The organism is Eubacterium sp. AF19-12LB (assembly GCF_003479125.1).
Classification (GTDB): domain Bacteria; phylum Bacillota; class Clostridia; order Lachnospirales; family Lachnospiraceae; genus Eubacterium_U; species Eubacterium_U album.
Genome location: NZ_QUGP01000002.1, coordinates 115343 through 331988 on the forward strand (window position 1 = coordinate 115343; position 216646 = coordinate 331988).

207 protein-coding genes, 1 tRNA gene, 1 other RNA gene and 2 other annotated features (1 of these 211 only partly in view) are annotated in these 216646 nt (G+C 31.2%); of the genes, 39 read left to right on the forward strand and 170 right to left on the reverse strand.

Features of this window, described 5'->3' with window-relative positions; all coding sequences use genetic code 11:
- The 21 genes from hisB to DWX29_RS02280 all read left to right on the forward strand — a co-directional run.
- Nucleotides 1–348: the 3' portion of an imidazoleglycerol-phosphate dehydratase HisB gene (gene hisB, locus DWX29_RS02180; protein WP_117909346.1), read on the forward strand. The gene continues 240 nt to the left of window position 1, outside the view; the window shows 348 of its 588 coding nt (coding positions 241–588); its start codon lies beyond the left edge, outside the window; its stop codon occupies nucleotides 346–348.
- Nucleotides 349–351: 3 nt separating this feature from the next.
- Entirely contained in the window at nucleotides 352–1620 is a 1269-nt protein-coding gene (gene hisIE / locus DWX29_RS02185) for a bifunctional phosphoribosyl-AMP cyclohydrolase/phosphoribosyl-ATP diphosphatase HisIE (RefSeq protein ID WP_022089571.1), read from the forward strand.
- A 303-nt stretch (nucleotides 1621–1923) separates the two neighbouring features.
- Nucleotides 1924–2562, forward strand: a complete 639-nt coding sequence (locus DWX29_RS02190) for an HAD family hydrolase (RefSeq protein ID WP_117909348.1) — start codon at nucleotides 1924–1926, stop codon at nucleotides 2560–2562.
- Between the two features lie 9 nt (nucleotides 2563–2571).
- Nucleotides 2572–4440: a TIGR03960 family B12-binding radical SAM protein gene (locus DWX29_RS02195; RefSeq protein ID WP_117909350.1), complete on the forward strand. Its 1869-nt coding sequence runs from the start codon at nucleotides 2572–2574 to the stop codon at nucleotides 4438–4440.
- Nucleotides 4424–5101 (forward strand): TIGR03936 family radical SAM-associated protein, encoded by a 678-nt coding sequence (locus DWX29_RS02200; protein WP_117909352.1) that lies wholly within the window; start codon nucleotides 4424–4426, stop codon nucleotides 5099–5101. Before DWX29_RS02195 ends, DWX29_RS02200 begins: the two co-directional genes overlap by 17 nt.
- Entirely contained in the window at nucleotides 5094–6275 is a 1182-nt protein-coding gene (locus DWX29_RS02205) for a ribonuclease E/G (RefSeq protein ID WP_117909354.1), read from the forward strand. The genes DWX29_RS02200 and DWX29_RS02205 overlap by 8 nt, the downstream gene beginning before the upstream one ends.
- 17 nt (nucleotides 6276–6292) lie before the next feature.
- A complete protein-coding gene (locus DWX29_RS02210; RefSeq protein ID WP_022089576.1) occupies nucleotides 6293–7384 on the forward strand; it encodes a histidine kinase in 1092 nt (363 codons plus the stop codon).
- A 3-nt stretch (nucleotides 7385–7387) separates the two neighbouring features.
- Entirely contained in the window at nucleotides 7388–8833 is a 1446-nt protein-coding gene (locus DWX29_RS02215; RefSeq protein WP_022089577.1) for a response regulator, read from the forward strand.
- A gap of 10 nt (nucleotides 8834–8843) precedes the next feature.
- Nucleotides 8844–9539 carry an ElyC/SanA/YdcF family protein gene (locus DWX29_RS02220; protein WP_118565081.1) on the forward strand — a complete coding sequence of 232 codons (696 nt, stop codon included), beginning with the start codon at nucleotides 8844–8846 and terminating at the stop codon, nucleotides 9537–9539.
- Nucleotides 9540–9640: 101 nt separating this feature from the next.
- Nucleotides 9641–9895: a binding site (T-box leader), on the forward strand.
- A 179-nt stretch (nucleotides 9896–10074) separates the two neighbouring features.
- Nucleotides 10075–11259 (forward strand): tryptophan synthase subunit beta, encoded by a 1185-nt coding sequence (trpB, locus tag DWX29_RS02225; protein WP_117909356.1) that lies wholly within the window; start codon nucleotides 10075–10077, stop codon nucleotides 11257–11259.
- A complete protein-coding gene (gene trpA / locus DWX29_RS02230) occupies nucleotides 11252–12031 on the forward strand; it encodes a tryptophan synthase subunit alpha (protein ID WP_118565082.1) in 780 nt (259 codons plus the stop codon). The genes trpB and trpA overlap by 8 nt, the downstream gene beginning before the upstream one ends.
- A 130-nt stretch (nucleotides 12032–12161) precedes the next feature.
- Entirely contained in the window at nucleotides 12162–12662 is a 501-nt protein-coding gene (locus tag DWX29_RS02235; RefSeq protein ID WP_117909358.1) for an isochorismatase family cysteine hydrolase, read from the forward strand.
- 307 nt (nucleotides 12663–12969) lie between these two features.
- Entirely contained in the window at nucleotides 12970–13278 is a 309-nt protein-coding gene (gene rplU / locus DWX29_RS02240; protein ID WP_022089582.1) for a 50S ribosomal protein L21, read from the forward strand.
- A gap of 30 nt (nucleotides 13279–13308) precedes the next feature.
- A complete protein-coding gene (locus DWX29_RS02245; RefSeq protein ID WP_022089583.1) occupies nucleotides 13309–13632 on the forward strand; it encodes a ribosomal-processing cysteine protease Prp in 324 nt (107 codons plus the stop codon).
- A gap of 2 nt (nucleotides 13633–13634) precedes the next feature.
- Nucleotides 13635–13919, forward strand: a complete 285-nt coding sequence (gene rpmA / locus DWX29_RS02250) for a 50S ribosomal protein L27 (protein WP_117909360.1) — start codon at nucleotides 13635–13637, stop codon at nucleotides 13917–13919.
- A gap of 101 nt (nucleotides 13920–14020) precedes the next feature.
- On the forward strand, nucleotides 14021–15304 hold the full coding sequence (obgE, locus tag DWX29_RS02255; protein ID WP_022089585.1) for a GTPase ObgE: 1284 nt from the start codon (nucleotides 14021–14023) through the stop codon (nucleotides 15302–15304).
- A 51-nt stretch (nucleotides 15305–15355) separates the two neighbouring features.
- Nucleotides 15356–15649 carry a ribosome assembly RNA-binding protein YhbY gene (gene yhbY, locus DWX29_RS02260; RefSeq protein WP_117909362.1) on the forward strand — a complete coding sequence of 98 codons (294 nt, stop codon included), beginning with the start codon at nucleotides 15356–15358 and terminating at the stop codon, nucleotides 15647–15649.
- Nucleotides 15650–15664: 15 nt separating this feature from the next.
- Complete coding sequence (gene nadD, locus DWX29_RS02265; RefSeq protein ID WP_117909364.1) at nucleotides 15665–16855, forward strand: nicotinate-nucleotide adenylyltransferase; 1191 nt, start codon at nucleotides 15665–15667, stop codon at nucleotides 16853–16855.
- 102 nt (nucleotides 16856–16957) lie between these two features.
- On the forward strand, nucleotides 16958–17296 hold the full coding sequence (rsfS, locus tag DWX29_RS02270; RefSeq protein WP_117909366.1) for a ribosome silencing factor: 339 nt from the start codon (nucleotides 16958–16960) through the stop codon (nucleotides 17294–17296).
- 14 nt (nucleotides 17297–17310) lie between these two features.
- Nucleotides 17311–18615 carry an alpha-amylase family glycosyl hydrolase gene (locus tag DWX29_RS02275; RefSeq protein ID WP_117909368.1) on the forward strand — a complete coding sequence of 435 codons (1305 nt, stop codon included), beginning with the start codon at nucleotides 17311–17313 and terminating at the stop codon, nucleotides 18613–18615.
- A 272-nt stretch (nucleotides 18616–18887) separates the two neighbouring features.
- Nucleotides 18888–20189, forward strand: coding sequence for a GTP-binding protein (locus tag DWX29_RS02280; RefSeq protein ID WP_118565083.1), 1302 nt, complete (start codon nucleotides 18888–18890; stop codon nucleotides 20187–20189).
- Between the two features lie 147 nt (nucleotides 20190–20336).
- On the opposite strand, the gene lexA is transcribed toward DWX29_RS02280, so the two are convergent.
- Nucleotides 20337–20954, reverse strand: a complete 618-nt coding sequence (gene lexA, locus DWX29_RS02285) for a transcriptional repressor LexA (protein ID WP_022089591.1) — start codon at nucleotides 20952–20954, stop codon at nucleotides 20337–20339.
- Between the two features lie 266 nt (nucleotides 20955–21220).
- On the opposite strand from lexA, the gene DWX29_RS02290 reads away from it, so the two are divergent.
- Nucleotides 21221–21544, forward strand: coding sequence for a LysM domain-containing protein (locus tag DWX29_RS02290; protein WP_117909372.1), 324 nt, complete (start codon nucleotides 21221–21223; stop codon nucleotides 21542–21544).
- A gap of 120 nt (nucleotides 21545–21664) precedes the next feature.
- Here DWX29_RS02290 and DWX29_RS02295 read toward each other — a convergent pair whose 3' ends face one another.
- The 9 genes from DWX29_RS02295 to DWX29_RS02335 all read right to left on the reverse strand — a co-directional run bounded on the left by DWX29_RS02295 (nucleotide 21665) and on the right by DWX29_RS02335 (nucleotide 30061).
- Nucleotides 21665–22720, reverse strand: a complete 1056-nt coding sequence (locus DWX29_RS02295; RefSeq protein WP_022089593.1) for a tyrosine-type recombinase/integrase — start codon at nucleotides 22718–22720, stop codon at nucleotides 21665–21667.
- A gap of 77 nt (nucleotides 22721–22797) precedes the next feature.
- Nucleotides 22798–23511 carry an ATP-binding protein gene (locus DWX29_RS02300; RefSeq protein WP_118565084.1) on the reverse strand — a complete coding sequence of 238 codons (714 nt, stop codon included), beginning with the start codon at nucleotides 23509–23511 and terminating at the stop codon, nucleotides 22798–22800.
- 252 nt (nucleotides 23512–23763) lie between these two features.
- Nucleotides 23764–24672, reverse strand: a complete 909-nt coding sequence (locus DWX29_RS02305; RefSeq protein WP_022089595.1) for an RluA family pseudouridine synthase — start codon at nucleotides 24670–24672, stop codon at nucleotides 23764–23766.
- A 56-nt stretch (nucleotides 24673–24728) separates the two neighbouring features.
- Nucleotides 24729–25292 carry a signal peptidase II gene (gene lspA / locus DWX29_RS02310; protein WP_118565085.1) on the reverse strand — a complete coding sequence of 188 codons (564 nt, stop codon included), beginning with the start codon at nucleotides 25290–25292 and terminating at the stop codon, nucleotides 24729–24731.
- Nucleotides 25293–25313: 21 nt separating this feature from the next.
- On the reverse strand, nucleotides 25314–26420 hold the full coding sequence (gene aroB, locus DWX29_RS02315) for a 3-dehydroquinate synthase (protein WP_118565086.1): 1107 nt from the start codon (nucleotides 26418–26420) through the stop codon (nucleotides 25314–25316).
- A gap of 151 nt (nucleotides 26421–26571) precedes the next feature.
- Nucleotides 26572–27327, reverse strand: a complete 756-nt coding sequence (locus tag DWX29_RS02320; RefSeq protein WP_118565087.1) for a YlmH/Sll1252 family protein — start codon at nucleotides 27325–27327, stop codon at nucleotides 26572–26574.
- Between the two features lie 29 nt (nucleotides 27328–27356).
- Complete coding sequence (locus DWX29_RS02325; protein WP_022089599.1) at nucleotides 27357–27935, reverse strand: cell division protein SepF; 579 nt, start codon at nucleotides 27933–27935, stop codon at nucleotides 27357–27359.
- A 27-nt stretch (nucleotides 27936–27962) separates the two neighbouring features.
- Nucleotides 27963–28655: a YggS family pyridoxal phosphate-dependent enzyme gene (locus DWX29_RS02330; protein WP_022089600.1), complete on the reverse strand. Its 693-nt coding sequence runs from the start codon at nucleotides 28653–28655 to the stop codon at nucleotides 27963–27965.
- Nucleotides 28656–28672: 17 nt separating this feature from the next.
- Complete coding sequence (locus DWX29_RS02335; RefSeq protein ID WP_022089601.1) at nucleotides 28673–30061, reverse strand: HlyD family efflux transporter periplasmic adaptor subunit; 1389 nt, start codon at nucleotides 30059–30061, stop codon at nucleotides 28673–28675.
- Nucleotides 30062–30255: 194 nt separating this feature from the next.
- Here DWX29_RS02335 and DWX29_RS02340 point away from each other — a divergent pair, with 194 nt between their 5' ends.
- Complete coding sequence (locus DWX29_RS02340; protein ID WP_022089602.1) at nucleotides 30256–30471, forward strand: DUF378 domain-containing protein; 216 nt, start codon at nucleotides 30256–30258, stop codon at nucleotides 30469–30471.
- A 133-nt stretch (nucleotides 30472–30604) separates the two neighbouring features.
- Here the strand turns inward: DWX29_RS02340 and DWX29_RS02345 are convergent, their stop codons facing one another.
- The 57 genes from DWX29_RS02345 to pta all read right to left on the reverse strand — a co-directional run bounded on the left by DWX29_RS02345 (nucleotide 30605) and on the right by pta (nucleotide 89688).
- Complete coding sequence (locus DWX29_RS02345; protein WP_022089603.1) at nucleotides 30605–31003, reverse strand: methylglyoxal synthase; 399 nt, start codon at nucleotides 31001–31003, stop codon at nucleotides 30605–30607.
- Nucleotides 31004–31016: 13 nt separating this feature from the next.
- The gene (locus tag DWX29_RS02350) at nucleotides 31017–32177 is read right to left on the reverse strand and encodes an FtsW/RodA/SpoVE family cell cycle protein (protein WP_022089604.1); all 1161 of its coding nucleotides are present in this window, start codon (nucleotides 32175–32177) and stop codon (nucleotides 31017–31019) included.
- A gap of 53 nt (nucleotides 32178–32230) precedes the next feature.
- Nucleotides 32231–32485 carry a cell division topological specificity factor MinE gene (minE, locus tag DWX29_RS02355; protein ID WP_022089605.1) on the reverse strand — a complete coding sequence of 85 codons (255 nt, stop codon included), beginning with the start codon at nucleotides 32483–32485 and terminating at the stop codon, nucleotides 32231–32233.
- The gene (minD, locus tag DWX29_RS02360; protein ID WP_022089606.1) at nucleotides 32478–33275 is read right to left on the reverse strand and encodes a septum site-determining protein MinD; all 798 of its coding nucleotides are present in this window, start codon (nucleotides 33273–33275) and stop codon (nucleotides 32478–32480) included. The genes minE and minD overlap by 8 nt, the downstream gene beginning before the upstream one ends.
- A gap of 134 nt (nucleotides 33276–33409) precedes the next feature.
- Nucleotides 33410–36235: a penicillin-binding transpeptidase domain-containing protein gene (locus DWX29_RS02365; protein WP_118565088.1), complete on the reverse strand. Its 2826-nt coding sequence runs from the start codon at nucleotides 36233–36235 to the stop codon at nucleotides 33410–33412.
- Nucleotides 36225–36758: a rod shape-determining protein MreD gene (mreD, locus tag DWX29_RS02370; protein WP_022089608.1), complete on the reverse strand. Its 534-nt coding sequence runs from the start codon at nucleotides 36756–36758 to the stop codon at nucleotides 36225–36227. The genes DWX29_RS02365 and mreD overlap by 11 nt, the downstream gene beginning before the upstream one ends.
- Nucleotides 36759–36770: 12 nt before the next feature.
- Nucleotides 36771–37619 (reverse strand): rod shape-determining protein MreC, encoded by an 849-nt coding sequence (mreC, locus tag DWX29_RS02375; RefSeq protein ID WP_022089609.1) that lies wholly within the window; start codon nucleotides 37617–37619, stop codon nucleotides 36771–36773.
- Nucleotides 37620–37636: 17 nt separating this feature from the next.
- A complete protein-coding gene (locus tag DWX29_RS02380; protein WP_022089610.1) occupies nucleotides 37637–38668 on the reverse strand; it encodes a rod shape-determining protein in 1032 nt (343 codons plus the stop codon).
- A 26-nt stretch (nucleotides 38669–38694) separates the two neighbouring features.
- The gene (gene radC / locus DWX29_RS02385) at nucleotides 38695–39378 is read right to left on the reverse strand and encodes a DNA repair protein RadC (protein ID WP_118565089.1); all 684 of its coding nucleotides are present in this window, start codon (nucleotides 39376–39378) and stop codon (nucleotides 38695–38697) included.
- A 139-nt stretch (nucleotides 39379–39517) separates the two neighbouring features.
- Nucleotides 39518–40795 (reverse strand): methionine gamma-lyase family protein, encoded by a 1278-nt coding sequence (locus tag DWX29_RS02390; protein WP_118565090.1) that lies wholly within the window; start codon nucleotides 40793–40795, stop codon nucleotides 39518–39520.
- On the reverse strand, nucleotides 40788–41735 hold the full coding sequence (gene miaA, locus DWX29_RS02395) for a tRNA (adenosine(37)-N6)-dimethylallyltransferase MiaA (RefSeq protein WP_118565091.1): 948 nt from the start codon (nucleotides 41733–41735) through the stop codon (nucleotides 40788–40790). The genes DWX29_RS02390 and miaA overlap by 8 nt, the downstream gene beginning before the upstream one ends.
- Before the next feature lie 8 nt (nucleotides 41736–41743).
- Nucleotides 41744–43834, reverse strand: coding sequence for a DNA mismatch repair endonuclease MutL (mutL, locus tag DWX29_RS02400; protein ID WP_118565092.1), 2091 nt, complete (start codon nucleotides 43832–43834; stop codon nucleotides 41744–41746).
- Nucleotides 43835–46477 carry a DNA mismatch repair protein MutS gene (mutS, locus tag DWX29_RS02405; protein WP_243053219.1) on the reverse strand — a complete coding sequence of 881 codons (2643 nt, stop codon included), beginning with the start codon at nucleotides 46475–46477 and terminating at the stop codon, nucleotides 43835–43837.
- A gap of 1 nt (nucleotide 46478) precedes the next feature.
- Entirely contained in the window at nucleotides 46479–47885 is a 1407-nt protein-coding gene (miaB, locus tag DWX29_RS02410) for a tRNA (N6-isopentenyl adenosine(37)-C2)-methylthiotransferase MiaB (protein ID WP_118565093.1), read from the reverse strand.
- A gap of 10 nt (nucleotides 47886–47895) precedes the next feature.
- A complete protein-coding gene (locus DWX29_RS02415; protein ID WP_118565094.1) occupies nucleotides 47896–48429 on the reverse strand; it encodes a 5-formyltetrahydrofolate cyclo-ligase in 534 nt (177 codons plus the stop codon).
- Between the two features lies 1 nt (nucleotide 48430).
- Nucleotides 48431–48637 (reverse strand): DUF896 domain-containing protein, encoded by a 207-nt coding sequence (locus DWX29_RS02420; protein WP_022089618.1) that lies wholly within the window; start codon nucleotides 48635–48637, stop codon nucleotides 48431–48433.
- A gap of 19 nt (nucleotides 48638–48656) precedes the next feature.
- Nucleotides 48657–49844 carry a hypothetical protein gene (locus DWX29_RS02425; protein WP_118565095.1) on the reverse strand — a complete coding sequence of 396 codons (1188 nt, stop codon included), beginning with the start codon at nucleotides 49842–49844 and terminating at the stop codon, nucleotides 48657–48659.
- A 147-nt stretch (nucleotides 49845–49991) separates the two neighbouring features.
- Nucleotides 49992–51569 (reverse strand): FAD-dependent protein, encoded by a 1578-nt coding sequence (locus tag DWX29_RS02430; RefSeq protein WP_118565096.1) that lies wholly within the window; start codon nucleotides 51567–51569, stop codon nucleotides 49992–49994.
- Nucleotides 51556–52755 carry an NAD(P)/FAD-dependent oxidoreductase gene (locus DWX29_RS02435; protein ID WP_118565097.1) on the reverse strand — a complete coding sequence of 400 codons (1200 nt, stop codon included), beginning with the start codon at nucleotides 52753–52755 and terminating at the stop codon, nucleotides 51556–51558. Before DWX29_RS02435 ends, DWX29_RS02430 begins: the two co-directional genes overlap by 14 nt.
- A gap of 12 nt (nucleotides 52756–52767) precedes the next feature.
- Nucleotides 52768–53091 (reverse strand): hypothetical protein, encoded by a 324-nt coding sequence (locus tag DWX29_RS02440; protein WP_022088420.1) that lies wholly within the window; start codon nucleotides 53089–53091, stop codon nucleotides 52768–52770.
- Between the two features lie 48 nt (nucleotides 53092–53139).
- Complete coding sequence (locus DWX29_RS02445) at nucleotides 53140–54804, reverse strand: polysaccharide biosynthesis protein (RefSeq protein WP_118565098.1); 1665 nt, start codon at nucleotides 54802–54804, stop codon at nucleotides 53140–53142.
- Nucleotides 54805–54817: 13 nt separating this feature from the next.
- Nucleotides 54818–55195: a cytidine deaminase gene (locus DWX29_RS02450; protein WP_118565099.1), complete on the reverse strand. Its 378-nt coding sequence runs from the start codon at nucleotides 55193–55195 to the stop codon at nucleotides 54818–54820.
- An 11-nt stretch (nucleotides 55196–55206) separates the two neighbouring features.
- Entirely contained in the window at nucleotides 55207–56280 is a 1074-nt protein-coding gene (locus tag DWX29_RS02455; RefSeq protein WP_118565100.1) for a DUF3048 domain-containing protein, read from the reverse strand.
- A gap of 2 nt (nucleotides 56281–56282) precedes the next feature.
- On the reverse strand, nucleotides 56283–56786 hold the full coding sequence (gene ybeY, locus DWX29_RS02460; protein ID WP_117909431.1) for an rRNA maturation RNase YbeY: 504 nt from the start codon (nucleotides 56784–56786) through the stop codon (nucleotides 56283–56285).
- Nucleotides 56786–57775 carry a PhoH family protein gene (locus DWX29_RS02465; RefSeq protein WP_118565101.1) on the reverse strand — a complete coding sequence of 330 codons (990 nt, stop codon included), beginning with the start codon at nucleotides 57773–57775 and terminating at the stop codon, nucleotides 56786–56788. The genes ybeY and DWX29_RS02465 overlap by 1 nt, the downstream gene beginning before the upstream one ends.
- Nucleotides 57762–58943, reverse strand: coding sequence for a sporulation protein YqfD (locus DWX29_RS02470; protein WP_118565102.1), 1182 nt, complete (start codon nucleotides 58941–58943; stop codon nucleotides 57762–57764). The genes DWX29_RS02465 and DWX29_RS02470 overlap by 14 nt, the downstream gene beginning before the upstream one ends.
- Before the next feature lie 337 nt (nucleotides 58944–59280).
- Nucleotides 59281–59457: a 30S ribosomal protein S21 gene (rpsU, locus tag DWX29_RS02480; RefSeq protein WP_005362674.1), complete on the reverse strand. Its 177-nt coding sequence runs from the start codon at nucleotides 59455–59457 to the stop codon at nucleotides 59281–59283.
- A gap of 135 nt (nucleotides 59458–59592) precedes the next feature.
- Complete coding sequence (gene alaS, locus DWX29_RS02485) at nucleotides 59593–62232, reverse strand: alanine--tRNA ligase (protein WP_118565103.1); 2640 nt, start codon at nucleotides 62230–62232, stop codon at nucleotides 59593–59595.
- 254 nt (nucleotides 62233–62486) lie between these two features.
- Entirely contained in the window at nucleotides 62487–63959 is a 1473-nt protein-coding gene (spoIVA, locus tag DWX29_RS02490) for a stage IV sporulation protein A (RefSeq protein ID WP_117909439.1), read from the reverse strand.
- 55 nt (nucleotides 63960–64014) lie between these two features.
- Nucleotides 64015–64530, reverse strand: coding sequence for a cob(I)yrinic acid a,c-diamide adenosyltransferase (locus DWX29_RS02495; protein ID WP_158574482.1), 516 nt, complete (start codon nucleotides 64528–64530; stop codon nucleotides 64015–64017).
- Nucleotides 64531–64554: 24 nt separating this feature from the next.
- Nucleotides 64555–66138, reverse strand: coding sequence for a cardiolipin synthase (cls, locus tag DWX29_RS02500; protein WP_118565105.1), 1584 nt, complete (start codon nucleotides 66136–66138; stop codon nucleotides 64555–64557).
- Between the two features lie 4 nt (nucleotides 66139–66142).
- The gene (locus DWX29_RS02505; protein WP_118565106.1) at nucleotides 66143–66808 is read right to left on the reverse strand and encodes a GTP pyrophosphokinase family protein; all 666 of its coding nucleotides are present in this window, start codon (nucleotides 66806–66808) and stop codon (nucleotides 66143–66145) included.
- A 6-nt stretch (nucleotides 66809–66814) separates the two neighbouring features.
- Nucleotides 66815–67825, reverse strand: a complete 1011-nt coding sequence (locus tag DWX29_RS02510; RefSeq protein WP_118565107.1) for an NAD(P)H-dependent glycerol-3-phosphate dehydrogenase — start codon at nucleotides 67823–67825, stop codon at nucleotides 66815–66817.
- A gap of 1 nt (nucleotide 67826) precedes the next feature.
- Nucleotides 67827–68486 carry a glycerol-3-phosphate 1-O-acyltransferase PlsY gene (plsY, locus tag DWX29_RS02515; RefSeq protein ID WP_118565108.1) on the reverse strand — a complete coding sequence of 220 codons (660 nt, stop codon included), beginning with the start codon at nucleotides 68484–68486 and terminating at the stop codon, nucleotides 67827–67829.
- Nucleotides 68487–69809 carry a ribosome biogenesis GTPase Der gene (gene der / locus DWX29_RS02520; RefSeq protein WP_118565109.1) on the reverse strand — a complete coding sequence of 441 codons (1323 nt, stop codon included), beginning with the start codon at nucleotides 69807–69809 and terminating at the stop codon, nucleotides 68487–68489. It abuts the gene before it with no gap.
- 39 nt (nucleotides 69810–69848) lie between these two features.
- The gene (locus DWX29_RS02525; RefSeq protein WP_118565110.1) at nucleotides 69849–71207 is read right to left on the reverse strand and encodes a DUF512 domain-containing protein; all 1359 of its coding nucleotides are present in this window, start codon (nucleotides 71205–71207) and stop codon (nucleotides 69849–69851) included.
- A gap of 59 nt (nucleotides 71208–71266) precedes the next feature.
- Nucleotides 71267–72106 carry a peptidoglycan editing factor PgeF gene (pgeF, locus tag DWX29_RS02530; RefSeq protein WP_118565111.1) on the reverse strand — a complete coding sequence of 280 codons (840 nt, stop codon included), beginning with the start codon at nucleotides 72104–72106 and terminating at the stop codon, nucleotides 71267–71269.
- Nucleotides 72106–72456 (reverse strand): YraN family protein, encoded by a 351-nt coding sequence (locus DWX29_RS02535; protein ID WP_022088402.1) that lies wholly within the window; start codon nucleotides 72454–72456, stop codon nucleotides 72106–72108. Before DWX29_RS02535 ends, pgeF begins: the two co-directional genes overlap by 1 nt.
- A 25-nt stretch (nucleotides 72457–72481) precedes the next feature.
- Nucleotides 72482–73246, reverse strand: coding sequence for a ribonuclease HII (locus tag DWX29_RS02540; protein ID WP_022088401.1), 765 nt, complete (start codon nucleotides 73244–73246; stop codon nucleotides 72482–72484).
- Between the two features lie 10 nt (nucleotides 73247–73256).
- On the reverse strand, nucleotides 73257–74096 hold the full coding sequence (gene ylqF, locus DWX29_RS02545) for a ribosome biogenesis GTPase YlqF (protein ID WP_118565112.1): 840 nt from the start codon (nucleotides 74094–74096) through the stop codon (nucleotides 73257–73259).
- Between the two features lie 163 nt (nucleotides 74097–74259).
- A complete protein-coding gene (rplS, locus tag DWX29_RS02550; protein WP_022088399.1) occupies nucleotides 74260–74607 on the reverse strand; it encodes a 50S ribosomal protein L19 in 348 nt (115 codons plus the stop codon).
- A 97-nt stretch (nucleotides 74608–74704) separates the two neighbouring features.
- Nucleotides 74705–75451: a tRNA (guanosine(37)-N1)-methyltransferase TrmD gene (gene trmD / locus DWX29_RS02555; protein WP_117909454.1), complete on the reverse strand. Its 747-nt coding sequence runs from the start codon at nucleotides 75449–75451 to the stop codon at nucleotides 74705–74707.
- Nucleotides 75451–75960: a ribosome maturation factor RimM gene (rimM, locus tag DWX29_RS02560; RefSeq protein ID WP_022088397.1), complete on the reverse strand. Its 510-nt coding sequence runs from the start codon at nucleotides 75958–75960 to the stop codon at nucleotides 75451–75453. The genes trmD and rimM overlap by 1 nt, the downstream gene beginning before the upstream one ends.
- A gap of 138 nt (nucleotides 75961–76098) precedes the next feature.
- On the reverse strand, nucleotides 76099–76326 hold the full coding sequence (locus DWX29_RS02565; protein ID WP_022088396.1) for a KH domain-containing protein: 228 nt from the start codon (nucleotides 76324–76326) through the stop codon (nucleotides 76099–76101).
- A gap of 18 nt (nucleotides 76327–76344) precedes the next feature.
- Nucleotides 76345–76590: a 30S ribosomal protein S16 gene (rpsP, locus tag DWX29_RS02570; RefSeq protein ID WP_022088395.1), complete on the reverse strand. Its 246-nt coding sequence runs from the start codon at nucleotides 76588–76590 to the stop codon at nucleotides 76345–76347.
- Between the two features lie 96 nt (nucleotides 76591–76686).
- Nucleotides 76687–78039: a signal recognition particle protein gene (gene ffh / locus DWX29_RS02575; protein ID WP_118565113.1), complete on the reverse strand. Its 1353-nt coding sequence runs from the start codon at nucleotides 78037–78039 to the stop codon at nucleotides 76687–76689.
- Nucleotides 78040–78055: 16 nt separating this feature from the next.
- Entirely contained in the window at nucleotides 78056–78379 is a 324-nt protein-coding gene (gene ylxM, locus DWX29_RS02580) for a YlxM family DNA-binding protein (RefSeq protein ID WP_022088393.1), read from the reverse strand.
- A 228-nt stretch (nucleotides 78380–78607) separates the two neighbouring features.
- On the reverse strand, nucleotides 78608–79828 hold the full coding sequence (ilvA, locus tag DWX29_RS02585) for a threonine ammonia-lyase (RefSeq protein ID WP_118565114.1): 1221 nt from the start codon (nucleotides 79826–79828) through the stop codon (nucleotides 78608–78610).
- Nucleotides 79829–79932: 104 nt separating this feature from the next.
- Nucleotides 79933–80856 carry a signal recognition particle-docking protein FtsY gene (gene ftsY, locus DWX29_RS02590; protein ID WP_117909462.1) on the reverse strand — a complete coding sequence of 308 codons (924 nt, stop codon included), beginning with the start codon at nucleotides 80854–80856 and terminating at the stop codon, nucleotides 79933–79935.
- Nucleotides 80857–80868: 12 nt separating this feature from the next.
- On the reverse strand, nucleotides 80869–84429 hold the full coding sequence (gene smc, locus DWX29_RS02595; RefSeq protein WP_118565115.1) for a chromosome segregation protein SMC: 3561 nt from the start codon (nucleotides 84427–84429) through the stop codon (nucleotides 80869–80871).
- A gap of 1 nt (nucleotide 84430) precedes the next feature.
- The gene (rnc, locus tag DWX29_RS02600) at nucleotides 84431–85117 is read right to left on the reverse strand and encodes a ribonuclease III (protein ID WP_118565116.1); all 687 of its coding nucleotides are present in this window, start codon (nucleotides 85115–85117) and stop codon (nucleotides 84431–84433) included.
- Between the two features lie 97 nt (nucleotides 85118–85214).
- Nucleotides 85215–85448 (reverse strand): acyl carrier protein, encoded by a 234-nt coding sequence (gene acpP, locus DWX29_RS02605; RefSeq protein WP_022088388.1) that lies wholly within the window; start codon nucleotides 85446–85448, stop codon nucleotides 85215–85217.
- A gap of 2 nt (nucleotides 85449–85450) precedes the next feature.
- On the reverse strand, nucleotides 85451–86464 hold the full coding sequence (gene plsX, locus DWX29_RS02610) for a phosphate acyltransferase PlsX (protein ID WP_022088387.1): 1014 nt from the start codon (nucleotides 86462–86464) through the stop codon (nucleotides 85451–85453).
- Nucleotides 86465–86624: 160 nt separating this feature from the next.
- Nucleotides 86625–86804, reverse strand: coding sequence for a 50S ribosomal protein L32 (gene rpmF, locus DWX29_RS02615; RefSeq protein ID WP_022088386.1), 180 nt, complete (start codon nucleotides 86802–86804; stop codon nucleotides 86625–86627).
- A 3-nt stretch (nucleotides 86805–86807) separates the two neighbouring features.
- Nucleotides 86808–87332 carry a DUF177 domain-containing protein gene (locus tag DWX29_RS02620; RefSeq protein ID WP_022088385.1) on the reverse strand — a complete coding sequence of 175 codons (525 nt, stop codon included), beginning with the start codon at nucleotides 87330–87332 and terminating at the stop codon, nucleotides 86808–86810.
- Nucleotides 87333–87490: 158 nt separating this feature from the next.
- Complete coding sequence (locus DWX29_RS02625; RefSeq protein WP_022088384.1) at nucleotides 87491–88684, reverse strand: acetate kinase; 1194 nt, start codon at nucleotides 88682–88684, stop codon at nucleotides 87491–87493.
- An 8-nt stretch (nucleotides 88685–88692) separates the two neighbouring features.
- On the reverse strand, nucleotides 88693–89688 hold the full coding sequence (pta, locus tag DWX29_RS02630) for a phosphate acetyltransferase (protein WP_117909470.1): 996 nt from the start codon (nucleotides 89686–89688) through the stop codon (nucleotides 88693–88695).
- 157 nt (nucleotides 89689–89845) lie between these two features.
- On the opposite strand from pta, the gene DWX29_RS02635 reads away from it, so the two are divergent.
- A complete protein-coding gene (locus DWX29_RS02635; RefSeq protein ID WP_118565118.1) occupies nucleotides 89846–91084 on the forward strand; it encodes a nucleotidyltransferase in 1239 nt (412 codons plus the stop codon).
- 158 nt (nucleotides 91085–91242) lie between these two features.
- Here DWX29_RS02635 and DWX29_RS02640 read toward each other — a convergent pair whose 3' ends face one another.
- The 25 genes from DWX29_RS02640 to DWX29_RS02760 all read right to left on the reverse strand — a co-directional run bounded on the left by DWX29_RS02640 (nucleotide 91243) and on the right by DWX29_RS02760 (nucleotide 118573).
- Nucleotides 91243–92607 carry a PFL family protein gene (locus DWX29_RS02640; protein WP_118565119.1) on the reverse strand — a complete coding sequence of 455 codons (1365 nt, stop codon included), beginning with the start codon at nucleotides 92605–92607 and terminating at the stop codon, nucleotides 91243–91245.
- 10 nt (nucleotides 92608–92617) lie between these two features.
- Nucleotides 92618–92890: an ACT domain-containing protein gene (locus tag DWX29_RS02645; protein ID WP_022088381.1), complete on the reverse strand. Its 273-nt coding sequence runs from the start codon at nucleotides 92888–92890 to the stop codon at nucleotides 92618–92620.
- Nucleotides 92891–92905: 15 nt separating this feature from the next.
- Nucleotides 92906–93703 carry an MBL fold metallo-hydrolase gene (locus tag DWX29_RS02650; protein ID WP_118565120.1) on the reverse strand — a complete coding sequence of 266 codons (798 nt, stop codon included), beginning with the start codon at nucleotides 93701–93703 and terminating at the stop codon, nucleotides 92906–92908.
- Nucleotides 93704–94949: 1246 nt separating this feature from the next.
- Entirely contained in the window at nucleotides 94950–95552 is a 603-nt protein-coding gene (locus DWX29_RS02655) for a hypothetical protein (protein WP_022088378.1), read from the reverse strand.
- A 1-nt stretch (nucleotide 95553) separates the two neighbouring features.
- Nucleotides 95554–96048, reverse strand: a complete 495-nt coding sequence (coaD, locus tag DWX29_RS02660; protein ID WP_117909476.1) for a pantetheine-phosphate adenylyltransferase — start codon at nucleotides 96046–96048, stop codon at nucleotides 95554–95556.
- Nucleotide 96049: 1 nt separating this feature from the next.
- Nucleotides 96050–96610 (reverse strand): 16S rRNA (guanine(966)-N(2))-methyltransferase RsmD, encoded by a 561-nt coding sequence (gene rsmD, locus DWX29_RS02665; RefSeq protein WP_117909478.1) that lies wholly within the window; start codon nucleotides 96608–96610, stop codon nucleotides 96050–96052.
- Between the two features lie 186 nt (nucleotides 96611–96796).
- Entirely contained in the window at nucleotides 96797–97894 is a 1098-nt protein-coding gene (gene rpsA / locus DWX29_RS02670; protein ID WP_117909480.1) for a 30S ribosomal protein S1, read from the reverse strand.
- Nucleotides 97882–98727, reverse strand: a complete 846-nt coding sequence (gene ispH, locus DWX29_RS02675; protein WP_117909482.1) for a 4-hydroxy-3-methylbut-2-enyl diphosphate reductase — start codon at nucleotides 98725–98727, stop codon at nucleotides 97882–97884. Before ispH ends, rpsA begins: the two co-directional genes overlap by 13 nt.
- Nucleotides 98728–98729: 2 nt before the next feature.
- Nucleotides 98730–99389, reverse strand: coding sequence for a (d)CMP kinase (gene cmk / locus DWX29_RS02680; protein WP_117909484.1), 660 nt, complete (start codon nucleotides 99387–99389; stop codon nucleotides 98730–98732).
- Between the two features lie 71 nt (nucleotides 99390–99460).
- Nucleotides 99461–100693 (reverse strand): NAD(P)/FAD-dependent oxidoreductase, encoded by a 1233-nt coding sequence (locus DWX29_RS02685; protein ID WP_117909486.1) that lies wholly within the window; start codon nucleotides 100691–100693, stop codon nucleotides 99461–99463.
- Nucleotides 100694–100753: 60 nt separating this feature from the next.
- Complete coding sequence (locus tag DWX29_RS02690) at nucleotides 100754–102160, reverse strand: oxaloacetate decarboxylase subunit alpha (protein ID WP_022088371.1); 1407 nt, start codon at nucleotides 102158–102160, stop codon at nucleotides 100754–100756.
- Nucleotides 102161–102180: 20 nt separating this feature from the next.
- Nucleotides 102181–103326: a sodium ion-translocating decarboxylase subunit beta gene (locus DWX29_RS02695; protein ID WP_022088370.1), complete on the reverse strand. Its 1146-nt coding sequence runs from the start codon at nucleotides 103324–103326 to the stop codon at nucleotides 102181–102183.
- A 30-nt stretch (nucleotides 103327–103356) separates the two neighbouring features.
- Nucleotides 103357–103728: a biotin/lipoyl-containing protein gene (locus DWX29_RS02700; protein WP_022088369.1), complete on the reverse strand. Its 372-nt coding sequence runs from the start codon at nucleotides 103726–103728 to the stop codon at nucleotides 103357–103359.
- Nucleotides 103729–103758: 30 nt separating this feature from the next.
- Nucleotides 103759–104487, reverse strand: a complete 729-nt coding sequence (locus DWX29_RS02705; RefSeq protein ID WP_022088368.1) for an OadG family protein — start codon at nucleotides 104485–104487, stop codon at nucleotides 103759–103761.
- A 15-nt stretch (nucleotides 104488–104502) separates the two neighbouring features.
- Entirely contained in the window at nucleotides 104503–105954 is a 1452-nt protein-coding gene (locus DWX29_RS02710) for a carboxyl transferase domain-containing protein (RefSeq protein WP_117909488.1), read from the reverse strand.
- Nucleotides 105955–106073: 119 nt separating this feature from the next.
- A complete protein-coding gene (asnB, locus tag DWX29_RS02715) occupies nucleotides 106074–107957 on the reverse strand; it encodes an asparagine synthase (glutamine-hydrolyzing) (protein WP_118565121.1) in 1884 nt (627 codons plus the stop codon).
- 22 nt (nucleotides 107958–107979) lie between these two features.
- The gene (locus tag DWX29_RS02720) at nucleotides 107980–109455 is read right to left on the reverse strand and encodes a UDP-N-acetylmuramoyl-L-alanyl-D-glutamate--2,6-diaminopimelate ligase (RefSeq protein WP_022088365.1); all 1476 of its coding nucleotides are present in this window, start codon (nucleotides 109453–109455) and stop codon (nucleotides 107980–107982) included.
- Between the two features lie 45 nt (nucleotides 109456–109500).
- Complete coding sequence (dapF, locus tag DWX29_RS02725; RefSeq protein WP_117909490.1) at nucleotides 109501–110334, reverse strand: diaminopimelate epimerase; 834 nt, start codon at nucleotides 110332–110334, stop codon at nucleotides 109501–109503.
- Between the two features lie 196 nt (nucleotides 110335–110530).
- Complete coding sequence (locus DWX29_RS02730; RefSeq protein WP_118565122.1) at nucleotides 110531–111685, reverse strand: D-alanyl-D-alanine carboxypeptidase family protein; 1155 nt, start codon at nucleotides 111683–111685, stop codon at nucleotides 110531–110533.
- Nucleotides 111686–111769: 84 nt separating this feature from the next.
- Entirely contained in the window at nucleotides 111770–112339 is a 570-nt protein-coding gene (scpB, locus tag DWX29_RS02735) for an SMC-Scp complex subunit ScpB (RefSeq protein ID WP_022088362.1), read from the reverse strand.
- Nucleotides 112340–112355: 16 nt separating this feature from the next.
- A complete protein-coding gene (locus DWX29_RS02740) occupies nucleotides 112356–113099 on the reverse strand; it encodes a segregation/condensation protein A (RefSeq protein ID WP_117909494.1) in 744 nt (247 codons plus the stop codon).
- A 69-nt stretch (nucleotides 113100–113168) separates the two neighbouring features.
- Entirely contained in the window at nucleotides 113169–114371 is a 1203-nt protein-coding gene (locus tag DWX29_RS02745) for a D-alanyl-D-alanine carboxypeptidase family protein (RefSeq protein ID WP_243003019.1), read from the reverse strand.
- Nucleotides 114372–114421: 50 nt separating this feature from the next.
- A complete protein-coding gene (locus tag DWX29_RS02750) occupies nucleotides 114422–116518 on the reverse strand; it encodes a sulfatase-like hydrolase/transferase (protein WP_118565123.1) in 2097 nt (698 codons plus the stop codon).
- On the reverse strand, nucleotides 116508–117269 hold the full coding sequence (udp, locus tag DWX29_RS02755; protein WP_022088358.1) for a uridine phosphorylase: 762 nt from the start codon (nucleotides 117267–117269) through the stop codon (nucleotides 116508–116510). Before udp ends, DWX29_RS02750 begins: the two co-directional genes overlap by 11 nt.
- A 131-nt stretch (nucleotides 117270–117400) precedes the next feature.
- The gene (locus tag DWX29_RS02760) at nucleotides 117401–118573 is read right to left on the reverse strand and encodes a phosphopentomutase (protein WP_022088357.1); all 1173 of its coding nucleotides are present in this window, start codon (nucleotides 118571–118573) and stop codon (nucleotides 117401–117403) included.
- 374 nt (nucleotides 118574–118947) lie between these two features.
- Between DWX29_RS02760 and DWX29_RS02765 the strand changes: the two genes are divergently transcribed.
- Complete coding sequence (locus tag DWX29_RS02765; protein WP_022088356.1) at nucleotides 118948–119976, forward strand: 3-deoxy-7-phosphoheptulonate synthase; 1029 nt, start codon at nucleotides 118948–118950, stop codon at nucleotides 119974–119976.
- A gap of 153 nt (nucleotides 119977–120129) precedes the next feature.
- On the opposite strand, the gene xerD is transcribed toward DWX29_RS02765, so the two are convergent.
- The 14 genes from xerD to DWX29_RS02835 all read right to left on the reverse strand — a co-directional run bounded on the left by xerD (nucleotide 120130) and on the right by DWX29_RS02835 (nucleotide 133061).
- Nucleotides 120130–121014, reverse strand: coding sequence for a site-specific tyrosine recombinase XerD (xerD, locus tag DWX29_RS02770; RefSeq protein ID WP_117910200.1), 885 nt, complete (start codon nucleotides 121012–121014; stop codon nucleotides 120130–120132).
- 235 nt (nucleotides 121015–121249) lie between these two features.
- On the reverse strand, nucleotides 121250–121798 hold the full coding sequence (locus DWX29_RS02775; RefSeq protein ID WP_117910199.1) for a hypothetical protein: 549 nt from the start codon (nucleotides 121796–121798) through the stop codon (nucleotides 121250–121252).
- 53 nt (nucleotides 121799–121851) lie between these two features.
- On the reverse strand, nucleotides 121852–122394 hold the full coding sequence (locus DWX29_RS02780; protein ID WP_022089049.1) for an NUDIX hydrolase: 543 nt from the start codon (nucleotides 122392–122394) through the stop codon (nucleotides 121852–121854).
- Between the two features lie 56 nt (nucleotides 122395–122450).
- A complete protein-coding gene (proC, locus tag DWX29_RS02785) occupies nucleotides 122451–123248 on the reverse strand; it encodes a pyrroline-5-carboxylate reductase (RefSeq protein WP_022089048.1) in 798 nt (265 codons plus the stop codon).
- A gap of 128 nt (nucleotides 123249–123376) precedes the next feature.
- Nucleotides 123377–124930: a ribonuclease Y gene (rny, locus tag DWX29_RS02790; protein WP_243053220.1), complete on the reverse strand. Its 1554-nt coding sequence runs from the start codon at nucleotides 124928–124930 to the stop codon at nucleotides 123377–123379.
- Between the two features lie 166 nt (nucleotides 124931–125096).
- Nucleotides 125097–125711 carry a regulatory protein RecX gene (locus DWX29_RS02795; protein WP_118565124.1) on the reverse strand — a complete coding sequence of 205 codons (615 nt, stop codon included), beginning with the start codon at nucleotides 125709–125711 and terminating at the stop codon, nucleotides 125097–125099.
- A gap of 1 nt (nucleotide 125712) precedes the next feature.
- The gene (gene recA, locus DWX29_RS02800) at nucleotides 125713–126756 is read right to left on the reverse strand and encodes a recombinase RecA (RefSeq protein ID WP_118565125.1); all 1044 of its coding nucleotides are present in this window, start codon (nucleotides 126754–126756) and stop codon (nucleotides 125713–125715) included.
- A gap of 475 nt (nucleotides 126757–127231) precedes the next feature.
- The gene (locus DWX29_RS02805) at nucleotides 127232–128521 is read right to left on the reverse strand and encodes an aminotransferase (protein ID WP_118565126.1); all 1290 of its coding nucleotides are present in this window, start codon (nucleotides 128519–128521) and stop codon (nucleotides 127232–127234) included.
- Between the two features lie 99 nt (nucleotides 128522–128620).
- Nucleotides 128621–129097, reverse strand: a complete 477-nt coding sequence (locus tag DWX29_RS02810) for a CinA family protein (protein ID WP_022089043.1) — start codon at nucleotides 129095–129097, stop codon at nucleotides 128621–128623.
- Between the two features lie 239 nt (nucleotides 129098–129336).
- Nucleotides 129337–129870 (reverse strand): CDP-diacylglycerol--glycerol-3-phosphate 3-phosphatidyltransferase, encoded by a 534-nt coding sequence (gene pgsA, locus DWX29_RS02815; protein WP_117910195.1) that lies wholly within the window; start codon nucleotides 129868–129870, stop codon nucleotides 129337–129339.
- 19 nt (nucleotides 129871–129889) lie between these two features.
- Nucleotides 129890–131221, reverse strand: coding sequence for a 30S ribosomal protein S12 methylthiotransferase RimO (gene rimO, locus DWX29_RS02820; RefSeq protein ID WP_118565162.1), 1332 nt, complete (start codon nucleotides 131219–131221; stop codon nucleotides 129890–129892).
- 77 nt (nucleotides 131222–131298) lie between these two features.
- Nucleotides 131299–131544, reverse strand: a complete 246-nt coding sequence (gene rpoZ, locus DWX29_RS02825; protein ID WP_022089040.1) for a DNA-directed RNA polymerase subunit omega — start codon at nucleotides 131542–131544, stop codon at nucleotides 131299–131301.
- 3 nt (nucleotides 131545–131547) lie between these two features.
- On the reverse strand, nucleotides 131548–132177 hold the full coding sequence (gene gmk / locus DWX29_RS02830) for a guanylate kinase (protein ID WP_118565127.1): 630 nt from the start codon (nucleotides 132175–132177) through the stop codon (nucleotides 131548–131550).
- Between the two features lie 5 nt (nucleotides 132178–132182).
- Complete coding sequence (locus DWX29_RS02835; RefSeq protein ID WP_118565128.1) at nucleotides 132183–133061, reverse strand: YicC/YloC family endoribonuclease; 879 nt, start codon at nucleotides 133059–133061, stop codon at nucleotides 132183–132185.
- Nucleotides 133062–133235: 174 nt separating this feature from the next.
- Here DWX29_RS02835 and DWX29_RS02840 point away from each other — a divergent pair, with 174 nt between their 5' ends.
- Nucleotides 133236–134972: an NFACT RNA binding domain-containing protein gene (locus tag DWX29_RS02840; protein WP_118565129.1), complete on the forward strand. Its 1737-nt coding sequence runs from the start codon at nucleotides 133236–133238 to the stop codon at nucleotides 134970–134972.
- A 119-nt stretch (nucleotides 134973–135091) separates the two neighbouring features.
- Here the strand turns inward: DWX29_RS02840 and DWX29_RS02845 are convergent, their stop codons facing one another.
- The 24 genes from DWX29_RS02845 to DWX29_RS02960 all read right to left on the reverse strand — a co-directional run bounded on the left by DWX29_RS02845 (nucleotide 135092) and on the right by DWX29_RS02960 (nucleotide 154244).
- A complete protein-coding gene (locus DWX29_RS02845; protein WP_022089036.1) occupies nucleotides 135092–135334 on the reverse strand; it encodes a spore coat protein in 243 nt (80 codons plus the stop codon).
- A gap of 13 nt (nucleotides 135335–135347) precedes the next feature.
- Nucleotides 135348–135533, reverse strand: coding sequence for a hypothetical protein (locus DWX29_RS02850; RefSeq protein WP_022089035.1), 186 nt, complete (start codon nucleotides 135531–135533; stop codon nucleotides 135348–135350).
- Nucleotides 135534–135873: 340 nt separating this feature from the next.
- Nucleotides 135874–137316 carry a glycogen synthase GlgA gene (glgA, locus tag DWX29_RS02855; RefSeq protein ID WP_118565130.1) on the reverse strand — a complete coding sequence of 481 codons (1443 nt, stop codon included), beginning with the start codon at nucleotides 137314–137316 and terminating at the stop codon, nucleotides 135874–135876.
- A 76-nt stretch (nucleotides 137317–137392) separates the two neighbouring features.
- The gene (spo0A, locus tag DWX29_RS02860; RefSeq protein WP_022089033.1) at nucleotides 137393–138193 is read right to left on the reverse strand and encodes a sporulation transcription factor Spo0A; all 801 of its coding nucleotides are present in this window, start codon (nucleotides 138191–138193) and stop codon (nucleotides 137393–137395) included.
- 241 nt (nucleotides 138194–138434) lie between these two features.
- Nucleotides 138435–139190 (reverse strand): SseB family protein, encoded by a 756-nt coding sequence (locus DWX29_RS02865; protein ID WP_118565131.1) that lies wholly within the window; start codon nucleotides 139188–139190, stop codon nucleotides 138435–138437.
- 88 nt (nucleotides 139191–139278) lie between these two features.
- Nucleotides 139279–140424, reverse strand: coding sequence for a SpoIVB peptidase (gene spoIVB, locus DWX29_RS02870; RefSeq protein WP_158574483.1), 1146 nt, complete (start codon nucleotides 140422–140424; stop codon nucleotides 139279–139281).
- A 180-nt stretch (nucleotides 140425–140604) separates the two neighbouring features.
- Nucleotides 140605–142293, reverse strand: coding sequence for a DNA repair protein RecN (gene recN / locus DWX29_RS02875; RefSeq protein ID WP_118565133.1), 1689 nt, complete (start codon nucleotides 142291–142293; stop codon nucleotides 140605–140607).
- 49 nt (nucleotides 142294–142342) lie between these two features.
- Entirely contained in the window at nucleotides 142343–142792 is a 450-nt protein-coding gene (gene argR, locus DWX29_RS02880) for an arginine repressor (RefSeq protein ID WP_117910192.1), read from the reverse strand.
- On the reverse strand, nucleotides 142792–143652 hold the full coding sequence (locus tag DWX29_RS02885) for an NAD(+)/NADH kinase (protein WP_022089028.1): 861 nt from the start codon (nucleotides 143650–143652) through the stop codon (nucleotides 142792–142794). Before DWX29_RS02885 ends, argR begins: the two co-directional genes overlap by 1 nt.
- 15 nt (nucleotides 143653–143667) lie before the next feature.
- Nucleotides 143668–144474: a TlyA family RNA methyltransferase gene (locus DWX29_RS02890; protein WP_118565134.1), complete on the reverse strand. Its 807-nt coding sequence runs from the start codon at nucleotides 144472–144474 to the stop codon at nucleotides 143668–143670.
- Nucleotides 144471–146342, reverse strand: coding sequence for a 1-deoxy-D-xylulose-5-phosphate synthase (gene dxs / locus DWX29_RS02895; RefSeq protein WP_118565135.1), 1872 nt, complete (start codon nucleotides 146340–146342; stop codon nucleotides 144471–144473). The genes DWX29_RS02890 and dxs overlap by 4 nt, the downstream gene beginning before the upstream one ends.
- Before the next feature lie 2 nt (nucleotides 146343–146344).
- Nucleotides 146345–147235, reverse strand: a complete 891-nt coding sequence (locus DWX29_RS02900; protein ID WP_118565136.1) for a polyprenyl synthetase family protein — start codon at nucleotides 147233–147235, stop codon at nucleotides 146345–146347.
- A complete protein-coding gene (gene xseB, locus DWX29_RS02905) occupies nucleotides 147228–147428 on the reverse strand; it encodes an exodeoxyribonuclease VII small subunit (protein WP_022089024.1) in 201 nt (66 codons plus the stop codon). Before xseB ends, DWX29_RS02900 begins: the two co-directional genes overlap by 8 nt.
- Nucleotides 147429–148634 (reverse strand): exodeoxyribonuclease VII large subunit, encoded by a 1206-nt coding sequence (gene xseA / locus DWX29_RS02910; protein ID WP_199663671.1) that lies wholly within the window; start codon nucleotides 148632–148634, stop codon nucleotides 147429–147431. It lies immediately after the preceding gene.
- 3 nt (nucleotides 148635–148637) lie between these two features.
- On the reverse strand, nucleotides 148638–149093 hold the full coding sequence (gene nusB, locus DWX29_RS02915; protein WP_022089022.1) for a transcription antitermination factor NusB: 456 nt from the start codon (nucleotides 149091–149093) through the stop codon (nucleotides 148638–148640).
- A 142-nt stretch (nucleotides 149094–149235) separates the two neighbouring features.
- Nucleotides 149236–149607 (reverse strand): Asp23/Gls24 family envelope stress response protein, encoded by a 372-nt coding sequence (locus DWX29_RS02920; protein WP_022089021.1) that lies wholly within the window; start codon nucleotides 149605–149607, stop codon nucleotides 149236–149238.
- 82 nt (nucleotides 149608–149689) lie between these two features.
- Nucleotides 149690–150304, reverse strand: a complete 615-nt coding sequence (locus tag DWX29_RS02925) for a SpoIIIAH-like family protein (protein WP_158574484.1) — start codon at nucleotides 150302–150304, stop codon at nucleotides 149690–149692.
- Nucleotides 150305–150315: 11 nt separating this feature from the next.
- Entirely contained in the window at nucleotides 150316–150879 is a 564-nt protein-coding gene (locus DWX29_RS02930; RefSeq protein WP_022089019.1) for a stage III sporulation protein AG, read from the reverse strand.
- Nucleotides 150869–151174, reverse strand: a complete 306-nt coding sequence (locus DWX29_RS02935; protein ID WP_022089018.1) for a stage III sporulation protein AF — start codon at nucleotides 151172–151174, stop codon at nucleotides 150869–150871. Before DWX29_RS02935 ends, DWX29_RS02930 begins: the two co-directional genes overlap by 11 nt.
- Nucleotides 151175–151176: 2 nt before the next feature.
- Nucleotides 151177–152301 carry a stage III sporulation protein AE gene (locus DWX29_RS02940; RefSeq protein ID WP_022089017.1) on the reverse strand — a complete coding sequence of 375 codons (1125 nt, stop codon included), beginning with the start codon at nucleotides 152299–152301 and terminating at the stop codon, nucleotides 151177–151179.
- Nucleotides 152298–152678 (reverse strand): SpoIIIAC/SpoIIIAD family protein, encoded by a 381-nt coding sequence (locus tag DWX29_RS02945; protein WP_022089016.1) that lies wholly within the window; start codon nucleotides 152676–152678, stop codon nucleotides 152298–152300. Before DWX29_RS02945 ends, DWX29_RS02940 begins: the two co-directional genes overlap by 4 nt.
- Nucleotides 152679–152873 carry a stage III sporulation protein AC gene (gene spoIIIAC / locus DWX29_RS02950; RefSeq protein WP_117910187.1) on the reverse strand — a complete coding sequence of 65 codons (195 nt, stop codon included), beginning with the start codon at nucleotides 152871–152873 and terminating at the stop codon, nucleotides 152679–152681.
- 10 nt (nucleotides 152874–152883) lie between these two features.
- A complete protein-coding gene (locus DWX29_RS02955; protein ID WP_118565139.1) occupies nucleotides 152884–153408 on the reverse strand; it encodes a stage III sporulation protein AB in 525 nt (174 codons plus the stop codon).
- On the reverse strand, nucleotides 153399–154244 hold the full coding sequence (locus DWX29_RS02960; RefSeq protein WP_022089014.1) for an ATPase, T2SS/T4P/T4SS family: 846 nt from the start codon (nucleotides 154242–154244) through the stop codon (nucleotides 153399–153401). The genes DWX29_RS02955 and DWX29_RS02960 overlap by 10 nt, the downstream gene beginning before the upstream one ends.
- A 163-nt stretch (nucleotides 154245–154407) precedes the next feature.
- Here DWX29_RS02960 and DWX29_RS02965 point away from each other — a divergent pair, with 163 nt between their 5' ends.
- Nucleotides 154408–155457 (forward strand): polysaccharide deacetylase family protein, encoded by a 1050-nt coding sequence (locus DWX29_RS02965; protein WP_022089013.1) that lies wholly within the window; start codon nucleotides 154408–154410, stop codon nucleotides 155455–155457.
- Nucleotides 155458–155639: 182 nt separating this feature from the next.
- Here DWX29_RS02965 and DWX29_RS02970 read toward each other — a convergent pair whose 3' ends face one another.
- Together DWX29_RS02970 and DWX29_RS02975 are read right to left on the reverse strand one after the other, a co-directional pair.
- A complete protein-coding gene (locus tag DWX29_RS02970) occupies nucleotides 155640–156614 on the reverse strand; it encodes an ATP-dependent 6-phosphofructokinase (RefSeq protein ID WP_022089012.1) in 975 nt (324 codons plus the stop codon).
- Nucleotides 156615–156757: 143 nt separating this feature from the next.
- Nucleotides 156758–157471 carry a hypothetical protein gene (locus DWX29_RS02975; RefSeq protein ID WP_118565141.1) on the reverse strand — a complete coding sequence of 238 codons (714 nt, stop codon included), beginning with the start codon at nucleotides 157469–157471 and terminating at the stop codon, nucleotides 156758–156760.
- A 363-nt stretch (nucleotides 157472–157834) separates the two neighbouring features.
- On the opposite strand from DWX29_RS02975, the gene rlmH reads away from it, so the two are divergent.
- Nucleotides 157835–158314, forward strand: a complete 480-nt coding sequence (gene rlmH / locus DWX29_RS02980) for a 23S rRNA (pseudouridine(1915)-N(3))-methyltransferase RlmH (RefSeq protein WP_022089009.1) — start codon at nucleotides 157835–157837, stop codon at nucleotides 158312–158314.
- Nucleotides 158315–158503: 189 nt separating this feature from the next.
- Here rlmH and DWX29_RS02985 read toward each other — a convergent pair whose 3' ends face one another.
- The 10 genes from DWX29_RS02985 to DWX29_RS03030 all read right to left on the reverse strand — a co-directional run bounded on the left by DWX29_RS02985 (nucleotide 158504) and on the right by DWX29_RS03030 (nucleotide 167543).
- Complete coding sequence (locus tag DWX29_RS02985; protein WP_022089008.1) at nucleotides 158504–159256, reverse strand: amino acid ABC transporter ATP-binding protein; 753 nt, start codon at nucleotides 159254–159256, stop codon at nucleotides 158504–158506.
- Nucleotides 159243–159959: an amino acid ABC transporter permease gene (locus DWX29_RS02990; RefSeq protein WP_117910202.1), complete on the reverse strand. Its 717-nt coding sequence runs from the start codon at nucleotides 159957–159959 to the stop codon at nucleotides 159243–159245. Before DWX29_RS02990 ends, DWX29_RS02985 begins: the two co-directional genes overlap by 14 nt.
- A 136-nt stretch (nucleotides 159960–160095) precedes the next feature.
- Complete coding sequence (locus DWX29_RS02995; protein ID WP_022089006.1) at nucleotides 160096–160884, reverse strand: transporter substrate-binding domain-containing protein; 789 nt, start codon at nucleotides 160882–160884, stop codon at nucleotides 160096–160098.
- A 188-nt stretch (nucleotides 160885–161072) separates the two neighbouring features.
- Nucleotides 161073–161951 (reverse strand): DMT family transporter, encoded by an 879-nt coding sequence (locus DWX29_RS03000; protein ID WP_022089107.1) that lies wholly within the window; start codon nucleotides 161949–161951, stop codon nucleotides 161073–161075.
- A 74-nt stretch (nucleotides 161952–162025) separates the two neighbouring features.
- Complete coding sequence (locus tag DWX29_RS03005) at nucleotides 162026–162760, reverse strand: HAD-IA family hydrolase (RefSeq protein WP_022089106.1); 735 nt, start codon at nucleotides 162758–162760, stop codon at nucleotides 162026–162028.
- A gap of 14 nt (nucleotides 162761–162774) precedes the next feature.
- On the reverse strand, nucleotides 162775–163503 hold the full coding sequence (locus tag DWX29_RS03010) for a YebC/PmpR family DNA-binding transcriptional regulator (RefSeq protein ID WP_022089105.1): 729 nt from the start codon (nucleotides 163501–163503) through the stop codon (nucleotides 162775–162777).
- A gap of 126 nt (nucleotides 163504–163629) precedes the next feature.
- Nucleotides 163630–163977: a type II toxin-antitoxin system PemK/MazF family toxin gene (locus DWX29_RS03015; protein WP_022089104.1), complete on the reverse strand. Its 348-nt coding sequence runs from the start codon at nucleotides 163975–163977 to the stop codon at nucleotides 163630–163632.
- Nucleotides 163978–164067: 90 nt separating this feature from the next.
- Nucleotides 164068–165264, reverse strand: a complete 1197-nt coding sequence (alr, locus tag DWX29_RS03020; RefSeq protein ID WP_022089103.1) for an alanine racemase — start codon at nucleotides 165262–165264, stop codon at nucleotides 164068–164070.
- 130 nt (nucleotides 165265–165394) lie between these two features.
- Complete coding sequence (locus DWX29_RS03025) at nucleotides 165395–166891, reverse strand: NAD(P)H-hydrate dehydratase (RefSeq protein ID WP_118565143.1); 1497 nt, start codon at nucleotides 166889–166891, stop codon at nucleotides 165395–165397.
- A 13-nt stretch (nucleotides 166892–166904) separates the two neighbouring features.
- On the reverse strand, nucleotides 166905–167543 hold the full coding sequence (locus tag DWX29_RS03030; RefSeq protein ID WP_118565144.1) for a redox-sensing transcriptional repressor Rex: 639 nt from the start codon (nucleotides 167541–167543) through the stop codon (nucleotides 166905–166907).
- Nucleotides 167544–167739: 196 nt separating this feature from the next.
- Between DWX29_RS03030 and DWX29_RS03035 the strand changes: the two genes are divergently transcribed.
- The 3 genes from DWX29_RS03035 (at nucleotide 167740) to DWX29_RS03045 (ending at nucleotide 173060) form a co-directional block, all read left to right on the forward strand.
- Nucleotides 167740–169662, forward strand: a complete 1923-nt coding sequence (locus DWX29_RS03035) for an ABC-F family ATP-binding cassette domain-containing protein (RefSeq protein WP_118565145.1) — start codon at nucleotides 167740–167742, stop codon at nucleotides 169660–169662.
- A 116-nt stretch (nucleotides 169663–169778) separates the two neighbouring features.
- The gene (gene arcC, locus DWX29_RS03040; protein WP_022089099.1) at nucleotides 169779–170711 is read left to right on the forward strand and encodes a carbamate kinase; all 933 of its coding nucleotides are present in this window, start codon (nucleotides 169779–169781) and stop codon (nucleotides 170709–170711) included.
- Between the two features lie 147 nt (nucleotides 170712–170858).
- Complete coding sequence (locus DWX29_RS03045) at nucleotides 170859–173060, forward strand: DUF2339 domain-containing protein (RefSeq protein WP_118565146.1); 2202 nt, start codon at nucleotides 170859–170861, stop codon at nucleotides 173058–173060.
- Nucleotides 173061–173211: 151 nt separating this feature from the next.
- Here the strand turns inward: DWX29_RS03045 and DWX29_RS03050 are convergent, their stop codons facing one another.
- From DWX29_RS03050 to DWX29_RS03065, 4 genes are all read right to left on the reverse strand, one after another.
- Nucleotides 173212–174942, reverse strand: a complete 1731-nt coding sequence (locus DWX29_RS03050; protein ID WP_022089097.1) for an ABC transporter ATP-binding protein — start codon at nucleotides 174940–174942, stop codon at nucleotides 173212–173214.
- 196 nt (nucleotides 174943–175138) lie between these two features.
- On the reverse strand, nucleotides 175139–176272 hold the full coding sequence (locus tag DWX29_RS03055; protein WP_118565147.1) for a PPC domain-containing protein: 1134 nt from the start codon (nucleotides 176270–176272) through the stop codon (nucleotides 175139–175141).
- An 86-nt stretch (nucleotides 176273–176358) separates the two neighbouring features.
- The gene (locus DWX29_RS03060; protein ID WP_022089095.1) at nucleotides 176359–177567 is read right to left on the reverse strand and encodes an NADP-dependent isocitrate dehydrogenase; all 1209 of its coding nucleotides are present in this window, start codon (nucleotides 177565–177567) and stop codon (nucleotides 176359–176361) included.
- 181 nt (nucleotides 177568–177748) lie between these two features.
- Complete coding sequence (locus tag DWX29_RS03065; protein ID WP_118565148.1) at nucleotides 177749–178654, reverse strand: S8 family peptidase; 906 nt, start codon at nucleotides 178652–178654, stop codon at nucleotides 177749–177751.
- 168 nt (nucleotides 178655–178822) lie between these two features.
- On the opposite strand from DWX29_RS03065, the gene DWX29_RS03070 reads away from it, so the two are divergent.
- From DWX29_RS03070 to DWX29_RS03085, 4 genes are all read left to right on the forward strand, one after another.
- The gene (locus DWX29_RS03070) at nucleotides 178823–179050 is read left to right on the forward strand and encodes a hypothetical protein (RefSeq protein WP_022089093.1); all 228 of its coding nucleotides are present in this window, start codon (nucleotides 178823–178825) and stop codon (nucleotides 179048–179050) included.
- A 137-nt stretch (nucleotides 179051–179187) separates the two neighbouring features.
- A complete protein-coding gene (locus tag DWX29_RS03075; RefSeq protein ID WP_117910169.1) occupies nucleotides 179188–179577 on the forward strand; it encodes a hypothetical protein in 390 nt (129 codons plus the stop codon).
- A gap of 109 nt (nucleotides 179578–179686) precedes the next feature.
- On the forward strand, nucleotides 179687–179977 hold the full coding sequence (locus DWX29_RS03080; protein WP_022089091.1) for a hypothetical protein: 291 nt from the start codon (nucleotides 179687–179689) through the stop codon (nucleotides 179975–179977).
- 321 nt (nucleotides 179978–180298) lie between these two features.
- A complete protein-coding gene (locus DWX29_RS03085) occupies nucleotides 180299–180814 on the forward strand; it encodes a SprT family zinc-dependent metalloprotease (protein ID WP_243003056.1) in 516 nt (171 codons plus the stop codon).
- Nucleotides 180815–180912: 98 nt separating this feature from the next.
- Here the strand turns inward: DWX29_RS03085 and leuS are convergent, their stop codons facing one another.
- The 4 genes from leuS to DWX29_RS03105 all read right to left on the reverse strand — a co-directional run bounded on the left by leuS (nucleotide 180913) and on the right by DWX29_RS03105 (nucleotide 187909).
- Nucleotides 180913–183327: a leucine--tRNA ligase gene (leuS, locus tag DWX29_RS03090; RefSeq protein ID WP_022089089.1), complete on the reverse strand. Its 2415-nt coding sequence runs from the start codon at nucleotides 183325–183327 to the stop codon at nucleotides 180913–180915.
- Between the two features lie 51 nt (nucleotides 183328–183378).
- Entirely contained in the window at nucleotides 183379–184767 is a 1389-nt protein-coding gene (locus DWX29_RS03095) for a L,D-transpeptidase (protein WP_117910167.1), read from the reverse strand.
- Between the two features lie 109 nt (nucleotides 184768–184876).
- Nucleotides 184877–185539, reverse strand: coding sequence for a deoxyribose-phosphate aldolase (gene deoC / locus DWX29_RS03100; protein ID WP_022089087.1), 663 nt, complete (start codon nucleotides 185537–185539; stop codon nucleotides 184877–184879).
- A 279-nt stretch (nucleotides 185540–185818) separates the two neighbouring features.
- A complete protein-coding gene (locus tag DWX29_RS03105; RefSeq protein WP_118565149.1) occupies nucleotides 185819–187909 on the reverse strand; it encodes an elongation factor G in 2091 nt (696 codons plus the stop codon).
- 360 nt (nucleotides 187910–188269) lie between these two features.
- Here DWX29_RS03105 and DWX29_RS03110 point away from each other — a divergent pair, with 360 nt between their 5' ends.
- A complete protein-coding gene (locus DWX29_RS03110) occupies nucleotides 188270–189370 on the forward strand; it encodes a prephenate dehydrogenase (RefSeq protein ID WP_022089085.1) in 1101 nt (366 codons plus the stop codon).
- Between the two features lie 52 nt (nucleotides 189371–189422).
- Here the strand turns inward: DWX29_RS03110 and aroA are convergent, their stop codons facing one another.
- From aroA to pheS, 6 genes are all read right to left on the reverse strand, one after another.
- Entirely contained in the window at nucleotides 189423–190709 is a 1287-nt protein-coding gene (aroA, locus tag DWX29_RS03115) for a 3-phosphoshikimate 1-carboxyvinyltransferase (RefSeq protein WP_117910165.1), read from the reverse strand.
- Nucleotides 190710–190736: 27 nt separating this feature from the next.
- A complete protein-coding gene (gene queA / locus DWX29_RS03120; RefSeq protein ID WP_117910201.1) occupies nucleotides 190737–191780 on the reverse strand; it encodes a tRNA preQ1(34) S-adenosylmethionine ribosyltransferase-isomerase QueA in 1044 nt (347 codons plus the stop codon).
- Nucleotides 191781–191791: 11 nt separating this feature from the next.
- Nucleotides 191792–192244: a D-aminoacyl-tRNA deacylase gene (dtd, locus tag DWX29_RS03125; protein WP_022089082.1), complete on the reverse strand. Its 453-nt coding sequence runs from the start codon at nucleotides 192242–192244 to the stop codon at nucleotides 191792–191794.
- A 249-nt stretch (nucleotides 192245–192493) separates the two neighbouring features.
- Nucleotides 192494–192991: an HD domain-containing protein gene (locus DWX29_RS03130; protein ID WP_118565150.1), complete on the reverse strand. Its 498-nt coding sequence runs from the start codon at nucleotides 192989–192991 to the stop codon at nucleotides 192494–192496.
- A gap of 9 nt (nucleotides 192992–193000) precedes the next feature.
- Complete coding sequence (gene pheT / locus DWX29_RS03135; protein WP_118565151.1) at nucleotides 193001–195418, reverse strand: phenylalanine--tRNA ligase subunit beta; 2418 nt, start codon at nucleotides 195416–195418, stop codon at nucleotides 193001–193003.
- Between the two features lie 30 nt (nucleotides 195419–195448).
- On the reverse strand, nucleotides 195449–196468 hold the full coding sequence (gene pheS, locus DWX29_RS03140; RefSeq protein ID WP_022089079.1) for a phenylalanine--tRNA ligase subunit alpha: 1020 nt from the start codon (nucleotides 196466–196468) through the stop codon (nucleotides 195449–195451).
- Between the two features lie 72 nt (nucleotides 196469–196540).
- Nucleotides 196541–196768, reverse strand: a binding site (T-box leader).
- A gap of 262 nt (nucleotides 196769–197030) precedes the next feature.
- Between pheS and DWX29_RS03145 the strand changes: the two genes are divergently transcribed.
- The gene (locus DWX29_RS03145) at nucleotides 197031–197879 is read left to right on the forward strand and encodes a YihY/virulence factor BrkB family protein (protein WP_118565152.1); all 849 of its coding nucleotides are present in this window, start codon (nucleotides 197031–197033) and stop codon (nucleotides 197877–197879) included.
- On the opposite strand, the gene DWX29_RS03150 is transcribed toward DWX29_RS03145, so the two are convergent.
- From DWX29_RS03150 to DWX29_RS03200, 11 genes are all read right to left on the reverse strand, one after another.
- A complete protein-coding gene (locus DWX29_RS03150) occupies nucleotides 197869–199281 on the reverse strand; it encodes a SpoIID/LytB domain-containing protein (protein WP_118565153.1) in 1413 nt (470 codons plus the stop codon). The genes DWX29_RS03145 and DWX29_RS03150 overlap by 11 nt on opposite strands.
- Nucleotides 199282–199383: 102 nt before the next feature.
- Nucleotides 199384–199591, reverse strand: a non-coding RNA gene (ssrS, locus tag DWX29_RS03155) — 6S RNA.
- 157 nt (nucleotides 199592–199748) lie between these two features.
- On the reverse strand, nucleotides 199749–200408 hold the full coding sequence (locus DWX29_RS03160; RefSeq protein WP_022089076.1) for a transferase: 660 nt from the start codon (nucleotides 200406–200408) through the stop codon (nucleotides 199749–199751).
- Nucleotides 200409–200495: 87 nt separating this feature from the next.
- Nucleotides 200496–202316 carry a glutamine--fructose-6-phosphate transaminase (isomerizing) gene (gene glmS / locus DWX29_RS03165; protein WP_022089075.1) on the reverse strand — a complete coding sequence of 607 codons (1821 nt, stop codon included), beginning with the start codon at nucleotides 202314–202316 and terminating at the stop codon, nucleotides 200496–200498.
- Nucleotides 202316–204388, reverse strand: a complete 2073-nt coding sequence (locus DWX29_RS03170) for a DNA topoisomerase (RefSeq protein ID WP_022089074.1) — start codon at nucleotides 204386–204388, stop codon at nucleotides 202316–202318. The genes glmS and DWX29_RS03170 overlap by 1 nt, the downstream gene beginning before the upstream one ends.
- Before the next feature lie 24 nt (nucleotides 204389–204412).
- The gene (yfbR, locus tag DWX29_RS03175; RefSeq protein ID WP_022089073.1) at nucleotides 204413–204985 is read right to left on the reverse strand and encodes a 5'-deoxynucleotidase; all 573 of its coding nucleotides are present in this window, start codon (nucleotides 204983–204985) and stop codon (nucleotides 204413–204415) included.
- Nucleotides 204986–205220: 235 nt separating this feature from the next.
- Entirely contained in the window at nucleotides 205221–206708 is a 1488-nt protein-coding gene (gene thrC, locus DWX29_RS03180) for a threonine synthase (protein WP_117910160.1), read from the reverse strand.
- 21 nt (nucleotides 206709–206729) lie between these two features.
- Entirely contained in the window at nucleotides 206730–207215 is a 486-nt protein-coding gene (gene leuD, locus DWX29_RS03185) for a 3-isopropylmalate dehydratase small subunit (protein WP_022089071.1), read from the reverse strand.
- Nucleotides 207216–207224: 9 nt separating this feature from the next.
- Nucleotides 207225–208490, reverse strand: coding sequence for a 3-isopropylmalate dehydratase large subunit (gene leuC, locus DWX29_RS03190; RefSeq protein WP_022089070.1), 1266 nt, complete (start codon nucleotides 208488–208490; stop codon nucleotides 207225–207227).
- A gap of 88 nt (nucleotides 208491–208578) precedes the next feature.
- The gene (locus DWX29_RS03195; RefSeq protein ID WP_118565154.1) at nucleotides 208579–210780 is read right to left on the reverse strand and encodes a beta-propeller domain-containing protein; all 2202 of its coding nucleotides are present in this window, start codon (nucleotides 210778–210780) and stop codon (nucleotides 208579–208581) included.
- A gap of 2 nt (nucleotides 210781–210782) precedes the next feature.
- Nucleotides 210783–211313, reverse strand: coding sequence for a sigma-70 family RNA polymerase sigma factor (locus DWX29_RS03200; protein ID WP_118565155.1), 531 nt, complete (start codon nucleotides 211311–211313; stop codon nucleotides 210783–210785).
- A 145-nt stretch (nucleotides 211314–211458) separates the two neighbouring features.
- Here DWX29_RS03200 and DWX29_RS03205 point away from each other — a divergent pair.
- Both DWX29_RS03205 and DWX29_RS03210 read left to right on the forward strand, forming a co-directional pair.
- Nucleotides 211459–211548 (forward strand) — tRNA-Ser (locus tag DWX29_RS03205).
- 653 nt (nucleotides 211549–212201) lie between these two features.
- Complete coding sequence (locus tag DWX29_RS03210) at nucleotides 212202–213110, forward strand: TIGR01212 family radical SAM protein (RefSeq protein ID WP_118565156.1); 909 nt, start codon at nucleotides 212202–212204, stop codon at nucleotides 213108–213110.
- Between the two features lie 4 nt (nucleotides 213111–213114).
- On the opposite strand, the gene DWX29_RS03215 is transcribed toward DWX29_RS03210, so the two are convergent.
- From DWX29_RS03215 to DWX29_RS03225, 3 genes are all read right to left on the reverse strand, one after another.
- Nucleotides 213115–214128 (reverse strand): hypothetical protein, encoded by a 1014-nt coding sequence (locus tag DWX29_RS03215; RefSeq protein WP_118565157.1) that lies wholly within the window; start codon nucleotides 214126–214128, stop codon nucleotides 213115–213117.
- A 10-nt stretch (nucleotides 214129–214138) separates the two neighbouring features.
- Entirely contained in the window at nucleotides 214139–214672 is a 534-nt protein-coding gene (locus DWX29_RS03220; RefSeq protein WP_022089064.1) for an RNA polymerase sigma factor, read from the reverse strand.
- A gap of 198 nt (nucleotides 214673–214870) precedes the next feature.
- Nucleotides 214871–216343 carry a nicotinate phosphoribosyltransferase gene (locus DWX29_RS03225; protein ID WP_118565158.1) on the reverse strand — a complete coding sequence of 491 codons (1473 nt, stop codon included), beginning with the start codon at nucleotides 216341–216343 and terminating at the stop codon, nucleotides 214871–214873.
- Between the last annotated feature and the right edge of the window lie 303 nt (nucleotides 216344–216646).

The window sequence follows — 216646 nt, forward strand, 5'->3', positions numbered from 1 at the left end:
CAGGCACTTGGAGATAAAAAATCAATCAAAAGATATGGCTCTGTAATTTTACCGATGGATGAATCTTTGGTGCTATGTTCGCTTGATTTGTCAGGAAGACCTTATTTAAATTTTGATGCTGAATTTACAGTAGATAAAGTTGGCGAATTTGATACTGAAATGGTAAAAGAATTTTTCCATGCCATAGCATATGCTGTAGGAATGAATTTACATATAAAAATGCTTGAATCCGGTAATAATCACCATATGATTGAAGGGATTTTTAAAGCATTTTCCAAATCACTGGACAATGCAACAATGATTGATGAAAGAATTGAAGATGTACTATCTACGAAAGGAAGTTTATAATAAATGAGTTTTAGAATTATTCCTTCCATTTATTTAAAAGATGGAAAGGTCGTAAATAAAAATACAATGGAAATTGTTGGTGACGGAGATGCAGTAGCACTTGCAACTTTGTATAATAACAGAGGAGCTGATGAATTAATTATTTTTGATATATCAGAAACAGATTCTCAACATGATAACAATATTGGAACAATGGTTTCTATTGCTGATGCGGTGGATATTCCGATATTAGTTGGCGGAAATATTAAAAGACTTGAAGATGTAAAGAAATACATATATACAGGTGCTAAGAAAGCGATTTTAGACGGAAATAAAGAAAGTAATCTTGAATTAGTATCTGAGGCTTCTGAAAGATTTGGAAGTGACAAGATTGCTGTAATGATAGACAGTACTTTTGATATGAACAAAATAAAAACATTAAAATATGATGGAGCATCTCTTATTATTGCAAATAATTGTGCAAGAGAAGCTTTAGGATATGGCATAAGGGTTTTAGCTTATGACTGTATGTATAGTTTTGAGGATATTATTTCATTTGCAAAAGAAGAAAAAGTGTATGGTGTTTCACATGCAGGATTAGATGAGGCATTTGATTATATGAATTTCAAGGCTCAGTTAAAGGATGAAGATGTAAAAGTTGATGTTTTAGAATCAAAGATTACATTTGACAAATTTAAGACTAATAGTGATGGAATGATTCCTGTAATTGTTCAGGACTATAAGACTGATAAGGTATTAATGCTTGCATATATGAATGAAGAGGCATTTAATCTTACAATTAAGACGGGAAAAATGACATATTTTAGCAGAAGCCGTAATGAAATATGGGTAAAAGGATTAACATCCGGTCATTTCCAGTATGTAAAGGAATTGTCTATGGATTGTGATTTAGATACAATGTTAGCTAAAGTACATCAGGTTGGAGTTCCGTGTCATACAGGAGCAGACACATGCTTCTTTAATGAACTTGTTAAGAAAGAGTTTGATGAATCAAATCCAATTCATGTATTTGAAGATGTATATAAGACAATTTTAGACAGAAAGGTAAATCCTAAAGAAGGTTCATATACTAATTACTTATTTGATAAGGGAATTGATAAGATATTAAAGAAAGTCGGAGAAGAAGCAACTGAAATTGTAATTGCAGCAAAAAATCCGGATCCACAGGAAGTTAAATATGAAATATCTGACTTTTTATATCATGTAATGGTATTAATGGCTGAAAAGGGAGTTACATGGAAAGAAATCACTAAGGAATTATCACGAAGATAATGGATATAATATTTATATATTTATTTACAAAAAGAACTGCTTAAGGGTGGTTCTTTTGTTTTTATAATAATTATGATAATAGATAGTTTAAATAATCAACTTATGTTTAACAGAATTCGACCCATTAGGATAACTGTAGTTGTAAAATTTTTGGTGATATAGTATTATATTAATATGAGTAAAAATGATTTTATTGTATTAAATTACTAAAGAAATATAAATGTTTTTCTAATGCTACAATAAAAATTAATCGAATGTTTTGGGGTCAGTTATTCATAATAGTATAAGAAATGGAGCAAAAAAATGAAGACAGGAATTATATTTGATTTAGATGGCACTTTATGGAATGCTACAAAGCAGATAGCAGAGTCATGGAATGTTGTCTTTGAGAGATATGATGACATTGATTTAAGACTAACAACTAAAGAGTTAGAACAGCAGATGGGTAAGCTTATGGAAACAATTGCTGATAATCTTTTACCAAATATACCTGTAGAACGTCGCTACAAGATTTTGCAGGAATGTTGCGAGTACGAAAATGAATATTTACTTACACATTCAGGAGTGTTGTACCCTGACATTAAAGATATATTTAAGAAATTAAATGAAAAATATAGCGTTTATATTGTCAGCAACTGTCAGGCAGGATATATAGAGGCATTTTTAAAGGTTACAGATTTAGGAGAATATGTAACTGATTTTGAAAATCCGGGAAGAACAGGGAAACCAAAAGCTGACAATATTAGATTAGTAATTGAAAGAAATAATCTTGATAAAGCATTTTATGTTGGAGATACACAAGGCGATTATGATGCAACAATGGCAGCTGGAATCCCATTTATATTTGCAGCATACGGATTCGGAAATATAGATGGTGATGAAGAAGAAATTCAGGGATTAAATGAATTGCCTGATTTAATAGACAAATTAGTAGAAAAGTAGGATAGATTTTTGAAAAAATTAGCATTATCAGATGAGATTTTATTGCAGGTAGATAAGCCGGCAAGATATATTGGAAATGAAGTTAATATGATTGTAAAGGATCCAAAAAAAGTGGATATACGATTTGCAATGTGCTTTCCTGATGTATATGAGATTGGAATGTCACATTTAGGAATACAGATTCTTTACGACATGTTTAATAGACGTGAAGATACTTATTGCGAGAGAGTTTATTCTCCATGGCTTGATTTGGATAAAATAATGAGGGAAAAAGATATTCCGTTATTTGCAATTGAAAGTCAGGAACCTATAAAAAATTTCGATTTTTTAGGTATAACATTACAATATGAAATGTGTTATACAAACATTTTACAGATTTTAGATTTATCTAAAATTCCTTTAATTGCTACAGAGCGTGGAGAGGACGACCCTATTGTTATTGGAGGAGGCCCATGCTCATACAATCCGGAACCAATTGCAAACTTCTTTGATATGTTCTACATTGGTGAGGGCGAAACTCAATATGATGAGTTATTAGATATTTATAAAGAAAATAAAAAAAATGGTGGTTCGAGAAAAGAATTTTTAGAAAAAGCAGCCCATTTATCATGTATATATGTTCCACAGTTTTATGATGTTACATACAACGAAGATGGAACAATTAAAGAAATGATAAAAAATAATGAGAATGCAAGGGATAAGGTTAGAAAAGATATAGTTCTTGATATGAATGAAGTATATTATCCGACTAAGCCTTTAGTTCCTTTTATTAAAGCAACACAGGATAGAGTTGTACTTGAAGTTATGAGAGGCTGCTCAAGAGGATGTAGATTTTGTCAGGCGGGTCAGGTTTACAGACCTGTAAGAGAGAAAAGTCTTGAAAAATTAAAAGATACTGCACGAAAGATGATTGAATCAACAGGTCATGAGGAAATTTCATTAAGCTCATTGAGTACAAGTGATTATTCACAGTTAAAGGGAATAGTTAATTTTCTAATTGATGAATTTAAAGAAAAAAATATAAATATTTCATTACCGTCACTTAGAATTGATTCATTTGCGCTCGACATAATGAGTAAAGTTCAGGATGTAAAGAAAAGTTCGCTTACATTTGCACCTGAAGCAGGAACTCAGATAATGAGAAATGTAATAAATAAAGGACTTACAAAAGAAGATATACTTAATGGTTCAAGACTTGCATTTAAAGCAGGATGGAATAAAGTAAAATTATATTTTATGTTAGGACTTCCCGGTGAAACAACAGATGATATAGAAGGAATAATGGAACTTTGCGAAGAGATTGCAGAAGAATATTATGCTACTGTTCCAAAAGAAGAACGTATTGGAAAATGCCAGATTACGGCAAGCACATCATTTTTTGTGCCAAAACCATTTACAGCTTTTCAATGGTCTCCAATGAACACTATTCCTGAATTCTTAGATAAAGCTAAAATTGTTAATGACAAGATGAAATCTATGCTCAACAGAAAAAGCCTTAAATATAATTGGCATGAAGCTGATGTAAGTGTATTAGAAGGTCTTTTTGCAAGAGGAGACAGAAAATTATCAAAGACATTATTATCAGCATATAAAAAAGGCTGTCTATATGATTCATGGTCTGAAAGTTTTGATTTTGAAAAATGGAAAGAGGCTATTGAAGAAACGAATGTGGATTTGGACTTCTATATAAGCAGACAAAGAAGTGAGGATGAAATATTCCCGTGGGATTTTATAGATGCGGGAATTACAAAAGAATTTTTGCTTCGTGAATACCATAATTCACAGGCACAAAAGGTTACACCAAACTGCATGACAAGATGTTCGGGATGTGGTGCAAACTCATTTGGAGGAGGAATATGTTATGAAAATAAGAATTAAATTCTCTAAACAGGGACACATGAAATTTATTGGACATCTTGACACGATGAGATATTTTCAAAAAGTTATGCGTAGAGCAAATGTTGATATTTGTTATTCGGAAGGATTTTCACCGCATCAGAAAATGTCTTTTGCAGCACCGCTTGGAGTTGGTATAGTAAGCAATGGTGAATATTTTGATATTGAAGTTAACTCTACAGATAGCTCTAATGAAATGATAAAACGTATTAACGAGGCTAATGTAGAAGGAATTGAAGTTTTAAAATATAAGTTACTTGATGATAACGCAAAGAATTGTATGGCAATCATTGCTGGAGCAGATTATACGGCATTAGGACTTAACAAATTATTAACTAAAGATGATTTGGTAGTATATTTAAGTCAGCCGGAAATAGTTGTTTTAAAGAAAACGAAAAAAAGTGAGAAAGAAATTGATATTAAACCGTGGATATATGGACTAAAACTAACGGATGAAGGGTTGTTTATGAAAGTTGCTCAAGGTAGTGCTTCTAACCTAAAACCGGATTTAGTTATTTCATCATTGTTTAATTATTTGCAAAAAGATATTCCGTCATTAATTACATACCAAAGAGAGGAAATGTATTGTATGGTGGATGATAAATTAGTTTCTTTAGATGAAATAGGAGAGACAATTGAGTAGTACTGATGGTTTAACAAATGAGTCAGAATCAAAATTGATTTTATCTGATTTTTATAATGACAAATTATTGGGATTTTATTTTTATAAAGAAAAGTTACAAAGAATAACTCATATGGATAGCGAGTCTGTTGTTGGTAATATTTATATTGGATATGTAAAAGACGTAGTAAAAAATATAAATGCAGCATTTATTGAATTTGGAAATGACTTGAAGGGATATTATTCTTTGAATGATAATTCCCCATTTTTCTTAAATGTAAAAAATAACAATAAAGTATGCCAGGGTGACAAAATTTTAGTTCAGGTGTCTGGAGATAAAATTAAAACTAAAGATTATTCACTAACATCAAATATCAATCTGACGGGAAAATACTGTGTACTTACAGTTGGAAATACTAATATAAGTATTTCTAAAAAAATTCAGGACAAGACAACAAGAAATCAGCTAACAAGAATACTTGATAAGTATAAAAACGATGAATATGGTTTTATTGCCAGAACATCAGCAAAAGATGCAAAAGAACAAATGATTGAAGGCGAAATCATAGATCTGATAAATCAGCTTGAAGAAATAAAAAACAAAGCTATGCATTTAAAAGGAAAATCTATAGTTAAAGAAAATGAGTCAATCTTAACAAAAGAATGTCAGGAATTTATCGATAAAGAAAATGGAATTGTTATTACTGATAAGAAACAGATTTTCGATGAACTTTCAAAAAACAAAATTAACTGTAAATTTTATAATAGAGATTTGCCTTTATTCAAATGCTATTCATTGGAAAAGCATCTTATGTCCGGAATAAATAAAAAAGTATGGTTAAATTCAGGAGCATATCTGATCATAGAGCCGACAGAAGCATTGACTGTAATTGATGTAAACACGGGAAAAGCTGAACTGAAATCAAATAAAGAAGAAACATTTTATAAGATAAATATTGAGGCTGCGCATGAAGTTGCCAGACAGTTGAAAATCAGAAATATTTCGGGAATTATTATTGTTGATTTTATTTCAATGCGAAATAAGGAAAATGAACAGATATTACTTAACAAGATGAATGAAATTCTTAAATATGATTATTCAAGATGCATTGCAGTTGATATTACAAAGTTAGGATTGATGGAAATTACAAGAAAAAAAGGAAAAAAATCTTTATACGAAATAATTCAGAAATAATATGTTATGAGGAAAATATGAAAGAAGAAAAGCATGAAAACATAGATTTAGATGATTTAGAAGATATAAATGATATAGAAAGTTATCTAAATAATAAAAAAGAAAAAAAATATAAATCAATGTTCATGAAAACGTTTTGGTGGATTTTGATAATATACATATGTATATGTGTGGTCATGATTATGTTACTTATGGACAATGATTTGAACTCAAAAGAATGTGGATATATAGCCATAATCTTTATAATGTCTTCAGCGCTGTTTATTTCAGTTTCAATGCTTATTTTTAAAATTTTTCAGAGATTTAGAAAACTTTCTGCTAATTTCAATGAAATTTCATCTACAAATAATATGCATGTGCCTGAAGATGGAGATGACGAGATTGCTATGCTAGGGCATCAGATTAACGATATGGTAGATCATATAGAGCAGCTTAATAAAGAAAATGTTAAAAAGCAGCTGTTAATGAAGAATGTTGAGATTAAATCACTACAAAATCAGATTAATGCTCATTTTATGTATAATGTCTTGGAAAGCATAAAGATGATGGCGGAGATAAAAGGTGATTATGAAATATCTGATGCAATAACATCACTTGGTCAGATGTTCAGATATAGTATGAAATGGACTTCGGGTTTAGTTACATTAAGGGAAGAATTAGAATATGTCCAGACATATTTAAATCTTTTAAATTTAAGATTTGATTATGAAATATATCTTTCGCTAAATATTCCGGAACAATATATGGATATTGAAATTCCAAAAATGACTTTGCAGCCAATAGTTGAGAATTCAGTATACCACGGTATAGAGGATATGGCTGAAGATACTTCAATTTATATAAAGGTATATGATATTGTAGAAAAAAATATTCTGGCAATAGAAGTTTCTGATGCCGGTAAAGGTATGGACGAGGAAAAATTGAAAGAGATTAAAGTTAATCTATATTTGCCCCATGAAGATGATTCAAAGGAGCATGGTCGTGCGCTAAGGAACGTAAATGAACGAATTCAGATGTTCTTTGGAAAAGAGTACGGAATAGATATTTTCTCAAAGAAAGGGTTATTTACTAAAGTGGTTATTCAATTACCGTTAGAGAGGAAGCAGTAGCATATGAAGACATTAATGATTGTTGAAGATGAAAAACTGATAAGACAGGGTATTAAGTCCATGGTTTTACGTTCGGGTGTTGATGTAGAAGAAATAATTGAATGTAATAATGGATTAGCTGCTCTGGAAATATTAGAAAAACAAAATGTAGATGTTATGTTTACGGATATTAGGATGCCAAAAATGGACGGAATTTCATTAGTAAAAGAAATCCAGAAAATGACAAAAAAGCCATTGATTGCAGCTATAAGTGGATTTGATGAATTTGACTATGCAGTTGAAATGATGAGAAATGGTGTAAACGAATACATATTGAAGCCTGTTGACAGAGACAAGCTGGCAAAGGTTTTGAAAAAATTTGATGACATAATTACTGAGGAAAAAGAATCTTATGAAAAGCAGAGGCAGGTAGTATATCAGCAGATGCAGTATATGATGATATACGATAATGTTACTCATAAGGAAATGCAAAGTATAACTGAAATGGCAAGAGCGTATTTTCAGGTAAAAAACTTTGTGGTTTGTTGCTTTAGCTGCCCTGAAAGTGAAATTGATGATGAAATGGATGGAAAATATTATTATCTTGAAGGTAAGGATTCTCTTAACATTTTAATCGTAGATTCAGAGTATAAAGATGAAGTTCTAAAATCATTTGATAATTATTACATCGGAATAAGCAATGTATATTATAATCTTTTAGATTTGCGACAGGCATATCATGAAGCAGCAACAATGAGAAAAACCGCATTTGAAACTATGATTAAACGTGTGGATGCAGCTGAGTTTAGTAAACCTGATGAAGAATATGAATATGGTGTTAAATTTATGATGCAGACAGCTAATCTTATCTGTTCAAATAAATTAGATGAAGCTATTGAACAGTTAGAATCATTTGTTGATGGTGTTAAAGCCAGAAAATATTACATAAATGAATTTAAAGAACAAATGGAAATAATTCTTAATACAACTATTAAAGTGTATCAGAACACTCTTAAAGTTGGAGAAGATGATATTATGGAATTATCAGATATTTATAGTTTTCAGACAATAGATGAATATATGGAAGTTGTCAAACGCTGGATTAGAGGCTTTGATGAACTTGTAAGTACAGATATTGATGAGCATAAGGCAAATATCAAAATAAAAAATGCAATTAAATATATTCAGGAAAATTACGCAACTGATTTAAATATGGCAGTAGTGTCAAATTATGTTTCCATGAACTATTCTTTATTTTCTTTTACATTTAAACAGTATACAGGAACAAATTTTGTAAACTATTTAAAGGATATCAGAATTGGAGAAGCTAAAAAGTTATTAACTGATACAGATATGAAAATAAATGAAATATCTCAGGCTGTCGGTTATGAACATGAGAAACATTTCATGAAAACATTTAAGGCTATCACAGGACTTACACCGTCACAGTATCGAAATAATTTAGGCTAAAGGGACAGTTATGGGAAATAAGAAAATACTATTAAGAAAAATAATTTTAAGATTAATTATTGTGATGTTTATAATAATTGCATTTATAGTAATAGTTATTGCAGTAATTAACATATATATGAAATCAGTAACATCATCAAAAATTCTTAGTGTAGACGAATGCAAAGATATGGATGCAGACTGTATTTTAGTACTTGGAGCAGGTGTTGCACCAAGTGGAAAACCTACTTGGATGCTTGAAGATAGAATTTTGACGTCTGAAGAACTGTATAATGTTAACGCTTCGCCCAAAATAATTATGTCAGGAGACCATGGAAGAGTTTCTTATGATGAAGTTAATACAATGAAAGATTATGCTATAAATGATGGAATTCCATCATATGACATCTTCATGGATCATGCCGGATTTTCAACATATGATTCTATGTATAGAGCTAAAGAAATATTTGGCGTAAAAAAAATCGTTATTGTAAGTCAAAAATATCATTTGACCAGAGCGTTATATATAGCGAAAAAATTAGGGATTGAAGCATATGGCGTGTCTGCAGATAAAAGAGATTATCTGGCTAAGCAAAAATATCGTGTATTTAGAGAGTGGATTGCCAGAGCAAAAGATTTCTTTAAATTGATATATAAACCCGAACCAACTTATTTAGGCGATAAGATTTCTCTTGAAGATAGCGGAGATATTACAAATGATAAATAGCATATTTGCACAAATAAATTCGTGAAAATTTACAATATTTTAAAATATAAATAAGTGTAACTTGACAAATGCATAAACAATGCATAAAATTAACACAAATTAATAAACCGATGAGCAAGGGTAAGTAGTTATCGGGACGATTTTTCAGAGAGTTGTCGTTTGGTGTGAGACAATAAATCTAAGGTAATGAATGGACTTGTGAGGGCAGTTCGAAACCGGATATTATGGAAGTAGTGCTGACGGATCTTCACCGTTATAGGAAGTAGCATATGTTGGTATGTGAATGAGTGAATGTGATACACATTAATTTGGGTGGTACCGCAGAAGTTTATGAATTTATAGCTTTTGTCCCTTTTGGGACAGAAGCTTTTTTTATTTTAAATTTCTTTTATGAAATATAACGTATCGCTAAAAAGAATAATGTGACTCGATAAAAGAGGGAATCTTTAATGGATGTACATTTTTACTTGAAATGTACCGATTCTGTATGAAAGATGGCTAATTCTTTCAGGCAGTCAATTGGAAAGGAGACACTATGAAAAAAGGAAGATTTGGAGAATTTGGAGGACAGTATGTTCCTGAAACATTAATGAATGCAGTTAAAGAAGTTGAAGAAGCATATGAGCATTACAAAAATGATCCTGAATTTGTAAAGGAACTTGATGGCTTAATGAAAAATTATGCGGGAAGACCATCTTTGTTATACTATGCAGAAAAAATGACAAAGGATTTAGGTGGGGCAAAAATCTATTTAAAGAGAGAAGATTTGAATCATACAGGTTCTCATAAGATAAACAATGTTTTAGGTCAGGTTCTTTTAGCTAAGAAAATGGGTAAAACAAGAGTTATTGCTGAAACAGGAGCAGGTCAGCATGGCGTTGCAACAGCTACAGCTGCTGCACTTATGGGAATGGAATGTGAAATCTATATGGGAAAAGTAGACACAGAGCGTCAGGCTTTAAACTGTTTTAGAATGGAACTTTTAGGTGCTAAGGTACATCCTGTAGTATCGGGAACAATGACATTAAAAGACGCAGTAAATGAAGCAATGAGAGAATGGACAAGACGTGTTGATGACACATTGTATGTTTTAGGTTCAGTAATGGGACCGCATCCATTTCCAACAATTGTACGTGATTTCCAGAGTGTAATCAGCAAAGAAATAAAAGAACAGTTAATGGAAAAAGAAGGAAAACTTCCTGATGCAGTAATTGCCTGCGTAGGTGGAGGTTCAAATGCAATGGGAGCTTTTTATAATTTTATAGAAGATAAATCTGTTAAATTAATTGGCTGTGAAGCTGCAGGGCTTGGTGTTGATACTCCTAAAAACGCAGCATCTGTTGCAAATGGAGCAATGGGAATTTTCCATGGAATGAAATCATTGTTCTGCCAGGATAAATATGGTCAGATTGCACCTGTTTATTCAATTTCTGCAGGACTTGATTACCCCGGAATCGGACCGGAACATGCAATGCTAAATGAAACAGGTCGTGCACAGTATGTTTCAATAACTGACGATGAAGCAGTTAATGCATTTGAATATTTATCAAGAACAGAAGGCATAATTCCGGCAATTGAAAGTTCACATGCAATTGCATATGCAATGAAGTATGCACCAACTTTAGATAAAGACAAAATAATTGTAGTTAATGTTTCCGGACGTGGAGATAAGGACGTAGCAGCAATAGCAAGATATAGAGGAGTAGAGATTTATGAGTAAGATACATGAAGCATTTGAAAATGGAAAAGCATTTATTGCATTTGTAACAGGCGGAGATCCTGATTTAGATACAACTAAGAAAATCATTAAAGAAATGGAAAAAGCAGGGGCAGATTTAATTGAAATCGGAATACCATTTTCCGATCCAATTGCAGAAGGCCCTATTATTCAGGAGGCAAATGAGAGAGCGTTGGCAAATGGATGTACAACCGATAAATTGTTTGACGCATTAAAAGATATAAAAGATGAAGTCTCGGTACCATTAGTATTTTTAACTTACATTAATCCAATTTACGCATATGACGTCGACAAATTTTTGGACAGATGTAATGAATGTGGAATACAGGGATTAATTATTCCTGATTTGCCATACGAAGAAAAAGATGAAATAGCAGATGAATGTAAAAATCATGATGTAGATATAATTTCATTAATTGCACCGGTATCTCATGACAGAATTAAAATGATAGCAAAGGAAGCAACAGGATTTATATACTGTGTTTCATCGTTAGGAGTAACAGGTGTAAGAAGTGATATTAATACTGATTTAGGAGGAATGATAAAATTAGTTCGTGAAACAACTGATGTTCCATGTGCTTTTGGATTTGGTATAGCAACGCCTGAGCAGGCAGAATACGTAGCTAAATATTCCGATGGTGCAATTGCTGGAAGTGCCATTGTAAAAATTGTAGCTAAATATGGAAAAGATTGTCTTCCATATATAAATGAATATGTAAAAAGCATGAAAGAAGCTGTAATGAAAGCTAATTAATGTTGCGTTTAAAGGAGCCGACGGATGACGTTGGTTCCTTTTTTACATTAACTAATCATTGGCATTGTATTAGAAAAATGTTAATATTAATAAAGATATTTACACTCTATATTACAAGGAGATATTAATTATGAGAAAAGCGCTTATAGTAATAGATATGCAATATGATTTTATAGACGGTTCTTTAGGGACAAATGAAGCACAAAATATATTGCCAAATGTAAATGATTTAATAGATAAAAAAGATTATGATAATTTATTTTTTACAAGAGATACTCATTACGAAAATTATCTTGATACTCAGGAAGGAAAAAATTTATCTGTAAAACATTGTATAAAAAATACACACGGATGGCAGATACACGATATATTAAATACGGATGGTGCAGAAATAATTGATAAAGAATCATTTGGATTTAATGGTTGGAAAGGTAAGTTAGATAATTTTGACGAAGTTGTTTTAGTAGGCCTTTGCACAGATATTTGTGTTATATCCAATGCACTTATTATTAAAGCATTTTATCCTGAAATAAAAATAAATATTGTCGAAGATGCAACAGCAGGAGTAACACCTGAATCGAAAGCAGCAGCTATTGCAACAGCAAAGTCTTGTCAGATTAATATAATATGATGCCGGGGTTGTTGAAATACGTAGCACGTAACAATCCGAAGACATTAAAGTTGTTTTTTGCCTGGCATCATAATATAATGGTAAATAAATTTTTAATGACATAATACTTTTTTATAATTTATCATGGACTAATGCTTTATTATTGGATGAAAAAATACTTACAGAAAATAAGAATAAATTTTTATAATGTGTTTGACATCCATATATCTATATGATAATATATATGAGTATGCCGCTCAGTGTGGTTATAAGTATTGCTTTATGCAATCACCGAAACTGGCGAGTAATGTTAAATAGGAGGTGCCGTATGTACGCAGTTATAGCAACAGGTGGAAAACAGTATAAGGTTTCTGAAGGTGAAACAATCAGAGTTGAAAAGCTCGGTGCTGAAGCTGGAAGCACATATACATTTGACCAGGTTCTTCTCGTAAGCGGAGACGAAGTTAAAGTTGGTGAACCTACAGTAGCTGGAGCTACAGTAGAAGCAACAGTTGTTGGCGACGGTAAGGCTAAAAAGGTTATCGTTTACAAATACAAGAGAAAAACTGGTTATCATAAGAAAAATGGTCACAGACAGCAGTACACAGAAGTTAAAATTGACAAGATCAATGCTTAATTTTAGTTAGAGTTTAGAAGGGATTATCTTATGACTAAGGTAACAATTTTTAAACAACAGGGTTTATATAAAGGCTTTGAGGTTAGTGGTCATTCAGGATATGCTGATGCAGGTGAAGATATTGTCTGTGCGGCTATTTCAGCTTTAACCATTAATTGCATTAATTCAATAGAAACATTTACTAATGATGAATTTTTATTGGATACAGATGAAGAAGCAGGGTTAATTCGATTAATTTTTTCATATAAACCTGGCAGTAAATCAGAATTGCTGATTGATTCTCTTGCCCTTGGGTTAAGGGAGATTGAAAACGAAAACAAAGAGTATATAACATTAGATTTTAAGGAGGTATAGCTATGATGAAGATGAACCTTCAGTTCTTCGCTCATAAAAAAGGTGTTGGTTCTACAAAGAACGGTAGAGATTCAGAATCAAAGAGACTCGGCGCTAAGAGAGCAGACGGACAGTTTGTAAAAGCTGGAAACATCCTTTACAGACAGCGTGGTACAAAGATTCACCCAGGTGTTAACGTTGGCCGTGGTGGTGATGATACATTATTTGCTACATCAGATGGTATCGTAAGATTTGAAAGAAAAGGAAGAGACAAGAAACAGGTTTCTGTTTATCCTGTAGCAGAATAATTAATGATTTCAAAGCTTCAAATCATTCGTGGTTTGAAGCTTTTCTTTTATATATAATTTTTGTAACTCTATTAATTTAGTTTGAGATGGAGGTATAAATAATGTTTGCAGATCGTGCACAGATTTATATTAAATCAGGAAAAGGAGGAGACGGACACGTTTCCTTTAGAAGAGAATTATATGTGCCAAATGGCGGACCGGATGGTGGAGACGGTGGCCGTGGTGGCGATATTATTTTTGAAGTAGATAAAGGATTAAATACTTTATACGAATTTAGACATAACCGCAATTACAAGGCTCAGCCGGGTGAAGATGGCGGTAAGAAGAATAAACATGGAAAAAATGGTGAAGACCTTATTATAAAAGTTCCTGAAGGAACAGTTATTCGTGAAGTCGAAACAGGTAAAGTTGTGGCTGACATGAGCGGAGATAATCAGCGCGTAACAGTTTTAAATGGTGGTCGTGGAGGAAAAGGCAATCAGCATTATGCTACACCTACTATGCAGGCCCCTAAATACGCACAACCGGGACAGCAGGCAATGGAACTTAACGTAATTTTAGAGTTAAAGGTTATTGCAGATGTTGGCTTAGTAGGTTTCCCAAATGTTGGAAAATCAACACTTTTATCACGAGTAACAAATGCGCAACCTAAAATTGCTAATTATCATTTTACAACATTAAATCCTAACTTGGGTGTTGTCGATTTGCCTGGGGGAAAAGGATTTGTAATTGCAGACATACCGGGACTTATTGAAGGAGCATCCGAAGGTGTAGGTTTAGGACATGAATTTTTAAGACACATTGAGCGTACAAAGGTAATTATTCATATGGTTGACGCCGCTTCTGTTGAAGGAAGAGACCCAATTGCAGATATTAAGGCAATTAATGCTGAATTAGAAGCATATAATCCTGATTTGCTTAACAGACCACAGGTAATTGCAGCAAACAAAATAGATGCAATTTATGGAGAAAGCAATACTATTATTGATGACATCAAGAAAGAATTTGAACCGGAAATTAAGGTTTATCCAATTTCAGCCGTAAGTGGTAAAGGACTCAAGGAATTGTTATATCATGTTAGAGAAATGCTTGATGAATTCGATGATGCCCCAACTGTATTTGAACAGGAATATGATCCAAAACAGTTCTTTGACAACGTAGAAGATCCTTATACAGTTGAAAAAATTAAAGATGGTTTATATTCTATAGAAGGTCCTCGTATTGAAAGAATGTTAGGATATACAAATCTTGAATCAGAAAAAGGTTTTGTATTCTTCCAGAATTTTATGAAGGAAAATGGTATCTTAGATGAACTTGAAGCATTAGGTATAACTGATGGAGATACAGTTAAGATATATGGACATGAATTTGATTATTATAAATAATGATTTTCGAAAGAAAGGAAATTCCATAGTAATGGAATAGGTGAGATAGATATGACAAGTAAGCAGAGAGCATATTTAAGAAAATTAGCTGCTACAATGGATCCGATTTTTCAGGTTGGGAAGTCTAGTGTAACACCTGAGCTTACAGAAGCAATTGACGAAGCACTTGCTAAGAGAGAACTTATAAAAATATCTGTTTTAAAGAACTGCTTTGATGATTGTAAAGAAGTCGGACAGGTTATTGCAGAACGTACAAAATCAACTTTAGTAGCTGTTACAGGAAGAAAAATCGTATTATACAGACCGGCTAAAGAAGAAAAGGATAGAAAAATAATTCTTCCGTAAAATTAAGGTGATTATATGAAAATTGGAATTATTGGAGGAACATTTGACCCATTACATGTTTCTCATATAAATATTGCCAGTGAAGCTAAGAAACAATTTGATTTGGAACAGATTTGGTTTATGTTATCACCTAATCCACCTCACAAGAATTCAGAAACAGTTAATTCTTTTGAGGTGAGATTTGAAATGCTGAATATAGGATTGAGAGATAATTGTTCGTTTATACCTTGTGATTACGAATATAAGAATGGCTACAGATATACGGCTGATACATTGACTTTTCTAAAAAAAGATTATCCTGATAATGAATTTTATTTTATTATTGGCAGTGATTCATTGATGAATATTGAATCATGGTATCACCCTGAAATTATTTTTTCCTGTTATACAGTACTTGTTGCAGCAAGAAATGATGGGTCAATGAAAAATATAAATGCAAAAATAACTTCTTTAAAAGAAAAGTATGACTGTAATATTGAAGTAATTTTTGTTGAAGCGACAGATATATCTTCGTCTGAAATAAGAATGCATTTGTCAGAACATAAAGATGAAATCCCAAATCAAATATACAAATATATTAAAGAACATAATTTATATCAAAATACAAATCAGGTGAAAAGAATGAATCCGGCTGAAATATTAGAAGATTTAAAGAAAGAACTTAATCCACACCGCTATGAACATACAATAGGTGTTGCAAATACAGCAAAAAAGATGGCTGAAGCATTGGGTGAGAATCCTAATACGGCATATCTTGCAGGAATACTTCATGACTGTGCTAAATGTATTCCAGATGAAGAAAAAGTTAAATTGTGTAAAGATAACAACATCGAAATAACTGATATGGAAATGAAGAATCAATTTCTTTTGCATAGTAAAGCGGGTGCCGTTCTTGCTAGAAATAAATACGGAATAAATGATGATGACGTTTTATCAGCAATAACATTCCATACAACAGGAAAGCCTAATATGACTTTATTAGAGAAAATTATTTTCTCGGCAGATTATATTGAGCCGTCAAGAAATCAGGCACCAAATCTTGATTATTTACGCAAAATTGCATATTCAGATATTGATTTAACTGTATATACAATTTTGAGAGATACACTTAACTATTTAAAATCAAAAGGTAATTCCACGGATAATATTGATGTAAATACATGTAAGGCATATGAATTTTATAAAAATGTTATAGAGAATAGATAAATTAATCATATTTGGATTACTAATTATAATTAATTTGATAGAAATATTATTTTTAAATAAAACAGTTATCTTGATTTATAATATAATTACGGAGGAAACAATATGGAAATCAGAGAGATGGCTAAAATAGCCTATGACGCGTTAGATGATAAAAAAGGTGTAGATATTACAGTACTTGATATATCTGAAATTTCTACAATGGCTGATTATTTTATTATTGCCAGCGGAAACAATGATAATCAGGTAAGGGCAATGGTAGATAATGTTGATGAAGAAATGCATAAAATCGGCAAAAATCCCACTCATATCGAGGGGTATAGAAGTGGTGACTGGGTATTAATGGATTATGAAGATATTATTGTCCATGTATTTAATAAAGACAATCGTTTATTCTATGATTTAGAGAGAATCTGGCGTGACGGAAAAGTTGTTGAATTATAAAAGAGGTGATATACATGTGGGCATATGAAAGTGTATTTTATCAGATTTATCCACTTGGATTTTGTGGTGCACCATTTGAAAATGATGGTGTATTAGAGCATAGAATCAATAAAGTTTCAGAGTGGATTCCACATATTAAGAAACTTGGAGCAAATGCAATTTATTTTTCTCCTTTATTCGAATCAGATACACATGGTTATAATACAAGGGATTATTGCATGCTCGATAAACGATTAGGCACAAATGAAGATTTTAAAAATATTTGCCAAGAGCTCCATGAAAATGGTATAAAAATTGTTTTAGATGGTGTATTTAATCATGTAGGACGAGGATTTTATCAATTTCAGGATGTCTTAAAGAATAGAGAAAATTCCAGATATAAAGATTGGTTCCACATCAGTTTTGAAGGAAATTCCAATTATAATGATGGACTTTGGTATGAAGGCTGGGAAGGTAACTATGATTTAGTTAAGTTAAATCTTGGAAATGAAGAAGTAGTGCAGCATATACTTAATGCAGTCAAATTTTGGATTGATGAATTTGATATTGATGGAATAAGGCTTGATGTAGCTTATTGTCTTTCACCTGAGTTTCTGCATAGATTAAGAAATTATTGTGATGGATTAAAAAATGATTTCTTTTTGGTTGGTGAAATGCTTCATGGAGATTACAATCAGCGAATGAATGATTCAATGTTACATTCAGCAACAAATTATGAGTGCTATAAAGGTTTATATTCAAGTTTTAATTCTATGAATATGTTTGAAATATGCCATTCTTTAAACAGACAGTTCGGACCCGAAAATTGGACTTTATACAAAGGAAAGCATCTATTTTCATTTGTAGATAATCATGACGTAACAAGAGTTGCAAGCATACTAAGTAATGAAAATCATTTGCCATTGATTTATACATTGATGTTTGGAATGCCTGGAATTCCTTGTGTTTATTATGGAAGTGAATGGGGCGAAAAAGCTGATAAAAGTCAGGGAGACCAAGCTTTGCGTCCTTCATTTGAACAGCCAATTGAAAATGAATTGTTTAAGCACATTTCTAAATTAGCTGATATTAAGAAAAATTCAACTGCATTAAATTACGGAGATTTTTCTACTATTTTACTTACAAATAAGCAATGTGTAATCAAAAGATGTGTTGATACAGAGACTGTATTAGTTTGCATTAATGCAGATGAAAATAATTTTTATGCTAATTTTAATGTTTCAGCAAATTGCATTGATTTGTTGACTAATAAAGAATTAAGAGTAGCAAATGGTTTTGAAATGAAAGCTTATAGTTCATATATTTTGAAATTAGTTTAAGAATAGTCTTAAATTATAAAATATTTTATTTATAATTTAAAATCACTTATAATTTGCTTATAAATTTGATTATTAGGTTAAACCTGGTATTATATAAAATGAATAATAATTCATTATTTTGAAATTGTTCATAATTTTGTTAAAAAATGATTTTATTATATTAAATGTACAAATGGCTAAATTAAATTTTATTGCTTAATTTTGTAATTGAAATTTTAAATTTGTATACAATTGAGCAATAACATAATTTTTATGAAAAGAGGTAGATTTAAATGGCAAAGAAGATTGTACCTGTTACATTACTTACAGGTTATTTAGGTGCAGGAAAGACAACATTACTTAATGAAGTCCTTTCTAATCAGGAAGGATATAAAGTAGCGGTTATTGTTAACGATATTGGTGAGGTTAACATTGATGCAAGCTTAATAGCTAAAGGCGGACAGGTTACACAGAAAGATGACAATCTTGTTCCACTTCAGAATGGATGTATCTGTTGTACATTAAAGGTTGATTTAATTAATCAGATTATTGATTTAGTTTCATCAGGTAAATTTGATTATTTATTAATTGAAGCAAGTGGTATTTGTGAGCCATTGCCAATTGCTCAGTCTATTACTATGTTAGACGGTTCTTATGATAAGAGAGCAAAACTTTGCCGTCTTGATAATATTGTAACTGTTGTCGATGTAGCAAGATTAGCAGACGAATTTGGATGTGGTGAAAATCTTGTTAAAGATGATATTGATGATGAAGATATCGAAAATTTACTTATTCAGCAAATTGAATTTTGTAATACTATTATTTTCAACAAAGTTGATACTATTTCAGAAGAACAGTTAAACAAGGTTAAAACTATTGTTAAAACTCTTCAGCCAAATGCTAAGACAATTGATACTAACTACGGAAAAGTTCCTGTAAGTGAAATTTTAAATACTGAAAGATTTGATTTCGATGAAGCAAGTATGTCAGCAGGTTGGATTCAGGCTCTTGAAAATTATGACGCAGATGAAGACGAACATCATGACCACGACGAACACGAGCATGAGGAACACGAGCATGAGGAACACGGTCATCATCATGACGAACATGAACACGAAGGACACGATCATGAGGGACACGATCATCATCATGATGAACATGAAAATGATGACCACGGACATCATGGACATCATCACCATCACCACCATCATCATGGAGAGGGTGAGGCAGAAGAATACGGTATCGGAAGTTTTGTATATTATAGAAGAAAACCTTTTGCTAAAGAAAAATTTGAAGACTGGATTAATGATATGCCTAAAGGTATTATCAGAAGCAAAGGTATTATCTGGGCAGCTGAGAACAATAATGACGCTTATATGTTTGAACAGGCAGGTAAACAGATTAATATTACAAATGCCGGCAGATGGTATGCTACAGCACCAAGAAGAGTACGTGCTCAGGCAATGAAAGATGATCCTACATTAGTTAAGGATTGGGACGAAGAAGTAGGCGATCGTATGATTAAATTAGTATTTATCGGTCAGAATCTTGATAAAGAAGCTATAATTAAATCATTAGATGATTGCCTTGCATAAAAACACACTAACGAGAAAGTATTGTAATAACATTACAAAAAGATATCAGTAAAAATGAACAAATTTATCTTATTCGATATGAAAATGTTTATTTCAACTGATATCTTTTTTATATTAGTTTAAATAACATGTTTATATTATGTTAGCTTAAACAACATGAGGTCTATATAATGAATGAACTCTACCTAAAATCTCACAATCAGGGACAATTATTGGATCCATATTGTCATTTTCAGGTTGAAGGCGGATATGGCCATCTTCTTTATAAAATCTTTTAACTGTAGCAGAATCATCTATTAAAGCAACTACAATATCTCCATTACTTACAGCAGAAGTTCTTTCTACAATAATATAATCATTCTCGTAAAAACCTACGTTAATCATGCTTTCACCGTGAATCTTCAAAATGAACGTTTCGTTATTAGGTAAAAATTCAGTTGGCAATGCAAAATAATCTTCGATGTTTTCAACTGCAAGTAATGGCTCACCTGCAGCAACTCTTCCAACAACCGGAATATTAGACATTTCTCTTCGTGCAAGTCCAAATTCATCATCAATTATCTCGATAGCACGAGGCTTAGTAGGGTCTCTTCTTATGTAGCCGTTTTCTTCTAAAGTAGCTAAATGTGAATGAACAGAAGAAGTAGAACGCAAACCAACTTTCTCACAGATTTCCCTAACTGTAGGTGGATATCCTTTTCTTAATATTTCTTCTTTTATGTAATCGAGAATCTGTTGCTGTTTAGCTGTAATCTTACCAGGCATATGTAATTCCTCCAAATAATATATAAAATTTTAAAATATATTCAAAATCAAAAAAAAAATTTCAAAATATACTTAACTGTACCATCTAATGTACACCTCATATGCTAATTTTATCATATAAGAAAAAATTACGCAACAAAAAACCGAACAAATATTCGAAAGTAGTATTGACAAACAAACGTTCGGGTGTTAATATAATTATACAAAGCAAACAAGTGTTCGCGTAATAGCAATAATATAAATATATTATATGGAGGATTTTAAACATGAAGTTATTTAGAAACAGTTTTTTATCATCAGTTATTTTTACAATGTTACTTGCAACTGCAGTTGTATGTACTGTTAAGCTTACAGATGTTGGAGCACAGAAGAAGGCTGACTCTAACAGATATAAATATTACACAAGTGTAGAGGTTAAACCCGGAGATACATTAACAAGTATCGCTAAGAAATACATAACACCGGAATATGCATCAGTATCAGAGTATGTAGATGAAATCTGTAAATATAATCACATTGGAAGTGGTGATAAGATTCACGCTGGGAAATATATATCAGTTATGTATTATTCAGATGAAATAAAGAAATAATATAATAATAGTTAATGCAAATTGACTATAGGCAATGTAATAAAATTACAAGACGCTGTATGAACTAAATTTTAGTCATACAGCGTTTTGATTTATTTATTAATGATTTTTATCTAGTGCTTAATCATTGCGTAATTTCACGGCATTTCTAGCCTTTCTGCGGCGTTCATCATCAATTGCAGCATAATGTTTTTTAGTTGTGTTTACATCTTTATGTCCCAAAACGTCTGCAACAAGGTATATGTCTCCGGTTTCCTGATATAAAGTTGTGCCATAAGTACTTCTTAATTTGTGTGGTGTTATTTTCTTCAAATTAGTAACAAGACCTGCATATTTTTTTACAAGTTTTTCTACAGAACGAACACCCATACGTTTTCTTTGAATTGAAAGAAAGAATGCATCTTCATGTCCTTCAACAGGAACAATTCTTTTTCGCTCTTCCATATAATTCCTTAACGCTTCCTCAACTTCATCACCGAAGTAAATGATTGTTTCATATCCACCTTTTCGTTGAATTTTTATACCTGTGTTTTTAAAATCAATATCATTTATATCAATACCAACGCATTCAGATACACGAATACCTGTTCCAAGAAGAAGTGTTAGTATTGCAATATCTCTAACTTTAGTTTTAGTATGAAAGTTTTGCTGGGATTTAGTTAACTTTGTTCCATTTTCTACTTCATCTAATAATTCAGCGACTTCATCAACATCAAGTCTGATTATTTCTTTGTCATGAAGTTTAGGCATCGAAACAATACTAGCAGGATTGTTTTTAATAAGTTCTTTTCTATAAAAGTAATTATATAAAGTTCTAACACTTGCAAGTTTTCTCATTATTCCTCGCTCGCTATTTGTATGTTCTTTGCCATCATCAGAAATATAATATTTTAGATATTCTAAATATTCTTCAATATCAGTAGCTGTCAATTTATCTAAAATATCTAAATCAAGTTCTGAAATATCTATATTTGAATATTTAGGATTTTCTGTTTTAATGTAATTAAAGAATATACCTAAATCATAAGCATATGCTATTCTTGTACGTGAAGAAGTAGTAGGTTCAATTCCTCTAAAAAAAGTAGAACAGAATTTAGGTAATTTCTTTTGCAACTCTCTTAATTTTAATTCGTTATCAATATTAATCTGTTCATGATATGTATGATTCTGTGCCATAATTAAAATAACCTTTCTAATTTTTTTGAAATACAATTTTTAAAATACAATTTTGCTTTTAAAATACAAAACAAATATTATTTATCCATATTGTAGCATCCATTCATAATAGCAGTGAAGAAACGTTCTTTACAACCAGGATTTTCTTTTACCAACTGTCTAACCAGGTTTTTAACATATTCTCGTTTAGTATGTCCATCAACAGGACATCTGTTTTTGGCAACAGGTAGTTCATATCTTTTAGTAAAACCAATAACATCCATTTCTGGTACATACATTAATGGTCTTATAACTGTTAATCTTTTTTTGTCTAAATATGTAACAGGAGAGAAGCAGTGGAATCTTCCTTCATAAATAAGCGAAAGAAACATTGTTTCAATGATATCGTCCTTATGGTGTGCATAAGCTATTTTGTTACAACCTAATTCTTCGGCTTTATTATTTAATGCACCTTTTCGCATTTTCGCACATAAAGAACATGGATTGGATTCTTTTCGCTGTCCAAACACTACATCAGAAATCTGTGTTTCTATTACATGATATTCTACATCAAATTTTTTGCAGTAATCTTTAATCTTATCTAAATCCTGAATACCAAATCCTAAATCAACTGTTATTGCAACTAATTGGAATTTATTTGGATAAAATATTTTTAGTCCGCTCAATGCATATAGTAAAGTTAAACTATCTTTACCACCTGATATACCGATTGCTATTTTATCACCATCTTCAATCATTCCAAAATCATCGACAGCCTTTCTTACGTAACTATATAATTTTTGTGATTTCATAATTTTACCTACCTTGAAAACTATTATTTATTTATAATTAAATACGATTGTAGTGGAAGTAAACAGTATAAAAAAACAGTTGCGTCCACATAATTAGTGTAACACAACTGTTCGCAAAAGACAACTTTAACGAAATGTTTTGTATGTAATTCATTCATATATTGTATAAGCGTTTATAATTTAATGCATACATACTTGATATTATGCCTTTTTAAACTATATTTTTTATAAAATTGCATTAAAATAAGTTCTTTAGTCTAATATTTCAAGCAAATGTTTAAAATATTCAGGTAATGGTGCTTCAAACTCTACATATTCTTTAGTTGTAGGATGAATAAAGCCAATAGTTTTTGCATGAAGAGTTTGTCCCTGTAATTTAAACGGACATTTATTGTTATTGTAGAGTTCATCGCCCAAAATAGGATGATTAATACTTGACATGTGAACTCTTATTTGATGTGTACGCCCTGTCTCGAGCTGACATTCAATGTATGTGTATTTTTTGAAACGCTTTAAAACTTTATAATGAGTCACTGCATTTTTACCATTTTTATAATTAATGGACATTTTTTTACGATTAACTTCATGACGTCCAATTGGTGCATCAATAGTGCCTTCATCATCAGATATAACACCATTTACAATTGCTACATATTTTCGCGTTATCGAATGAACTTTTAATTGCTCGGCTACAAAATTATGGCTGTAATCATTCTTACATACAATTAAAGCACCTGTTGTATCTTTATCAATTCTATGCACAATTCCAGGTCTTAAAACACCATTTATTTCAGAAAGATTATCACGACAATGATACATTAATGCATTAACCAATGTTCCTGTATAATGACCTGGAGCCGGATGCACAACCATATCTTTAGGTTTATTTACTATTAAAATATCATCATCTTCATATATTATATCTAAAGGAATATCTTCAGCTACAATATTTGCTTCTAACGGTTCAGGAATATCTACATTAATTATATCGTCCGTTTTAACTTTGTAATTAGCTTTGCACACGCATTTATTTACTAAAATATGCTGGCTTTTTAGCAGTTTTTGAATATAAGATCTAGATATGTCAGGCAAAATTTCGCCTAAATACTTATCAACTCGAACTCCTTCGAAATCATCGTCAACATAATATATATTACTCATTTTATTCTCGCTTAAATTATATTTGTAAAATAATTTTCTAAATTATAGTTTGAAATTTATTTATCTTTTTTATCTTCAGAATCATCTTTTTTCAAAGAAAAAATCGCATTAAATTCTTTGTCGTTAATTACAAAGACGCAAAAAATTATAAGCAATGCACATGCGATTGTCACATAACAATCAGCAACGTTAAATACTGGAAAATCTATAAGCTTAAAATACAGAAAATCCACAACATAGCCATTTACAATTCTGTCAATCAAATTACCAATTGCTCCTGCTATCAATAAAGTAATTATATACTGCATTGAAATTAAATGCATAGTATTTAACGAACAGTTTAACGTTAGTAGTTTGCTGATTCTGTAAATACATAAAATCAGTATAATTACTACTATTATTGTAAAGATGATAAACATAGCTATCTTTCCTGAAAAAATACCCCAGGCTGCACCTGTGTTCCCTCCATCCAAATAGTTTAATTCAAAGACATTTGGAATTATGGAAATAACTTTTCCGGATTTTAATTGTGTAACAGCCCAAAATTTAGTTAATTGATCAAATATTATCAGAACAATTAAAGAAACAATAAGCTTTAAATTATGTAGTCCTGTTTTCATCTTTATAATCCTTTCTAAAACTTACTTTTTAATTATTTTTTCACAGCTATAAATTAATAAGTCATGGTCTATAGTTCTATCAATTGAAGCATTACCAATTTCTTTTAAAACGATGAACTTAATTACACCTGAATCCATTTTTTTATCATTTAAAGTGGCTTCAACAACATCATTAGCGTTAATATCTGATGTAGTAACAGGTAATTTAAATAATTTTAATGTATCACATATATCATTAAATTCAGTGTTATTTATATAATTTTTAACCAAAGAAATGTATGCAGCTGATACAATACCAATTGAAACACATTCCCCATGAAGTAATGTGAAATTCTTTAATTTTTCAACTGCATGACCAATTGTATGTCCAAAATTAAGTAAGGCTCTATCTCCTTTTTCTTTAGGATCTTCTTCCACTACTTTTCTTTTTACATTACAACTATTGTAAATCATAGTAAACAAAGTGTCATAGTCTCTATCTAAAATCTTTTGATAATTCTCTTTTAACCAGTAGAAATAATCAGAATCTTTTATTAATCCGTGTTTAACTATTTCGCCCATTCCTGAATAATATTCGCGATCAGGTAATGAGTTTAATGTACTAAGATTCATATATACAAGTTTAGGCTGGTAGAAGGCTCCTATCATGTTTTTGTAAGCCTTATAATCTACACCTGTTTTTCCACCAATACTTGAATCTACCTGTGCTAATAAAGAAGTTGGAATTTGAATAAAATCTATTCCTCTTAAATAAGTTGCTGCAGCATATCCTGTCATGTCTCCTACAACACCACCACCTAAAGCAACAAGCATATCATTTCTGTCAAATTTATTTTCAATTAAAACAGTATATAATTCAGAAATTGTATCCAAATTCTTATGAGCTTCACCTGCTGTAAATTCAAAAATAATTACTTCTTTTGAATTGCTCATAAAAATATCTTTAACTTCATTTGCATATAAAGGACCAACATTTGATTCTGTAACTATACAAATTCGTTTGTTACTTATATTTAATTTCTGGATTTCATCATTTAATAAATTGAAATCTTTTGAAAATACAATATCATAACAAGGCTTTTGCTCATAATTTACTTTCATTGCGTTTGTGTTAATTGATACTTCCATATTTTTCTCCTTATAATTAAATAAATATTTATTTAATTTGCGTAAATCTAATCTTTCTTTTTGCCTGCTACATTACTTGTTGAAATAATAACTATATAACAACAAGCATCTTTATTTTCAGTATCTACAATAATGATTGTAGCTTGTTTATTTAACAGTATATCGAAACTGATACTAGATTTTTTCCTTTTTTAGTAACACTTATCTGTCTGTTGTAAATAACTCTGCCAAGACCTCTGACTGAAATAATATCATTTTCTTTAATTGAATATCCATTTGAAGTAATAATTTTTCCGTTTACGAATACTTTTTTCTCTTCAATATATGAAACAATACTGCTTCTTGATTTATTAAATGCTAAAGAAATTATACTGTCTAATCGTATGTTACCGATAGTTCCTTTTATTTCTTTAAGATTTGGCCTGACATTTTCAATTTCATCATAAGCAATCTTACATGAAATAAGAGTATGTTTTACTTTTGTAAAATTATTGATTATATAGTCAGAAATTCCTGTAATAACATATATATATGCTACATTTTCACCTATAAAAATATCGCCAATCTTACTTCTGTCAATTCCCAAATTTAATATTGCCCCTAAATAATCTCTATGATTTAATGTATCTGCGTATTTTTTATTGAGTGGTTCGATTTTTAAAAGAGTGATTGGGACATCTTCTTCATAATAGACTTCAATTGGTTTAAAGACTACAATTTTTCTTTCTGCATAAACATTGCCTCCAGTCAAATAGTAATTAACTGGAGGTAATTGATTTGTTATTGTATTAAAAATATTTATTTCATTTAAATTTAGAAAACCAGAATATGCATAGATATTTTTTAAATAAGTAATATCAGCAAGATCTAATAATCGGTTTTTAACATAATTATCTTCTTTGTTCATCAGTCTGTCCTTAAATGTCGAATATAATTCTACTTATACATTGAAGTTGATCTCATGTTATTATATGAACTTGATATTGCATCATGGAAATCACCTGAAAGATCAACATTTGAAGGTGTCACGATGTAAATGTATCCTGTTATTTTTTGTAATTTACCGCCTATAGAATAGCTTGCACCATAAACTGTATCAACAATACGCTGAGCTAAATCTAATTTAACGCCTTCTAAATTAACGATTACAGCTTTTCCCTGAAGCAATGTGTCTATTATTTCTTTTGTTTCATCATAACCCGATGGCTTAATTACGCAAACTTCTAATCCTGAACTTCTCATCGGAACGACATTTCTTGCGTTTTTATTAGATGATTTGCTCATAAATGAACTTCTGGATGAAGATTTAGCGTGGCTTGAACGTTTGCTATATGAAGGTTCATCGTCTTCATCTTCGTATTTGTCTCTATAAGATGTACGACTTACACGTTCAGGCTGTCTTGTCTCTTCTTCATCTTCGTCGAAATCATCATCGAAATCTTCGTCATAATCATCGTAATCATCCTGATTATAATCCATTCTTAATATGTTCGACACTTTATCTATAAAACTCATTTTAATCTCCTAACTTTGATTTATATTTTAAATATTATAATTTCTTTCACCAAATATTCCGGTACCGACTCTGACTAGAGTTGCACCTTCTTCAACGGCTACCTGATAGTCTCCTGTCATCCCCATCGACAAGACACTCATACTAACATTATCAATGTTTTTATTTTCTATGTCAACCGATAATTTCTTCATATTTCTAAAATATACTCTATTTGATTCAGGATTATCAGTATATGGAGCAATTGTCATTAATCCTTTAATTCTTATGTGTGGAAATTTAGCTATTTCTCTAACTAATTGTTCAGTTTCTTCAGATGTTATTCCGAATTTACTTTCTTCCTGTGCCATATTTACTTCAATTAATATATTCGCAATTTCATCAGCTTTTGCATATTCTTTTTCAATCTGTTCTGCTAATCTTATTGAATCAACAGAATGGATAAGAGAAGCCTTTCCTACAAGATATTTAACTTTATTTCTTTGTAAATGACCAATCATGTGCCATTTGATATCTTTTGGCAATATTTCATATTTGTCACAAAGTTCCTGAACTTTATTTTCTCCGTAATCTTTAACACCTGTTGGCAATGCCTCTTCTATTGCAGTATAAGGTTTAGTTTTGCTGACAGCTATTAAAGTTACTTCATTTACGTCTCTTCCTACTTTTTCACAAGCCTTTTTAATGTTTTCTTCTACAAGTTTAATATTTTCCTGTATCATTAAAATCACTCCTTTATTTATTGAAATATAATTTGATTTTCTTTTACTTTGCTACTATCTAAGACGATATGGTCATACACACTTAAACCATATTTTTCGCCCGATTCAACAATGTAATATTCATCTGTTTCGCCTAATATGGTTACCTGAACAAAAACAGTGTATCCGTTGTTTATGTTGTAAACACCTTGTCTTGTCTGTTCAGCTCCAATAGTATATGTCTCAACAGAATCATCCTTGATGAGTACATCACCTTTTTCAAATTCATCAGTAGATACATAATAATTATCATCATCTGAATATGAAATAGTAGGATATGTTACATCACTATCAATTTTGCCATCTTTAACAACCTGTTTTCTAAATCCAATGTCTGTATCGTCATTAGATTTTGTGGCATAATCCTTTGGAATTATGTATAAATTCTTAGAAGCAATTGATATTTTTGGAATTTTTAATCCTGTTGTTATATTATCAATAATCTGAATATTTACAAATCTGTCTGTTGCATATCTTACAACATACTTTGCTAATGTAATTACTCCGTAATTATTACCATCTGCACCCTTTACAATTTTAATATTGGCTGTAGTGGTTATATTATCTTTATTAAATTTAATTTTTACACCTACTGTATCTTTATATTTTTTTACTTCATTTTTGGTAAATGGAACTACGATACTCCATTCATCATCAGTAATAGATTTATAGATAGGCTCATTTGCTTCAACATAATCGCCTGAATTAACAAGCTGTGAAGAATAGTTTTTAGCTCTAAAGTCATCCATTGTAAGTTCTTTAGCCTTTTTATTTTCATATCCATCAAATCTATAAAGTACAATTCCTGTATTACGTGCCTTATTTATCGAAAATTGAGAATCTGAATTATTTTTAATCAATGAATCTAATGCATTCATGTTAATCAGGTCAGCAACTGTTCCCTGAACATTATTTTTAAAATTATATACTTCATTAAAATCCATATCATCATAGTTATTTGTAAAAGTATATATTTTATCTTTTAATTTTGTAATATCATCGTCTGTAAGGGTAGTATCTTTTTCAGACATTTCAGATAACAGTTTATTAATTGTTCCGTCTGCATCCATACTATATAAAGTTGTATTTAAAGATATTCGTGCACCTTCACGAACATAATAATCAACATATCCGGAAGAATCAGCATTAACAACACTTTCTTTACGTAGTGCAATCCCTTTATAGGATTTATATGTTTCATCGGATGAAGTTCCCTCGACTACTTCATAATAATTAATTCTGTCTGTTGTAATGTATTTAAATAAGCTGATTGCTATATATATAAATATAATGCCAAAAATTATAATACCCGGATTAATACGTGTGTAAGATTTATATCTTATTACTCGTTTTTGCTTTTTTGCCATCTTATTCACCTTAATTATGTATTAGATAATTTAAAATTATCTATTAAACAAATGTTAAATCTGCCTAATTCAAATCATCAGGCACTATCTTATATTATCTATCATTTTTCAATTCTAGTCAATGAAATAATTACCATTTATATTATTTCATTTTTTGTAAAAAATATCATATATAAAGCACAGGAGGTGATTATATGAATTCAAAAGGATTTGATTATACAGTGCTGACATTAGTTATAATTGGAGCAATAAACTGGGGACTTATAGGTTTCTTTAAATTTGATTTAGTTGCATTTTTATTTGGCGATATGAGTTGGCTTTCAAGAATTATTTATGCAATAATCGGATTATGTGGTTTGTACTTAATCAGTCTATATGGAAGAGTTTATTCTCTTGGTGAAAACCATTAAAAACTTTATCTGAATTGTATTCTTTTATGGCATTTACAATTTAGTAATTCTTAATTTAGAAATAAAATAATTAATAAAAAATACCGGAAATAGTCAACTAATCTAATTAGTATAACTATATTCCGGTATTTTTTTATGCATTATAAGCTTCACGCCATTCTAAATCTCCGTGTTCAAGTGATTTTATAAGTAATTCGGCAGTAGCTACATTTGAAGCTAGAGGAATATTGTGCATATCACATAAACGTATTGCTTTATGAATATCCGGTTCATGAGATTTAGGATTTAATGGATCTCTTAAAAATATAACTAAGTCCATCTGATTCTGCTCAATCATGGCACACATCTGTTGTTCACCACCTAAATGTCCAGCTAAAAATTTATGAACATTTAAATTAGCTGCTTCCTCTATTAATCTGCCTGTAGTACCTGTCGCATAAAGTTCATGCTTTGATAGAATACCCCTGTACGCAATGCAGAAATTCTGCATTAAATGTTTTTTTGAATCGTGTGCTATAAAACCAATATTCATATATTTACTCCTCCTAGTATAAATCTTTTTTCCGCTGTAATCCTACATTTATTACAATCCCAATACCAATATACATACTGATTAGGGATGACAATCCATAACTAACGAATGGTAACGTTAAGCCGGTATTAGGCAACATACATGTCGCTACTGACAAATTAACAAGCGATTGGAATCCAATCAACGAGCCAAGTCCAAAGCAAAACAGTTTTCCACTTAAATCTTTCGCCCTGGCTCCCGTTAGAAAACATTCAACAACTATAAGTAGCAACAAGATAACAACTGCCGCACTTCCTGCAAATCCCAGTTCTTCACCTATAATTGCAAATATAAAATCAGTATGACTTTCTGATAATAAGTTACCGTTCTTTACACTGGTTACTGTATTGTTATTTAGGCCTTTTCCTGTAAGACCGCCGGAACCAATTGCAAGTAATGAGTTCTCCTGCTGTCGTCTTGTATCTATAATGTCAGGGTCAGTTGAATCTTTGCTATAAAAACCAACAATTCTTTTTAACTGATATCCTTGTAAAATACCGCTATTAGGATCGTTTATCCCCACGTAAACAAATACACTTGCTAAAGGTATAGCAATAATTAACACAGTTGTTACAATCTTGTAACTAATCCCAGATAAAAACATTATAACACAAAATGTAATAAAAATAACTATTGTTGTTGATAAATCCGGCTGAACTACTATGAGAGCTATTGGTAATCCTGCTAATGCACATGTAGAAGCTATTGTTCTAAAGGTATTTATTGTATTTCTATGCTTATAAAGATAAGCAGCTAAAAATAATATTAAAATTATCTTTGATAATTCCGAAGGCTGAAACTGCATAAACTTTAAATCAATCCAACGTCCTGCACCTTTATTTACATCTCCATTTAATTTAACATAAACAAGCAATACCAAGTTAAATATGTATGCAAGCCAGTAAAATTTAAAAACAAATTTATAACTTACTAAACTTAAAATTATTAAAATAATAATTCCCATTACAAATCCTAAAATCTGTTTTTTCTGTTCTGTTCCACCGCTAGTAGCACTACCTATCGCAAGTATTCCAATAACAGTTAGACATACTACATAAAGTAGTAATCTAAAATTTATATTGCTAAATTTATATTCTTTTAATTTCGACAGCGTTTTTTTCTTTCTTCTTGCCATTGATATTTTGCCTCCTAATGCCCATTTTCTTTGAGCATAACTAAGTAAATATATTAAACCTTAACTTCTTTTATAGGTATGTTTGCAAAAAGATAAGGCTTTTTATCTTTTTCTATTTGTATTTTACAGTTTTCTTTATCAATTTCAACATATTTTGAAATAACATTTAAAATATCATTTTTAATAAGTTCCATTGTTTCAGGTGAACATCCCGCCCTGTCAGAAACTAAAAGAATTTTCAGTCTGTCATGAGCAATTTTTCCTGAACGTTTTCTTTTCCTGAATCTAAAATAATTTAGTCTAAACATTTTGAAAACCTCCTGTTAAATACTTTTTAAAGAAATTAAATTTTCTATTCTTATGATTCAACATTGGTACTTCTTCACCATCTATTCTTTTAGCAATATTCATAAAAATTTTAGATGAATATGAATTTGCCCCTGCAAGAGGTTCTCCTCTGTTAGTCGATATAACAATATCTGTATCATCATGAATCATGCCAATTAAATCAAGACTAAGTATCTCTGTGACATCATCAGTTGACATCATATCGCCTTTTTTCACTAAATCATTTCGTATTTTATTTACAATTAAATTGATAGGATATAGTCCTGCTTTATCTAAGAGACAGGACACTCTGTCAGCATCCCTAATTGCTGATACTTCCGGAGTAGTCACAATAATGGCTCTTGTAGCACCTGCAATAGCATTTTTAAATCCCTGCTCAATTCCTGCTGGACAATCAATTAATACATAGTCAAACTTTTGTTTTAATTCATTTGTAAGATTAATCATCTGATATTGGTTAATGCAAGACTTATCCTTGCTCTGAGCGCTTGGAAGCAAATAAAGATTTCTAAATCTTTTATCCCTTATTATAGCCTGCTTCAAGCGACAGTTCCCTTCAATCACATCAACAATATTGTAAACAATGCTGTTTTCTAAGCCCATTACTACATCCAGATTTCTAAGCCCTATATCTGTGTCTATAGCTATAACTTTTTTCCCTAATAATGAAAGGGAAACGCTCAGGTTTGCAGTAACGGTAGTTTTGCCTACTCCCCCTTTTCCGGAAGTTATTACTATTACTTCTCCCATAAAATCCTCCTCAATATACTTATATTTATTTTATTAATCATATGTTAAGTGTAATATTTTGTATATATTACTCTTTTGTATATTAAGAAGTCTTTTGTTATATATAGTAAAGCCATATTAGCTTTCTAACTAAATTAATCTCTAACGGCACTTGTTGAAGAAGAACTTTCAACATCTTTATTTACATCATCATCCGTTAATTCTCCAAGATAATATCTTACAACGTCCTTTGCTACTTCAGCAGAATCATGTGAAGAGTTACCAAACGGAATAACTGCTGAAATTGCCACTTTAGGTTTGTTATATGGAGCATATGCTACAAACAATGAATGTGCGTTTCTTTTTGAATTTTCTTCAGCAGTACCTGTTTTACCGGCAAACGCTATGTCTGTATCCTTGAAAGATTTTTCTATAGTTCCTTCTGTAATAACCATTCGCATTCCGGTATGAATAATATCCCATGTTTCACTTGATGCGTTTACAGTATTTGATAATTTTGCTTTATTTTTCTTAATTACATTTCCTGATGAATCAGTTATTTTATCAACTAAAGTTAGTTCGTAATTTTTACCACCGTTAGCTAATGTGGATATATATCTTGCAAGTTGTACAGGCGCATATGAATGACTACCCTGGCCAATGGCTGAATGGACAGCTGATTCTGTTGAAAATTTAGGGTCGCTTTCTGTTATTTCTACACCTGATTTCATGTCTAAGCCTAATTCTTTCGCATATACTTCAAGTTTTTTAAGTCCTGTAGCACTATCATATTTACCTGATGAAGTTGTTCCCAATTCATAACCTACTTCATAGAAAAATCCATTACATGATTGAGCAATAGCCTGCATTACATTCAAGCTACCATGTGCTGAAGGATATATCCAACATTTTGGATGTGGCGATATTTTATCAAACTCACCTTTATCAACGATAGTTCTATATCTTGTTATTGTATTATTTTCCAATGCTGTCATTGCAGTTACCATCTTAAATGTTGAACCCGGAGCTGATAACCCCTGAGTAGCTCTGTTATAAAGCGGTGAAGATAAATCATCTACAAGTTTAGCCCAATAATCAGCATCTACTGAACCGGAAAGCATATTATTATCATAACTTGGATAAGTTACCATAGCTAACACTTTACCGTTATTTGGATTAGTAACAACAACAGAGCCTGAACATGGATCCAAAGCAATCTGTGCCGGTGTAATATTTAATTTTTTAATCTGACTAATAATAAAATTATAAGATTCCGTTGATGTGTATGTTGATAATTTGTTATACCAATCACGGTCTTTTTCTAATACGCTCTGATCGTATAATAACATACATATTTCACAACCGTTTATTGTTCCATCATTAATTTTATATTTGAATATTAATTTACTAAATGATGCATTATTATCTATGAAATCTAAAATATAATTTACTATTACTTTATATGTTTCATCTGAAGTAATATATTGATTATCAATTTGTAATGCTGATATATTAATCCAGCTTTTGGATATAGCATATTTGATAAATTCATTAATACTGATATCTCCAGCTATATATTTTTTATAAGTTGCATCAGAACTATCTAAAGATGAAGAAATTAATACATTATCAGATTTTAATTCATCAAAAATATAATCATAATACTCTTTATATTCGTCTGATGAATCATTATATACTTCGCCCTTATCAGATTCTAATTGTTTCTTCAATCGACTCTTTACAACCTTTAGGGCATCAGAATATTTAGTATAAACTTTTGCTTCATTATTTGTTCGTTTCTTTTTTAAATCTTTTATGCTTAAAACATTATTATTTATTAACTGAAAATATACAGTTTTTGCTGCAATAGGATGCACATCGGAATCTTCCTGTTCTTTATCTGAAACATCCCTGTTAACAATCTGAGAAATTAAGACTGAAGCAATTTTTTTCTCAAGCATTTTATATGTGGCAATCTGTAATTTCTTATCAATTGTTAAGGTTACATCTTTTCCAACAGAAGAATCAGTTGATGAAACTGTACTTAACACTTTACCTGTAGAATCTACGAATATTTTCTTTTCTCCACGTACACCCTGCAATGTATCTTCCATAGCGGCTTCAATACCTGATTTACCAACATAGTCGCTAGAAATATAATCACCACCATTGTCATTGTATTCCTGTAATTCGCTTTCGGAAATTTTACCGGTATATCCTATCAGTGGAGCAAAATATTCACTATCAACATATCTTCTGATTGTTGTTTCAGCAACTGATACACCTGTAAGAATTGCTTCATTTTCATAAATCGCTGTCATTGTTTCTTTTGAAATATTTGTTGCAATAGTTGTTGCAACATACTTCTGGTATGAATTTTGGAATATGTTATATCTTATTGCAATAATTTTTAAAGTCATTTCCATATCGTAATCACCCTCTAAATCAAAGAAGGAATTTACACAATAGTCCATGACTTCTGCAGCTGAGGCATTAGAATAGTCAACATTACCTTTTTTCATCTTTTTACCAAATAAATTAGTCATAAATAAGGTTCTTGATGCATCTGATGTAAAATTAAACTCATAATTGCCATCGCTGTTAATTACAATTGGGAAATCATAAGATACTTTATCACCATATTTTTCAATTATTGTTATTGCATTATATACAATTTCATTTAATATTCCGTTTTTTTCATCGGAGCTGTCAATTTTATCTTCAAATGTAACGGCATAGCTTAATTCATTATAAGCTAATAATTCACCATTTGTATCATAAATATTACCTCTTGTACCTGGCGTGTAAACCGTCTTTTCAGCCTGCTGTACATAAGTATTCATATAGTAACTCTCGTTAATTATCTGTAAATCAAATAATCTAAAAAGAACAACTCCAAAAAGAACTGTTAATACCGCACCGACAATAAATATTCTTGATTTTATTATGTTATAAATCGTGTAGAAAAAATCACTTATCAAAACTTAATGCACTCCTTTGTTCTTTAGAAATTACCTTTTCATTTAATAAATAAAACAATTTATATACAATTAAAGCACAAAATGTTGTAATTATCATTTCAGGTAAAATTATCTTTTCAAAATAATATGGATAGTCTAACTTATTTCTTAAAAGCAATCTGAATCCATAGTAAACTGTGTTAAACATAAAATCATTTATAAAAACTAAAAGCAATGGCATAATAATGATTTCACTATAAAACCATCTTCTAAAGATTCCACTAAATAATCCGCAATACATGTAAATTAAAGCGTTAAATCCTATTACGTCACCATAGAAAACATCAACAAGTAAACCACATGCAAATCCAATGGCTATTCCTTTGTTGCTTCCACACATAAGTCCAAAAAAACATACAACTATCAGAAGAAGATTAGGTGTAGAGACTTCCTGAGGCAATGCAAGAGAAAATGCGTTTTGTAGCAAAAAGGCAACGAGAATCACTGCCGCAAATATTATGAAATTTCTTATTTTCTCTTTCATGCTTTTTCTCCTTTACATATCATCCTTTAACTGAGTAATTACCAATACTTCGTCTATATGTTTAAAATCTACAACAGGAATTATTTGTCCTGACTGTGTCAATTCACTCGAATCTAATTTAATATTTGTTACATAACCGACTAATATTCCCGGAACAAATTTGTCTGATATTTTTGATGTGACTACCATATCGCCTTCTGTAACCTTAGCATCTTTTAGTACTTCTGTTACATTCATAACACCATCATCCATAAGCTTTAAATCTCCACTTACAATTCCGGTATCACTTGTGTTGGCAAACGAAACACTTACACTACTTTCATCATCAATTATAGCTCTAACTTTTGCATAATCTTTACCGACGTCAGTAACAATTCCAACAAGTCCACCACCGCTTATTACATTCATATCTTTTTTTATTCCGTCTTTTGAACCTTTATTAATTGTAAAGATATCAAACCAGTTTCCGGAGTCTTTTCCAATTACATTGGCTGCAATTTTTTCGTAACTTGAATAGTCCTGATCTAACTGATATAAATCACGAAGTCTTTCAAGTTCATATTTATTTTGAGCTAACAAACTGTTTTCTTCTGTTAATTCGTTAACCTGACTTTCTAATTCTTTATTTTTCTTTGTAAGTTTTTTTACTGAATTAAAGTAATCTGCTTTATTAGTAAACCATTTACCAATGCCATTCATTCCATCCTGAAGAGGAACAACAATTGCACCGGAAACTATTTTTGCAGGTTTAGAATAATTTGAAAATATAGATGACAAAATTATGCTAAACACACAAAATACAGTTAGAACAAATATTAAAACTTTTGTATTTATATTTATAAACTTAGAAGGTCTTTTCATTTCTTTTTACCTACCTCTTAGTATTTATTTTCGCTTGGTGTATATAACAACTTTCTGTATTTTGAATCAGATATAATTTTTGAAATTCCTCTTACAACTGATTCACCGGGGTTTCTAACAACATTTACCTTTAAATCTGTTTCCATTTCTATTAGTTTACTTAAATTTGTAATCTGCGCTGAACCACCTGTAAGATATATTCCGGTGTCAATTATATCAGAAGATAATTCAGGTGGTGTACGTTCAAGTAACTGTTTTATTGAATCAATAATAGACGATAATACTTCTTTTATTGCTTCATATATTAAATCAGATGTAACCGTTCTTTCACAAGGAAGTCCTGTAATAATGTTTCTCCCAAATACATTACACATTTCATAATTATCATCTGATTCTTCATCATAAATTGCATTTGCAAGATTGATTTTTATTTGCTCTGCTGTTTTCATGCCAATCATAATATTATATTTTCTTTTTACAATATTACAAATTATTTCGTCAAGTTTGTTTCCGCCAATTTTTACAATTCTGCTAATTACAATTCCACCAAGTGATGTAACTGTAATTTCAGTTGTATCGGCACCGATGTTTACAATCATGTTCCCTTTAGCACTGTCAATATCAATACCAAGACCAACTGCATCTGCAATAGGTTTTTCTACTATCTTTATTTCTTTTGCTTTAATACTTGAGTCGTTAATAACATCATAAAAAGCTCTTTTTTCAACTTCAGTTATATCAGAAGGAACTGCAATACAGAATCGTCCACCTCTTACAATTTTAGGATAATTTAATTTAATAAACATCTTTTCTATAAGACTTTTCATGTTTTTAATATCTGCAATTACTCCATCCTTGATAGGAAAACTTACAACAATATTATCAGGAGCTTTCTCATACATTTCAAAAGCTCCATTTCCAATTGCAAAAACGTCCTTTTTATTTCGAATTGCTATTATATTTTTTTCATTTATTATAGTTTTAGTTTGTCCATTGAAAATCTTTAAATTACTTGTTCCAATGTCAATTCCATAAACATTCTGACTCATTTTATTGTCCTTCCAATTAACTTGATTTATATAATTCCTAATGCATTTAAGCTGGTAAACGATTTGTCTCCTATAATAATATGATCGAGAACAGTTATACCAATTAACTGTCCGGCTTCACATATTTTTTTCGTAGAAATAATATCATCTTTACTAGGTTCGCTGTTCCCGCTTGGATGATTATGTACAATTACGATATTAACCGCATTAAATCTTAATGCCTGAACAAATATTTCCCTTATTGAAAATAGAGACTGGTTTATTGTTCCTGATGTTATCATCATATCTTTTATCATTTGACATTTTGTGTCTAAATATGCAACGACTAATTCTTCTTTTTCTTTATGGCGCATGCTTTCCATATAGTATCTTGCAATTGTGTCAGGTCTTGAAAAATCAAGCTTATGAATTGCTTTCGTACATGCTATTCTTTTAGAAAGTTCTCCTATACACATAATCTGAATTGCTTTTACAGTTCCAATTCCCTTAAAGCTTGTCAATTCTTCAAATGTATAATGCATAATTGATAAAATATCTGTCTTATTTTCTTTTGTTATTATTGTTCTTGCCAGTTCCATAGAATTCAATTCTCTGTTTCCTGTTCTTAGAATAACAGCTAATAGTTCTTCATCACTTAAAAAGGCCGGTCCTTTTTCAATGCATTTTTCATAAGGTCTTTCATTAACAGGCATATCTGCAATTTTGTTCATATAAATACCTCCATTCATCTCTCCAAGTACAAATTGAGGTATCAAACAATAACTTGCTAATTTTAGATTTTATCACAATAAATTTTTAGTGTACACAATTAAATAATATTTTAAGTAAATTTAACCAAATTTTAACATTTTATAAAGAGACAATATTTTCATTTACTAACTGCTGCAAAGCCTTTAATATTCCAAATTTAGCATGTTGCCATGTAAGACCACCCTGAAAATAGACAGCATATGGAGGCTTAATTGGAGCATCAGCACTAAGTTCAATAGATGAACCGGATACAAATGCACCTGCTGCCATAATTACCTGTGAATCATAGCCCGGCATATCCCATGGTTCAGGTGTAACATGGCTGTCAATCGGAGCAGCTGCCTGAATTCCTTTACAAAAAGCGATTACTCCTTCAGGAGAGCCAAATGTAACAGCCTGAATGATATCGTATCGTTCTTCTGTCGAATTAGGAATTACATTAAATCCTAATCTTTCAAATACATTTGCTGCAAAAATTGCACCCTTTAATGCAGAAGCAACAACTGTTGGTGCCATAAATAATCCCTGATAAAATGTATGAATTACATCAAGGCTTGCACCAACTTCTTTTCCAAGTCCCGGAGTTGTAAGTCTATATGCACAATTTTCAACACATTCTTTGGTTCCACATATATATCCTCCAATAGGAGCTAATCCACCACCAAGATTTTTAATCAAAGAACCTACAACCATGTCAGCACCTACGTTTGATGGCTCAACTATATCTACGAATTCACCATAGCAATTATCTACCATTACAATGATATCTTTATTTATTTCTTTTACAAAATTAATTACCTGACCTGTTTTTTCAACAGAAATAGTAGGTCTTGTCTCATATCCTTTTGATCTTTGGATTCCAACCATCTTAACATCAGAAGTTATTGCCTTTTTTATGCCATCAAAATCAAAATCACCATTAGGAAGTAAATCTACCTGTCCATATTTAATTCCATATTCTGCAAGAGATCCTTTTGATTCTCTAATTCCGATTACTTCTTCAAGTGTATCATAAGGCTTACCAGAAATATAAAGTATTTTGTCGCCCGGTCGTAAATTTGCTGATAATGCGATCCCTAATGCATGAGTTCCACATGTAATCTGTGGGCGGACAAGTGCATCTTCTGTACCAAATACATCAGCATATACTTTTTCTAAAGTATCTCTGCCTATGTCATTATATCCATAACCTGTAGATACGCCAAGATGCGCTTCGGAAACCTGATTCTTCTGAAATGCTTTCATAACTTTTAATTGATTATATTCAGCTACTTCATCTATTTTTGCAAATCTATCTTTTAATTCATTTTCAATATTTTTTGTAAAATTATATACATTTTCATCTATTCCCAGATTTTTATACATTTCCTTAATCATTTTTAATTATATCCTTTTCCCTTAGTGTATTAATCATATATTTCAAAGTATCATCGATACTATCATAATCAAAATAGTTGACCATGGTCACATCTTTTTCCCTTCTAAACCATGTAAGCTGTCGTTTTGCAAAATGTCTGGTTTCTCTTTTTATTATTTCTTTAGTTTCATCTAAAGAATATTTACCATTAATATAATCAACAACTTCCTTGTATCCTATACCGTTCATGGAAACCAAACCTTTTGTATATCCCATATTCAAAAGGTTTTTGACCTCATTTACAAGGCCTTTATCAAACATAATATCAACTCTTTTATTTATTCTTTCATATAAAAGTTCTCTTTTATCATTTAACACAAAATAAACAAAATTATAAGGAGAAATATTTTGAGATTGTTCTTCATTATGAGTTGAAATTTTTTCACCTGTATTTTTATAAAATTCTAATGCTCTTATTACACGCTTTAAATTGTTCTTATGTATATTTAATGCAGATTCTTCATCTACTTCTTTTAACATATTATGTAAATAATCATTTCCTTTTTCTTTTGCTATATTTTCAAGTTCTTTTCTATAAGCACTGTCTATTTCTTCATCATTAAACTGAATATCATATAATACAGACTGAATATAAAATCCGGTACCGCCTACGATAATTGGAATTTTTCCTGCTTCATATATTTTGTCCATGTATTCTAACGTTTTTTCTTTAAATACATGAACGTTAAATTCTTCATCCGGTTCAAATTCATCAACAAGATAATGCTTTATTCCCTGCATTTCTTCTTTTGTTATTTTGGCAGAACCAATATCCATATGTTTATAAACCTGAATGGAATCAGCACTGATTATCTCTCCGTCAATTGCTTTTGCAATTTTTATGGATAATTCTGTTTTACCTACTGCTGTAGGTCCTGTTATAACAACTAACGGTTTCATATATACTCCTAAATTATTCGTTTAAACTTCTTTTCAAGTTCGTATTTTGATAATGAAATGATTGTTGGTCTTCCATGAGGACAGTTGAATGGATTTTCAAGTTTTAACAGTTGGTCAATTAAAGAATCCATTTCTGCATAACTTAATTTGTTATTTCCCTTAACTGCTGCTTTACATGACATTGACGCAATTTTTTCTGTTAATAGTTCAGAATTTAATTTTGTTGTCTGTTCTGACAAATTATCAATAAGGTTCATCAATACCTCTCTTGCATCTAATGTATATAAATCAGCCGGGATACCTCTTACTGCAAAATCCTGACCACCAAATTCCTCTATTTCATAACCTATTTCTCTGAAATTATCTATAAATTTTTCTAAAAGTTGTGCTTCAAGCATGCTTAGATTTAAAATTATAGGAGGATTAACCATTTGAGTGTTAATTTCTTTATTTTTTAAACCAGCCATAATTTTTTCAAACATAACTTTTTCATGAGCCGCATGTTGGTCAATGATATACATTTTATCTTCGTACTCAACAATCCAGTATGTATCAAATACCTGCCCTATTATTTTATGTTTTTTTCTTGCTGTATCTGTCAAGAAGTTATCTTCAAAAAGATTCATTGTCATATCTTTTGAAGTTTTTGGAACATCAAATCTGGTTTTAACATTTACGGCTTTTTCTTCTGGAATTAATGCGTTTTCCATATTAGATGTATTATCTAAAGATATATCTTCCTTAGTTATTTGATTCGACCCTTTGTTCCTAATAGTTACTGATATTTCTTTGTTATCCTGATTATTTTTTAGGAAATCTTTATTCTCAACTATAACATCAGTATTATTCTCAATATCATCGCTTACACCATTTATATTATCGCTATTATTAGTAATGTCTGACTTAAAATTACTATCCGATTGTTTTATATCAGATTGTTTGTTGTAATTTAATTCCTCTGAAATAAAATTATCTGATTTATTAACATCAGATTCAATGTTATTTTTTCTTTCAATCTCATCTGTTCTTTTTGTTTCAAATGGCTCAGGCACCTTTATAGCAATAGGAATATCCTCTTTTTCTTCTGTAAGTTTAACCTGTGGAATCTTCGGCTTCTCAATAATTGCTTCAGATAAAACTTCCACAATCCATGGATACAAATCTTTTCCATTTCTAAATCTAAGTTCCATTTTAGACGGATGAACGTTTACATCTAAAAGGTCTGAATTAATTTTCAAATGCAAGACTGTAAAAGGATATTTATGTTGCATCATAACAGGTGCAAACGCCTCTTCTATCGCTTTTGTTAAAATAGTACTTTTAATATATCTTCCATTTACAAAATAATTCTCAAATGTTCGGTTTCCTTTAGAAATTAATGGCTTTCCGATGAAACCTTTAAGATGTGCAAATTCACATTCTTCATTTATTTCTATTAAATTATTAGTTATTTCTCTACCATATATATTATAAATTACATCTTTCAAATTACCGTTTCCCGGAGTATGTAACTTAGGTTGTCCATTATTTATGAAATTAATGGCTATTTCAGGATGCGAAAGTGCTATCCTTTCAACAATTTCTGAAATATATCCGGCTTCAGTCTGAGGAGTTTTTAAAAATTTTCTTCTTGCAGGAGTATTGAAAAAAATATTTCTTACAAGAAATGTTGTTCCATCAGGAGCACCTATTTCTTCGAGTCCTTTTTCCTTTCCTCCTTCTATAGTATATTTACATCCAACAAATGAATCTTGTGTTTTTGTAATTAACTCTACCTGACATACAGCTGCGATACTTGAAAGGGCTTCACCTCTAAAACCAAGAGAAGAAACGACCATTAAATCTTCGACAGATTTAATTTTACTTGTAGCATGTCTCAAAAATGCAGTTTTAATATCATCTCTATCAATACCACATCCGTTGTCTGTAATTCTTATAAGTTTAGTGCCACCATCTTTAATTTCAACACTAATTTTATCAGCACCCGCATCAATTGAATTTTCCATAAGCTCTTTTACAATCGATGCCGGCCTGTCAATTACTTCTCCGGCAGCTATTTGATTAATTGTATTTTGATCTAATAATTTAATATTGCTCATTTACCATCTATTCCTTAATTTGTTCTGTATTTTATACAAATGATTTAAAGCATCTATTGGTGTCATAGTTCCTAAATCAAGTTCTTCAATTTCAGTGATAATATCATCTTCTTTTACTGTATCAAACAAAGACATCTGATGTAGTTCAACATTATCATTTACTCCTTTTATGGAATTTCCGGGAGTCATATTTGCGGCAATTTCCTTTGCTTTAGCTGTTATATCTGCATTTGATAATTCAGCAACAAGTTCTTTTGCTCTATTTATAACACTATCAGGAACACCGGCTAATTTGGCAACCTGTATACCATAACTTTTATCTGCTCCGCCCTTAACAATTTTACGTAAAAATACAATATTATCGCCCTGCTCTTTTACGCTGATGCAATAGTTATTTACACCTTTCATAGTTCCTTCAAGTTCAGTTAATTCATGATAATGAGTTGCGAATAATGTTTTTGCACCAAGTAATTTTATATCACATATATGTTCAACTACCGCCCATGCAATACTTAATCCATCAAAAGTACTTGTTCCTCGGCCTATTTCATCAAGAATCAACAAGCTTTTTGGTGTTGCATTTCTAAGGATATTAGCAACTTCTGTCATTTCAACCATAAAAGTACTTTGACCGCTTGCTAAATCGTCAGATGCCCCTACTCTTGTAAATATTTTGTCGCACACGCCTATATTTGCACTCGTTGCCGGAACAAATGAGCCAATCTGAGCCATAAGAGTAATAAGTGCTGTCTGTCTCATATATGTTGATTTGCCGGCCATGTTTGGGCCTGTAATAATTGATACACGATTATTATTCATGTCTAAATATGTATCATTAGTTACAAACATACTGTCAGGCATCATTTTTTCAACGACAGGATGTCGGCCGTTTTTAATATCTATAATACCTTTTTCATTTATGTTAGGTTTAACATAATTATTATGTTCAGCAACATATGCTAATGAAGCAAATACATCAATTTTTGCTAATGCTTTTGCAGTAGTCTGTATTCTAACAACCTGCGATGATATCTCATCTCTTATTTCACTAAATAAATTATATTCTAATGAAAATAATTTATCTTCTGCACCTAATATTACATCTTCTAATTGTTTTAATTCATCAGTTGTGTATCGTTCTGAATTGGTCAATGTTTGTTTTCTCACATAATAATCCGGGACTAAATCCTTATACGAATTTGTAACATCAAGATAATATCCAAATACTTTATTGTATTTTATTTTAAGTCCTTTAATACCTGTCTTTTCTTTTTCTTTAGTCTCAAGTTCTGCAAGCCATGTTTTTCCTTCTGTTTTAGCTTTTCGTAATCTGTCAACCTCTTCATTATATCCTTCTTTAATAATTCCCCCCTCTTTGATATTAATTGGTGGATCTTCGTTTATTGAATTGTCTATCAATGAAGTTATATCATCTAAAACATCTAATTCTTCTGTAATTTCTTTAAAAAGAGGACTCTTAAAATCCTGTATTACCGTTTTTATATGTGGCAACATTTTTAAAGAATTAAGCAAAGCTATTAAATCTCTTGGATTAGCTGATTTATATGCTACTTTACTTATAAGTCTTTCTAAATCGTATATTGGAGAAAGATATTCTCTTAATTCATCTCTTGTAATTAAAGATTTATTTAATTCCTCGATTGCTTTTTGTCTTTTTATAATAGATTCTTTATCAATTAACGGCTGTTCTATATAGCTTCTTAGCATTCTTGCACCCATAGCCGTTTTTGTCTTATCGAGTACCCATAAAAGAGATCCTCGTTTTTGTTTTTCACGTAATGTTTCACATAACTCCAAATTTCTTCTGGTAGAAGTATCTAATATCATAAATTTATTCGTTGAATAAGGAATTATCTGAGTTAAATGAGATAGTGAGTTTTTTTGCGTTTCTGTTAAATACTGCATTAGAGCACCGGCAGCATTTGTTCCAACATCATAATTATCAATTCCTAATGCTGATAAATCATAAACCTTGAAATGATCAGTTAATGCTTTTTTACACATATCATCATCAAAATACCATGATTCTAACTGGAATAATGTGATATTTAATCTGTTTTTTAAATCGTCAATATCAATTCCTGTAAGTAAAAATGCATCATTGCATATTATTTCACTTGGCATGAATTTATAGATTTCATCAAGTAATGCCCTGTTGTTTTCAACTTCAGTGACAAAAAAATCTCCTGTTGTAATATCTACAATAGCTATTCCAAAACAATTTTCCACACATACAATAGACATTAAATAATTATTTTTAGTTTCATCTAATGCAGATGTGTTTAGATTTGTTCCGGGAGTAACAATTCGGACAACTTCTCTTTTTACAATTCCTTTTGCTGTTGCAGGATCCTCGACCTGCTCAACAATCGCAACCTTATATCCTTTTGTTACAAGTTTGTTTAAATAAGAATCTACAGCGTGATAAGGGACACCACACATTGGCGCCCTTTCTTCTAAGCCGCAGTTTTTTCCTGTTAAAGTGATTTCAAGTTCTTTTGATGCTGTAATAGCATCTTCAAAAAACATTTCATAAAAGTCACCTAAACGGTAAAAAATAATGCAATCCTTATATTGTTTTTTAGTTTCTAAGTATTGTTGCATCATTGGTGTAATACTCATATTATGCCTCTATTTCTCCAAAATAATAAAATCCTTTGGCTTTTAGTAATTTAACTTTTAATTCCTGACCAATTAAATCCTTAGTTCCCTTAAAATGAACTACCGTGTTGTTGCTTAATCGTCCTGTAATTAATTCAGGGTCATGGCTGTTTACTTCTTCTGCCATAACTAATTGTGTTGTTCCTTCATATTTGGCAGTTTTCTTTGATGATATTTCATTTACAACTTTTAAAAGTCTGTCAAATCTATCTTTAACTACATCCTGTGGAACCTGATTTTCCATTTCTGCAGCAGGTGTTCCCGAACGCTTTGAATAAATAAATGTAAATGCACTGTCATATTGAACTTTCTTAACAACATCTAGTGTTTCATTAAAATCTTCTTCTGTCTCACCGGGAAAACCAACAATGATATCTGTTGAAATTCCAATATCAGGAATTGCTTTTCTTAATTTATCTACGATTTCAAGATAATGCTGTTTGTCATAATGCCTGTTCATTATTTTTAATAAACGGTCGCTTCCTGACTGTAATGGCAAATGCATCTGCTTGCAAATTTTTTTAGAATGAGCCATTACATCAATTAATTCATCAGACAAATCCTTTGGATGACTCGTCATAAATCTAACTCTCTTTAGACCGTCTATTTTTTCAATTTCCTGTAAAAGCTGTGCAAATGTCATTGGATTTTCTAATGTCTTACCATATGAATTAACATTTTGACCTAACAACATTATTTCAACTACACCTTCACTAACTAATTTCTTGATTTCATTAATTATATCTTCAGGTTTTCTGCTTCTTTCCCTTCCTCTAACATATGGTACAATACAGTAACTACAAAAATTGTTACATCCATACATTATATTAACTCCGGATTTAAAACTGTATTTTCTTTCACTAGGTAAATCTTCTACTATTTCTGTTGTACCCTGCCATATATCAATTACAGATTTTTGACCTGAAAGTCTTTCATATAATAATTCTGCTAACTTAAAAATGTTATGTGTACCAAAGATTAAGTCAACAAATTTATAACTCTTTTTGATTTTTTCAACAACATGTTCTTCCTGCATCATGCATCCGCATAAACCTATAATCATATTGCTGTTTTCTTTTTTTAATTTTGATAAATATCCTAATCTTCCGTATATTTTTAAATTAGCATTTTCACGTACAGTACATGTATTATAAAGTACTAAATCAGCATGTTCATCTTCTGTTTCTTCATATCCGATTTCATTAAGAATACCTATAAGTTTCTCTGAATCTTTGAAATTCATCTGACATCCAAATGTTGCTACACATGCCTTTAATTTTCTTCCTAATTCTTTTTCTCTATTAGAAATTATTTCTTTACATTTAGCTATGTAATAAGCCTGCTTTTCTGTTTCATTTACAAAATTCACTTTATTTCTCCTAAACTATCTCATTTGTTATTATGGTATCTAAATTGATATCATTTTCATGCTGCTTAAGTTCATCCACAATTTGAAAATTAAACCCTACACCGATTTTATATGTATCTATATTTTTTAAATATCTGTCATAAAAGCCTGCGCCATATCCAATTCGCTTTCCTTCTTTAGTAAATGCAAGTCCCGGAACTATAACAATATCCGGTTTAGGTGCAATATTATCTGTGACAGGTTCAGGTATTTTCATATAGCCTTTTTTTAACTGGTTAAAATCAGTAATTGTATAAAATGTCATGTCGTTTCCAATTACTTTTGGAAGTGCAAGAATTTTACCTTTATTTAAGCAGTCACTCATAAGCATTGTCATATCAACTTCATTATTTACACTACAATAGCAGTAAACAACTTTACTGCTATTATAAATTTTGCTATTTATTATTGTATTATTGATTTCCAAATTATAAAGTTCAAATTTTTGGTAATCAAGAGATAATCTTTTTTGCTTTATTTCTTTTCTAAGAATGTTTAAATCCATTTTAATGTCCTTTAGGTTTTAAATCCACAATTGTTCCATCGGGATTTTTAATTTTTACATTTTTTAATTCACCTTTTAAATTACCAATAACAGCCATTCTATATTCTGTACGCAACTGTTCCTGTTCTTTCTTTTCACTGTCAGTTAATCCTTCTGCTTTAGATTTTCTTGCCAATTCATTTATTCTCTTTATTTTCTTCTGATCCATTTTTTCTTTTCCTTTTATTTTATTTTAGAAATATATATGTAGTATCACTATTTGCCGCGATTGCACCAATAAAATACCCTTTTTCTTCAAGCAATACTTCTGTCGAAGGGAATTTCTGAATTGCAACATATTCATATTCTTTGCCAAATAAAGGCTTTTTTTCATTGACACTTGCAATGAGATTATTATTAATGAAAACTATCTTTTCTTTATTACTGTAAACTGCATCAACCTCGTTAGTCTCTAAATTAAGAAATTGACTTTTAGAATCTTTGTCAATTTTAACATATGGTGTTCCGTTAATTAATATAGCATTTGCTCTTGTTGAACTTCCGGTTTTTGTTTTGTTAATACATGTATATTCTTCTTTGCTTTCAAGATTATAAAAGCAAATCGTTTCTTCATCCTTATTAAAATCGAATGTAGAATATAACAAATAATTATTCTGAACCTCCGCAAATACTAATGTAGTATCATAGTATGCCTGGGCTATTGACGGTATAACCATATGTGTCTGTTCAAGTAATAAATCCGATATAAATTGCTGAATGTTTATTACCATTAAAGTTTCAACAGCTACTTCTTCTTTTTCGAGTAAATCATGCTTATTCTCATCAAATAAAGAGTATCCTGTTTTCATAATACATGAATTTTCGTTATATGGAATCATAAATTCAATTCCATTGTTAATTAAATTTTCATCGTTGATTTTATATTGCTTATTATCTACAAAATTAAATAAAATAGATGAAAAATCAAAAAATCCGGCATAATTATCTTTATAATTTCCTCTTGGAATTGCCCTTTGTATTATTAAATTAGATTCATTTAATATATATATTTTTATTTGTTTTTTATCAGGATATAGATTTAAATTATCCTTTAAAGTAATTATTTTTAAATATGTATCATCAATATAATTATATTTAATTATATTTAAATTGTAATTTCCATCATATTGATCATCGAATTCAGTAAAATAAATATAATCTGACTGAAACTGACAGTCTGTAATATTAAAAACCTGTAGTTTTTCGCTTCTTGGAAGAATTTCTTTTCTTATATTATCTTCTAAATGATACACGAAATAGTGTACTTTTTTAATATTGCTAAACTTACTATCTTCATATTCTTTTTCAAGAATTATATCATCTTTTAAATGAATTCCATTAAAATATTCTGATTGGGCTAAAAATCTAATGTTCATTATGACTCCTCACGCGTTTATATAACGAAATTTTTACAAACTAAATCATACTACAAAATTGAAAAAAGGTCTATATTTTCATTCTTAGATATGTATAACTCAAAATTGCAAACCTTTAATCTAAATATAATTGTTCAAATAATAATGCTATGGTCTGAATTCAGAAATAATCGATTCAAACACCTTTATACCATCAATAGCTGCACTTGTAATGCCTCCGGCATAACCTGCCCCTTCACCACAAGGATAAACACCTTTAAATACTGATTGAAAATCGTCTTCTCTTATAATTCTTACAGGTGATGACGTTCTGCTTTCAATCGCCGCAAATACAGTATCTTTATTATCAAATCCCTGTATTTTCTTGCCAAAATATGGCATTGCCTCTTCTATTGAATCGCAAATATATTTAGGTAATACATTTTTTATATTCGCAAAAGAATATTTTCCTTTTATGTCAGGAATAACATTTCCAAATTCATGACTGATTTTGTTATTTACAAAGTCACCATATAGTTGAACAGGAATTGCACCTTTTCCTTCATTAAATGCTTTTTCTTCTAATTCACGTTGTAAATACATTCCTGCTAATGGATGTTTACTTTCAAAATCATTTGGAGTAATAGTTGTAACTATCGCACTGTTTGCATTTTTACCATCTCGAGCGCTATAACTCATACCATTGACAGCTAAACGTTTATCTTCAGAAGAAGCATTAACCACGCATCCTCCAGGACACATACAAAAAGAATATACGCCTCTTTTGCTCTTTGTATTGTATGTTAATTTATATGGTGCAGCAGGCAAACCTTCACAATTATCAACTCCATATTGTGATTTATTTATCATATCCTGTAAATGCTCAACACGAACACCTATTGCAAATGGTTTTTGTTCCATTGGAAATGATTTGTTATATAGCATTTCGAAAGTATCTCTTGCACTATGACCTATAGCCAAAATACATATTTGACTCTGAATTTTTTCTGAATTATTGATTTCTAAATTATAAAAACCACCTTCTTTTTCGATGTTAGTAAGCTTACTTTCAAACAATACTTTTCCACCAAGTGATTCTATTTCTTTTCTTAAGTTTTTTACAACAATTTGAAGAATATCTGTTCCTATGTGAGGTTTTGAATCATACATGATATTTTCGGGTGCACCACATTTTACAAATGTTTCCAGAACAAAATTCTGACGACCGTTTTTATCTTTAATTCCTGTGTTTAATTTTCCATCAGAAAAAGTTCCCGCGCCACCTTCTCCAAATTGAACATTTGACTCTGTATTTAATTTACCGGTTTTCCAAAATTCTTCAACATCTATAATTCTACTGTCAACATCCTTGCCTCTTTCAATTATTATAGGATTATAACCTGCTTTTGCTAAAAGATAGCCACAAAACATTCCGGCCGGGCCAAATCCTACAACAACAGGTGGATTTTCTATTTTTTTATTACCCGTAACATTGTATATGTATTTTTCTTCTTTTTTTACAATTGAAACATCTTTAGGTAATTTTTTTAAATTGTATTTATTTAACTCTAATTGAACAGCATATATATATATTGGTGATTTTCTTGCATCAATTGATTTTTTTATAATTTTATATGACACAAGGTTGTTTTTTTGTGTATGAACTTTTTTAAGTGCTTCCTTAACAACATCATCTATACTATGCTTAACATTCATCTTAATTTGATTAACTTTAATTTTTATCATATAAACAACTCTTTCCTGCAATTGCACCGCTTGACCATGCAAATTGTAAATTATAACCGCCACATAAACCGTTAATATCGACCACTTCACCTGCGAAATACAAGTTTTTTACAAGTTTAGATTCCATTGTTTTAGGATTTATTTCTGATAAATCAACTCCTCCACACGTAACCTGAGCCTGTTCGTAATCTCTCGTATCTATTGCTTTAAATTCAAATTTTTTTATAAAATTTATTATATTTGAAATAAAGTATTCAGAATCTTTTTTACATTTATTAACTACTATTTCATAAATACCATTAGCTATTTTTGACGGTAACATTCCTTTTAAAGCATATAATACACTTTTTCCGTTATCTTTTTGTGTAATAATAAATTTTTCTATATCCTCACTCTTAATATCAGGTAAATAATCAACTGTTATTTCAACATCTTTTTCTAAATTTATAGCTCTGGAAATATAATTACAGCAATTAAATATAGGAATTCCTGATAAGCCATAATCAGTAAATTGCACTTCTCCGGTTTCCTTATATACTGATGCTCCTTCTATAAAAGCTGTTACAGTTGCTTTAGTTCTTACGCCTGCAAAAGATTTACAGATTTTATTTTTGCATACAATTCCTGTTAATCCGGGAACCTGTTCAATTATATTATGGCCAAACATTTTTGCATAACTGTATCCACTTCCATCAGAACCGGTTTTTGCAGCAGACTTTCCACCAGTTGCAATTATAAGCTTGTCGGCTATAATTTCTTTATTATTACCCTTAATTATAAATTTATCATCTTTTCTATGCATTCTTGTAATATGAAAATCAGTAATTAATTTTACATTTCTTTTATACAATTCACTTTGCAATACATCAATAACAGATGCTGCCTGCTCACTCATAGGATAATAATATCCATTTTTATCTTTTAACATTAAACCGCAATTATAGAAAAATTGTTTTGTATCATCGACAGAAAATTCGTTTAACACTACATCTGCAAAGTCCTGATTATTATATTTTTCTTTTGAAACTGATTCATTAGTCAAATTGCATTTTCCATTACCGGAGATTCTTATTTTAGAACCTATTTTTGATGTGTGTTCTAAAATAAGAATCTCATTATTTTCATTTGCTACATTTATTGCAGCCACCATTCCTGCCGCTCCGGCACCGATTATACATATTTTCATTGTAAATATTCCTCAACTGGTATTAGCCTCAAGAAATTTAAATAATTCTTCTGCTGTATCAAAGTAAAAACCTTCAGCTAAAACATCCTGCTCTTTTTTTGACAAACTGGACACTGGTATTTCTGTGGATGCAACAACAGTTGCTCTATCATTTTCAAATACTACAATGTATCCTTCCACTGATTGCAACCAATAGCCTTCTTTTTCTATTACTTTAGCATTAGTCTGAGAATTATTCTTCTTTGATTGTTTATCTGTTCCAATATTATATCCAATTACAAATGTTGCAACAATTACAGCTGCAACTAAACAAAAAATATATGCACGCTTGTTCATAAATAAACTCCTTTGCATATATTTTTTACCGTTTTATATTTTTATATACTACAGCAGATGAATTTTTTTACATATTTTAATAATCATAGTTCCTTTTGGAACAGATTCCAATTCATTTTCTGTAACAATTTTCGTTTTAATAACCATAATTCCATATACTGCAATAGCTACACATATAGCGATTAACGTTGATATTGTATTACTTCCGATTAATTTATGGAATAATAAATAAACTAAATAACAACATATAGACATAATTACCGATGAAATTATAGGTTTAACAAATGTATTTTTTATTTCCTGTGTATAGCCTGTATAATTTTTTATTGAATATGAATTTAATACACATACAGTCATTGCAAATGTGAAATCACCTATTACAACAGCGTATATTCCTAATTTGAATACAACGAGTAATAAAGGCAAAATAACTAAATGAATACCTAATGAAATTGCTGAATTCTTAATAGGAACATTCAATTTATCAATTCCCTGTAATATTGAATTACTGATTGTTGATAAAGAAAATGCCGTAACTGTAAATACACTAAACATCATCATGTAAACAATCATATCATTACTCAAATTAGGAAATAGCATTTTGTTGATTGGTCCACCTAATACTGATAATCCAAAGCCACAAGGCAGGGCAATTATCATTGAAAATTTAATTGCTGAATCTATTTTATTATTTACAATTAGTTTATCACCGGCAGCATATGAACGAATCATTGACGGTACAATTGCTGCCGCTAATGCAGATGCAATAGCTATTGGCATAGTAGTAAGTACTCTATACTGTGAGCTGTATACACCCCACAATGCTAATCTTGCATCTTCTTTTAAGCCAAATTTCAACTCCATAATATTCTGGAAAATCGGATTATCCAACAAGTTGCTAATGTTATAAATTGTTGTACTTATGAGCATTGGTGTAATTGTAAATATAATCATTTTTGTTATTCTACTAAATGAATCCAATGCGCCTTTATCCTGCTTTGAAATATCAGCCAATATATCCGACTTTCTTTTTAAGTAGATAATAATCAGGACTAAAAGAGCTGTAGCCGCACCAAGGCATGTACCTAAAGTTCCACCTGCAGCACCATATGATATTGCATTTGCTTCTGCTTTACTTTCTGATAACATTGTAGAAACAGAGTATCCATAATTTAATAATTCGTATGCTGCAAACACACTTACAAAAGCATTTACAATCTGTTCAAATATCTGAGAAATCGCAGTTGGCACCATATCTCCAAGTCCCTGCATATAACCACGGAAAACTCCTAAAATGCATGCTATTGTTAATGTAGGAGCTAATACCTTTAATGCTCTTCCGGCTGATGGAGCATGATAAAATGTTGAAGCAAGCCATTCTCCGCCAAAAAATGCAATTAATCCACATATAACACCAATTACAAGCCCGTATATTAATGCTCCTTTAAAAATTCTGTGAGCATTATTATTTTCATTTCTTCCTAATTTTTCAGAAACAAGCTTTGAGACTGCAATAGGCATACTTTGTGATGATAATAAAATTAAAATATTATACACATCATAAGCCGTGCCATAACATCCCATGCCTTTTTCACCTAAAATATTAGTTAAAGGAACACGATATATTAAACCTATAACTCTTACTAATAAACCTGCTACAGCTAAAATACTTCCTTGTAGAAGAAAGCTGTTTTTTATTTTTTTCTTTGACATTGAAATCTCCTAATTACATACGAAAACTTTCCGGCATCAAGTCAGAAAGTTTGTATTCTCTTATTTCCTTATCATTAGTTACAACAATTATTCCATTTTCATCCATAAATTCTGTCATAACCTGTCTGCATATTCCGCATGGATACGCAAAATCGTGCGTAGAGCATACAATTACTATTTTGTCAATTTTTGTATATCCATCTGATACAGCTTTGAAAATAGCACATCTTTCAGCACATATAGTTGCACCGAAAGATGCATTTTCAATATTACATCCCATGTAAATTTTTTCACCACATAAAGCAACTGCCCCTACATTAAATTTGCTGTAAGGTGCGTATGAATTTTTCATTGCCTCATATGCTTTTGATATCAACTCATCATTACTCATAATACTCACTCTTATTTTGAAATTTTTACATTATCAGAATATTCATTCTGAACCATGCAAATCCATGTTTTACCATCATTTAAAACAATTTCATTTCCTGATTTATCTAAATATGTAGTTCTTCCAAGCTTGTCTGATTTATTCCAAGTAATTTTTTCAGCCTTACCGTTTGTAATATACCAACCTTTTCCTGAGCCTGTTAAAGTCATATCCAAACTCTTATTATCAGGATAAAGAGTAGCGTTAACATACTGAATAATTATATTAGAACAAGACAGCTGTTCATTATTCTGATCATCAATGTGTGCTTTTCCATATTGGAATCTCTTATATAATCCTGTAGCTGCATCATATTCAAACCAAGGTTTATTTATCTGGTAACCAAGTTCTACTTTATTGGCAATCTTTTCGCTTGCTAAATCTACTTTAGTTCCCTCATCAGCAAATTGGAAATGTGAACTGTAATCTTTTTTGTATTTTTTTCTATAGCCTAATTCTTTAATTCCCTTTTTAATTCCTGCACCATCAATAAAACAGTTATGTGGTGCAACTCTATCTGTTGTTCTAAAGAAAATGCTATTTGCAACAGACTGATATGAACCTACATTATCAATCTTATCGCTTTTTAGAAAATCAAGTGCATATTTAGACTGTCCAAAATGAACATAGATAGCATCCCATTCCAATGCAAAATAACAATAATAAATTCTGCAGCTTCTTATTGAACCAATCTTTTTAAGATCATCGTAATTTTCAAAAATACCCATTATACGTGTTATGCATCCTTCAACAGGTGCTTCATAGCATACACTTGCATTGCTAAGTCCTGAATGAGGAATTGCATTTATAATGTTATTGTACATTACGGCAACAGGTCTTCTATTACCAATTTTTTCATCTACATATTCACCGGTTAATTTACTTCTTACCTGTCCGATATGTGAATTGTCGACAGTTGTTTCTTCAATTGTTGTTTCTTCAACAGTTGTTTTTTCTTCTTTTTCAGTTTTCTTTCCTTTGCATCCTGTTACTAAAATCATGGCTACTATGATTAATGTTAATGCTGTTAGTATCTTTTTTTGCATGTTTACTCCCTCGTAATTCCTAAATTTATTAAAATATCATTTTGCTTTCTTTCCATTTCCACCCTTTCATCTTCCTCCATATGGTCATATCCAAACAGATGAAGCATACTATGGGCAACAAGAAAAGCAAATTCTCTTCTAACTGAATGATTAAATTCATGTGCCTGACTTATTACACGGTCATATGAAATAACAATATCACCTAAAATTAATTCTCCGGTATCTAAATCAAAATAATCATCAATCTCATCAAATCCTGTAAAATCACCCGGCTTATCATAATCAATCATCGGAAATGATAATACGTCAGTTTCTTTATCAATTCCTCTAAACTCGTTATTTATCTCATGAATTCTTTCATTCGTTACAATAGTTACATTAACTTCACACTCATATGGACATTTCACATAATCCACGGCTTCATTAACAACCTCTTCTATAAGTTTTTCATAATCAAGTCGTTCCTTCATTTCTTTGTCATATTCGTTTTCAATATAAATATTCATTATTTCTTTTCCCTTTGTTGTTTCTTTTTTGCCATTTTTTCATCATATTCTTCATATGCTTTAACGATTTTCTGAACAAGAGGATGTCTTACAACGTCTTTGTTTGTCAAGTTAACAAAACTTATATCCTCAACTTTACTTAAAACCTTTAACGCAACATCTAATCCTGAAACAGCGTCTCTAGGTAAATCTTTTTGAGTTAAATCACCAGTCACGATTACCTTTGATCCAAAGCCGATTCTTGTTAAAAACATCTTCATCTGTGCAGGCGTAGTGTTCTGTGCTTCATCTAAGATAATAAATGCATTATCTAATGTACGTCCACGCATATAAGCTAAAGGAGCAACTTCTATAATTCCCTTTTCAGAATTATGCATAAAACTTTCTGCCCCCATTATCTGATATAACGCATCATATAAAGGACGTAAATATGGATCAACCTTGCTTTGTAAATCGCCTGGTAAAAATCCAAGATTTTCTCCTGCTTCAATAGCCGGTCTTGTCAAAATGATTCTGTTTACCTCATCATTTTTTAAAGCAGTTATTGCCATTGCCATTGCAAGATATGTTTTACCTGTTCCTGCCGGGCCAATTCCAAATACAATCATCTTCTTACGTATTTCATCTACATAATGCTTCTGACCTAATGTTTTAGGCTTAACAGGCTTTCCTGCCGCAGTTCTGCATATCATATCATCATCTAATTCGACAATCGCCTGTTCGTTATCCTCAAAAGATAATGATAACGCATAATCAACATTTTGCTCTGTTATTTCATTGCCACGTAAAGATAATTTAAAAAGCTGTTCAAATACTTTTTTTGCCCTTTTGGCAGCAACTTCACCACCAATAATTTTTATTTGTGAATCTCTAGATATAATGGTGACATGAAGTGTTCTTTCTATTTTCTTTATATTTTCATCAAAATTTCCATAAATCTTTTTTTCATGCTCAGCAGGAATATCTATAATACTCTCAATCACGCTCATTAACTGTAGTTCCTTCCTCTGATATACTTAACTCTTCAAGTGACCCAAAAGGTTGAACAACTGTCACCTGTCCTTTTCCTATATATGTGTCACCGACAATCTTCATTTTAACATTTTTTTCTAGAATTTTATACCCTTTTTGTTCTAAAGTCATTAAATAATATGTAAAATCATTATCTATTAGTGTTTTTATTTGAGTTTTATTTCTTTTTACTTCAACATATTTAAAAGGAATATTTGTAATTTTTGTAAATGTAACAGGCAGATAATAATTTTTCAAAAAATGAAGTTTATTTTTTTCAATCACAATGTCTTTATTTTTGCCTTCGCCATTTAATATTGCCATATCACCAAACGAAACGTTAAAATATGAATATTTCTTTCCATATTTTTTTACTTTTTCTTTTATTTTATATTTTTTATTAAATTCATATTTAACTTTGGCATAAATTTCACCGTCAGCCTTAACATATTTCTTAGCTATAATTTCTTCAAATTCGTTATATGTATCTACTTCTCCTGAAATCAGCAAATCACCTTTTTTAACTTTGTCACCTTTCTTTACATTGCCGACACCTGTTCTTGTTATTATGCTATCTATTTGTGCATCACAATTTGCAATAATATTATACGGAGAATTTTCCTGTTCCTTTATCGTTCGATTATAATTTTCATTTACATGAATTATGAGATTTGTCCCTTTAATTTCTGCACAAACCCATGTTATATCAGAATATTTATTACGAATCTTTTTTTCTATTTCATCGCAATCAATTTTTCCTTTATATTCTCCTACATATACGTTTTGTTTTCTTATAAAATTATATAATTCATTGGAAGTATGCATTACATTGCCATCTATTGTAATGTTCCAGATAAACATAGATAATATAACTACAATCAATAAAAATGATGCTAACGAAATACCAAATATTTTTATGTATTTAATTTTTTTTATTTTATTTATATTTCCAATTTCGGAAACATTTTTAATTTCAATATTGTATTTCTCGCATTTTTCTGTTAGCCTTGCTAAATATTTTTTGTTTATAAGAAAAGTAGCTTCGTTATTTGAAATCTTAATCTCTCTATACTCTAATTCGTTAAATTTCAATAATCTTTTAATATCGTAACTATTAATGCAAATTTCTACAAAATGATATTTCATTAAGATCTCCTATTATTTTCATACAGATTTTATTATTATAATATTCGATATTTAATCCGTTACCCTTTATAAAAATATAGTAACGTTTGCACTTAACTATTATGTTTGTATCTGATAATTCAATTATCGAAATATAATTTTCTATATAAGCACACCTTTTTCCTAAGATATCAACAATAGATTCTTTAAAAACTACATCTGTAGGTATTTGGCCGGCATCACAAATTTTATATTTATCTATAGCTTTTCTCCACATATAGCTATTATTATTAAGTATATGAATTGTTTAAAATATAATACATAAAAAAACCGGAGCATAAACTCCGGTTTTTTATAATTAATTATACTTGCGCTTTCTAGCAGCTTCTGATTTCTTCTTACGCTTAACGCTTGGTTTTTCGTAATGTTCTCTTTTACGAATCTCCTGCTGAATACCAGCCTTTGCGCAATTTCTCTTGAATCTACGTAAAGCACTGTCGATTGATTCGTTTTCTTTAACGATAACGCTTGACATTCTTTCCTTACCTCCCTCCAGTTACGATATTCCTAAAACTGTAGGTATTGTGTTTCATAACACACAAAAAATATTATAACATATATTTCCACATCGTCAACCACTTTTTATAGTATATTGAAGATTTTTTGCTTATTATTTTACCTGGCTTTCAAGAACTTCTTTAGCCTTTGCTAACGCGTCATCTGCACCTGCAGGATTCTTTCCTCCGGCCTGTGCCATATTAGGACGACCGCCGCCGCCACCGCCAACACATTTAGCTACTTCCTTAATGATATTTCCGGCATGTGCACCTTTACTGATTGCATCATCACCAGCCATTGCAATAACATTAACTTTATCGCCTAAAGTTGATACGATAACAACAACTCCATCGTTTGTCTTTTCTTTCATCTGATCGCCTAAATTTCTCAAACCATTCATATCAACGTCTGCGACTTTTATCGCTAATAACTTAACTCCATTTACATCAACAATCTGGTCATCAGCATTTCCAACAGATGCATTAGCAATTTTGCTCTTGAGTTTTTCGTTTTCACTCATAAGAGCTTTTATTTCTTCCTGCATAGCTTCAATTTTCTTTACAAGTGCTATAGGTTCAGCTTTAGCAACCTTAGCTGCAAGATTCATTTCTTCTTCAATTGATTCATAATGTTTCATAAGACCTGTTGATGTTAAAGCTTCAATACGTCTTACTCCGGCAGCAATACCTGATTCTGAAACAATCTTAAATGCTGAAATAACTCCTGTATTTGCTACATGGGTACCACCACATAATTCAACTGAAAAATCACCCATTGAAACGACTCGAACCGTTTCACCATATTTTTCGCCAAACAATGCCATAGCCCCTGTCTTCTTAGCATCTTCTAATGACATTTCTTTAGTAATTACAGGAAGATTTTCAGCGATTTCATTGTTTACAATATCTTCAACTTTCTCAATTTCTTCAGGAGTCATAGCCTGGAAATGAGTAAAGTCAAATCTAAGTCTGTCTGCAGTAACTAATGAGCCTGCCTGTTCAATATGATCTCCTAATACAATCTTTAAAGCTTTCTGTAATAAATGTGTTGCACTATGGTTTTTGCCTGTATCTTCTCTATTATGCTTATTAACCTTAAGTGTAACATTATCTCCAACAGAGAACATTCCCTTAGTAACCTGTCCTATATGACCAATCTTTCCACCTAAAAGCTTAATTGTATCTTTTACTTCAAATTCACTGTCGCCGTTTGTAATTACACCAATATCTCCTGCCTGTCCACCCATTGTAGCGTAGAAAACAGTTTCATCAACAACGATTGTTCCCATATCACCATCAGTGATTGCTTCTACAATTTCATCTTCAGTTGCAATTGTTGAAATTACTGATTCATTTTCTAATTTGTCATATCCTACAAATTTAGATGTGATATTTTTATCCATCTGCTCGTAAATTGTAGCATCTGCACCCATGTAATTTGTTTTCTTTCTGGCTTTTCTAGCTTTTTCTTTCTGTTCTTCCATGCATGCTTTAAATCCGTCTTCATCAACATTAAATCCTTTTTCTTCAAGGATTTCCTTTGTCAAATCAAGAGGAAATCCATATGTGTCATATAATTTAAATGCATTTTTTCCTGAAAGAGTCTTTGAACCTGCATTATCCATTTCTTTTTGCATATCAGTAAGGATTCCAAGTCCTTGATCTATTGTCTTATTGAATTTGTTTTCTTCTTCAGTAAGAACTTTAAAAATCATGTTTTTCTTTTCTTCTAATTCAGGATAACCGTCTTTTGAACTTTCAATAACAGTTTCACTTAATTTTGCAAGGAATTTTCCATCAATTCCAAGTAAACGTCCGTGTCTTGCAGCACGTCTGATTAATCTTCTAAGAACATAACCTCTTCCTTCGTTAGATGGCATAATTCCGTCAGAAATCATAAATGTAGCTGAACGGATATGGTCTGTTATAATTCTAATTGAAACATCCCATGCATATTCTTTTTTATATTCTTTTCCTGAAAATTCACAAACTTTATCTCTTAAAGCTCTGATTGTATCAACATCAAAAATTGAATCTACATCCTGAACAACAGTTGCAAGTCTTTCAAGACCCATACCTGTATCAATATTTTTCTGTTTAAGAGTTGTATAATTTCCTTTTCCGTCATTTTCAAACTGTGTAAATACGTTGTTCCAAATTTCAATGTATCTGTCGCACTCACAACCTACTGTGCAATCCGGCTTACCACAACCATATTTTTCACCACGGTCATAATAAATTTCTGAACATGGTCCGCAAGGTCCTGCACCATGCTCCCAGAAATTGTCTTCCTTACCAAACTTAAATATTCTATCAGCAGGAATACCCATTTCTTTGTTCCATATATCAAATGCTTCGTCATCTTCAAGATAAACTGAAGGATAAAGTCTGTCTGCTTCCAATCCAACAACTTCTGTCAAAAATTCCCATGACCAATGAATTGCTTCTGTCTTGAAATAATCTCCAAATGAGAAGTTACCAAGCATTTCAAAGAATGTACCGTGTCTTGCTGTTTTACCTATATTTTCAATATCACCTGTTCTGATACATTTCTGACATGTAGCTACTCTTGTCTTAGGTGGAATTTCCTGACCTGTAAAATATGGCTTAAGAGGTGCCATACCTGCATTAATCAACAATAAGCTGTTATCATTGTGGGGAACTAAAGAAAAGCTACCCAATACCAAATGGTCTTTAGATGCAAAAAAATCTAAATACATTTTTCTTAATTCGTTTAATCCGTATTTTTGCATTTATTTATCCTCCAAATATTAATCCTTATGCTAAAACTCAATAAATAATTTTAGCATAAGGACTATTGTTTTTCAAGATTATAGATTGATTTAATTTGCATTATAGGTTGATTTAGTTTGCATACTTACGCATCTATTTGTTAATGCTCGCTATCATATTCTTAAGTAAATATATTTAATTTTTCTAATAGACAATCGAATGCAGATATCTATCTTCATTTAAACATATAGACGAATGCTACTTGATTTTAGCTTTACAACAGAATACAAATAACCCCTTTGCTTTGGTCGTTAGTGATTTTTTCTATAGTATTTTGCATTCTACCCTGAGTTTCATCACTCATTCCACTGATTTTTGCAACTATCCCATCTTTAACAATTTGTTCAATTGTTTTACCAAAAATATTAGTGTCCCATATATTTGCATTTTCATCTGTCTTTTGTCCGTTTATATAATCAATTAAATCATTTGCCTGTTCTTCACTTCCTATTATAGGAGAAATTTCAGTTACTATATTTGCTTTGACAAAATGCATTGATGGAGCATTAGCTTTAATTTTAACTCCAAACTTTCCACCACTTCTTATCAATTGCGGATTCTCAAGTGTTATTTCATCTTTTGTAGGCACTACTATTCCATATCCTTTAGTTTTAACTTCATCTATTGCATAATTTACTTTTTCAAATTTATCTTTTTTTTCAGCAAGTTCCTTTACAAAACTAACCAGTTCAAGTTCATTATTGATTTGTGTATTAGTCATTTCACTTAATGTCATATAGTAATATTTATCATATATAGCATAGGTTATTGTTACCTCTCCGTCAGACAAATTAACATTATTAATCGTGATTGATTTTATGTACGGGTTTTCTTTAGTATTTGGCAAAGAATTGATATCTTTTATTTTATTAAGAACCATGAGTATGTTTCTTGACAATTCTAAAACCGCATTCTTAATTTCGTTGTCATCTTCTAAAACATTTACCCACTTAGGGCACATAAAATTAATCTTTGCTATTGGAAATTCAAACAAAATTTTGCTTAGAATTTCATTTATATCTTTTTCGCTTAACTGAAGACAATTAAGCGGAATGACAGCTGACCTGTAATTGCTTTCTAATTTTTTTACTACACTTTTACACTTCTCTGATTCAGGTTCCATTGAATTTACAACTATAACAAAAGGTTTATTTATTTTTTCCAATTCCTTAATTGCCATATCTGTTGCTTTCATGTAATTTTCAGCCTGAATATCTGTAAAGCTTCCATCTGTAGTTATGACAATCCCTATAGTTGAATGTTCTGAAATAACCTTTTGAGTTCCAAGTTCCGCTGCTTTAGAAAAAGGAATTTCCTGTGTCAACCATGGAGTTTTTACCATTCTCTCTTTATCTTCTTCTAAATATCCGGTTGCACCATCAACCATATAACCTACACAATCTATAAGTCTTACGCTGGCATTTATATCATTTTTCAAATTAATATTAACAGCCTTATTTGGAATAAATTTAGGCTCTGTGGTCATAATTGTTTTTCCGGCTGCTGATTGTGGCAGTTCATCCTGAGCTCTTTTAATATCATTTTCATCTTTTATGTTTGGAATAATTGCTAAATTCATGAAATTCTTTATAAATGTTGATTTTCCTGTTCTGACAGGCCCGACAACACCAATATAAATTTCACCGTTTGTACGGTTTTTAATGTCTTTATAAATACTAAAATCCATAAAAATAACCCCTTTACATTTTTTATAATTATATGCAAAGAGGTTTTATATATTCTTAATATTCTATACCTTTACGGGCATTTACACCACTTTCAAATGGGTGTTTTATACAATTAATTTCCGATATATAGTCTGAAATTTCTACATATTTTTCTTCGGGGTTTCTTCCTGTCAATATTATTTCAGTTTTATCTTTATATTCACAAATAATCTTATATGCATAATCTTTATCCAACAAATTCAATTCATTTGCAGAGTTAAATTCATCAAATATTACCATTGATATATGCTCTGATTTTAAAATTTTTTCTGTTTCTTTTATTAAATTTGTATGGATATCCTTTAAATCGCTCTTTTCAGAATCTGTCATATTCCATATAAATTTTATTGGACCTGTTGGATGCAAAACATAAATATTGCTGTTATTTTTTAAAAAGTTTATTTCTCCGGAAAGACCATCTTTCATAAATTGAACAAATATTACTTTTTTATTATAGCCTAACATTCTAACAGCCTGACCGACAGCAGATGTTGTCTTTCCTACACCATCGCCACACTTAATATGAAGCATATTCATCCTCCCTTTAATACAACATTACATTAACGGAGCAATCATTTTTAATATTGAACCACATAATTTATATAATGCCGACCGATTTCTACAGTCTTCTAATGTGATTTTTTTAGATTTCTGTAATGTTTTTTCGAAATCATCTTCTATTAATGATATTTCCTTGTTTTTATACATTAAACATCCACATTCAAAATGAAGATATAAACTTCTGTAATCTAAATTAATTGTTCCAACAGTCGCTTTGTCATCATCAACTACAAATTGTTTTGCATGTGTAAATCCCGGAGTGAATTCATATATTTCAACTCCATTTTTAATTAATTCTTCATAATAGGTTCTTGCAAGACAATACGCATATGCTTTATCTGGAATTCCCGGCATGATAATTTTTACATCAACACCTCTTTTTGCAGCAAATGTCAAAGCCTCCATCATCACATTATCAATTACAAGATAAGGTGTTATTATATGAACATATTTTTTTGCAGTATTTATAAGGCTTAAATATACTTGTTCTCCAACTTTTTCATCATCAAACGGCTCATCTCCATATCCAATAATATAGCCTGATGTATCCGGCAACGAAGGACAGTCTACATCTAAATATTTATTATAATCGCCAATAATTTCTTCATCTACATTCCACATTTGCAAAAATAATAACGTAAAACTTTTAGCAGCTTCTCCTTCTATCATAACAGCTGTATCTTTCCAATAACCAAATCGCTCTTTTAAATTCATATATTCATCGGCAAGATTAATTCCTCCGGTAAAAGCAACCGTTCCATCTATTACAAGATTTTTTCTGTGATCTCTGTTATTTTGATGCGTTGAAAGAAATGGTTTCATTGGATTAAAAGATTTAGCTTTTATTCCATATTCTCTAAGTTTCTTAAAATAACCCATTGGAAGTTTGGTTAGAGAACACATTCCGTCATATATTACACGGACTTCAACCCCTTCTTTAACTTTTTGTTTTAATATTTCAAGAACAGAATTCCAGACTTCACCTTCTTCAATTATAAAATACTCTAAAAATATAAATGATTTTGCCTCTTTTAGTTTTTTTATCAAATAATCATATTTTTCTTCTCCTGAAGCAAAATATGTAATTTTTGAATTCTCATATGGTGGACATCCTGAATATTTATAGATGTATTCTCCTAAATTTTCTATAAGCGGATCATCTTTTTGTAATATATCTTTAATGTCTGTTTTATATTCTAAATAATTATCCGACCTGTGGTTAATTACTTCTAATCTTTTTCTTAACAGCACAGATGTAGGTTGAAATTTTACAAACAAATATAAAAGTGCGCCAAAAATTGGAATTATAAGAATTACAATTGACCATATCATTTTCATGGTTGGATCTGATTTTTTTTCATTAACAATATAAAGAACCAGAAAAACAGTGATAATTCTTATAAAATCATAAAATATCTTAAATTGCTCATTTACATGCCAAAAAAAGTAGAACAATACAAGAAGTTGCAGAAAAATAAGCAGGGCAAAAATAAATATACGGCTGAATATAAGCTTAACAATCCCATTTTTACCTTTCTTTGCTGTTTTCTTTGCAGTTTCTTTTGCTCTACTTTCCATAAATTTAATCCTCGTTGTCTAACAAATTTTGTCTGATATTTAACATTCTTATATCTGTTTCGTAAATTGTATCTGCGCAATCCGTTAATTGCTTAATTGATTCCACATTAGAATTTTCAAATTTCTTATAGTGTATCTGATGTTCTAAACTAGCCCAGAAATCCATAGCAATTGTTCTTATTTGTACCTCAACTTTTACACCCTTCTTTTCATTAGATAAGAAAATAGGAATTTCTATAACCAGATGCAAACTTCTATAACCATTTTTCTTTGGATTTTTTATGTAATCTTTTCTGGTTAATTCTTTAACATCATCCTGACTTGTAAGCATGTCTGCAACGCTATATATATCATCTAAAAAAGAACATATAATTCTAATTCCCGCAACATCATCTAAATTGTTCTGTACACTTTCTAATGTTTTATCCAAATTTTTTCTATCTAACTTTTCATATATACTATCAGGAGATTTAATTCTGGTTTTAATTGATGCTATAGGATTTCTCATAGTATTTGCAGAAAATTCTTTATTTAAAACATCTAATTTTGTCTTTACTTCTAAAATAGCACATTCATAATATGTCATGAGCATTTTAAATTCTGTAGGATTAATGTCAAAATTTCCAATCTGACCTATAAATTTATTTTGTATTTTTTTTAAATCATCCATATTTCTTTACTTCCACAATAAATCTACATGCTCACTTGTATTATCTCTGTTCATCAATTCATTAACTGCATCTAAAGGCTTTTTTCCATTAAATAATACGTCATTAACAGCTTCTGTAAGTGGCATATCAACATGATATTTTTTTGAAAGATTAAGTGCAGCTTTTGCAGATACAGCACCTTCAACAACCATATTTACTTCCTTAACAGCTTCTTCTAAAGAATATCCCTGTCCAATTAATACTCCTGCATGTCTGTTTCTTGAATGTTTACTATCACATGTAACAATCAAATCACCAATTCCTGATAATCCGTTAAATGTTCTTGTGTGGCCACCCATTGCAGTTCCTAAAAGACTAATTTCCTTCATTCCTCTTGTAATAAGAAGTGCCTTTGTATTATCACCAAATCCTAAGCCATCTGAAATTCCGGCAGCTAATGCAATAACATTTTTTAAAGCGCCACCAAGCTCAATGCTCTTTCTGTCAGGGCTTACATACACCCTGAAGTAATGATTTGAAAAAGCATCCTGAACCTTAACAGCTGTTTCTTTAGTTGTTGCTCCTACTACAACGGCTGTTGGAATTTTACGACCTACTTCTTCGGCATGACTTGGTCCTGATAATGCAACTGCATCACAATTTGGTAATTCATCTTCAATTATTTCCGTCATTGTATTAAACGTATCATCTTCAATTCCCTTAGCAACATCTACAATAATCTGACCATTTGGAATCAAATCCTTTAAAAGTTTTGAAGTACTTCTTACAAATGAAGATGCAACTGCCATAACAATAATTTCTGCTCCATTAACAGCACTTTTTAAATCATTTGTAATTTCAACTGTTTCTGGAATGATTACTCCCGGAAGACTTATTTTATTTTCTCTATGAGTTTTAAGTGCTTCGACTTCTCTGTTTACTGCTGACCATATTGTGACATTATGACCATTATCATTAAGAACCATAGCTAATGCTATAGCCCATCCGCCACCACCTAATACTGTAATCTTTGACATATTATGCCTCCTTCTTTTCGCCAATTTTTCGTTCTGTACCTTTGGCTAATCTTTTTATATTGTCCTTATGTCTTATAAAAGCAAGTGCTGTCATAAGACCTGTAATAATGTACGCTTCAATTCTGCATTCCGGATTAAGATTATGTACCATTCCAAGCTGCCCCCATACAATCATTTCTATTAACAATGAGCCCATAAGCATTAACGATGAAAACGATACATACTTTGTTATATATAAAGATATAAAAAACACAAAAAATCCAAGAACAACAAATTTCCAATCATATATAGCTAAAGATGTAATCATTCCTGCTGACGCCGCAATTCCTTTTCCACCTTTAAATTTCATGTAAAACGGAAAATTATGTCCTAAAATAACACCAAATCCAGAATAAAGCAATAAAACAAACATAATATTTTCACATGATTTATGAAACAAAGCATAAACAAGCAAACCACAAAATACTGCTTTTAATGCATCAACAAAAAATGTGATTAATCCTGCTTTTTTACCAAGAACACGCATTGTATTTGTTGTTCCTGAATTTCCACTTCCAAAATCTCTAATATCAATATTTTTTATCTTGCCTAAAATGTATCCCATTTCTATAAGGCCGAAAAAATATCCTAAAACTATGCAAATAATTCTCTGAGCAATCATTTAACTTTCCTTTCGTTCCCTTATAATAAATCTTAAAGGAGTTCCTTTGAATCCAAAACTTTCTCTTATTTTATTTTCAATATATCTTGTATATGAAAAATGCATCAGTTCTTTATCATTTACAAATATAACAAAAGTTGGCGGTTTAACTGCTACCTGTGTTATATAGTATAATTTCAATCGTTTACCCTTGTCTGATGGTGGCTGCTGTAAAGCAACTGCTTCTGTCATTATTTCGTTCAATACACCTGTTCCAACACGCATTGACTGATTTTCTAAAACTGTATCAATCATATCAAATAATTTGGAAAGTCTCTGACCCGTTTGGGCAGAAATGAACATTATTTCAGCATATGGCATATACGCAAGTACATCTCGTATTTTTGCAGTAAACTGATATATTGTTTTATCATTTTTTTCAATTGCATCCCATTTATTAACGGCAATAATTACACCTTTGCCATTTTCATGAGCGATTCCCGCAATTTTAGCATCCTGTTCTGTAATACCTTCTGTTGCATCAATCATTACAACAACTACATTCGCTCTTTCAACGGCTGTTACAGTTCTTATAATACTATATCTTTCAATTTCTTCTTTTATTTTCTTTTTACGTCTCAAACCTGCAGTATCAATAAATACGTACTCCTTACCATTCCATGTAATTTCAGTATCAATTGCGTCTCTTGTTGTGCCGGCTATATTTGATACAATCACACGATTATTTCCTGTAAGTTTGTTTACCAAAGATGATTTTCCTACATTTGGCTTACCTACAACTGCAATTCTTGGTCTTTCATCTTCTTCCTCTTCTAATTCGAGTCCGTCAAAGTGTTCAACTACACGGTCAAGCAAATCACCAATTCCAAGTCTTGATGATGCTGATATAGGCTGTGGATCACCAATTCCTAAATTATAAAATTCATATACATCAGGCATAAATTTATCAAAATTATCCACCTTGTTAACAGCTAAGATTACCGGCTTATGACTTCTTCTAAGCATGTCAGCTACTTTTGTATCTGAATCGACAAGTCCCTGACGTACATCTGTTATAAATATAATTACATCAGCAGTATCGATTGCTATCTGAGCCTGTTCTCTCATCTGTGATAAAATAATATCTCTACTGTCCGGCTCAATTCCGCCTGTATCAATCAATGTAAAATTATGGTTAAGCCATTCTACATCTGCGTAAATTCTATCTCTTGTGACACCCGGAGTGTCTTTTACTATAGAAATCATTTCTCCTGCCAATGCATTAAAGAGCGTAGATTTTCCTACATTAGGTCTTCCTACAATGGCAACTATTGGTTTACTCATATCTAATCTCCTATTTGTATCTGTTTAATTTCAAGTACTCTACAATTCATATTTAGAATTTGTACTTATTTTTGGATTATTATCTTCATTTTCGTTTATAATGGTTTTCACAAAATCCATTCCACTAGATTTTACAATAATTGTATTTATTTGTAAATTCTTTTCAAATTCCTCTAATGTCATGTCATCTAAAAATATATTTTCATCAGCTTTCAATGTATTTGTAGGCAAAAGTAAGTTATCCCCTAATTCTTTTCCCGAAAGTTGAGAACATATATCCTGTCCTGTAAGAAGTCCTGTAACTGTAATTGAATGTCCAAAATAGTCATTAATTATTTTATATACGTGTACATTTACATTTGGGAATTTTTTATTTATCTTGTCACAACTTGACTTTATAGTATCATATGCTAACACTCCACTTATTGTAGATACATTTATAACTCTATCATCACCTTCAATAGAATCAAGGTAATCCTTCACCTCTTCTATAAAGCTTCTAATCATTCCTACACCATTTTCCAGTTGTAAATATCCATCATACCTCTCTTCTTCAGGCATTTCTCTTTCTGCTAAAATATACCATTCATCACTTGCATGTATAAAGTGTATCCCATATTTTTCATAAAAATGCTTCTGCCCTTTTTCAATAATATCTATTACAGCACAAGCATCTTCTTTCTCAAATAATTCTAAAGGATATAAACCGTCTCTAAATTTTGTAAGACCTGAAGGAACAATAGAAACACTTCTCATATTTGGAATATATTTCTCTAAATCACTAATCGTTCTTTCTAGTTCTTCTTTATCATTTACATTTTTGCATAATACAACTTGTCCGTTCATTTCAACGTCAGCTGCGTTTAATCTATCTATATATTTAAGTTTATCACCGGCAAATTTGTTATTTAGCATTTTACATCTAAGTTTAGGATTTGTAGTGTGTACAGATATATTAATTGGAGATAGATTATATCTTATTATACGGTCAACATCATTTTCATTCATATTAGTTAAAGTTATATAATTTCCCTGTAAAAATGAAAGTCTCGAGTCATCGTCTTTAAAATATAAAGTCTCTCTCATACCGGGTGGCATCTGATCAATAAAACAAAACATACATTTATTACAGCATGACCTATATTCATCCATAAGGCCGTTTTCAAATTCTAAACCTAACTCTTCATTTTCATCTTTTTCAATTTCTAATTCCCACTGTTCGCCATTACTTTTTTCTATTACAACATCTATAAATTCGTCCATACACAAAAGCTGATAATCAAATATATCAACTATTGTTGTACCATTTACTTCTAATAGGTAATCCCCTGCTTCTATTTCCATTTCTTCTGCAATAGAACCCGGAGTCACACTCTTTATTAAATGCCTGTTATTCATATGATTCTCCATTTTAGTACAAATAATAGTTATATGAAGGAAACATGATTAAGCTGATATTATTTAAGCATTAAAAATGCAGCTAAGTTTCCTCTTTTTCCATGATGCCCCCTATGAGAAAACAATTCATCTTTATTGCAGCATGTGCAAATATCTGTAGTGTAGATATTGTCATATTCAACACCCGCATCAAGAAATACCTGTTTTACACTTTCCCATAAATTTAACTGATATTTTCCATTCCCTTTATTATATAATATTTTATTATTTTTACCAAATTCGTTTATAAATTCATTTGCAACGTCTTCGCTTATCTCATAACAATCCTGACATATTGACGGACCAATACAGCAAATTACATCTTTTGGGTTTGTACCATAATTTTCATTCATTAATTTCAATGTATTATCACCTATGCGCTTTACTGTTCCTTTCCATCCTGAATGCGACAAGCCAATTGCTTTATTAATCGGATCAAGTATATAAAGAGGAACACAATCAGCGTAATATGTTGTCAAAACAATTCCCGGAACATTTGTTATTAAACCGTCTACATCAGAATAGTCCCTGTCCTTTGTAATGCCTTTACCACAATCTTCTTTTGTAACAACTCTTACATTAGTAGTGTGTGTCTGATTTGTCGTAACTATATTTTCATATGGAAATCCGACAGCCTTAGCAAATATTTTATGATTTTTTAATACATTTTCATCTAAATCTCCCCTGTTAAATCCTAGATTCATGGATTCAAGGCAGCCTACACTTACACCACCCTGTCTTGTAGAAAATGCATTGACAACCATTCCTGTCTGTTCTAATGCATTAAAACTGATATAAGGAATTCCGTTTCCAAATTTTATACTTGTTGTTGTTCTGTTCTTTTTATTTAATATAATCATTACATTGCTCCAAATGCATTCTTAATTAATTCTATATTTTCACCTTTAATTGCTACAACATCAAAGCGATAATTTAGATTTTCGACTAACTTATTAGCCATTATATATATATTAGCACATTTAAATAACTTCTGTTGTTTTTTATAATTTATCGCTTCTAAAGCATCGCCATATTTATTATTCTCCCGATATTTCACCTCGATAAAACATAAATATTCTTTATCTTTTGCAACTATGTCTATCTCTCCACTTTTGCATGAAAAATTTCTATCAATTATTGTATAGCCATGTTCAATCAAATATTCTGTAGCTATATCTTCTTTATACCCTCCAATAATTCTCTTATTCAATATCTCTCCTTATACGGTAAGCTAATCACTTTACAAAATTAGTAATAAATGTTTCTCTATGAATAGGACAAGGGCCGAACTTCTTAATTGCCTCAATATGTTTAGCTGAACCATATCCTTTATTTGAAGCAAAATCATATTCAGGGTACAACTTATCATATTCTACCATCATCGCATCTCTGGTTACTTTCGCAATTATACTTGCAGCTGCGATAGATTTGCTTTTAGCATCACCTTTAATAATTCCAATCTGTTTAATATCTACACCCGGAATATTTACGGCATCATTTAAAAGAAGGGTTGGCTTAACTTCTAACTGACTTATTGCAGTACGCATAGCTTCATATGTTGCCTGTAAAATATTGATTTCATCTATTTGAGCAGGACTAACCATTGCAGTTTTTGCAGCAACAGCTTTTTCCATTATTTCTTCATAAAGTTCTTCTCGTTTCTTTGCAGAAAGTTGTTTTGAATCATTTAAATATAATATATCACAATCTTTAGGCAATATTACAGCTCCTGCAACTACAGGACCGGCTAATGGTCCACGACCAACTTCATCTATACCGCAGATAAATTCATAATCGCTGTATTTTCTTTCAAATTCACCCATCTTGTAGGTACGTTGCAATTCAAGTTCATACTTTTCAAGCATTTTTTGAGCTTTTGCTACAAGTTTTTTTACACCTTGTCTTTCGTCAACGTTAAATTCCATTATAAAAGAATTTAATTCTTTGACACTTAAGTTTTTTAATATATTATTTATATCACTTATACTTTTTTGTCCCATTTTATGTTCCTTACAGTCTATCTAATGTAATTTTTCCTAATTTTCCACTTCTAAATTCTTCAAGTAAAATTGAAGATGCTTTTTCTAAGTCTAAAACATTTCCTTTTAATTTACATCCTCTTACTTCTGCTATTCCTTCTAACATCTTTAATGGATCATCATTCTTTTCTACACCAAATCTGTTAGGTATAGCATTTTCATAACTATTATTTAATATTTTTACAAATTCATATGCCATATCGCTTACATCAAGAATATTATCATTTATGGAACCGATTAACGCTAATTTAAGCCCTATAGCCTGATCTTCAAATTTAGGCCACAAAATACCCGGTGTATCTAATAATTCCAATGTTTTACTTAATTTAATCCACTGTTTTCCTTTTGTAACGCCCGGTTTATTTCCTGTTTTTGCACAATTTCTTCCGGCATATGCATTAATAAATGTAGATTTTCCTACGTTTGGGATACCAACAACCATAGCTCTTACAGGTCTGTTTTTAATTCCTCGTTTGCGGTCTCTTTCAATTTTTTCTTTACACGCCTCATTAACTACATTATTTATTTCTTTAATTCCTGATTTATTTTTTGAATTTATTTTCAATGCATGATAACCTTTAGCCTTAAAGTATTCAATCCATTTTTCATTTTGAGCATCATCAGCCAAGTCCGATTTATTAAGTAAAATCAAGCGAGCTTTATTTTTTCCTAAATCATCGATGTCCGGATTTCTACTACTTAAAGGTACTCTTGCATCTACAAGTTCAATCACTAAATCAATTAATTTTATATCTTCCTGCATCTGACGTTTTGCTTTTGTCATATGTCCCGGATACCACTGATAATCCATATTTCCTCCTTAATTATACATAAAACGTTATTGTATTTCATAAAATCATTACTAATTACTTACTTTAAAATGATATCGTATATTTAAACATTTAAATATATCTAATCTTCAAGTTTAAAAAAAGGAGTGAGTTAAATACTCGCTCCTTTTTATGGTATAATAATTATTTAACTAATTCTTTAACCTTAGCTGCCTTACCAACTCTGCTTCTGATGTAGTTAAGTTTAGCTCTTCTAACTTTACCTTTTCTAACTACTTCGATTTTGTCGATTGTAGGTGTGTGTAATGGCCAAGTCTTTTCAACACCGATACCGTTTGAATTCTTTCTTACAGTAAATGTTGCTCTTGTGCTTCCACCCTGTTTCTTAATTACTAAACCTTCGAAAACCTGGATTCTTTCACGGTTTCCTTCTTTAATCTTAGCGTATACTTTAACTGTATCACCAACATTAAAATCTGCTACGTTTTCTTTTAACTGAGCTGCCTCAATTTCTCTGATAATATCGTTCATAACTGCCTCCTTATTTCATTAGACATTCTTAATGCTATAAAAGCAACAGCGGAACATCTCCTTTTTACAGCATTTGTAATAATACCATAAGACTATATCATTTGCAAGCATTTTTTTCATTTTCTAATTTTTCAATGAATTTTATATCTTCTTTTGTTAAATTAGCTTTTTCCATCAAATCAGGACGTCTCTTAATAGTTCTGATTATCGACTGCTCTCTTCTCCATTTATCTACTTTAGCATGATCTCCCGATAAGAGAATTGGTGGTACTTTTTTATCCATAAAAGTATCAGGACGTGTATATTGCGGATACTCCAATAAATTATCATTAAACGATTCAAATTCAGCAGATACGTTATTATTCAAGACACCTGGAATAAGTCTTGAAATGGTATCTATCATTACCATCGCCGGGAGTTCGCCTCCTGTAAGGACGTAATCGCCAATAGAAACATTATCTGTAACTATCATTTCTAAAACACGTTCATCTATACCTTCGTAATGTCCACATAAAAATACCAAATCTTTTTCTTTGGCAAAATCTTCTGCCATGCTTTGGTTAAACGTCTCTCCTTGTGGAGTTAAATAAATAACCCTTGGCTTATATCCTATTTTTTCCACAACGGATTCATAACTTCTATATACAGGTCCGGGTTGCATAAGCATTCCTGCTCCTCCGCCATATGGATAGTCATCAACCTGACCATGTTTATTTCCGGAAAAATCTCTTATATTTATTGCATTTAAATTTATTAACTTCTTGTCAATTGCTCTTCCTGTAATGCTTGTATTTACTCCATTTGTAATCATTTCAGGAAAAAGTGTTAATACATGATAATTCATTAGTCTAGCAATCCTTTCATGATATGCACAGTAACAATTTTGTTTTCTATGTCTAGTTTCTTGACACATTCATCAATCTTAGGAAGTAATACTTCTTTGTTGTCTAATGTTTTAACAACATAAACGTCATTAGCACCTGTCTGCATAACATCTTCTAAAACACCAAATTCGCTACCATCTTCAAGAATAACTTTTGCCCCTAATATATCTGCTATATAATATTCGCCTTTTTCAAGTTTAACTGCATTATCTCTGGAAACTAAAATATCTTTTCCTTTATAGCATTCAATATCATTTATATTGTTATACTCTTTAAATTTAAGAATAACCATATTTTTGAAAAATTTTACTGATTCTACGTTTAAATCTATATATTCTTTCCCTGTATCTAAGATGCATTTTTTTAATTTTTTAAATCTATTAATATCATCTGTTGTAGGATATACCTTTACTTCACCACGTATACCATGTGTATTTGCAATAACTCCTACCCTAAAATATTTTTCCATATATTTCCTTTCAAACAGTATCTATTAAATGTTATTTAATGTTAGATCTTAGTTATATTTTTAAATTTTTAATGATAATTAAATTAACTTTTTAAATGATTAACGGGACTGAATTCAGTCCCGTTGCACTTGTGGTTACTATATAATGTCCACTATAACTTTTTTGTCGCATTTTGAAGATGCAGCCTTAACAACAGAACGAATTGCTTTAGCAATCTTTCCCTGTTTTCCGATAATCTTTCCAACATCATCAGTTGCAACCTTCAATTCTAAAACAATAGTTTTATCTGTTTCTTTTTCAGTAACAACTACTTCGTCCGGAGAATCTACAAGTGCTTTTGCAATTGTCTCTACTAATTCTTTCATAGTTAGACCTCCTGACTATTATTTTTCAATACCGGCAATCTTAAGTAATTTTCCTACTGTTTCTGTAGGCTGAGCTCCGTTTGATAACCATTTCTTAGCTGCTTCTTCGTTGAAATCAAATACGCTAGGATCTCTGTTTGGATCATATGTTCCGATTTCTTCAATAAATCTACCATCTCTTGGTGATCTTGAATCTGCCACTACAATTCTGTAGAAAGGAGCTTTCTTCTTACCCATTCTCTTTAATCTGATCTTTACTGCCATTTTACTTTCCTCCGTAAAAAATTAATTATAATTATTATTTATATATATTAAGAAAACCAATGTCTTCGTTAATATCAATATTGTCTAAATTTAAATCTAGAAACCGAAAGGCATCTTAAAACCGCCTCTTCGTTTCTTCTTGCCGCCACCCATCATGCCCGGCATGTTCTTCATCATTTTTTTTGCTTGGTCAAATTGTTTTACCAATTTGTTTACTTCACTTATATCTACACCTGCACCTTTAGCAATTCTTTGTTTCCTTGACGGATTAAGAATATCTGGATTACCTCTTTCTTCCTTTGTCATGGAATAAATAATTGCTTCAATACGTCCAAGTTGTTTATCATCTGGAAGCATATCTTCTTTTATCTGACCGCCTAATCCCGGAATAAGACTAAGCATTTCTGATAAACCACCCATATTTTTAATCTGACCCATGTATTCAAGATAATCATCAAAGGTAAATTGTGCTTTTCTAAGACGCTGTTCCATATCCTTTGCTTTTTCCTGGTCAATTGCCTGTTCAGCCTTTTCAATTAATGAAAGGACATCACCCATACCGAGAATTCTTGAAGCCATTCTATCTGGATAAAATTGTTCTAAATCAGAAAGCTTTTCACCCATACCAACATATAATATAGGTTTTCCTGTTACAGCCTTAATTGATAACGCTGCACCACCTCTTGTATCACCATCTAACTTAGTAATGATAATTCCATCAATTCCAATCTTTTCATTAAACTGGGTTGCTACATTCACTGCATCCTGACCTGTCATTGCATCAACAACAAGTACTGTCTGTGTAATGTCAATATTATCTCTAATTTCAATAAGTTCGTTCATCATGTCCTCATCAACATGTAAACGACCTGCTGTATCTAAAATAACAACATTATTGTTATTCTTTTTAGCATGTTCAATTGCTGCTCTGGCAATATCTACAGGTTTATGATTCGTTCCCATGGCAAATACCGGAACACCCTGTTTATCACCATTAATCTGCAACTGTTCAACAGCTGCCGGTCTGTAAACGTCACAGGCAACTAATAAAGGTTTTTTTCCACTACCTTTAAGTTTTCCTGCAATCTTAGCGGTTGTTGTTGTTTTACCTGCCCCCTGAAGACCCATCATCATAATGACTGTTATTTCATTGTCAGGCAAAAGTTTAAGTTTCGTTGTTTCAGAACCCATAAGATTAGTAAGTTCTTCATTAACTATCTTTATTACCATCTGGCCCGGTGTCAAACTGTTAAGAACATCCTGCCCTATAGCCCTTTCTGTAACTGTTTTAATGAATTGTTTTACAACTTTAAAACTAACGTCAGCTTCAAGCAAAGCCATCTTAACTTCTTTAAGAGCAGCCTTAACATCATCTTCTGTCAGTCTACCCTTACCACGTAAGCCTTTAAATATGTTTTGTAATTTATCGGATAAGCTTTCAAATGCCAAGCCCTTACCTCCTATATTAATAATTCTCTAAAATCTGTCTGGCAATATTCTCTATGTCTTGCATATTATTCTCATCTGCCAATTGACAAATACGTTCAACCTGTTCTTTAGTCTTTTCAAATCTGCTTACAAGATGTAACTTTTCTTCATATTCATTCAAAGTCTTATCACATCTCTTTATCAAGTCATGTACGCCTTGTCTGGAAATATTTCTCTCCTCAGCTATTTCTCCAAGACTATAGTCGTTTAAAACAACTTCTTCATATATCTCCTGCTGATGTTTAGTCAACAGTTCTCCGTAGAAATCATATAAAAGAGAACTTCTTAAAATATCTTTCATATTTACCTCTAAGTGCATCTATCTAAAATTGAAAATAAAATATATCAAAATCACACTTAGAGTATAATACAATACAAAGCAAAGGGTGTCAAGTATTTTTTCTTGACACCCTTGTGTTTTATTTTGAATTTATATTTTGCATTTTAAAATAATTTATGAATCCTTTTTGTATTTTAATCACTATCTGTTCATTGTGTAAAATAAATCTATATAAATAATATTAGTTATTTATAAATTTGGTCTTACTTCTTTTGGCTTATAGCCTTTCTTTTCGAGAGCTGCAATAATCCGTTTTTTATGTTCGTGACCGAAACATTCAAGAGTAACTCTAAGTTCAACGGCAGCATTTCTATTAACAGATACAAACTGATTATGTTCAAGCTTAATTACATTTCCCTGTACATCTGCGATAGTGTTTGCAACTTTACCTAATTCACCCGGCTTATCAGGAAGTAATACAGATACTGTGAATACTCTTCCTCTCTGAATTAAACCGTGCTGTAATATAGATGACATTGTAATAATATCCATATTACCACCACTGATAATAGAAACAATCTTCTTATCTTTGCATTTTAAATGCTTAAGAGCTGCAATTGTAAGCAATCCTGAATTTTCAGCAACAAGTTTATGATTTTCAACCATATCAAGAAACACATCTATTAATTCATCATCTTCAATTGTTATGATATCATCAATATTCTTCTGGATATATGGGAATATATTGCTACCCGGAGTTTTAACCGCTGTACCATCTGCAATAGTATTAGCACTGTCTAATGTAACAACTTTTCCTGCACTAAGTGAAGCTTTCATACACGCAGCTTCTGCCGGTTCTACACCAATTACTTTAATATTTGGATTAAGTAATTTAGCTAATGTGCTTACACCTGTTGCAAGTCCGCCACCACCGATTGGAACCAAAATATAATCTACAGTTGGAAGTTCTTTTATAATTTCCATGGCAATTGTTCCCTGACCTGTAGCTACATCTAAATCATCAAATGGATGAATAAATGTATATCCTTCCTTTTCTGCTAACTCAAGCGCATACTTACATGCATCATCATAAACATCTCCATATAATATTACATCTGCGCCATAACTTTTTGTTCTATTTACCTTCATAAGAGGAGTAACAGTTGGCATAACGATTGTTGCTTTTACGCCATATAATTTGGCAGCATATGCAACCCCCTGTGCATGGTTTCCTGCTGATGCAGTAATTAAACCTTTAGCTCTTTCTTCTGGAGTTAATGTGCTTGTCTTATAATAAGCTCCTCTTACTTTATATGCACCTGTAAACTGCATATTTTCTGGTTTAATATATACCTTATTGCCTGTCTGTTCTGAAAAGTAATCACTATATATAAGATTTGTATTTAATGTTACTTTATTAACTATTTCTGAAGCTTCTTCAAATTTTTTTAAAGTTAATCCTTCGCTCATTATCTTCACTTCCTATTCTAATTATAATAATTTTTTCTTTGTAATAATACATCAACTTTCCATATTATAAAATATTTTTTTCAAATAAAATACAAAAATCAAGTTTACTTTGTAAATAACGCTGACACAAAATCATGAGAATTAAATTTCTGTAAGTCATCTATGCCTTCACCTACACCAATATATTTAACAGGAATTCCTAATTCAGCCTGAATTGCAATAGCAATTCCACCTTTTGCCGTTCCATCCATTTTTGTAAGAACAACACCTGTTATATCTGTTGCTTCCATAAATGTTTTAGCCTGTACTAAAGCATTTTGTCCTGTCGTAGCATCAAGAACGATAAGATTTTCTCTTATACATCCTGAATATTCCTTTTCAATAATTCTGTCTAATTTTTTAAGTTCTTCCATAAGATTCTTCTTATTATGAAGTCTTCCCGCAGTATCACAAAGTAGTACGTCAGCATTTTTATTTTTAGCAGATGCAATTGCATCAAACAAAACAGCTCCCGGATCTGAACCTTCATTTCCCGCTACAATATCTACATTTGAACGTCTGGCCCACTCTTTTAGCTGATCAGCTGCAGCAGCTCTAAAAGTATCAGCAGCCGCCATAACAACCTTTTTGCCATTTCCTTTTAGCTGTGCCGCAAGTTTTCCGATAGATGTAGTTTTTCCTACACCATTTACACCGATTACCATAACTACTGATTTTTCATTTTCAAAATCATATGCATTTTCTCCTAAATCCATCTGTTCTTCAATGTTTTTAATCAGCAACTCCTTGCAATCTTCAGGTTCTTTTATTTTTAACTCTTTTACCTGTTCTTTAAGTTTCTCTATTATTTCCATTGTTGTATTAACACCAATGTCACTCATAATTAAAATTTCTTCTAATTCTTCATAGAAATCGTCATCAATATGTGAAAATCCACTGAATATTGAATCTAATCCTGATACTATAGAATTTCTTGTTTTTGTAAGCCCTGATACAAGTTTTCCAAAAAAGCCTTTCTTTTCTTCCATTTACAAACTCCTTTATTTATCCAAATTTCCTTCCAATAAATCTACTGAAACTAAGGCTGATACACCTTTTTCCTGCATTGTAATACCATATAATCTATCAGCACATCCCATTGTTCCTCGTCTGTGTGTAACAACAATAAACTGTGTATTTTCTGTAAGTTTATGCAAATATTCCGCAAATCTGATTACATTTGAGCCATCTAATGCAGCTTCAATTTCGTCAAGAAGACAGAATGGAGATGGCTTTAAATTCTGAATTGCAAACAAAAGACAAATTGCCGTAAGTGCTTTTTCTCCACCTGAAAGCTGCATCATATTTTGAAGTTTCTTTCCAGGCGGCTGTGAAATAATATTAATTCCTGCATCAAGAATATCATCTGCTTCAGTAAGTTCAATAACTCCTGCGCCACCGCCAAATAATTCCTTAAATACCTTATCAAATTCAACCTGAATTTCAGCAAATTTTTCTTTAAACTGTTTTCGCATACCAACTTCTAATTCGTCAATAATTTTCAAAAGATTATCTTTTGCACGCATTAAGTCTTCATGCTGTTCTTTCATAAACTGATATCTTTCGTTTATTTCCTTAAACTCTTCAATAGCATTTACATTTACGTCTCCTAACTCTTTAATCTGACGTTTTAAATTGGCAATGCTATTTCTAAGTTCTGCTTTATCATTTAGACTTTCATCTCTAAGTTCAACAGCATTTCTATATGTGATTTCATACTCGTTCCACATATAATTAATTTTTGTCTCATTCTTTTCCTGTAAATTTTCTTTTTGGCTGTTAAGTCTGTAAATTTCTTTATCTAATTGTGTTATTCTTGAAGAAAGTTCTTCTCTCTTATCGAAAAATTCTTTATGATCTTTATTCTGCTTTTCCTTAGCATTTTTAAGGTCTTCAATTTCTAAATTAAGCTTTTCAATAAGTTTACGTCCTTCTTCGATTTCCTTTGTTATGCCATCAATAGTTTCAATTCTAGCTGAAATCTCATTGTTGTTTTCACTTGAATTGTTTTTAATCTGTTCCAATTCATTCTTTAAATCTGAAATCTGATTATTGCTATTTTGAATCTTTTCGCATAAAAATTCATGCTTTTGCTTTAAACTTGAAATTTCAATATTAATCTCTTCTAACAACGACGTTTTTTCAACAAGCTTTGCATTTATAGAATCCATATTATTACTTTTTTGTTTAATAAGTTCTTCTAATTCGGAATTTCTATCTTCAACATTAGTAAGTTCTTTGTTAAGTTCTAAACTATTATTATTGATATTTCCGATTTCAGATGCAATATTTCCACTTTCAGCAGTATATTCCTGATATTCTGTATCAATGTTATTCTTTCTGTCTTTAGCTTGTTTTAAATTCAACTCCAATGTGTTTTTTGCAATGTTCTGTTCCTGAAGTGCCTTATTAATTTTATCAAGTTCATCATTTAAAACACTTGTTTTACTTCTGTTTTCTATTAAATTCTTATCAAGATTTTCTTTTTCATTCTTAAGGTCTTTTAATTTATTCTCAAGTTCTTCTATTTCTCTTCTTCTTCCTAACAGGTTGCTGTTATTTTTGAATGCACCACCCGAAATAGAACCACCAATATTTAAATATTCACCTTCTAAAGTTACAATTCTTAAAGAATATCTATATTTACGTTCTAGTGCAATTGCGTTATCAATCGTGTCTACAACTACGACTTTTCCTAACAAATATTTAGTTACGCCTTCGTATTCTTTTTTTATTTCAACTAAATCACATGCAAGACCTAAAACACCTTTATCAGAAAATACATCTTCATTATTAAAGCCCGTTTTCTTAGTCATACTACTCAAAGGTAAAAATGTAGCTCGACCATATTTGTTTTTCTTTAAATATTCAATTATTTCCTTAGCTGTTGTTTCTGTATCAGTTACTATATTCTGAATATTTCCGCCTAAAGCTGTTTCAATTGCAACTTCATACTTCTTTTCAACTTTAATAATGTCAGCAACAACACCAATAATACCTTTCTTGTTTTCCTTTAATTCCATTACTTTTTTGATACTATTTCCATAACCTTCATATCTTTCAGTAATGTTTTTTAAAGCTTCGAGATTTGATTTTGACTTATGATATCTTTCCCGGTTTTCAGATATTGACTTTGTTATTTTAGAATTTTCTACTCTTAAATCATTTAAGTCATTTCTATATTCTGAAACAGTTTTGTTTAATTCATCGATTGAATAGTTTACTTTATCTAACTCAGCTTTAAGTTCTTCTATTTTACTTTCCTGATTTTCCTTTTCGCTTTGAAATTCTATAAGTTTTTGATTAAGTTGAGATTTTCTTATATTAATCTGTTCAAGCAATGTATCACATCTTTGCAATTTTGATTTAATCATTGACTTTGAATTTAATATTTCGATAATCTCGGCTTTATGCTCTGCAATTTCTTTATCAAAATTCTCAATTTCTTCTTTAATAACAGAAATATCAGTCGTTATTTCTGACTGCGATTTAATAGTTTCCTGAATTACATTTTCATTATCGTCTTTTTCTTTACATAATTCAGTCAAATTCTTTTCCTTCTGGGCTATATCTGAAGAAATAGCATTTACTCTTGTTGCAATAAACTCTTCGTTGTTTTTAGCTGAATTAATCTGTTCTTTAAGAACAAGAATTCTTCCTTCTAATTTTTCAATTTTAAGAACAGTATCTGTTGACATTGTTTTTTTGGCTTCAATTGAATTGTTTATTTCTTCCAAATCTGCTTCTAACTTAGTATACTGCTTCTTTATATTTTCAAATTCTTCATTTGAGGAATTCATATCTGATGTTGCTATTTCAAGTTTTTTGTCTAAATCAGACAATCTGTTTTTAATATCTTCCATTTCGACTAAAAACATATTTACATCATATTTCTTTAAATCATCTTTAAAAAGTAAATATTTTTTAGCCTTTTCACATTGTTTCTCTAATGGGCCAACCTGACGTTCAAGTTCTGCTAATATATCCTGAACTCTGACAAGATTCTGATTCTCATCGTCTAATTTCTTTAAAGCCTGATTCTTTCTTCTTTTAAATTTAACAATACCGGCTGCTTCATCGAATAATTCTCTTCTTTCTTCAGGTTTTCCACTTAAGATCTGATCAATCTGACCCTGCCCAATAATAGAATAACCTTCCTTACCAATACCTGTATCATAAAAAAGTTCATTTACATCTTTAAGTCTAACCTGAGTTCCATTAATCATATATTCACTTTCACCGGATCTGAATAATCTTCTTGAAACAGTTACTTCTTCATAATCAACATCTAATTTATGGTCAGAATTATCCAATGTAATTGCTACATAAGCGAATCCTAACGGTTTTCTGTTTTCAGTTCCGGCAAATATTACATCTTCCATCTTAGATCCACGAAGCTGTTTTACCTTCTGTTCACCAAGAACCCATCTCACAGCATCAGCAACATTACTTTTTCCTGAGCCATTTGGTCCAACAATTCCAGTTATACCATTATGAAATTCAAATTTAATTTTATTTGCAAATGATTTAAAACCATGTATTTCAATACTTTTTAAGTACATATTATTTCCTCTTATCCATAGATTTAAGCGCGACATATGCTGCCTGTTGTTCTGCAGCCTTCTTTGTTCTTCCTATGCCCTCACCTATAACTTGTTCTCCAAGCAATACCTGTGCAGTATAACTCTTATCATGATCAGGGCCTATTTCGTCTATTATTTTATATGACACTTTGCCAGCCTTAATCACATCTACTCTTTCCTGCAAAATTGTCTTACTATCAAAAAACAATTTTTTATTTTCAATGTCATTTAGCACAAATTTAAGCACAAACTCTTTAGCTTTGTCAAAACCACCATCTAAAAATATAGCTCCTATTAGTGCTTCTAATGCGTCTGATGTTACTGAATCACGATTTCTTCCTCCTGATTCATCTTCACCTTTTCCAAGATATAAAAAATCTCCAAGATTAATTTCTTTAGCATCTCTTGCAAGAGTGCCTTCACACACAAGACTTGCTCTAAGTCGTGTCATTTTTCCTTCCGGCATTTCATAATTCAAAAATAAAAACTCACTAGATACAAGTTCTAAAACAGCATCACCAAGAAACTCAAGTCTTTCATTGTCTTTAACTTTTCTATTTTTATGCTCATTAGCATATGATGTATGAGTTAAAGCATTAACTAATAACTTTTTATTATCAAATTCATATCCGATTACACTTTCTAATTTTTCATAATCTGAATTCATATTAACTCCTTTTTACACACAAAAGAAAAGGGTAATATCATTTTAGAGTGATATTGCACCTTTTCTAATGTACTTAAATAATTTTCATAGTCAAATATTATTTATTCATAACCTTTTTTATTGCTTCAAAAGCATCTCCGACTGTAACAATATTTTCAGCTCCGTTAGTTGGAATCTTAATATTAAATTCATCTTCAATGCTCATAATTATTTCTAAAACATCTAAAGAATCTGCACCTAAATCATCTGCAAATTTTGATTCCGGTGTGATTGTGCTTTCATCAATATCCAATACACTTGCTACTGCTTTATAAAGTCTTTCGATTTCCATTTTTAATTCTCCTTTTTAACTGCTAATTTTTTTGATATTTTATCATTTATATTCATTTCTTTAAAAGAAATGCACTGAATGATAGAGTTTTTCACTTCTATGGCCTTTGAATTTCCATGAGTCTTAACAACTAATCCTTTCAATCCAAGTAAAGGTGCTCCACCATACTGATCCATCTGAAATGTTTTCAAAGTTTCTTTCAATTCTTTTTTTATAAGTAATGCACCGATTTTAGTTTTCAAACTTGTCATTAAAGTTCCTTTAACTTTCTTTAAAAGAACTCCACCAACACCTTCATACATTTTTAAAATAACATTTCCAACAAATGCATCACATACAACTACATCAGCTTTTCCTTCAGGAATTTCTCTTGCTTCAATATTGCCAATAAAATTAATACCTTCAAGATTACTTAACAACTGATACGTTTCTTTAGCAAGGTTATTTCCTTTTTCTTCTTCAGCACCAATATTTACTAAACCTACTTTTGGATTTTTAACCTTGCAAATATTTTCCATATATATAGAACCCATCTGTGCAAACTGAACTAGGTTAGAAGGCTTAGCATCAACATTAGCCCCACAGTCAATCAAAAGTGCTCCGCCTTTTTCCGTTGGAATAAGAGGTGCAAGAGGTGGTCTTTCAACTCCCTTAATTCGACCTACAATTACATGTCCTCCAACTAAAGTGGCTCCGGTACTTCCTGCTGATACAAGAGCATCGCATTCCCCATGTTTTACCATATACATACATTTAACAAGAGAGGAATCTTTTTTCGTTCTAATAGCTACTACCGGAGGTTCTCCTGTTTCAATAACTTCTGTAGCATTTACAACTTCAACTCTAGTCTTGTCATAATCATATTTCTCGAGTTCTCTGTTAACATCTTCCTGTCTTCCTACCATTTTAAGAAAAACATCTTTATTTTCTTTTAACGCTTCAATACCGCCTTTTACAATTTCACCAGGTGCGTTATCTCCGCCCATACAATCTAATGCAACTATTGTCTGTGACATAATTATTTCCTCCTTAAGCACATAAAATAACTATACTAAAATTATGTTTTAAAATCAAGCAAACTTGAATAAGACAACATAAAAATAAGGCTTCGCAGATATAAATATCCGCAAAGCCTTATTTTAACGCTTTCTCGTGCATAAACACGGACCATCCTAATTAGTCAACTGAAACGATTTCTTTCTTGTTGTATGATCCACATGCCTTGCAAACTCTGTGAGGCATCATTAAAGCTCCACATTTGCTACACTTTACAAGACCAGGAACTGACATTTTCCAGTTAGCTCTTCTCTTATCTCTTCTTCCTTTAGAAGATTTATTCTTTGGACAGATAGACATGGTTTACACCTCCTTAAACTGATTAAATACATCTAATATTTTCGACATTCTCGGATCTGGTACCGCAGTATCGCAGTCGCAGAATCCTTTATTGAGATTAGCGCCGCATCTATTGCAAATTCCCTTACAATCTTCTTTGCAGAGAACCTTCATCGGTAAGTTAACCAGAATCTCATTGAATACAAAAACCTCAGTATCAAAGACTGTTCCTTCAAGATAATTCTCCTCATCTAAGTCGGCAATCTTCTCTTCTGCTGTTTTATTCATATCCATATCTTTGGTTGAATCAATATTTATTGTAAATGTGACCGGTTCAAGACATCTGAAACAAGGTGCTTCTATAATAACATTCCCAGTGCATTTAACATTGATATGTTTCTTTCCGGCGTTTGAAAATACAAACTTTACATCACTGTCAGTTATCTTATATTCAAACTTAGCAGCTAGGAATTTCTTCCTTTCAACTTTAGTCTGAACTCTTTTAGTTCCTTCTTCTTTCTGTAATATCTCTATCAAATCAATTAACATAACTTGTTTCTCCCTAAAGACACCTTTACAATTATACATATATGGTATATTTTTGTCAAACACTTTTTTTATTTAATTATTTTGTGATTTGTTTACCAAATATGTTTATCATAGTTTCACAAAAATTTTCACTCAAAAACAATCAGCTATTATCTGTCTTATGATAAAAGTTCTAGAGTTTCTCTTGCTATTGCTAATTCTTCATTTGTTGGAATTACAAATACTTTTACTTTTGAATCAGGAGTTGAAATCATAATTTCTTCTCTTCTCTTTTCATTAGCCTTTTCGTCAAGAGACACACCTAAATATCCTAATTGTTCGCAAACCATCTTTCTTACAGCCTGATTATTTTCACCTACGCCTGCCGTAAATGCAATAGCATCAACACCATTCATTTCAGCTACATAAGCGCCAACAAATCTAACTACTGTATTTGCAAATACTTCTAATGCATTCTTTGCTACTTCATTTCCTTCTTCAATAGCCTTTGTTATATCTCTAAAATCACTTGATACTTCTGATAAACCTAAAACACCTGATTTTTTATTTAAAACATTAAGTACTTCTTTAACATTCATGTTTTCTTTTTCTGAAATAACTTCAACGATGCTTGGGTCAATATCTCCTGAACGTGTTCCCATAGCAACTCCTGCTAACGGAGTAAGACCCATACTTGTATCTATAGATTTACCATTTTCAACTGCGCATATACTTGCACCATTTCCTAAATGACAGACAATAGTCTTTAATTTATCATATGGCGTATCCATAATCTGAGCGACTCTCTTTGAAACATAACTATGAGATGTTCCATGGAATCCATATCTTCTTATCTTATATTTTTTATAATATTCATATGGAATAGGATACAAATAAGCTTTAGGAGGCATTGTCTGATGAAATGCTGTATCAAACACGACAACATTAGGTGTATCAGGCATTGCATTAATACAAGCTTTGATTCCTATTATATTAGCCGGGTTATGAAGAGGTGCCAAATCATTACATTCTTCAATCTTCTTAATAACTTCATCCGTGACAATAGTTGATTTTGAAAAATATTCTCCACCATGTACAACTCTATGACCAACTGCTCCAACTTCACTTAAATCTTTAATAACTCCTGTTTCTTTATTAAGTAATGAATCTATAACAATTTTAATAGCTTCATTATGTGTTGGCATTGAAACTTCTTTTTCCTGTTCTTCACCATTGTATGGTTCATATTCAATCTTACTTCCATCAATACCAATTCTTTCACACAATCCTTTTGCTAACACTTTCTCACTTACAGAATCAATTAATTGAAACTTTAATGATGAACTGCCACAATTAATTACTAAAACGTTCATTATTCCTCCTATTCCTGTCCTGCCTGAACCGCCGTGATTGCAACAACACCTACAATATCTTTTGCACTACAGCCTCTTGAAAGGTCATTTATAGGTTTTGCTATACCCTGGCACAATGGTCCATAAGCTTCTGCCTGTCCTAATCTCTGAACTAATTTATATCCAATATTTCCTGCATCTAAATCAGGGAATACTAAAACATTTGCTCTTCCGGCGACTTCACTATCCGGTGCTTTCAACGCTGCTACTTCAGGTACTACAGCTGCATCAGTCTGCAATTCTCCATCTATTAAAAATTGAGGATATTCTTTCTTTGCAATCTTTGTAGCTTCTACAACCTTATCAACATCAGGGTGAGCTGCACTTCCATATGTTGAATGAGAAAGCATTGCAACTCTTGCCTTTTCACCTACTAAATATTCAAATGACTCAGCACTGCTTGCTGCTATATCTGCTAATTCTGCTGATGTTGGATTCTGATTCAAACCACAATCACCCATTACAAATACACCATTTGCTCCTAATTCTTTATTAGGCACGCACATAACAAAGAAAGCTGACACTAATTTTGTGCCAGGTTTACTTTTTATAATCTGTAAAGCAGGTCTTAATGTATTAGCTGAGGAATGGCATGCTCCTGAAACAACGCCATCTCCATCTCCGCATTTTAACATCATACACGCAAAGAACATATAATCAGATGTCAAAATACCCAATGCCTGTTCTCTTGTCATTCCTTTTGCTTTTCTCAACTGAAAAAACCCTTCTACATATTCGGGTGTTTTTTCGCAAGTTCTCGGATTAATAATAGTTGCTTTTGATACGTCAGCACCGTCACTGTTTTCTTCAACTTCTTCCGGTGTTGCTAAAATAATTAAATCTGCAAACCCCTCTTTTAATATCTGCTCTGCAGCCTTATACGTTCTTTTGTCCATACCTTCTGGCAAAATAATTGTCTTTTTATTATTTTTTGCTTTTTCTTTCACTGACTCAATAAAATCCATCTATTTTCTCCTTTTTGTAAACTTCTAACATTATAACGTATATGGCTAATTTTCACAACAGAACATTCAATTTTTAGTATAATTTATTTAACAGTTTACATATTAAATAAAACAGTGATAAAATATTTAATAAATTAAGTTAGAAGGGATAAATTATATGAAAACTATAGGCATAATTGCTGAATTTAATCCATTTCACAATGGGCACGCATATTTAATAAAAAAAGCAAAAGAATTCACCGGAGCTGATCGTGTAATTGTAATAATGAGCGGAAATTTCGTTCAACGTGGCTGTCCTGCAATAATAAACAAATACGACCGCACTTTACATGCATTAGAAAATGGTTGTGACTGTGTTTTTGAATTACCCCCTGTATTTTCTACTGCTAGTGCTGAAACTTTCGCTAAAGCGAGTGTATATTTTCTCCATAATTTAAATTGTATCAATTATTTATGCTTTGGATGTGAAGACAACAATCTTGACTTACTAAAGTCGATTGCATCAATATTACATGATGAACCGGATGAATACAAAGCATCTTTAGCTTTGCATTTAAAAAGTGGAAATAATTACCCTGTTGCAAGACAAAAAGCATTAACTGATTATCTAATGTCAATCGATGTCAATTCGAACATAGCAGACGTTTTATCAAAACCTAACAATATATTAGCAATTGAATATATAAAGGCTTTAATCGAGTTAAATTCTCCAATAGTGCCTGTTGGAATTAACAGAGAAGGCTCAGGTTACAATTCAACATCACTTAACAGCTCATTTGCTTCAGCGAGTGGAATCAGAGAAGCTTTTACAAATGATGTAGCTTTAGACTCTATTGCAAATCACCTTTCAAAGGCTGCATTTTCATCTTTACTAAATGAAAAAGAGCAAAACTCTTTGATTACATTAAATGATTTTTCGAGTATGTTAGGACTTACACTCTTAAATAATGATTCATTTGATAAATTCAACGATATAAATACAGATTTATCAAACAGAATACTAAATGAAAGAGCAAACTTTTACAGTTTTGAATCATTTATAGAAAAATTACAAAGTAAGAACTATACTTACTCAAGAATATCAAGGACATTAATGCATATTATGCTTAATATTCATTCAGAAGATATAGATTTTTATAAAAGAATTGGCTATTTACCGGTTGGACGATTATTAGGATTTAAGAAATCCTCTTCAGATATACTTAAACATATCAAAGAAAACAGTAATGTCGATATAATTTCAAAATTATCAATCTATTACAAAACATCAACAGGAGATATTAAAAAGCTTTTAGATAATTGGCTTTATTGTGATTCAATTTACAGATTAGTTTATATGAATAAATCCGGAAAATATATGCCAACAGAATTTAATTATAAAATTATAATTGTTTAGTTTCTAAAAACATAGTTCTAGGCTTTAATTAGAGCAAAGTTTAGAACCTTTATATTTTTATGAGACAGTTATAAAAAACTTCCCTAAACATCAAATAACGATATTTAGGGAAGTTTTTTTATAATATAATAATGCTAACGCAATATATTAGAATTAATTTAGTTTTTAAAACTATGAATTGGTGCTGGAATTCTTCCTGTTCTGTTTACAAAAGCATCACAAGAGAACTGGCTAACCGGCATAATAGGTGCATATCCTAATAATCCACCAAATTCTACCATTTCACCAACACCCTTTCCAATTACAGGAATAACTCTTACAGCTGTTGTTTTCTGATTAATCATTCCTATTGCTGATTCATCAGCGATAATTCCGGCAATTGTAGTTGCTTTTGTATCTCCGGATATTGCAATCATATCTAAACCAACTGAACATACGCATGTCATAGCCTCTAATTTTTCTATTGAAAGGGCTCCTTCTTTTACTGCGTCAATCATTCCCTGGTCTTCACTTACAGGGATAAATGCACCACTTAAACCACCGACATATGAAGATGCCATAACGCCACCTTTTTTAACCTGATCATTTAATAATGCTAATGCTGCAGTTGTTCCCGGAGCTCCGGCTCTTTGTAATCCAATTTCTTCTAATATATCAGCTACACTATCACCAATCGCAGGTGTAGGGGCTAAAGACAAATCAACAATACCAAATGGTACATTGAGTCTCTTAGAAGCTTCTTCTGCAACTAACTGACCCACTCTTGTTACTTTAAAAGCAGTCTTTTTAATTGTATCGCATAATACTTCAAAGTCTGCTCCACGAACTTTCTTTAATGCATGTCTTACTACACCAGGTCCACTTACACCGACATTAATAATGGCATCAGCTTCTGTAACACCATGAAATGCTCCAGCCATAAATGGATTATCATCCGGTGCATTACAAAATACAACTAATTTTGCACAACCAAGAGAATCCTGTTCTTTTGTATATTCTGCAGTTTCAAGAACAATTTCACCCATAAGTCTGACAGCATCCATATTAATTCCTGTTTTTGTAGAGCCAACATTAACTGAACTGCATACCCTTTCTGTCTCTGCTAGTGCTTTAGGAATTGAACGAATCAAATTTTCTTCTGCCGGTGTCATACCTTTAGATACCAAAGCTGAATATCCACCTAAAAAGTTAACTCCAACTTCCTTTGCTACTTTATCAAGTGTTTTTGCAATTGTAACAAAATCATCAGGAGTTTTACATGCGCTACCACCAATCAATGAAATAGGAGTAACTGAAATTCTTTTATTTACAATAGGAATTCCAAATTCCTTTGCAATGTCATCACCTGTTTTTACTAAATCTGATGTATATTTTTTAATTTTGTTATATATATTATTATTTAATGTCTCTAAATCATCACTAATACAATCTAACAAACTGATTCCCATAGTGATTGTTCTTACATCAAGATTGTAATTTTCAATCATTTTGTTAGTTTCTTTTACTTCAAATAAATTAATCATGATTCCTCCATTAAATTCTATGCATACTATTAAAAATGTCTTCGTGCTGCATCTTTATTGAAACGCCAATATCATCACCTATTTTTTCAAGATCATCTGCAAGTTTATCTGCAGGCTGGCTGGCATTATTACAATCTACAATCATCATCATATTAAAATAATCCTGCACAATTGTCTGTGAAATGTCAAGAATATTTACAGAATTATCTGCTAAATATGTACATACCTTTGCAATAATACCTACTGTATCTTTTCCCACAACAGTAATAATAGTTTTTTTCATTTTATGCCTCCTAAATTAAAATTCAATATGGCAAGAAGGTTCAGTTCTACTTGCCACCTGTATACTGATATCATCAGCACAATAATTACCATCAGCCATATTTATTTCATTTCTGATTGTTTCATATGCCAATTCAGGCAAATTATTTTCTTTACTTAAATGACCAAGAATTACTTTCTTAAGTCTGTCAGATATAATTTCATTTAACAAATTGCCGCATGTCTCATTTGATAAATGACCTTTATTTCCCCATATACGTCTTTTAAGTGCATATGGATAAGGGCCTATCTGTAACATATTAATATCATGATTTGATTCAATTAATACTGCATCAAGTCCTTTTAAATTACCAATTATGTAATCATCATACATCCCCATATCTGTCGCCACAGCCATTGATTTCCCATCAGAATCAAATCTGTATGCAACCGGTTGTGCCGCATCATGCGATATCGAAAATGGAGTAACTAATGTACTTCCCATATAAAAATCTTTATTTTCTTCAATTTCATTAAACAAATTCCTATCAATCGTTCCAACCTTACTGTCTTCAAGTATCTTTGATATGGTTCCTTTTGTAGCATATATTGGAATATGATATTTTCTCGATACAACGCCTAATCCGGAAATATGGTCAGAATGTTCATGTGTTATAAGTATACCATTCACTTCTTCTAAACTGCTTCCGTATTCACTCATACCTTCTTCAATTCTTTTTTTACTTATCCCAGCATCTACAAGTAACTTTACATCGTTATTTTCATACAAAAGACAATTTCCCTTGCTGCCACTGGCTATAGAACTAAATTTCATAGCAATCCTCTTCTTTTGAAATCTTCTTTGTACATTCTATTGTATTTTTATATATATTTCAAGTTCTATTTCATTCCATTAAGCTATATAATAAATAAAAAAATGAAAAAAAGCTTTGTAAAATATTTTGAATTAATTTGTTGTCTGCTTTGTATCTTATTTATCATTCTACTTCCAAAAGAAACTATCTTAGGCGTGAAAACAGGCATCAATCTTGTATTATACTCAATGATTCCTTCGTTGCTGCCGTTTATTTTAATCATCAACATTCTTATAAAAAAAAAACTATGTAATATTATTTCCAAATTCTTTTATCCAATATTAAAACACATTTTTAAGGCAAGCCAATTTAGTTCATTTATTATAATATGTGGATTTTTAAGTGGATATCCTTTAGGGTGTAAAACAATATTCGAAGGATTAAAAAACAATCTAATTTCCGAAGACGAGGCAAAAAAACTATTAACATTCTGTAATAACCCAAGCATTTCTTATGTAATTAACTACGTATCATATCTTTGCCTCGATTCTTATTTTAAAAATTCAATAGTTATAATGTTTATTTTTTTGCCGCCTATAATTACAGGTATAATTAATTCTCATTTATTTTTTAGCAAACAACAAGTCAACATATGTAATACTGACAATAATTCATCCATTTCAGTGCTAAACAACACGGTTTCATCTTTAATTAAAATTGGAATGTACATAATCATATTCACAACTATAAATGCATGGCTTTCTATTTTTATAAGCAACGATAATATACCATTAAATATTATTACTTCGTTTATGGAAATAATATCCGGTTCAAAATATGTAAGTCAATTATCGCTTTCAACTATACACAAATTATTTACCTTATGTATTTTTTCTATTACAGGTGGAATATGCATTTTTATTCAATCCATATCTTTTCTTCCTAGTAAATCATACATAAAATATTATATTATCGGAAAAATTGAATCACTTTTAATATTTTGCATATTGTTTTATATATATTTCAATTACAAAACCATTTTTAATTTCATAATAAGTTTACTATAAATCAATTTAAGCACTTTATTTTTAACAGATAGTATTTATTTAACAATGTAATTTATAGATTCAAATAAATTTTTATATTAATCATAAAAATCTTAGTTTTCTCTCTTCCTTGTCTTAAAGAATTTTTACTTATTAAAAAGCAGGCAAATTATCGCTTTGATAGCGAAAACATTGCCTGTTTTTTTACATTTTTATTATATTATTTATCTAAATCAACTGTATAATCATCAACGTCATCTGCAACTTCAGGAGCCTGTGGTTCAGGTTCTTCACCACTTAATTCTCTTCTGCTTTCAACAACAACATCTAATGAACCATTTAATGCATTCATCATTGTATCCTGAATATTCTGGAAATTATTCATGCCTGTTGTAAGAATTCCCTGAACATTATTTAAGATATCATCTGTGTACTGCATTGCATTCATTCTTACAGAATTAGCTTCATTTGTAGCAGAATCCAACATTTCCTGTGCCTGTTTCTGAGCACTTTCAATTATTGAATTAGCTTCTTTATATGCCTGTTGCATAATTTCATGCTCGCTAACTAACTGATTAATATGTGCTGTTGCTTCAGCAACCATATTTTCAGCTCTTTCTTTAGCGTCATTTAAAATAGCATCTTTATTTGCAATTATCTTCTGATATTTTTTAATTTCATCAGGTGTTCTAAGTCTTAATTCAGCTAACATTTCATCTATTTCATCTTTGTTAACCATAATTACTGATGAAGACAATGGCTTAAATTTACATCCATCAATATATTCTTCAATTTCTGTAATGATTTGTTCAATCTTGCTCATCTTATCTATCTCCTTTATTTTTCATTAATTTATTCTTTACTTCTATTACGACATTTGGTGGAACAAATTTACTAATATCTGCTCCGAAATATGCAGCTTCCTTAACTGTACTCGAGCTAAGATACGCATACTCCAAACTTGTTGTAAAAAATATTGTATCTACTTCATTATTTAAAACACTGTTCGTCTGCGACATCTGAAGTTCATATTCAAAATCTGTAACCGCACGTAAACCTCTTACGATTAGTTGTGCATCAACTTTTTTTGCGAAGTCAACCAACAGACCCTCAAATGACATAACCTTAACATTTGGCAAGTCCGATACAGCATCATTTAACATTTTAACACGATTTTCTACAGAAAACAACGGCGTTTTTGATTTATTATTCAATACTCCGACAATTAACTCGTCTACTATTTTAGATGCTCTTTTAATTACGTCTAAATGTCCATATGTAACAGGATCAAAACTTCCCGGATAAATTGCTCTTACCATACTATTCACCACACAATTGTATAAAAACATGTTTATTTGTTTTATACACCTTTTCTTTAATTATTTTATAACCCATGTCTTCTAAATAATCAAACTCTGTTTCATTAGAAGCTTCTACAATAATAATGCTTTCATTCGAAATTAAGTTGGACTCTTTAAGATAATTCAATACATCTTTTTCAAACAAATGATTATATGGTGGATCCATAAATACAATATCAAAATGTTCACCGACATTATCTAATTGTTTTATAGCACTTTCTACTGTTGTAAACATAACCTTCGAAACATCTTCAAGTTTTGTATATTTTAAATTATACATTATACAATCGTATGCCCGCCTGTTATTTTCTACCAAAACACATTTTTTTGCTCCTCTGCTTGCAGCTTCAATTCCAATTCCACCACTTCCACTAAACAAGTCTAAGAAATAACATCCTGGAACGCAATTATTTATTACATTAAACATCGTTTCTTTTGTTCTATCCTGTGTTGGTCTTGTATTCATTCCTTCAATTGTTTTCAATTGCAATCTTCTTGCTTTTCCCGCAATTACTCTCATATCATCTCCAAAGCCAAAATCTTATATCTTTCTTAAACCTCTATTATAATAATACCGTTCATAGCTTTTTGCAAATAAATTTTTCTTTTTATTTTGTTAAGCATTTGTTACATATTTACTACAACTGAGTAAGAAAGAAAAAAGAGTAGGAAAACCTACCCTTTTTTCTTATATATTATTTATAAATTATTCTTCAACTGTATCTTCTGCTTCATCAGCTACAACTTCATCATCATCTGGAAGTAAAGCCTTAATGCTTAAGCTGATTTTCTTGTTTTCTTCATCAAAGTCAACAATCTTAGCTTCGATTTCTTCACCAATCTTTAAAACATCAGATGGTTTTTCAACATGCTGCTTAGCAATCTGAGATACATGAAGAAGTGCATCTACACCTGGTTCAAGTTCAACGAATGCACCAAAGTCTGTCATTCTTGCAACTTTACCTGTAACAATTGCTCCTACTGCATATTTTTCTTCAGCATTAGCCCATGGATTTGTGTTTTCAAATTTAAGACTTAATGCAATCTTATCGCCATTAATTTCTTTAATGAATGTTGTAACCTTATCGCCTACTTTGAAAAGCTTTCTTGGATTACCAACACGTCCCCATGACATTTCAGAGATATGTAATAAGCCGTCAGCTCCACCTATATCAACAAATGCACCAAAATCAGTTACATTCTTTACAACACCTTCAACAGTCATTCCAACTTCAATCTTAGCGAATAAAGCATCTTTTGCTGCTTTCTTTTCAGCTACGATAAGCTGTTTTCTGTCACCAATAATTCTTCTCTTCTTAGGATTGAACTCGATAATAACAAATTCAATTTCCTGTCCTTCATATTTTGTTAAATCTCTTTCAAAAGTATCAGATACTAAGCTTGCAGGAATGAATACTCTTGATTCTTCAACAGCAACATTTAAACCACCGCTTAAAACCTGAACTACAGGAGCCTTAAGAACTTCCTTATTTTCAAAAGCTTCTTCTAATTTCTTGTTTACTTTTTCAGCTGCAAGTCTCTTATAAGTAACTGCAACCTGACCTTCACCATCATTAACCTTAAGTACTTTAACTGTCATTACATCACCTACAGAAATTACAGTTGTTAAGTCTGTTGGGTTATTTGAATACTCGTTACGTGTAAGAATTCCATCTGACTTGTATCCGATATTGAGAACTGCTTCGTCCTCTTTAACGCTGATAACAGTACCTTCAACGATCTCTCCTGTATGAATTGTTTTTAATGATTCTTCCAACATTTGTTCAAAACTCATTTCTGACATATAGTATGAACCTCCTCTATTATATTGTTTGGGGTGGAAGCCCCCGCTGTAATACCTATAGACTCTATTGTTTTTAATTCACACAAGTCCAGATCTTCTACAGTCTGTATATAATAAGTGTTTTTGCACTCATTTTTGCATATTTCATATAGTTTCTGTGTGTTCGAGCTGTGCTTTCCGCCAATAACAATCATGGCATCAACACTTGAAGAGACCTTTCTGGCCTCAACTTGTCTTAAGTGAGTCGCATTACATATTGTATTCACAACATTTATATAATAACCTTTTTTTTCTATAATTTCAACTAAATATTGAAATTTATTGTAATTAAATGTCGTCTGACTAACTATACATATTTCTTTATCTAGTGGAATATTTAATTTATTTATGTCTTCTTCAGAATTAACTACATAACTTTTTCCATTAACCCATCCTTTTATGCCTTCTACCTCAGGATGTATATCATTTCCAACAATAACTATAATTTTGCCATTTGAGCTTTCTTTCTCAACAATTTTATGAATTTTTTTAACAAATGGACATGTAACATCTATAATATTCATTCCCATTTCTTCTATTTTCGTATATACATCTTTAGATACTCCATGTGAACGTATAATTACTGTCCCAATTTCTTTTTTTGACAGTTCTTCTAATGAATTCACAACTTTTATACCTTTTTGTTCCAAGTCCTCAACAACCTGTTCATTATGGATAATCGGGCCATAAGTATATATAGGTTTATCACTCTTACTTGCTTCTTCATATGCTCTGTTTACAGCTCTTTCTACTCCAAAGCAAAATCCTGCATTTTTAGCAACAGTTACTTTCATTGCTACCTCTCATTTTTTAATTTAATAATTTCTTTCACTACTTCATCAATTGACATGTTTGAAGAGTCTACCAAAACAGCATCCTCAGCCTGAGTAAGTGGGGAAATTTCTCTATGCATATCTCTATAGTCTCTATCAATTATATCTTTTTCTACTGTATCAATATCACAATTTACACCTTTTTCAACAAGTTCTTTGCATCGTCTTTCTGCTCTTGTTCTTGAACTTGCAGTAAGATAAATTTTTAAATCTGCATTCGGTAAAACTGCCGTTCCAATATCTCTTCCATCCATAACAACATCATTTTTTGCAGCAAGCTCTCTCTGCATTTCAACCATGTTTTCTCTTACTTTTTCATATACTGCTATAGCAGATGTCATATTGCCAATCTCTTCGCGTCTTATTTCTAAACTAACATCTTCTCCATTCAAATATACTTTCTGTGTTCCGTTATCATATCCTAATGTAACTTCAATATCATCAAGTTTTGCAATTACTTTTTCAGATTCATCTGCTTTAATTCCTGCTCTAAAACATGCCAAAGCTATTGTTCTATACATTGCCCCTGTATCAACATAAATAAAACCTAATTCCTTAGCAACTATTTTTGCTATTGTGCTTTTTCCAGCTCCTGCTGGTCCATCAATTGCTATATTGTACATCTTTCTTCACCCGGCTTTAAGCCGCCTTTCTTTTCTTTATTTCAAATGGCAAATACCATATTATATTCACGTTACCAATCACATATGCTATTTCCGGCTAAATATCCTGTAGACCACGCAATTTGCAAATTGTATCCGCCTGTCATTGCATCTAAGTCTAAAACTTCACCAACAAAATATATTCCCGGTTCTTTTTTTGACTCCATTGTTTTTGGATTAATTTCATTAACGGATATACCGCCTTTTGTAATTATAGCCTCATTATAATCTCTAAGACCATTTACATGAAGAGTCATCTCTTTTATTGCATTAACCAGTCTTTCTCTTTCTTCCTTTGTAATTTCATGTACTTTTTTGTACGGATCGATATTTGCATTATCAATAATAATCGGAATCAATTTTTTAGGCAACAGTTTATCTAATGAATTATTCAAATTTCTATTAATGTTCTCTTTAAAATCTTTTAATATTCTTTTGTCTAATGTGTCGTTATCTAGCGCCGGTTTCAAATCAATTACGATTTCACAATTTTGAGGATTTATTTTATCTGCTATGTAGCAACTCGCACTTAAAATAAGTGGTCCACTTACTCCAAAATGAGTAAATAACATTTCTCCCTGATCCGAGAAATACATTTTATCATTATTATATACTGAAACTTTAACATTTTTCAAAGCTAATCCCTGCAATTCCCTACAATAACCCTCAGTTATATTAAACGGAACTAATGACGGATGCGTTTCTATAATAGTATGTCCAAATTTTTTTGCAAATTTATATCCATCTCCGGTACTTCCTGTTGTCTTATATGATAAGCCTCCGGTAGCAATTATACATTTGTCTGCAATTTCATATTTTTTATTATTTAATTCAATTTTAATTTTATTGTCATTTTTTTCGACAGATTTAACTTCAGTGTTTAATCTTATCTTTACACCTGCATCTTTCATTAACTTGTTCAATGCGTATATAATATCTGACGATTTATCGCTTTCAGGAAAAACCCTGTTTCCTCTTTCTATTTTAAGTTTTATTCCGGCACTTTCAATCAAATTCATTACTGCTTCACTATCAAAAGTACTGTATGCACTATATAAAAATTTCGAATTATTTATAATATTTTTAAAATGATTCTCTATGTCTGATGCATTTGTTACATTACATCTTCCTTTTCCGGTTATAAAGATTTTTTTGCCTAATTTTTCATTTTTTTCAAATAACGTTACATCATTTCCGTTATATGCAGCAGCAATAGCAGCCATCATTCCGGCAGCGCCACCACCAATTATCATTACTTTACTCATAAGTCTCCTTAACTTATAAAGAGAGGCAGAATAACTGCCTCTCTTCTGCACAAATTATATTTATACCGGATATGCTCCGTTTTCTTTGTCTGCTACAGATGGATCAACCTTTGTCTGCTGAGCTTCTCTGTATTCAAAGAATTCTTTTGCAACCTGTGGGAATAAAGCGTATGTTAATACGTCTTCATCCTGCTGTTTCCACTGAGCACATTCTTTTTCGAACTTATCAAGTGAAGGCTCAAGTAAATCAGCCGGTCTGCATGTAATTGGTTCTTCATCACCAATTGCCTTTTTCTGTACTTCTTTATCAAATGGTTTTACAGTCTGACCATATTTACCTGCAAGAAGATCTTTTGCCTGCTGGTTAATCATCTTGTATCTTTCTCCCATAACGACATTAAGAACAGCCTGTGTACCTACAATCTGGCTAGATGGTGTAACAAGAGGTGGTTCACCAAAGTCTTTACGTACTCTAGGAACTTCTTCAAGCACCTGATCAAATTTATCTGAAGCACCCATTTCATCCAACTGTGAAACTAAGTTAGATAACATACCACCAGGTACCTGATAAATTAATGTGTTAATATTAACACCCATTACCTTTGGATTTAATAATCCGTTTGCAAGGCACTCTTCTCTATATGGCTTAAAGTAATCAGCAACTTCTTTTAATAATTTCTGATCTAATCCTGTGTCATATTCTGTACCCTTAAATGTTTCAACCATAACTTCTGTAGCAGGCTGAGCTGTTCCCATTGAGAATGGTGAAATAGCTGTATCGATGATATCACATCCTGCTTCTACAGCCTTTAAGTATGTCATTGAAGCTACACCTGATGTGTAATGTGTATGAAGGTCGATAGGAATATCTGTTCCTTCTCTTAATGCCTGAACTAATTCTGTTGCCTTATAAGGTGTAAGAAGTCCGGCCATATCCTTAATACATAATGAGTTTGCACCCATATCTTCAATTCTTTTAGCTGTTTCTTTCCAGTAGTCAAGAGTATAAGCATCTCCTAATGTATAAGAAAGAGCTATCTGTGCATGACCTTTTTCTTTATTTGCAGCTTTAACTGCAGTTTCAAGGTTTCTAAGATCATTTAAGCAATCGAATATTCTAATTATATCAATACCGTTTGCAATAGATTTCTGAACAAAATATTCAACTACATCATCTGAGTAATGACTGTATCCTAAAATATTCTGTCCTCTGAATAACATCTGTAATTTAGTGTTTTTAAATCCATCTCTTAACTTTCTAAGTCTTTCCCATGGATCTTCTTTTAAGAATCTAAGTGATGCGTCAAATGTAGCACCGCCCCAACACTCAACTGAATAATATCCAACCTTATCCATTGTATCAATGATAGGAAGCATCTCTTCTGTTGGCATTCTTGTTGCGATTAATGACTGATGAGCATCACGTAATATTGTTTCCGTAATTTTTACCGGTCTTTTTTCTGCCATTATTTTATCCTCCATAAATATTAAATACCAAATATTGCCATAAATGTACCTGCAGCTACTGCAGTACCAATAACGCCTGCAACATTAGGTCCCATAGCATGCATTAACAGGAAGTTTGTAGGATCCGCATCAGCGCCGACTTTCTGAGAAACTCTGGCTGCCATAGGAACGGCTGAAACTCCGGCTGAACCAATTAACGGATTAACTTTTCCATGTGTTGCAACGCACATTAATTTACCAAATAATACACCTGCAGCTGTACCAACAGCAAACGCAACTAATCCTAATATTACAATCTTAATTGTACTCATATTTAAGAATGCTTCTGCACTTGTTGTGGCACCAACACTAGTACCAAGTAAAATAACTACAATATACATTAACGCATTTGATGCTGTTTCCTGTAACTGTTTTACTACACCTGATTCTCTAAATAAGTTTCCTAACATTAACATACCTACTAAAGGTGCTGTTGTTGGTAAAATCATTACTACTACTATAGTAACAACGATTGGGAATAATATTTTTTCAAGTTTAGAAACAGGACGTAACTGTTCCATTTTGACTTTACGTTCCTTTTCAGTTGTTAAAGCCTTCATAATAGGTGGCTGAATAATTGGAACTAACGCCATATAGGAATAAGCTGCTACTGCAATTGGTCCCATAAGTGCTGTCTGTCCAAGTTTACCTGCGAGGAAAATTGATGTAGGTCCGTCAGCTCCACCGATAATAGAAATAGCTGCGGCTGCCTTTCCACCAAATCCCATAAATATTGCTAAGAAATATGCTGAATAAATACCAAACTGTGCTGCCGCTCCTAAAAGGAAGCTCTTTGGATTTGCAATTAACGGACCAAAGTCTGTCATCGCACCTACTCCAAGGAAAATAAGCGATGGCAAAATACTCCATTCATCCAAAATATAGAAGTAATAAAGTAATCCACCGGTTCCGTTTGCTGAATCCTCAGGATGAAGCATGATATCAGGGTACATATTTACTAAAAGCATACCAAAAGCAATAGGAACCAATAATAATGGTTCATATCCTTTTTTAATTGCTAAATAAAGGAAAACACAAGCTACCAAAATCATTATGTAGTTTCCTGGTGTCAAACTCATAAATGCTGTCTGGTTAAGCAAATTTTCCAATGTATCTAAAACATTCATATGTTACCTCCAAGTCTGACTAAAAGGCCATTAGTTTAATGATGCGATAACTGCACCTGCTTCAAAGCTGTCTCCAACTGCAACGCTAATGCTTGCAACTGTACCATCTTCCGGAGCTACAACTGTGTTTTCCATTTTCATTGCTTCGAATACTAAAACTGTATCGCCTCTTTTAACAGCCTGACCTACATTTGCACTGATAGATAAAACTTTACCAGGCATAGGTGCTGTAATCTTAACTGAACCTTCTGCTCCGCTTGCTGCTGGTGCTGCTGCAGGTGCAGGAGCTGCCTTAGCTGCAGGTGCTGCTTTTCTAACTGGAGCTGCACTTGGTGTGCTTCCAGTTTCTTCAACTGTTACATCATATACATTTCCATTAACTGTAATTGTATAATTCTTCATTTTATTTCCTCCTAAATAATTCATAAGTATCTAGCGTTTTCTTATAGAACGAACTACAAATCCGTCTGTTGTTGTGTTTTCGCTCGCTGCAATTGCCGCTGCAATTACTGCAATAAGTTCCGCATCATCAGATACCGGTTGTTCTACAACAGGAACTGAAGCCTTTGACTCTGTTGCTGTTTCTTTATTTTCTTCTGATTTCTTATTTTTACCAAAAGAATCAATGATTGACGGAATAAATTTAAATAATGAAATAATTGCTGAAATGAAAATTAAAACAGCAAATACTGTTCCCATTCCCATTACTGTATTTAAAGCTGCCTGTTCCATTTTTTCACCCATTGAATAAATAGGGTCAAAAGACAAGCTTGTCATAATATATCCATTATCGCTTTCTTCAAATGTAGAAGTAATATTCACTTTTCTATCTTCAAACTGTATCACTTCAGTTACGGCTAATTCGCCATTCTGTTCATTTATAGCAAAATCAGAAACTGAATCTGTAGCCTTACCACATTCGTCTGCTAATTTATTCCAAGATTCTACAGCTGACTTATACATTCCTTCTTCTTTTTTGAATGTAGCAGTTTCGTCATCAACAGGTTCTTCCTCTCCCTTAGAGATATCGGCAACCTGAGTTTCTAAATAAGCACGTACATCCTGTGCATTGTAAGAAGCCTTATCATCACCTTTTCCACAACCTGCAAAACATACCATCAGACAAGAAACGATACAAAACAATTTTATTATTTTTTTCATGTTTCTCTCCTTATATTATACTGTGCCGTGTTTTTTACCTGGACGATTCTCATATTTTGTATAGAGCATTTCAAATGCGCCAATAACATATTTTCTTGTATCAACAGGTTCGATTATGCTGTCAACATATCCTCTGGCAGCTGCCGACATTACATTAGACTGTAATTCGTTATATTCTTTAGTCTTTTCATTGATAATTACAGATGCATCATCTGCCTTTTCAATTTCGTCAGCATACATAATCTGTACTGCACTCTTAGCATCCATCATTCCAACTTTAGCTGTTGGCCATGCATAAACAACATCTGCTCCAATTGCCTTGCTGTTCATTGCAACATATGCGCTTCCCATTGCATTTCCAATTAAAATATTTACTTTAGGAACTGTTGCATTAGCAAATGCGTATACAAGTTTAGCAGTTGCTTTAGCACCATGTTTTTCCTGACACATTGTTGCCTTAAATCCATCAACATTTGTTAATGTTAAAATTGCAATTCCGAATGCATCGCAAAATTCAACAAATTCTGCAGCCTTCTTACATCCACCAACTGTTAATTTAGCTTCGTATTCAGCAGCAACATTCATATCATCATCATATACTTTTGTTCTGTTTGCAACTACACCTACTGTTGCTCCGTTTACTTTAATAAATGCTGTAAGCATTTCAGGAGCATATGCTTTTTTAACTTCGAATACATAACCATTATCAGAAATATTTGAAATTGCGATTAATGTATCTTCAACGCAATTTTCCATTCCTTCACACGCTCTGTTTAAATCGTCTTCACATTCTTCTTCATAATCAGCCTTTTCATTATTTGATGGAAGTATAGAAACTAAGTCTCTGATTCCTTCAAATATTTCTGATTCTGTACCTACAAAATCAACTGTACCGCTTTCGCTCTGGAATTTAGCAGAAGCACTATCACATACTTCTTTACGGTTTTCATTAATTGCGTTAGGTGAGTTAACAAATAATTCTGCCTTTTCACCTTCCATAAATGTGAAATCTCCCATTGAAGAAACAACGCTTAATCCACCACCACAGCTACCAAATACTGCTGTAATCATTGGAATAACGCCTGAAGCCATTGCCTGCTTTAAGTAAATTTCTCCAAATGCATTTAATCCATCAACAGCTTCCTGAAGTCTTAAACCTGTGCTGTCCACAAGTCCAATTACAGGCGCACCTGTCTTCATAGCCATATTATAAAGATTAACTATTTTCTTTGCATGCATTTCTCCAACTGATCCACCAATAACTGATGCATCCTGGCTATAAATGTACACAAGTTTACCGTTGACAATACCATATCCGGTTATTACACCATCAGATGGAGTATCGTTGGTTTTGATGTTGAAATCTGTACTTCTAGCCTTAACTAAAGCTCCAATTTCAACAAAACTGTTATCATCAAGAATAGATTCAATTCTCTGTCTTGCTGATACTTTTGCTGTTGTACTCATAATCAGTCCTCCATTTTATTATAATTTACACACAGTAATCTGTGTGTTACAACCAAATTTCTGCCTTATATAGATTATACTGTTTTCAGTCAAATATCAAGTTATTTTTCCAAATATTTCTAGGCAGTTTTTATTCTATTTTTAACCCATTCATCATTAATAGGTTTAAAATCCTCTTCAACAAAGTATACGTTATACCAAACAAGGAAAACGTAAATTGTCCAAATCTTTCTACTGTTATCTGCTTTGTCTGCTTTGTGGTCTTCTAATAATTTTACAAGTAATTCTGTATTGAAGTATTTATTTGCAACATCACTTGTAAACATTTCATATACTTTATTGTAATATTTATCTTCTTTTAACCAAACTCTGATTGGAACCGGGAATCCAAGTTTCTTTTTATTGGCGGTAGCTTCCGGTAAATGTCTTTTGGCTGCAATTCTAAAAGCTCTCTTTGTAGCTTCTTCATTACATCTAAAATCTATTGGAAGTTTCTTTGCATAATCAAATACTTTTACATCAAGGAACGGAACTCTTGATTCAAGACAATGAGCCATACTCATTTTATCTGCTTTAAGTAAAATGTCGCCCTGTAACCAGAAATTTGTATCAATATACTGCATTTTAGCAATATCATTTAAGCCTTCTACTTTTTTATATGTTGAAGCCACAATATCTTTAGGTGGAATATGAGTAATTGGATGTTTCAAATACTTTTCCCTTTCTTCAACTGAGAACATATTGGCATTTCCAATAAATCTTTCTTCAACATCTTTACTGCCTCTGATTATAAAATCTCTTCCCTTTATATCAGGTAACTTTTTAGCTATAGCTGCGAGTCCTTTTCTAAGTCCTTTTGGAAGTTTCTGATATCCTTTAAGAGACAAAGGTTCATGATAAATATTATATCCACCAAAGAACTCATCAGCACCCTCACCTGAAAGAACAACTTTAATCTGTTCTGCAGCGACCTGATCAACAAAATAAAGTGCTATACATGAGGGATCTGCTAAAGGCTCATCCATATAATACATAACTGTAGGAATTGAATTAAAATACTCATCACTGTCAATTGTTTTATTATAATTTTCCTTGCCTAATTCTTTTACAAGACTTTCGGCATATCTGATTTCATTATATTTACTGTTTTTATCAAGAAATCCAACTGTAAATGTCTTCTTACCTGGAAATTCCGAAACGACATAACTTGAATCAACACCACTTGACAAAAGTGAACCTACCTCTACATCAGCAATCATATGAGCGTTAATTGTATCTTTAACAACATTCTCAATTTCACCTACTGTTTTTTCTAAATCTCCACTTTCTGCCGGTTCCATCATTGGATCAAAATATCTTTGGACTTCGAGTTTTCCATCTTTAAATATAAGGTAATGTCCTGCCGGCAGACGATATATTCCTTTAAAGAATGTTTCAGGAAGAACAGAATACTGAAAACTTAAATACTGTTCAAGAGCTTCTTCATTAACTTCTTTTTTAAATCCTGGAAATTCTAATATTGCTTTTGTTTCAGAACTAAATATAAAATTATCATTAAACAATGAATAATAGAATGGCTTTATGCCAAAGTGATCTCTTACACCAAACATAAGTTTTTTATTAGTATCCCAGATAACAAAAGAAAACATTCCTCTTAATTTTCCAAGTAATTCTGTACCATATTCTTCGTATCCATGTATAAGACATTCTGTATCAGAGTCATTTGCAAATGTATGTCCTTTAGCAATCAAATCCTTTCTGATTTCTAAGTGATTATATATTTCACCGTTAAATACAATTGCAATATCGCCTGTTTCATTATACATAGGCTGTGCGCCATGACTTAAATCAATAATGCTAAGTCTTCTATGCCCAATAGCCACATCATTGTCTACATACATACCTTCATCATCCGGTCCTCTGTGTGCTATCTTATCCATCATAGTTTTAAGAACATCTCTGCTGTTATTTACTTTTCCTGCAAATCCACATATTCCACACATATCAATCTCTCTTTCGTCTTATTTATAATATTTTCTTTACTTCATCTTCATTGATAATTTCATCAATAAGAACTCTCTCATCCATCGGATATTTTACACCTTTAATTTCCTGATAATCTTCATGTCCTTTTCCAGCAAGAACAATAACATCTCCATCATTTGCATTAACAATAGCGTATTTTATTGCTTCTTTTCTATCCGGAACTACAACATATTCTCCATCAGCTTTCTTAATTCCCGTAATAATATCATTTATAATATCCATAGGTTCTTCAAATCTAGGATTATCAGATGTAACAATTGTTAAATCTGATAATTTAGATGAAACTTCTCCCATTTCAAATCTTCTTTCAGCTGAGCGATTTCCACCACAGCCAAATAATGTAACTATTCTTTTCGGATTATATTCTTTAAGACTCGTAATTAAACTTTCTAAACTCATAGCGTTATGAGCATAATCAATCATTAATGTAAATCTCTTTGAAACCGGAATAATTTCAACTCTTCCCTTAACTTTTACATCAATCAAAGCCTTCTTAATATCTTCAATGCTGTTAGTAAAATGTTTGCATATAGCAATAGCACATAATGAATTATATACACTAAATTTTCCGGGTATATGAATTTCTACAGGGAATGATAATTCTCCTGATAAATTATAAGATACGCATAAGCATCCCGGTTTTGTAAACAATTCAATATCATTAGCCTTAAGATCACATTCATTATCAATGCCGTATGTTTCAATATCACATGTATGACCATCTAATATCTTATCTAAGAAGTCCGCATCTGCATTTATTATTCCATGTTTGCATTGTTTTAAAAGCAATCCCTTACAATGTGCATATTCGTTAAAATCTGCATGTTCATTAGGACCGATGTGATCTGGTTCTATATTTGTAAAAACTCCATAATCAAATTGAATTCCTGCAACTCTGTTTTGTTTTAATCCTTGAGATGATACTTCCATAACAACACATTCGCATCCCTCTTCAACCATCTTTGCAAAACTTTGTTGTACAACATATGATTCAGGCGTTGTGTTGCTTGCAGGTATTTTTTTATCTCCAATAATTGTTTCTATTGTTCCAATTAAGCCTGTTTTTATTCCAACACTTTCTAATACCTGACGTATCATATATGTAGTTGTTGTCTTTCCTTTAGTTCCTGTTATTCCAATTGTTTTTAATTTATTAGCAGGATATCCAAAATAGGCAGCAGACATATAAGCTAGCGCTTTTCTGTCGTCATTAACTTTTACAACAGTTATATTTTCAGGGGCCTTAACTTCATCAGTAACTATTAAAGCCGTAACTCCTTTTTCAATTGTCTGTGGTATAAATTTATGCCCATCTACGCCTGTTCCTTTTATGCACACAAACACATCATCTTTCTGTGCCTTTCTTGAATCATACACTATATTATTTATATCAATATCTAAATTGCCCTGTACAAGCACATATTCTATATCTGTGAGTAAATCTGATAATTTCATATTATTTTCCATGCATAGACTTAACAGTCTAATGTTCCTTTCATTTTATATATCATATTCTCCCGTAAAAACAACTCTTGCAGGTCCTGTCATATATACAGTATTTTCATCCTGATTATATTCAATCTCTAATTCTCCACCTAATAGTTTTACAGTTACCTTATTTTCTGTAAGCCTGTTTAACACACTTGCAACTACGCTTGCGCAAGCTCCTGTTCCACATGCAAAAGTTTCACCTGAGCCTCTTTCCCACACTCTCATTTTTACTGTCTTCTTATCAATAATCTGAATGAATTCCGTATTTACTTTATCTGGGAAAATTTCATTATTTTCAAACTTAGGTCCGATTTTTTCTATTTCAAGATTATCTGTATCATTTATAAATGTAACTGCGTGAGGATTACCCATTGAAACGCATGTTATGTTAAATGTCTTTCCATCTACCTTTACAGGCTTATTAATCATCTTTTCATCGTCATATTTAACCGGGACTTTATCGCACTCAAGAATTGGTGCTCCCATATTTACTCTGACAGTTTTAACTTTTCCATTTTCAACATTTAATTTTAAAGTCTTAATTCCTGATAAAGTTTCAACTGTTATTACATCTTTATCTGTCAGGTTAAAATCATAAACATATTTTGCAACGCAACGGATTCCATTTCCACACATCTTTCCTTCTGAACCGTCAGCATTGTACATACACATTTTAAAATCAGCTACTTCTGATGGATTAATTATTATAAGTCCGTCTGAACCTATTCCAAAATGTCTGTCACTAACTGCTATAGCAACTTCATTGGGATTATCAATTTTTTCTTCAAATCCGTTTACGTAAACATAATCATTTCCGCAACCTTCCATCTTTGTAAACTTCATAAACTCTCCTGTTCTTCCTGCTACTTATAATCAATAATAAGAGATTGTATCTATTAATTTCAATTTGTTTATTTAAAATATACTATTTTTAAAAAACAAATTTGGTATAAATATACCACATATAAATATTAAAGTAAAACATTTTAATTTATATCATTGGCGTTTAAAATCTTGTATATCACTACACCTATTTGATTTAAATTAAAGAAAAAAATATCAAAAAAAATTTTTTTAAACAATATTTAAATTCATACTTTTTAATATTATGTTTTGCCTTAATCTCTATAGCTTTTATTTTAATATTATTTACATATATATTTTCGTATCCAACAACTTCATTCTTAAAAATTGGTGCATTCTTTTTGGATATTACTATCTTTTTATCAACTTTATCGTCATTTTTAAGCAGCAATCCAAATTTTTCATTCGTATATGTATTTAATATATTTTCTACCCCATTCCTAACATCGTATTTAACAAAATCATTCTGTATATCGACTATTTCTTTATAATTATAATTTTCACCATATTTCATTAAGCTTAAAGTGTCATTCCATTTATATCCTTTATTAGGTGGCCATCCACATGCAAGAACACATGAAATTAGTTTTTTATTTTCATTTTTTAAAGCACCTACAAAACAATATCCTGCATTTCCTGTAAATCCTGTCTTTATACCTATTGCATCACTCATTTTATCTAGAAACGCATCTTTATTACTTACAGAAACTCTTCTTCCGTTTTCGCTTACAAAAGAATAGTTTCTTGTATTTGTGATTTTTACAAACAGTTCATTATTTGTTGCATACATGCCTAAAAGAGCCATATCGTAAGCAGTTGAATATTGATTTTTGGCATCAAGCCCATTTGGTGTAACAAAATTTGTATCCTTCATTCCAATATCTTTTGCTTTAATATTCATTAACTCTGCAAATTTTTCAACACTTCCAGCTATATGCTCAGCGACTGCTACAGCGACATCATTATATGACTCTAACATCATTGCGTATAGTAAGTCTTCAAGTTTATATTTATCTTTTGAGTCTAAATGCATTTTAACCTTTGGCATAGCTATCGCATAATCAGACGGAGTAACCATATCACCAAGATTTCCATTTTCGATTACTATTATACATGTCATAATTTTAGTCGTGCTTGCCACAGACACTTTATTGTGTGCAGATTTTTCATACAAAATTCTACCTGAGTCCCCATCTATTAAAACAGCAGACTTTGCGTATTTTACTACTTTTTCCTCATCAGCATTTATTTTATAAATACAAAGTATATTACATGCGATAATTATCGTTATACAAAAACTTATCAATCTATAAATACTTTTTTTAGACATAACTCCCCCTGGTCATATTTTACATACTAATTAAAAAAATAAAGAAGCCAGATTTATATTCCAGCTTCTTTGCTACTTTATCTTTTAGTCATTTGATTTAAGAGAAACTTCTTTTTCTGCTTCTTCTTTTATTTCTTCTATAACATCAGGATTAATCTCAGGTAGATTTTCTGAAGAGTCAACTCCAAACCTTCTCAAAAATTCTTCTGTAGTACCAAAAAGTAACGGTCTACCCGGAGTATCTAATCTTCCAACCTCCTGAACCAATTCGTATTCAACTAGTTTATTGACTGCAAAATCACTTTTTACTCCTCTGATACTTTCAATCTCAGATTTTGTAATCGGCTGCTTGTATGCAATAATAGAAAGTGTTTCCATCATTACATCCGTAAGCACCTGTCTTCTTGGTTGCTTTGCAACTTTTATTAAATAATCATACATTTCAGGTTTAGTACATAACTGATATGCATTTTCTAACTCGATTATTCTAATTCCTCTTGAATCACTTTCAAGTTCCTTCTGCATATTTGCAACAATCTTTTTAACTTGAGCTTTAGTTAATTCTAAGGCCTTTGCAATCTTATCTATTTCTACTGATTCTCCCATAGTAAATAATATTGCTTCTATGGCAGCTTCATAATTATTTGTTTCCATTAAATCTTACACCTACTCATTCCTTTGTGCTAATAATTATATCATCAAATGTCTTTTCCTGACTTACATTAATCTCTCCCACTTTAATCAGTTCTAATACTGCCAGGAATGTAACTATAACTTCCATTTTTGATGTCTGGTTTTCAAGCAACTGTTTAAAGCTGCATTTATGCTTTTTTACAGCTACTTTTTTCACATAAGTTATTTTATCAGTAAGGCTGACCTCCTCCATTTCAATTTTACCAAATTTACTTCTTACAGGGTCAATCTTATCTATCTGGCGTTTAATTACTGTATCAAAAATTTCTTTTAACTTATTTAAATCAACATCCTTTAAAATTTCATCTAAATCTACAGGCGGTTGATATTTTGCAACTTCTTCAGGAATTGTCGGTTCTTTATATAGTGACTTTCCCGCATAAAGCTGCATATCTTTAAGTTCTATAGCTGCATATTTATACATTTTATATTCGATTAATTTTTGAACCAAATCTGTTCTCGGATCAATTTCTTCACCATCTTCATCAACTTCTTTAGGCAACAGCATTTTACATTTTATATCAATTAACGTTGATGCCATTACCAGAAATTCGCTGGCAAGGTCAAGATTTTCTTCTGCTAATTTACTTACGTACTCTAAATATTGTCTTGTAATTTCAACAATAGGTATGTCATAAATGTCTACTTTATTTTTTTCTATCAAATGCAAAAGCAAATCTAATGGTCCTTCAAACACTTCAAGTTTTACTTCTAATTCCATGTATCTTACTCTTTCAAATTAATATCATTGTTAATTTTACATAAATTCATGTATTTTTTCAACTCATTTTTAAATGCAGCATCTAAATACATTTTTAAACATTTTTAAATATTCTGTTATAAAATTATTCTTTTCTACATTTTCATACGATATTATTTCTGTTTCTCCTATTTTTTCTTTGTCAATAAAATATTCGCATACACCAAGTTTATCCCCCTTTTTAACCGGAGCCTTAATATTAGTTTTAATCTTATCTTTGCTTTTAATGTTGCTAATATCTCTGTCCTTGATTTCTACATATGAAAATTTATTTTTAACCCCTGATTTTACGTATTCTTTTTTACCATTCTTTATTTTCACATTACCTTTATGCACATTTTCATCCTTATAAAATTTGCATTTTGAGAATCCATAATTAATCAGTTTTTCTGACTCAGAAAATCTTGCTTTATAGTCAGGCGCTGCCATTATTACCGACACCAATGTGACATCATTTTTCTGTCCTACAATAGATACGCAATATTTTGCTTTTGATGTGCTTCCTGTCTTTAACCCCTTTATGCAATCATTTGTTTTAAGTAATTTATTTGTATTTGACAGAACAAACTCCTTTTCTCCCTTATCCGTTTTATGAATTATGGTTTCCATCCATATTGTTGAATATTTAAATATCTGCGGATATTTTGTAATTAATTCTGAAGACATAATCGCCACATCATTTGCACTCGAATAATGGTTATCAGAATCCGTAAGTCCACAACAATCTTCGAAATTAGTATTATTCATATTTAGTTTTTTAGCTTTTTTATTCATTCTATCAACAAATTCGCTTTCAGAACCGGCTATGTATTCAGCCATGGCAACCGAGGCATCATTTCCTGACGCAACAACAATACATTTAATTAGTGTTTCCACACTTTGCTGTTCTCCTGTTTCCAAAAACACTTGTGAACCACCCATGCTTTTTGCGTGTTCACTTGTCGTTACCATATCATCCAATTTAATTTTACCCGCTTCTAATTCTTCAAAAATAAGTAATAGCGTCATTATTTTTGTTATACTTGCCGGACATAATTTCTCATCCCCATTTTTGTTTACCAAAATTGTTTTAGATTCAGGCTCCATCAGTACTGCCGCCTTAGCTGTTATTTCTTTTTCTATTGATGAATTTTCAACAGTTTCATTTTTGTTGTTTTTTGCAAAGACACTTTTACTAAAGATAAATGTAAACATCAGACAAACACAAAGTATGTATATAATTATTTTCTTCATAAAAAACTCCATTACAACCTATATAACATTGTAATGGAGTTTCATTAAAATTATTCTTTATTTTTTTTATTCTTTCTATTTTTCTTAGTTTCAGGTACGGTTGTCTCAGGAATTGTTGTTTCTTCCTGTGGCATTGCCAGATTTTCCGATTCAAAAATAATCGGATCTGTCTTCTTCAACACATGAGTATCTGAATTCTGCTGGTATACAGAGAAACTGTCTCCATCTTTCAAATCGCCATAATTTATCATTAATGTGCTATCATCAATAAATACAGTAGAAACTTTTTCGTCATTTATATAAACTTTACTATAATTTGTGAAGTTCTTTCCATAAATATAAACTGTTCCACTTCCATCATTCATTGGCGAAATTGATGAAACAGACACCTTTGTAAGACCAAACTGAATATCTGTTGCTACATATGGATTATCACCACCATAAAGCAAATGATCCCCATACAAGCTGTCATATTCAAGATTTTGTAAACCATCTGCATAATCATCATCATTCTTGTGCTTTTGTGTATAATTATTGATTGTACCTGCAGTCATATTTAATCCGCCAAGAATTTTTGACTGTAACTGGTATGCTTCTATATCTTCGTCTTCGTATTTTGTCTTAAAATTAGACCAGATAACATACTGTGTCTGATATACATCACCATTTTCAAGTTCTGATTCCGTTATACCTAAACTTGGCAAATGATCTCCATACATAACTAATATTGTATCTTCATCTCTCTTAGAAAGAGTTTCCACAAGTTTCTGTATAAATTTATCCATTTCATTTATCTGCCAAACATAATACTGATACTGATTTGTCTTTGCCTGATCATCTAATCCACTTACAGTAATCGGATAATCATAGTCTCCTTCAGTAGGATAACTTCCGTGTCCCTGTACAGAAATTGTATAAATATAATCCTGTCCTTCTGTAGAGTCAAGTGCTGCAACTATTTCATCTGTAAGGAAATAATCTTTTGCCCAACCCATAGGAGTAAAGTCATCAATATTCATTGTTTCTATACTTGAAAATGTATCGTATCCTAAATTTGAAAATACTACATTTCTACTATAAAAAGTTGCTGTATTATCATGAATTGCATGAGTAGCATAACCATATTCCTTTAAGTTATATGCTATACTTTCACATGTTGTCTCTTTTAAAATTGTTTTAAAAGGATATTCACCAGGGCCAAAATCATCCAGATTCATTCCTGTCATAACTTCAAATTCTGTATTTACAGTTCCTGCACCTACAATTGGAACATCTAAATATCCACTTGGATACTGTTCCATCAGGCTTTCAAAATATGGAACCGGATTTTCAGAAAAAGTTATATTTGTCATATTGTTAATATCAAAAAATGACTCTAACTGCAAAAATATTATATTAGGCTTTTTCTTTACCTTCGTTTCTTCTACATCTGCAGTCAAACTTTTTATTGTTTTATCTGAATAGTCTGCCGGCTTATCTACACCTGTATTAACCAAACTGTTAGTAAAGCAGTAAACAAAACCATAGTCTCTGTAACTGTCAGCCAGATTTCCAAATTTAGCTGACAATAATGATGAAGCAATTCCTAAATTAATTGCGCCAAAACCTATCACCCATATAATTGCTATTGCTATTATGTTACGAACATAATTAATTTTATGATTTACTTTAGGTACTTTAATCCAAACAAATACTAATCCTACAACTGCTAAAATCGCTAAAGCTATAATAAGTATGTATGCAAAAGTATTTAAATATTTATTCATTACATCCAATGCACTATCAATAAGCATCATGTCTACCGCAGTAAATGGTGTAACTCTATACGATAGCAATACACAGTTGGCTATACCAAATATAATCCAAACAATCGATATAATTGATATACCAAAAAATCTTCGTCTCATCAGTAATGTAACTGACAACGTCATTAAAATTATTATCGAATTACATATAAAAACATATGGGCTTGAAATAAGATAAAAAATTCCTTTTAGGAAAGAACCTCTTGCCAACATTTCAATAATAAGATTAACTAGTAATGCAACAGTAATATACATATAAATTATATGTTTATTATAAGTTTCCTTAAAAAAATGTTTTACTTTAATTAATTCCTCTTTTGCTTTTTTAATGTTATCTAACATCCCTGTCTTCCTCTATTAAAATTTTTATAGCATCTACAGCAACTTTTATAGCCTTTTCGGTATTAAGACAGTCCTCTTCTACAAATCCTGCCTTCTTTCTTTCCTGATTCCATACTACATTAAACACAGAACCACATCTAACGCCTAAAGTCGCTGCAACTGTATACAATGCAGCTGATTCCATTTCACTTGCAAGCACTCCCAAACGTTTCCATGCTTTCCATTTATTTAGCAGTTCATAAGACACCGGCATTCGCTCAGGTGCATGCTGTCCATAAAAAGAATCTTTACATTGTACCACTCCACAATGATACACTATTTTATTTTTTTTGCAAGCATTAACTAATGCAGTTGCAATAGAAAAATCTGGAACAGCTGGAAATTCAATTGGTGCATATTCTCTACTTAACCCTTCATTTCTAATAGCTCCGGTTGCAATAACACAATCTCCCGATTTTACTTTCATGTTAATTCCGCCACAGGTTCCTATACGCACAAATGTATCCGCTTTACACGCAACCAGTTCTTCCATTGCTATTGCAGCTGAAGGACCACCAATTCCTGTTGAAGTAACAGAAACTTTTTTCCCTTCTAAATATCCTGTATACGTAACGAATTCTCTATTTCTGCTTATAAACTTTGCATCATCTAGATGAGATGCTATTTTTTCACACCTGCCCGGGTCTCCCGGAAGAATTACATATCTTCCAACGTCATTTTCATCTACCTGTATATGATATTGTTTTCCCATATAGTACCCTCCTGTTCAATCCTCTAAAATCATATGATATAATATCAAAAATGGGAATAATGCAAACACATCCTCAAATAGCAAAATCCATTTTTGTACTCTAATCATTATATTTTTCAACTAAAACAATGCTAAAGAATTTTATTTAAAAAACTTTCACCATTGCTTATTTTTACACCAAATATTTCTGCTATTGTAGCTCCAATATCAGAAAATGAATTCAATATTCCCAAATCTACTCCATTTTTACAATTCTTAGAATATGCAATAACAGGAATATATTCTCTTGTATGATCAGTTCCTTTAAAAGTAGGGTCACAGCCATGGTCTGCATTAATTATAAGTAAATCATTATTCCTTAAATTATCAATTATTTGAGGCAATCTGCTATCAAAATCAATAAGTCCCTGTCCATAACCTTCTACATTTCTTCTGTGTCCCCATTTTGAATCAAACTCTACTAAATTTGTAAATATAAGCCCCTTTTCTAGTTCTTTCATTTCATCTAATGTTTTATTTACGCCATCCATATTATCCGTTGTATGAATTGCCTTTTCTATTCCGCTTCCACAAAATATATCATTTATTTTTCCAACTGCCGTAACACTAATTCCATTGTTTTGTAATATTTTAAGCAAATTAGAGTCTGATGGTTTAACTGAAAAATCTCTTCTATCGCTTGTTCTTACAAAGTTTCCCGGATTGCCATCAAATGGTCTGGCAATTACTCTTGCCACGCTATCATCTCCACAAAGAATCTTTCTGGCATTTTCACACATTTCATATAATTCATCCAAGCTGTAAACAGATGTATGACATGCCACCTGAAAAACACTGTCAGCTGAGGTATATACAATTGGTTTCTTCGTCTTAATATGTTCGACTCCATATTCTTCTATTACTTTCGTTCCCGAACCAACCTTATTACATAATATACCCGGTAAATTTGAAGATTCTATAAACTTATTTATTATTTTTTCATTAAAACCATTTGGATATACTTTAAAAGGAGTCTCCGTAATTATCCCCGTCATTTCCCAATGACCAACTGTTGTATCCTTTCCTTTAGATTTCTCCATAGCTTTACCATATATTCCAACAGGATTTACTACATTTCTAATATTTTTATTCACACCTTGTATATTCCCAATCCCAAGTTTTTCTAAATTAGGAAGTCCAAACCCCTCTTTTGATTCATAAATATGTCCAAATGTGTCAGCACCTTCATCTCCAAATTTATCAGCATCCGGAAGTTCACCTATACCTGCACTATCTAATATAATCCAAATTACTCTGTTTAACATTTAAACCACCTCCACAAACAAAATATCGCTCTAGATGTGTAGACAAATTAATCTTAATCTAACTTTTTACATCATTTTATATGTTTATTATACTACTTTTACTTTTAAAATAAAAATATGATGGCATATTTTTTCTTTATTGAAGAATTAAATTTATATGGTATAATGAGCGTTAGCGATGGGTAACCTTCAATTACCTTATATGGTGAATTTTATCTTATAATTGATTATTTTTAATCAAAAATGCATTGAATAAAAGCATTTTCTAACAAGTAAGTTGATTATATTTAATCAACATTTTTATTCTGATTAAATCAGAAATAATTTTATTCCCATACATCCTATAACGACTTTTACTAAAGGAGAGCAAAATTATGAGTTATGAATTTTTCAGAAAACTTCCGACTCCATTGGAAATCAAAACAATGTATCCGGTGTCAGATGAAGTTGCAAAACAAAAAGAATTAAACGATGCAGAAATTCGCAAAGTTTTCACAGGCGAACTTGACAAATTTTTATTAATCATCGGTCCTTGCTCAGCTGACAATCAGGAAGCTGTTGAAGACTACATTTCAAGACTTGCTAAAATTCAGGAAGAAGTTAAAGATAAACTTCTTATCATTCCAAGAGTTTACACAAACAAACCTCGTACAACAGGTAAGGGATATAAAGGTATGTTACATCAGCCTGATCCTGAAAAGAAACCTGATTTGCTTCAAGGGTTAATCACAATAAGACAGTTATTCTTAAAGTTAATGGAAGATACTAAGTTACCTTTAGCAGATGAAATGTTATATCCTGAAAATTACAGATATTTTTCAGATTGCTTATCATATGTAGCTATTGGTGCAAGATCTGTTGAAGATCAGCAGCATCGTTTAACTGCAAGTGGAATTGACATTCCTGTCGGAATGAAAAATCCAACAAGTGGAGATATTTCAATCATGTTAAATTCAATTGAAGCTGCACAATGTGGTCATTCTTTCATCTATAGAGGATGGGACGTTCAGACATCCGGAAACGATTTAACACACGCTATATTAAGAGGTGCCGTAAACCAATACGGTCAGTGCATCCCTAACTATCATTATGAAGATTTAATTAATTTACATGATTCATATATGGACAAGGGATTTGCAAATCCTGCAGTTATTATCGATACAAACCATTCTAATTCAAACAAAAACTATTTAGAACAGATTAGAATAGCTAAAGAAGTAATGCATAACAGAAAACATTCTGACGACATGAAGAAATTCGTTAAAGGTCTTATGATTGAAAGTTATATTGAAAACGGAAATCAGCCATTATCTGAACATACATATGGTAAATCTATTACTGATCCATGTTTAGGTTGGGACTTATCTAAAGAATTAATTTACGAAATTGCTGATCAAGCTTGATGAAATAAAAATCCGACAGACATTTTAGTACTGTCGGATTTTTCTATATTAAACTATCTAAAACTTTACCGGATAATAAAAACCATGGCTTTATCAACCACAGTTTTATTTATTGCATTCAATTTATGTATACTAATTACTCTTTTATATAACCTATGCTTTAGGATGTGCCCTATCATAAGCTTCCCTTATCTGCCTGTTTTCAGCATTCAAATACATATGGGTTGTTGACACATCTGAATGTCCAAGCATAACCTGTACAGACTTTAATGCTGCACCATTATTAATTAAATGCGTTGCAAATGTATGTCTTAACACATGCGGAGTGATTTCCATATCTATTTCCGCTTTATTACCATACTGTTTTATAATTTTCCAAAAGCCCTGTCTGCTCATTGTTTTTCCTGAGCAATTAAGGAACAGGCAATCACTTTCATTATCGCCAAGCAAATAATCTCTTCCATTTCTCAGATACATTACTAATGCTTTTTTTGCATCGCTACCAAATGGAATCATTCTTTCTTTTGTTCTGTCATGACAAACTACATATTCTAACTCAAGATTAACATCTTTTAATTCTAATGTGATAATCTCTGTAACTCTCATTCCTGTAGCATAAAGTAATTCTAGCATTGCTTTATCTCTCAATTCTTTTGGAGTATCTCCACTAGGTGCACTTAAAAGTGCATCAACCTGATTTAAAGTCAATACATTAGGTGCATGTTTTTCTATTTTAGGAGCTACTAATTTTAAGGCATAGTTTTTCTCGACCAATCCCTCGTTAAACAGATAGTTAAAAAAGGATTTTATACTTACTATTGATCTTGTTATAGTAGATGATTTACGTCCTAATTTATGCAAACATTCAACATATCCAACTAAATCACTCTCATTTATCTGTTTAAAATCATCTATTCCTTTATTTTCTAAATAATCCACAAGTTTCTTCAAATCTCTTCTGTATGATAATTCAGTATTTTCAGAAATATCTTTTTCTTTATGCAATTTTATTATAAATTTTTCAATTTCCAAATGCATATTCCGTCTCCTAATTCATCCTAAAACAACATCACACAAAAGATTTTATAGTCGCATATTATGTGTCATTTTATAGTCGATTACTATTAATTATATATTTCTTTTACGATAAAATCAAACACATTTTTGCATCTATTTACATTCAAAATTATATAAATATATTATTTTTGCAATAAATACACTATATATCGTTTGATTCATTTTTAATCAACTACATATTGGTCAAAATATTTTATTAAAAAAATATAATTTTAAATATAAATGCAATAAAGGAACTAAGAATTCCTATAAATCCTATATTTATGAAAAGGAGATTTCCCATAATAACGCATTTATATTTTATGTTTGTTTTTGTTTGTTGTTCATAATTAATCATATATTTTTCGATAAAAAGAACATAAAGCAATTGAAGACTTTTTTCCAATATATATATGAATACTGATACTATGAAAATAAACCCAGGTCTTTTCAACAACATACATAACTGAATCATAAAAGTTAAACCAACATAAACAATATATATATCTATAAAATATTTTCTATATTTCGTTATTCCAATAAAATTTAGAAATATCATTTTTTTCATTTCGTAATATATAGTAAAAAAAATCATACTATCTAATTTTATTTGAACAAACTTTCTATCTATCAACAAACTTTCACAATATTTATTTACAAAATAAGAATCTGTCCATAAATACCTAAACATCATAAATCCTATAATATTTCCGAGTATAAATGCACAGATTCTAAATTTAGTTTTTGAGAACTGCCATCTTACCATATAATCACTCTTCATTAAAGTGTATTATATAATATGCAATTACATTTATTTTATCACTTATTACAACAATACTTATTATAATATGTTAAAATTGCCGAAACAGTTTTGGCATCGTTAATTTCATTTTTCATAATCTTTTCTAATAATTCCTCTACAGAATATATTTCTAATGTAATATCTTCGTCTTCATCGAAATTCTGCTGAGACTCTTTTAAATTAAAAGCAACATATACATCTATTTTTTCCTGAGAATATGCTATTGCAGGAATTAATGTCTGTAAAAATTCGATTTTTTCAGATGTATAACCTGTTTCCTCTTCAAGTTCACGGGCTGCACATACTTTAGTAGGTTCATTTGCTCCATCTAAACCTCCTGCCGGAATTTCCAATGAAAACTTGTCTACTGCATTTCTCCACTGTCTCACCATAATTATTCTTCCATCATTCGTTACAGGAATAATTGCTGCAGCACCTTTATGTTTTATCAAATCCCATTTCACAGTATGATTCTTCGGTGTAATAATTGTATCCTTACAAAAATCAATTATGGCACCTTTATAAACAATTTCTCTATTTATTCTATTAAACTCCTTCATATATTTCTCCACTCCATATTTCAAAAATCAAATAGACATTTATAAAAAACGACAAATTATTTTATATTTTCACACTTATCAAAACAAGCTTCTGTTGCTTTCATAATTGCACTTCTAAATCCATTATCTTCTAAAACCTTAACAGCATCTATTGTTGTTCCTGCCGGCGAACAAACCATATCTTTTAAGATTCCCGGATGTGCCTTTGTTTCTAAAACCATCTTTGCTGAGCCGTAAACTGTCTGAGCTGCAAATTCATATGCATCCTGTCTGCTCATACCACATCTTACTGCTCCATCTGCAAGTGCTTCAATAAACATAAATACATATGCTGGTGAACTTCCACTAGCACATGTAACTGCACTCATAAGTTTTTCATTAACAATTTTCATCTTACCAATTGCCTTAAATATCTTTTCAATAATATGTTTTTCCTCCAGATTAAATTCTGTAGGATTATAAGCAACTCCTGTCATACCTTCACCAACTAACGCCGGAGTATTGGGCATTGCTCTAACAATTCTTGCATCAAATCCAATTCTGTCTTTCAATTGTTTAATTGTAATTCCCGGTGCGATGGAAATAACAACATTTTCTTTTTCTATTTCATCTGCTATATCTTTTAAGACATCATTATAAAACTGAGGTTTAACCGCAAGTATTAAATATTTAACACTACGTACAACATGTACATTAGAATCAAGATAATCAACTTTAGTTTCATTAGAAACCTGCTTCATTCTATCTACATTTACATCATAAAATACAATATCCTGTACATCAAATTCACGTAAAGCACCCTTTAACATTGCATATCCCATATTACCCATTCCGATAAATCCAATTTTAGCCATATATATTTACCTCCAACATCTTTTCTGTAAAAGTATATCATAATAAAAAAAAAGTGCAATTAACTTGCACTTTTTTATAATTTTATAAAGTATTATTTCGTATAGCCGAATGATTATGTAATTAAAATCTATTTAGCATAATCTGTTACTCTGCTTTCACGAATTACATTAACTTTAATCTGACCAGGATATTCTAACTCAGCTTCTATCTGTTTAGAAATATCTCTTGCCATGAGTACCATATCAGCATCAGATACTTTCTCAGGTACTACCATAACTCGAATCTCTCTTCCTGCCTGAATAGCAAAAGACTTCTCAACTCCTTCAAATGAGTCCGTAATATCTTCTAACTGTTTTAATCTGTTTGTGTATGTTTCAAGTGTTTCTCTTCTAGCACCCGGTCTTGACGCTGAAATCGCATCAGCTGCCTGAACTACACAGGCAATAAGGCTTTCAGGTTCAACATCACCATGATGTGCTTCAACTGCATTAATTACAATTGCAGATTCTTTGTATTTTCTACAAATATCAACACCTAACTGAATATGTGTTCCTTCCATATCGTGGTCAACAGATTTACCTATATCATGTAATAAACCTGCTCTCTTAGCAACTCGAACATCTAATCCGATTTCAGCTGCTATCAACCCTGATAAATGAGCAACTTCAATTGAATGCTTTAAGGCATTCTGTCCATAACTTGTTCTGAACTTCATTCTTCCTAAGAGTTTTATAAGTTCAGGATGTAATCCATGTACTCCAACTTCTAAGGATGCTGCTTCACCCTCTTCTCTAATCATTGTTTCAACTTCTTTTTGAGCTTTCTCAACCATCTCTTCGATTCTGGCCGGATGAATACGTCCATCTACAATCAGCTTTTCAAGTGCAATTCTTGCAACTTCTCTTCTAATTGGATCAAAACTTGAAAGAATTACTGCTTCAGGTGTATCGTCTATAATCAAATCAACACCAGTGAGAGTTTCTATTGTCCTAATATTTCTTCCCTCTCTACCAATAATTCTACCTTTCATTTCATCATTAGGAAGATTTACAACTGAAATTGTAGTTTCTGAAACATGATCTGTTGAACATTTTTGAATTGCATTAACAATTATGTCCTTAGCTCTCTTTTCAGATTCTTCCTTTACTCTTGCTTCATTTTCCTTGATTAATTTTGCTGTTTCATGTTTTACTTCTTCTTCAACAGTTTTCAATAAATAATCTTTTGCTTGTTCGGAGGTTAATCCAGAGATTCTTTCTAATTCCTGTACACGCTGCTCATTAAGTGATTCAACTTTAGCTTTCATAACAGCTAACTCTTCCTCTTTAACCTTAAGTGTAGCTTCTTTCTTTTCATAGCTATCCATCTTTTTATCAATGGTTTCTTCTTTGTTAAGAACTCTTTTTTCGTAACGTTGAATCTCAGCTCTGCGTTCTCTTACTTCCTTGTCTAACTCATTCTTTGTCTTGAGATTTTCTTCCTTTGCTTCTAATAAAGCTTCTTTCTTCTTAGATTCTGCTGTTTTAATTGCCTCATCTATGATTTCTCTTGCTTTGCTTTCAGCATTTCCAATCTTCTTTTCACTTACATTCTTTCTATATAACGAAGTGATAACTGAGGAAATAATAGAGAATACAACTGCGACTGCAACTACTATAATAGCCACTAATTCTGGTTTCACAGGAGCACCTCCTTATTAAATTTTCATTGTACAAACACAACAAATTAATTTTACTCCCAAATCAATGTTATGTCAAGTAAAAAGGGGGTACTTATCCTGTCACATATACCATCATTTCTTACTACATATTGTATAAATATTAATTGAACAAACTAACATTTGTGCATTACCATTCCGTATCATAGTTGGTGTACTTAAATAGTGCTTCCTGTATTTCTCCATAAGAAAATCCTTTTCCTAACAGATATCTGCACATCTTGTTATACTGTGTCTTATCATTCAAATCATATTTTTTTATAATCTTTTCTATTAATTTATTTAATGCCTCTTCATTAGATAAATCCATTTCTAAAAGAACTTTACTGACATTTTCCTTATTAACTCCTTTTTTATATAATTCAAGTTTTATTTGTTTTATACTTTTCGAATTTTGTTTAGAGGATATATAGAGTTTCGCATATCGTATATCATCTACATAACCATATTTCTTTAAAAATTCAATTGCATTATTTATTATATCTTCCGGGTAATCACCTAATTTTAACTTATCTCTTATCTGTTTTTCTGTCTTATCCATATCTTTTAATAAAAATAATGAGCGCTCACGCGCTCTCTTATTTAAGATATTATACATTTCATTATAAGACTCATTCGAAAACTGAGAATCTGCTTTTATTCCCAGTTTTCGAACTTCTCCTTTATATAATTGAACTACGATATCGTCATCGATTATAATTCTACATTTCTTTCCTATATCTTTTATTTCAGTAATATAGTGCATGTTATTCCTCTACCTTACCATTATCCTGCTCTTCTGATTCACTTTCCTCATCATGTGAAGAAAAATGTTCACGAACTTTCTTTTCTATTTCGTTCATAGCAGCTTCATGTTCTCTTAGATATATCTTGGCATTTTCTCTACCCTGGCCAATCTTCTCACCATTATATGCATACCATGCGCCGCTCTTTACAACGACTCCAATTTTAGATGCTAAATCTAAAATATCTCCTTCTTTAGATATTCCTTTACCAAACATAATATCAAACTCAGCTTCTTTAAACGGAGGAGCTACTTTATTCTTAACAATCTTTACTTTAGCACGGTTTCCAATCATCTCTCCACCTGCTTTTAATGTTTCAACTCTTCTAACATCAATTCTTACAGATGAATAGAATTTCAATGCTCTACCACCTGTTGTGGTTTCCGGATTACCAAACATAACCCCAACTTTTTCTCTTAACTGGTTAATGAAAATAACAGAACAATTCGTCTTATTTATAACACCTGTTAATTTTCTTAATGCCTGTGACATAAGTCTTGCCTGAAGTGCTACATGTGTATCACCCATCTCGCCATCAATTTCAGCTTTAGGAACTAATGCCGCAACTGAATCAACAACAATTATATCAACTGCTCCTGAACGAACCATTGTATCGGCAATTTCTAATGCCTGTTCACCAAAATCAGGCTGTGAAATATATAAATTATCTATATCAACACCAATATTCTTAGCATAAATCGGATCAAGTGCATGTTCAGCATCAATAAACCCTGCAACTCCGCCCTGTTTCTGTACTTCAGCAATCATATGTAATGCAACCGTTGTCTTACCACTTGATTCAGGGCCATATATTTCAATAATTCTTCCCTTAGGAATCCCTCCAATTCCAAGTGCTATATCAAGGCTTAATGAACCTGTAGGTGTTGAATCTACATTCATCTGCGCCCTTGAATCCCCAAGTTTCATAATTGATCCTTTACCATGATCTTTCTCAATCTTAGCAATCGCTGCATCGAGTGCTTTTAATTTATCTTCTTTATTCATTTCGTTCCCTTTCTGTTCGAACTTATGTTCGTTATGTTATTATCTTATTATAACATTGAACCAATGTCAACCTTTTTTTATTACGGACGCTATTATAATATCACATTTTATATTTAAATTGCAATATTAAATTTATTGTTTAAATATTTTTATTAAAACTTTATCGTCACAATCAGCATTTTAAATATATATTACAGACAATTAACAATTTAAGTATATATTTGAATAGTTACAAACCAATCCTAATCAAACTATAAGATTAGTCTCTCCAATGCATGACAACTAACGATTCCATCTTCAAACATTAGTCCGGATACAATTAAAGCCGTATGAAAATTATGTTGCATTCTATCGCACTAATTACTCATACGGCTTATTTATATATTTATTTTTAGATTTATTTTTTATCAAAAATAATAATTGCTTAATGACATCAAAATCAAACTTAATCCTAATATTTCAAAATAAGATTATCTTACTTAGTTTCAAGCAATTTTTCAATTGCAGCAATTTTTGTACAAACAATCAATATTTTACTTGCATCGATCAATTCTTCAGGTGAAGGATATGATGGTGCAATTCTAATATTGCTATCTTTAGGATCTATTCCATATGGGAAAGGTGCTCCTGCCCCTGTGAGAACCATTCCTGCTTCTTTGCACATATTTACTACTTTCTTTGCACAGCCTTCCATAACATCAAAAGATATGAAATATCCACCATTTGGCTTTGTCCATGTAGCAATTCCATATCCATCTAATTCAGTATCAAGCATTTTCAATACTGCTTCAAACTTTGGTCTTAATTTAGCTGCATGTTTAGCCATATGTTTTTTTACACCTTCAGCATTCTTGAAATATTTTACATGACGAAGCTGATTCATTTTATCAAATCCGATTGTCTGTACTGACATTCTCTTCTTAATTTCATCAACATTTGCTACAGATGAAGCTATCGCAGCTATCCCTGAACCTGGGAATGTAACTTTCGATGTTGATGCAAATTCGTACACCATATCTTCATTTCCTGCTTTTTTACATTCATCAATAATATTTAATATAGTATCCTGTTTTTCTTCTTCATCGTATAAATGATGAATAGCATATGCATTATCCCAGAAAATTCTAAAGTCTTTAGCTGCCGGTTTAAGTGCTGCCATTCTTTTTACAACTTCATCTGAATAAGACAATCCTGTTGGATTTTCATATTTTGGTACACACCAAATACCTTTTATAGATGCATCTTTAGAAACTAATTCTTCAATCATATCCATATCAGGTCCATCTTCTTTAAGTGGAATATTTATCATTTCAATACCGAAATGTTCTGTAATACCAAAATGTCTGTCATATCCAGGCACCGGGCATAACCATTTTACTTTATCTAATTTACACCAAGGAGTTTCACCCATAATTCCATGTGTATATGCTCTTGAAATTGCATCATACATTAAATTAAGACTTGCATTTCCGCCAATAATAACATTTTCCGGATTACACTCCATAATATCAGCCATCATTTTTTTAGCTTCCGGAATTCCATCTAAAACGCCATAATTTCTGCAATCTAAACCGTTTGATGCCTTTAAATCACTTTCTGAATTAAATACATCTAACATATCCATTGACAAATCTAATTGGTCAGGTCCCGGTTTTCCTCTTGACATATCCAAACTAATTCCGGATTCCTTAATCTTATTGTACTCTTTGTAAAGTCCTTCTAATTCTTCCTGCAATTTTTCTTTGCTATATTCATTATAAAACATTAGTGGGCCTCCTATCCTTTTTTCGTCTATAAGATTCTATAATAAAATTAAGTATTATTCAATCATTTTTTATAATATTTTGTTTTGTATAGCATTTACTTAATTTTTTAAAGTCATTTTATTTAAGGCAATTTCCAAAATTTTATCTGCAGCCTGAGTACGTACTTCATATCTATCTCCTTTAAATATATGCTTTTCACAGGAAACTTCTCCATTATAATAACATCCAAAATAAACTAACCCTACAGGTTTATCAGGTGTTCCTCCTCCCGGTCCCGCAATTCCGGTTGTGGATAATCCAAGCTGGGCATTTGCTGCTTTTGCGCATCCAATTGCCATTTCCATTGCACATTCTTTACTTACAGCTCCTTCATTGTCCAAAATTTCTTTACTTACCCCTAATAATTTTGCTTTTGATTTATTAGCATAAGTTACATATCCTTCGTCAAATACTTCAGATGCTCCTGAAACATTTACAATCTTTCCAGCCACTAAGCCTCCTGTACATGATTCTGCTGTAGAAACTTTTTCGTTTCTATCTAATAACATTTTAACTAATCTTTCCTCTAAATTCATTTTATTCCATCCATTTCAATTATCTTATATATTAATTGAATACTCCTTTCTCCCGGTCAGTTGTGGGATTTTATTATTAGCATACTGCATTAAAACCAGCCAAATATATTTATATAAAAACATAGATGCCTACTTAAGCAGACACCTATCCTTTTATTTTTACTTAATTTATTTTAAGCTTAATGCCTGACTATTTCAGACAACGTATATTTGTTGTACATATAAATATTTTTAAAATATTACCCCTTTAGTACATCTACATTCTTATATACATAATCTACCATTGAAATAATCGTGAGAGCTAATGATATATATATTAAAGCAGTTCCTATAACTCCCATAAATGTATAAGGCAAATCAATAATTAATACAATAATCATAATCATTTGGAATGTTGTTTTAAATTTACCCCACCAACCTGCAGCAAGAACAACTCCTTTATCTGCAGCAAGTGTTCTAAATCCACTGATAAATAATTCTCTACTGATAATTATAATTACAATCCATACTGGAATTTTACTTTCTGATAAACAAATTAAAGCAGCGCTTACCAACAATTTATCTGCTAATGGATCCATAAATTTTCCAAAATTTGTAACAAGATTGTATTTTCTTGCAATCTTTCCATCAAGTAAGTCTGTTAAACTTGCAACAATAAATATTCCAACAGCGATATATTTGTCTATACCTCCAAAAATATCAGCCAACATAAAACATACAAAAAACGGTATTAAAATCACCCTGAAAACCGTTAGTTTATTTGGTAAATTCATCTTTTTATCTCCTTCTCATCTATTTGTATTGAAGTTCACCTATCAAATCATAATCATTTGAGCCTGTAATTAATACATTTACAAAATCACCCGTCATTAATTCTTCATCGGTAATTACAAAAACATTACTGTCAACACCCGGTATGTCCATATATGTTCTTGCAATATATGCGTTTTCTCCTGAAATTTTTCCTTCAATATAAGCCTTCATAACCTTTCCAATCATTTTTTCAGAAAAATCAAAGGCAATTTCCTGTTGAAGTTCCATAATTTCATCTCTACGTTCTTCTTTAACTTCTTCCGGAATCTGATTTTCCATCTTTTCAGCAGGTGTTCCTTCTTCTTTTGAATATGTGAATACACCTAATCTTTCAAATTCCATTTCATCCACAAAATTCATAAGAATTTCATGATCCTTTTGTGTTTCTCCGGGAAATCCTGTAATTAAAGTTGTACGAAGTACTATGTCAGGTATTTCTTTTCTTAGTTTTGCAATAACATCCCTTAATTCCTGATTAGTTGTTCTTCGTCCCATCCGTTTTAATACATTATCACTTGCATGCTGAATAGGAATATCTAAGTAATTACATATCTTATCTTCACTTGCAATGGTATGAATCAATTCATCATATATTTCTTCCGGATAACAGTATAACACTCTAATCCATTCGATGTCTTCAATCTTGCATAATTCCTTTAATAAAATATGAAGTCTTTTTTCTCCATATATATCTTTTCCATACATTGTTGTTTCCTGGGCAACCAAAATCAACTCGCGTATGCCTGACTCAGCTAAATCTTTTGCTTCAGCAATTAAATCTTCCATTGGCACACTTCTATAGTCTCCTCTGATTTTTGGAATAATGCAATATGTGCAATGTTTATCACAACCTTCTGCAATTTTTAAATAAGCATATCTGTCTGTTCCAGCATTACCACGTGGTGCTTTTGTACCGGCTAATAGATTTATATTTTTAATATATTGCTTTTTTTCATTCTTATTAAAATAATCTTCTACTATAGTTACAATATCATCAATAGCCGTAGTACCAACAACAATGTCTATTTCAGGAATTTCATCTTTAATTTCTTCATGATATCTTTGCGCAAGGCATCCTGCTAAAACCAAAGCTTTACAATTTCCTTCTTCTTTCATTCTTGCCATATTAAATATTGTTTCAATACTTTCTTCTTTTGCATCTTTAATAAAACTACAACTATTTATAATTATAATATCAGCCTCAGTTTCATCAGAAGTAAATTCATAACCTGCTTTTCCTAAAAGTCCTATCATGTGCTCTGAATCAACTAAGTTTTTATCACAACCTAATGAAATAAATAAGATTTTCATTTTATCTCCTACAAAACAAGAGACTTTTGTAAAATGAATCATTCTATATGTCATTCTACAAAAGCCTCCCTTATTTTCTAATTTTCGCTTTCGTCGTCTCCTAAGATTTTAATCTTAGATTTGTATAATTCTTCTACTGCGATAGAAAGTGGTTTCTTATCATCAGCATCATCAATAAGTGGTGCATCACCTGCAATTATCTGTCTTGCTCTCTTTGATGTAGCCATAACAATTGAATATCTGCTTTGTACTACCGGATGTTCACCTTCCTCAACGTCGCTGTTTGCTATTGCCATTAAATCTGAATATGATGGATGTAACATAATTTATTCTCCTTTCGAAAATTTTTTAATATCATTTTTAATTTCTTCAACTTCTTTTTTTGAAGCTGTTCCTGTTGTATCGTTATTCACAACTAAATTGATTTTTTCGACACAACCTTCTATTTCATCGTTAATAACGAAATATTCATAATTATCCATAAATATTGTTTCTTCAGCTGCTTTCATGAGTCTTTTATTTATTACTTCCATAGACTCTGTGTTTCTGCCGACCAAACGTTTTTTTAACTCCTCTGCACTTGGAGGAAGAATAAAAATCATCATTGCTTCAGGCATTATCTCTTTTACCTTCAAAGCGCCCTGAGTTTCAATTTCTAGAATAACATTAATGCCCTCATTTAACTTTTCATTAACAAATTCAAGCGGAGTACCATAATAATTGTCAACATACTGTGCATATTCTAACAATTTATTATTAGCTATCATATCTTCAAATTCTTCTTTACTAACAAAGAAATAATTTACCTTATCAACTTCTCCAACTCTTGGTTTTCTCGTTGTAGCTGAAATTGAAATTGTGTAATCATCGTATTTATCTATTAATTTATTAACTACAGTTCCTTTTCCAACACCTGAGAAACCTGAAATAATTAATAATTTACCCTGTTTACTCATTACTCTTACTCCAAATTCTGTATTTGTTCTCTAATCTTTTCGATTTCAGTCTTTAATTCGATTGCCACATCTGCAATTTCATGATTAGACGTCTTTGATAAAGTAGTATTAGCTTCTCTATTCATTTCCTGAGTAATAAAATCTAATTTTCTACCTATAGCTTTATTGCTATTAAGACTGTCTCTCATAGCCTTAATATGACTAAGCAGTCTTATTATCTCTTCGTCTACACATATCTTATCTGCATAAATTGTTACTTCCTGTGCAATTCGGCCTTCATCTATCTGATTATCCTCAAGTAATTCATGCAATCTTTCATTAATTTTTTCACGATATTCCGCAACAATTAAAGGGGACTTTTCCTGAATAAATAAAACATTTTTTTCTATATTGTCTAACTTATTCATTAAATCAGCTTTAAGTCTTTCGCCTTCTGCATTTCTTGCCTGAACCAACTTATCACATGCCTGTATCATTGCATCTTCAACAATGTGTAATAATTCATCCTCATCTTCACTCTGCTCCTCCATCATTATAACTTCAGGGCAACGTCCTAATTTAGATGTTGTTATATCATTGTCTATTCCTAACTCATCACTCATTTTCTTAAATATATTGTAATATTCAGCTGCAAGTTCAGAATTATACTTCAAGCAGACATTTCCTTCACCTGTGTTTTCATAAGTAATAAAAACATCTACTTTTCCTCTTTCAATCTTAGATTTTAATATTCTTCTAATATCTCCATCTAAATAATTTAATTTTTTTGGAAGTTTTATGCCTGCCTCAAGAAATCTATGATTAACTGATTTAATTTCAACAGTAACCTTTCTCTCTCCTACTGACACTTCACTTCTTCCAAATCCCGTCATACTACATAGCATATCATTCACCATTCATTTCTTTTTAAGCATACAATGCCATAATTCAACTTATTATAATTCATTTGAAATATTCAGTCAAGGTTGACTTGAAATTCATAAAATAATAAAATGAAAAATACATTATTATATTATCAGTAACTTTAAAATTTCGATATACGAAAGGAATTTCAAATTATGGCATTTGACGGAATAACTGTTGCTGCTTTGGCACAGGAATTTAAAAATAAATTTACAGATGGAAGACTGTATAAAATTGCCCAGACAGAAAATGACGAGCTCACATTAACTATTAAAAATGGCAAAGCTCAATACAAACTTTTAATTTCAGCTAATGCAAGCCTTCCATTAATATACATAACTGAAGAATCTAAACCTAGTCCAATGACAGCTCCTAACTTTTGTATGTTACTCAGAAAACATATAAATAATGGACGAATCATAAACATTACACAGCCGGGACTTGAACGAATCCTGGATTTTGAAATACAGCATTTAGATGATTTAGGAGACATAAGACAAAAGCATTTAATTGTCGAACTAATGGGCAAACACAGCAATATTATTTTCTGCGATGAAAATAATATGATATTAGACAGCATAAAACATGTATCAGCCGTTATGAGTTCTGTAAGACAGGTTCTCCCCGGAAAAGAATATTTTATTCCTGATACAATGGATAAATTCGATCCATTATCAGTTTCAAAAGAAGAATTCTTTAACACAGTATTCTCTAAACCGATTAATCTTTCAAAAGCAATTTACACTTCCTTTACCGGAATTAGTCCAACTATTGCTGAAAGCATATGTTATGTTGCAAAATTTGATTCATCTATTCCTGCAAACGTATTAGAACATGGGAATCAAAACTTAATCTGGATTCAATTTTATGAATTAATGAACAAAATTAAAAAAGGTGAATTTACACCTGTTATATATGAAAAAGATGATTTACCTGTAGATTTTTCAGCTGTACGTCTTTCTACTCATTCAGACTGTAATGAAATTATTTATGACGACATGAGTTCTTTGTTAAGGAACTATTATGCCAAGAAAAATTTGCATACACGTATGAGGCAAAAATCTTCTGACTTAAGGCGTGTCGTAACAAACGCATTAGAAAAAGACAGAAAAAAATTTGCTATTCAGGAAAAGCAAATGAAAGATACATTAAAAAAAGATAAATATAAAGTATATGGTGAATTACTTACAACTTATGGTTATTCAATTGAACCCGGCGCCAAGAAATTCGATACAATTAATTTCTATACTAATGAGCCAATATCAATTCCGCTTGACCCTACTATTTCACCAATTGAAAATGCGAAAAAATTCTTTGACAAATACGCAAAATTAAAACGTACTAATGAAGCATTATCAGATATTATTATAGAGACAAAAAAATCTATTGATTACCTTGAAACTGTCAGTGCTTCAATTGATATTGCTACAAGCGAAAATGACTTAAAAGCGATTAAGGATGAATTAATTCAGACCGGATATATTAAATTTAAGCGAACAGGGAAAAAAGAAAAAATAGTAAATAAACCTTTACATTTCATTTCCTCTGATGGATTTCATATGTATGTTGGAAAAAACAACATTCAAAATGAAAACCTTACATTTAAAGTTGCAAACGGTAATGACTGGTGGTTCCATAGTAAAACTTTCCCGGGTTCTCACGTAATTGTCAAATGTGAGGGTAAGGAATTACCTGACGCTACATTTGAAGAGGCTGCAAGACTTGCTGCTCATTTTTCTAAGGGATGTAATCAGGATAAAGTCGAAATTGATTACATTCAAAGAAAACAGGTAAAAAAAGTTGCCGGTGCTATGCCAGGATTTGTTATTTACCATACAAACTATTCTATGGCAATCACTCCTGATATAACAGGTATACAGGAGATTATTTAATATGTACATTTTCCGCCATCAAAAAAGATGGCGGATTTTTTTAATTTGATAAATTTAATTTAAAACATGTTTTTATTAAAGTATTTTTACTACTTTATTTGTATACTAAATTAACTTTACTACTGAAATATAGATTTTACTGACTGAATTTCCTGTTCTGATGCCTGTGCTGCCGGAACATAATAATTCTTTGCTGTAGCAATCTGTGCTAACTGTTCCTGTGACATTTCACATTTATTTCTCATCTCTTTTAATGTCTGTTTTAATTCTTTATTTTCCGTCTGAGGAATCATATTCCCAAACTTCTCAATCTCAGAATTAATTCCTTCTAATGAATCAATAACCATATATTTTTCCTGCATTTTATTACTTCTCCTATCCTAAAAATTTCATTAATTTTTCTTTATTTTGTGTTGCTGAATTAACGCCATCTTCAAAAAATTTTTTTACTTCAGGATCAGTAGCTTCTTTTGCATAACATGACATCTTTTCACCACATGTTTCATATCCTGTAATTAAATGTCTTAAATTCTGTAAATCAAGTTCTGATAAATTACTCATATTGTACCTCCTAATTATCATTACCTAATTTAGTATTTCTTCTTTTAAATTATTTATTCGTAATTTTTTAACATCAAAAAATTTCTATAAAAACTTGGAGTCCTATGCTTGATATATGAGCAAAATTTTTTATAAATACTCGAATTTCTACACTTGACATAGGCCCAAAAAATTTCTATAAAATCTGGATTTCCATGCTTAATAAAGAACAAAAAATTTCTATAAACATTTGGACCACCCATGTTTAAAAAAAATCCAAAAAAAGAAAAGACTGCATAAGCAATCTTTCCTTCTATATCATATATATTCATTAATATCGTTTAAAACTTTTTTGAATATATTATCCTATTAAATTGTCATATAAATTCTTATACTTTTCCGCTGAAGTTTTCCATGAGAAATCGACTTTCATTCCTCTTTCTACAATCTTATTCCAATCTCTCTTTTTATCATAGAATACTTTTTCAGCATATCTTATTGTTCCTAACATCTCATGAGCATTGTAATTTGCAAATGAAAATCCTGTTCCTGTTCCCTCAAATTCATTATATGGTTCAACAGTATCTTTTAATCCACCTGTTTCTCTTACAATAGGTACTGTTCCATATCTTAAACTCATTAACTGACTTAATCCACATGGTTCAAATAATGAAGGCATAAGGAACGCATCACATGCTGCGTATATTTTATGAGACATTGCTTCAGAATAGTAAATATTTGCTGAAACTGACTGTCCGTATTTCCAATCAAAATGTCTGAACATATTTTCGTAACGGTCTTCACCTGTTCCAAGAACAACAAACTGAATTGCATCTGAACAAAGTTCATCCATTATGTATGCAACTAAATCCAAACCTTTCTGATCTGTCAAACGGCTTACTAAACCAATCATCATCTTCTTAGGGTCTACTTCTAATCCTAATTCTTTTTGTAAAGCAACTTTATTCTTTACTTTTTCTTTTCTGAAATTAGCTACACTGTAATTCTTTGCTATATTCTCATCTGTTTCCGGATTATATTCATCATAATCTATACCGTTAACAATACCTGACAGGCAATTAGACCTTGCTCTAAGCAAGCCGTCTAATCCTTCGCCATAGAAAGGCATCTTTATTTCTTCTGCATATGTATCACTTACTGTTGTAACCCAGTCCGCATATACTATTCCACCCTTTAAATAATTACCATTATCATAGTCTTTTAATTTATCCGATGTGAAATAATAATCTGATAGTCCTGCAATATCTTTAATTGTGTTAATATCCCAAACACCTTGGAATTTCAAGTTATGTATTGTCATAATTGACTTAATGCCTTGATAGAACTCGCTATACGCAAAACTATCTTTGAGATATACAGGTATAAGTCCTGTATGCCAGTCATGACAATGTATAATATCAGGTCTAAATCCAATAACAGGAAGTGCTGACAATACTGCTCTTGAGAAAAATGCAAATTTTTCGAGGTCATATCTTACATCTCCATATGGCTTTGGTCCTGAGAAATAATATTCATTATCAATAAAGTAATATGTTACTCCATCAAGTTCCATCTGCAAAATTCCGACGTATTGACGTCTCCAACATAAGTCCATATAAAAATGGTCTACATACTGCATTTTGCTTTTCCATTTTTCATCAATGCACATATATTTTGGAATAATAACACGTACATCATATTCTTTTTTATCAAACCACTTAGGTAACGAACCTACTACATCTGCAAGCCCGCCAGTCTTAATGAAGGGTACAGATTCCGATGCCGCAAATAATATTTTCTTCATATCTAGAACCTCCTGTACATATAGATTTTCTCTTATTATCTAGTATATAGTATTTTGTGACTATTTTAAAGTACAACTATCTACATTTATATTCAATTCTTATCTTATCAGCAATTAATGCTATAAATTCTGAATTTGTCGGTTTACCTTTTTCTGCATTTATTGTATATCCGAACAATTCATCAATTGTATCCATTTTTCCTCTGTTCCATGCAACTTCAATGGCATGTCTTATTGCTCTTTCAACTCTACTTGGTGTAGTCTGGAATTTCTTTGCAATTGATGGGTAAAGAATTTTTGTTATGGAATTTAACATTTCATTATCGTTAACGGACATTATAATCGCTTCCCTCAAATACTGATACCCTTTAATATGCGCTGGAACTCCAACATCATGAATAATATTAGTAACGTCGCTTTCAATATTTCTCTCCATAAATTTCTGCATATCTTCAAGCGGAGCAATTATCTTTTTATTTTCTGGAATTTTTTTCCCGTTAATTCCTTTTGCACTTTTTACCCTGTCTACAATCATATCCATTTCAAAAGGCTTTAACATATAATATCCCGCTCCATAATTAAATGAATCCTGAATAACCGCTTCATTGCTTATTGCAGAAGTTATTATAAAAAAAGGCATCCTTATCATAGTTCCGTCTTTATGTATCTTATCCATCAAAGAAAGACCGTCCATTTTAGGCATAATCAAATCAAGTAATACTACATCAGGACTGGTCCCCTTAATCAAATCAAATGCTTCTTCTCCATTTTTTGCTCTGCCAATTACATTTATTTCATCATCTGAGCCTAAATACTCATCCATCATTTCAACCATTTTATCGTTATCATCTACTATTGCTACCCTAATCTTATCCATATATATTCTCCTAATACATTATTGTTTAGAATGACTTAATCACAGCGCCACGAATTATCTGTTCATTCAACAAGATAAATTATAATTAGTTATTAAACGCGATTCAACTTAAACAAATCGCAATATTCGACAGTATATGACATTGTGGTTTACATATCTGGATTTAATTTTTATATAACGATTATTTATGTCAATAAACGATAAACAAAATGTCGAAACAGGTTTACAAAAGTCAAAAACTTTATTCGTTTATATAGACTTCAAATTCCTCTTCATCAGCAATAAGTATTTTATATCCGCTGTGTAATACAACAGGTACCTTTGGTTTAAGTAAGATTCCATTTACCTTAGTTCCATTAGTTGATTCGTTGTCAGCAATAATATATTTTCCATCCTTATATACTAAAATAGTGTGAATTTTGGAAATATATGATTCGTTAATTTCAATATCTGTTCCCACTCTACCAATAGTAAACGGCCATTTATTAACTACATATCTTTCGCCATTGTGTACTAAAACAAAGTCATCAATTTCAGCCTTAACTTCTGTTTTTCTTATCGGATTATCATCAACTTTCTTTATTAATGGCATTGATTTTGTAAACGGATTTATAACCAATCCATCGATGTCATCTCTTTCATTCATAAGATTATAACATACTCTTGACTGAACTCTTATCAATGAAAAGTGTTCTGCATAATCATCCGGTATTTGATCAAAAGAAGTAAATATAGGTAACATTCTTTTTCTTTCAGAATCTTTAACTACATCTGTTTTCAGAATTACTTTTTCTAAAAATTCCCCATCTGATTGGGCTTTCTTAAAATCAACATCTGCAGCTAATATTACTTCTGCACTCTGTAATAATTTAACAATGCTTTTTTTGTAAATTGCCTTATCAGTTTTTCTGTTATACTTCTTTAACAAGTCCTCCATTTCCTTAATTATTTCAAAATTACTCATTTCACTAATATTTTCTGATCGTCTTGAAGCCATTTGTCTCTCCTTTGTAATTTATACTTATGAATAATTATACCATATTTATGACAATTTATATTAAAAAAATGTTTTTTATTTAATGAAATTATTGAATCATGTTACTTATAAGGCTTCCATACCCTTGATGTGGGTCATTTATAAGCACATGAGTAACCGCACCTATTAGTTTATCGTTCTGAATAATTGGTGCTCCACTCATCCCCTGAATTATGCCATTTGTTTTACTTAAAAGTTTCTTGTCTGCAACCTCAATCACGAGATTTTTGTTCTGATTTGCCCTCTTTCTAACTCTATTAATATTAATATCATACTCGTTATATCTACCATCCTTATAAATTATAATTTTTGCTTTTCCACATTTTACTTCATCTGTTTTAGCAACTGAAACCTCTTTAAATTTTTCTACATCAATTTTATTTAAATCAACATTGCCAAACAATCCTGTTTCACAATTTTTTGTAATTGTACCAACCTTATTTTCTTCGTTATAATCTATGCTTCCACAAAATCCTCCCGGTTCTCCTATTTTTCCTTTTTTAATCCCCCATATATTTGCATAATAAAGATTTCCTGAAAATGAAGTAACCATTTCTCCTGTATCTAAATCACTTATGCCGTGTCCTAATGCCCCAAAAATTCCATTTGAAGTAACAAAAGTAATAGTTCCTAATCCCTGTGTATCGTCTCTAACCCAAAGTCCAATTTTGTATATTCCATTTTTGTTCTTCACAGGTTTTACTTTTTCTGTTATTTCTTCATCATTTCTTTTTATAGTAAGTTCTATTGTTTCCCCATTGCTTTTTTCGACTAAATCAATTACTTCCTGTTTTGAACCTACTTTTTTTCCATTTACTTTTACAATATAATCGCCTTTTTTTACTTTATTTTTCAATGGTGTAACCTTGTTGCCATCTATGCTTTCAAAACCTGCATAATCTATAATCATTATTCCATCTGTGTGAAGATATAGACCTACAGGCATTCCACATGCATATATTTTAGTATCACTTCCATTTATCTGAGCGCTGGCACTTTTTACATCATACTCATAATTAATTCCACTATCGTAATCTTTTGAAGAATTGTAAGCTGCCGTAAGTTCCTTAGGAATATTTTTTTCTATATATTCTTTACCTGTTACAAACACCATAATCGACCCTATAATTATGGAAACTATCAGATATCTTTTATAAATTTTAGCTCTACGTGTATTTTTATTTATTTGTTTCATACTCATTTATCCTCCTATTCTCCTTCTTTTTAACAAATATAAGAAAGCATTTATTTGTTACTTTCTGATTATTTTTTGTGATATACACCAATTCAGCATAAAATATACTTTATTATTATTTACGCAAATAAAAAAAGAAGGAATATTTTATTCCTTCTTAGTTTATGTAGTAATATAACTTTAAAACTGACCTAATTTTGCACGTTCTGCCATTTCTTTCATTTCTGTAGCATGTTTTATAGCTGTCTCGGTAATTTCTCCTCCACTGCTAATTCTTACCAGCTCTTTTATCGAATCTTCTCTTGATAATCTATATATATTCGTTTCAGTTGACTCATCATCAGTATTTTTTTCAATTAGATAATGTGAATCTGCCATAGCCGCAATCTGAGCTAAATGCGAAATACAAATAACCTGATGTTCCTTACTTATGCCCATCAATTTATCCGCTACCATCTGTGCAGTTTTTCCACTAATTCCTGTATCAATTTCGTCAAAAATCATTGTATCAATTTCATCTTCACCGGCAAGTATTGATTTAATAGCAAGCATTATTCTTGACAACTCACCTCCGGAAGCGACCTTTGCTAAAGATTTTACTTCTTCTCCCGGATTTGTAGAAATTAAAAATTCAACTTCGTCCTGTCCATTAGCTGATACATTTTCTTTTTTCGATACATTAATTTTAAATTTAACAGATAAAAAATTCAAATCTTCAAGAGCCTTAACAACCGTTTCTTCAAGTTTTATAGCATATTTTTTACGAAGAGACGAAAGTTTATCACATAATACAACTAACTCGCTCATCTCTTTATCTAATTTTGTTTTTGTCTCTTCTCTCATCAAATTATAATTATTTAAACTATCCAAATATGCCTGCTTTTCACCTTTATAAGCTAATATTTTTTCAATTGACTGTCCATATTTTAATTTTAAATGATTAATAAGATTCAATCTTTCTTCAACTTCAGCAACTCTTTGAGGCTCATAATTTACTTCATCTATATAATCTGATATTTCTCTGGCAAGTCCTTTGCACATATCATCTATATCATATATCTGTTTTTGTAAATCCGATAATTTAGAATCTATATCTGATATTTCCGATAAATCATATCCAACACGACTTATACACTCACACACACCCTGATTACCTTCATATCCCATAATCTGATATGCATCCGAAAGCGAAGACATAATCTTTTCAGAACCTGATAATTTTTTAAACTCATTCTCTACTTCATCATCTTCACCTAAACTTAAATTGGCTGCTTCAATTTCATTAATTTCAAATTCGGCAAATTCACATTCCCTAAGCCTTTTTGTTTCGTCCATATCGAATTTGTCTAATTCTTTTTTAATTTCAACATATTGACTGTATTTGTCGGAAATAGTATTTTTTAGTTCTTTTACCTCTTCACCTGCATATTTATCTAAAATCTGAAGATGTGTATTTTTATAAAGTAGAGACTGATGATCATGCTGGCCATGTATATCTATTAGTAAATCCATTACATTTTTTAAAGTTGTAAGGCTAACAGTTTCTCCATTTATTTTAGACACACTTCTACCATGGGTTATTTTTCTAGAAACCACTATTATATTTTCATCTTCCGGATAAACATCGTATTGTTCTAACTTTTCTTTCAATCTTGAATCAATGCAAAACGTTAATTCAACAAGTGCATATTCTGCACCTTTTCTAATAATGTCTTTTTCAACTTTTTTACCTAAAGCAATATTCACTGAACCAAGAATTAACGATTTTCCTGCTCCGGTTTCCCCTGTCAAAACTACAAGACCATTTGTAAAATCAACATCAACTTCTTTTATTAATGCTAAATTTTTTACATGTAAATTAAGTAACATATTTCCTCCTAGACTGCACATCTCTCCAAATTCACAGGTTAATTAGCCATTATATAATAAAACTTTCTAAATGTTTTTTTACATTTTCAGTATCGTGTGCATCTCTTATCGCACACATAATTGTATCATCTCCAGCAATACATCCTGCAACTTCCTTCATATTAATTGCATCAATAGCAGCAGCTACAGCCATTGCCATCCCTGCAACAGTTCGTACTACCAGAAGATTTCCTGCACATGTCATGGAAAGTATTCCATCTTTTAAAACCCTTATATATTTGCTGTTAATAGTCATGTTTTTACTGTGAGGTAATACATATTTTTGTTTTCCACCATTAATAGATACCTTAGTAAGGTTAAGTTCTCTTATATCTCTTGAAACAGTTGCCTGCGTTACGGCATAACCCTCATCAACAAGACATTTTGCCAATTCTTCCTGTGTTTCAATGTCTTTTTCAGTTATTAACTCTACAATTTTTCGCTGTCTTTGAACTTTCACTATTTATCTCCCATTTTTTTCTTTACTGTCTGTAAAAAACTGCTATCATCAAGCTTCACTAATTTTGTTGAAACCTGTGACTTTTCAATTGCTATAACATCTCCTGATTCAACCTCAACTATATTATCTCCGTCAAAAGAAATTCTTCTAAATTCTCCTTTTGGGTTCTTACATGTACCTATTGTAACTTCTATCTTATCTTCATCTGATAACACTATACTTCTCTGTCCTATTGAGTGAGCACAAATTGGTGTAAGAATAATTAAATTTGAATTAGGTCTTGCAATAGGTCCTCCTGCCGATAAATTATAAGCCGTAGACCCTGTAGGTGTTGATAAAATTATGCCATCAGCCTGAAATTTACCAAGTAACTGATTATTTACATGAACATAAAAATCAGAAATTCTAATGTCTGCACCTCTATGAATTACAATATCATTTAATACAGATGCTGAATATATTTCTTTATCATTTCTTATTATTGTTCCCTTCAACATCATTCGTGATTCAATTTTAAAATCATCCATAAGCAATCTATATAATGCATCTTCTATATCTTCAACACTGACTTCTGCTAAAAAACCTAAAGTTCCTTTATTAATCCCCAAAAACACAATATCTTTTGACATCAAATCCTGTGCTGCCTGTAAAAGCGTTCCATCACCACCAATTGTAATGACACACTCAAGATTTTCAGGCATCTTATCCGGATTTGTGTAATTGTATTTTTCATCTGTTAAATCTGAATTTTCAGAAATAAAGCACGTTCCGCCTTTTTCAGTAATAAAGCCTTCGATTTTTTTTGATAAAACATAATCTTTATCTTTATTATTATTTGTAATTATGCAAAAATTTTTCATTTATTTACTCCAAATTTATTTGTCCAATTCCTTATGGGAATTTTCAACTACATCTTTAACGGTAATTTCGACATCTTCTTCATTTTCATTTAATTTTTTCTTTAAATACAATAAATATTCAATATTACCTTCCGGTCCTTTTACAGGGGAAAAATCTAAATTTAAAATTTTTAAATTAATACTTTTTGCATACTCTATTACATTATTTATTACTTCGATATGTACATTTTTATCTCGAACAACACCCTTTTTCCCTACTTTTTCTCTTCCTGCTTCAAACTGAGGCTTTATTAAACATACTATTTCACCATCATCAGTTAAAAGTTCTCTTACAGGCAGTAAAACTTTTGTCAAAGATATAAATGATACATCTATCGATGCAAATTCTATAACATCATCTATATCATCTCTTGTAACATATCTTATATTTGTTTTATCCATGCATACAACTCTTTCATCCTGAACAAGTTTCCATGCAAGCTGACCATGTCCAACATCAACAGAATAAACTTTTACAGCCCCATTTTGAAGCATGCAGTCTGTAAAGCCACCTGTAGAAGCCCCTACATCCATACATATTTTTTTATCTAAAGTAACTCCAAACTTGTCCATTGCTTTTTCAAGTTTAAGTCCTCCACGGCTAACATATTTCAAGGTTTTACCACGAACTTCAATATTAACTGTATCTTTAAAAAATGTACCGGCTTTATCTTCTCTTTCATTATCGACAAAAACAATTCCACTCATTATAATTGCCTTTGCCTTTTCTCTTGATTCTGCTAAACCTCTTTTAACTAATAAAACATCTAATCTTTCTTTCATTTTATGAAATTTAAAATCCTTTCACATATACTGTCTGCATCTAACTGCAATTTTTTTCTCAATTCTTCTACAGTTCCCTGCTCTACAAATTCATCCTCTATAGCTAAATTCATAACATCATTTTTATAGTTTTTGTCAGCCATATAAGATATAACTGCTTCACCATAACCACCATGTCTTATTCCTTCTTCTATAGTAACTATATATTTATATTTTTTAGCTATAGAATCTATCATTTCTTTATCAAACGGTTTTAAAAATAGTGCATTAATAAGAGTTGGTTTATACCCTTTAGCATTAAGACTTTTCACTGCATTATACGTTTCTTCAATAATATTTCCAACCGCAATTATTGCAACGTGTTTTCCTTCTATTAACGTTTCGCTTTTGCCCATAACAAGTTCATTATTCAAATTTTCAAATACATTACTTGCTTTACCTCTCGAAAATCTAATTGCTATCGGTCCATTATATTTTTGAGCAAATTCCAATGCTTTTTCTAATTCTCTTCCATTTTTAGGAGCAATTATGGTCATGTTAGGAATATTTGAGAAAAATGATATATCAAATATTCCCTGATGAGTTTCACCGTCTTTTCCAACCAACCCTGCTCTGTCGACAATGAATGTAACCGGTAAGTTTTGCAAACATACATCATGTATTATCTGATCATATGCCCTTTGATAAAACGATGAATAAATTGATATAAACGGTTTCTTGCCATTTGCTGCTAAACCGGCTGCAAAAGTAACAGCATGTTCTTCTGCTATTCCTACATCAAAAAATTTATCTGGATATTTATCACCAAATTTTTTCAAGCCTGTTCCATCCGGCATTGCAGCAGTTATTGCAACTATATTTTTATTTTCATTGCCTAATTCTAATATCTTATCTGAAAATATATCTGTATATGTTTTTACATTGCTCTCATTAATTTTTTCACCTGTTTTAACATCAAATGAATCAATTCCATGAAATTTAGTAGGATTATTTTCTGCCGGCAAATAGCCTTTTCCTTTTTTGGTAAGTACATGAATTAATACAGGATGTTCAATTTTTAATGCATCCTCTGTAATTCTAATTAGTTCATCTATATTATGTCCATCTACAGGTCCTATATAAGTTACACCCATATCGTCAAAAAATTTGGCATGTACAAAGAACTGTTTAAAGTTATCCTTAACCCTTTTTACTCCGGCACTTAAAATATCACCAATTTTTGGAATACCTTTAAGTAAATGTTCAACGTCAACTTTAAATTCATTATAATGTTCGCCAACTCGTATTTTATTTAAGTATTTTGACATTCCACCTACATTTTCAGCTATAGACATATTATTGTCATTTAAAATAATAACAAAATTTCTTTTTAATGCAGCAACATTATTTAAAGCCTCAAAAGCAAGTCCACCTGTAAGTGCACCGTCTCCGATTACAGCTACTACCTTGTCATCATTACCATTTAATTTATTTGCTGTTGCAATTCCTAATGCAGCTGAAATTGATGTTGAACTATGTCCTGTATCAAATGAATCCGCTTCACTTTCATTTCTCTTTGGAAATCCACTTAATCCTTCAAAGCATCTTAATGTAGTAAAATCATCTTTTCTGCCCGTAAGAATTTTATGTGTATATGCCTGATGTCCTACATCCCACACTATCTTATCCTTAGGAAGATTTAAAACAAGATGCAATGCCATCGTCAACTCTACTACTCCTAAATTAGAAGCTAAATGTCCACCTGTCTTACTTACATTTTCTACAAGAAAATTTCTTATCTCCTGAGCCAAAACCGGATACTTATCGTGTGGTATCTTTTTTATATCATTTATATTGTTTATTTCATCTAAGTATACATATTTGCTCATATCTATTTCTTTCTGTTTATCAATTCATTAATAAGATTATTCAAGAACTCGTTTTTATAATTTAATTCATCTAATAAATTTAATGCATCATTAGAATAATCTTCAACTTTTTTCTTTGCGTCATCAATTCCCATTAAAGTCACATAAGTTGTTTTGTGATTCTTCTCATCGCTAAGAACCGGTTTTCCTAATTCTTCAGTTGTACTTGTAACGTCTAAAATATCATCCTGAATCTGAAATGCAAGTCCCACATTTCTTGCAATCTGTTCCATTTTTTTGATATCATCATCGGTTGCATTTCCGAGTATTGCACCTGTCATCATAGACGCCTCTATTAAAGCTGAAGTTTTCAACTTATATATAAAATTAATAGTATATATATTCATTGGTCTGTCTTCATTTAAAACATCTACTGTCTGTCCGCCAATCATCCCATAAACACCTGCTTTTTTAGCGATTGTGCTCATGGCTTTTGCCATTTTTTCAGGCTGCTTGCTGTTAACAACAGCTTCAGACATAATTTCAAAAGCATAATTTAACAAGGCATCTCCTGCTAAAATAGCCATATCCTCACCAAACGCTATATGTGTTGTCTTTTTTCCACGTCTGTATTCGTCATTATCCATTGCTGGAAGATCATCATGCACCAATGAATATGTATGAATCATTTCCATTGCAGCCATAAACGGATACGCTTCTTCATCATTTCCACCAAATAGTCTGCATGATTCTAAAATAAGCATTGGACGAAGGCGCTTTCCTCCAGCTTCAACACTATAATTCATTGCTTCAAAAATTATTTTCTGAAGTCCTTCTTCTTTAGGGCAATACTGTTTAATAATATCTTCAATTTTGGAAATTTCAGTTTTTTTCTGTTCAGCATAATTATTCATCTTCACTACCACCTTCAATCACTTTCATTTCCTTTTCAACTTTATCTATCTTATCATTACAGTCTTTTATTAATTTTAATCCTTTTGAATATAAATCAAAAGATGTTTCTAATGTAACATCTTCTGACTCCATTTTTTCAATTATTTCTTCGAGTTTAGTAAAATTTTCTTCGATTGTACTTGCCTTACTCATTTATAAACTCCCTTTTTCAATTTTTTCTACGACACTTGTTACTTTTCCATCTTTAAGATTTAACAATACCTTTTCTCCTACATCAATCTGTCCGACAGAAGTAATAGTATGCAAATTATCATCAGTTATATACGCATATCCATTAGATAATTTATTTAATGGTGATAAACCATTTAAACGTTCTGCTAAAATTCCCAAAGTATGTTTATCATTTGTTAATTTATTTTTAAATAAATTCTCCATTTTAGTAAAAAGTTCATCTACGTATTGTTTCTTTGTTAACAGTTGATTTTTAGGACTTGCATAATTTACTCTTGCCTCATAATTTTTAACTAAAATTCTATTCTTTTGAATTTCTCTTTCAAGTTTATTTTCAAGAGTTCTTTTATATTGGAATAACTTATTTTTAAATTCATTGTAATCAAAAACAGCTAATTCTGCAGCTGCTGATGGTGTTGGTGCTCGCAAATCAGCTACATAATCAGCTATTGTAGTATCTGTTTCATGCCCAACAGCTGATATTACCGGCGTTTTCATATTAAAAATTGTTCTTGCAACTGCTTCTTCATTAAACGCCCATAAATCTTCTATAGAACCACCACCACGTCCTACAATTATAACATCCATGTCCATTTCATCTAAATACCTAAGTCCTTGTACAATGCTTGCAACTGCATTCTCGCCTTGTACGATTGCCGGATATAAATATAATTGAACATATGGATTACGTCTTGAAGATATATTTCTTATATCCTGAATAGCTGCTCCTGTACTTGCTGTGCATATTCCGATTTTTGTGGCATATTTAGGAATAGGCTGTTTGTACATAATGTCAAACATGCCCATTTCTTCTAATTCTTTCTTTAATTCTTCGTATTTCTGATAAAGTTGTCCTGCTCCATCTAGCATTATCTGTTTTGCATATACCTGATATGATCCACTTTTTTCATATACTGAAACACTTCCAAGAACAATAACATCTTGTCCTTCTTTTAATGTAAAATTAAGTCCACCTCTGTTACCTGCAAACATTACACCGGAAATAACACCACCTTTATCTTTTAGCGAAAAATAAATATGACCTGACGTATGATATTTACAATTACTTACTTCACCTTTTATATATATACTGTTCAAAACAAAATCCTGAGTAAACATATTTTTAATGTAAGAGTTTACCTGAGATACTGAATATACTGATTTCATTATTTACTCCTGAAATAACTTAGCTAAAATTCCATTAATAAATGCAGGTGCATTATCACTTCCATATTTCTTTGCTAATATAACAGCCTGATCAACTGCAACTTTTCCCGGAACTTCATCATCCATAGCCATTTCATAATATGCAAGTCTTAATATAGACAATTCAACTTTTCCCATTCTGTCAGTCTTCCAACCTACTGCGACTTCATCAATTGCTTTATCAATTTCAGGAATTGCATCAATTATTTTGTTAACTCTCTCTACTATATATTCTTTATCTTCAAATGGAATTAATTCTTCTACACTATCTTCACTAATAATCTTATTAGTCTTTTCTCTTTCTTCATCTTCTAAAGATTCCATATAAAGTTTATATTGTTCTCCCATTTCTTCTTTACTATGAAATTCTTTACAAAAAAGTAATTTAAATGTGTTTTCTCTTATTTCCGTTCTATTCATATCTGCCTCCTAAGTTTTAATTACTAAGCGAATATTTTCATAACCCAACTAGTATATCTATATAAATCATATCATGTCATACAATCATCAATCTATATCCCAAAAAAGGGTGTCATAAATGACACCCGCTTTTAAGGTATTATTATTTTACTTCTACACTTGCGATGTTGACATTGACTACATCGACATTCAATCCTGTCATATTCTCTACAGAGCTTTTAACCTTACTCTGAACTGCTTTAGAAGCTTCTAAAATATTTGTTCCATATTCCAGGTTTAATGATAAGTCGATAACCATGCTGTTTTCTGATACTGTAACCTTTACTCCCTTTGAAAGTTTCTTCATTCCAAGTTTAGCAACTATATCAGCTGTTATATTGCCTGCCATCGAAGCTACTCCTTCAACTTCCATTGCTGCAACAGCTGCAATCACTGCGATTACATCATCATTGATTTCAACTTCTCCAACTTCTCCACCTTCATATATAGTATAAGTAGTTCTCTTTTCTTCCATTTAAAGCCTCCTAATTATTTCATCTTTGTGCTTGTCACGTATAAGTATATCATTGCGGCAGTATTTTTACAACTTAATTTACTTACTTATGCGCAGGGGTTATTACAATTTTATCTGCGCTAATATCTGTTTTTCTTTTAATCGTTTCCTCTATTTGTGCCCTCTTCTGGTCTGTTATTTCCTGTTCATCTATAATTACATCTACCTGGTTATCCGAAACCGTTACAATTACATTTGAAAAGCCTTTTGCCTCAAGCAATGTTTCTATTGTATTTTCCAACTCACTACTTTTAGTAATCTCAACCATTGCTTCTACTGCACTTGTTTTTTCTTTTTCACTTACTGTTTCGTCATTTATAACTTTTAATAATGTTTCTTTGTTTTTTGAGCGGATTTGTTCTCTGTCTATACGTGCCTGAATGATAAAATCCGTAAGCTTCGAACTGGTCATTACAGCTTCTCCCGGCTGAAGTGTTGTTTCTTCCACTGCTTCACCTGTTTCATTTTCATCGAGGCTTGCAATTTCTCCATTACTTAATATGTCATCAGTTCCATATGTAGACTCATATATTTCATTTGTAACTTCTTTGTTTTTGTTATTAAAATTTGCATCCGTATACTTAAGGTATCCTGCAATTACAATTAGTATTGCCAAAACTGTTACTATTATCTGATTCTTTTTAAATATTTTTTTCATGATTCCTCCTATCATTTCATTTCTGTTACCGATATTTTATGTGATTCAATATCAAATAATGCCTGAATTATACTAATAATATTATTTTTTATTTCACTATCAAAATTTCCTTTGATACACACTGCCACACCTTCAACCTGCGGATATAATTCTTTGACTACATATGGCTGTTCTCCATTCTCTCCATCTACTATTACTGTGTTGTTTTTTTTACTTTCTTTGCCCGTTTTGTTTGTTTCCCTTTCATCATTTTCAACAACAACTTCATTGTCTTCTTTAACGATTCTTTCTTCTGATGATTTTAAAGTAATCATCACTTTTGCCTTATTCACCCCCTTTATGTTTTTAACAAGTTCTTCAACTTCTTTTTCAATCTCATCTTTATATTCGTATTTCTGATTAAATGTATTTTTTTCTTCATACTGACTATACCTTGCTTTATTTTCATTTACTTCATCTTTTTTTAAATAAGAACTTGCAATCAATAATACTCCTGCTATTCCAAGCATTATCCATTTTGTAAGTCCTATTTTTTTTATATTTTCATACAACTGCGAAAATAAATCATCTTTCAAAGTTCTCTCCTTCTAGAATTCTTTCATAAATTTTTGTTTCCATTTCATTTATTTTTTCATCAACCTGTAAATCATTATTTAATTCAAATGAAACATCATCCACTTTGTCATTAATTTCATTTAACAAAAAATCAAAATTTAAAATAGGTTTTAGAATAACTATTATAAGTAATATTCCAATTAAAACTTTTATGTATTTTTTATAGTTTATGTTTGGCATAAAATCTAAAATCAGATTTGCAAAAAGACTAAAAAAAACTATCCCTTTTATATATCCTGCTAATTCTTCAAACATCCTTATCCTCCATTGCCGGTAGAAATACAAATTATTGCAATTGTAATAATAAATAAAAAGCCAACAACACTTATTCCTCTGTTTAATAGTTTTATTCCTTCACTTGTCTGCTTAATACAATTCAATATTCTTTTATCTGCAATTGGTTGTAATACTGCACCACTTATCTGAACTACAGCTGAATATGCAGTCATTTTCACCATTGGAACAATGCACACAAATACAATCAATATTATTGCAAGAACCCCGATACTGTTTTTTATTATTCCTACTGAACTCAATATTATCTGTGCTACTGCGTCAGTCCCATTTCCAACTATCGGTACATTTGAAATAATTTTCTTTGCTATATTATTTTTTGCTAAATCTGTTGTCGGCAGAATCAGACTTTGAATCAAATTAAGTCCGGTAACTGTCCCTAATATAATCTTATAAATAAAATTAATTGCTTTTTTTATCAAATCTGCCATACCTGACAAAAGATCTTCTTTTGAAATTGAATTAACCATGGATATTGCCATATATACTTTAAGCATAGGAAATACAATATTCAGTATGACAGCCTCTATTACTGCTATAAGTGTCATAATAAGACTATTGAAACCAAGTGCTGTTGCCTGACTTGTAATTCCAACCGCCAGCAAATATGTAGGAATTATTGCACCCATAAGCTGTAATATAAACAAAACAAGTTTTTCTCCAATTTCCATTGCAATTTGAAAAATATACATTAGTGTAGAAATCTGCAAAACATAGCAAGCATAAAATGCCATTTCATTAACGCCATTTTTAGATGATGAATACGAGAAATTAACAATCAATGCCGCAAATACTGTTGTAAATATGATAGTAATTATTACCTGTTTTATATCATTAAACTGATTTTCCAATTTATCTCTTACATTATCGATAATTATATTTACCGCAGCCATTACATTTCCCTTAGAAATTTCCTGTAACAGTTCATCTATATCAATGGAATACTTTTCACTCTGCATAACATTTTGTGTTTCTTTTAAATCGAAATCATCAAGTGTAATATATGTATTTGATTCAAATTCATTTGCATAAACGCTTTTACAGCAAATTATTCCTACAATTATTGAAACTAATATTATTCTTTTCATAACAGCAACCCATTTATACAATTAATTAACGATTCTAATATTGGAACACTTACTACAAGAATTGTAATTTTCCCATAAATTTGGATTTGATTTGACAATGCGCTATATCCGCTATCTTTAGCAATATCTGATACAAACTCGGCAATGTAAGATATTCCCATTATTTTGAGAAGAATTATAATTTGCTCGTCATTTATGCCGGTATCATTAATTATTTTTTTCAATATTTCAACAACTTTAATTATTCCTGAAATAGAATAAAAAAATATAATTACACAGCCGACAATCATAATTACAACACTATATTCACTTTTAATATTTTTTAACTGCAGGGCCAGAATAACTATTATTATTCCTAAAACTCCAACGGTAAACATTTATAATTCGAACAGGTTTTTTATAGTATTAAAAAGCTCATATATATAAGGAATTATCCACATAAGAACCAGTATTAATCCTGCAAGACTTGTTAAAAAAGCCTGTTCCTCCCTTCCGCTGTGTTTTAATATTTGTCCTATTACTGAAACAATTATTCCAACTGCAGCAATTTTAAAAATTATACTTATATCCATAGCATCACCATTAAATTATCGTTATAACAATAAGTAAACCAAACATCGAGGCTACTGTTTTATAAAGTCTACATTTCTCATCCTTTTCTTTTTCAAGCTTGTCTATTTGCAATTGGATTTTTTCTAAATATAGATTCATATTATTTATCTGAGTATCCTTGTCCGTTATTCCAAGCAAATTTCCCATATCCTTTAAATCATTTAAATCAGATGCTTCAAGACTGGTTTTTGTCTTAATTTCTTTTTCTACATTTTCGCACCATACATCTGTTATTTCTCTTTCAGTATTTCCATTCAAATCCTTAACTACACTTTCCAAAAATTCCTTTATAAATTCTTTGGAATTTTTGGAGATTTTTGTAAAAACATAATCCAGATTCGAATTGTTATATTTAATTTCTCCACAAATAAAAATAATTGTTTTCTTTATTTCCTCAAGCTGCCTTAGTCGATTTAAATAATTCGAACTAATCTCTTTGCCCGACATGCAACCCGCTACAATTAAAAATGCTGCTCCAATAAACTTTATATACATTCATATTCTCCAATCTCTTCTATATAAATATATTTTTTAAACAAATCCTTATATTTTGTCACTTTTTCATTTACATTGCTACCATGTGCTGTAGCAATAACACCAACCCCACTTTGCTTAGCAAAATATAAACCTTCTATATCTTCTTTATTTCCAATCTCATCAACAGCAATTATGTCGGGAGCCATTGCACGTATTGCCATGACTATTCCATCTTTTTTCTCAAATGCAGTCATAACATCTGTTCTTATTCCCAAATCATTTGTAGTCATTCCTTTATAACTTGCCGCAATTTCGCTTCGCTCATCAATTACAGATATATTGAACTTACCTTTATCACTTAAAAGCCTTATAATGTCCCTAAGTAATGTTGTTTTTCCTTTTCCGGGCTCTGATATAATTAAAGTATTTTTAAATATGTTATTTTTATATATTTTTTCATATAAATCGTTTGCACATCCAATAATTTCTTTTGCAGACCTGAAATTTAAATACGATACATTATTTATATATTTAATTTCATTATTTTCATAAACTGCTTCACCACAAATTCCAATTCGATGCCCACCTTTTACGGTAATAAATCCTTTTTTTATTGAATTTTCATATGCGTATGTAGAGAATTCCGTAATTATGTTAAATATCCGATTCATATCTGTATTTTCAATTTTAATTTCATCGATTACATATTCTTTTTTTATTGTCCTAACGCAAATCGGTTTATTTACCCTTATTCTAATTTCCAATATTTGCTCTATATCAGGCACTTTATTTTTTATTTCTGAGGCTATTTTTTGTGGCAAATACTCTAATACATTCTTTCTTTCATTTCCCATATTGAATTATATGAGGACATGCCACAATTATGCTATTTACTTTTTTTAATTTGGACTTTAAAATGGATTTATGTTATATATATATAAATTTATTTTTTGCATCTGATTAGTATAATCCTTTATTAGGATTACATTTATTACTTGCAATGGAATGGAGATTTTTATGAAAAAAAAGTTTTTAAAAACATTATGTTTAACAGCACTTGGAATTTTTATATGTTCCACTATAACAATGGCTGAGGAAATTACTACTTCTGCAGTTATACCTGAAACATCAACAACGGTTATTTCAACTACAGACACTACTGTAGCATCTACTACAAATACACCTACAGACACTACTATAGTTAAGAAAAAGCCTAAAATTAAATCTACGATAAAAAAAATTTCACTTAACAAAACTGTTTTAAGATTAAACAAAAAGGATTCCCGTAGTCTTAAAGCACTTTATACTGACAAGAAAAAAGAAGGCATAATCTGGGTTAGCAAAAATCCATCTATTGCTAAAGTCAACAAAAAAGGCGTTGTTACAGGAAAGAAAAAGGGCACTACATATGTTTACTGTATGTCTAAGTCCAAAAAAGTTAAAGCCAAATGCAAGGTTGTTGTCGGAAATTTTAAATATATGGCTGTAACATTTGATGACGGTCCAAGTCCATACACAAAAAAATTAGTTGATTCGCTAAAAAAATATAATTATAATTCAACATTTTTTGTTGTTGGTCAGTATGTAACTGCTAAAAAATCTGTTTTAAAAGAATCTTTTAACAACGGAAATGAAATCGGAAGTCATTCATATGACCATGCTAAATTAACCAGTTTATCAGAATCAGATATTAAATCTGAATTTAACAAAACTAAATCTGTGGTTAAATCTGCAATCGGAATCTATCCTACACTTATAAGACCTCCATATGGAAGTTTTAATGACACTGTATCAAAACTTGCAGATGTTCCTATGATTTACTGGTCTGTAGATACTCTGGACTGGAAAAATAGAAATGTTAACTATGTATATAAAGAAATTATTAAAAGCGCTGACAAAGGAGAAATAATTCTTCTTCACGACTCACATCCTACATCTGTAGACGGATTCATTAAAGCTTTGCCCGAATTAAACAAAAAAGGCTATGAACTTGTAACTGTCAGTGAATTATTCAAATTAAATAAAAAGAACTTAAAACCTGGAACAATGTATTATAATTGCTATTAAATTAAATATTGCATCATTTATCTTGTTATATTTTCTAAACTAAACAAGTACCCTCTAGAGATTGTTTCATATTATACGGTTTGAAACGTGCGTCGCAGGGCGTACAATTAACAAAATGCGTAGTGCTTAATTTACACTACGCATTTTTATAATCTATAAATTAATTTGTCTAATCTGAGAGTCTAATCTGATAACAATAAACTTAATTTGTACTGAAATGAATCAATCTGACTATTCTGAATATTTAAAGCTTCATTTATTGAATAGTCTATAAGCTTATCATCTTTTATAGCAACAATTCTGTTCTTATTGCCATTCATCAATATTTCCACGGCATAAGCCCCCATTAATGAACCATACATTCTATCCTTAGCTGATGGTTGTCCACCACGCTGGATATATCCTAATACTGAAACTCTTGATTCAATACCCGTTTTTTTCTTTATTAAATCAGCAAGTTCATTCGCATCTGTTACGCCTTCAGCAACCACAACTAAATAACTGTTTCTTCCATCTTCATGTCGTCTCTTTATTGCATCTGTTACATTATCATAATTGCCATCCCATTTTTCAGGTAAAATAATAGCATCGGCTGATGTTGCCATTCCTGCCCACAAAGCGATATATCCGCGTTTTCTTCCCATTACTTCTACAACGCTACATCTACCATGCGAAATAGATGAATCGCGGATTTTATCAATTGCTTCTGTCGCAGTATTTGCAGCAGTATCAAATCCTAACGTATATTCACTACATGAAACATCTCTATCAATTGTTCCTGGAATACAAGCAATGTTTATTCCTTCTTTTTCAAAATCAATTGCACCCCTTAAAGTTCCATCTCCGCCGATTGCCACAACAGCATCAACATTATTTTTTCTCAAATTATCTGCGGCCTGTTTTCTAAATTTTTCATCTAAAAATCTTTCGCTTCTGCTTGTGTATAAAATAGTGCCTCCCCGATTGTTTATATTTCTAACATCATCAGGCTCTAATTTTATAGTTTCCCAATCTATAAGTCCTTCGTATCCTCTAAAAATTCCAACTACTTCTATTCCAAAACGCGCCGCACTAAATACAACTGCTCTTATAGCTGAATTCATTCCCGGTGCATCTCCTCCACTTGTTAAAACTGCAATTTTTTTAATTTCACTCATTTTATTTTTCTCCTCTAAATTAACTATATTACGTATACATTCTCTTCATATATTATCCTATTTTTCACTATCTATTATTAGTACTAAGCATAAAAAAGCTCTTGCATTTTATATCTATTAATGCAAGAGCTTTTATTTTATATTTATTCTTCATATATACTCTGATATATATTCTCAATAAGTTCATCTATCAATGCCTCATCAGCATCCTCAAATTCATGCATCAATATGTTTTTTATTACCTCAGCACGGTTGAAAAATAATATTTCTACATGATCATCCTGTGGTACTTCTTTATCAATTATTTCTTTTGTTATGTTTTCTTTTGCAAATTGATTAATTTTATTTATAAGTTTATCCTCAATGTCAGCCTCAATTTTAACTTTTTTAGCATGCATAAATGATACAATTCCGGCAGCAAGGAATATTATAAACATTCCTCCTAAAACAGAATTAAACAACCATTTAGTCTGACTTGATATTGGAAATTTAATAACATTAATCCATTGAAGAATCATAACAAAAAGTCCAACTCCACCAACTAAAATCAATGTATATGCTGATGACTTTACATCTTCATATTTATCTGATAATTTCTGATATGTCTTTGCAGAACTAATAAATCTGCTTTCTTCATCTTCTTTGTCAACTGATACATTTCCATCCTCTAAAGATTCATATGTTTCGCCTAAATTAGCATTCTCTAATTCAGCATTAATTATATTCTCATTATCCATAATTTCTTCATCAGACTCATTAGTTATATCATCTAAGTTGTCTACTAAATCGCAACCACATTCGTTGCATTTTTTTATTCCATCTACAAATTCGTATTTACATTTTGGGCAAAATGGCATTTACATTTCCTCCGTATACCGTATAATGATATTTACGGATTGTTTTGCACTTAGTGCTCTCACAATCCTAAAACATTTACTTTTATTGTATAATGATATTTACGGATTGTTTCGCACTTCGTGCTTTCTCAATCCTAAAAACATTTACTTTTATTGTATAATGATATTTACGGATTGTTTCGCACTTCGTGCTTTCTCAATCCTAAAAACATTCGGATTTCGCCCTATCGGGCTACTTCCTCATGTTTTATGGATACCATAAATGTGAGTTTTTTTGTGCAAGCACAAAAAACTCCCGCTTCGGTATCCTTATATCATTATACTCTATTATTTGTTTTTGAACAAGGTGAAAGGATTTTAAATATGAAAATTACACTCATTACTGTTGGCAAAATTAAAGAAAATTTTTATAGAGATGCAATTGCTGAATATTCTAAACGTCTTTCAAGATATTGTAAATTAAATATTGTTGAAGTTGCCGATGAAAAAACAATCGAAAACAGTTCCGATACAGAAATTAATTTAATTAAGGAAAAAGAAGCTGAACGAATTTTAAAGCACGTTCCAGACAACGCATATGTTATTACTTTAGAAATTTTAGGAAAGCAATTGGATTCCGTTGAATTATCTAAAAAGATTAATTCACTGGGAATAACCGGTGAAAGTCATATTATTTTTATTATTGGCGGTTCTTTAGGCTTACATGAAAGTGTTTCTAAACGTTCTGATTTTAAATTAAGCTTTTCAAAAATGACTTTTCCACACCAACTAATGCGTGTAATTTTATTAGAACAAATATATAGAAGTTACAGAATCATAAATAATGAACCTTATCACAAATAAATCATAAACAAAGTTTGCGACACTTCATTCTTAAATTTGACATTTGAAAACTAAATTTTATAAAAGTAAATTATTCTACACAAAAATATAAAAAGCAGCGAGCCTTAACTCACTGCTTTTTAGTATATATATATCAAAAATTAATCTTAAAATGATTTATATAAAACACTTTTATAATTCCATTAGTCTTTATAACACTTTTGATAAAAAGTCTTTTAATCTCTGGTTCTTTGGATGTTCAAATATTTCTTCCGGAGTACCTTCTTCAATTATTCTTCCCACATCCATAAATATAACTCTTGTTGCAACTTCTCTAGCAAATGCCATTTCATGTGTAACAACAGCCATTGTCATTCCTCTGCGTGCTAAATCCTTCATAACACTTAAAACTTCACCTACCATTTCAGGATCAAGTGCTGATGTAGGTTCATCAAAAAGCATTACTTCCGGATCCATGCACAAAGCTCTTGCAATCGCAATTCTTTGTTTCTGTCCACCTGATAACTGTTTTGGATACGCCTCAGCACGATCAGCTAAATTAACAACTTCAAGAAGTTCCTTTGCCTTAGCCTCGGCTTCTTCTTTGTTTTTAATTTTGAGTTTTGTTGGTGCTATAGTCATATTCTTCATTACAGTCATATGAGGGAAAAGATTAAAATGCTGGAATACCATTCCCATTTTCTGTCTGTGTTTATCTATATTAGTTTTCTTCCCTAAAAGATTTTCACCTTCAAATATAATTTCTCCATCTGTAGGTATCTCTAAAAGGTTTAAACAACGGAGCATTGTACTTTTACCACTACCTGACGGTCCAATAATAACTACAACTTCTCCTTCGTTAATTGTAAGATTAATACCATCTAAAGCTTTGATAACTTCACCTTTGTAGTATTTCTTTACATCTTTCACAACAATTAAAGGCTGACTATTATCTTTCATCATTTCTTAGTCTCCTTTCTAATCTTCCAACTAAATAAGTAAAGAACATTACCATTACCAAATAAATAACAGCAACTGTTATAAGTGGCATAAACGCACTATATGTTCTACTACGAATAATATCTCCACCCTTTGTTAAATCCTGGAGAGCAACATAACCTGCAACTGATGTTTCCTTTAATAAAACAATAAATTCATTTGCAAGGGCAGGTAAAATATTCTTAAATGCCTGTGGAAGAATAATATAAATCATTGTCTGAATGTAATTAAATCCTAAACTTCTTCCTGCCTCAAACTGACCTCTGTCAATTGCCATAATACCACTTCTAATTATCTCAGCAACATATGCACCAGAATTAATTCCAAATGACAAAATAGCAATAGGTACTTTATTATTTGATGTTGAAAAAATTACATAATACATAATCATTAACTGAACAACTACCGGTGTTCCTCTGATTACTGTTAAATAAATTTTTGCTACTAAGTTTAAAATCTTTAATACTGCCTTACCGACTTTAGATTTCATACTTTCATAATTTGTATCATAAGTAGAACGGATAATAGCTATTACCGAACCTAAAACAATACCTAAAATAACTGCAAAGAATGTAACTTCGAGAGTTATTTTCAAACCGTCAGTCAAATATTTCCAACGGTTATCCTTTATAAAATTAAGTACAAAATCATCTTTTATGTCAGCCATAGAAAAAGCTTTAATAATAAAATTCTCCATTGTTTCTCCTATAAAATATGTAATGCCCCCGCCCTTCGGTCAGCGGCTATTCATCGGAAACATTTACATAAAATGAACTACGTTCATTTTGTTTCCCCGTTACTAATTATTCAGCATTAATATATTTGTCAAGGATTTCCTGAACCTTTCCTTCATCCTTTAATTCTTTTAATGCTCCATTTATTTTTTCTGTTAATTTATCATTTCCTTTTTTAATAGCAATAGCATAATCTTCTGTTACATACTCTGTATCAAGAATTTTTAATCCTTCGTTTGCAGCTACAAATTCTTTTGCCGGCTGATTATCAATAACTACACAGTCAATCTTTCCTGCGATTAAAGCCTGAACAGCATCTGCACCTTTGTTAAATCTTTCAACTGTTCCTAATTTTTTACCTTCGATATCATCTGTACAATAAATATCACCTGTCGTTCCACTCTGTACACCTATTGAATGATTTGCCCCATCTGCAAATAAGTCATCAACTGTAGTAATATCTGAACCTTCTTTTACAATAACAACCTGAACACCTGTTGCGTAACTGTCCGTAAAGTTAACATTTTTAAGTCTGTCTTCTGTTACTGTCATTCCTGCAATACCAACATCTGCTTTTCCACTCTGTACTGCTGTAATGATTGAATCAAAGTTCATATCTTCAACCTGTAATTTAAGGTCTAATTTGTCAGCAATTGCCTGCGCTATTTCTACATCAATACCTGTAACTTCACCGTCATCTCCATAATATTCATATGGTGGGAATTCTGCGTTTGTTCCCATAATTAACTTGTCTTCATTAACTGTTCCATTAGCTGTTTCTGATTTTTTACTTCCACATGCTGTAAACATTGATACAGCTAAAATTGCTGAAAGTGCTACTACTAATACTTTTTTCATTTGAATTTCCTCCTAAATAATATGTATTGCCCCCGCCCTTCGGTCGATGGCTATTCGTCGGAAACATTTACATAAAATGAACTTGGTTCATTTTGTTTCCTCCTATTTTTACAATAGGTTTATTATACTTAAGACAATATAATTTTGCAACTATATTGAACTTATCATATTAATCTGTTGCTAACTGATTATGTATTCTTTATTGGCAACTGTGCAAGAACAATTGCAGCAAACATACATATACAGCCATATATTTCACGCTGAGTCAACTGCTGATTTAAAATTAAAAGCCCTGCAATTACAGATACAACTGACTCTAAACTCAAAATTAAAGATGCAACCGTTGGATTAACATTTCTTTGTCCTACAACCTGTAATGTATATCCAATTCCAGTTGAAACAATGCCTGCATACAATATCGGCTGCCATGCAGCTAATATATATTGAACCTGTGGCTGTTCTGCTGTCATCATAAACACACCACTTAAAATGCCACATACAAAAAACTGAACACATGATATTTTTACCGGATCTGCTTTTGTATTGAAATAATCAATTACCAAAATATGAAGGGCAAACATTAATGCACATATAATTTCATATATATCGCCTTTGGCAATTGTAAATGAGTCAGAAGAAATCGACAACAAATAAATTCCTACAACTGCTAATACAACTCCAAGCCAAATATGTATTCCTGTTTTCTTTCTTAAAAACATAGTTGACAATACAGGTACTAACACTATGTACATTGCTGTGAGAAAACCTGCTTTTCCGACCTCAGTATATTGAATTCCTATCTGTTGAAATGTCATCCCGCCAAAAAGGCATAATCCACAACACAATCCTCCAATAAATACTGCTTCCGTACTCTTTTTTGATTTCTTACTTCCTTTACCCATAACCATAATATATATGGCTAAAAATATGCCTCCGACAATACATCGGGAAAAGTTAAATGTAAATGGCTGAACAAAATTCATTCCAACACTCTGTGCTACAAATCCACTTCCCCAAATTATTGCTGTAAGAAGTAACAACAACGGATTAATTATTTTATCCTTCATAATTTTCTCCCAAAAACAAAAATTAATTTATACATACATATAGGGAGCCTCTATTGAAGCCCCCTTTGTCTTCATTAAATATTCGGAAGAGTGTCTATATATTCCCTAAACACTTTCCAATTTCCTTTTTTATATTGAGAAATATCTTTTTTCTTACTGTTGATTAGACATTCATTAAGTAAAAATACATCCATGCCAATTTCTAATGCACACATGTCTTCATCTACATCATTACCAACCATCAGACAATCTTCAGCATCCTTATCTAATGTCTTTAGCAAATGTCTGTAGTAACTCAGATTAGGTTTGCTAAAGCACGAATTCTCATATGTAGTAACATGCAAAAATTCATCCGGTTCAAATCCTGCCCAACTAAGTCTTTCATATGTTGCAACCTGCGGATATAAAGGATTAGTTGCTACAACAATCTGATATCCTTTACTTTTAAGTAAATCAACACATTCATTAGCAAGACTGTCAGGTCTTGTATTAAATCTTGCCACCTGAAAATCACTCTTGTAAAACTTAGTCATTTCTCTTTCTATCTTAATTCTTTTTCTACGTTCTAATTTTTTCCCGTCGTCCGAAAAATATTTTTCAAAAACATTCCAAAAACATTCTTCATTTGTTATGTAGCCTTCGTTAGCAACCATGGCTTTTGTTCCGGCCCATAAACATTTTTTAATCTTCTCAGGATCAAATCCTAACGTTTCAAATCTTGACTCTAACGCCTTAAAATATGTATCCATAAAATCATCCATATTCATCGGTAAAAGCGTTCCGTCTAAATCAAACAGTACTGTATTCATATTTTTCCTTTTATTTATTCATCCCAATTGTGGAAAACTTCCTGTACGTCATCATCTTCATCTAATAAGTCGATAATTCTATTCATCTTCTTAATAGATTCTTCGTCAGTAAGTGTTACATAATTCTGTGGAATCATTGTAACTTCTGCTTCTGTCATCTTAACACCAGCTGCTTCTAATGCTTCTCTTACTGCACTAAATTCTTCAGGCTGAGTAAGAACTTCATAGCATTCTTCTTCATCTGAGAAATCTTCTGCACCTGCATCAAGTGCAATCATCATTAACTCATCTGCTTCCATATCACATTCTTCTTTGTCAATTATAATCTGACCTTTTTTATCGAACATAAAAGATACACATCCCTGAGTTCCAACGTTTCCGCCACCCTTAGTAAATGCATTTCTGACATTAGCTGCTGTCCTGTTTTTATTATCTGTTAACGCATCAACGATAATAGCTGTTCCGTTAGGACCATATCCTTCGTATGTAACTGATTCATAATTAACTGCATTAACGTTACCTGCAGCCTTCTTAATTCCACGTTCAATTGTATCGTTAGGCATATTGTTAGCCTTAGCCTTAGCAATAACATCACGAAGCTTACTGTTATTATCCGGATCAGCTCCGCCTTCCTTTACTGCAACTGCAATTTCTTTACCAATGATGGTAAACATCTTTCCTTTTGCTGCGTCATTTTTTTCTTTTTTATGCTTAATATTAGCAAATTTTGAATGTCCTGACATTTATATATCCTCTCTTCCGTATTTATAACTTATAACAGGATTTAATCCTGATTTTCATTGTGTCTTAATCAAAACACACACTATAAAAATATATCATTTTATCTATTATTAGTCAACTTTTGCAAATTATGTATTGAGTTCTAAACTTATAGCTAATGCCTCATTGACTGCACTTAAGATTTCATCATCTAAATGACATACCTTATCCTTCAATCTTTTTTTATCTATCGTTCTTAACTGTTCTAATAAAATAACTGAATCTTTTATTATATTATACTTATGCGAATCAACCTCAACATGAGTTGGCAGTTTCGCCTTATTCATCTTTGACGTAATTGCTGCAATAATAACAGTCGGGCTGTGTTTATTTCCTGTATCATTCTGAATAATAAGCACAGGTCTTATTCCACCCTGTTCTGACCCAATTACAGGTCTTAAGTCAGCGTAATAAATATCACCACGTCTAATAACCATATCCACACTCCAAAAAATAGATTGTGTTAACACAATTATATTATTCCACTTTTCAAAATGTGTATTCATTTTTGGAAAAATTTAATTATTTTACAGATCAACGTCATATCTGTCATCAAAGTAATCTTTTGTTCCAACTATTTTGTCATCTTTAACATAAACTCTTGGAATACGTTTGCTTAAGTCACATACAAATTCATAATTGAAGGTTCCTGCTAATGCTGCTAATTCATCAACTGTTATTTCTTCGTCTCCTTCTTTTCCAATAAGAGTTACCTTATCTCCTTCTTTAACATCCATTCCCGTAACATCAACCATAAATTGATCCATGCATACTCTACCCACAATATTTACTTTTCTGCCATTAATGAGTACATATCCTTTATTGCTAAGATTTCTCTGATATCCGTCCCCATATCCAAGTGGAATTGTAGCAATTTTCATATCATGAGGTGCTATATAAGTCTGTCCGTAACTTATTCCTCTTCCTTTTTTAATTGTTTTTACGTAAACTACATGACTGTGAAGAGATAATGCAGGATATAGTTTCATATTTTCACGGCTCATTTCATCTGATGGATACAATCCGTACATTGAAATTCCTGCTCTTGACAATGATAATGAAGTCTTTGGCATTTCCATCATTGCTGCACTATTTGCACACTGATGTATCGGAATCTTAACTCCATTTTTTTCTACTTCATCAACAAAATTTACAAACTCATCAAACTGCTTGTCAGCAAATGACTTGTCAACATAGTCTGCTTTTGCAAAATGTGTAAATATAGATTCTATTTTTATAAAAGGAAGTTTGTTTATTTCAACAATTTCTTTTACTGCATCACTTCCCGGAATATAACCAATTCTGCTCATTCCCGTGTCAACAGCAATATTAATCTTTACTTCTTTGCCAAGTTTTTGTGCGTGCTTTGATAATTTTGTTGCCATTTCTAAAGAAAAAATTGCTGGAATTAATTCTTTTTCTATAATCATATCGTACGATGATTCATCCGCATAACCTAATAAAAATGTAGGTTTATTAAGTCCATGATTTCTTAAATTATTGCCTTCATATGGAGTTGCAACTGCATATCCATAGCACAAATCATCAAGTGCTTTAGCTATAGGCACTGCTCCATGCCCATACCCATCTGTTTTTATTACAAGAACAACTCCTGTATTTTTATTAAGTCTTGTTTTCATCTCATATACATTTTTGTATATTGCATCCAGATTGATTTCTGCATAGCCCCTAAAATATTCTTCTTCACATATTTCTCTTTTCATTTTCTTCTTCTCCACGTTTATAAATTATTTGAATTTATATCTTTATCGTTTTTTATTACATTACAATTTCAAATTATCTCTATTATGTACAGTTTTAAATGAAACTTTATCATTATTGTGTCACAATTATTTACTGAGGCATAATATTTTTTATTTCCTCAATTATATCAGTAGCCATTATAGAGGCTTTAGGCATCTTTGTTGCTACCAAATCTCCGGCAATTCCATGAATGTATGGTGCAAGCGTTGTAGCGTTTTCTACATTGCACCCAATAGCCAACAATCCTGCAACAATTCCAGTAAGCACATCTCCCGAGCCTGCAGTCGCCATGCCACTGTTTCCTGTCATATTTATGTATATATCATCTTGCGTAACAGCAACGCTTCTTGCATCTTTTAGAATTCCATTTGCATTGTACATATAATTAATATTGAAAGCACTTTTTACAAGATTGTCCTTTATTTCATCTATCGTTTTATTTTCAAATCTGGCCATTTCGCCTAAATGCGGTGTCAATATTACATTCTTATGAAGCATTTTTTTTAGTTTAACATTTTGTGAAATAACATTAATTCCATCTGCATCTATTACCGTGTTCTTTCTGCTTTCAAGAACTGCTTCAACCATATTTTTTTGTATTCCACCCGTTCCAATTCCCGGACCAATTGCAATAACATTTGCCCATTCTATACAGGCATCTAAAGCCTTTTTGTCAAAATCATCTGTATCATATACATTTACCATTGCTTCAGGTAATAGTTTTTGTATTACTTCACGATTTTCCTTTGCAGTAAATATCCTTACCAGTCCGGCTCCTGTCCTAAACGCTGCCTTTGCACATAAAAACGCTGCCCCTGTTATATCTTTATTACCTGCTATAACAAGAAGTTTTCCATATGTACCTTTATTAGAATAATTCGGTCGTTTCGGAATTAGTTTTAAATCATCGCTTGTGTGGTATTTATAAACTGTTTCACACTTCTTATAGGAAACATCCGGAAAACCTATATTATCAAATGATAGTTTTCCACAATAATCTGCTCCCGGATAAAGAACTGCTCCAAGTTTAAGTTCTCCAAAGCATACAGTATAATCAGCTTTAACAGCCACACCCATCACTTTTCCTGTATCTGCGTTCAGGCCTGATGGAATGTCTACAGCATAAACTTTTGCCTTGCTTTGATTTATTGCTTCAATTAACTTTTTGTAATCGCCTTCTACATTTCTTGATAATCCGACTCCAAATATTGAATCAACAATTACATGTTTCTTATCCATTTCATCTCTTGTCAGTCTTGAAGCATCTTTGATTTCAATTCCAACTTTCTGTGCTATCTCAATCTGTGTTTTGAATTCCTGTGTTGCCTTATCTATGTTTCCCATAATATAAATGCAGGTGTTATATCCATCTATGTATAACATCCTGCAAACTGCAACGCCGTCGGCACCATTATTACCAGTTCCGGCAATAGCAATTACCTCACTGTTTTTATCTGTTGTTTCTTCAATTAAATCAGCAACACTCTTTGCTGCTCTTTCCATTAATACTAAACTTGGGATTCCAACTTCATTAATTGTATATTCATCAACCTTTTTCATATCCGTACCAGAAATTATTCTTTCCATAGTACTTCACCTCTTATTTATTTTTATTTGCTTTTTCTGATATTCTATATGTAAGTTTCATTAAGCTTTCTGATAAATGAACATTCTCAACTATTATGTCATCGCTAAATCCTAAATCAGTGTGAGCAAAATTCCAAAATGCCTTCACTCCACATTCGACTAATTTTCCAGCAATATCTGTTGCCGGTCCTTTAGGAAGTGCCAATGCCACAATCTCAATATTTTCATTTTTCACATAATCTATTATAGTAGAAATGTCTCTGATTTCAGTCCCATTTACTGTTTTTTTACCAATTAAATCTTTATTTTTGTCAAATAAAGCCGTAATTTCAAATCCTCTGTTTCTGAAATTTCCATAGTTTGCAATTGCCTGTCCAAGATTTCCTGCACCTACAATTATCATCTTATGCGTCACATCAAGTCCTAATAATTTTCCGATTTCATCATACAGATATTTAACATTATATCCGTACCCCTGTTGTCCAAACCCACCAAAATTATTCAAATCCTGTCGTATCTGAGAGGCCGTAACATTCATCATGTCACTTAATTCTTTAGACGAAACTCTTTCGACATCCTGCTGTATTAATTCATCTAAATATCTATAGTATCTTGGCAATCTTGTGATTACCGCCTTGGATATTTTTCTCATTTCCGTTCTCCTTCGTTATTTAACCACTTCAATTATATGTTTTAGGGCAAACATTGTCAAATATTTATCATTCTTTTTGACACTGTTCTTTTACAGTATTTCATTGATTGTTTTAGCTTTTCGTTTTATAATCTTACGTGGTATCAGCCTATTTTTGCTGATTATATAAAAACACTACAAACACAGGAGGATTCCTATGATTTTATCATGCAATCATATAAGCAAGGCTTATGGTGAAGAAGTTATTCTTGACGATTGCAGTTTTTTTGTAAATGACCATGAAAAAGCTGCCATTGTAGGCAATAATGGAGCCGGAAAGTCTACTATATTAAAAATAATAATGAATGAACTTTCATCCGATTCAGGGGATGTAATTATCGGAAAGGATAAGTCTGTTGGTTATCTTGCCCAATATCAGAATTTAGATACAGACAATTCTATATATGAAGAAGTACGTTCCGTAAAACAAAATATTATAGATATGGAAAATAAATTAAGGGAATATGAATCCTTAATGGCAAATGGATGCGACAGCTATGATGATATAGTTAACAGTTACACAAATCTACATCATCAGTTTGAATTGTTAAACGGATACGCATACAAAAGTGAAGTTGATGGTACCCTTCGTGGACTTGGTTTTGAAGACAGTGATTTTAATAAAAAAATTTCAACTTTATCCGGAGGTCAAAAAACCCGTGTTGCACTATGTAAACTTTTAATTCAAAAACCGGATATTATTTTATTGGATGAACCTACAAACCATCTTGATTTAAATTCTATCAAATGGCTGGAAACTTATTTGTCTAACTATAACGGAGCTGTTGTAATCGTTGCCCACGACCGTTATTTCTTAGATAAGATTGTAACTAAGATTGTTGAAATAGAAAATACACACTGCCATGTTTACGATGGCAACTATTCAGCTTACGCTGTTAAAAAGAAAGAACTTAGAGAAGCAGCAATTAAACTCTATATCAAACAACAGGCTGAAATAAAGCATCAGGAAGAAGTCATTGCCAAGCTTCGCTCATATAAACAGGAAAAGTTTTATAAGCGTGCTGAAAGTCGTGAAAAAGCTTTAAGTAAAATGGAAGTAATCGATAATCCTGATACATATGAAAATGCCATGACTCTTAGACTTGAACCAAACTGTACGAGTGGCAATGATGTTTTAAGTGTTTCAAATTTAGCAAAGTCATTTGATAACAAATCATTATTTTCCAATATTTCTTTTGAAATTAAGAGAGGTGAACGTGTTGCTCTTATCGGTGATAACGGAACCGGAAAAACTACAATTTTAAAAATTATAAACGGACTAATTGCTGCAGATAGCGGCTCTTTTACTCTCGGAACAAACGTTAATATCGGATATTATGATCAGGAACATCATACATTAAATGATTCAAATACTTTGTTTGATGAAGTGAGCGATTCTTATCCTAATCTTACAAACACAAAAATCCGAAATGTGTTAGCCGCTTTTATGTTTACAGGTGATGATGTATTTAAACGCGTAGGAGATTTAAGTGGTGGAGAAAAAGGTCGTCTTTCTTTAGCAAAATTAATGCTTTCAGAAGCTAATTTCATTATATTAGATGAACCTACTAACCATCTTGATATGGTTTCAAAAGAAATTCTTGAAAACGCATTAAACAATTATACCGGCACAATTTTTTATGTATCTCATGACAGATATTTTATTAATCAAACTGCCACACGTATCATTGAATTAACAAATAAAGCAATTGTAAATTATATTGGAAATTATGACTATTACGAAGAAAAGAAGGACGAACTTACAGCAATATATGCTCCAAAAGAAGAGCAAACTTCTTCTAATACTCCTTCTGCTTCTACTAATAAGCAAAATTATTTAGAAAGGAAAGCCGAACAGGCAAGGATTAGAAAATTGAAAAATGATATTTTAAAAGTTGAAGAAAAGATAAAAACTAATGAAGAGCGTTTAAATGAATTAGATGAACTTTTAGCTGACCCTGAAATTGCTAAAAACTCAGCTAAATTAAACGAAATCAGTAAAGAACAGGATAAAATTAGCGAAACTCTCGACAAGCTAATGGCTCAATGGGAAGAATTATCCGATTTACTTGACGAATAAACGGTTTATTTATTGTATTTTTCCTTATTATAAGTTAAAATATTTATAAGATTTTGGTCTCAACGGACCTCAAATTACATCAGGTTTTATCCTGATATCAGTAAAGGAGACTACTTATGGCTAACAAAAAAATTGTAGTTGCTTTAGGAAGAAATGCTTTTAGTGAATCATTTCCTAAACAACAGGAACGTGTAAAACTTGCTGCAAAAGCTATTGCAGATTTGGTAGAAGAAAAATATGATGTTGTTATTACTCACAGTAATGGTCCTCAGGTCGGAATGATTCAGACTGCAATGACTGAATTTTCAAGACTTGACCCTGACAGAACTGTTGCACCTATGTCAATCTGTAGTGCAATGAGTCAGGGATATATTGGATTCGATTTACAGAATGCAATTCGTTCAGAGTTACTTTCAAGAGGATTATATAAACCTGTAAGTACTATTATTACTCAGGTAAGAGTTGATCCTTTTGACAGAGCATTTAACGCTCCTTCTAAAGTTATCGGACGTCTTATGACTAAGGAAGAAGCTGAAAATGAGAAGAAAAAAGGTAACTACGTTGAATACGAAGAAGGCGATGAAGGCTACAGAAGAATCATTGCAAGTCCTAAGCCAATTGATATTTATGAAATTGATGCAATCAAGGCTTTAGTTGATGCTCATCAGTTAGTTATCGCAGCAGGTGGCGGTGGAATTCCTGTTCTTGAACAGCGTACAGGATTAAAAGGTGCCAGTGCTGTTATTGAAAAAGATTATACAGCAGCTAAACTTGCAGACATGTTAGATGCTGATGCTCTTATGATTCTTACATCAAGTGATAATCTTACAATTGATGTAGACGGAGAAGTTAAAGAACTCGGTACTTTAACTACAAAAGAAGCTGAAGATTTAATTGATAAAGGATACTTTGATCCTATCACTTCTCTTCCTAAGATTGATGCATCTCTCAATTTCGTATTAGCAAAGAAGGGAAGAAAGGCTATCATTTCTAACCTTGCTAAAGCTAAAGATGCAATCAGAGGAAAAATTGGTACTGTAATTGAATAACAGTCAATTTAATTAACAAATGTTTACAATATGCTCTCTACAAAATATACAATGCGTATTTTAGTAGCGGGCATATTATTTATTCAAAAATAATGTATACATACAGAAATTATTTTTTTATTATTTCTGTATATAAAAGGGGTATTTATGCACGATATTTTACAATATGAAGAAAAGCTAATTAAAACCAGATTAGAACTAAATGATTTAATTGAAAAGTATTCTAACAATAAAGAAAACATAGACAAAGCTATAATCGAAAATAAAATTGAATACTTAACAAAAGAATTAGACTATCTTAACAACCAGTTAAATCTTTTAAAATTATCTGTTGAGAATGAAACCGAACATAATAATACATATTCTGCGGACAAACCTCCGGTTAATCCACAACCTTATTATTCTGCCGGGCACAGTTCTGCACCACAGCCTTATTATTCTAAGGGTCAGGTTCATCCTTATTCACCTGTCACTTCTACTACAGGCACTAGCATTGACAATGGTGTTAGAAAAAATTCAACTAAAAATTTCAATAATTTTGAATTACTCATGGGCAAATCTTTAATGGGAATTTTTGCCTCTGTATTAATTTTTATCAGTTTAATTTTATTTGCCACTTTAGTATTGCCAATGTTATCTGATACTGCAAAAATTTTAATTTTATATATTTTCAGTTTTGCACTTATGATAGCCGGAATTTTTCTTCTAAAAAAAGATTCACATAACAAGCTTTATATTTCAATTAGTGGATGTGGCACAGGGGCAATATTCATTTCATTGTTGCTGAGTAACATGTATTTTAAAATTATTAACGAAATAACATTATATTTATTTATATTTGTATGGGCATTATTTGTTTGTGTATTATCTAAAACAAAATCATATATTTTTGCAATTATTGGTCAGGCAGGTATTACAATTTCCATTTTATTTGGCACTTATTTTTGTCACGCTTCAGGCGATTGGAACAAATTGCTTTTTCTCTCTGCATTTTTTGTAGTAACAGAATCAATATTTTATTACACTAATATTCAAGATGAATATCACAAAAATTCAATTTGCAATATATTCAATATAATATGCTTATTCACTTTTAATGCTACAATGCCTGACTATAAACTTTATGCAGGAAATAGCACAGTGATTATTTTGTCTTACTGCATCCTACTACTTTTTATATCCTCTATTATTATTACCGGGTTTGTTAAAATGAAAGTAGATAACAATTTTTCTGCTGTATTCAGTATTACAAATATGTTTTATTATATTGCTTTAACGACCTTATATTGTTTTAGTTTCAATGAATTCTTTAATATAGCCGTAGCGCTCTTAATTCTTATTGGAATTGAATTAAAATTTAAAGATGAAAACAAATTTAATATTATACTTCTTCAAACTGCCATGATGCTTGTTCCGATAATTAGTATGGTACAAATTGCTTTTGATAACAGCGGGAATTTTATTTATAATTATTTTTATTTATCAATATTTATTATCCCATTTGCTGTATACGGTTATTTTTACAAGCAATATATATATAAGATATTCAGTATTGTGTATTTTATATTTTTCGTACTAAACAGTTCTACTAATAATGTTTCAAGATTACTCATTAGTATTTCACTTTTATGTCTATTTTCATTCTTAATGAAATATACAAAAGATTATAGTAATAAAATAAAAATATTATTATACTGTATGTTCATCTTTATTACGATAAATGATTTTAGCAATATAATTGCTCCTTTATTTTCTACACATATAGCTAAGGATTTTACAAGCTTTATTATTATATGTTTAGTTAATATTGTGGCAAAGTTCACGCCATTCTCTAAAAACTGGATATCAGGAAAGAATGAAAAAAGTACAAATATTACAACTGATATTGTAAATTTATTTTTAATGATTTGTGAATTACGTTTTATTATCAAACTAAATAGTCCTGCATTACATATCATTGCCATACTAGTGACTCTAGTACTATTTTTGATAAATTCACAGAATTATTTAAAGAAAGAAAAAATTACTTTTGGTATATATGTTGGAATTAAATTCACTATTCTAATGGTTATAATTTTAAATTCATTCAATTCACCAAATTACTTAATTAGCATTTTTGCCTTTTTGTTTGCAATATTATGTATTGTGTTAGGATTTTGTTTTTCTTTCAAATCGCTTCGTATTTACGGGCTTGTACTTTCTTTAGTAAGCATTGCAAAACTAATTTTATTAGATATTACATATGATAACACTATCGGACATGCTTTAAGCTTTTTTGTCTGTGGAATATTATGTTTTGTAATTAGTACAATTTATAATATAGTAGACAAAAAAATAAATAAGCAATAGGTCCTTTAAATAAAAATCAGGATGGTTTAAACCCACCCTGATTTTTTGTTTATGGACTTTAGTCTGTCCGAAAACAATCACGCAGCATATTATTGTTTTCGGACTATAAACCACCTGCTATACGGATGGCGGCATTTGTATTTATTTTCTACTAATTATTTACATTATATAAATCATAATATATTCCATGTTTATTTATAAGCTCATCATGTGTTCCCTGCTCTTCTATTCCATTTTCAGAAAGAACAAGAATCTTTTCTGCATTTCTGATTGTTGTTAATCTATGTGCAATAACTAATGTTGTTCTGTTTTTTGCAAGCTTTTCTAAAGATTCCTGAACTACTTTTTCACTTTCATTATCAAGAGCTGATGTTGCTTCATCAAAAATCAAAATAGGCGGATTTTTAAGAAATACTCTTGCAATTGATAATCGTTGTTTCTGTCCACCTGACAATTTAATTCCTCTTTGCCCTATATCAGTTTCATATCCATTAGGAAGTGACATAATAAATTCATGGGCATTTGCATTTTTTGCAGCCTCTATAACTTCTTCTTTCGTTGCATTTTTCTTTCCGTAACGTATATTGTCATACACTGTTCCCGCAAACAAATACACATCCTGTTGCACAATTCCAATATTATTTCTAAGATTCTCTAATTTTATTTTTCTAATATCAGTATCATCAATTGTAATTTCACCTTTTGTAACATCGTAAAATCTCGGTATTAAATTACACAAAGTGGTTTTTCCGGCACCTGATGAACCAACTAAAGCTACATACTGTCCTTGTGGAATTTCCAAATTAATATGCTTTAATACTCTATGTGCTGTGTCATTATACTTAAATGAAACGTCATTAAATTTAATATTTCCTTTTACATCATTTAATTCAATTGCATCAGCATTATCTTTAATATCCGGTTCAATTTCCAATATTTCCAAAAATCTTTCAAAACCTGAATACCCATTTTGAAACTGTTCAGTAAAATCAATCAGAGTCTTAATTGGATCCGTAAATATATTTATATAAAGTAAAAATGTAATCATGTCTGTTACATTTACAATTCCTCTTGTTATACAAAATCCACCTACGATTATTACAATCAGATTAATCATTGTAGTAAATGCAGTTAATCCCGAATTGTAACCACCCATATATTTGTAATTATCTTTTTTAGCTTCTAAAAATTCCTGATTTCCAATTTGGAATTTTTCATTTTCAAGTTCTTCATTTGCAAATGATTTAACAACACGTATTCCTGATAAATTATCTTCAATTTTTTCATTGATTGCTGCTATTTTTACTCTGTTTTTCTTAAATGCTTTTTTCATTTTTTTATTAAAAAAGTAAGCATAACAAATCATAAACGGTACCAGAATAAATGCTGCAATTGTAAGTTGTGGACTTATTGTACAAAGAATAATAAGAGCCCCTATTATTTTTATAAAAGAAATTGTCAAATTTTCCGGTCCGTGATGAAGTAACTCTGTTATGTCAAATAAATCTGATGTTACCCTTGACATAAGCTGTCCTACCTTCTGGTCATCATAAAATGAAAAAGATAATTTCTGATAATGTGCAAATATTTCTGCTCTCATGTCATATTCAATTTTTGCTCCCATAACATGTCCATAATTTGAAATATAAAAATTAGAATATGCCTGTATTGCAATTAATATTGTTACAACTACTGCTATAACTATAAGTTGTCTAAAAACATCTTTAGCCGGTAAATATACTACTGTTGAAGTCACATATCTAACTACTAACGGAATTACAAGCGCTATAATTGATGCTAAAAATGCGAAAAACATATCTATAAAGAATACATGTTTATACGGTTTGTAATACTGAAATAATTTCTTCAAATTTTCTTTCATTTTTTACACACTATCCTTTCTTTTTTTCTGATTTGTTCCTAATACCAATACACTAATATTTTATTAGTCTATTGGCATTGGGAATAAATATTTATTATAACGCATAAAAACACTTGACCCACATTATGAGCCAAGTGCTATAATTTTATGCTTTAATTTTAATAATAAAAATTGTCTATTCCATATTCAAATAAATTTATTTCCACTTTATAGAATAAACTCCATTGCTGTTTGCATTTGCTTTTTCAATCTTAATATAGTATGTTCCTGCATTAGCCTTTCCGTAAGTTGTACTATATGTAAGTTTTAAATCTCTCTTGTATCCATAATATGATGTGCTATCAATCTTTTTACCTTTTTTATTGTAAATAGTAAATTTGAGATTATTTTCTACATTACCGTCAAGAGTTATTGTAACAGGTTTCTTTTTCTTTACTGTAAATTTATACCAATTTGCTTTCTTATCTCCTGCTGTAACAATTCCCTTTACTGTTTTTCCTTTTTTTATATTTACTGCTTTAGCTCTCTTAGCTCTGCTTTTAGCCTTAACAGCTGTCTCCTTTAAAGAAAAGCTCTGTTCTTTACCATATGATGTTCCATTAGAAGTAACCTCAAATTTATAAGTTTTACCCTTCTTTACTGCAAAAGATGCCTGACTGTCACTTGTCAAATCAGATACCCATTTTTTTTCACATACAGTCTTACCTGAATCAACAAATGTTACATAACTGCCCATAGAATAAGGAAGTGTTACTGTAACTTTTCCTGTCTTTGTAGCTGTATAATTAAAAACATACTTATCTTCGCCTGAGTTTCTATAATATGTAATTGTCTCACCATCCTTGATTACTTTTGCATCAAGTGTATAGAATCCTGTCTGTACTGTGAATGTATTTGTATAAACATCTTCACCGTTATAGCAATATGAATCAAATTTTATGTAATATGTTCCCGCATTTGAAAATGAAACATAATCTTCAACTGTTGTTGAACCAACCTTCAAATCTGTTAAATATTCCATTCTGTTAGTGCATGCTGCATCAGAATATACTTCAATATTAATATCCTTTAATACACTTGTAGCTGTTGTTACAACTTTTAAGCTTCCCGCCTTAGTAACATTTACAGGTACAACAACACCCTGATAATACTTTCCATTAATAAAATTGCTATTATTATAGCTAAATGTCTGTGGAGCTGTCATTGCTTCTGTGCCATAATAAAATTCTGTCGGTGTAATTGCATCAGCCGCAAACGCTGTTGTAATCATTCCTACAGCCATAATAGTTGTAGCTGCAAGTAAAGTAATCATTTTTCCTAATTTTCTCATTATACTTTCTCCTTAAATAAATTTTTTATATTCAAAATATAAAATGTTCATCTTATATTTTAAATCGATAATTATATACATCAAAATTAAAGTAATGCTTCTAAGTGTCTTCTTATTGCTAAAATGAAATCCTGTGTATTTAATTTCTTTTTATTCTCTAATGTAGAAATAATATATAAATCTCCTGTCATTTCTCCATCTTCAATTGTATCAATACATGCCTTTTCAAGCTTATCAGCAAATTCCATTAATTCAGGGATATTATCTAACTCACCACGTTTTCTTAAAGCACCTGACCATGCAAAAATAGTTGCAATTGGATTTGTTGAAGTTTCTTCACCCTTTAAGTGCTTATAATAATGTCTCTGAACTGTACCATGAGCAGCTTCATATTCATAGTAACCATTTGGTGAAGCAAGTACTGATGTCATCATTGATAATGAACCGAATGCTGTTGCAACCATATCTGACATAACGTCGCCATCATAGTTCTTACAAGCCCAAATATATCCGCCCTCTGAACGCATAACTCTTGCTACTGCATCATCGATTAATGTATAGAAATACTCAATTCCTGCTTCTTCAAATTTTTCTTTATATTCAGCTTCATAAATATCAGCAAAAATATCCTTGAATGTATGGTCATACTTCTTAGAAATAGTATCTTTTGTTGCAAACCATAAGTCCTGCTTTGTATCTAATGCAAAATTGAAGCAGCTTCTTGCAAAACTTTCAATTGAATCGTTAAGGTTATGCATACCCTGTACAATTCCTGCACCCTTAAATTCATGAATTAATTCTCTTGTTTCTTCTCCTGCTTCATTTGTGTATACAATTTCAGCCTTTCCAGGTCCCGGAATCTTCATTTCGCTTCCCTTATATACATCACCATATGCATGTCTTGCTATTGTAATTGGCTTTGTCCAATTCTTAACGTATGGTTCAATTCCTTTAACAATAATTGGAGCTCTAAATACTGTTCCATCAAGAATTGCACGAATTGTTCCATTTGGACTCTTCCACATTTCTTTTAAATTATATTCTGTCATTCTTGCTGCATTAGGTGTGATTGTTGCACACTTAACAGCTACCCCATACTTCTTTGTAGCTTCTGCTGAATCAAATGTAACCTGGTCATTTGTTTCATTTCTGTACTCAAGGCCTAAATCATAGTACTCTGTCTTTAACTCTACGAAAGGTTCTAATAACTCATCCTTGATTAATTTCCAAAGAATTCTTGTCATTTCATCTCCATCCATTTCAACTAATGGAGTTGTCATCTTAATTTTTGCCATCTTACTTCCTCCTAGAAATATACTCGTGTTAAATTATACTTCATTGAACCATCTTTGTAAACTAAACATTTTAACACTTTACACTTTTAAAGACTTGATTTAAAAATCTATAACCGGCAAAATATTTGATGCGTATTATAGTTTAATCATCATAAATATATAAAAGCAAATATAACAATCATCATTTAACACCCAATAATTCTACAGGATTTATAACTCCTGCGCCCTGAATATTAGCCGGCAAATTAACATCCTTGCATGATTCTATCATCTTTCTTTTCACATCTATATTTTTTAATTCAGGATATTTAGATAGCAACAATGCAGCACATCCTGTAACAACAGGTGTTGCCATCGATGTTCCACTTTTTACTGTATATTTTTTCAATTTATAATTATTGTTGCAGCTTACAATATTATTACCATAAGCTATCAAATCAGGCTTTTGAATACATTCACATGTTGGACCTCTTCCAGAATAATTCGATGTGTATCTCCCATTTACATTTACTTTTTTCCCATCCTCTACTACACCAACAGTAATAATTTTTTTACTCACACCGGGCACAGTTATACTGCCTATATCAGGACCATTATTACCTGCAGCTGCAACCACAACTAATCCTAACTGCCATAGTATTTCTACATATTTAATCAAACGCATTTCTGAGCAATTATTATGAATTGTTCCAAAAGATATATTTACTATTTTTATATTATATTTTTCGTAATTATCTATTATCCATTTAATACCATCTATAACTTTATCTTCAATACCTATTCCCTTTGCATTAAGAACTTTTAGAACAACTAACTGAGAACCCTTTGCAATTCCATTTATATTCATTCTTCCATAGAATCTGTCTTTAGATTCTCCGGCTATTATCCCTGCAACGTGAGTTCCATGTCCATTATCGTCATAACATTTTTCCCTATCCCCAATAAAATCCTTAAATAATATAATTTTTCCCTTCAAATCAGGATGTTCTGCCATTCCTGTGTCAAGTATTGCTACAACAATATCCTGCCCAAATATTCCCTTTTCTTCTATATAATCTATTTTCAATAATTTTCTAACTGTATTCATTTCAACTTTCCAATAAATAATATGATATGTACTAAGCAACTCTATAAAAATTTTCATGTTGTCTATACTTTAATATATGTTTTTTTCTTTTAAAGTTTATTTTTTTGTAAACAATTTTAAGTTCATTACATATTATTTAGTGTAAACAATATTTTAGGGGAAACAAATATGAGTGATTTAGCAGCAACAAACTGCGGATGTGGATGTGGTTGTGAAGGAGGAAACAATACTTTATTCTTAATTCTTATCCTTTTATTCTGCTGTGGTGGAAATAATGGATGCGGTTGTGGCGGAAACGATGGCTGTGGTTGTCAGAGCATTCTTTGGATTTTAGTACTTCTTTGCGCATGCGGAAATAATAACGGTGGCTTCTTTGGAAACGGTTGCGGCTGTTAATTGATTCGAAAGATTATTATCAATATGATTTAGAATGTCTTTTGAAAAATGCACTTGCCACTAATTTTTTAGAAGATACAAATCTGTTTTTATTACTAATGGCATTAAGCATTTAAATTAAAAAGGAGGTCAGCCTTATGGATAATGCAAATATGAAGCAAACATTATTTGACAGCATGCTTACTAACAGAAATCTGCAGATTCTAAAGGCTGTTCTCCCTTACATAGATTATGATACGGGCAAATCTCTTGGAATATATATAAAATTTCAGGAATTAAAAAATTCATTTTCTATTAACCCCGGTTCATACATGATTAAAGATAAAAACGGAAATTATAAAGCCATGAATTGTGACAAGCCTCTTGATTTTTCTACTTTATATCCCATTGTAAAAGATTATCTTACAACTGATGAACAGGAAATGTTTGAAACATTTATCGGTATGATGGATATGTTTTCAATGGATAACGAGGCAAAAGAATCTATGTTTGGTGAATATATGGATATGTTTAAAGAAATGTTTTAACTTAAAATTTATCTGCTTTCATAATACATTTTATAAATTTTTAGCGTATAGTAATGCAGATTAAAAATTATTATGTGCTGCATTTATTGTAGCAGAATGGAGATTTTATATGAGCAATAACGAATGGATGAATGATCCTGTTTTATCAGGTATTTCTAATGAAAAATTAAAGATTCTTACAGACATTGTTGAGAACACAGGTGAAATGGATGCAAAGCAAATGATTCCTTATTTCATAAAAGCATCTAATGAAGCGACAAAGCAAGGTGCCTCTTTTACAAATGAAGAAACTGATGCAATTCTTAATGTTTTAAAGCAAAAAATGACACCAAAAGAACAACAAAGAATTGAAATGGTTAAACGCCTTACAAAACTAATGAGTAAAAATAAGAAAAGCTGATTTTTCCTGATAATTTGATAGAATTTTAAATTGCAAGATAGCTTCTTGATTTTACTCATTTTAATAAGTATATTTATTACATATATATATTTATTAGATTATGTATAAATTGTATTAGATTGTGTAAAAAATGTATTAGATATGGACAGTTTGAATACTGTAATCTGCGTGTAAATTAAATTAAATATGGATGTTTTAAATACTATAACTTGCATGTAATTCAAATTATTTACATACACTATCTATGCTTTTGACGATATGAAAGGTACCTTAAAGATGAGCGAATATCCTATTAAAATAATTAAAAGTAAAAGAAAAACTATGTGTTTAGAAATAAAACATGACGGAACGCTTATTGTAAGAGTTCCGTTTTTCATGAGAAATGATGATGTATTAAAATTTGTTAACAGTAAACAGGATTGGATTAATTCCCATTTAAGCAAAATAAAAAACAATCAGGCTGATTTAGAAAATAATTATTTGACAAAAGATGAAATAAACAATTTAATATCTACTGCTTCCGATTATATTCCAACACGTGTTTCTTATTTTGCAAAAATAATGGGTGTTTCCTATAACCGTATTTCAATTAGAACACAGAAAACGAGATGGGGAAGTTGCAGCAACAAAGGCAATCTTAATTTTAATGCTCTACTTATGCTTACTTCTAAAGACATAATTGATTATGTTGTTATTCATGAACTAAGTCATAGAATTGAAATGAACCATTCTCCCCGTTTTTGGTCTATTGTTGAAAATGTATTACCAAATTACAGAGTTCAAAGAAAATGGCTAAAGGAAAATGGATACAAACTGATTAGCAGAATCCCAAGATAAAAATGACGCAGATAACATTACCTGCGTCATTTTATATTTCCCGAAATATAAATTCTATTTTATTTCAAGAAATTATTTTATTGTGTTTTTTGTCCCAATTATTTCATTACTATGTTAATGATTCGTCCCGGAACATAAATTTCTTTTACAACGTTTCCTGTAAGCTTGTCTGCTATTGCTTCTTTTCCTGCTAAAATAGCATCATCTTTTGAAACATCAGCCGGAAGTTCTACGACTGCTTTTGTTTTACCATTTATCTGTACAGGAACTTTAATTGTATCTTCTACCATCTTGCTCTCATCATATTCAGGCCATTTTTCAAATGCAATTGTATCATTGTGACCTAAAATCTGCCAGATTTCTTCACCTACATGTGGACATATACATGAAAACATTTTAATAAAGTTTTCTGCATATTCTTTTGGACATTTTCCTGCTTTGTATACTTCATTAACAAATGTCATCATCTGAGCAATAGCTGTATTATATCCTAACTCTTCAAAGTCATTTGTTACTTTCTTAACTGTCTGATGATAAATCTTTGTTAATGTATTATCGTTTTCATCTACGATTTTCTCTTCATCTGTAAAGAATGCCCATACTCTCTTAATGAAACGATAAGCTCCCTGTACTGCATCAGAATTCCATGGTTTTGAAACTTCAATCGGTCCCATGAACATTTCATATAATCTTAATGTGTCAGCACCATATTCCTCTACAATATCGCTTGGATTTACAACAAATTCAGGGAATCTTTTACCCATCTTAATACCATTTTCACCAAGAATCATTCCCTGATGAACTAACTTCTTAAACGGTTCTTTTACAGGTGAAAGACCCTGGTCATATAAAAATCTGTTCCAAATACGTGAATACATCAAATGACCTACAGCATGTTCAGGACCACCTACATATAAATCTACAGGCATCCAGTGTTTTAACAATTCCTGATTTGCAAATTCTTTATCATTATCAGGGTCAATATATCTCATATAATACCATGAAGATCCTGCTGAACCGGGCATTGTTGCTGTTTCACGCACACCCTTAATTCCATTTTTATCATACTGCTTCCATTCAACAGCATTTTCAAGAGGAGCTTTACCATTCTTTCCTTTATAATCATCCAATGGCGGAAGAATTAATGGAAGTTCTTCGTCAGGAAGGAAATAAATTTCTCCATCTTCTTTATATACACAAGGAACAGGTTCTCCCCAGTATCTTTGTCTTGCAAAAATCCATTCACGGAAGTGATAATTTACTGTTTCCTTTGCAACTCCCATGTCTACTAATTTCTTTGTAATTGCAACTTTTGCTTCTTCAACTGTAAGGCCTGTAAATTCTTCAGAATTAATAAGCTTGCAACCTTTTCCAAGATAATCCTGTTTTTCAAATGCATGCTCAGATACATCTGCGCCTTCAATTACCTGAATCATATCGATGTTATGTGCTATCGCATATTCAAAGTCTCTCTGGTCATGACTTGGAACTGCCATAACAGCTCCTGTACCATAACTTGCAAGTACGAAATCACCAATAAATAAAGGCACTTTCTTACCATTTACAGGATTGATACAATAAATGCCTTCAAGTCTGCAACCTGATTTTGTTTTATTTAATTCTGTACGGTCAAAATCATTCTTCTTAGCTGTTTCAGCAATATATGCCTCGACTTCTTCCTTATTTTCTACTCTGTCCATAAGGCTCTTAACAATTTCACCGTCCGGTGCTAATACCATAAATGTAATTCCATATATTGTTTCAATACATGTTGTAAAGATAGAGAATTTTCCTCCGTCTACGATTTCAAATTCTACTTCTACACCTGTGCTCTTTCCAATCCAGTTTCTCTGCATATCTTTTGTTGATTCAGGCCAGTCAATTTCTTCTAAGCCTTCCAAAAGTTTTTCTGCAAATGCAGGCTGGTCGATTACCCACTGTTTCATATTCTTTCTAACAACCGGATAGCCTCCTCGTTCTGATTTTCCATCAATTACTTCGTCATTTGAAAGAACTGTTCCTAATTCTTCACACCAGTTTACAGGCATATCAATATGTTTTGCATATCCTGCTTCATATAATTTTTTAAATATCCACTGTGTCCATTTATAAAACTTAGGATCAGATGTTGCAATCATCTTAGACCAATCATAATCAAATCCTAACTCTCTTAACTGTTTTGAGAATGTTGCAATATTCTTCTGTGTAAATTCTGCAGGATGATTACCTGTAGTTACCGCATACTGTTCTGCAGGAAGTCCAAATGAGTCATATCCCATTGGATGAAGTACATTGTATCCCTGCATTCTTTTCATACGTGACATAATATCTGTAGCTGTATAGCCTTCCGGATGTCCTGCATGAAGTCCTACACCTGATGGGTATGGGAACATATCAAGAGCATAATATTTTGGCTTGCTAAAATCCCAGACATCCGTTTTAAATGTCTCATTTTCCTGCCAATATTTCTGCCATTTTTTTTCAACTGTCTTATGATTATAAGCTGTAGACATAATTATTTTTCCTCCTAGATTATAGATTATAATTTATAATCATTTTATTATTTACTCAGCTAAATTTGCTGTTGTTTGCATTTCACTTGTCTGAGAAGTAGTTTCCTTAGAATTCTGTGTTGTTGTTTCCTCAGACTTTTTCTTTGTCGTTGTTTCTTCTTTACTCTTCTTTGTAATAGTTTCTTCTTTTTTATGCTTAGTCGATTCAGGTACTTTTGGTTTCTTATTTAATTTAGTTTCCTTAATAACTAATTCAACTGTTGCTTCACAGTTTCCAATATTACCTGATTCATCAGTAGCAATTACTTTAACGGAATTATCTCCAATTTCTAATTGATCTTTAGGAAAAGCCACTGCTTTAATTGTAACTCCACTTTCATCACAACTTGCTTTTGACTTAACTAAATCTTCTATTGCTTTTTTTACTTTATCTTTCTGATAATCTTTTATGCTTGCACTCTTAACTTCATATTTAAATTTATATGTTGATAATGTTACCTTAGGACAGGTCGTATCAATTACTTTAAATACAACTGTCTGAGAAAATTTTTCTCCGGCTTTATTTTTATATGTAAATTTAACTTTATTTTTTCCAAGCGTGCCTGAATCTATTTTATTGTATTTTAATTTCGATGTAACATCCTGTCCGTTAGCATTAATTGCAATTATATTTTCAAGGTATTTTACATCTGTACCTTTTTCAACATATACAACCTTATCACCAACAGCAATTGTACTGTTAGCAAGCTTTAAATAAGGATTAGCTTCATCAGTGTCAGTAGGATCCCACCCACATTTTTTATATGTTTCAGTCTTTGCAAGCGGTTCCATAGGTAATACATCCTTCTTTGAACCTTTTACAATTTTAACTTTAGTTCCTGTTCCACAGTTATCATATATCCATTTTGCATCTCTTGCAGTAAGCAAAATACATGAACCTGCTTTTTGCTTTTCTCCTAAACTGTTATATGATTTTTTATTTAAAGTCCAACTATATTTTTCACTATAATTAACTGACTGAATCCAACTGTTTTCAGAAATCTGTGAGTTATATTTATGCCATGATTTATTAATATCAAGCCAAGTGTATTTTTTCTGAACCTTACCCTTGCCTTCATTTATTCCATCTCCAACGGAACACTGAAAGACATAGGTAGGAACCTCATTATTATCCTTGTCTGTCTCGTATACAATGAGAGCATTCTTTTTTATATTGACCACAAGATTATATTTACCTGTCCCACTATTCTGCTCTTCATCCTGTGTTTCTTCTTTACTGTCAATTCCTTTTCCTTGTGTACTTGCAGTTCCTCTTGACTGTAATCTATGCTGAACATACATCAGGCCGCCAAAAATAATAGCTGCAACAATAATAACCTCTATTAATGTTGTAATTATATTTTTTAAATTTTTAGCTTTTGAATTATCTTTTCTACTCACAAAATCATTCCTTCCCATAATTTCACGCATACTGTTATATTATACAACAAATGGTTATTTTTGCAATAGAATATAGACGTCGCTCATAAGCCCTGATATATGATATTCCCTACTGATTTTCTTCTTTTTCTTTAGCTATTTTTACAATTCTGCTTGTCCCAAGTCTGTCTGCTCCTAATTCAATAAATTTTTCTGCATCTTCTAAGCTACTGATTCCACCTGCGGCTTTAATTTTAGTATTGTTGAATACATTGTCAGCAAATAATTTTACCGAATGGAAAGTTGCCCCTTCTGTGGAAAATCCTGTTGATGTCTTTATATAATCTGCTTTTGAAAGCGAAACTATTTCTGACATTTTTTCTATTTCTTTATCTGTTAAAAGACAGGTTTCAATAATAACTTTAAGTAATTTTCCATTACATGAATCTTTTACTTTGTTAATCTCATTAAATATTTCTCCCCATTTTTCCTCTTTTACCCATCCGATATTTATAACCATATCAATTTCACTAGCACCATCTTTAACGGCACTTTGTGCTTCATAGCATTTTACTTCTGTAGTATTATATCCATTTGGGAAACCAATTACCGTACATATTGCAATTTTTCCATCAACATATTCTGCAGCCTGTTTTACAAAGCTAGGAGGTATGCATACTGAAGCTGTATTGTATTTAATGCCCTCATCACATATATTTTTTATCTGATTCCATGTCGCCTCCGGTCTTAATAACGTATGATCAACTTTTGATAATATTTCTTTAATATCCATCTCATTCTCTCCTTTATAATTTATTTTTCTTTATTTAACAACTAATCGTTAGAAACGTTAAACTAAATGAGTCGTGTTCACTTTATTTTCTTTTACAATATAATATTGAGTTTTTGATGCCTACGGATTGTTCTGTGCTACGCGCTCTCACAATCCTACCACAATATTAAACTATAGGATTATTTGCTTAAGCAAATAACCCTATAGTCACTTACATTTAACATATCATTTAGTTTTTATAATTTCAAACATAATACTTTACACAAGAATCATGCAAAATTATTTATTATTAGCCTCACTTCTTTCACGCACTTCTTTTTCCTGTACATCAACCGGTGCCTGCTCGTATCTGGACAATACGTATTCAAATTCACCAAGTCCACCTGTTATTGCTCTAAGGCTTGTTGAATATCCATACAAATCAGACATAGGAATTTCTGCTTCTATAATTTGAATATTATTTTTATCAGGAGTCATTCCAACAACTCTTCCATGTCTCTTATTTAAATCTCCCATTACATCTCCTGTAAATTTATCAGGTATTGTAACTGTAAGTAATGCCATTGGCTGTAGTAATACAGGCATCGCTTCCATAAATCCTTTCTTAAATGCAATCATGGTTGCTGTTTTAAATGCAACTTCTGACGAATCTACAGGATGATACGAACCATCAATTAATGTTGCCTTAATTCCAACAACAGGATATCCTGCAAGAGGTCCCTTTAAAACGCTTTCCTGTATTCCTTTTTCGACCGCAGGAAAATAATTTTTAGGAACTGAACCACCAAATATCTTTTCTTCAAATACATATGGTTTTGATAAATCTCCTGATGGCTCAAATTCAATTACTACATCGCCATACTGTCCATGTCCGCCTGACTGTTTTTTATGTTTGCCCTGAGCCTGAACTTTCTTTTTAATTGTTTCTCTAAATGCAAATTTTGGTTTTAACAATTCAATTTCTACTTTATATTTTTCCTTTAATTTACTTGCTACAACATCTAACTGCTGATCTCCTATACCATAAAGTAAAAGTTGTCTGTTTTCTTCGTCACTTACTGTCTTAAGTGTCAAATCTTCTATACACAACTTAACCAATGCCTGTGCTAATTTATCTTCTTCACCTTTCTTTACTGCCTTATATCGTTTATATGTATATGGTTTAGACATTGTAGTCGGGTGATAAACTACCGGCCATTCCTTTGTTGCTAAAGTATCGCCTGTTCTGGTGCTTGTAAGCTTGCCTACCGCTCCTATATCTCCTGCGTGTAATTCGGTTATTTCAGAAATATTTTTGCCACATATAGTATAAAGTTTTCCTAATTTTTCCTCGATTCCTTTTGACGGATTATAAACTGTAGTTGATGCCTTAAGTATACCTGTTCTTACCTTTACTAATGAATATTTACCGACAAACGGATCCATTATTGTTTTAAATACATATGCCGTTACAGGTTTAGTTTCATCAAAATCAGCTATTACATCCTCACCTGTATCCTGATTTTTTCCTTTCTTAAATACCTCTGCCTTATCAGGTGATGGAAAATATTTTTCGCATGTCTGTAAAAGCATATTTACACCTTTACAGTTAATACCTGCTCCTATTTGTACAGGAACTATATCACAACTTATTACACTTTTTCTAAGTGCTTTTGATATTTCTTCATTTGAAAATTCTTCCCCACTAAAATATTTATCCATAAGTTCTTCGTCTGACTCCGCCACAGCCTCCATAAGCTGTTCTCTACATGGAATCAAATCACTTTCAAGATTATCCGGTATATCTCTTTCCACATATTCGCCATTATCACCTACAAATTTTCGTCCACCCATTTTAACAACATTTACATATCCTGTTAAAATGCCATCTTCAATTATTGGCAAATGAAACGGAGCAATCTGTTTACCAAATGTTTCCTTTAATTGCTTTACGGTTTCCATATATTTAGCATTAGGATCATCCATTCCTGTAATAAAAAATATTCTTGGAATTTTTCTTCGTTCACATATTTCCCATGCCTTTATCGTTCCTACTTCTAATCCTGCTTTGCCATTTACTACTATTACAGCTGCATCTGCCACACTCATGGCATCCTCTGTCTGTCCGACAAAATCAAAATAACCCGGAGCATCCAGTATATTAATCTTTAATCCGTTCCATTCTATTGGAATAACTGCCGCATTAATAGAAAACTTACGCTTAATTTCTTCTGAGTCATAATCGCTTATAGTGTTTCCATTATCGACACTGCCCATTCTGGTTATCACTCCTGTTGCGTACGCCATTGCTTCTGCTAATGTAGTTTTACCTGCGCCTCCGTGTCCTAAAAAAACTACATTTCTAACCTGAGATGTTTTATACACATTCATAGCTGTACCCTCCTAATATTATTATGTATTGCCCCTTCCAGTGGTTGGTGGCTTATTTCTTGAAACATTTATAAAAAATAATTTCGTTCACCATTTTTAATATTTAATTAATCCGTTCACTATCATACAATCTATTTTACAAAATTATTATATGATTTACAACATTCCTCTATGTTAAAAAACGTTACAATAAAAATTTGTTTTTTCCTATAAAATGGGTTATAATGCCTTGAATAATTCTTATAATTTTTTATTTAATACATAAAGTTTAAATTTTATATTGAATATCTTGCTTTAAAGTGCTAAACTTTAAAGCGTTAAAGTTAGAAGATTAATTTACGGGAAGAAAGGACTTAAAAAATGAGAAAACTAACATTTGGATTTATTGGAATCGGATTAATTGGTGGTTCTATTGCAAAAGCTATTCGACGTGTTTTACCTGAATCAACAATTATTGTATATAACAGACGTGAATCATCCAGAACATTAGCTTTAAATGATGGTACTGCAAATATTGCAACTGATAAGGTTGATTCAACATTTTCACAATGTGATTATATTTTCTTATGCACTCCTGTTGAAAAAAATGTTGAATACCTAAGTATTTTAAAAAAAATTATAAATGATAACTGTATTATAACAGATGTTGGTAGTGTAAAAACAAATATTCATCAGGCTGTAAATGCCCTTGGTCTTGAAGAACATTTTATCGGCGGACATCCTATGGCCGGTTCTGAGAAAACAGGATATGAAAATGCTAATGACCGACTTGTTGAAAATGCATACTACCCTCTTACTCCTACAAATAAAGTTGAGCAAAAATATGTAGATGAATTAACTAAAATTGTTAAAATGATTGGAGCAATTCCAATTCGTATATCTTATGAAGAGCATGATAAAGTTGTTGCAGCAATTAGTCATCTTCCTCATCTGATTGCAGCCAGTCTTGTTAACTTAGTAAAACATAACGACTCAAAGGAAGAGTATATGAAAACTTTAGCTGCCGGAGGATTTAAAGACATAACAAGAATCGCCAGTTCTTCACCTGAAATGTGGGAACAGATTTGTATGACTAACACCAAAAACATCAGCATTATGCTTGACAAATATATTCATGATTTAAAAGATATTAAATCAAGCCTTGATAACAAACGTGGCTCAGACATCAATGCTCTTATTACTGAAAGCCGTGATTACAGAGATAACATTGAAGAACATAACAATTCTATCATACCTAGAAGTTACAGAATTTACTGTAATATTATCGATGAATCAGGTGCAATTGCTACTATTGCAACTATCCTTGCAACAAGTGGCGTCAGCATTAAAAATATCGGAATTGTTCATAATAGGGAATTTGAAGATGGTGTTCTTAAAATTTCTTTCTATGACCAGGATTCAGCTGATAGAGCTGTAGAAATGCTTGAAAGACATAAATATGACATAGTAAAGAGACAATAAATATAACAAAAAAGTGTAACAATTAACAAAAATAACTGTTACACTTTTTTATTTAATACAACGAATCAATTATATCAAAGTAATTTTCAAATGTTTTTTTACAGCACATCGGATTTTTTATAGTTATGCCTCCGCAAACTAACCCAATAAGTGTAAATGACATAGCAACTCTGTGGTCATTAAATGTTTCTATCTCTCCACTGTTGACTTTTCCCGGTTCAATGCAAATATTAACTTTACCATCCGCTAATTCTTCTCTTGCTTTTATTCCTAAACAATTAAGATTAGTTATTATGGCATTTACTCTATCACACTCCTGCATTTTTATATGTCCTACATTTTTTATTAATGTTTTACTTTTTGCAAATGCAGCTACACACGCCATTGTCAATGCCTGATCAGAAAAATCATTCATATCAATTTCTATTCCTTTGTATTCAGATACATTTGAACCATCAATTATAATCCCTTCATCAGTATCTTTTACAAGGCATCCCATTTTTTTCAAAGCATATAAAAATTTAATATCTCCCTGCATTGAATTTAAATGCAGATTTTTTACCAAAACTTTTTTCTTAATCATTAATGACATTGCATAGAAATAACATGCTCCTGACATATCAGGTTCTATCTGATATTTTTCTAATCTGAACCTTTGTTTTTCTATATTATATTTATTTTCTTCAAATTGAACATATTTAATTCCAAATTGCTTAAGCATATTTAAGGTAATTTTTATATATGCACCGTTAACACGTTTTCCTGTTAGTTTTATTTTCAAACCTGTCATAACAGCAGCCATTAATAATGCACTTGCATACTGACTACTTGTATCTGTGTTAATCGAAACTTCTTTCTTGTCTAAACCATTTGAAGAAATAATAAATGGAAAATGACCTTCTTCTTCTAAACAACTAATCTTAACTCCTGCATTTCTTAGCAAATCAATAATTTCACCCATCGGTCTTTTTTTCATTTGTTCTGAAGAATTAAGAGTATATTCTCCTCCTGTAACTGCAAGCATAACCGTTAGGAATCTGGCTGCAGTTCCAGCGCTTCTTACATCTATTGTTGCTTTTCTATTTGGTATTTCCCCTGATGTTCCAACAACCTTTACTCTTTTTTCATTTTCGTCTATAAATAATTGAAATCCCAATTTTTCAAGGCAATCTAAAAATGCTCTGGAATCATCACTAAAAAGTACCCCATCTAAGTTACACTCTCCATCAGACAATGCAGCTAACATTAATGCTCTGTTAGTTATGCTTTTTGAACCCGGCACATTTACAATAATATCTTTATTATTTTCTAATTTCTGTACTATATAAACATCTGTCATTACTAATCCTCATATAAGTTTATGTGTCTATTCTTCTGTTTCATTATCTGTTATAAACATAGCATCTCCAAATGAGAAAAATCTATATTTTTCTTTTACTGCTTCTTCATAAGCTGCCATAATATTTTCTCTTCCTGCAAGTGCTGATACAAGCATTAAAAGTGTTGATTCAGGAAGATGAAAATTAGTTATAAGACAGTCAATTGCCTTAAATTTATAGCCCGGATAAATAAATATCTCTGTCCAGCCATTTCCTGCCTTAACAATGCCATCTTCACCTGTAACAGATTCTAGTGTTCTACAGCTTGTTGTCCCTACAGCAATAACTCGTCCACCATTTTTACGGCATTCATTAATCTTTTTAGCCTCTTCTTCCTCTACATCATAAAATTCGGAATGCATATGATGTTCTAATACATTTTCTACTTTTACAGGTCTAAATGTACCTAGTCCGACATGAAGAGTTACATTTGCAATTTCAACACCCTTTTCTTTGATTTCATTTAACAATTCTTTTGTAAAATGAAGACCTGCTGTAGGCGCTGCGGCACTACCTTCATACTTTGCATATACTGTCTGATATCTGTTTTTATCTTTTAACTGATGTGTAATATATGGTGGAAGCGGCATCTGTCCTAACTTATCAAGTATTTCTTCAAATATGCCTTCATATTTAAATTGTATTAATCTGTTACCTTCTTCAACAACATCAATAACCTTTCCAACTAAAAGTCCTTCACCAAATGAAATTTCAGTTCCAACTTTGCATTTTTTACCCGGTTTAACTAATGTTTCCCAAACATCATTTTCTTTTCTTTTTAATAATAATACTTCAATCTTCGCATCTGTTCCGACTTTACTTCCAAAAAGTCTGGCAGGAATAACTTTTGTATTATTAATTACAAGACAATCTCCTTTATGCAAATATTTAACAATATCTTTAAATATATGATGTTGTATTTTTCCTGTGTTTTTGTTTAATACCATAAGTCTTGAACTACTTCTGTCCTCAAGTGGGTCCTGAGCTATCAGTTCCTGTGGTAAATCATAATAAAAATCATGTAAATTCATTGTTTTTTCCATTATTTTATAATTTCCTTACTATCTAAAACAATTGTGAATGGTCCATCATTTTCCAGACTAACTTTCATATCTGCGCCAAATATTCCTTTTTCAACAACGCTTATTTCTTTTTTGCATTGTTCTATAATGTATTCATACATTTCATTTGCCATATCTGGTTTTCCCGCATTGATAAAAGAAGGTCTGTTTCCTTTTTTACAATCTGCATACAAAGTAAATTGTGAAATAAGTAAAAGTTCACCTGATACATCTTTTAAACTAATATTTGTTTTTCCATTTTCATCTTCAAAAATTCTTAAGCCAATCATTTTCTTAATCATTTTATCAGCTATTTCCTTTGTATCATTTTCAGATATACCTATAAGTACCATATATCCTTTATCAATTTTACCTACTACATTTCCATCAACCTTAACTGATGCATGATTTACTCTTTGTATTACAAATTTCATTTTATTCTCCTGTGCAATATGTAATGCCCCTGCCCTTCGGTCAGCGGCTATTCGTCGGAAACATTTATAAAAAATGAACTTCGTTCATTTTGTTTCCTACTATAACAACAAAGGAAAGGTTGAAATTTTATTCCAACCTTCCCTGTTTAATTTAATCCTACAGATATATGAAAAACTTTGCTCACATACATCCGCACAGACAATGTTCCTTTCTTTATTGGAACTTTGCAAATAATGCATGAATTAAAATTATTTAATTCCAAACATCGTTCTGCATATACGCTTGCCTGATTCTGTCTTAAATACAGCTTCATAAGCAGCCTTTACATTCTGAGACGGAAATCCGTCTTCATACATATTAACTAAAAAATCTGCTTCAACTAAAATCTGGTAATCGCTGTCACATATATCATTATATGTGTGATGATGAGCAACTAAATAACTTACTCTTTCAATGACATCTTTAGGATAACCTAATTCATTTAACATTTTTTCAGCAATTTCAGGTCCAAGTTTTTCCTGTAATTTTCCACTACAGTTTCCTTTTCCATGTACTTCTTCTGCTTTTTTTATTCCAATATCATGAACTAAAGCTGTTGTTTCTAAAGCGAACTGCTCTTTTTCAGGAATATTTTCCATTGTTCCAATGAGTCTACAATATTCAAATACTTTTGTAAAATGCTGTATTCTCTTTGGATCGCCTTCATAATACTCAATCATTTTATTAAAAAGTTCTATATGATCCATTTTTGTCCTTTAACCTCTTAATTCAATACCAAGTTCCTGTAATCCTTTAAGAATCTTGTCCATTGCCTTTGTGATATCAGCTTCTTCAAGTGTTCTGTCACTTGCTCTAAATACAATCTTATATGCAACTGACTTAAATCCTTCTTCAATCTGATTTCCTTCATAAATATCAAACAACTGATAGTTTTCAAGATTCTTTCCGGCACATTTCTCTATTACTTCTTCAATCTGACCTACAAGTATTTCTTTTGGAACTACCATACTAATATCTCTTGTTACAGCAGGATATTTAGCAATTCCTTTATATTTTGTATCAAATGATGCCATTTCAACGATATATGGCATATCAATTACTGCAACATATACTCTGTCTTTAATATTATAGTTATCTAATACTTCAGGATGAACTTCTCCTAAATAACCAACAACTGTATCATTATAAATAACATTTGCCTGACGTCCCGGATGTAAAAATGTCTTTCCTGCTTTAGCATCATATGTTACTTTTTTATCCATTCCAACCTGTGAAAAGAATTCTTCTACAACACCTTTCATTGTAAAGAAATCACCTTCTCCATAAAATCCAAGTGTAAACTGCATTCTTTCATCTGGAAGTTCTGTTACAGGCATTGATTTTGGAAGATAAATATTTCCAAGTTCAAATAACTTAACATTCTTATTTCTTCTATTGAAGTTTGTTGCAAGTGATGTAAGCATTCCATTTAACGATGTAGTTCTCATTACACTAAAATCTTCACCTAATGGATTCATTATAGAAACTGTATTTCTAAGTTCTGAATCTTCAGGTAATAAAAGTTTATCAAATACTTTCTTGCTTTCAAATGAATATGTCATTGCCTGAGAGAATCCACAGAACCGTGCAACTGAACTTGCAATTTTTTCAATCTGTACTTTAAGTGGAATCTTACCTGATGTTGATTCTCCTGACGGAAGTGTCATTGGAATCTTGTCATATCCATAAAATCTTGCGATTTCTTCTGCAATATCACATGTTCTGTATAAATCCTGTCTAAATGTAGGAACTGTAATTAACTGTGTATTATCATCATATTTTAATTCTAATGCAGGGAAGTAACTTAACATTTCCTCTTTTGATAAGTCTGTTCCTAATAACTTGTTAATTTTTTCAGGCTCAAATTTAACTGTATTTTCTTCTTTCTTTTCAGGATAGATATCTACTATTCCGGCAACAACTTCACCTGCTCCAAGTTCTTCTATTAACTGACATGCTCTGTTGATTGCTGCTTCAGCATTATTAGGGTCTAATCCTTTTTCAAATTTTCCTGATGCATCTGTTCTTAAGCCTAAACGTTTTGATGATAAACGGATGTTAGTTCCATCAAAGCATGCTGCCTCAAATACCATATCTTTAACATCATCTGTGATTTTTGAATTTTCTCCACCCATGATTCCTGCTAATCCAATTGCTTTTTCTCCATCACATATCATAAGCATTTCACTATCAAGATTTCTTTCCTGTCCATCAAGTGTTGTAAATGTTTCACCATCATTTGCACGTCTTACAACAATCTGTTTACCTGCAATTGTATCTAAATCGTAAGCATGCATTGGCTGACCAAATTCTTCCATAACATAATTTGTAATGTCTACAAGATTGTTAATTGGTCTGATTCCACAAGCTGCTAAACGTCTCTGCATCCATTTAGGTGATGGTCCAATTTTTACGTTTTTAACTACTTTTGCACAATATCTTGAGCATAAATCAGAATCTTTAACTTCTACTTTAATATATTCGTTAACATCTCCATCTGTTCCAACTGCATGAGTTTCAGGTGCATGGAATGGTTTTCTAAATGTTGCTGCAGCTTCTCTTGCAATACCAATTACACTGTAGCAGTCAACTCTGTTAGATGTAATTTCATATTCAAATACACTGTCATGTAATCCTAATGCTTCTACTGCATCACTTCCTACCTCTGTTCCTTCAGGGAAAATATAAATTCCATTTTCAGGTGCTTCCGGGTACATTTCATTTGTTGAGCCCAATTCTTCTATTGAACACATCATACCAAAACTTTCAACTCCACGAAGTTTTCCTTTTTTGATTTTAATACCACCCGGAGTCTTTGAGCCGTCATGTCCTCCGGCAACTCTTCCTCCATCAAGAACAACTGGTACGATGGCACCTTCAAATACATTCTGTGCTCCGGTAACAATCTGTACTGTTTCTTTTCCAACATTAACCTGACAGACAACAAGTTTATCTGCATCAGGATGCTTTTCAATTTTTTCTATTTTACCTACAACAATTTTATCAAGGTCAGCATCTAATCTTTCAAATCCTTCTACCTTTGTACCTGACAAAGTCATTGCATCCATATATTCCTGATCTGTACAATCCAAATCATCAACATATGCTTTAATCCAAGATAATGGTGTATTCATGATTAATTCTTCCTTTCTCTATAAACAAAATTAGAACTGTGATAAGAAACGATCATCATTTTCATATAACAATCTCATATCATCGATTTCATATTTTAATAATGCGATTCTTTCCAAACCAACGCCGAAAGCAAATCCAGTATATTCTTCAGGATCAATTCCACTCATTTCTAATACATGAGGATGAACCATACCACATCCTAAAATTTCAATCCATCCTTCACCTTTACAGAATCTGCATCCTTTTCCTCCACATTTAAAGCATGTAACGTCCATTTCAGCACTTGGCTCTGTGAATGGGAAATGATGAGGTCTGAATTTAACCTTTGTATCTGCTCCAAATAATTCTTTTGCAAATTCCTGTAATGTTCCTTTTAAGTCAGCAAATGTAACATTCTTATCTATTACAAGTCCTTCTACCTGATGGAAAGATGGTGAATGTGTTGCATCTACTTCATCTGAACGGAAAACTCTTCCCGGTGAAATAATTCTGATAGGAGGTTTCTCATTTTCCATTACATGCACCTGAACTGATGATGTCTGAGTTCTTAAAACCATATTTCTGTTTATGTAGAAAGTATCCTGTTCATCTTTAGCCGGATGGTTTGCCGGAATATTTAAAGCTTCAAAGTTATAGTAATCATATTCAACTTCCGGACCTTCAACAACTTCATATCCAAGTCCTACGAAAATCTTTTCTAATTCTTCTAATGCAACTGTATTTGGATGTAAATGACCAATCTTATTTTTCTTTGCAGGAAGTGTAACATCAATTACCTCTGCTTTTAATTTAGCTTCCCTTGCTTTAGCAGCTAAATTATTTTTAACTTCTTCCATTTTTTCTTCGATGGCTGCTCTTGTTTCATTTACCATCTGTCCAACCTTAGGTCTGTCTTCAGGAGCAACATCCTTCATTCCTTTAAGTACTTCTGTTAACTGACCTTTTTTACCTAAATAAGCAACTCTAATTTCGTTTAACTTATCTAAGTTTTCTGATTCTAAGATTTTAGAAACAGCTTCTTCTCTGATTGCTTTTAACTTTTCCTTCATTATTTATTTTTCCTTTCACTTATTTTCGGATACTGTTTAAAATATTTTTTTGCATAAAAAAAGTACCCTTGATTAAGGGACGGAAATATCCGCGGTACCACCCTAGTTCCTGATTAAAATAATCAAGCTCTCTATATGCTTAACGCGCATAAACGTCATTCATTACTAAGAAAATTCCGTTTACAAATGCAGCTCCAGTGGGAAATTCAAATTGCAGCGTAACCTAAAAAATCTCTCAGCCGATGAATCTTTCTCTCTTAAAGAATACTGCAACTTTACTTACACTATCATTGCCTTTAACTTTAGTAATTCTAACACACATAAAATTTAGTGTCAACACGCTAATTAGGCATTATTTAACTCATTTTGCAGCAATAACCATTCTGCTGTTGTTACTCTGTTCATTATTAGTTTTCGTCTTTCTTGTTTCATTAAACAAAAAATGTTATAATAAATATGTTTTCCTTAAATTACTAAAGGAATTATTTAAATACAAAAAGAATATAATTATTTATTAGAAGTAATATCATTTTCTTCTATTTAAAATGAAAAGGGTATATTTATGAAAAAAATAGAAAATAAATTTATCAACACTATCATGGATTTTGTTAATGCAATTGGTAAAGACAAGGTTGGTGTATATAGTGCTCAGGCCTCTTTCTTTATTATGCTTTCAATTTTTCCATTTGCTATGTTGATTTTAAATATGATTGGGCTTACTCCAATCACTGAAGACTACATAGTTAATTTTGCAAATTCTTATTTACCTGATAGCGTTAAGCCTCTTATTATTCAAATAATAAACGAGATGTATTCAAATGTATCCGGTACTGTTATTTCCATTACAGCTATTGTCGCTATATGGTCTGCGTCAAAAGGTGTATTATCTGTTATGTTTGGTATATATAATATTTATAATGTGCATTCATCAAGGAACTATTTTATATCACGATTTATCTCTATGATATATACTGTTTTCTTTGTAATTGCCATGGTTGTCACATTAGTACTTTTAGTATTTGGAAACAAACTGTTTAAACTTGCAATTTCAATTGTTCCGCCTTTGATAAATGTTTCTGTTTTATATACAATAACAAGTTACTCGGCAGTTTTTATAATATTAACACTATTCTTTCTAATAATATTCAAGGTTGCAAATTTAAAGTTAGCTAAATTCAGGAAAATATTACCTGGAGCTGTATTCAGTTCTCTTGGATGGATTTTGTTTTCATTTGCATTTTCAATTTATGTAGATAATTTTTCTAATATGACATATATGTATGGCAGCTTAACCGCAGTTATAATTATGATGTTTTGGATTTACTTTTGTATTTACATTTTATTTATCGGAGCAGAAATAAATGTTTATTTTTATCCTGAAATTTCAAAAAAAACAGCAATTAACCACTAACGGCAATTGCTGTTTTTTTATAAAAAAATTCAATTATATCTTCGTAACTATAGCCGGAAAGTGCAAGTTCTTTGCAACCATTCTGACTCATTCCGCAACCGTGTCCAAATCCTCCACCATATATTTTAATCCCCCACCATTTTCCATTCCTATAAATGTTTTCAATTGAAAAAAAACTACTAGGAAGCATTGACATATTACTCCTTATATCACCATCATTAAGCTTTATCCCTAAGCCATATGGATTAAGTGCTTTTCTTATATTAATTTGGTTGCTTATGCTAATCTGCTTATTTTTTCCGTACACGGTAATATTAGAAACTATACCTCCTGCACCTCTATTATTAATTTCTATTTTGCTAATTTTTCCTATATCGTATCCTATATAATTATTTACAACATATCTTAAATGAGACTTAGACATTTTTACATTCCATCTATAGAACGGATATTTATTTTCTAAATCCGTTTTAGATTTCTTTTTTATATAAGTATCAAAATCTGCCTGCGTTTCTGCTTCTTCTAAATTTTGTTTTACATGAACGCTTTCCAGATATTTTTGTTTTTTTGTTCCCCAAATTTTATAATCTGTAGTATACCCACATGATGTAGAAAAGAAATAAGTGTTTATTAAATTATCATTATAAGTAACTACTTCGCCTTTTGTTTGTGCTACCGCATCTTTTATTTTATTATCAGGCTCAACTATATTGTATACCTGATACGCTGTACTATCATCTCCAAAAGCATTATATTCCTTATATTTTTCATTATTAATTCTTTTTGCAATATATGTTCTTGCACAAACAGCCTGGGCTTTTAATGCTTCATTTGGATATGAGTTATTTAATTCACTTGATACAACAGCCGCTACATAGTCTTCAATTCCCACTTCATTTACTACAACAATTCCATTTTCTGTCTTATATAAATATATATCTCCTTTGTAACCGTTAATTTTTCCATTTCTTTTTATCGAGTTAATATGAATTTTTTTCTTATTATTTGAAATCTTTATTATACTACTTCCATTAAAATATTCTGACCCACATGAAATTATTTTATCTTCATTTACAATTTCTGAATTTTGAAAGTCTTTTCCATAATTAATATTTATTTTTTCTTTTTTCTTTATTTCTATATTATTGTGATAAATCGAACTAAAATCACTATTCATAAGAACTATTCTTACATTATTCAATTCCATATTTATAATTTTTTCAGTCTGATTTTTTTCTTCATTTGCTTTGCTTTCATCATCATATATAATTTTATTAACTATGATATCCTGACCATATGTTTTTAACTGATTGATTTTTATAAGTACATCCTGACACTTAATTGTATATGCACAAAAAGTAACTATAAGTATTGTAGATAAAGCAAAAATTATCTTTTTCATTTTTTGCACCCAGCCTTTCAAATACGACTTACAGCTTTATATCTAAATTTACTATTACATAAGAAAGGCACAGCAAAAATGCTGTGCCAACTTATCTTTTGATTTATACTCGAAATGCCGTCCTTGCCTTTTGAGTCCTAGCTTGCGCCAGGTGGGCAACCGCATTCACACTTCTGCCTTCCACTAGCTAGCCACCTGTACTATGTACTGACGGCATATATGAGGCCTGACATCCATGCAAAGATATAGGAATCCCGTCTCGATAAATGTAGGTTCAAAATATACAAGTCTACGAGCATTCCAAGGAAACAAACACAATCAATGACTGTGTTGTTTGTAATATTATTATAGAATATATTATTCTTTTTATCAATGGAAAATACTGACTATTTATTATTTTCACAAAACTTTAACATTATAATTTGCATTTCCACTTGAAGATTGTCGTATAACAATCTATTTTTACCTTATCTTTTTTCTACTATTTCTCCCTGCTTTTTGTAGATTGAATTGGCTTTAACTACGCCTCTAACACTTGATAAAGGATAGATATTTACATTTCTTCCAATGACTGTTCCCGGATTTAGGACTGAACCACATCCTACTTCTACGTAATCTCCAAGCATTGCTCCAAATTTCTTTAAACCTGTTTCAATCTTTTCTTCTCCATCTTTAACCACAACTAATGTTTTGTCTGATTTTACATTTGAAGTAATTGATCCGGCTCCCATATGCGAATGCGTTCCTAAAATACTATCTCCAACATAATTATAGTGTGGGACCTGAACAGTATTGAATAATACAACATTTTTTAATTCTGTAGAATTACCAACAACACAATCTTTTCCAACAATAACTTTTCCACGGATAAATGCCCCAGGTCTTACTTCTGTACCTTCATCAATTATCAATGGTCCGTTTAATGTTGCTGTTTTTGCTATTGTTACATCTTTAGCAATCCATATATCTTCCTGTGGATGGTCAAATTTATCTTTCGGCAAAGTCTTACCTAATTCAATTATAAAATCACCTATATTAGCTAATACTTCCCATGGATATTCTACCCCATCAAATAATTTAGCTGCAATTGTTTCGTTTAAATCATATAAATCTTTTATTTTGTACATTCTAGCACCTCTCTTTGTGAATTATTTTTCTTTCACTATTTAAAGAAAAACTGTTACTAATATAAGTAACAGTTTTTCGATATGATCTTATTCTACTGTAACTGATTTTGCAAGATTTCTTGGTTTATCTACATTTAATCCTTTTAATACAGAAGTATAATAAGCTATCATCTGTAACGGAATAACTGTTACCATTGGCATTAATACATCTTCTAATTCAGGTACTTCTACTATATAATCATTTACACCTTCTGCAAACTGCTCTCCTTCCTTACAAACAGTAATTGTCATTGCCCCTCTTGATTTAACTTCAACAATATTGCTTACTGTTTTTTCAAGTAAGTGACTCTGTGTAGCAACTGCTATTACCGGCATACCATCTGTAATAAGAGAAATTGTTCCGTGTTTTAATTCGCCTGCAGCATAACTTTCAGAATGAATGTATGAAATCTCTTTCAACTTAAGTGAGCCTTCCATACTAAGTGCATAATCAAGCCCTCTACCAATATATAATAAGCTTGACGCTGTTATTAACTTGCTGGCAATATATTTACATTTACTCTCAGCCTGCATTGTTTTTTCTAAAACTTCAGGAATATTCTTTAACTCTTCTGTAAGTCTCTTACACTCTGCTTCGTCTATACATCCTTTAGCATATGCCATTTCAAATGCTATTAAATACATAACAGACATCTGTACTGAGAAAGCTTTTGTTGATGCTACTGAGATTTCAGGACCTGCATGAGTATAAAGAACCATATCTGATTCTCTTGCAATTGAAGAGCCCTTAACATTAACAATTGAAAGTACTTCTGCGCCTCTTTCATGTGCTAACTGCAATGCTGCCTTAGTATCTGCCGTTTCACCTGACTGTGATACAACAACCATCAAATCATCTTTTCCAATTATAGGGTCTCTATATCTAAATTCTGATGCAATATCAACTGTGACTTCTGTTCTTGCTAATTTTTCAATTACATACTTTCCAACCATTCCTGCATGCATTGCTGTACCACATGCAACAATAAATAACTTATGATATGATTTTAATTTTTCAGGTGTAAGTCCACATTCTGATAAATCAGGCATACCATTCACAATTCTTGGTGCAATTGTTGTATTTACTGCTGTTGGCTGTTCATGTATTTCTTTTAACATGAAATGTTCATATCCACCCTTTTCAGCCGCATCCATATCAAGTTCTGAAACCTGAATTTCTTTCTTAATATTCTGCTTATGAAAATCACAAAATTCAATTCTATCTGACTTAATTGTTGCAATCTCACCATATTCAAGAAGATAATAATTTCTTGTATATTTTAAGATTGCAGGTACATCGCTGGCGATAAAGTTTTCTTCTTCACCTTTTCCAATAATTAACGGGCTGTCTTTTCTTACTGCATAAATTGTATCAGGAAAATCTTTAAAAATAATTCCCAATGCATATGCACCTGTAACATCTTTTAATGTCTTAATTATTGCATCTATAGGATCACCTTCATAATAGTAATCTAATAATTTTGCAACTGTTTCTGTATCTGTTTCACTTACAAATGTATATCCTTTATCAATTAGGAAATCTTTAATTTCTTTATAATTTTCTATAATCCCATTGTGTACAATTGATACTCTCTTATTTCCATGTGGATGAGAGTTAATGTCTGATGGTTCACCATGTGTTGCCCATCTTGTATGTCCAATACCACAATGTCCATATGGTTTATGTTCTTTTTTCATTTTTTCTGTAAGGTTCTTTAATTCTCCTTTTGCCTTACATACAGATATTTCACCTTTTTCAAATACTGCTATTCCTGCTGAATCATATCCTCTATACTCAAGTTTACTTAATGAGTCTATTAATACATCAGCGCAGTCTTTACTGCCCACATATCCTACTATTCCACACATTATTTGTTCCTCCTGTAAAATTGTGCCACATAATTATAGTAATTCACCATCTGATTAGCATTGTTGATTCTTAGAACATTATCTGTTCTACCTCTTATAAAATCATCTAATTTCTTCATATATTCATCAGCTGTTATTTCACCCTCTGCAACCTTGGTAAGACCTAATTCCCAACTTGCTGTCAATTCAGGGTTAAGAAGAGATCTTATTGACATATAAACTACGCCATAAACCATTTCTCCTAATTGCATTGGTGTCACAATCTGTGTTTTACTATTTAACTTAATGTATTCATTTTTTTGTAGTTTGGTTATTATTCCGGCTCTGGTAGCACTTGTACCAATTCCACTTCCTTTTATCTGAGCTCTTAAATCCTCGTCCTCTATAAGCTGACCTGCGTTCTCCATTGCAAGAATTAAAGAACCTGAATTATATCTTTTTGGTGGTTTTGTTTCACCTTCTTTAATATCCAGACCTACCATTGAAATTTTATCATTTTTCTTTATATTTTTCAACAATTCAAAAAATTTGCTGTCTAGTGTTAACTCCTGATTTTCACTATCATTAGTGCCATCCTGATTTTCAGCATCATTTTCCTGCTTATCTTTTGAGCTTTTCTTTTCGCCCGGAACGCCTGCAATTTCAAAATAACCTTTCTGAACTAATATTTTAAAATTGCTTCCAAATTGTTCCATTGTTTCACTACCATCTTTGAAAACAGATTTAACATTTCCTATCAATGATGCTTTTTTGTATATAGCCGGCGGATAAAAAATACTTAAAAATCTTCTTACAATAAGCACGTATACTTTCTGTGCAACCGGTTTTAAACTATTTAAGCCATTTAATCCCTGTCCTGTAGGAATTATTGCATAATGGTCTGTTATCTTCTTATCATCTACATATTTAGTTTTTTCTAACCCTTTGTAAGAACCTGCTTTTAAAATATTTTCAGCAAATCCTTTTACCGGAGTAAATCCTCTTAATCCATTTATATTCTTATAAATCTCTTTTGATACCGCAGTAGATAAAACTCGTGCATCAGTTCTTGGATAAGTTACCAGTTTCTTTTCATATAGTTCCTGAACTACATTCAATGTTTCATCAGGATTTATCTTAAATAATCTAGAACAATCATTCTGAAGTTCTGCAAGATTAAATAACAATGGAGGTTGCTTTTTTTCATCTTTTTTAGTAATTGACTTAACCATTAATTCGACCGGCTGTGAAACATTTATTGCCTCAATTAATTCTTCTGCCGTCTTTCTTTCTTTAAAACCATTTTCCTTATATAAAAATGGTGTTTCAAAATATTTTGTATTTTCAACTGCCTTCCATTCTGCATCTACTTTGTAATCTTCAATCTGCAATTTACCATTTACTCTGTAAAATGGTGTTTTTACAAAATTTCTTATTTCCCGTTCTCTATTGCATATCATTCCTAATACGCACGTCATAACCCGACCTACAGAAATCACTGTGTATTTTTTATTTAAGAATCTTGCAATTGAATTTCCATATCTAAGAGTTAATAATCTAGAGAAATTAATTCCCATTAAATAATCTTCCTTCGCTCTTAAATAAGCCGCGTCAGACAAATTATCATATTCAGATATATCTTTTGCTTCCCTAATTCCTCTTAAAATTTCTTCTTCAGTCTGAGAGTCAATCCATACACGTTTTTGTACTTTATCATGTACTCCTGCTTCCTGAGCCACCAGTCTGTATATATATTCTCCTTCTCTTCCTGAGTCAGTACAAACATATATCGTCTCTACATCTTCTCTGTTCAAAAGACCTTTTACAATATTAAACTGCTTTTTTACTCCAGGAATTACTTCATATTTCCATTCTCCTTCCGGAATAAAAGGCAAATCCTGAATATTCCATTTTTTCAATTTTTCATCGTAACATTCCGGATAGCTCATAGTAACCAAATGACCCACACACCATGTTACTACGGCATTTTCACTTTCTAAATATCCGTCACCACGTTTTGTATTCTCTTTTAATGCTTTTGCAAATTCAGCAGCAACACTTGGTTTTTCTGCTATAAATAGTGATTTTCCCATTAACACTCCTGCCTTGTCCGGTAATTAATTTATCTCGTCTAATGTAATACTGTATGATGGAAGAAATTTTTCAATAAAAAAAGCAATCTCCGGCATCTTCATTTCGTCTATACTCTTTTTAATTGAATTTTGTGCATTAACAAAATCTGTATTTCCCATTTTTGACTCTTCTATGCACTTTATATATGCTGATAATCTATCTGCAGCCTTTACATATTTCCACTCTTCATTTTGTTCTTCTTTTAAGATAGTTCTGTAAACCTTTCTCATTTCTTCCGGCAATTCATTTATAAGCTGATTAGTAGCCACTTCCTCTACCTTTTTATAAGAATCTCTTATTTCAGGTGCATAATATTTTATAGGTGTAGGCAAATCTCCCGTAATAATTTCGGATGTATCATGAAACATCGCTAAAACCGCTATGTGTTCTGCATCATTTTGTTTATTAAAATAGATATTTCCTATAGTAGCTAAAGCATGGGAAATAACAGCCACATCTAAACTATGTTCTGCTATATTTTCCTGAATTGTATTTCGCATAAGCCCCCATCTGTTTATATATTTCATTCGGGCAAGCATACCAAAAAAATTGTTCATTTATTCTCTCCATATTACAAAAGTTTTCTACCTTTTAAATAGATACAAAGGTCTTTTTGTCATTAAACATCATCAACAAAAAGACCTTTGTATTTGTAATTTACGGTATTACCTTCGCTTACAATATATTTATATTATTTAACTTCATATTTCAAATTTTTAAATATATATCTGAGAAATAAAATAATACTTCACAAACTCTTGTGCACTACATGTTTACACAATTATGCTCTCTTTACATATTTAAAAATTTCTTTACAACAGATTCCATTTCATCTACATTGCATAAGTTATTATGACGGATTTCTGCGTTTCTGATTTCTTCAATTGCATTTGGAACTTTAACATTTCCAATCTTGCTTAATTCATCAACTAATTCAAAATCGCCAAGCTTATCATATGCAGGATTAATTGCATTCATAACACTTCTTGTAAATTTGAATGGGCTTGCTGTACTTGCAATAACAGTTACCTTATCATCATTTGTATCTTTCTTGTACTTACCATATACACATGAAGCAACTGCAGTATGAGTGTCCATAATATATCCTGTCTTGTCATATACTCGTTTAATTTCTTCTGTTGTTTCAGCTTCAGTAGCATAATTTCCATAAAAATCAGCAAGTTGCTTTCTCATTGAATCAGTAATAGTATATTTTCCGTCTTTTGCAAGTTCTGCCATTAATTCAGCATTCTTTTCTGAATCATTTTCAGCAATTTTATAAATTAATCTTTCAAGATTACTTGAAATCAAAATATCCATAGATGGTGAGTTTGTTAAAATAAACTCTCTGTTTCTATCATAGCATCCTGTTTCAAAGAAATCATAAAGTACTTTATTATCATTTGAAGCACATACTAATTTATCAATCGGAAGTCCCATATTCTTTGCATAGTAAGCTGCTAAAATGTTACCAAAGTTACCTGTTGGAACTACAACATTAATTTTTTCATCCTTAGCAACTTTTCCTTCTGCAAATAATTTTGCATATGCATATACATAATAAGCAACCTGTGGGATAAGACGTCCAATATTAATTGAGTTTGCTGATGAGAACTGGAATCCTTTTTCATCCATTTCTTTTGCAAGTTCTTTATTTCCAAATATAGCTTTAACTCCACTCTGTGCCTGGTCAAAGTTTCCATTTATTGCTACAACAAATGTGTTATCACCTTTCTGTGTAACCATCTGTTTTTCCTGAATAGGGCTTACTCCACCATGTGGATAAAATACTACAATTCTTGTTCCTTTAACATCTGCAAATCCTGCCAAAGCAGCCTTACCTGTATCACCTGATGTAGCTGTCAAAATAACAATTTCGTTTTTAACATCATTCTTTTTAGCTGATGTTGTAAGTAAATGTGGAAGTATTGACAATGCCATATCCTTAAATGCTATTGTTGCGCCATGGAAAAGTTCCAAATAGTATGCGCCATCAACTTCTGCTAATGGAGCAATTTCTTCTGTATCAAATTTAGAATCATATGCTTTATTAATACAATTCTTTAATTCTTCCTCTGTAAAGTCTGTAAAGTATAATTTCATAACTTCATATGCAACTTCCTGATATGTCATTTTTGACAATTCATTTACAGATACTTCTAACTTCGGAATAGTTGTAGGTACAAATAATCCTCCATCATCTGCTAATCCTTTTAAAATAGCCTGTGATGCCTTTACTTCTCCACCTTGTCCACGGGTACTTCTGTATAATACTTCCATCTTTTCCTCCTACTGATAACCTTATTTGTTATTTATATAGTTTATTAAACCTTCTGCTTTAATGATTTTCTGCATAAACTCCGGGAATGCCTGACCTTTAAATTCAGTTCCTTTTGTTTCATTGTAAATCATACCTGTATCAAAATTAACTCTTACCACGTCTCCTGCCTCAATGCCTTTAGCAGCTTCCGGGCATTCAATAATTGGTAAACCAATATTTATTGCATTTCTATAAAAAATTCTGGCAAATGTTTCAGCTATAACACAACTTACACCCGATGCCTTAATTGCTATTGGTGCATGTTCTCTTGATGAACCACATCCAAAGTTCTTATCAGCTACTATAATATCGCCTTCTTTGACATTTTTTACAAAATCAACGTCTATATCTTCCATACAATGCTTTGCAAGTTCCTTTGCATCAGGAACATTTAAGTATCTTGCTGGAATAATTACATCTGTATCAACATTATCGCCATATTTAAATACTCTTCCTTTAGCTTCCATTTCTGCCTCCTATAGTCCTAATTCTTCCGGTCCTGAAATCTTACCTGTAACTGCACTTGCTGCTGCTACTGCAGGGCTTGAAAGGTAAACTTCTGATTCAGGGTCTCCCATACGTCCTACAAAGTTTCTGTTTGTTGTAGCTATTGCTCTTTCTCCCTTTGCAAGAATACCCATATGTCCTCCAAGACAAGGGCCACATGTTGGTGTGCTTACTGCGCATCCGGCTTTAATGAAAGTCTGAATTAAGCCTTCTTCAATTGCCTGTAAATATACTGCCTGAGTTGCTGGGAAAATTATGGCTCTTACACCTTTTTTAACTTCTCTGCCTTCTAATACTTTGGCAGCAATTCTCATATCTTCAATTCTTCCGTTTGTACATGAACCAATAACAACCTGATCAATCTTAACTTCGCCAACTTCGTCAATTGTTCTTGTATTTTCAGGAAGATGTGGAAATGCAACTGTCGGTCTTAATTTACTTAAGTCAATAGTGTATTCCTCATCATATTCAGCATCCTCATCTGCTTCATATACTGTAAATTCTTTAGTAGAATGTTCCTTCATATACTGAATAGCCAAATCATCTACAGGGAAAATACCATTCTTTCCACCTGCTTCGATTGCCATATTTGTCATAGCGAATCTGTCATCCATAGATAAGTATTTAATTCCATCTCCAACAAATTCCATTGAGCGGTATAATGCACCGTCAACACCGATTAAACCAATTATATGTAAAATAATATCTTTTCCACTTACCCATTTAGCCGGTTTACCTGTAAGATTAAATTTAATAGCTGATGGAACTTTAAACCAAGCCTGACCTGTAGCCATACCTGCTGCCATATCAGTACTTCCTACACCTGTTGAGAAAGCTCCAAGGGCTCCATATGTACATGTATGTGAATCTGCACCAATAACTACGTCTCCGGCAACAACTAACCCTTTTTCAGGAAGTAATGCATGTTCAATTCCAACTCTTCCTGTTTCAAAGTAATTAGTAATTTCGTTTTCTTCTGCAAAATCTTTAACGCATTTATATAATTCTGCTGATTTAATATCTTTATTTGGTGTAAAATGATCTGGTACTAATGCAATTTTATCTTTGCAAAACACACAATCAACATTCATTTTTTTCATTTCGCCAATCGCTACAGGAGCTGTTACATCATTACCTAAAACCAAATCTAAATTGGCTTCAATCAACTGTCCTGCTTCGACTTTATCTAATCCCGCATGTGCTGCAAGAATTTTCTGAGTCATAGTCATTCCCATGTTCAGATTCCTCCTTAATTGAATACGCTTTTATTCTAATGCACTATTTTATAACAAAATTCAATCAGCGTCAATTGATGATAATTATTTATTTCATTTTAAATCTTAACAATTCATTATAATTATCCATATCGAGAACTATTACATTTCCATCAAATCCAATAACGTACAAATTATCGTCTATATATAATCCTCTAGAAGAATATATATTTCCGGACATTTTTATTTTTGCTCTTCTTACAAATTTTTCATTTTCTTTATCATATCCAAATATATAATAATAATTTTCTATATTACCATTTTTATATTCTTCAGCCATGAATCCGATTATATTTTTCTCATAAGATACCATAACCGCTTTATAATTATATAACGCTTCTGAATATTCAGTTCCACTTATCACCTTTCTGGATTCTAATTCAGCTTTTCCATTTTTAATATTATACATATCAAGTTTTATTTCCTGATTATTTTCATTTTCTGTATTCATTCCTAATCCTAATAAACTATCTTCTCCATAGAAATGCAAATAATCTGAGTATCCGGAAATTTTTAATTTTCCAATAATACTTGGATTTTCTATATCAGAAAAATCAACTGCAAAAAGAGGGTCTGTATTTCTATATGTAACAAAATATCCATAATCGCCCATAAATCTTGCTGAATAAATTTCTTCATTTTCAGCTAATCCTTCTGTTTTTGAAACAACTTTCATGCCTGAATCTAAAACATACAGATTATTGTGCATATCATTTTTATAGAAATCATTTTCTAAAACTTTTTCATTATATATGTCTTCGTATCCGATTACTTCATCCTGTTTATTATAAACAACAATTCTACTAACAAGATTTTTATAATCATTAACGGTTGTAACCATTCTAATATGCCCTTTATATTCATCAACAGATAAATTGTCATCTATTGTTCCATCTACAACTCCATCTGCAATTATTTTCAAATTTCCATCTTTGCATTGTATTTTTATTATTTCGGTATTGCTTTTTTCACGTACATAAACAACTTTTTCTTTTGCATATACTTCATTAAAATTAATATCCGGATATGCTTTTTTAAGATATTTTTTATATTCCTTTCTTATTTTTACATCTTTATCTTTTATATCTATTTTGCTTATATATTTTTTTCCTTCCTTTGTGTCAGAAATATCTTCCTCACTGCTTTTTGATATGCATAAATACAAATTGTCCTCACTCATATAAACATTAGTATTTCCGACAGCTATAGCCTTTGTTCCCATTATTTTGTCGGGTTTTAAAATATTAACTGATGTAACAATAACATAATCACTACCATCACTATTTTCAGGAATATAAATATCCGAAGCTGCCATTTTTTTATTTTGAACATATGGTACGCAATTGTCTATTGAAATATTGTCTATTGGTTTATTTGTAACAGTATATAAAATATTTCCAACTAATCTTGAAGAATTATAATTGCCTTCTATCTTCAAAGTTGATGCTAATTTAACATTTTCAATATCTGTTATATCGTAAATCAATATTTCTGTATTTCCCGAATAAATTGCTATATCATAACATCCCATTTTTCCGGTTGAAGAACTATATTTACTTGCAAAAACTACGAGTCTATTATCATTAACGTACATTTCCTGATACTCATATTTATTTTTATTTTTTCCTGATGATAAGTTTATTGCTCCAACCTGTTTAGTATTTTCTCCATCAGCATTGCATATTAAAACTTTACTCTTGCTTTGATTAAGAAGAAATATATTCTTGCCATTCGTCTTTACGATATCTGCTTCATCTACGCCTTGCGTCTGTACATTTGTATTGTAAGATTTAGATTGTGATGATGCTGAAGAATCTGCTACATTAGTACTTTCAGATTTTGCAGTTTTAAGTCCGTTTCTTTCTTTCATTCCATAGTAAATTGCATTATTTGCAATTTGTAAATTTTTAAGTTTATCATATATATCCGAATAACTTTCATTATTGTCTGATTTGCTCTCATTATTCTTTTCATTTACAACTACATTGAACGTTCCACTATTATTATCGTTAGTTATATAATTGTATGTAACATTAAATACTCCAACAATTAACGCAAGGCATGCGGCAATTGTTCCAATTTTAAGTATTTTCCCCTGTTTTTTTCTTTCATTACTTTTGTTTAATAATCCGTTTAATTCTTCACTGTTCATTTTGTCAGGAATTATTGTTTTATCAGATTCTTCTTTTATAAAACTTGCAATTTTTTTATTTTCTTTATTTACATCCTCAAAAAAATCTTTCTTATCCATTCCTAATCCTCCAAATATTTTTTCAATTTGTTTAAACTTCTATTCAATTTAGATCTTATGGTTGATGATTTAATATGTAATATTTTTCCGACTTCTTCACTTTTATATCCTTCTATAATGCATAATGTCACAATCATTCTGTCTGTTTTATTCAATATGCTCATAGCCATTTCCAAGTCGATTTTTTCTTCTTTATTATCTGTTTTTCCTTCAACACCTGTTAATTCATCAAATTGGATAACTTTAGGATTTTGAATTGTTACTTTATCATATTTTTCCCGCATTTGTCTTTTACATTTGCCTGATAATATTTTTATAATCCAAATATCAAATTTATCTGTGTTTTTTAGTTTTCCAATTCCTTTATAAGCATCTAAAAATGTTTCACTTACTGCATCTTTAGCCTGTTCACTGTTTCCTATTGTGTAAAATGCAAATTTGTACAAATCTCTATATACTGCTGAATACAGATTTTCAAATGCAGTCTTATTTCCCACCTTTGCTTTTTCTACATCATTGATTTCATAATCCATATTGTTTTCTCCATAATTTATTCCTGAATAAACAATAGTGTTTTCCAGGTTGTGTACACTTTACCCTTCAAATATATAGTGTTCTTCTTTTTCCGTTTTGTTGCATTCTTCTTTAAAATATGTTATAAATTTCTTGTTGCTTTTTGGAGCGGTATCGAAGAGGCCATAACGAGACTGACTCGAAATCAGTTTGTCCATTTACTTGGGCACGTGGGTTCGAATCCCACTCGCTCCGCTTTTCTCTTGTTATACACATGACTTTTTTGTATATAACAACAAAACTCATCTTACATGATTATTTGCATATTCACATGCATTACTCTTCATGTAAGATGAGTTTTTTCGTTTACGTGACTTTGACCTTATGAAATCAAATTACACTGCCATCATAAAACACCATAATAAAAAGCACATAACAGCTAAATATCCGAAGAAAATCACCATTCCTTTTTTGTTTTCATAAAATTCCATAATGAATTCCTCCTTTCTAAAATCCGATTCCTTTATTTATATAAAATTATATCATTTTTTCCTTTGTTTTTCTATGACTAAGCTTGTTTTTCCACGGACAAATATAGCCAATATAACGTCTCCTTTTTTGGTTATTTTTACATCTTATTTCACCTGTATGTATATTTTATTTTTGCTACTTTTTATGATAAGATATATTATTATGTCAAAACAAAAAAGCGTGAAACAACAAAGTGTGTTTAGTATAATAGTTTATAACTTTATGTTGGAATCAAAAAGGTCTTTCACCCACTCATTAGCAAGCTCATGTGGCCTTAAACCTTTTGCCCCTGGCATAAACTTTATACTATTATTTATGCTGACAATTTCAATATTGTCACTTTTATCATTTTACTAATTTATAAAGGAGTATTCGCAATGTATTACAACTCTTTAAATGCTTATTTAAGAAATAAATTTGGATGTAAAGTATATAAATTGTCTATAAGTTCCGGCCTTTCATGTCCTAACAGAGATGGTAATATTAGTACGGGTGGTTGTATTTTTTGTAGTGAAGGTGGTTCAGGTGACTTTGCCAGCAATCCTTCATATTCAATAACTGCCCAAATTGAGGAAGCAAAAGAAAAAGTTTCAAAGAAAATATCATCAGGTAAATACATAGCCTATTTTCAATCATTTACAAATACATATGGTTCTGTTGAATATTTAAGAAAAATATTTACAGAAGCAATAAATCATCCTGATATTGTTGCTTTGTCAATTGGGACCCGACCTGACTGTTTGCCTGACGAAGTAATTGCACTTTTAAATGAATTAAATTCAATTAAACCTGTCTGGATTGAACTTGGATTACAGACAATTCACGAAAAAACTGCAGAATTCATTAATCGCGGTTATAATTTGGATTGTTTTAATAACGCTGTAACACGTCTCAATCAAGCTAATATAGATATTATAGTACATTTAATATTAGGACTTCCCGGAGAATCTATAGAAGACATATTACAATCAGTTGATTATGTTTGCTCCTTACATATTCAAGGCATTAAGCTTCAATTACTCCACATATTAAAAAACACTACTCTTGCAGATATTTATATGCGAAATCCTTTTCATGTTTTCACTATGGATGAATATGTTTCCCTGATAGGCAAATGTCTTGAGCACATTCCTTCAAACATTGTTATTCATAGATTAACCGGAGATGGTCCAAAATCTTTATTAATAGAGCCTTTATGGAGCGGAAATAAAAAATTAGTTTTAAATACTCTCAATAAATATTTATCTGATATGGACATTATTCAAGGGAGTAAAGTTATCAACTAACTATTTACTTAACTACACCTTGTTTTGTTTCGCTCTCAAGAGTTGTTTGTATTTCCTGACTTTGTGTAGTTTCAATTTCCTGTGTATTTTCTACTTCACTGGTTTCTTCTGTCGTTACTTCACTTTCATATTCAGAAGTCGTTTCCTGACTTTCTGTTTCACTTATCGTTTCTGTGATTTCTTCTTCAGTAAAAGGTTCAGAAATCTCTTCTTCAACTATTTCTGGTTCTATATTCAATATTAGCTCATCATCGTCATTTGCCACACCCTTTTTTTCAACTTCTCCTGCCAGGGTATTAATACTTTTCCTACATAGTTTATTATAATCTTCCTTTCCTGCTTCTGCCAATTTTATACACAATGCAGCTTTTCCTAGTGAAACATTATTTTTCTTTGCAACTTTTTCAACCTTTTTATCTACTTTTATATCCTGATAAATTGTTTTAAATTTCTTTCCCTTATCAATTTCGTATTTTTCAGTATTATATTGAACTGAATTTAGTACTTCTTTTCTTGTCTTTGCATTATCTGACACAACTGTTACAAGCATAGAATTCTTATTTTTTTTCAAATATCCTTCATTCGATATTTCTTTTATAATTCCATTCATTACATCTTCGCATTTAGATTTTTCATTCAATTTGTTTCTCAATTTTTTTACAATTAACTTTGCATCTTTGTTTCCTGCTACAATTTTTTCAACGCATCCTTCCTTATTAAATTGTACCGTAATACTTGGATTAACATCTACAATTATGGAAAAAGCATATTTTTCCTCCTTAAACTGCTGTTTTGGAGAAAATACCATTATAACAATCATAATACACGCCACCATAGCAGTAACAATACCACCAAATATAACTTTATTATTCTTTCTAAATAACGGCTCATCATTACCAAAAAGTTCAGACTCGTCTTTTATTTTTTCTATTTTATTTTCACAAATTTTATTAACTAAATCCGGAGCCATTGATTCAAATTTGTCATCTAAAATTTCTTTTATATCCTTTTCTTTCATCATATGCCTCCTATGCTTCAATTTTACTCTTCATTTTTTTTAATGCTCTGTTATATTTAGATAATACAGTTGATAGCGGTAATCCTGTAATTTCAGCAATTTCTCTATGTTTCATCCCCATATATATGTACATAATTACAATCGTTCTTTCTTCTTTTTTTAATGACGCAAGTGCCTGTTCTAATAAAATTCGTTGTTCACTAACATTATTTTCATTATCTGTCACATAATTCTCCACCAAATCAAAATCAACTTTTGTAATTTTTCCATATTTTCTTATGTGGTCGAGATATACATTTTTTGCGACACGACACATCCACCCCATAGGTGTACCTTGTTTTGTGTATAAATGACTTCCATTACGCACTTTTATATATGTATTTTGCAGCATATCTTCTGCATCTTCTTTGTTTCTCGTAAGCGATAATAAAAACCCATACAATTGTTTATACGATGCATAATATAATTGTGCAAAAGATTCATTATCACCATCTGCTATTTTTGCAAATAATCCTTCATCTATTTTATTATTTTCACTTTGCATAAATATTACCTTATTATATCCCCTTTTTATTCACCCCGTAATTAGTATCATCTCATACTCTATTATCTACTAATTAAACGTGATATGTTCAATTTTTATTGCATAAATTAAATGCAAAACTGATTTTTATTGCATATAAACTAAAAAATTGAATAAAAATTAAGCAAAAAGTTTAGTTTCTATTCAACTTTTTAAGTTTTATATTTTATTTTTAGCTATTTTCTTTGTTTCGTCAATCAAAACATTTTTAAATTCCACATATTCTTCAGTTCCGTCAACATAATACTCATGTGGCATTTTTGTTCTCTTTACTTCAGGATAAATTTTTTTCATTTGTTCATTACAATACTTCTGTTTTTCTAAAATTTCCGGATCGTCATACACTAATTCACCATTTTTAAATATTGTTTTTTGTAATTTTTCTAATTTAAAATTAGTAATTGTAGTATGTTTTAATAAATTGGCCGGATCAGCAATAACTATTTTATCCCTTGATACATTTTCTATTCTTCTTGCCATTATATCTGCAATTGCATATCCTGTTTCTTTATCATATGCTCTATATAATTTTTTAAAATCAGGATTGATTGTCTTTGAAACATCATTACTTAATTTTATTTTAGGAATCCAATTTCCATCTTTCTTTAATGCAACTTCTTTATATACGCATCCCATTCTTCCTTCAGGTTTAGAAATGTTATCGCCAACACCAAGACTTGAGAACTCTGCTCCCTGTATAATTAATGATTCTATTGATTCAGCTGTAAGTCCATTGCTTAAGCATATTCCTGCATCTTCTAATCCTGCATCATCAAGCATTTTTCTTGCTTTCTTAGATAAATAAGCTAAATCTCCTGAGTCAATTCTAATTCCTTTTAATCTATAACCGTTTGGAACTAAATACTCTTTTGCAACTCTTATAGCATTTGGAACGCCACTTCTTAGAGTATCAATTGTATCAACTAATAATAAGCAATTATCCGGATAAGCTTTTGCATATGCTAAAAATGCATCATACTCAGTGTCATATGACTCAATCCAACTATGTGCCTGAGTTCCCAGTCCTTTCATATTAAGCATATCCGCAGCAATATCATTACTTGTTCCATCACATCCTGCCATAATTCCATATATTGACGCATCTATTGCTGCTTCACAACCATCTGCTCTTCTAGCTCCAAATTCCATTATTGTCACATCATCAGGAGTAGCTTCTACTATTCTTCTTGCTCCTGTTGCATGTTCCATTGCTCCGTTAACCATAGATAAAATTGCAGTTTCAATTATCTGTGCTTCAATTATAGGTGCTTTTACCGTTATTATAGGCTCATTTGGAAATACAGGAGTTCCATCAGGTATTGCATATATATCACCCGAGAATTTCAAATTTTTTAAATATTCTACAAATGACTTACCATATCCTTTTCTTTCTAAATATGATAATTCCTGTTCTCCAAAACTGAAATCTTTAATGTATTCTATTACTTTATCTAATCCTGCCATAATAGCATACCCGCCATTGTTAGGCACTTTTCTAAAGAAAACATCAAATGCAGCAATCTGATTTTGCATTCCATTCTGATAATATCCGTTCGCCATTGTAAATTCATATTCATCTGTCATAAGAGTATAATTTCTTGGTAAACGTTTATATCCATTATATATTTTCATCAAACTTACCTCTGTCTTTCTTTTTGTTTTTCACTATTCCCATTTTACTTAGTCTTATTTCTTTATTATATTTGTATATCTTTTTAATTTTATTACTTGAAGTTTAAATTGTCTACCTTTTAAAATAAAAAATACCAAACTGTGGATGTTATTCGCAACCTGATTATACTCTTTGGATTACCTCATGCTAAAAAAGAGCCTAAAAAATGCGGTCAATCCTATCGAATTAACCGCATTTCATTAAAAATCAATCTTAGTTATTGATTAACTTGTCTTCTTCATTATTCCAGCTGTAAAGTTTTC

Excerpts from the sequence above, each read along its gene's own strand:
- hisIE (WP_022089571.1), top strand. The coding sequence starts at position 352 with ATGAGTTTTAGAATTATTCCTTCCATTTATTTAAAAGATGGAAAGGTC.
- DWX29_RS02190 (WP_117909348.1), top strand. The coding sequence starts at position 1,924 with ATGAAGACAGGAATTATATTTGATTTAGATGGCACTTTATGGAATGCT.
- DWX29_RS02200 (WP_117909352.1), top strand. The coding sequence starts at position 4,424 with ATGAAAATAAGAATTAAATTCTCTAAACAGGGACACATGAAATTTATT.
- DWX29_RS02210 (WP_022089576.1), top strand. The coding sequence starts at position 6,293 with ATGAAAGAAGAAAAGCATGAAAACATAGATTTAGATGATTTAGAAGAT.
- DWX29_RS02215 (WP_022089577.1), top strand. The coding sequence starts at position 7,388 with ATGAAGACATTAATGATTGTTGAAGATGAAAAACTGATAAGACAGGGT.
- DWX29_RS02220 (WP_118565081.1), top strand. The coding sequence starts at position 8,844 with ATGGGAAATAAGAAAATACTATTAAGAAAAATAATTTTAAGATTAATT.
- trpB (WP_117909356.1), top strand. The coding sequence starts at position 10,075 with ATGAAAAAAGGAAGATTTGGAGAATTTGGAGGACAGTATGTTCCTGAA.
- trpA (WP_118565082.1), top strand. The coding sequence starts at position 11,252 with ATGAGTAAGATACATGAAGCATTTGAAAATGGAAAAGCATTTATTGCA.
- DWX29_RS02235 (WP_117909358.1), top strand. The coding sequence starts at position 12,162 with ATGAGAAAAGCGCTTATAGTAATAGATATGCAATATGATTTTATAGAC.
- rplU (WP_022089582.1), top strand. The coding sequence starts at position 12,970 with ATGTACGCAGTTATAGCAACAGGTGGAAAACAGTATAAGGTTTCTGAA.
- DWX29_RS02245 (WP_022089583.1), top strand. The coding sequence starts at position 13,309 with ATGACTAAGGTAACAATTTTTAAACAACAGGGTTTATATAAAGGCTTT.
- rpmA (WP_117909360.1), top strand. The coding sequence starts at position 13,635 with ATGATGAAGATGAACCTTCAGTTCTTCGCTCATAAAAAAGGTGTTGGT.
- obgE (WP_022089585.1), top strand. The coding sequence starts at position 14,021 with ATGTTTGCAGATCGTGCACAGATTTATATTAAATCAGGAAAAGGAGGA.
- yhbY (WP_117909362.1), top strand. The coding sequence starts at position 15,356 with ATGACAAGTAAGCAGAGAGCATATTTAAGAAAATTAGCTGCTACAATG.
- nadD (WP_117909364.1), top strand. The coding sequence starts at position 15,665 with ATGAAAATTGGAATTATTGGAGGAACATTTGACCCATTACATGTTTCT.
- rsfS (WP_117909366.1), top strand. The coding sequence starts at position 16,958 with ATGGAAATCAGAGAGATGGCTAAAATAGCCTATGACGCGTTAGATGAT.
- DWX29_RS02275 (WP_117909368.1), top strand. The coding sequence starts at position 17,311 with ATGTGGGCATATGAAAGTGTATTTTATCAGATTTATCCACTTGGATTT.
- DWX29_RS02280 (WP_118565083.1), top strand. The coding sequence starts at position 18,888 with ATGGCAAAGAAGATTGTACCTGTTACATTACTTACAGGTTATTTAGGT.
- lexA (WP_022089591.1), bottom strand. The coding sequence starts at position 20,954 with ATGCCTGGTAAGATTACAGCTAAACAGCAACAGATTCTCGATTACATA.
- DWX29_RS02290 (WP_117909372.1), top strand. The coding sequence starts at position 21,221 with ATGAAGTTATTTAGAAACAGTTTTTTATCATCAGTTATTTTTACAATG.
- DWX29_RS02295 (WP_022089593.1), bottom strand. The coding sequence starts at position 22,720 with ATGGCACAGAATCATACATATCATGAACAGATTAATATTGATAACGAA.
- DWX29_RS02300 (WP_118565084.1), bottom strand. The coding sequence starts at position 23,511 with ATGAAATCACAAAAATTATATAGTTACGTAAGAAAGGCTGTCGATGAT.
- DWX29_RS02305 (WP_022089595.1), bottom strand. The coding sequence starts at position 24,672 with ATGAGTAATATATATTATGTTGACGATGATTTCGAAGGAGTTCGAGTT.
- lspA (WP_118565085.1), bottom strand. The coding sequence starts at position 25,292 with ATGAAAACAGGACTACATAATTTAAAGCTTATTGTTTCTTTAATTGTT.
- aroB (WP_118565086.1), bottom strand. The coding sequence starts at position 26,420 with ATGGAAGTATCAATTAACACAAACGCAATGAAAGTAAATTATGAGCAA.
- DWX29_RS02320 (WP_118565087.1), bottom strand. The coding sequence starts at position 27,327 with ATGAACAAAGAAGATAATTATGTTAAAAACCGATTATTAGATCTTGCT.
- DWX29_RS02325 (WP_022089599.1), bottom strand. The coding sequence starts at position 27,935 with ATGAGTTTTATAGATAAAGTGTCGAACATATTAAGAATGGATTATAAT.
- DWX29_RS02330 (WP_022089600.1), bottom strand. The coding sequence starts at position 28,655 with ATGATACAGGAAAATATTAAACTTGTAGAAGAAAACATTAAAAAGGCT.
- DWX29_RS02335 (WP_022089601.1), bottom strand. The coding sequence starts at position 30,061 with ATGGCAAAAAAGCAAAAACGAGTAATAAGATATAAATCTTACACACGT.
- DWX29_RS02340 (WP_022089602.1), top strand. The coding sequence starts at position 30,256 with ATGAATTCAAAAGGATTTGATTATACAGTGCTGACATTAGTTATAATT.
- DWX29_RS02345 (WP_022089603.1), bottom strand. The coding sequence starts at position 31,003 with ATGAATATTGGTTTTATAGCACACGATTCAAAAAAACATTTAATGCAG.
- DWX29_RS02350 (WP_022089604.1), bottom strand. The coding sequence starts at position 32,177 with ATGGCAAGAAGAAAGAAAAAAACGCTGTCGAAATTAAAAGAATATAAA.
- minE (WP_022089605.1), bottom strand. The coding sequence starts at position 32,485 with ATGTTTAGACTAAATTATTTTAGATTCAGGAAAAGAAAACGTTCAGGA.
- minD (WP_022089606.1), bottom strand. The coding sequence starts at position 33,275 with ATGGGAGAAGTAATAGTAATAACTTCCGGAAAAGGGGGAGTAGGCAAA.
- mreD (WP_022089608.1), bottom strand. The coding sequence starts at position 36,758 with ATGAAAGAGAAAATAAGAAATTTCATAATATTTGCGGCAGTGATTCTC.
- mreC (WP_022089609.1), bottom strand. The coding sequence starts at position 37,619 with ATGAAAAGACCTTCTAAGTTTATAAATATAAATACAAAAGTTTTAATA.
- DWX29_RS02380 (WP_022089610.1), bottom strand. The coding sequence starts at position 38,668 with ATGAGTCAGAATGTTTATGGAATTGACATTGGAACAAGTAATTTAAAG.
- radC (WP_118565089.1), bottom strand. The coding sequence starts at position 39,378 with ATGAACAAAATTGCAGATATGCCTGTTAATGAAAGACCTTATGAAAAA.
- DWX29_RS02390 (WP_118565090.1), bottom strand. The coding sequence starts at position 40,795 with ATGATTAAGGAAATGTATAAAAATCTGGGAATAGATGAAAATGTATAT.
- miaA (WP_118565091.1), bottom strand. The coding sequence starts at position 41,735 with ATGAAACCGTTAGTTGTTATAACAGGACCTACAGCAGTAGGTAAAACA.
- mutL (WP_118565092.1), bottom strand. The coding sequence starts at position 43,834 with ATGAGCAATATTAAATTATTAGATCAAAATACAATTAATCAAATAGCT.
- mutS (WP_243053219.1), bottom strand. The coding sequence starts at position 46,477 with ATGAGTATTACACCAATGATGCAACAATACTTAGAAACTAAAAAACAA.
- DWX29_RS02415 (WP_118565094.1), bottom strand. The coding sequence starts at position 48,429 with ATGGATTTAAACATTCTTAGAAAAGAAATAAAGCAAAAAAGATTATCT.
- DWX29_RS02420 (WP_022089618.1), bottom strand. The coding sequence starts at position 48,637 with ATGGATCAGAAGAAAATAAAGAGAATAAATGAATTGGCAAGAAAATCT.
- DWX29_RS02425 (WP_118565095.1), bottom strand. The coding sequence starts at position 49,844 with ATGAACATTAGATTTTTAGCCCAATCAGAATATTTTAATGGAATTCAT.
- DWX29_RS02430 (WP_118565096.1), bottom strand. The coding sequence starts at position 51,569 with ATGATAAAAATTAAAGTTAATCAAATTAAGATGAATGTTAAGCATAGT.
- DWX29_RS02435 (WP_118565097.1), bottom strand. The coding sequence starts at position 52,755 with ATGAAAATATGTATAATCGGTGCCGGAGCGGCAGGAATGGTGGCTGCA.
- DWX29_RS02440 (WP_022088420.1), bottom strand. The coding sequence starts at position 53,091 with ATGAACAAGCGTGCATATATTTTTTGTTTAGTTGCAGCTGTAATTGTT.
- DWX29_RS02445 (WP_118565098.1), bottom strand. The coding sequence starts at position 54,804 with ATGTCAAAGAAAAAAATAAAAAACAGCTTTCTTCTACAAGGAAGTATT.
- DWX29_RS02450 (WP_118565099.1), bottom strand. The coding sequence starts at position 55,195 with ATGAGTAATGATGAGTTGATATCAAAAGCATATGAGGCAATGAAAAAT.
- DWX29_RS02455 (WP_118565100.1), bottom strand. The coding sequence starts at position 56,280 with ATGCAAAAAAAGATACTAACAGCATTAACATTAATCATAGTAGCCATG.
- ybeY (WP_117909431.1), bottom strand. The coding sequence starts at position 56,786 with ATGAATATTTATATTGAAAACGAATATGACAAAGAAATGAAGGAACGA.
- DWX29_RS02465 (WP_118565101.1), bottom strand. The coding sequence starts at position 57,775 with ATGAGCGTGATTGAGAGTATTATAGATATTCCTGCTGAGCATGAAAAA.
- DWX29_RS02470 (WP_118565102.1), bottom strand. The coding sequence starts at position 58,943 with ATGAAATATCATTTTGTAGAAATTTGCATTAATAGTTACGATATTAAA.
- rpsU (WP_005362674.1), bottom strand. The coding sequence starts at position 59,457 with ATGTCAAGCGTTATCGTTAAAGAAAACGAATCAATCGACAGTGCTTTA.
- alaS (WP_118565103.1), bottom strand. The coding sequence starts at position 62,232 with ATGCAAAAATACGGATTAAACGAATTAAGAAAAATGTATTTAGATTTT.
- spoIVA (WP_117909439.1), bottom strand. The coding sequence starts at position 63,959 with ATGGATTTTAGTATTTATAAAGACATTAAAAACCGTACAAACGGTGAA.
- DWX29_RS02495 (WP_158574482.1), bottom strand. The coding sequence starts at position 64,530 with ATGCTTCATATTAAGTGTGGCGATGGTGTAGGAAAGACAACATCTGCT.
- cls (WP_118565105.1), bottom strand. The coding sequence starts at position 66,138 with ATGGAAAGTAGAGCAAAAGAAACTGCAAAGAAAACAGCAAAGAAAGGT.
- DWX29_RS02505 (WP_118565106.1), bottom strand. The coding sequence starts at position 66,808 with ATGGATGATTTAAAAAAAATACAAAATAAATTTATAGGTCAGATTGGA.
- DWX29_RS02510 (WP_118565107.1), bottom strand. The coding sequence starts at position 67,825 with ATGTCAAAGATTACAGTATTAGGTGGTGGCGGATGGGCTATAGCATTA.
- plsY (WP_118565108.1), bottom strand. The coding sequence starts at position 68,486 with ATGATTGCTCAGAGAATTATTTGCATAGTTTTAGGATATTTTTTCGGC.
- der (WP_118565109.1), bottom strand. The coding sequence starts at position 69,809 with ATGAGTAAACCAATAGTTGCCATTGTAGGAAGACCTAATGTAGGAAAA.
- DWX29_RS02525 (WP_118565110.1), bottom strand. The coding sequence starts at position 71,207 with ATGAATAACAGGCATTTAATAAAGAGTGTGACTCCGGGTTCTATTGCA.
- pgeF (WP_118565111.1), bottom strand. The coding sequence starts at position 72,106 with ATGATTATATTAAATAAAAAGAACAGAACAACAACAAGTATAAAATTT.
- DWX29_RS02540 (WP_022088401.1), bottom strand. The coding sequence starts at position 73,246 with ATGGGACAAAAAAGTATAAGTGATATAAATAATATATTAAAAAACTTA.
- ylqF (WP_118565112.1), bottom strand. The coding sequence starts at position 74,096 with ATGGATTATCAGTGGTATCCGGGACATATGACAAAAGCAAAACGTCAG.
- rplS (WP_022088399.1), bottom strand. The coding sequence starts at position 74,607 with ATGAACGATATTATCAGAGAAATTGAGGCAGCTCAGTTAAAAGAAAAC.
- trmD (WP_117909454.1), bottom strand. The coding sequence starts at position 75,451 with ATGAATTATCATGTATTAACACTTTTTCCTGAAATGATTACAAATGGA.
- rimM (WP_022088397.1), bottom strand. The coding sequence starts at position 75,960 with ATGGAAAAATATTTTAGGGTAGGAGTTATTGCAAATACACATGGTATA.
- DWX29_RS02565 (WP_022088396.1), bottom strand. The coding sequence starts at position 76,326 with ATGAAAGAATTAGTAGAGACAATTGCAAAAGCACTTGTAGATTCTCCG.
- rpsP (WP_022088395.1), bottom strand. The coding sequence starts at position 76,590 with ATGGCAGTAAAGATCAGATTAAAGAGAATGGGTAAGAAGAAAGCTCCT.
- ylxM (WP_022088393.1), bottom strand. The coding sequence starts at position 78,379 with ATGAAAGATATTTTAAGAAGTTCTCTTTTATATGATTTCTACGGAGAA.
- ilvA (WP_118565114.1), bottom strand. The coding sequence starts at position 79,828 with ATGAGCGAAGGATTAACTTTAAAAAAATTTGAAGAAGCTTCAGAAATA.
- ftsY (WP_117909462.1), bottom strand. The coding sequence starts at position 80,856 with ATGGAAGAAAAGAAAGGCTTTTTTGGAAAACTTGTATCAGGGCTTACA.
- smc (WP_118565115.1), bottom strand. The coding sequence starts at position 84,429 with ATGTACTTAAAAAGTATTGAAATACATGGTTTTAAATCATTTGCAAAT.
- rnc (WP_118565116.1), bottom strand. The coding sequence starts at position 85,117 with ATGAATTCAGATTATGAAAAATTAGAAAGTGTAATCGGATATGAATTT.
- acpP (WP_022088388.1), bottom strand. The coding sequence starts at position 85,448 with ATGGAAATCGAAAGACTTTATAAAGCAGTAGCAAGTGTATTGGATATT.
- plsX (WP_022088387.1), bottom strand. The coding sequence starts at position 86,464 with ATGTCACAGACAATAGTTGCATTAGATTGTATGGGCGGAGATAACGCA.
- rpmF (WP_022088386.1), bottom strand. The coding sequence starts at position 86,804 with ATGTCTATCTGTCCAAAGAATAAATCTTCTAAAGGAAGAAGAGATAAG.
- DWX29_RS02620 (WP_022088385.1), bottom strand. The coding sequence starts at position 87,332 with ATGTTAATTGATTTGATAGAGATATTACAGAAAGAAGAAGGAACTAAA.
- DWX29_RS02625 (WP_022088384.1), bottom strand. The coding sequence starts at position 88,684 with ATGAACGTTTTAGTAATTAATTGTGGCAGTTCATCATTAAAGTTTCAA.
- pta (WP_117909470.1), bottom strand. The coding sequence starts at position 89,688 with ATGGATTTTATTGAGTCAGTGAAAGAAAAAGCAAAAAATAATAAAAAG.
- DWX29_RS02635 (WP_118565118.1), top strand. The coding sequence starts at position 89,846 with ATGAAAACTATAGGCATAATTGCTGAATTTAATCCATTTCACAATGGG.
- DWX29_RS02640 (WP_118565119.1), bottom strand. The coding sequence starts at position 92,607 with ATGATTAATTTATTTGAAGTAAAAGAAACTAACAAAATGATTGAAAAT.
- DWX29_RS02645 (WP_022088381.1), bottom strand. The coding sequence starts at position 92,890 with ATGAAAAAAACTATTATTACTGTTGTGGGAAAAGATACAGTAGGTATT.
- DWX29_RS02650 (WP_118565120.1), bottom strand. The coding sequence starts at position 93,703 with ATGAAATTTAGTTCTATAGCCAGTGGCAGCAAGGGAAATTGTCTTTTG.
- DWX29_RS02655 (WP_022088378.1), bottom strand. The coding sequence starts at position 95,552 with ATGAGCAAGATTGAACAAATCATTACAGAAATTGAAGAATATATTGAT.
- coaD (WP_117909476.1), bottom strand. The coding sequence starts at position 96,048 with ATGGTAAGAGCAATTTATCCGGGAAGTTTTGATCCTGTTACATATGGA.
- rsmD (WP_117909478.1), bottom strand. The coding sequence starts at position 96,610 with ATGAGAGTAATTGCGGGAAAAGCAAGAAGATTGCAATTGAAAACAATT.
- rpsA (WP_117909480.1), bottom strand. The coding sequence starts at position 97,894 with ATGTCAGAAATGAGTTTTGAACAAATGTTGGAAGAATCATTAAAAACA.
- ispH (WP_117909482.1), bottom strand. The coding sequence starts at position 98,727 with ATGAAAGTAACTGTTGCTAAAAATGCAGGATTTTGCTTTGGAGTAGAA.
- cmk (WP_117909484.1), bottom strand. The coding sequence starts at position 99,389 with ATGTACAATATAGCAATTGATGGACCAGCAGGAGCTGGAAAAAGCACA.
- DWX29_RS02685 (WP_117909486.1), bottom strand. The coding sequence starts at position 100,693 with ATGAGTAAAGTAATGATAATTGGTGGTGGCGCTGCCGGAATGATGGCT.
- DWX29_RS02690 (WP_022088371.1), bottom strand. The coding sequence starts at position 102,160 with ATGGCAGAAAAAAGACCGGTAAAAATTACGGAAACAATATTACGTGAT.
- DWX29_RS02695 (WP_022088370.1), bottom strand. The coding sequence starts at position 103,326 with ATGAATGTTTTAGATACATTGGAAAATTTGCTTAACCAGACAGCATTT.
- DWX29_RS02700 (WP_022088369.1), bottom strand. The coding sequence starts at position 103,728 with ATGAAGAATTATACAATTACAGTTAATGGAAATGTATATGATGTAACA.
- DWX29_RS02705 (WP_022088368.1), bottom strand. The coding sequence starts at position 104,487 with ATGAAAAAAATAATAAAATTGTTTTGTATCGTTTCTTGTCTGATGGTA.
- DWX29_RS02710 (WP_117909488.1), bottom strand. The coding sequence starts at position 105,954 with ATGAGTACAACAGCAAAAGTATCAGCAAGACAGAGAATTGAATCTATT.
- asnB (WP_118565121.1), bottom strand. The coding sequence starts at position 107,957 with ATGTGTGGAATATGTGGATTTGCAGGAAAAGTAAATAACAGCAGAGAT.
- DWX29_RS02720 (WP_022088365.1), bottom strand. The coding sequence starts at position 109,455 with ATGAAATTATCAGATTTACTCACAGATATAGAATATGTGCTTGTACAG.
- dapF (WP_117909490.1), bottom strand. The coding sequence starts at position 110,334 with ATGAAGTTTACAAAGATGGAAGGTTGCGGAAATGATTATGTTTACGTA.
- DWX29_RS02730 (WP_118565122.1), bottom strand. The coding sequence starts at position 111,685 with ATGTCTAAAAAAAGTATTTATAGATTGATAAGTTTTTGTATAACGATA.
- scpB (WP_022088362.1), bottom strand. The coding sequence starts at position 112,339 with ATGGAAACAAATAATTATGAAGCTGCCATAGAAGCAATATTATTTACT.
- DWX29_RS02740 (WP_117909494.1), bottom strand. The coding sequence starts at position 113,099 with ATGGAATTAGAAGTAAAACTTGAAGTGTTTGAAGGACCATTAGATTTG.
- DWX29_RS02745 (WP_243003019.1), bottom strand. The coding sequence starts at position 114,371 with ATGAAGAAAATAATTATATACATACTTTGTGTTTGTCTGATGTTTACA.
- DWX29_RS02750 (WP_118565123.1), bottom strand. The coding sequence starts at position 116,518 with ATGTTAGATAACATTAAAAAAGCAAAAGAGGAATTAATTAAAGTAAAA.
- udp (WP_022088358.1), bottom strand. The coding sequence starts at position 117,269 with ATGGGAAAACAATATCATATACAGGTAGATGAAAATGACGTTGGAAGA.
- DWX29_RS02760 (WP_022088357.1), bottom strand. The coding sequence starts at position 118,573 with ATGTTAAACAGAGTAATTTGGATTATATTAGATAGTGCAGGTATAGGT.
- DWX29_RS02765 (WP_022088356.1), top strand. The coding sequence starts at position 118,948 with ATGAGTTATGAATTTTTCAGAAAACTTCCGACTCCATTGGAAATCAAA.
- xerD (WP_117910200.1), bottom strand. The coding sequence starts at position 121,014 with ATGCATTTGGAAATTGAAAAATTTATAATAAAATTGCATAAAGAAAAA.
- DWX29_RS02775 (WP_117910199.1), bottom strand. The coding sequence starts at position 121,798 with ATGGTAAGATGGCAGTTCTCAAAAACTAAATTTAGAATCTGTGCATTT.
- DWX29_RS02780 (WP_022089049.1), bottom strand. The coding sequence starts at position 122,394 with ATGAAGGAGTTTAATAGAATAAATAGAGAAATTGTTTATAAAGGTGCC.
- proC (WP_022089048.1), bottom strand. The coding sequence starts at position 123,248 with ATGGCTAAAATTGGATTTATCGGAATGGGTAATATGGGATATGCAATG.
- DWX29_RS02795 (WP_118565124.1), bottom strand. The coding sequence starts at position 125,711 with ATGCACTATATTACTGAAATAAAAGATATAGGAAAGAAATGTAGAATT.
- recA (WP_118565125.1), bottom strand. The coding sequence starts at position 126,756 with ATGAATAAAGAAGATAAATTAAAAGCACTCGATGCAGCGATTGCTAAG.
- DWX29_RS02805 (WP_118565126.1), bottom strand. The coding sequence starts at position 128,521 with ATGTTTTATAATGAATATAGCAAAGAAAAATTGCAGGAAGAATTAGAA.
- DWX29_RS02810 (WP_022089043.1), bottom strand. The coding sequence starts at position 129,097 with ATGAATTTAGAGGAAAGATTAGTTAAAATGTTATTAGATAGAAACGAA.
- pgsA (WP_117910195.1), bottom strand. The coding sequence starts at position 129,870 with ATGAATTTACCAAATAAACTAACGGTTTTCAGGGTGATTTTAATACCG.
- rimO (WP_118565162.1), bottom strand. The coding sequence starts at position 131,221 with ATGAAAATCTTATTTATTTCATTAGGTTGTGATAAAAACTTAGTTGAT.
- rpoZ (WP_022089040.1), bottom strand. The coding sequence starts at position 131,544 with ATGTTACATCCATCATATTCAGATTTAATGGCAATAGCAAACAGCGAC.
- gmk (WP_118565127.1), bottom strand. The coding sequence starts at position 132,177 with ATGAGTAAACAGGGTAAATTATTAATTATTTCAGGTTTCTCAGGTGTT.
- DWX29_RS02835 (WP_118565128.1), bottom strand. The coding sequence starts at position 133,061 with ATGCTATGTAGTATGACGGGATTTGGAAGAAGTGAAGTGTCAGTAGGA.
- DWX29_RS02840 (WP_118565129.1), top strand. The coding sequence starts at position 133,236 with ATGGCATTTGACGGAATAACTGTTGCTGCTTTGGCACAGGAATTTAAA.
- DWX29_RS02845 (WP_022089036.1), bottom strand. The coding sequence starts at position 135,334 with ATGCAGGAAAAATATATGGTTATTGATTCATTAGAAGGAATTAATTCT.
- DWX29_RS02850 (WP_022089035.1), bottom strand. The coding sequence starts at position 135,533 with ATGAGTAATTTATCAGAACTTGATTTACAGAATTTAAGACATTTAATT.
- glgA (WP_118565130.1), bottom strand. The coding sequence starts at position 137,316 with ATGAAGAAAATATTATTTGCGGCATCGGAATCTGTACCCTTCATTAAG.
- spo0A (WP_022089033.1), bottom strand. The coding sequence starts at position 138,193 with ATGGATAAGATTAGGGTAGCAATAGTAGATGATAACGATAAAATGGTT.
- DWX29_RS02865 (WP_118565131.1), bottom strand. The coding sequence starts at position 139,190 with ATGGCTTCAAGACGATCAGAAAATATTAGTGAAATGAGTAATTTTGAA.
- spoIVB (WP_158574483.1), bottom strand. The coding sequence starts at position 140,424 with ATGAAACAAATAAATAAAAATACACGTAGAGCTAAAATTTATAAAAGA.
- recN (WP_118565133.1), bottom strand. The coding sequence starts at position 142,293 with ATGTTACTTAATTTACATGTAAAAAATTTAGCATTAATAAAAGAAGTT.
- DWX29_RS02885 (WP_022089028.1), bottom strand. The coding sequence starts at position 143,652 with ATGAAAAATTTTTGCATAATTACAAATAATAATAAAGATAAAGATTAT.
- DWX29_RS02890 (WP_118565134.1), bottom strand. The coding sequence starts at position 144,474 with ATGAAAGAAAGATTAGATGTTTTATTAGTTAAAAGAGGTTTAGCAGAA.
- dxs (WP_118565135.1), bottom strand. The coding sequence starts at position 146,342 with ATGAGCAAATATGTATACTTAGATGAAATAAACAATATAAATGATATA.
- DWX29_RS02900 (WP_118565136.1), bottom strand. The coding sequence starts at position 147,235 with ATGAATAATTATGCTGAACAGAAAAAAACTGAAATTTCCAAAATTGAA.
- xseB (WP_022089024.1), bottom strand. The coding sequence starts at position 147,428 with ATGAGTAAGGCAAGTACAATCGAAGAAAATTTTACTAAACTCGAAGAA.
- xseA (WP_199663671.1), bottom strand. The coding sequence starts at position 148,634 with ATGAAATCAGTATATTCAGTATCTCAGGTAAACTCTTACATTAAAAAT.
- nusB (WP_022089022.1), bottom strand. The coding sequence starts at position 149,093 with ATGAATAGAACGGAAATAAGAGAAAACACATTTAAATTACTTTTTTGT.
- DWX29_RS02920 (WP_022089021.1), bottom strand. The coding sequence starts at position 149,607 with ATGGAAGAAAAGAGAACTACTTATACTATATATGAAGGTGGAGAAGTT.
- DWX29_RS02925 (WP_158574484.1), bottom strand. The coding sequence starts at position 150,304 with ATGAAAAAAATATTTAAAAAGAATCAGATAATAGTAACAGTTTTGGCA.
- DWX29_RS02935 (WP_022089018.1), bottom strand. The coding sequence starts at position 151,174 with ATGTTTGAAGAATTAGCAGGATATATAAAAGGGATAGTTTTTTTTAGT.
- DWX29_RS02940 (WP_022089017.1), bottom strand. The coding sequence starts at position 152,301 with ATGAAAAGAATAATATTAGTTTCAATAATTGTAGGAATAATTTGCTGT.
- DWX29_RS02945 (WP_022089016.1), bottom strand. The coding sequence starts at position 152,678 with ATGTTTACCGTTGGAGTTTTAGGAATAATAATAGTTATTCTGGCCCTG.
- spoIIIAC (WP_117910187.1), bottom strand. The coding sequence starts at position 152,873 with ATGGATATAAGTATAATTTTTAAAATTGCTGCAGTTGGAATAATTGTT.
- DWX29_RS02955 (WP_118565139.1), bottom strand. The coding sequence starts at position 153,408 with ATGTATATAAAGTTTATTGGAGCAGCATTTTTAATTGTAGCGGGTTGC.
- DWX29_RS02960 (WP_022089014.1), bottom strand. The coding sequence starts at position 154,244 with ATGGGAAATGAAAGAAAGAATGTATTAGAGTATTTGCCACAAAAAATA.
- DWX29_RS02965 (WP_022089013.1), top strand. The coding sequence starts at position 154,408 with ATGAAAAAAAAGTTTTTAAAAACATTATGTTTAACAGCACTTGGAATT.
- DWX29_RS02970 (WP_022089012.1), bottom strand. The coding sequence starts at position 156,614 with ATGAGTGAAATTAAAAAAATTGCAGTTTTAACAAGTGGAGGAGATGCA.
- DWX29_RS02975 (WP_118565141.1), bottom strand. The coding sequence starts at position 157,471 with ATGCCATTTTGCCCAAAATGTAAATACGAATTTGTAGATGGAATAAAA.
- rlmH (WP_022089009.1), top strand. The coding sequence starts at position 157,835 with ATGAAAATTACACTCATTACTGTTGGCAAAATTAAAGAAAATTTTTAT.
- DWX29_RS02985 (WP_022089008.1), bottom strand. The coding sequence starts at position 159,256 with ATGATGAAAGATAATAGTCAGCCTTTAATTGTTGTGAAAGATGTAAAG.
- DWX29_RS02990 (WP_117910202.1), bottom strand. The coding sequence starts at position 159,959 with ATGGCTGACATAAAAGATGATTTTGTACTTAATTTTATAAAGGATAAC.
- DWX29_RS02995 (WP_022089006.1), bottom strand. The coding sequence starts at position 160,884 with ATGAAAAAAGTATTAGTAGTAGCACTTTCAGCAATTTTAGCTGTATCA.
- DWX29_RS03000 (WP_022089107.1), bottom strand. The coding sequence starts at position 161,951 with ATGAAGGATAAAATAATTAATCCGTTGTTGTTACTTCTTACAGCAATA.
- DWX29_RS03005 (WP_022089106.1), bottom strand. The coding sequence starts at position 162,760 with ATGAATACAGTACTGTTTGATTTAGACGGAACGCTTTTACCGATGAAT.
- DWX29_RS03010 (WP_022089105.1), bottom strand. The coding sequence starts at position 163,503 with ATGTCAGGACATTCAAAATTTGCTAATATTAAGCATAAAAAAGAAAAA.
- DWX29_RS03015 (WP_022089104.1), bottom strand. The coding sequence starts at position 163,977 with ATGGTTATTAGACGTGGTGATATTTATTACGCTGACTTAAGACCTGTA.
- alr (WP_022089103.1), bottom strand. The coding sequence starts at position 165,264 with ATGAAAAGAGAAATATGTGAAGAAGAATATTTTAGGGGCTATGCAGAA.
- DWX29_RS03025 (WP_118565143.1), bottom strand. The coding sequence starts at position 166,891 with ATGGAAAGAATAATTTCTGGTACGGATATGAAAAAGGTTGATGAATAT.
- DWX29_RS03030 (WP_118565144.1), bottom strand. The coding sequence starts at position 167,543 with ATGAGAAAAATATCCAAGGCGGTAATCACAAGATTGCCAAGATACTAT.
- DWX29_RS03035 (WP_118565145.1), top strand. The coding sequence starts at position 167,740 with ATGATTTTATCATGCAATCATATAAGCAAGGCTTATGGTGAAGAAGTT.
- arcC (WP_022089099.1), top strand. The coding sequence starts at position 169,779 with ATGGCTAACAAAAAAATTGTAGTTGCTTTAGGAAGAAATGCTTTTAGT.
- DWX29_RS03045 (WP_118565146.1), top strand. The coding sequence starts at position 170,859 with ATGCACGATATTTTACAATATGAAGAAAAGCTAATTAAAACCAGATTA.
- DWX29_RS03050 (WP_022089097.1), bottom strand. The coding sequence starts at position 174,942 with ATGAAAGAAAATTTGAAGAAATTATTTCAGTATTACAAACCGTATAAA.
- DWX29_RS03055 (WP_118565147.1), bottom strand. The coding sequence starts at position 176,272 with ATGAGAAAATTAGGAAAAATGATTACTTTACTTGCAGCTACAACTATT.
- DWX29_RS03060 (WP_022089095.1), bottom strand. The coding sequence starts at position 177,567 with ATGGCAAAAATTAAGATGACAACTCCATTAGTTGAAATGGATGGAGAT.
- DWX29_RS03065 (WP_118565148.1), bottom strand. The coding sequence starts at position 178,654 with ATGAATACAGTTAGAAAATTATTGAAAATAGATTATATAGAAGAAAAG.
- DWX29_RS03070 (WP_022089093.1), top strand. The coding sequence starts at position 178,823 with ATGAGTGATTTAGCAGCAACAAACTGCGGATGTGGATGTGGTTGTGAA.
- DWX29_RS03075 (WP_117910169.1), top strand. The coding sequence starts at position 179,188 with ATGGATAATGCAAATATGAAGCAAACATTATTTGACAGCATGCTTACT.
- DWX29_RS03080 (WP_022089091.1), top strand. The coding sequence starts at position 179,687 with ATGAGCAATAACGAATGGATGAATGATCCTGTTTTATCAGGTATTTCT.
- DWX29_RS03085 (WP_243003056.1), top strand. The coding sequence starts at position 180,299 with ATGTGTTTAGAAATAAAACATGACGGAACGCTTATTGTAAGAGTTCCG.
- leuS (WP_022089089.1), bottom strand. The coding sequence starts at position 183,327 with ATGTCTACAGCTTATAATCATAAGACAGTTGAAAAAAAATGGCAGAAA.
- deoC (WP_022089087.1), bottom strand. The coding sequence starts at position 185,539 with ATGGATATTAAAGAAATATTATCAAAAGTTGATCATACGTTATTAAGA.
- DWX29_RS03105 (WP_118565149.1), bottom strand. The coding sequence starts at position 187,909 with ATGAATGTGTATAAAACATCTCAGGTTAGAAATGTAGTTTTTTTAGGA.
- DWX29_RS03110 (WP_022089085.1), top strand. The coding sequence starts at position 188,270 with ATGAGAAAACTAACATTTGGATTTATTGGAATCGGATTAATTGGTGGT.
- aroA (WP_117910165.1), bottom strand. The coding sequence starts at position 190,709 with ATGACAGATGTTTATATAGTACAGAAATTAGAAAATAATAAAGATATT.
- queA (WP_117910201.1), bottom strand. The coding sequence starts at position 191,780 with ATGAATTTACATGATTTTTATTATGATTTACCACAGGAACTGATAGCT.
- dtd (WP_022089082.1), bottom strand. The coding sequence starts at position 192,244 with ATGAAATTTGTAATACAAAGAGTAAATCATGCATCAGTTAAGGTTGAT.
- DWX29_RS03130 (WP_118565150.1), bottom strand. The coding sequence starts at position 192,991 with ATGGATCATATAGAACTTTTTAATAAAATGATTGAGTATTATGAAGGC.
- pheT (WP_118565151.1), bottom strand. The coding sequence starts at position 195,418 with ATGAATACACCATTATCTTGGATTAAAGCATATGTTGATGATTTGGAT.
- pheS (WP_022089079.1), bottom strand. The coding sequence starts at position 196,468 with ATGAAGGAAAAGTTAAAAGCAATCAGAGAAGAAGCTGTTTCTAAAATC.
- DWX29_RS03145 (WP_118565152.1), top strand. The coding sequence starts at position 197,031 with ATGAAAAAAATAGAAAATAAATTTATCAACACTATCATGGATTTTGTT.
- DWX29_RS03150 (WP_118565153.1), bottom strand. The coding sequence starts at position 199,281 with ATGAAAAAGATAATTTTTGCTTTATCTACAATACTTATAGTTACTTTT.
- DWX29_RS03160 (WP_022089076.1), bottom strand. The coding sequence starts at position 200,408 with ATGTACAAAATAAAAGATTTATATGATTTAAACGAAACAATTGCAGCT.
- glmS (WP_022089075.1), bottom strand. The coding sequence starts at position 202,316 with ATGTGTGGAATAGTAGGATATGTGGGCAGTAAAGACTGCGCTGATGTA.
- DWX29_RS03170 (WP_022089074.1), bottom strand. The coding sequence starts at position 204,388 with ATGGGAAAATCACTATTTATAGCAGAAAAACCAAGTGTTGCTGCTGAA.
- yfbR (WP_022089073.1), bottom strand. The coding sequence starts at position 204,985 with ATGAACAATTTTTTTGGTATGCTTGCCCGAATGAAATATATAAACAGA.
- thrC (WP_117910160.1), bottom strand. The coding sequence starts at position 206,708 with ATGGAAGTATTATACAGAAGTACCCGTGGACAAGGTGGAGAAGTAAAG.
- leuD (WP_022089071.1), bottom strand. The coding sequence starts at position 207,215 with ATGGAAGCTAAAGGAAGAGTATTTAAATATGGCGATAATGTTGATACA.
- leuC (WP_022089070.1), bottom strand. The coding sequence starts at position 208,490 with ATGGGAATGACTATGACTCAGAAAATTCTTGCAGCACATGCGGGATTA.
- DWX29_RS03195 (WP_118565154.1), bottom strand. The coding sequence starts at position 210,780 with ATGGATAAGAAAGATTTTTTTGAGGATGTAAATAAAGAAAATAAAAAA.
- DWX29_RS03200 (WP_118565155.1), bottom strand. The coding sequence starts at position 211,313 with ATGGATTATGAAATCAATGATGTAGAAAAAGCAAAGGTGGGAAATAAG.
- DWX29_RS03210 (WP_118565156.1), top strand. The coding sequence starts at position 212,202 with ATGTATTACAACTCTTTAAATGCTTATTTAAGAAATAAATTTGGATGT.
- DWX29_RS03215 (WP_118565157.1), bottom strand. The coding sequence starts at position 214,128 with ATGAAAGAAAAGGATATAAAAGAAATTTTAGATGACAAATTTGAATCA.
- DWX29_RS03220 (WP_022089064.1), bottom strand. The coding sequence starts at position 214,672 with ATGCAAAGTGAAAATAATAAAATAGATGAAGGATTATTTGCAAAAATA.
- DWX29_RS03225 (WP_118565158.1), bottom strand. The coding sequence starts at position 216,343 with ATGAAAATATATAATGGATATAAACGTTTACCAAGAAATTATACTCTT.